At 67.2% G+C, this 230686-nt stretch carries 205 protein-coding genes, 1 tRNA gene and 5 pseudogenes (1 of these 211 cut by a window edge); 78 read left to right on the top strand and 133 right to left on the bottom strand.

The window, feature by feature from the left end; all coding sequences use genetic code 11:
• The first annotated feature begins 176 nt into the window (after window positions 1-176).
• Window positions 177-1055, top strand: coding sequence for a helix-hairpin-helix domain-containing protein (locus KDW55_RS20155; protein ID WP_212161010.1), 879 nt, complete (start codon window positions 177-179; stop codon window positions 1053-1055).
• A 44-nt stretch (window positions 1056-1099) separates the two neighbouring features.
• Here the strand turns inward: KDW55_RS20155 and KDW55_RS20160 are convergent, their stop codons facing one another.
• The gene (locus KDW55_RS20160; RefSeq protein WP_059546673.1) at window positions 1100-1525 is read right to left on the bottom strand and encodes a helix-turn-helix domain-containing protein; all 426 of its coding nucleotides are present in this window, start codon (window positions 1523-1525) and stop codon (window positions 1100-1102) included.
• Window positions 1526-1852: 327 nt separating this feature from the next.
• The gene (locus KDW55_RS20165; RefSeq protein ID WP_069242855.1) at window positions 1853-3367 is read right to left on the bottom strand and encodes an acetyl-CoA hydrolase/transferase family protein; all 1515 of its coding nucleotides are present in this window, start codon (window positions 3365-3367) and stop codon (window positions 1853-1855) included.
• Between the two features lie 640 nt (window positions 3368-4007).
• Between KDW55_RS20165 and KDW55_RS20170 the strand changes: the two genes are divergently transcribed.
• From KDW55_RS20170 to KDW55_RS20205, 8 genes and pseudogenes are all read left to right on the top strand, one after another.
• Complete coding sequence (locus KDW55_RS20170; RefSeq protein ID WP_212161009.1) at window positions 4008-4766, top strand: CDP-alcohol phosphatidyltransferase family protein; 759 nt, start codon at window positions 4008-4010, stop codon at window positions 4764-4766.
• Window positions 4763-5572: a 2OG-Fe(II) oxygenase gene (locus KDW55_RS20175; RefSeq protein ID WP_040139604.1), complete on the top strand. Its 810-nt coding sequence runs from the start codon at window positions 4763-4765 to the stop codon at window positions 5570-5572. The genes KDW55_RS20170 and KDW55_RS20175 overlap by 4 nt, the downstream gene beginning before the upstream one ends.
• Window positions 5569-6570 (top strand): TIGR00374 family protein, encoded by a 1002-nt coding sequence (locus KDW55_RS20180; RefSeq protein WP_059546667.1) that lies wholly within the window; start codon window positions 5569-5571, stop codon window positions 6568-6570. Before KDW55_RS20175 ends, KDW55_RS20180 begins: the two co-directional genes overlap by 4 nt.
• Before the next feature lie 35 nt (window positions 6571-6605).
• Window positions 6606-7373, top strand: coding sequence for a phosphocholine cytidylyltransferase family protein (locus KDW55_RS20185; RefSeq protein ID WP_040139602.1), 768 nt, complete (start codon window positions 6606-6608; stop codon window positions 7371-7373).
• Window positions 7370-9052 carry a phosphoenolpyruvate mutase gene (gene aepX / locus KDW55_RS20190; RefSeq protein ID WP_040139601.1) on the top strand — a complete coding sequence of 561 codons (1683 nt, stop codon included), beginning with the start codon at window positions 7370-7372 and terminating at the stop codon, window positions 9050-9052. Before KDW55_RS20185 ends, aepX begins: the two co-directional genes overlap by 4 nt.
• Window positions 9049-10236, top strand: coding sequence for a phosphonopyruvate decarboxylase (gene aepY / locus KDW55_RS20195; RefSeq protein ID WP_040139600.1), 1188 nt, complete (start codon window positions 9049-9051; stop codon window positions 10234-10236). The genes aepX and aepY overlap by 4 nt, the downstream gene beginning before the upstream one ends.
• Entirely contained in the window at window positions 10236-11300 is a 1065-nt protein-coding gene (locus tag KDW55_RS20200) for a 2-aminoethylphosphonate aminotransferase (protein WP_212198019.1), read from the top strand. Before aepY ends, KDW55_RS20200 begins: the two co-directional genes overlap by 1 nt.
• A gap of 302 nt (window positions 11301-11602) precedes the next feature.
• Window positions 11603-11719 (top strand): annotated as a pseudogene (locus KDW55_RS20205) (multidrug ABC transporter ATPase); the annotation flags it as partial.
• 120 nt (window positions 11720-11839) lie between these two features.
• On the opposite strand, the gene KDW55_RS20210 reads toward KDW55_RS20205, so the two are convergent.
• Window positions 11840-12991 (bottom strand): acyltransferase, encoded by a 1152-nt coding sequence (locus KDW55_RS20210; RefSeq protein ID WP_212161006.1) that lies wholly within the window; start codon window positions 12989-12991, stop codon window positions 11840-11842.
• Between the two features lie 351 nt (window positions 12992-13342).
• On the opposite strand from KDW55_RS20210, the gene pip reads away from it, so the two are divergent.
• Entirely contained in the window at window positions 13343-14275 is a 933-nt protein-coding gene (pip, locus tag KDW55_RS20215; protein ID WP_069242846.1) for a prolyl aminopeptidase, read from the top strand.
• Between the two features lie 69 nt (window positions 14276-14344).
• Here the strand turns inward: pip and KDW55_RS20220 are convergent, their stop codons facing one another.
• The 7 genes from KDW55_RS20220 to KDW55_RS20250 form a co-directional block, all read right to left on the bottom strand.
• Window positions 14345-14617: a hypothetical protein gene (locus tag KDW55_RS20220; protein ID WP_040141070.1), complete on the bottom strand. Its 273-nt coding sequence runs from the start codon at window positions 14615-14617 to the stop codon at window positions 14345-14347.
• Window positions 14618-14802: 185 nt separating this feature from the next.
• Complete coding sequence (locus tag KDW55_RS20225) at window positions 14803-15870, bottom strand: transglutaminase family protein (protein WP_069242845.1); 1068 nt, start codon at window positions 15868-15870, stop codon at window positions 14803-14805.
• The gene (locus tag KDW55_RS20230) at window positions 15864-18470 is read right to left on the bottom strand and encodes a circularly permuted type 2 ATP-grasp protein (protein WP_040141069.1); all 2607 of its coding nucleotides are present in this window, start codon (window positions 18468-18470) and stop codon (window positions 15864-15866) included. The genes KDW55_RS20225 and KDW55_RS20230 overlap by 7 nt, the downstream gene beginning before the upstream one ends.
• Window positions 18471-18706: 236 nt before the next feature.
• Window positions 18707-22132, bottom strand: a complete 3426-nt coding sequence (locus KDW55_RS20235) for a transglutaminase family protein (protein ID WP_212198020.1) — start codon at window positions 22130-22132, stop codon at window positions 18707-18709.
• A gap of 93 nt (window positions 22133-22225) precedes the next feature.
• The gene (locus tag KDW55_RS20240) at window positions 22226-23206 is read right to left on the bottom strand and encodes a transglutaminase family protein (RefSeq protein WP_040139593.1); all 981 of its coding nucleotides are present in this window, start codon (window positions 23204-23206) and stop codon (window positions 22226-22228) included.
• An 8-nt stretch (window positions 23207-23214) separates the two neighbouring features.
• Complete coding sequence (locus tag KDW55_RS20245) at window positions 23215-24156, bottom strand: alpha-E domain-containing protein (protein WP_040139592.1); 942 nt, start codon at window positions 24154-24156, stop codon at window positions 23215-23217.
• A 64-nt stretch (window positions 24157-24220) separates the two neighbouring features.
• Window positions 24221-25636 (bottom strand): circularly permuted type 2 ATP-grasp protein, encoded by a 1416-nt coding sequence (locus KDW55_RS20250; protein WP_040139591.1) that lies wholly within the window; start codon window positions 25634-25636, stop codon window positions 24221-24223.
• 751 nt (window positions 25637-26387) lie between these two features.
• Here KDW55_RS20250 and KDW55_RS20255 point away from each other — a divergent pair.
• From KDW55_RS20255 to KDW55_RS20265, 3 genes are all read left to right on the top strand, one after another.
• Entirely contained in the window at window positions 26388-27404 is a 1017-nt protein-coding gene (locus KDW55_RS20255; protein ID WP_249174008.1) for a LysR substrate-binding domain-containing protein, read from the top strand.
• Window positions 27405-28093: 689 nt separating this feature from the next.
• Complete coding sequence (locus tag KDW55_RS20260; RefSeq protein ID WP_069243507.1) at window positions 28094-28531, top strand: hypothetical protein; 438 nt, start codon at window positions 28094-28096, stop codon at window positions 28529-28531.
• Window positions 28532-28608: 77 nt separating this feature from the next.
• Complete coding sequence (locus KDW55_RS20265) at window positions 28609-29397, top strand: hypothetical protein (RefSeq protein WP_212161004.1); 789 nt, start codon at window positions 28609-28611, stop codon at window positions 29395-29397.
• Window positions 29398-29713: 316 nt separating this feature from the next.
• On the opposite strand, the gene KDW55_RS29770 is transcribed toward KDW55_RS20265, so the two are convergent.
• A complete protein-coding gene (locus tag KDW55_RS29770) occupies window positions 29714-30202 on the bottom strand; it encodes a hypothetical protein (RefSeq protein ID WP_226209175.1) in 489 nt (162 codons plus the stop codon).
• On the opposite strand from KDW55_RS29770, the gene pgaA reads away from it, so the two are divergent.
• The 7 genes from pgaA (at window position 30132) to KDW55_RS20300 (ending at window position 40657) form a co-directional block, all read left to right on the top strand.
• The gene (pgaA, locus tag KDW55_RS20270) at window positions 30132-32447 is read left to right on the top strand and encodes a poly-beta-1,6 N-acetyl-D-glucosamine export porin PgaA (RefSeq protein WP_226209174.1); all 2316 of its coding nucleotides are present in this window, start codon (window positions 30132-30134) and stop codon (window positions 32445-32447) included. The two genes, KDW55_RS29770 and pgaA, sit on opposite strands and share 71 nt — an antisense overlap.
• A 15-nt stretch (window positions 32448-32462) precedes the next feature.
• Window positions 32463-34556: a poly-beta-1,6-N-acetyl-D-glucosamine N-deacetylase PgaB gene (gene pgaB, locus KDW55_RS20275; protein ID WP_040139587.1), complete on the top strand. Its 2094-nt coding sequence runs from the start codon at window positions 32463-32465 to the stop codon at window positions 34554-34556.
• Window positions 34553-35824: a poly-beta-1,6-N-acetyl-D-glucosamine synthase gene (gene pgaC / locus KDW55_RS20280; protein WP_212198021.1), complete on the top strand. Its 1272-nt coding sequence runs from the start codon at window positions 34553-34555 to the stop codon at window positions 35822-35824. Before pgaB ends, pgaC begins: the two co-directional genes overlap by 4 nt.
• Window positions 35802-36290: a hypothetical protein gene (locus tag KDW55_RS20285; protein WP_059546647.1), complete on the top strand. Its 489-nt coding sequence runs from the start codon at window positions 35802-35804 to the stop codon at window positions 36288-36290. The genes pgaC and KDW55_RS20285 overlap by 23 nt, the downstream gene beginning before the upstream one ends.
• 113 nt (window positions 36291-36403) lie before the next feature.
• A complete protein-coding gene (gene glmS / locus KDW55_RS20290) occupies window positions 36404-38227 on the top strand; it encodes a glutamine--fructose-6-phosphate transaminase (isomerizing) (protein ID WP_212198022.1) in 1824 nt (607 codons plus the stop codon).
• Window positions 38224-39531 carry a hypothetical protein gene (locus KDW55_RS20295; RefSeq protein WP_069242840.1) on the top strand — a complete coding sequence of 436 codons (1308 nt, stop codon included), beginning with the start codon at window positions 38224-38226 and terminating at the stop codon, window positions 39529-39531. Before glmS ends, KDW55_RS20295 begins: the two co-directional genes overlap by 4 nt.
• A 289-nt stretch (window positions 39532-39820) precedes the next feature.
• Complete coding sequence (locus KDW55_RS20300; protein ID WP_212198023.1) at window positions 39821-40657, top strand: cytochrome c; 837 nt, start codon at window positions 39821-39823, stop codon at window positions 40655-40657.
• A 21-nt stretch (window positions 40658-40678) separates the two neighbouring features.
• Here KDW55_RS20300 and KDW55_RS20305 read toward each other — a convergent pair whose 3' ends face one another.
• Genes KDW55_RS20305 through KDW55_RS20315 form a run of 3 tightly spaced genes read right to left on the bottom strand, consistent with a single transcriptional unit; the run spans window position 40679 to window position 43649 of the window.
• Window positions 40679-41935: a Zn-dependent hydrolase gene (locus KDW55_RS20305; RefSeq protein ID WP_212198024.1), complete on the bottom strand. Its 1257-nt coding sequence runs from the start codon at window positions 41933-41935 to the stop codon at window positions 40679-40681.
• Window positions 41928-42467: an L-2-amino-thiazoline-4-carboxylic acid hydrolase gene (locus KDW55_RS20310; RefSeq protein ID WP_069242838.1), complete on the bottom strand. Its 540-nt coding sequence runs from the start codon at window positions 42465-42467 to the stop codon at window positions 41928-41930. Before KDW55_RS20310 ends, KDW55_RS20305 begins: the two co-directional genes overlap by 8 nt.
• Window positions 42468-42482: 15 nt before the next feature.
• A complete protein-coding gene (locus KDW55_RS20315) occupies window positions 42483-43649 on the bottom strand; it encodes a branched-chain amino acid ABC transporter substrate-binding protein (RefSeq protein ID WP_069242837.1) in 1167 nt (388 codons plus the stop codon).
• Between the two features lie 176 nt (window positions 43650-43825).
• Between KDW55_RS20315 and KDW55_RS20320 the strand changes: the two genes are divergently transcribed.
• The 5 genes from KDW55_RS20320 to ahpF all read left to right on the top strand — a co-directional run bounded on the left by KDW55_RS20320 (window position 43826) and on the right by ahpF (window position 48393).
• On the top strand, window positions 43826-44719 hold the full coding sequence (locus tag KDW55_RS20320) for a LysR substrate-binding domain-containing protein (protein WP_040139578.1): 894 nt from the start codon (window positions 43826-43828) through the stop codon (window positions 44717-44719).
• A gap of 147 nt (window positions 44720-44866) precedes the next feature.
• Window positions 44867-45085: a ribbon-helix-helix protein, CopG family gene (locus KDW55_RS20325; RefSeq protein ID WP_040139577.1), complete on the top strand. Its 219-nt coding sequence runs from the start codon at window positions 44867-44869 to the stop codon at window positions 45083-45085.
• A gap of 163 nt (window positions 45086-45248) precedes the next feature.
• Window positions 45249-45614 (top strand): type II toxin-antitoxin system VapC family toxin, encoded by a 366-nt coding sequence (locus tag KDW55_RS20330; RefSeq protein WP_040139576.1) that lies wholly within the window; start codon window positions 45249-45251, stop codon window positions 45612-45614.
• Window positions 45615-46108: 494 nt separating this feature from the next.
• The gene (ahpC, locus tag KDW55_RS20335) at window positions 46109-46672 is read left to right on the top strand and encodes an alkyl hydroperoxide reductase subunit C (protein WP_040139575.1); all 564 of its coding nucleotides are present in this window, start codon (window positions 46109-46111) and stop codon (window positions 46670-46672) included.
• Between the two features lie 122 nt (window positions 46673-46794).
• Window positions 46795-48393: an alkyl hydroperoxide reductase subunit F gene (gene ahpF, locus KDW55_RS20340; protein WP_040139574.1), complete on the top strand. Its 1599-nt coding sequence runs from the start codon at window positions 46795-46797 to the stop codon at window positions 48391-48393.
• Between the two features lie 114 nt (window positions 48394-48507).
• Here the strand turns inward: ahpF and KDW55_RS20345 are convergent, their stop codons facing one another.
• From KDW55_RS20345 to KDW55_RS20385, 9 genes are all read right to left on the bottom strand, one after another.
• The gene (locus KDW55_RS20345; protein ID WP_212160996.1) at window positions 48508-49317 is read right to left on the bottom strand and encodes an extensin; all 810 of its coding nucleotides are present in this window, start codon (window positions 49315-49317) and stop codon (window positions 48508-48510) included.
• Window positions 49318-49487: 170 nt separating this feature from the next.
• A complete protein-coding gene (gene lpxO / locus KDW55_RS20350) occupies window positions 49488-50387 on the bottom strand; it encodes a lipid A hydroxylase LpxO (protein WP_069243506.1) in 900 nt (299 codons plus the stop codon).
• A gap of 204 nt (window positions 50388-50591) precedes the next feature.
• Entirely contained in the window at window positions 50592-51146 is a 555-nt protein-coding gene (locus KDW55_RS20355; RefSeq protein WP_040141063.1) for a carboxymuconolactone decarboxylase family protein, read from the bottom strand.
• A gap of 25 nt (window positions 51147-51171) precedes the next feature.
• Window positions 51172-52506, bottom strand: a complete 1335-nt coding sequence (locus KDW55_RS20360) for an aspartate aminotransferase family protein (protein ID WP_209825587.1) — start codon at window positions 52504-52506, stop codon at window positions 51172-51174.
• A gap of 15 nt (window positions 52507-52521) precedes the next feature.
• Window positions 52522-53580, bottom strand: coding sequence for a C45 family peptidase (locus tag KDW55_RS20365; RefSeq protein WP_069242832.1), 1059 nt, complete (start codon window positions 53578-53580; stop codon window positions 52522-52524).
• A 20-nt stretch (window positions 53581-53600) separates the two neighbouring features.
• A complete protein-coding gene (gene glnQ, locus KDW55_RS20370; RefSeq protein WP_040139570.1) occupies window positions 53601-54329 on the bottom strand; it encodes a glutamine ABC transporter ATP-binding protein GlnQ in 729 nt (242 codons plus the stop codon).
• Complete coding sequence (gene glnP, locus KDW55_RS20375) at window positions 54326-54982, bottom strand: glutamine ABC transporter permease GlnP (RefSeq protein WP_040139569.1); 657 nt, start codon at window positions 54980-54982, stop codon at window positions 54326-54328. Before glnP ends, glnQ begins: the two co-directional genes overlap by 4 nt.
• A 66-nt stretch (window positions 54983-55048) precedes the next feature.
• On the bottom strand, window positions 55049-55801 hold the full coding sequence (gene glnH / locus KDW55_RS20380; RefSeq protein ID WP_209822406.1) for a glutamine ABC transporter substrate-binding protein GlnH: 753 nt from the start codon (window positions 55799-55801) through the stop codon (window positions 55049-55051).
• A gap of 718 nt (window positions 55802-56519) precedes the next feature.
• Window positions 56520-56891, bottom strand: coding sequence for an MAPEG family protein (locus KDW55_RS20385; protein WP_040139567.1), 372 nt, complete (start codon window positions 56889-56891; stop codon window positions 56520-56522).
• Window positions 56892-57208: 317 nt separating this feature from the next.
• On the opposite strand from KDW55_RS20385, the gene alr reads away from it, so the two are divergent.
• Window positions 57209-58330 (top strand): alanine racemase, encoded by a 1122-nt coding sequence (gene alr, locus KDW55_RS20390; protein ID WP_212160993.1) that lies wholly within the window; start codon window positions 57209-57211, stop codon window positions 58328-58330.
• 197 nt (window positions 58331-58527) lie between these two features.
• Here alr and KDW55_RS20395 read toward each other — a convergent pair whose 3' ends face one another.
• The 6 genes from KDW55_RS20395 to KDW55_RS20420 all read right to left on the bottom strand — a co-directional run bounded on the left by KDW55_RS20395 (window position 58528) and on the right by KDW55_RS20420 (window position 64659).
• The gene (locus tag KDW55_RS20395; RefSeq protein WP_212160992.1) at window positions 58528-59322 is read right to left on the bottom strand and encodes an enoyl-CoA hydratase; all 795 of its coding nucleotides are present in this window, start codon (window positions 59320-59322) and stop codon (window positions 58528-58530) included.
• A gap of 228 nt (window positions 59323-59550) precedes the next feature.
• Window positions 59551-59916 carry a response regulator gene (locus tag KDW55_RS20400; protein ID WP_040139564.1) on the bottom strand — a complete coding sequence of 122 codons (366 nt, stop codon included), beginning with the start codon at window positions 59914-59916 and terminating at the stop codon, window positions 59551-59553.
• A gap of 46 nt (window positions 59917-59962) precedes the next feature.
• Window positions 59963-60922, bottom strand: a complete 960-nt coding sequence (locus KDW55_RS20405) for a chemotaxis protein CheX (RefSeq protein WP_059546626.1) — start codon at window positions 60920-60922, stop codon at window positions 59963-59965.
• A gap of 22 nt (window positions 60923-60944) precedes the next feature.
• A complete protein-coding gene (locus tag KDW55_RS20410) occupies window positions 60945-61529 on the bottom strand; it encodes a hypothetical protein (protein ID WP_040139562.1) in 585 nt (194 codons plus the stop codon).
• On the bottom strand, window positions 61526-62266 hold the full coding sequence (locus KDW55_RS20415) for a methyl-accepting chemotaxis protein (protein WP_080294523.1): 741 nt from the start codon (window positions 62264-62266) through the stop codon (window positions 61526-61528). The genes KDW55_RS20410 and KDW55_RS20415 overlap by 4 nt, the downstream gene beginning before the upstream one ends.
• Before the next feature lie 2 nt (window positions 62267-62268).
• On the bottom strand, window positions 62269-64659 hold the full coding sequence (locus tag KDW55_RS20420) for an MCP four helix bundle domain-containing protein (RefSeq protein WP_212160991.1): 2391 nt from the start codon (window positions 64657-64659) through the stop codon (window positions 62269-62271).
• A 447-nt stretch (window positions 64660-65106) separates the two neighbouring features.
• On the opposite strand from KDW55_RS20420, the gene KDW55_RS20425 reads away from it, so the two are divergent.
• On the top strand, window positions 65107-65796 hold the full coding sequence (locus tag KDW55_RS20425) for a phospholipase (protein ID WP_212160990.1): 690 nt from the start codon (window positions 65107-65109) through the stop codon (window positions 65794-65796).
• Window positions 65797-65831: 35 nt separating this feature from the next.
• On the opposite strand, the gene KDW55_RS20430 is transcribed toward KDW55_RS20425, so the two are convergent.
• Entirely contained in the window at window positions 65832-67337 is a 1506-nt protein-coding gene (locus tag KDW55_RS20430) for an amino acid permease (RefSeq protein WP_212160989.1), read from the bottom strand.
• A 107-nt stretch (window positions 67338-67444) separates the two neighbouring features.
• A complete protein-coding gene (gene aspA / locus KDW55_RS20435) occupies window positions 67445-68851 on the bottom strand; it encodes an aspartate ammonia-lyase (protein WP_059546617.1) in 1407 nt (468 codons plus the stop codon).
• 154 nt (window positions 68852-69005) lie between these two features.
• On the opposite strand from aspA, the gene KDW55_RS20440 reads away from it, so the two are divergent.
• Window positions 69006-69980 carry a LysR family transcriptional regulator gene (locus KDW55_RS20440; RefSeq protein ID WP_059546614.1) on the top strand — a complete coding sequence of 325 codons (975 nt, stop codon included), beginning with the start codon at window positions 69006-69008 and terminating at the stop codon, window positions 69978-69980.
• A 173-nt stretch (window positions 69981-70153) separates the two neighbouring features.
• On the opposite strand, the gene KDW55_RS20445 is transcribed toward KDW55_RS20440, so the two are convergent.
• From KDW55_RS20445 to KDW55_RS20460, 4 genes are all read right to left on the bottom strand, one after another.
• Complete coding sequence (locus KDW55_RS20445) at window positions 70154-71221, bottom strand: asparaginase (protein WP_040139556.1); 1068 nt, start codon at window positions 71219-71221, stop codon at window positions 70154-70156.
• Window positions 71222-71365: 144 nt separating this feature from the next.
• Window positions 71366-72427, bottom strand: a complete 1062-nt coding sequence (locus KDW55_RS20450) for a DUF2891 domain-containing protein (protein WP_212160987.1) — start codon at window positions 72425-72427, stop codon at window positions 71366-71368.
• 10 nt (window positions 72428-72437) lie between these two features.
• Complete coding sequence (locus tag KDW55_RS20455; protein ID WP_212148298.1) at window positions 72438-73388, bottom strand: DUF979 domain-containing protein; 951 nt, start codon at window positions 73386-73388, stop codon at window positions 72438-72440.
• Window positions 73385-74074, bottom strand: a complete 690-nt coding sequence (locus KDW55_RS20460) for a DUF969 domain-containing protein (RefSeq protein WP_040139554.1) — start codon at window positions 74072-74074, stop codon at window positions 73385-73387. The genes KDW55_RS20455 and KDW55_RS20460 overlap by 4 nt, the downstream gene beginning before the upstream one ends.
• Before the next feature lie 334 nt (window positions 74075-74408).
• On the opposite strand from KDW55_RS20460, the gene KDW55_RS20465 reads away from it, so the two are divergent.
• The 3 genes from KDW55_RS20465 (at window position 74409) to KDW55_RS20475 (ending at window position 77176) form a co-directional block, all read left to right on the top strand.
• Window positions 74409-74633, top strand: coding sequence for a hypothetical protein (locus KDW55_RS20465; protein WP_040139553.1), 225 nt, complete (start codon window positions 74409-74411; stop codon window positions 74631-74633).
• 393 nt (window positions 74634-75026) lie between these two features.
• On the top strand, window positions 75027-76031 hold the full coding sequence (locus KDW55_RS20470; protein ID WP_059546606.1) for a chemotaxis response regulator protein-glutamate methylesterase: 1005 nt from the start codon (window positions 75027-75029) through the stop codon (window positions 76029-76031).
• A 56-nt stretch (window positions 76032-76087) separates the two neighbouring features.
• Window positions 76088-77176, top strand: coding sequence for a diguanylate cyclase (locus tag KDW55_RS20475; RefSeq protein WP_282972520.1), 1089 nt, complete (start codon window positions 76088-76090; stop codon window positions 77174-77176).
• 4 nt (window positions 77177-77180) lie between these two features.
• Here the strand turns inward: KDW55_RS20475 and KDW55_RS20480 are convergent, their stop codons facing one another.
• The 3 genes and pseudogenes from KDW55_RS20480 to KDW55_RS20490 all read right to left on the bottom strand — a co-directional run bounded on the left by KDW55_RS20480 (window position 77181) and on the right by KDW55_RS20490 (window position 81066).
• The gene (locus tag KDW55_RS20480) at window positions 77181-79430 is read right to left on the bottom strand and encodes an EAL domain-containing protein (RefSeq protein WP_212160986.1); all 2250 of its coding nucleotides are present in this window, start codon (window positions 79428-79430) and stop codon (window positions 77181-77183) included.
• A gap of 247 nt (window positions 79431-79677) precedes the next feature.
• A pseudogene (locus KDW55_RS20485) lies at window positions 79678-79870 on the bottom strand (LysR family transcriptional regulator); the annotation flags it as partial.
• 236 nt (window positions 79871-80106) lie between these two features.
• Window positions 80107-81066, bottom strand: coding sequence for a LysR family transcriptional regulator (locus KDW55_RS20490; protein WP_059546600.1), 960 nt, complete (start codon window positions 81064-81066; stop codon window positions 80107-80109).
• 158 nt (window positions 81067-81224) lie between these two features.
• Here KDW55_RS20490 and KDW55_RS20495 point away from each other — a divergent pair, with 158 nt between their 5' ends.
• The 3 genes from KDW55_RS20495 (at window position 81225) to mmsB (ending at window position 85093) form a co-directional block, all read left to right on the top strand.
• Window positions 81225-82544, top strand: coding sequence for an MFS transporter (locus KDW55_RS20495; RefSeq protein WP_059546598.1), 1320 nt, complete (start codon window positions 81225-81227; stop codon window positions 82542-82544).
• A gap of 111 nt (window positions 82545-82655) precedes the next feature.
• Window positions 82656-84182, top strand: coding sequence for a CoA-acylating methylmalonate-semialdehyde dehydrogenase (locus KDW55_RS20500; protein ID WP_040139546.1), 1527 nt, complete (start codon window positions 82656-82658; stop codon window positions 84180-84182).
• Between the two features lie 17 nt (window positions 84183-84199).
• Window positions 84200-85093 carry a 3-hydroxyisobutyrate dehydrogenase gene (gene mmsB / locus KDW55_RS20505; RefSeq protein ID WP_212160985.1) on the top strand — a complete coding sequence of 298 codons (894 nt, stop codon included), beginning with the start codon at window positions 84200-84202 and terminating at the stop codon, window positions 85091-85093.
• 118 nt (window positions 85094-85211) lie between these two features.
• Here mmsB and KDW55_RS20510 read toward each other — a convergent pair whose 3' ends face one another.
• Complete coding sequence (locus KDW55_RS20510) at window positions 85212-85544, bottom strand: hypothetical protein (RefSeq protein WP_212160984.1); 333 nt, start codon at window positions 85542-85544, stop codon at window positions 85212-85214.
• A gap of 940 nt (window positions 85545-86484) precedes the next feature.
• Between KDW55_RS20510 and KDW55_RS20515 the strand changes: the two genes are divergently transcribed.
• Window positions 86485-87249 (top strand): DUF4397 domain-containing protein, encoded by a 765-nt coding sequence (locus tag KDW55_RS20515; protein ID WP_040139543.1) that lies wholly within the window; start codon window positions 86485-86487, stop codon window positions 87247-87249.
• A gap of 66 nt (window positions 87250-87315) precedes the next feature.
• Here the strand turns inward: KDW55_RS20515 and KDW55_RS20520 are convergent, their stop codons facing one another.
• Window positions 87316-87864, bottom strand: coding sequence for a DUF3005 domain-containing protein (locus tag KDW55_RS20520; protein WP_040139542.1), 549 nt, complete (start codon window positions 87862-87864; stop codon window positions 87316-87318).
• A gap of 199 nt (window positions 87865-88063) precedes the next feature.
• The gene (locus KDW55_RS20525) at window positions 88064-88756 is read right to left on the bottom strand and encodes a hypothetical protein (RefSeq protein WP_212160983.1); all 693 of its coding nucleotides are present in this window, start codon (window positions 88754-88756) and stop codon (window positions 88064-88066) included.
• Here KDW55_RS20525 and KDW55_RS20530 point away from each other — a divergent pair.
• Window positions 88755-89936, top strand: coding sequence for a LysR family transcriptional regulator (locus KDW55_RS20530; RefSeq protein ID WP_212160982.1), 1182 nt, complete (start codon window positions 88755-88757; stop codon window positions 89934-89936). The two genes, KDW55_RS20525 and KDW55_RS20530, sit on opposite strands and share 2 nt — an antisense overlap.
• A 62-nt stretch (window positions 89937-89998) precedes the next feature.
• On the opposite strand, the pseudogene KDW55_RS29475 reads toward KDW55_RS20530, so the two are convergent.
• Window positions 89999-90115, bottom strand: a pseudogene (locus KDW55_RS29475) (AEC family transporter); the annotation flags it as partial.
• A gap of 251 nt (window positions 90116-90366) precedes the next feature.
• Between KDW55_RS29475 and KDW55_RS20535 the strand changes: the two are divergent.
• Window positions 90367-91362 carry an ABC transporter substrate-binding protein gene (locus KDW55_RS20535; RefSeq protein WP_069242808.1) on the top strand — a complete coding sequence of 332 codons (996 nt, stop codon included), beginning with the start codon at window positions 90367-90369 and terminating at the stop codon, window positions 91360-91362.
• 17 nt (window positions 91363-91379) lie between these two features.
• Here KDW55_RS20535 and KDW55_RS20540 read toward each other — a convergent pair whose 3' ends face one another.
• On the bottom strand, window positions 91380-91754 hold the full coding sequence (locus KDW55_RS20540) for a phage protein NinX family protein (RefSeq protein WP_069243503.1): 375 nt from the start codon (window positions 91752-91754) through the stop codon (window positions 91380-91382).
• Window positions 91755-92040: 286 nt separating this feature from the next.
• Here KDW55_RS20540 and KDW55_RS20545 point away from each other — a divergent pair, with 286 nt between their 5' ends.
• Both KDW55_RS20545 and KDW55_RS20550 read left to right on the top strand, forming a co-directional pair.
• The gene (locus KDW55_RS20545) at window positions 92041-93117 is read left to right on the top strand and encodes a glycosyltransferase family 2 protein (protein ID WP_212160981.1); all 1077 of its coding nucleotides are present in this window, start codon (window positions 92041-92043) and stop codon (window positions 93115-93117) included.
• A 104-nt stretch (window positions 93118-93221) separates the two neighbouring features.
• Entirely contained in the window at window positions 93222-94394 is a 1173-nt protein-coding gene (locus KDW55_RS20550; protein ID WP_083253110.1) for a glycosyltransferase family 87 protein, read from the top strand.
• Here the strand turns inward: KDW55_RS20550 and KDW55_RS20555 are convergent.
• The 12 genes from KDW55_RS20555 to KDW55_RS20610 form a co-directional block, all read right to left on the bottom strand.
• Window positions 94358-95398 carry a TadG family pilus assembly protein gene (locus KDW55_RS20555; protein ID WP_069242805.1) on the bottom strand — a complete coding sequence of 347 codons (1041 nt, stop codon included), beginning with the start codon at window positions 95396-95398 and terminating at the stop codon, window positions 94358-94360. The genes KDW55_RS20550 and KDW55_RS20555 overlap by 37 nt on opposite strands.
• Window positions 95391-95819, bottom strand: coding sequence for a TadE/TadG family type IV pilus assembly protein (locus KDW55_RS20560; RefSeq protein WP_040139535.1), 429 nt, complete (start codon window positions 95817-95819; stop codon window positions 95391-95393). Before KDW55_RS20560 ends, KDW55_RS20555 begins: the two co-directional genes overlap by 8 nt.
• Window positions 95816-96673, bottom strand: coding sequence for a tetratricopeptide repeat protein (locus KDW55_RS20565; protein ID WP_212160980.1), 858 nt, complete (start codon window positions 96671-96673; stop codon window positions 95816-95818). Before KDW55_RS20565 ends, KDW55_RS20560 begins: the two co-directional genes overlap by 4 nt.
• Window positions 96670-97614, bottom strand: coding sequence for a type II secretion system F family protein (locus KDW55_RS20570; protein ID WP_040139533.1), 945 nt, complete (start codon window positions 97612-97614; stop codon window positions 96670-96672). The genes KDW55_RS20565 and KDW55_RS20570 overlap by 4 nt, the downstream gene beginning before the upstream one ends.
• Entirely contained in the window at window positions 97611-98588 is a 978-nt protein-coding gene (locus KDW55_RS20575) for a type II secretion system F family protein (protein ID WP_212160979.1), read from the bottom strand. Before KDW55_RS20575 ends, KDW55_RS20570 begins: the two co-directional genes overlap by 4 nt.
• Window positions 98585-100021 carry a CpaF family protein gene (locus KDW55_RS20580; protein ID WP_212160978.1) on the bottom strand — a complete coding sequence of 479 codons (1437 nt, stop codon included), beginning with the start codon at window positions 100019-100021 and terminating at the stop codon, window positions 98585-98587. Before KDW55_RS20580 ends, KDW55_RS20575 begins: the two co-directional genes overlap by 4 nt.
• Window positions 100018-101241, bottom strand: coding sequence for an AAA family ATPase (locus tag KDW55_RS20585; protein WP_212160977.1), 1224 nt, complete (start codon window positions 101239-101241; stop codon window positions 100018-100020). Before KDW55_RS20585 ends, KDW55_RS20580 begins: the two co-directional genes overlap by 4 nt.
• A gap of 19 nt (window positions 101242-101260) precedes the next feature.
• The gene (locus tag KDW55_RS20590) at window positions 101261-101644 is read right to left on the bottom strand and encodes a CpaD family pilus assembly lipoprotein (RefSeq protein ID WP_040139530.1); all 384 of its coding nucleotides are present in this window, start codon (window positions 101642-101644) and stop codon (window positions 101261-101263) included.
• Window positions 101645-101658: 14 nt separating this feature from the next.
• On the bottom strand, window positions 101659-103041 hold the full coding sequence (locus tag KDW55_RS20595; protein ID WP_040139529.1) for a type II and III secretion system protein family protein: 1383 nt from the start codon (window positions 103039-103041) through the stop codon (window positions 101659-101661).
• Between the two features lie 63 nt (window positions 103042-103104).
• A complete protein-coding gene (gene cpaB / locus KDW55_RS20600) occupies window positions 103105-104127 on the bottom strand; it encodes a Flp pilus assembly protein CpaB (protein ID WP_212160976.1) in 1023 nt (340 codons plus the stop codon).
• A gap of 19 nt (window positions 104128-104146) precedes the next feature.
• Entirely contained in the window at window positions 104147-104626 is a 480-nt protein-coding gene (locus KDW55_RS20605) for an A24 family peptidase (protein ID WP_212160975.1), read from the bottom strand.
• A gap of 87 nt (window positions 104627-104713) precedes the next feature.
• The gene (locus KDW55_RS20610; protein WP_040139526.1) at window positions 104714-104893 is read right to left on the bottom strand and encodes a Flp family type IVb pilin; all 180 of its coding nucleotides are present in this window, start codon (window positions 104891-104893) and stop codon (window positions 104714-104716) included.
• Window positions 104894-105775: 882 nt separating this feature from the next.
• On the opposite strand from KDW55_RS20610, the gene KDW55_RS20615 reads away from it, so the two are divergent.
• Entirely contained in the window at window positions 105776-106183 is a 408-nt protein-coding gene (locus KDW55_RS20615; protein WP_069243501.1) for a DUF427 domain-containing protein, read from the top strand.
• Between the two features lie 205 nt (window positions 106184-106388).
• On the top strand, window positions 106389-107381 hold the full coding sequence (locus tag KDW55_RS20620; RefSeq protein ID WP_059546566.1) for a sulfonate ABC transporter substrate-binding protein: 993 nt from the start codon (window positions 106389-106391) through the stop codon (window positions 107379-107381).
• A gap of 24 nt (window positions 107382-107405) precedes the next feature.
• Here the strand turns inward: KDW55_RS20620 and KDW55_RS20625 are convergent, their stop codons facing one another.
• From KDW55_RS20625 to KDW55_RS20640, 4 genes are all read right to left on the bottom strand, one after another.
• Window positions 107406-107996, bottom strand: coding sequence for a putative glycolipid-binding domain-containing protein (locus KDW55_RS20625; RefSeq protein ID WP_040139523.1), 591 nt, complete (start codon window positions 107994-107996; stop codon window positions 107406-107408).
• 10 nt (window positions 107997-108006) lie between these two features.
• Window positions 108007-109164, bottom strand: coding sequence for an iron-containing alcohol dehydrogenase (locus KDW55_RS20630; RefSeq protein WP_069242798.1), 1158 nt, complete (start codon window positions 109162-109164; stop codon window positions 108007-108009).
• Window positions 109161-109496, bottom strand: a complete 336-nt coding sequence (locus KDW55_RS20635) for a putative quinol monooxygenase (protein ID WP_040141051.1) — start codon at window positions 109494-109496, stop codon at window positions 109161-109163. Before KDW55_RS20635 ends, KDW55_RS20630 begins: the two co-directional genes overlap by 4 nt.
• A 267-nt stretch (window positions 109497-109763) precedes the next feature.
• Window positions 109764-110480 carry an SDR family NAD(P)-dependent oxidoreductase gene (locus KDW55_RS20640; protein WP_212160973.1) on the bottom strand — a complete coding sequence of 239 codons (717 nt, stop codon included), beginning with the start codon at window positions 110478-110480 and terminating at the stop codon, window positions 109764-109766.
• A 133-nt stretch (window positions 110481-110613) separates the two neighbouring features.
• Here KDW55_RS20640 and KDW55_RS20645 point away from each other — a divergent pair, with 133 nt between their 5' ends.
• From KDW55_RS20645 to KDW55_RS20660, 4 genes are all read left to right on the top strand, one after another.
• On the top strand, window positions 110614-111564 hold the full coding sequence (locus KDW55_RS20645; RefSeq protein WP_069242796.1) for a LysR family transcriptional regulator: 951 nt from the start codon (window positions 110614-110616) through the stop codon (window positions 111562-111564).
• Window positions 111565-111702: 138 nt separating this feature from the next.
• On the top strand, window positions 111703-113085 hold the full coding sequence (locus KDW55_RS20650) for a nucleobase:cation symporter-2 family protein (protein WP_212160972.1): 1383 nt from the start codon (window positions 111703-111705) through the stop codon (window positions 113083-113085).
• Between the two features lie 107 nt (window positions 113086-113192).
• Entirely contained in the window at window positions 113193-113612 is a 420-nt protein-coding gene (locus tag KDW55_RS20655) for an NUDIX hydrolase (protein WP_069242795.1), read from the top strand.
• 86 nt (window positions 113613-113698) lie between these two features.
• Window positions 113699-114001: a hypothetical protein gene (locus KDW55_RS20660; RefSeq protein ID WP_040139517.1), complete on the top strand. Its 303-nt coding sequence runs from the start codon at window positions 113699-113701 to the stop codon at window positions 113999-114001.
• A gap of 46 nt (window positions 114002-114047) precedes the next feature.
• Here KDW55_RS20660 and KDW55_RS20665 read toward each other — a convergent pair whose 3' ends face one another.
• Window positions 114048-114260: a hypothetical protein gene (locus KDW55_RS20665; protein WP_040139516.1), complete on the bottom strand. Its 213-nt coding sequence runs from the start codon at window positions 114258-114260 to the stop codon at window positions 114048-114050.
• A 234-nt stretch (window positions 114261-114494) separates the two neighbouring features.
• On the opposite strand from KDW55_RS20665, the gene KDW55_RS20670 reads away from it, so the two are divergent.
• Complete coding sequence (locus KDW55_RS20670) at window positions 114495-114725, top strand: hypothetical protein (protein ID WP_249174018.1); 231 nt, start codon at window positions 114495-114497, stop codon at window positions 114723-114725.
• Between the two features lie 203 nt (window positions 114726-114928).
• Window positions 114929-116731: an ATP-dependent DNA helicase RecQ gene (locus tag KDW55_RS20675; RefSeq protein WP_040139515.1), complete on the top strand. Its 1803-nt coding sequence runs from the start codon at window positions 114929-114931 to the stop codon at window positions 116729-116731.
• A gap of 124 nt (window positions 116732-116855) precedes the next feature.
• Here the strand turns inward: KDW55_RS20675 and KDW55_RS20680 are convergent, their stop codons facing one another.
• The 4 genes from KDW55_RS20680 to KDW55_RS20695 all read right to left on the bottom strand — a co-directional run bounded on the left by KDW55_RS20680 (window position 116856) and on the right by KDW55_RS20695 (window position 121668).
• Window positions 116856-117980 carry an amidohydrolase family protein gene (locus KDW55_RS20680; protein ID WP_212160971.1) on the bottom strand — a complete coding sequence of 375 codons (1125 nt, stop codon included), beginning with the start codon at window positions 117978-117980 and terminating at the stop codon, window positions 116856-116858.
• Window position 117981: 1 nt separating this feature from the next.
• On the bottom strand, window positions 117982-119289 hold the full coding sequence (locus tag KDW55_RS20685) for an MFS transporter (protein ID WP_212198025.1): 1308 nt from the start codon (window positions 119287-119289) through the stop codon (window positions 117982-117984).
• An 82-nt stretch (window positions 119290-119371) separates the two neighbouring features.
• Entirely contained in the window at window positions 119372-120685 is a 1314-nt protein-coding gene (locus tag KDW55_RS20690) for a CaiB/BaiF CoA-transferase family protein (RefSeq protein ID WP_040139512.1), read from the bottom strand.
• Complete coding sequence (locus tag KDW55_RS20695; RefSeq protein ID WP_212160968.1) at window positions 120682-121668, bottom strand: hydroxymethylglutaryl-CoA lyase; 987 nt, start codon at window positions 121666-121668, stop codon at window positions 120682-120684. The genes KDW55_RS20690 and KDW55_RS20695 overlap by 4 nt, the downstream gene beginning before the upstream one ends.
• Window positions 121669-121842: 174 nt before the next feature.
• Here KDW55_RS20695 and KDW55_RS20700 point away from each other — a divergent pair, with 174 nt between their 5' ends.
• The gene (locus KDW55_RS20700) at window positions 121843-122664 is read left to right on the top strand and encodes an IclR family transcriptional regulator (RefSeq protein WP_040139510.1); all 822 of its coding nucleotides are present in this window, start codon (window positions 121843-121845) and stop codon (window positions 122662-122664) included.
• 36 nt (window positions 122665-122700) lie between these two features.
• Here the strand turns inward: KDW55_RS20700 and KDW55_RS20705 are convergent, their stop codons facing one another.
• From KDW55_RS20705 to KDW55_RS20795, 19 genes are all read right to left on the bottom strand, one after another.
• A complete protein-coding gene (locus KDW55_RS20705; protein ID WP_040139509.1) occupies window positions 122701-123789 on the bottom strand; it encodes a porin in 1089 nt (362 codons plus the stop codon).
• A gap of 214 nt (window positions 123790-124003) precedes the next feature.
• Entirely contained in the window at window positions 124004-124339 is a 336-nt protein-coding gene (locus KDW55_RS20710; RefSeq protein WP_040139508.1) for a Rieske 2Fe-2S domain-containing protein, read from the bottom strand.
• Between the two features lie 2 nt (window positions 124340-124341).
• Window positions 124342-124653 carry a YciI family protein gene (locus tag KDW55_RS20715; protein WP_040139507.1) on the bottom strand — a complete coding sequence of 104 codons (312 nt, stop codon included), beginning with the start codon at window positions 124651-124653 and terminating at the stop codon, window positions 124342-124344.
• A 5-nt stretch (window positions 124654-124658) separates the two neighbouring features.
• Window positions 124659-125531, bottom strand: a complete 873-nt coding sequence (locus KDW55_RS20720; protein WP_040141047.1) for an intradiol ring-cleavage dioxygenase — start codon at window positions 125529-125531, stop codon at window positions 124659-124661.
• A gap of 25 nt (window positions 125532-125556) precedes the next feature.
• Complete coding sequence (locus tag KDW55_RS20725; protein ID WP_212160967.1) at window positions 125557-126624, bottom strand: maleylacetate reductase; 1068 nt, start codon at window positions 126622-126624, stop codon at window positions 125557-125559.
• 7 nt (window positions 126625-126631) lie between these two features.
• Entirely contained in the window at window positions 126632-128098 is a 1467-nt protein-coding gene (locus KDW55_RS20730) for an aldehyde dehydrogenase family protein (protein WP_209825600.1), read from the bottom strand.
• Between the two features lie 32 nt (window positions 128099-128130).
• Window positions 128131-129150, bottom strand: coding sequence for a hydroxyquinol 1,2-dioxygenase (locus KDW55_RS20735; RefSeq protein WP_040139504.1), 1020 nt, complete (start codon window positions 129148-129150; stop codon window positions 128131-128133).
• A 42-nt stretch (window positions 129151-129192) separates the two neighbouring features.
• On the bottom strand, window positions 129193-129687 hold the full coding sequence (locus KDW55_RS20740; protein WP_040139503.1) for a hypothetical protein: 495 nt from the start codon (window positions 129685-129687) through the stop codon (window positions 129193-129195).
• Between the two features lie 114 nt (window positions 129688-129801).
• On the bottom strand, window positions 129802-130731 hold the full coding sequence (locus KDW55_RS20745; protein ID WP_040139502.1) for a LysR family transcriptional regulator: 930 nt from the start codon (window positions 130729-130731) through the stop codon (window positions 129802-129804).
• A 121-nt stretch (window positions 130732-130852) separates the two neighbouring features.
• Window positions 130853-132103, bottom strand: a complete 1251-nt coding sequence (locus tag KDW55_RS20750; protein WP_059546545.1) for an MFS transporter — start codon at window positions 132101-132103, stop codon at window positions 130853-130855.
• Between the two features lie 708 nt (window positions 132104-132811).
• On the bottom strand, window positions 132812-133201 hold the full coding sequence (locus KDW55_RS20755; RefSeq protein ID WP_069242784.1) for an HrpB1 family type III secretion system apparatus protein: 390 nt from the start codon (window positions 133199-133201) through the stop codon (window positions 132812-132814).
• A 75-nt stretch (window positions 133202-133276) separates the two neighbouring features.
• Window positions 133277-134083 carry a type III secretion system export apparatus subunit SctT gene (sctT, locus tag KDW55_RS20760; RefSeq protein ID WP_069242783.1) on the bottom strand — a complete coding sequence of 269 codons (807 nt, stop codon included), beginning with the start codon at window positions 134081-134083 and terminating at the stop codon, window positions 133277-133279.
• A 51-nt stretch (window positions 134084-134134) separates the two neighbouring features.
• Window positions 134135-134620: a type III secretion system protein gene (locus KDW55_RS20765; protein WP_059546541.1), complete on the bottom strand. Its 486-nt coding sequence runs from the start codon at window positions 134618-134620 to the stop codon at window positions 134135-134137.
• A gap of 15 nt (window positions 134621-134635) precedes the next feature.
• Window positions 134636-136027, bottom strand: coding sequence for a type III secretion system ATPase SctN (gene sctN / locus KDW55_RS20770; RefSeq protein WP_212160966.1), 1392 nt, complete (start codon window positions 136025-136027; stop codon window positions 134636-134638).
• Between the two features lie 51 nt (window positions 136028-136078).
• A complete protein-coding gene (sctL, locus tag KDW55_RS20775) occupies window positions 136079-137089 on the bottom strand; it encodes a type III secretion system stator protein SctL (protein ID WP_212160965.1) in 1011 nt (336 codons plus the stop codon).
• Window positions 137083-137850 (bottom strand): type III secretion protein HrpB4, encoded by a 768-nt coding sequence (locus KDW55_RS20780; protein WP_069243499.1) that lies wholly within the window; start codon window positions 137848-137850, stop codon window positions 137083-137085. The genes sctL and KDW55_RS20780 overlap by 7 nt, the downstream gene beginning before the upstream one ends.
• A gap of 49 nt (window positions 137851-137899) precedes the next feature.
• Window positions 137900-138694, bottom strand: a complete 795-nt coding sequence (gene sctJ / locus KDW55_RS20785) for a type III secretion inner membrane ring lipoprotein SctJ (protein WP_040139495.1) — start codon at window positions 138692-138694, stop codon at window positions 137900-137902.
• 1 nt (window position 138695) lies between these two features.
• Entirely contained in the window at window positions 138696-139094 is a 399-nt protein-coding gene (locus tag KDW55_RS20790) for a serine kinase (protein ID WP_040139494.1), read from the bottom strand.
• A 28-nt stretch (window positions 139095-139122) separates the two neighbouring features.
• Window positions 139123-139692 (bottom strand): HrpB1 family type III secretion system apparatus protein, encoded by a 570-nt coding sequence (locus KDW55_RS20795; RefSeq protein ID WP_040139493.1) that lies wholly within the window; start codon window positions 139690-139692, stop codon window positions 139123-139125.
• Between the two features lie 376 nt (window positions 139693-140068).
• Between KDW55_RS20795 and sctU the strand changes: the two genes are divergently transcribed.
• From sctU to KDW55_RS20850, 11 genes are all read left to right on the top strand, one after another.
• Window positions 140069-141127, top strand: a complete 1059-nt coding sequence (sctU, locus tag KDW55_RS20800; RefSeq protein WP_212160964.1) for a type III secretion system export apparatus subunit SctU — start codon at window positions 140069-140071, stop codon at window positions 141125-141127.
• A 5-nt stretch (window positions 141128-141132) separates the two neighbouring features.
• Complete coding sequence (locus KDW55_RS20805; protein WP_040141043.1) at window positions 141133-143109, top strand: FHIPEP family type III secretion protein; 1977 nt, start codon at window positions 141133-141135, stop codon at window positions 143107-143109.
• A gap of 16 nt (window positions 143110-143125) precedes the next feature.
• On the top strand, window positions 143126-144046 hold the full coding sequence (gene sctP / locus KDW55_RS20810) for a type III secretion system protein SctP (protein WP_212160963.1): 921 nt from the start codon (window positions 143126-143128) through the stop codon (window positions 144044-144046).
• Window positions 144047-144122: 76 nt separating this feature from the next.
• On the top strand, window positions 144123-145178 hold the full coding sequence (gene sctQ / locus KDW55_RS20815) for a type III secretion system cytoplasmic ring protein SctQ (RefSeq protein ID WP_249174004.1): 1056 nt from the start codon (window positions 144123-144125) through the stop codon (window positions 145176-145178).
• Window positions 145165-145821 (top strand): type III secretion system export apparatus subunit SctR, encoded by a 657-nt coding sequence (sctR, locus tag KDW55_RS20820; RefSeq protein WP_040139489.1) that lies wholly within the window; start codon window positions 145165-145167, stop codon window positions 145819-145821. Before sctQ ends, sctR begins: the two co-directional genes overlap by 14 nt.
• 10 nt (window positions 145822-145831) lie before the next feature.
• Entirely contained in the window at window positions 145832-146095 is a 264-nt protein-coding gene (sctS, locus tag KDW55_RS20825) for a type III secretion system export apparatus subunit SctS (RefSeq protein WP_012372025.1), read from the top strand.
• Window positions 146092-147276, top strand: a complete 1185-nt coding sequence (locus tag KDW55_RS20830; RefSeq protein ID WP_212160961.1) for a helicase — start codon at window positions 146092-146094, stop codon at window positions 147274-147276. Before sctS ends, KDW55_RS20830 begins: the two co-directional genes overlap by 4 nt.
• 81 nt (window positions 147277-147357) lie before the next feature.
• Window positions 147358-148431, top strand: a complete 1074-nt coding sequence (gene hrpD5, locus KDW55_RS20835; RefSeq protein ID WP_249181332.1) for an HrpD5 family protein — start codon at window positions 147358-147360, stop codon at window positions 148429-148431.
• A 23-nt stretch (window positions 148432-148454) separates the two neighbouring features.
• Window positions 148455-148715: a hypothetical protein gene (locus KDW55_RS20840; RefSeq protein ID WP_011660757.1), complete on the top strand. Its 261-nt coding sequence runs from the start codon at window positions 148455-148457 to the stop codon at window positions 148713-148715.
• Between the two features lie 172 nt (window positions 148716-148887).
• The gene (locus tag KDW55_RS20845; RefSeq protein WP_006765597.1) at window positions 148888-149097 is read left to right on the top strand and encodes a hypothetical protein; all 210 of its coding nucleotides are present in this window, start codon (window positions 148888-148890) and stop codon (window positions 149095-149097) included.
• A 123-nt stretch (window positions 149098-149220) separates the two neighbouring features.
• Window positions 149221-149676 (top strand): molecular chaperone Tir, encoded by a 456-nt coding sequence (locus KDW55_RS20850; RefSeq protein ID WP_040139485.1) that lies wholly within the window; start codon window positions 149221-149223, stop codon window positions 149674-149676.
• Window positions 149677-149802: 126 nt separating this feature from the next.
• On the opposite strand, the gene KDW55_RS20855 is transcribed toward KDW55_RS20850, so the two are convergent.
• From KDW55_RS20855 to sctC, 4 genes are all read right to left on the bottom strand, one after another.
• Window positions 149803-151023, bottom strand: a complete 1221-nt coding sequence (locus KDW55_RS20855) for a type II/III secretion system family protein (RefSeq protein ID WP_349252607.1) — start codon at window positions 151021-151023, stop codon at window positions 149803-149805.
• Window positions 151024-151226: 203 nt separating this feature from the next.
• Entirely contained in the window at window positions 151227-151997 is a 771-nt protein-coding gene (locus KDW55_RS20860) for a response regulator transcription factor (RefSeq protein WP_040139483.1), read from the bottom strand.
• Between the two features lie 88 nt (window positions 151998-152085).
• Complete coding sequence (locus tag KDW55_RS20865) at window positions 152086-153261, bottom strand: HAMP domain-containing sensor histidine kinase (RefSeq protein ID WP_212160956.1); 1176 nt, start codon at window positions 153259-153261, stop codon at window positions 152086-152088.
• 40 nt (window positions 153262-153301) lie between these two features.
• Entirely contained in the window at window positions 153302-155071 is a 1770-nt protein-coding gene (sctC, locus tag KDW55_RS20870) for a type III secretion system outer membrane ring subunit SctC (protein ID WP_040139481.1), read from the bottom strand.
• Window positions 155072-155180: 109 nt separating this feature from the next.
• Between sctC and KDW55_RS20875 the strand changes: the two genes are divergently transcribed.
• Window positions 155181-156281 (top strand): ATPase, T2SS/T4P/T4SS family, encoded by a 1101-nt coding sequence (locus KDW55_RS20875; protein WP_040139480.1) that lies wholly within the window; start codon window positions 155181-155183, stop codon window positions 156279-156281.
• 106 nt (window positions 156282-156387) lie between these two features.
• Here the strand turns inward: KDW55_RS20875 and KDW55_RS20880 are convergent, their stop codons facing one another.
• The 9 genes from KDW55_RS20880 to KDW55_RS29480 form a co-directional block, all read right to left on the bottom strand.
• Window positions 156388-158085, bottom strand: a complete 1698-nt coding sequence (locus KDW55_RS20880) for a shufflon system plasmid conjugative transfer pilus tip adhesin PilV (RefSeq protein ID WP_212160955.1) — start codon at window positions 158083-158085, stop codon at window positions 156388-156390.
• Window positions 158078-158563 carry a type IV pilus biogenesis protein PilM gene (pilM, locus tag KDW55_RS20885; RefSeq protein ID WP_212160953.1) on the bottom strand — a complete coding sequence of 162 codons (486 nt, stop codon included), beginning with the start codon at window positions 158561-158563 and terminating at the stop codon, window positions 158078-158080. The genes KDW55_RS20880 and pilM overlap by 8 nt, the downstream gene beginning before the upstream one ends.
• 52 nt (window positions 158564-158615) lie before the next feature.
• Window positions 158616-159170 carry a type 4 pilus major pilin gene (locus tag KDW55_RS20890; RefSeq protein ID WP_212161011.1) on the bottom strand — a complete coding sequence of 185 codons (555 nt, stop codon included), beginning with the start codon at window positions 159168-159170 and terminating at the stop codon, window positions 158616-158618.
• Between the two features lie 103 nt (window positions 159171-159273).
• Window positions 159274-160350: a type II secretion system F family protein gene (locus tag KDW55_RS20895; protein ID WP_040139477.1), complete on the bottom strand. Its 1077-nt coding sequence runs from the start codon at window positions 160348-160350 to the stop codon at window positions 159274-159276.
• Window positions 160340-162130 (bottom strand): ATPase, T2SS/T4P/T4SS family, encoded by a 1791-nt coding sequence (locus tag KDW55_RS20900; protein ID WP_040139476.1) that lies wholly within the window; start codon window positions 162128-162130, stop codon window positions 160340-160342. Before KDW55_RS20900 ends, KDW55_RS20895 begins: the two co-directional genes overlap by 11 nt.
• Before the next feature lie 4 nt (window positions 162131-162134).
• Window positions 162135-162722, bottom strand: a complete 588-nt coding sequence (gene pilP / locus KDW55_RS20905; protein WP_059546525.1) for a type IV pilus biogenesis protein PilP — start codon at window positions 162720-162722, stop codon at window positions 162135-162137.
• Window positions 162712-164028 carry a type 4b pilus protein PilO2 gene (gene pilO2 / locus KDW55_RS20910; RefSeq protein ID WP_212160952.1) on the bottom strand — a complete coding sequence of 439 codons (1317 nt, stop codon included), beginning with the start codon at window positions 164026-164028 and terminating at the stop codon, window positions 162712-162714. The genes pilP and pilO2 overlap by 11 nt, the downstream gene beginning before the upstream one ends.
• 25 nt (window positions 164029-164053) lie before the next feature.
• Window positions 164054-165796, bottom strand: coding sequence for a PilN family type IVB pilus formation outer membrane protein (locus KDW55_RS20915; RefSeq protein ID WP_212160951.1), 1743 nt, complete (start codon window positions 165794-165796; stop codon window positions 164054-164056).
• Window positions 165796-166038, bottom strand: a complete 243-nt coding sequence (locus KDW55_RS29480) for a toxin co-regulated pilus biosynthesis Q family protein (protein ID WP_231748532.1) — start codon at window positions 166036-166038, stop codon at window positions 165796-165798. Before KDW55_RS29480 ends, KDW55_RS20915 begins: the two co-directional genes overlap by 1 nt.
• Before the next feature lie 10 nt (window positions 166039-166048).
• Between KDW55_RS29480 and KDW55_RS29485 the strand changes: the two genes are divergently transcribed.
• The 4 genes from KDW55_RS29485 to KDW55_RS20935 all read left to right on the top strand — a co-directional run bounded on the left by KDW55_RS29485 (window position 166049) and on the right by KDW55_RS20935 (window position 169895).
• Window positions 166049-166840, top strand: coding sequence for a hypothetical protein (locus KDW55_RS29485; protein WP_249181333.1), 792 nt, complete (start codon window positions 166049-166051; stop codon window positions 166838-166840).
• Between the two features lie 123 nt (window positions 166841-166963).
• Window positions 166964-167203 (top strand): hypothetical protein, encoded by a 240-nt coding sequence (locus KDW55_RS20925; RefSeq protein ID WP_212161017.1) that lies wholly within the window; start codon window positions 166964-166966, stop codon window positions 167201-167203.
• A gap of 617 nt (window positions 167204-167820) precedes the next feature.
• The gene (locus KDW55_RS20930; protein WP_059546515.1) at window positions 167821-169254 is read left to right on the top strand and encodes a helix-turn-helix domain-containing protein; all 1434 of its coding nucleotides are present in this window, start codon (window positions 167821-167823) and stop codon (window positions 169252-169254) included.
• A gap of 173 nt (window positions 169255-169427) precedes the next feature.
• Complete coding sequence (locus KDW55_RS20935; protein ID WP_059546511.1) at window positions 169428-169895, top strand: lytic transglycosylase domain-containing protein; 468 nt, start codon at window positions 169428-169430, stop codon at window positions 169893-169895.
• A gap of 208 nt (window positions 169896-170103) precedes the next feature.
• Here KDW55_RS20935 and KDW55_RS20940 read toward each other — a convergent pair whose 3' ends face one another.
• Entirely contained in the window at window positions 170104-170904 is an 801-nt protein-coding gene (locus KDW55_RS20940; RefSeq protein WP_231748530.1) for a hypothetical protein, read from the bottom strand.
• A 196-nt stretch (window positions 170905-171100) separates the two neighbouring features.
• On the opposite strand from KDW55_RS20940, the gene KDW55_RS20945 reads away from it, so the two are divergent.
• The 3 genes and pseudogenes from KDW55_RS20945 to KDW55_RS20955 all read left to right on the top strand — a co-directional run.
• Complete coding sequence (locus KDW55_RS20945; protein ID WP_212198028.1) at window positions 171101-173551, top strand: hypothetical protein; 2451 nt, start codon at window positions 171101-171103, stop codon at window positions 173549-173551.
• 243 nt (window positions 173552-173794) lie between these two features.
• Window positions 173795-174601: a phage tail tip lysozyme gene (locus tag KDW55_RS20950; RefSeq protein WP_212160947.1), complete on the top strand. Its 807-nt coding sequence runs from the start codon at window positions 173795-173797 to the stop codon at window positions 174599-174601.
• A 311-nt stretch (window positions 174602-174912) separates the two neighbouring features.
• Window positions 174913-175176 (top strand): annotated as a pseudogene (locus KDW55_RS20955) (IS3 family transposase); the annotation flags it as partial.
• Between the two features lie 147 nt (window positions 175177-175323).
• On the opposite strand, the gene KDW55_RS20960 reads toward KDW55_RS20955, so the two are convergent.
• Together KDW55_RS20960 and KDW55_RS20965 are read right to left on the bottom strand one after the other, a co-directional pair.
• Window positions 175324-175683, bottom strand: coding sequence for an HrpB1 family type III secretion system apparatus protein (locus KDW55_RS20960; protein WP_040139469.1), 360 nt, complete (start codon window positions 175681-175683; stop codon window positions 175324-175326).
• A gap of 19 nt (window positions 175684-175702) precedes the next feature.
• Window positions 175703-176008, bottom strand: a complete 306-nt coding sequence (locus tag KDW55_RS20965) for a hypothetical protein (RefSeq protein WP_059546507.1) — start codon at window positions 176006-176008, stop codon at window positions 175703-175705.
• A 233-nt stretch (window positions 176009-176241) separates the two neighbouring features.
• Here KDW55_RS20965 and KDW55_RS20970 point away from each other — a divergent pair, with 233 nt between their 5' ends.
• Entirely contained in the window at window positions 176242-178002 is a 1761-nt protein-coding gene (locus KDW55_RS20970) for a hypothetical protein (RefSeq protein WP_212160946.1), read from the top strand.
• A 202-nt stretch (window positions 178003-178204) separates the two neighbouring features.
• Window positions 178205-179059 (top strand): formyltransferase family protein, encoded by an 855-nt coding sequence (locus KDW55_RS20975; protein ID WP_212160945.1) that lies wholly within the window; start codon window positions 178205-178207, stop codon window positions 179057-179059.
• A 154-nt stretch (window positions 179060-179213) separates the two neighbouring features.
• Here the strand turns inward: KDW55_RS20975 and KDW55_RS20980 are convergent, their stop codons facing one another.
• The 9 genes from KDW55_RS20980 to fdnG form a co-directional block, all read right to left on the bottom strand.
• Entirely contained in the window at window positions 179214-180299 is a 1086-nt protein-coding gene (locus tag KDW55_RS20980) for a hypothetical protein (RefSeq protein ID WP_249173999.1), read from the bottom strand.
• A 175-nt stretch (window positions 180300-180474) separates the two neighbouring features.
• A complete protein-coding gene (locus tag KDW55_RS20985) occupies window positions 180475-180963 on the bottom strand; it encodes an HrpB1 family type III secretion system apparatus protein (protein ID WP_212160942.1) in 489 nt (162 codons plus the stop codon).
• Between the two features lie 760 nt (window positions 180964-181723).
• Window positions 181724-181819 (bottom strand) — tRNA-Sec (locus KDW55_RS20990).
• A gap of 31 nt (window positions 181820-181850) precedes the next feature.
• On the bottom strand, window positions 181851-183776 hold the full coding sequence (gene selB, locus KDW55_RS20995; protein ID WP_209822349.1) for a selenocysteine-specific translation elongation factor: 1926 nt from the start codon (window positions 183774-183776) through the stop codon (window positions 181851-181853).
• On the bottom strand, window positions 183773-185212 hold the full coding sequence (gene selA, locus KDW55_RS21000; RefSeq protein WP_209822348.1) for an L-seryl-tRNA(Sec) selenium transferase: 1440 nt from the start codon (window positions 185210-185212) through the stop codon (window positions 183773-183775). Before selA ends, selB begins: the two co-directional genes overlap by 4 nt.
• A 67-nt stretch (window positions 185213-185279) precedes the next feature.
• Window positions 185280-186221: a formate dehydrogenase accessory protein FdhE gene (gene fdhE / locus KDW55_RS21005; protein ID WP_212160941.1), complete on the bottom strand. Its 942-nt coding sequence runs from the start codon at window positions 186219-186221 to the stop codon at window positions 185280-185282.
• 108 nt (window positions 186222-186329) lie between these two features.
• A complete protein-coding gene (locus KDW55_RS21010; protein WP_040139450.1) occupies window positions 186330-186956 on the bottom strand; it encodes a formate dehydrogenase subunit gamma in 627 nt (208 codons plus the stop codon).
• The gene (gene fdxH / locus KDW55_RS21015) at window positions 186953-187867 is read right to left on the bottom strand and encodes a formate dehydrogenase subunit beta (protein WP_040139449.1); all 915 of its coding nucleotides are present in this window, start codon (window positions 187865-187867) and stop codon (window positions 186953-186955) included. The genes KDW55_RS21010 and fdxH overlap by 4 nt, the downstream gene beginning before the upstream one ends.
• 10 nt (window positions 187868-187877) lie before the next feature.
• The gene (fdnG, locus tag KDW55_RS21020; RefSeq protein ID WP_156432192.1) at window positions 187878-190949 is read right to left on the bottom strand and encodes a formate dehydrogenase-N subunit alpha; all 3072 of its coding nucleotides are present in this window, start codon (window positions 190947-190949) and stop codon (window positions 187878-187880) included.
• A gap of 143 nt (window positions 190950-191092) precedes the next feature.
• On the opposite strand from fdnG, the gene KDW55_RS21025 reads away from it, so the two are divergent.
• The 3 genes from KDW55_RS21025 to KDW55_RS21035 all read left to right on the top strand — a co-directional run bounded on the left by KDW55_RS21025 (window position 191093) and on the right by KDW55_RS21035 (window position 194612).
• Complete coding sequence (locus tag KDW55_RS21025; protein ID WP_059546477.1) at window positions 191093-192025, top strand: YihY/virulence factor BrkB family protein; 933 nt, start codon at window positions 191093-191095, stop codon at window positions 192023-192025.
• 421 nt (window positions 192026-192446) lie between these two features.
• Window positions 192447-193619: a porin gene (locus KDW55_RS21030; protein WP_209822346.1), complete on the top strand. Its 1173-nt coding sequence runs from the start codon at window positions 192447-192449 to the stop codon at window positions 193617-193619.
• A 519-nt stretch (window positions 193620-194138) separates the two neighbouring features.
• Window positions 194139-194612 (top strand): VOC family protein, encoded by a 474-nt coding sequence (locus KDW55_RS21035; RefSeq protein WP_209822761.1) that lies wholly within the window; start codon window positions 194139-194141, stop codon window positions 194610-194612.
• A gap of 1033 nt (window positions 194613-195645) precedes the next feature.
• Here KDW55_RS21035 and KDW55_RS21040 read toward each other — a convergent pair.
• Window positions 195646-196095 carry an HU family DNA-binding protein gene (locus KDW55_RS21040; RefSeq protein ID WP_006492882.1) on the bottom strand — a complete coding sequence of 150 codons (450 nt, stop codon included), beginning with the start codon at window positions 196093-196095 and terminating at the stop codon, window positions 195646-195648.
• A 268-nt stretch (window positions 196096-196363) separates the two neighbouring features.
• Here KDW55_RS21040 and KDW55_RS21045 point away from each other — a divergent pair, with 268 nt between their 5' ends.
• Entirely contained in the window at window positions 196364-197482 is a 1119-nt protein-coding gene (locus KDW55_RS21045; protein WP_040139441.1) for an acyltransferase, read from the top strand.
• Window positions 197483-198006: 524 nt separating this feature from the next.
• Here KDW55_RS21045 and galU read toward each other — a convergent pair.
• Window positions 198007-198894: a UTP--glucose-1-phosphate uridylyltransferase GalU gene (gene galU, locus KDW55_RS21050; RefSeq protein WP_040139440.1), complete on the bottom strand. Its 888-nt coding sequence runs from the start codon at window positions 198892-198894 to the stop codon at window positions 198007-198009.
• A 229-nt stretch (window positions 198895-199123) separates the two neighbouring features.
• Window positions 199124-199267 carry a hypothetical protein gene (locus KDW55_RS21055; protein ID WP_167432665.1) on the bottom strand — a complete coding sequence of 48 codons (144 nt, stop codon included), beginning with the start codon at window positions 199265-199267 and terminating at the stop codon, window positions 199124-199126.
• 208 nt (window positions 199268-199475) lie between these two features.
• On the opposite strand from KDW55_RS21055, the gene KDW55_RS21060 reads away from it, so the two are divergent.
• Window positions 199476-200651, top strand: a complete 1176-nt coding sequence (locus KDW55_RS21060) for an acyltransferase (RefSeq protein WP_212160940.1) — start codon at window positions 199476-199478, stop codon at window positions 200649-200651.
• A gap of 276 nt (window positions 200652-200927) precedes the next feature.
• On the opposite strand, the gene KDW55_RS21065 is transcribed toward KDW55_RS21060, so the two are convergent.
• From KDW55_RS21065 to KDW55_RS21075, 3 genes are all read right to left on the bottom strand, one after another.
• Entirely contained in the window at window positions 200928-203393 is a 2466-nt protein-coding gene (locus KDW55_RS21065; RefSeq protein WP_212160939.1) for a glycosyltransferase family 4 protein, read from the bottom strand.
• Complete coding sequence (locus KDW55_RS21070) at window positions 203390-204856, bottom strand: flippase (protein WP_040139437.1); 1467 nt, start codon at window positions 204854-204856, stop codon at window positions 203390-203392. The genes KDW55_RS21065 and KDW55_RS21070 overlap by 4 nt, the downstream gene beginning before the upstream one ends.
• Before the next feature lie 120 nt (window positions 204857-204976).
• Window positions 204977-207166 carry a hypothetical protein gene (locus KDW55_RS21075; RefSeq protein WP_069242770.1) on the bottom strand — a complete coding sequence of 730 codons (2190 nt, stop codon included), beginning with the start codon at window positions 207164-207166 and terminating at the stop codon, window positions 204977-204979.
• A gap of 494 nt (window positions 207167-207660) precedes the next feature.
• Between KDW55_RS21075 and KDW55_RS21080 the strand changes: the two genes are divergently transcribed.
• The 3 genes and pseudogenes from KDW55_RS21080 (at window position 207661) to KDW55_RS21090 (ending at window position 210755) form a co-directional block, all read left to right on the top strand.
• Entirely contained in the window at window positions 207661-208734 is a 1074-nt protein-coding gene (locus KDW55_RS21080; protein ID WP_209822342.1) for an acyltransferase, read from the top strand.
• Window positions 208735-208768: 34 nt separating this feature from the next.
• Window positions 208769-209815, top strand: a pseudogene (gene gmd / locus KDW55_RS21085) (GDP-mannose 4,6-dehydratase).
• Complete coding sequence (locus tag KDW55_RS21090; RefSeq protein ID WP_212198029.1) at window positions 209802-210755, top strand: NAD-dependent epimerase/dehydratase family protein; 954 nt, start codon at window positions 209802-209804, stop codon at window positions 210753-210755. The pseudogene gmd and the gene KDW55_RS21090 overlap by 14 nt, the downstream one beginning before the upstream one ends.
• 100 nt (window positions 210756-210855) lie before the next feature.
• Here KDW55_RS21090 and KDW55_RS21095 read toward each other — a convergent pair whose 3' ends face one another.
• From KDW55_RS21095 to leuC, 18 genes are all read right to left on the bottom strand, one after another.
• Window positions 210856-212046, bottom strand: coding sequence for an O-succinylhomoserine sulfhydrylase (locus KDW55_RS21095; RefSeq protein WP_040141025.1), 1191 nt, complete (start codon window positions 212044-212046; stop codon window positions 210856-210858).
• 258 nt (window positions 212047-212304) lie between these two features.
• Window positions 212305-213837, bottom strand: coding sequence for an amidophosphoribosyltransferase (gene purF, locus KDW55_RS21100; RefSeq protein ID WP_040139432.1), 1533 nt, complete (start codon window positions 213835-213837; stop codon window positions 212305-212307).
• Between the two features lie 51 nt (window positions 213838-213888).
• Window positions 213889-214383 carry a CvpA family protein gene (locus KDW55_RS21105; protein WP_040139431.1) on the bottom strand — a complete coding sequence of 165 codons (495 nt, stop codon included), beginning with the start codon at window positions 214381-214383 and terminating at the stop codon, window positions 213889-213891.
• Between the two features lie 6 nt (window positions 214384-214389).
• Window positions 214390-215235, bottom strand: coding sequence for an SPOR domain-containing protein (locus tag KDW55_RS21110; RefSeq protein WP_040139430.1), 846 nt, complete (start codon window positions 215233-215235; stop codon window positions 214390-214392).
• Window positions 215236-215264: 29 nt separating this feature from the next.
• On the bottom strand, window positions 215265-216575 hold the full coding sequence (gene folC, locus KDW55_RS21115; protein WP_212149794.1) for a bifunctional tetrahydrofolate synthase/dihydrofolate synthase: 1311 nt from the start codon (window positions 216573-216575) through the stop codon (window positions 215265-215267).
• 100 nt (window positions 216576-216675) lie between these two features.
• Complete coding sequence (gene accD / locus KDW55_RS21120) at window positions 216676-217548, bottom strand: acetyl-CoA carboxylase, carboxyltransferase subunit beta (RefSeq protein WP_040139428.1); 873 nt, start codon at window positions 217546-217548, stop codon at window positions 216676-216678.
• Window positions 217549-217613: 65 nt separating this feature from the next.
• Complete coding sequence (gene trpA, locus KDW55_RS21125) at window positions 217614-218432, bottom strand: tryptophan synthase subunit alpha (RefSeq protein ID WP_212160937.1); 819 nt, start codon at window positions 218430-218432, stop codon at window positions 217614-217616.
• A 41-nt stretch (window positions 218433-218473) separates the two neighbouring features.
• Window positions 218474-219325 (bottom strand): site-specific DNA-methyltransferase, encoded by an 852-nt coding sequence (locus KDW55_RS21130; protein WP_209822338.1) that lies wholly within the window; start codon window positions 219323-219325, stop codon window positions 218474-218476.
• A gap of 9 nt (window positions 219326-219334) precedes the next feature.
• Entirely contained in the window at window positions 219335-220528 is a 1194-nt protein-coding gene (trpB, locus tag KDW55_RS21135; protein WP_040139425.1) for a tryptophan synthase subunit beta, read from the bottom strand.
• 55 nt (window positions 220529-220583) lie between these two features.
• Complete coding sequence (locus KDW55_RS21140; RefSeq protein WP_040139424.1) at window positions 220584-221285, bottom strand: phosphoribosylanthranilate isomerase; 702 nt, start codon at window positions 221283-221285, stop codon at window positions 220584-220586.
• Window positions 221282-222094: a tRNA pseudouridine(38-40) synthase TruA gene (gene truA / locus KDW55_RS21145; RefSeq protein WP_212160936.1), complete on the bottom strand. Its 813-nt coding sequence runs from the start codon at window positions 222092-222094 to the stop codon at window positions 221282-221284. Before truA ends, KDW55_RS21140 begins: the two co-directional genes overlap by 4 nt.
• Window positions 222094-224289 carry a FimV/HubP family polar landmark protein gene (locus KDW55_RS21150; RefSeq protein ID WP_212160935.1) on the bottom strand — a complete coding sequence of 732 codons (2196 nt, stop codon included), beginning with the start codon at window positions 224287-224289 and terminating at the stop codon, window positions 222094-222096. Before KDW55_RS21150 ends, truA begins: the two co-directional genes overlap by 1 nt.
• Window positions 224290-224576: 287 nt before the next feature.
• Window positions 224577-225698 (bottom strand): aspartate-semialdehyde dehydrogenase, encoded by a 1122-nt coding sequence (gene asd, locus KDW55_RS21155; protein WP_040139421.1) that lies wholly within the window; start codon window positions 225696-225698, stop codon window positions 224577-224579.
• 82 nt (window positions 225699-225780) lie between these two features.
• Window positions 225781-225900: a hypothetical protein gene (locus tag KDW55_RS29490; protein ID WP_006756675.1), complete on the bottom strand. Its 120-nt coding sequence runs from the start codon at window positions 225898-225900 to the stop codon at window positions 225781-225783.
• Between the two features lie 119 nt (window positions 225901-226019).
• Window positions 226020-227087: a 3-isopropylmalate dehydrogenase gene (gene leuB, locus KDW55_RS21165; RefSeq protein WP_040139420.1), complete on the bottom strand. Its 1068-nt coding sequence runs from the start codon at window positions 227085-227087 to the stop codon at window positions 226020-226022.
• 75 nt (window positions 227088-227162) lie between these two features.
• The gene (gene leuD / locus KDW55_RS21170) at window positions 227163-227813 is read right to left on the bottom strand and encodes a 3-isopropylmalate dehydratase small subunit (RefSeq protein ID WP_040139419.1); all 651 of its coding nucleotides are present in this window, start codon (window positions 227811-227813) and stop codon (window positions 227163-227165) included.
• A gap of 65 nt (window positions 227814-227878) precedes the next feature.
• A complete protein-coding gene (locus KDW55_RS21175; RefSeq protein WP_040139418.1) occupies window positions 227879-228025 on the bottom strand; it encodes an entericidin A/B family lipoprotein in 147 nt (48 codons plus the stop codon).
• A gap of 3 nt (window positions 228026-228028) precedes the next feature.
• Window positions 228029-229438 carry a 3-isopropylmalate dehydratase large subunit gene (gene leuC, locus KDW55_RS21180; RefSeq protein ID WP_040139417.1) on the bottom strand — a complete coding sequence of 470 codons (1410 nt, stop codon included), beginning with the start codon at window positions 229436-229438 and terminating at the stop codon, window positions 228029-228031.
• Window positions 229439-229732: 294 nt separating this feature from the next.
• On the opposite strand from leuC, the gene KDW55_RS21185 reads away from it, so the two are divergent.
• Complete coding sequence (locus tag KDW55_RS21185; protein ID WP_212160934.1) at window positions 229733-230458, top strand: glutathione S-transferase; 726 nt, start codon at window positions 229733-229735, stop codon at window positions 230456-230458.
• 208 nt (window positions 230459-230666) lie between these two features.
• On the opposite strand, the gene KDW55_RS21190 is transcribed toward KDW55_RS21185, so the two are convergent.
• Window positions 230667-230686, bottom strand: the 3' portion of a protein-coding gene (locus KDW55_RS21190; RefSeq protein WP_040139415.1) for an Lrp/AsnC family transcriptional regulator. The gene runs 445 nt beyond the window's last position; 20 of the gene's 465 nt are visible here — the last part of the coding sequence; the start codon falls outside the window, past its right edge; the stop codon is at window positions 230667-230669.

Here is a 230686-nt window from a genome sequence, read left to right on the forward strand (position 1 = left end):
CGTTCGTGCCGCCACCGGCACGAACGCCCGCGACCCGGCTCCGTACGTGCAACGTTTGCCATTGACGCGCATCAAGTTTTGCTCGTCGCTTGCCGCGACAATGTGCTGAAATGCAGGCTAAAGCGGCGCGATGCTCGCCGTGGCCATTCCGTTTGCGCTTCTCCGGGTCCCTCACCATGCAGACGACCTTCAGCCAGACGCACGAGGAAAACCGCCAGATCGCGGCCTGTCTCCGCGAAGCCGCGGAGCTGCTCGCCGACCAGGGTGCGAACCCTTATCGGGCAGCCGCATACCGCACGGCGGCCAACACGATCGAGTCGCTGGACGGCGGTCTCCGTCCGTTGTTCGACGCGGGCGGCGTCGACACGCTTGGCGCACTGCCGGAGATTGGCATGGGCGTCGCGCAAGCGATCGCCGAGCTGCTGGTGACCGGACGCTGGCGGCTGCTCGACCGCCTGCGCGGCGACGCGGAACGCACGTCGGCGTTCGAAGCCGTACCGGGCATCGGTCACGCGCTCGCACTGCGAATTCACGATGAATTGCACATCGACACGCTCGAGGAACTCGAACGCGCGGCCCGCAGCGGCCAGCTCGAGGCGATTGCGGGCGTCGGCCCGCGACGCGCGGCCGGCATCCGCGCCGCGCTCGACGATGTACTGACGCGCCGCCGGCGCTGGCAAGGTCACGCGCGCGACGCCGATCTCGGCACCGAGCCGCCGGTCGAGCTGCTGCTGTACATCGACCGGCTGTACCGCAACAAGGCTGCCGCAGGCACGCTGCCCACGCTCGTGTCGCGGCGGTTGAACGCGGATGTCAGCGTGTCGCCGCCCGTGATGCACATGACGAAGGGCGGCTGGCATTTCACCGCAATGTGCCCGTATCCCGCGCGCGCGCACGAGTCAGGCCGCACCGCCGACTGGGTCGCCCTCTACTTCTACGATGCATTGCAATGCGAGCATCAGCGGACGGTCGTCACCGGCACGCTCGGCTCCCTCGTCGGCAAGCGGATCGTGCGCGGACGCGAAATGGAATGCCGCGTGTATTACGCGGGCTGACCGCGCCACGGCGTGCGCCCGACGCCCCTGTGCCGGCGGCCGTGTCAAGCGCGCTCCCGCTTCGCTCGCCGCGCTGGATGGCGATGCGCGGCGATTCTGAGCAACTTCCGAAACGACGGACACTCGAGATGGCTCGGCGCCGGACACACGGCCGCATGGCGCAGCGCGTCGCGCACCGCGCCAAGCCGGCGGATCGTGCGGTCGAGTTCGTCGGCCTTGTCGTCGAGCTTCGTGCGGTCGATCGCGGGCCGGCCGTCGGCGCCGAACATCGCAAGCATGTCGTCCAGCGAAAAACCGGCCTCGCGGCCGAGCGCGATCAGCGCCAGCCGCTCCAGCACCGACTCGTCGTACTGCCGGCGCAGCCCGTGGCGACCGGCCGGCATAATCAATCCCTTTTCCTCGTAATAGCGCAATGTCGACGCGGGCAATCCCGTGCGACGCGCGACATCGGCGATGTCCAGTCGGCTCATGCTTGACCTCAAGTGAACTTGAAGGTGCAAGATAGTCGTTCGACTTTTTCGGCACAAGCCCGGCCGTCACGGACCTGCCCGCGACGACTTGTTTGCCGCTGGCGTCGGCGCGCGACCGTTCCGGCCGGAGGCCCGCGACTGCCCCGCCCGGGTTCCTGTTGCGCATCCTGTCGGTCGACGGCCGGCGGTCACTGATCGTTCGGCAGCGGCAAGCCGGTACCGCAGCCCCTCGCCGCCGTCAATCGGGCCGCCGCGCAGTCAGCCCTGCAGCCGGACGAATGTGCGTGCTCGTCCGGCGTGAAGGCATGCGCCCGCGCGCATGGCCGTTCAGACCTTCATCGTCCCGGTGCGCACGTAACGCTCGTGCCACGACAGCGCCTCGGCGAGCAGGTGCGGCGTGTGCTTGCCGAAGCTCTCGCGCGACGCGCGCTCGAAGTAGTCTTCGAGCATCGGCCGGTAGTCCGGATGCGCGCAGGTCGCGATGATCTTGCGCGCGCGCTGCTTCGGCGACAGACCGCGCAGGTCGGCGAGCCCCTGCTCGGTGACGACCACCGCGACGTCGTGCTCGGTGTGGTCGACGTGGCTCGCCATCGGCACGATCCGCGAAATCGCGCCGCCCTTCGCGGTGCTGGCCGACATGAAGCACGACAGGTAGCCGTTGCGCGCGAAGTCGCCGGAGCCGCCGATGCCGTTCTGGATCTTCGTCCCCATCACGTGCGTCGAATTCACGTTGCCGTAGATGTCGGCCTCGATCATGCCGTTCATCGCGATGCAGCCGAGGCGGCGCACGAGTTCCGGATGGTTGCTGATCTCCTGCGGGCGCAGCAGGATCTTTTCGCGGAACGTCGCGATCTCGTCGGCGAAACGCTGCACGGCCGCCGGGCTCAGCGACAGCGCGGTGGCCGACGCAAAGCGCAGCGTGCCGTCGTCGAGCAGGTCGAGCATGCCGTCCTGGATCACCTCGGTGTACGCGGTGAGGTTCGAGAAGCCGGCCGAGCTCAGCTCTGCGAGCACCGCGTTCGTGATGTTGCCGACGCCCGACTGCAGCGGCAGCAGGTTTTCGGGCAGGCGGCCGCGCTTCACTTCGTGACGCAGGAAGTCGATCAGCTGCAGCGCGATCTGCTTGGACGTCGCGTCCGGCGCGGAGAACGCGTTGCTGCGATCCGGCGCGTCGGTCTCGACGATCGCGACGATCTTGTCGGCCGGGCACCGCAGGTACGGCTCGCCGATCCGGTCGTCGCTTTTCGTCAGCGGAATCGGCTTGCGATGCGGCGGCAGCGCGGTGCCGTAATAGATGTCGTGCATCCCGTCGAGGCCGAGCGGCTGACGCGAGTTCACCTCGAGGATCACGTGCGTGGCCTGCTCGAGCCACGTCTTGTTGTTGCCGATCGACGCGGACGGAATCAGCAGACCGTCCTCGCGGATGCCCGCGACTTCGACGATCGCGACGTCGAGTTCGCCGTACAGGCCGAACCACGCATATTGCGCGACGTGGCTCAGGTGGACGTCCTGGTAATCGACTTCGCCGCTGTTGATCTTGTCGCGCAGCGTCGGGTCCGACTGGTATGGCAGACGCATCGAGATGCCGTCGGTGCGGGCGAGCGCGCCGTCGAGTTCGGGCGCCGTCGATGCGCCGGTCAGCACGTTGATCCGGAAGTCTTCGCCGCGCGCGTGGGCGGCTTCGATGTGCGCAGCGAGCGCGGCCGGCACGGCCTTCGGGTACCCCGAGCCGGTGAAGCCGCTCATCGCGACGGTCATGCCGGGACGGATCAACGCGGCGGCTTCGTCGGCGGTGCGGACGAGCGAACGCAGGGCGGGAGCAAGGATGCGTGAAGAAGACATGGCTGGTTATCTGACGCTTTCGGTCTGTCGTTGACGTCGCGGGGGGTGTCTCCTGAGCGACGCGAAGCCCTTGGGGCCGCGAGGGGCGGCCCGGCACCACGGGCACGAGCCGAGTATCGCAGAGGCCGACACGCCGAAATGTCCGCCGGTTGCAAAAGATTCTTGCCGGCGGCAACGGAAATCGAACGGCCGTTCTGTGACAGGCGCCGCGACAGCGGTGAATACAACCGAAAGCCGGTTGCGGCAAGATCGCTCGTTTGCCGTGGGCAAATCCGAACGTTCAAACACCAATCGCCCGACGCGCGCGTCGATTCACCACGAATTCGCGAACAATCGGCACGCGCTCGCGTCCCTGCGGTCGCAGCGGGCGATTGTCGCCGGCCGCCGCATTTTCGGGCCTGATGCAGGTCAAGCCCCGCGCATGCGCGCATGGCCGCCGCGCCCGCGCCAGCGGCCCGACAGCCGTTGACGGCGGCGTCGCGCGAACCATACTGAACCGTGTACGGCCCGATGCGCGCACGCCGTTTCGCGCGTCCGGTTTGCAACCGGCCGGCGCCCGGAATACGCGGTAACACTCCCGCATGTCAGGACATTGGTCGAATAAAAAGCAACAAATTACAATTCCGTATATATTTCGCCGATGGACCAAAGAAAAACCGCCACACCTTCCGAGCCACCCCTGCCGCGCACCTGGGATGCGCGGCTCGCGCGCGCGCTCGTTCGACCGCTGGTCGACACGCCCGTCACCCCGAATCACCTCACCACCGTCCGTCTGCTGATCGGCCTCGCCGGCGCCTGGTGCCTCGCGCAAGGCGGCTTCGGCTGGAGCAACGCCGGCGCATTCCTGATCGTGCTGTCGAACTTCGTCGACCACACCGACGGCGAACTCGCTCGCATCAGCGGCAAAAGCAGCAAGATCGGTCACTTTTACGACCTCGCAGCCGACGCGCTCGTGACGGTCGCGCTGTTCGTCAGCATGGGCGTCGGCATCGTCGCGCAGGGCGGCCAGATGGCCGCGTCGCCGGTGCTGCTCGGCGCGGTGGCCGGCGCCGCGGTCGCGCTGATTTTCTTCCTGCGCATGCGGATCGAATCGATTGCCGGCAAGGCCGGCACGAAGCAGGCGTTCGCCGGCGGCTTCGAGACCGAAGACGTGCTGTACCTGCTGCCGATCGTGACGCTCGTCGACGGCGTCCAGCCGTTCGTGCTCGCGGCGTCGATCGGCGCCCCGCTGTTCGCCGCATGGGTCGTGATCGACTGGTGGCGCATCGTGCGCCGCGGCAGCATCCCGCGAGAAAACGCCGGGCCGTCCCAAGTTTTCTCGTCCCCCTCGGGCGGCCTGTCGCGTAGCGACCGGTCCGGGGGCACTCAAAGTTCCACTGAAATCCAGGCTTCCAAATGACTCCTAGCACGCGCGACGACTCCGTGCTGAGCCCGGCACGCCCCGCGCCTGCACGCGCGGCAGCGGCCGATCCCGATCGCACCGTGGCCGACTGCGTCGGCCGTCTCGACCTTGACCGCCTGCGCAGCGACTACACGCGCCAGGGGTCGTTCCTGTATCTCGACGCGTTTCTGCCGGCCGACGCGCACGCGAAGCTCGCCGCCGCCGCCCGCGCGCTGCAGCCTGGCCTGAACCGGAATTACCTGCCCGGCCACAAGCAGGGCGGCAGCGTGAGCCGCCATACGATCGACGCGCAAGCGCCGTACATTGCCGAACTGTACCGGTCGAAGGCGCTGATCGGCTTCCTCGAGAAGATCACCGGCGACAAGCTGATGCTGTCGCCGGACGACGATCCCCACGCGTACGCGCTCTACTACTACACGAAGCCGGGCGACCACATCGGCTGGCACTACGACACGTCGTACTACGACGGCCGCCGCTACACGCTGCTGATCGGCGTGATCGACGATTCGTCGTGCCGGCTCGACTACGAACTGCATACGCGCAATCCCGACGTGCCCGACGAACCGGGCTCCGTGCAGATCGCCGACGGCGGCATCGTGCTGTTCGACGGCGACAAGCTCCGCCACCGCGTCACGCCGCTCGGCCAGAACGAGACGCGTGTGTCGCTGACGTTCGAATACGTGACCAACCCCGGCATGCGGCCGTGGAAGCGCTTCATCTCGAACATGAAGGACGCGATCGCGTATTTCGGTTTCCGTCAGGTATTCAAGCAGCTGGCCAGCCGCCGGTCGACCGGGTCATGACACGCGCCGGCCTGATCCTGCTGTCCCTCGGCACGGCACTGTTCGTTGCGCTGCTCGCATGGCAGGGCGTCGGCGCTGTCGCGTCGACGTTCCTCGCGGCCGGCTGGGGCCTCGCGCTCGTCGCCGCGTTCCACGTCGTGCCGCTCGCGATCGACGCATGCGCGATTTCGGTGATGTTCCGCCGCGGCCAGCCGGGCGCCGATCTCGGCAATGCGCTGCGCACGCGCTGGGTCGGCGAATCGGTCAACAGCCTGCTGCCCGCCGGCCAGATCGGCGGCCCGGTGCTGATGGTGCGCCACCTCGCGCAGCGCGGCACGCGGATGGCCGACGCGGCCGCCGTCGTCACGGTCAGCACGACGATGCAGGCGCTCGCGCAGATGGCGTTCGCACTGATCGGCATCGCGACGTTCAGCATGTATGCAACGCACGAATCGGTCGCCCACTTGCGCATGCCGGCGCTGATCGCCACCGGCGTGCTCGGTGCGCTCGCCGTCGCGTTCTACGCGGCGCAGCGGCGGGGGCTGTTCGGCCGCGGCATGCGGCTCGCGTCGAAGCTGCTCGGCCCGCGCGACTGGTCGTCGCTCGCGACCCGCGCGGACGCGATCGACGCGGCGGTCGGCGCGCTGTACCGCGATCGCGCGAAGGTCGCGAACACCTTCGCATTGAGCCTCGCCGGCTGGATCGTCGGCACCGCGGAAGTGTGGCTCGCGCTGCACTTTCTCGGGCACCCGGTCAGCTGGCTCGACGCGCTGCTGCTCGAGAGCGTCGGCCAGGCGATTCGCGGTGCGGCGTTCGCGATTCCGGGCTCGCTCGGCGCGCAGGAAGGCGGTTACCTGCTGCTCGCGCCGCTTGTCGGCCTGCCGCCCGACGCGGCGCTCGCGCTGTCGCTCGCGAAGCGCGCGCGCGAACTCGCGCTCGGCCTGCCGGGCCTGCTCTATCTGCATTTCAGTGAAAGAAACTGGCAACGGCGCCACGCGCCGCAGCCGCTCGCCGACTGATCGTTCAGATCGCCGGCTTTTTGGTTGGAGAACCCATGCGAGCCATCATTCTTGCGGCAGGCCTCGGCTTGCGCCTGCAACAGCCGCCCGAGGCGCAGTTCCCGAAGTGCCTGCTGCGCTTCGACGACGTGTCGCTGCTCGAGCGCCATCTGCGTGTGCTCGACGCCGCGGGCGTCGATGAAATCGTGCTCGGGCTCGGCTTCCAGCACGAGAAGGTCGAGCAGGAGCTGAAGCGCCTCGGCCGCACCGCCGAGATCGTGATCAACGACCGCTACGACCTCGGCAGCGTGCTGACCGTGCACACCGTCGCCGATGCGATGACGCGCGGCGGCGACGTGCTGCTGATGGACGCGGACGTGCTGTACGACGAAAACATTCTGCACGCGCTGGTCGCCGACGCCGACAAGGCCGTCGACCGACTGCTGATCGACCGCGACTTCGAGGCCGGCGACGAGCCGGTCAAGCTGTGCCTGAAAAACGGCGTGCCGGTCGAGTTGCGCAAGCAGCTCGCGGTCGATCTCGACTACGACACGATCGGCGAATCCGTGGGCTTTTTCCGATTCACCGAAGGTACTGCGCGCCGCCTTGCGGCGATCGTCGCCGGCTATGTCGACAGCGGCCGCGCGAACATGCCGCACGAGGAAGCAGTGCGCGACCTGTTGCTCGAAGGCGGCCATTCGTTCGACGTCGCCGACGTCACGGGTTCGCCGTGGATCGAGATCGACTTCCCGAACGACGTCGCACGCGCGACGCAAGACATTCTCCCCCTGATTCAACGCACCACCGCAGGAGTCGCACGATGAACGCACGCGAACCCAACTTCTCCGAATCGCGCAGCGCACGCCTGCGCCGCATGCTCGTCAGCAGCGATCTCGAATTTCTGATGGAAGCGCACAACGGCCTGTCCGCGCGCATCGTTCGCGAAGCCGGCTTCAAAGGCATCTGGGCCTCGGGCCTCGCGATCTCCGCGCAGTTCGGCGTGCGCGACAACAACGAAGCGAGCTGGACGCAGGTCGTCGACGTGCTCGAGTTCATGGCCGACGCGAGCGACCTGCCGATCCTGCTCGACGGCGACACCGGCTACGGCAACTTCAACAACGTGCGCCGCCTCGTGAAGAAGCTCGAGCAGCGCGGCATTGCCGGCGTGTGCATCGAGGACAAGCAGTTCCCGAAGACGAACAGCTTCATCGACGGCGAACGCCAGCCGCTCGCCGAGATCGACGAGTTCTGCGGCAAGATCAAGGCCGGCAAGGATTCGCAAAGCGACCCGGACTTCTCGATCGTCGCGCGTGTCGAAGCGCTGATCGCGGGCTGGGGGATGGACGAGGCGCTGCGCCGCGCGAACGCGTACGCGGAAGCCGGCGCCGACGCGATCCTGATCCACAGCAAGCTGTCGCGCCCCGACGAAATCCTGCAGTTCGCCCGCGAGTGGAGCGGCAAGGCGCCGCTCGTGATCGTGCCGACCAAGTACTACAGCACGCCGACCGACGTGTTCCGCCAGGCCGGCATCAGCACCGTGATCTGGGCGAACCACCTGATCCGCGCATCGGCGTCCGCGATGCAGGCCACCGCGCGCGAAATCCACGCGAGCGAAACGCTGATCAACGTCGAGGACCGCGTCGCGTCGGTCAACGAAATTTTCCGCCTGCAGGACGCCGACGAATACTCGGCCGCCGAGCGCATCTACCTGTCGTCGTCGTCGCGCGCGTCGAACGCCGCAATTGTGCTCGCGGCGAGCCGCGGCAAGGGGCTCGAGGCCGTCACCGAAGACAAGCCGAAGGTCATGCTGCCGGTCGCCGGCAAGCCGCTCCTGCGCTGGCTCGTCGACGGCTTCAAGAAGCACGGCGTGAACGACATCACCGTGGTCGGCGGCTATCGCGCCGACGCGATCGATACGTCGGGCATCAAGCTCGTCGTCAACGAACGTCATGCGCAGACGGGCGAGCTCGCGTCGCTCGCGTGCGCGGCCGAACGCCTGACCGGCGACACCGTGATCTCGTACGGCGACCTGCTGTTCCGCAGCTACATCCTGCGCGACCTCGCGGAGAGCGAGGCCGAGTTCAGCGTCGTCGTCGATTCGTCGCTCACCGAAACCAACCAGAGCGTGCGCGACTTCGCGCTGTGTTCGGCCGCTGACGACCGCGGCCTGTTCGGCCAGAAGACGTATCTGCAACGCGTGTCGAGCGACGTTGCCGCCGGCACGCCGCATGGCCGCTGGATCGGTCTTCTGAACGTGCGCGGTGCGGGCGTCGAGCGCCTGAAGGCAATGCTCGCGACGCTGCAGGCGCGCCCGGATTTCGACACGCTCGACATTCCGGCGCTGTTGAACGAACTGATCGCCGCCGGCGAGAAAATCGAGGTGCAGTACGTGCACGGCCACTGGCGCGGTGTCAACGATCTCGAGGACTTCCGCCGCGCCGGCGACTTCGCGCACGGCCAGACGCCGCTGTCCGAGCCGGGCGGCAACGGGAGCGCGCAATGATCGAAGCGGCCCAGTTCGTCGAGGCGGCGCGCGAGCGCGGCTTTGACTGGTACGCGGGCGTGCCGTGCTCGTACCTGACGCCGTTCATCAACTACGTGCTGCAGGACCCGACGCTGCACTACCTGTCGGCTGCGAACGAAGGCGACGCGGTCGCGCTGATCGCGGGTGCGACGCTCGGGGGCAAGCGCGGGATCGCGATGATGCAGAACTCGGGGCTCGGCAACGCGGTGAGCCCGCTCACGTCGCTGACGTGGACGTTCCGGCTGCCGCAGCTGCTGATCGTCACGTGGCGCGGCCAGCCGGGCGTGCCCGACGAGCCGCAGCATGCGCTGATGGGGCCGATCACGCCGGCGATGCTCGACACGATGGAAATTCCGTGGGAGACGTTCCCGACCGACCCCGAACAGGTCGGCCCGGCGCTCGACCGCGCGATCGCGCACATGGACGCCACCGGCCGCCCGTACGCGCTCGTGATGCAGAAAGGCAGCGTTGCGCCGTATGAGCTGAAGGCGAACCCGGCGGCGACGCCGCGCGCACACGTCGCCGCGCAGTCGGCGGCGCGCGCGGCGTCGCCGGCTGCATGGCCGACCCGCCACGATGCGCTGCAGCGCGTGATCGCGCACACGCCGGTCGATTCGACGGTCGTCCTCGCATCGACCGGCTTCTGCGGCCGCGAACTCTATGCGATCGACGATCGGCCGAACCAGCTGTACATGGTCGGCTCGATGGGTTGCGTCACGCCGCTCGCGCTCGGTCTCGCGCTCGCGCGCCCCGACCTGCGCGTGGTGGCCGTCGACGGCGACGGCGCCGCGCTGATGCGCATGGGTGCGTTCGCGACGCTCGGCACGTACGGCCCGTCGAATCTCACGCACGTGCTGCTCGACAACGGCGCGCACGAATCGACGGGCGGCCAGGCGACCGTGTCGCAGCATGTGTCGTTCGCGGGCGTCGCGGCCGCGTGCGGCTACGCGTCTGCCGTCGAAGGCGACACGCTCGACGTGCTGGAGGCGGCGCTCGACGCGGCGCAGCCGGCGAACGGCACGCGCTTCGTGCGGCTTGCGATCCGCACCGGCGTGCCCGACGGCCTGCCCCGCCCGACCGTCACGCCGGTCGAAGTAAAGACGCGCCTGATGCGGCATATCGGCGCCGCGCGGGCCGAAGCCCATGCTGAAGGAGCCCACTGATGCTGCTGCTGAATCCCGGCCCGGTCACGCTCACCGAACGCGTGCGCCGCAGCCTGCTGCAACCCGACCTGTGCCATCGCGAAAGCGAATTCTTCGATCTGCAGGATGAAGCGCGTGCGCGCCTCGCTGCCGCATACGAGCTCGATCCGGCCGAATGGGCCGCCGTGTTGATGACGGGCTCGGGCACCGCCGCCGTCGAAAGCATGATTGCGGCGCTCGTGCCGCAGGACGGCAAGCTGCTCGTGATCGAGAACGGCGTGTACGGCGAACGCATCACGCAGATCGCGACGCAATACGGAATCGCGCACGACGTGCTGAAGCACGAATGGATGCAGGCGCCCGATCTCGCACAGATCGCCGCGCGTCTCGACGCCGGCGGTTATTCGCACGTCGCGGTGATTCATCACGAAACGACGACCGGCCGGCTGAACGACCTCGGCGCAATCGCGGACGTATGCCGCGTGCGCGGCGTCAAAATGCTCGTCGACGGCGTCAGCAGCTTCGGCGCCGAAGCGATCGATTTCGCCGGCGGCGTGATCGACGCGGTCGCCGCGACCGCGAACAAGTGCCTGCACGGCGTGCCCGGTGCGGCATTCGTGATCGTGCGACGCGGCGCGCTCGTGAAGGCGGCAAGCCGCACCTACTATCTCGACCTCGGGCGTCTCGCAAAGCTGCAGGATCAGCGCAATACGCCGTTCACGCCGTCCGTGCACGCGTATTACGCACTCGTCGAGGCACTGCGCGAGTTCGATGAAGCCGGTGGCTGGCGTGCGCGCCATGCGCATTACAAGGCGCTCGCCGATCAGGTGCAGGCTGGGCTCGCGGCGCGCGGGATGCCGCTGGTGTTGCCGGAAGGGGCTTCGTCGGTCATGCTGCGCGCGTACCGGCTGCCGCAGGGCATCACGTACGAGACGCTGCACGACGGCCTGAAGGCGCGCGGCTTCGTGATCTACGCGGGGCAAGGCGGGTTGTCGAAGGAACTGTTCCGCATTTCGACGATGGGCGCGATTGGTGCGGCCGACGTCGATCGACTGCTGGACGGTTTTACGGCACTGACGCGGTAAATAGTCGCTGCTGGTCGACGAAAGGCCCGGACTGAACCGAACCCCAGGCGCGGACATAGATCCGACTCTTGGGATCGGTTCACGAGGGCCGTTTTCATTTGCGTCACACGATGTCCGTCCGTCGCCGAACAGCGGCGTGCGATGGCGGCGGCGCGGAAAGCGGGCCTCGGGCCGGCAAGCTCTTTCTGCGGAACATCGTGAAGCTGTCCCGATTCACGTCCACCACTGCACTCCTTCGCTTTTTGCCCCTGCTCGCATTCGCTGCCCGAGAGCAAAACCCCTCCGAAAGTAACAAGCTGCATGTCGTCGCGACCGAGAAGTCGACCGTCGCGAAAGATGCCGTCACGGAAGTCGGCCCGGACAGCTATCGCATCGATACCGCACCGTACCGGCTGTCGCCCGACGGGCGCGCGTTCGGCGACACGCACGATCGTCAAGTACGACGGCAAGTCATGCGGGATCGACTTGTTCCGGGCCTTCTGATATCCGCCGAACGCGCATAAGCGTTTGCAATGAGGCGGACGGCGAACCGCACCCGCCTACTTCACCACCGTCGGCCCGATCGCATCCGTCTGCACCGCCGCGAGCAGTGCATCATCGCGCACACGTCGCGCCTCGCGTGCCGCAAAACGATCCTTCAACCGCAGGAACGGCTTCTCGACGAGGAAGTAACTGGCCGTCGCGGCCAGCAGCGACCACACGATACCGACCGGGAACGCATGCGGAACCGCCAGATCGGGATTCGCGAACGGCTGCTGCCACAGATACAGGCTGAACGAGATCGTGCCGACGAACACGATGGGCGCGGCCCGCAACCAACGCGCGCACCAGAATTCACTGCGGAAGTTCAGCACTACGATCACGATCGCAATCAGCGCGGCCTCGAGCGTCACGCCATACGTTGCATTCCAGAAGCCGCCGAGCCGGTGTTCGGCAACGGGCATCGCGAACAGCACGATGAAGACGAGCGCCGTCGCGATGCGCGACTCGCCGCGCCACGAGCGAATCCATGCTTCGAGCCGTTCGCGGTTGAGCGCCGCATAGCAGCCGGTCAGGATCGGATCGACGCCCGTATGCAGCATCATCCCGAGCTGGCCGCGCAGCACCGGCGCAATGCAGTATGTGATCGCCCGCACCAGCGGCACGACCAGGATCAGCGCGGCCAGCCAGCGCGTGCCGCGACGGCGGGCGCCGTACACGAACAGCAGTGGCCAGAACCAGTAAAACTGCTCCTCGAGCGCGAGCGACCAGAAATGCCCGAGATACCACGCGCCGGCCGGATGCAGCGTGTTGTCGCCGGCCAGCCCGAACCACGCCGAGTAGTTCCACAGATGCAGCGCCGCGTACAGCCACTGACGGCGATCGACGTCGAGCCAGCCGGCAAAGGCAAGCACGCCGATGGTCGCGAGATACACGTAGCACGCCGGCCAGATCCGCAGCGCACGGCGCACATAGAACGACGTCAGGGCAATCCCGCCGGTGCGCGCGAGCTCCGCACGCAGCACGTTGGTGATCAGGAAACCGCTGAGCACGAAGAAGATCACCACGCCGAGCCGGCCGTCGGCGATCAGCCGCAACGGCGCGAACCAGCCGGTGTAGCCGCCCGGCAGCACGTGCTCCGCATGGCCGACGACGACCATCGTGACCGCGACGGCACGCAACCCGGTCAGCTGCTTGACGCGATGGTTCATCGGCTCGTTTCCCGTTGGCACGGTGGAGGAACGGAATGAAGGCCGGCGCGCGCGACCGGCTCGCCGATATGTCGCCGGGATTTTGTCTGAAAAATATCGGAACGAAATTGCTTCAAAAATTTCGATGTCTCTGTCGGCGCGGCACGCTGCCGCGCCACGCGCGGCCCGCCGGCACACGGCAGCCGGCATGAATGGGCATAATGACAAGTCTTGTCCGGCGACGGCCGGCCCGATGCCGACACAACGAATTTTGCGGCGCCGCAATATCCGCGATACCGGCGCCGCGGTATTCCGGTCGCACACGGCCCGAGCCTCGTCCCCCTCCTGCCGACCTCATCCCGGAGCCTGCCTGTGTACCCACCGATCGAACCCTACGCCCACGGCCATCTCGACACCGGCGACGGCCACCGCATTTACTGGGAGCGCTGCGGCAACCCGTCCGGCAAGCCCGCGGTGTTCCTGCACGGCGGCCCGGGCGCAGGCTGCAGCCCCGATCATCGCCGCCTGTTCGATCCCGAGCGCTACGACATCCTGCTGTTCGACCAGCGCGGCTGCGGGCGTTCGACGCCGCATGCGAGCCTCGAACACAACACGACGTGGGATCTGGTCGCCGACATCGAGCGGCTGCGCGAGATGGTCGGCGCAGAACAATGGCTCGTGTTCGGCGGCTCGTGGGGCAGCGCGCTCGCCCTCGCGTATGCGGAAACGCATCCGCAACGCGTGAGCGCGCTGATCGTGCGCGGCATCTTCACGATGCGGCGCGCTGAATTGCTGTGGTATTACCAGGAAGGCGCATCGTGGTTGTTTCCGGATCTGTGGGAGGAGTTCGTCGCACCGATTCCCGAGGCCGAGCGCGGCGACCTGATGGCCGCATATCATCGCCGGCTGACGGGCGACGACGAAGCCGCGAAGCTCGAAGCCGCGCGCGCATGGAGCATCTGGGAAGGCCGCACCATCACGCTGCTGCCCGATCCGGCACTGGCCGCGCACTTCGCGGACGGCCACTACGCGCTCGCGTTCGCTCGGATCGAGAACCACTACTTCGTGAACCGCGGTTTCGTCGAAGAAGGCCAACTGCTGCGCGACGCGCATCGCCTCGCCGGCATTCCGGGCGTGATCGTGCAAGGGCGCTACGACATCGCAACGCCGGCGCGCACCGCGTGGGACCTCGCGAAAGCCTGGCCCGACGCGACGTTCGAAATCGTGCCCGACGCCGGGCATGCGTACAACGAACCGGGCATTCTCAAGGCGCTGCTCGCGGCGACGGACCGGTTCGCGGCGTGAGCCGCACGCCAACACGCGGCGCTGCATCCGGCCATGCAGGCCACGTCGGCCTGCATGCGCCTCACGCGCTCACAGCGCGGCTTCGACGATCGTCCGGCCGCTGATCGCGCGCTCGACGAGCTGTTCGTCGCCCACCTTGCGGATCGCATCGTCGAGCAGCCCTTCCGGCTCTTCGGTCGCGACCTTCAGCAGGCCCGACAAGCCGCGCGCGTCGAGCACGACGAGCGTCTCCATCGAATCCGCGCGGCTCACGAGCACGCGGCGGAACGCCGGGCCCGCGCCGAAGCTCGCGCACAACGTTATTTTCTCGTTGCCGAGCGTGTAGTCGAAGTTCTTGATCATGTTCGCCGCCGTTGCAAGGGAATGGCGACGCGCGACGGCGCGGCTCCGTAACGCGGCCGCGCCCGCGCGTGCCGCCGGCACCGGACCGCGGAGCGATCCATTCGCCGGCACGACCATGCTAGGCGTGCAGTATTAACGAAGACTTAAAGCGCGCAAATGGCGCCGCCGCGGCCGATCGCGCCGTATCACGCCACCGCTTCGTCGAGCGGCTCAACCGTCACGCCGACCTTCAGCTCCTGATCCGCGCCGCCGCCGCGAATCACGCCGCGCAGCGGCGTCACGTCCGCATAGTCGCGGCCGATCGACAGCATCACGTAGTCGTCGCCAGGCGCACGATCGTTGGTTGGATCGAGCTGCAGCCAGCCGCCGTCCTCCGGCCACGCCGGGTCGTACACGTCGACCCACGCATGCGACGCATCCGCGCCGATCAGCCGCGACTGACCCGGCGGCGGCTGCGTCAGCAGGTAACCGCTCACGTAACGCGCGGCGAGCCCGAGCGAGCGCAGCGCGCCGATCATCACGTGCGCGAAATCCTGACACACGCCCTTGCGCAATCGCAATGCGTCGAGCGCGGTCGTCGTGATGTCGGTGCTGTTGGGCGTGTACGCGAAATCCGCGTGAATGCGCCGCATCAGGTCCCACGCCGCCTGCACGAGCGGCCGCTGCGGCGTAAAACTCGCAGCCGCATACGCAGCCAGTTCCGGATCGCATCCGACGTGCGGCGATGCGAACACGAACTCGCTCGCCGCGTCGTACGGCTGCCCCGCACGAAATCGCAGGCGCTCGCGTACCGCTTCCCACGGCGTTGCGTGTTCGGCGCCGGGGTTCGCGATCGCGGGCGGCGGCGCGCCGCGCGCGCCCTGCGACCATACGGGTGCACTTACGCGCACCGTGCTGCGGCTGCGCACGAGCAGCGCGTCGTGCGGCTGATTAAGCGCGAACGACGCGCGTGCATTGCCGAAAGCATCGATCTCGGTGCCGACCGTTTCCGGTGAAGGCTCGATGTCGAGCGCGAACGACAACACCTGCTGGCGCGGCGTCGCGAGCGGCTGCAGCCGCGCCTGGTGCTGCGCGGATTCGACGCGCGCCGCATAGCGGTATTCGGTGTCGTGCGTGACGCGCAGCAGGCGGCCCGGCGCGGCGGCAACCGGCACGGCGGATGCGCTCGACGCAGCCGGCGCGGCCGCTGCCTGCTTCACGGTTTCGGAACCGGGCACGGGCGGCGTCTTCGCCGCGTGTTTCGTCGTCACCATAGCGTCCTGCCCGCCTCGCGCACGTGACTGAAATAGCGCTCGCCGATCCGGTTCGACAGATCCCACACGGCTTTCACGGTCGTGTCGAGCGCGCAGAGCAACCTGTCGTGCCGGCCATCCTCATCGGTTTCGCACAGCTCGTGCAGCGACCACGCGGGCACATCCGGAATCGTCTCGGCCAGCTCGGACAGCGCATAGCCTTCGCTGCGCTCGACCTTCGTCAGCCGGCCGCGCAGCGCCTGCACGACCCAGCCGAGCGAGCGCGGGTTGTCGGTGTCGAGCACGACGAGCGACAGCAGCGGCGCGACGTCGAAACCGCGCTGAAAGCGCGAGCGGAACGTGATCGTGCTGTCGAACAGTTCGAGCACGAGCTCGAAGCCGTCCTGCCGGTGCACCGCGCCGTCGTCGAACGCGAACTTCAGCACGCTGCACAGAAAGTCCAGCCGGTCGATCTGGCGGCCGATCGACAGCAGCCGCCAGCCGTCATCGCGCGTCATGTTGTCGGTCTGCGCGCCGGTGATCGCGCCGAGCAGCAGCCCTAGCCGCTCGAGCAGCTGCAACGCCTCGTTGCCGATCTGCTCCTCGGCTTCCGGATGATCGGCGCTGTCTGCAAAGAGTTGCGTCGCGTCGTCGATCAGCCGCCACTGGTCGCTCGACAATCGCTCGCGGATCGCCGCGGCCGCGCCGCGCATCCCGAACAGGCACGACGCGATGCCCGACGTGCGATCCGCGCCGCGGGTCAGCGACGTCGCGAGCGCGTACTGGAACGCGCGTGGCGCATCGACGGCATTCGGCGCATCGGCCGCGATCAGCCCCGTGTCGCGGCACAACGTATCGAGCAGTTCCAGGTGTGCGGGACTGTCGACGTCGTCCTCGCCGCGCAGCCGCTCCAGCGCCGCGCGCGCGAGCCGCATCAGATTGGTCGCGCGTTCGGTGTAGCGGCCGAGCCAGAACAGGTTCTCGGCCGCTCGGCTCGCGATCGCGCGCGGACGCTCGACGAGATCGTCGGGGCCGAGACGCGTCTGCAGCAGCGTCGTCGAATCGACGATGCCTTCGGTCATCACCCACGTATCGACGGTGCTGCCGCCGCGCGGCATCGGCGCGTTGAACAGCGTGTCGCGCGTGCCGACGCGCGACAGACCGCCCGGCAGCAGCCGCCAGCGCTGCGCGCCGTCGGCAAGCGCGAACACGCGCAGCAGCAGCGGCTTCGGCACGATTCGCGCGCCGCCCTGTCCGTCGGGCGCACCCTGCCCCGGCCACGTCGGCGCCTGCGACAGCGGCAGGTCTGCCTGCACGGTGTAATGCTCGGGGCGGGCCAGAATCCGCGCGCGCCACTCGGCGAGTTGCGCCGGCGTGAGCCGCGCGCCGATCACCGGATCGAACGTGCCGCCCGCCTGCACGTCGGCCGGATACGACGGCTTGACGATGCAGCGCGCGAGCTGCGGCAGCGCATCGTTGCACGCGGCCGCCTCGCCGCACCACCATGAATGCACGGCCGGCAGCGTCAGCGTTTCGCCGAGCACCGCTTCGGCAAGGCGCGGCATGAAACCGAGCATGCCCGGCGATTCGAGAAAGCCGGAGCCCGGCGCATTCGCGAGCAGCACGTTGCCCGCGCGCACGGCCTGCAACAGGCCCGGCACGCCGAGCATCGAATCGGGCCGCAGCTCCAGCGGGTCGAGCCACGCGTCGTCGACGCGCCGCAGAATTCCGTGCACCGGTTCGAGGCCGCGCAGCGTCTTCAGAAACACGCGGTTGTCGCGCGCCGTGAGGTCGCCGCCTTCGACGAGCGTAAGGCCGAGGTAGCGGGCGAGATACGCATGCTCGAAGTACGTCGCACTGTGCGGCCCCGGCGTCAGCAGCACGATCCGCGAATTCTTCCTCGCCGGGCTGAGCGCCTGCATGCTCTGCAGCAGCGACCGGTACGCGGACGCGAGCCGCTGCACGCGCAGCCCGCGAAAACCGCGCGGAAAGAGCCGCGACACGATCAGCCGGTTCTCCAGCAGATAACCGAGGCCCGCCGCGCCCTGCGTGTGCTGCGCGACGATCCGCCATTGCCCGTCCGGGCCGCGCGCGAGATCGAACGCAACCACGTGCAGCCACGTATCGCCCGGCACGCGTGCGCCGCGCATCGCGCGCAGGTAGCCCGGATGCCCGGTGACGAGCGCCGGCGGCAGCAACCCGCGCTGCAGGATCGTCTGCGGCCCGTACACGTCAGCCATCGTCGCGTTCAGCAACCGCACGCGCTGCAGCACGCCGCGTTCGATCGCGACCCAGTCCTCGGGCGTGACGATCAGCGGCAACAGGTCGAGCGACCACGGGCCGGCAGCGCCGTCGCCGGCGCGTTGTTCGTGGAGCTGGTAGAACAGGCCGTTCTCGCGCATGCGCCGCTGCAGCGCATCGGCGCGGCGATCGAGGTCGGCCACGCCGTCGCTGCCGATCGACGTGAAAAAGCTGCGCCATGCGGGCGCGAGCGGCGGCGCGTTCAGACCGGCGGCACTGCCGCGCAGTTCGTCGTAGCGGCCGGCAGCGGCCGGCGCCGCGAGCGCGGCGGCCAGTTCCGCGGCGTCCGGCTGCGCGCCGGTATCGAAAAGCGTGGGCATCGCGTCGGCGTCGGCGAGATCGTCGGGGTGAATGGGCGGCACGGTCGGTATCGTTCCGTCGTCAGCGTGCGGACGCGCGCGCACGCCGCCGCACGGGCGGCGGCGCGCAGCGCGTGCGGCGAGTACGGCGGGCAGCCGCAACCTGCCCGCATCCTAGCACTTGAGCGGCGCCGCCGCCGGCCGGCACGCCGGCAGTGTGCGCGCCGCGCATCGTCGTGCGTCGTTTCATCCGGCGATCATGGCCGCCGCAGGTCGAGCGTGAACGGGAATTCACGGCTCGGTGCGGCCGGCGCCACCGTCATCCGGCCCGGCGTGTGCCCCATCGCGACGAAGCGCGCGAGCCGGCGGCTCTCTGCCTCGTACGCGTTGACCGGGAACGTCGCGTAGTTGCGCCCCCCCGGATGCGCAACGTGATACCGGCAGCCGCCAAGCGAGCGTTCCAGCCACGTATCGACGATGTCGAACGTGAGCGGCGCGTGCACGCCGATGGTCGGATGCAGCGCCGACGGCGGCGCCCACGCCTTGTAACGCACGCCGGCCACGTATTCGCCGACGGTGCCGGTCGGCTGCAGCGGCAGCGCGCGGCCGTTGACGGTCACGACGTGCCGGTTGTCGTTCAGTCCCGTCACGCGCACCTCCAACCGTTCGAGCGACGAGTCGACGTAGCGCACCGTGCCGCCGATCGCCCCCTCTTCGCCCATCACGTGCCACGGCTCCAGCGCGCCGCGCAGCGACAATTGCATCCCGTTCACCGCGATCTGGCCGAACAGCGGGAAGCGGAATTCGAAATGCGGCGCGAACCACGCGGGATCGAACGCGAAACCTGCGTCGCGCAGCTCCGCGAGCACGTCGTCGAAATCCATCTTCAGGAACGCCGGCAGCATGAAGCGATCGTGCAGCGCGGTGCCCCAGCGCGTGAGCGGCGTCGTGTACGGCGCGGCCCAGAAGCGGGCGACGAGCGCGCGCAGCAGCAGTTGCTGCACGATGCTCATCCGCGCATGCGGCGGCATTTCGAACGCGCGCAGCTCGAGCAGGCCGAGCCGGCCGGTCGACGAATCGGGCGAATACAGCTTGTCGATGCAGAATTCGCTGCGGTGCGTGTTGCCGGTCACGTCGATCAGCAGATTGCGCAGCACGCGGTCGACGAGCCACGGCGGCATGTCCTGCCCGTACAGCAGCTTGTTGCGCTGGATTTCCGCAAACGCGATGTCGAGTTCGTAGAGCTGGTCGTTGCGTGCTTCGTCGACGCGCGGCGCCTGGCTCGTCGGGCCGATGAACAACCCGGAGAACAGGTACGACAGCGACGGATGGTTGTGCCAGTAAGCGATCAGGCTCGCGAGCAGATCGGGACGGCGCAGGAACGGGCTGTCGGCCGGCGTCGCGCCGCCGAGCACGAAGTGGTTGCCGCCGCCCGTGCCGACGTGCCGCCCGTCGACCATGAACTTCTCGGTGGACAGCCGCGACTGCCACGCGGCGTCGTACAGGAACTCGGTCTGGTCGACGAGTTCGTCGAAGCTCTTCGCCGGATGCACGTTCACCTCGATCACGCCGGGATCGGGCGTGACCTGCAGCAGCTTGAGCCGCGCGTCGCGCGGCGGCGGGTAGCCTTCGAGCACGAGCTTCACGTCGAGTGCGTGCGCCGTCAGCTCGATCGCGGCCAGCAGGTCGAGATAATCCTCGAGCGCGGCCAGCGGCGGCATGAACACGTACAGGATCCCGTTGCGTACTTCGACGCACAGCGCGGTGCGCGTGATCCATGCGGCGGATTCGAAGCGCTTGGGGTGGCGCTCGGCGGCGTGCGCGGGGCGCTCACCCGTGGCCGTGCCGTCGCTGCGCCATTGCATGACGGTGTGCGCAGGCGCTTCGCGCTGCACGCCTGCCAGGTAGCGCGGCGCATCCGCCGTCCCCGCATGACGCGCACGGAATGCGGCTGCGTCCGGCAGCGCGTCGCGAGGCGCGAACGGATCGCGTTCGACGAGGTACGGGTAGTCGGCGCCGGCAACCCACGGCAGCGAATCGAGCGGGAGCCGATAGCCCATCGGGGAGTCGCCGGGCACCAGATACATCCGCTCGTCGCGGAAGAACCAAGGCCCCGTCTGCCAGCGCGGCCCCCCGAGGGCCGCCCCTTCGCGGGCCGCCCCATCCTCCACACGCTTGATCGGCAGCACGTAGCCGACGATGCTGTCGAGCCGCTGATCGAACACCTTGCGCAGCCGCGCACGTTCGAGCTCGTCGTCGAGGCGCGAGTCGAACGGGTCGACGTTGACGGGCAGCCGACGCTCGCGCCACAGGTAGTACCACACGTCCTCGTAGCCAGGCCGCACGAACTCGTCTGTCAGCCCGAGACGCGCGGCCAGCGCATCGATGAAGCGCTTCGCGTCGGCGGTCGTGCAGGCGGACGGCTCGCGCTCGTCGGCGAACAGCGACGGATCGTGCCACACGGGCTGGCCGTCCGCGCGCCAGAATATCGACAGCGCCCAGCGCGGGAGTTGCTCGCCCGGATACCATTTGCCCTGCCCGAAATGCAGGAAGCCGCCGTCCCCGTATTGCGCACGCAGCCGCTGCACGAGCTCGGTTGCATAGCCGCGCTTGGTCGGGCCGAGCGCATCGGTGTTCCACTCGGCGCCGTCGCGATCGTCGATCGACACGAAGGTCGGCTCGCCGCCTTGCGTGAGCCGCACGTCACCTGCCGTCAATGCGCCGTCGACCTGCGCGCCGAGCGTGCGCACGGCATCCCATTGCGAATCGGTGTACGGCTTCGTCACGCGCGGCGATTCGTACACGCGCGTCACGGTCATCTCGTGCTCGAACGCCACTTCGCATTCGTCGATCAGCCCTTCGACCGGTGCGGCGCTGGTCGGCTGCGGCGTACACGCAAGCGGAATGTGGCCTTCGCCGGCAAGCAGCCCGGACGTCGGATCGAAGCCGATCCACCCGGCGCCCGGCAGATAGACTTCGCACCACGCGTGCAGGTCGGTGAAGTCGACCGACGTGCCGCTCGGGCCGTCGAGCGCCTTGACGTCGGGTGTGAGCTGGATCAGGTAGCCGGACACGAAGCGCGCGGCGATGCCAAGATGCCGGCACAGCTGCACGAGCAGCCACGCGCTGTCGCGGCACGATCCCGATGCGAGCTCGAGCGTTTTCTCGGGCGTCTGCACCCCCGGCTCCATCCGCACGAGATAGCCGATGTCACGCTGCAACTGCTGGTTGAGCGCGACGAGGAAGTTTACGGTGCCGGCGGGCGTGCGGTCGACGCCGTCGAGGTACGCGCGGAACAGCGGCGCCGCGCTCGTCTGCGGATCGCACGCGAGATACGGCGCGAGCTCGGTCTGCAGCGCATCGTCATAGTGGAACGGGTACTGCTCGGCGCTCGCTTCGAGAAAGAAGTCGAACGGGTTGTACACCGACATCTCGGCCACGAGATCGATCGTGATCGCGAAGTGCTCGGTGCGCTCGGGAAACACGAGCCGCGCGAGATAGTTCGAGAATGGGTCCTGCTGCCAGTTGATGAAGTGCTGCGCGGGCTCGACCGTCATCGAATACGCGACGATCGGCGTGCGGCAATGCGGCGCGGGCCGCAGCCGCACGATTTGCGGGCCGAGGTTGACGGGCCGGTCGTAGCGGTAGCGGGTGGTGTGATGCAGCGCGACGTGGATGGGCATGGGAAAGCCGCTCGGTTCGGGTTGAGCCGGCCGCGTGCGCCGCGCCGCCGTCGCTGCGGCGGCACGACACGGCGGATTCGGCGAAGGTGCGCGTCAGACGAGTTCCGGCGACTGCACGACACTGATCTCGACGGCGACGGCGCTCGCGCCGAGCCCCGTCACCGGTTGAGCATCGCGATGGTCGAGGCCGACCGCGATGCGCACGTAACGCTCGTCCGGGCAGCGGTTCATGAACGGATCGAAGCCGACCCAGCCAAGCCCTTCGACGTACGCCTCCGCCCACGCATGGCCGGCCGGCTGGTGCATCAGCGCAGCGGCCTGCGGTTGCGCGCCGAGCGCCGGCTGCGGCACGCCCTGCGATTGCGCGGCGTGCGATGCGCCGAGCGCCTGCTGCATGCCGTCGCCGGCCTGCAGCGCAAGCGCTTCCTCGGCTTCGGCCTCGTCGCCGCTCGCGCTTTGCTTTGCGTCGGCGATGCGCTGCATCGCGCCGTCGGCAAGCACGTAGCCGGAGATGTAGCGTGCGGGCACCTTCAGCGCCCGCGCGGCCGCGATGAACGCATGCGCATGATCGCGGCTCGTGCCCTCGCCGCTTTGCAGCGCGGTTTCCGCATCGACCGCCGCGTCCGCGAGGTTCGGCGCATACGCGATGCGGCCGTGCACTTCGGTCATCAGCCAGTGCAGCGCGTCGAGGCTGTGCGGCTCGATCGGAATGGCCTGCGCGAGCTCGCGCACGGTGTCGCCGGCCTTCGTGAGCGCGGTCTCGCGCTCGAAGATCCACGGCGGCGCATAGCCGTCGGGATGGCCGAGAATGCCGGCGCGGTCCTGCGTCTCGACGACGCCGGCCGCGACCACGACGATCTCCTGCTTCGCGTCGCGATCGTGCCGCACGAGGTCGATCCGGTTGCCGAGCCCGTCCGAATAGGACAGCGTCGGTTCGACGCCGTCGATCGTAACCTGCCACGCGCGCACCGTTTGCCCGGGCCCCGACTGCGGACGCAGCCGCAGCCGTTGCAGTGCATGGGTGGCCTGATCGTCGAACTGATAACGCGAGATGTGTCGGATGGCGAGTCGCATGGCAAGCCTCAGTCGAAGTTGTACGCCTGGGCGATGTCGATCCCGAGGCTGTTGTTGCGGCCGATGAAATCGGTCAGGAACTCGTGCAGGCCGCTCTTGAAGATCCGGTCGACCGAGGTGTCGGACAGCATCTGCAGGATCTTCGTGGCCGTGTCGTGACACGCGTGTGTCACGCCGTAATCCTTCGCGAGCATGTTCAGGCTCGACACGACCCGCCCGTAGCAATAACGCAGCGAGCGCGGCATCCGGCCGTTCAGGATCAGGTAATCGGCGATGTTCATCGGCTTGTACTGCACGTCGTACACCCAGCGATACGAACGGTGCGCGGCCACGCAGCGCAGGATCGTCTCCCACTGGTAGTTGTCGAGGATCGTGCCGACGTGCGACACCGACGGCAGCAGCAAGTGGTATTTCACGTCGAGGATGCGCGCGGTGTTGTCGGCGCGCTCGACGAATGCGCCAATCTGTGCGAAATCGAAAATTTCATTGCGCAGCATCGTGCTGTAGAAGCTGCCGAGGATCAGCGCCGTTTCGCGCTTCACCCCATCGAGCACGGCCGGCAGCGCGCTCTCCGGCACCGGCTGCGCGAGCGCCTGGCGCAGCGCGAGCCACGCGCCGTTCACGCTCTCCCACGCCTCGCGCGTGAGCGCCGTGCGCACCATCCGCGCGTTCGAGCGCGCGGCCTCGATGCACGACAGCACGCTCGACGGGTTGTCGCGATCGCGCAGCAGATAGTCGGTCACGGTGTCGGCGGCATATGCGTCGTACTTCTGACGATAGCCGTCGTCCGCGCCGGAACTGACCAGCACCGACGACCATTCCGCGGGCGCGTCGGACGTGCGCGTGAGCGCCATCCGCAACCCGGCATCGACGATGCGCGCGATGTTCTCCGCGCGCTCGATATAGCGGTACATCCAGTAGAGGCCGCTCGCAGTTCGTCCCAGAAGCATCTCGTGTCCACTCCGTCTTCGTTCGGTTCGCGCGCCGGCTGCGGCGCGCGCGGTCGTGCCCGGCTCAGTCGGCCAGCACCCAGGTGTCCTTGGTGCCGCCGCCCTGGCTCGAATTGACGACGAGCGATCCCTCCTTCAGCGCGACGCGCGTAAGCCCGCCCGGCGTGATGCGGATCCGGTCCGACACCAGCACGAACGGCCGCAGGTCGACGTGGCGCGGCGCAAGGCCGGCATCGGTCAGAATCGGCGTCGTGGACAACGCCAGCGTGGGTTGCGCGATGTAGTTCGCGGGCCGCGCGCGCAGCTTCGCGGCGAACGCGTCGAGTTCGGCCTTCGACGCGCACGGGCCGACCAGCATTCCGTAGCCGCCCGAGCCGTGCACCTCCTTTACGACGAGCTCGTCGAGATGGTCGAGCACGTATTTGAGGCTGTCCGCCTCGCCGCAGCGCCAGGTCGGCACGTTCTCCAGCAGCGCCTTGCGACCCGTGTAGAACTCGACGATCTCCGGCATGTACGAGTAGATCGCCTTGTCGTCGGCGATACCGGTGCCGGGCGCGTTCGCGATCGTGATGTTGCCCGCGCGGTAGACGTCCATGATCCCGGCGACGCCGAGCACCGAATCGGGGCGGAACGTGAGCGGATCGAGGAAGGCGTCGTCGACGCGGCGATACAGCACGTCGATCGGCTGGAAGCCTTCGGTCGTGCGCATCGCAACACGGCCGTCGATCACCTGCAAGTCGCTGCCCTCGACGAGGTGCACGCCCATCTGGTCGGCGAGGAACGAATGTTCGTAGTACGCGGAATTGTGAATGCCGGGCGTGAGCACGGCGATGGTCGGGTTGTCGACGTTGCCGCCCGGCGGGCACACGGCCGCGAGCGACTGGCGCAGCATCTGCGGATAGGTTTCGACCGGCCGCACCTTCACTTGCTGGAACAGCTCGGGGAAGAGCTGCATCATCGTCTCGCGGTTCTCCAGCATGTACGACACGCCCGACGGCGTACGCGCGTTGTCCTCCAGCACGTAGAACTCGTTCTCGCCGGTGCGCACGATGTCGACGCCGATGATGTGCGTGTAAACGTTGCCGGGCGGCCGGAAGTCGATCATCTCCGGGATGAACGCGTCGTTGTGCGCGATCAGGTGCTTCGGCACGATGCCCGCGCGCACGATTTCCTGGCGATGGTAGATGTCGTCGAGGAACGCGTTGAGCGCCATCACGCGCTGCTCGATCCCGAGCGACAGGCGGCTCCATTCGGCGCCGGAGATGATCCGCGGCACGATATCGAACGGAATCAGCCGCTCGGCGGCCTGTGCGTCGCCGTACACGGCGAACGTGATGCCCGTCCTGCGGAATACGCTTTCCGCATCGTGGGCCTTCTGGGCGAGGCTCGCGGGGTTCTGCGTGTCGAGCCATTGCTTCAGGCGCGCGTAGGGCGCCCTTACCATGTCGCCGGATTGCAGCATTTCATCGAATGGCTTCATCGATCTTTTCTCCGTCGATCGTTTTCCCCGGCATTGCGCATGCCGGACCGGCGTACTGACTGCCTTGCAAGGAACGTGCCTTGCTGCATCCCCTCAGGTCCCCCTTTTTGTCGTGCGGGCGGCACGCCGTCGCGGCATGCCGCACCAGGATGGTGCGACGCACGGTGCAGCGACGCATCACCGGCGTGCCGCGCCCCGCCCGGCCGATGTCGCGCCGCGTCGCGCAATCATGGTTCGCCCGCGCGGCACGATTGCGCAATCTGCACTGCACCAATATTTCGCACTGCCCGCACGGCCGCAGTTGCCGCGCTGCCGGCCGATGGCGGTTCGGCCCCGTGCGGGCAGCGCTTGCCGCCGCCGAGCGGCAGATCGCACGGCGCCGCCGCCTCCCTCTGTTGCCGCATCGCAGCGAACCGGCCCGCGGCCGGGCGTCACGATGGGCGCCGTGCGCGCCGCATCGTGCAGCTGCCGGACGGAACGGCGTGAAGGCGGGCCGGCGCGAAGCCGGCCCGGGGGAAGTGCCGTGTGCGACGAATCGGCCAGTTCGACGCGGTGAACTAACCGGTTAGCCGGGTCGGCACCTCGAACTTATGCAGCCGTAATACCGCCGACAACGCCCATGCATATTTCGACTAACACCGATCGAAAAAAAACATCGGCCCGGACGCGCGAGGCGCGGTACGCTACCAAACCGGTTCAGCGAAATGGCGCCGCGCATCGCGGCGCCGACTATAAACAGCGAAGAATCAACATGGAAGCGAAGTGGCTGGAAGATTTCCTGAGCCTTGCGGATACCAAGAGCTTTTCGCGTGCCGCGCGTCATCGGCACCTTACGCAGTCCGCATTCAGCAGACGAATCGCCGCGCTCGAAACGTGGATGGACGCGAAGCTGGTCGACCGCAGCATCAACCCGATTGCGCTGACGCCGGCCGGACAGATGTTCCGCGGCCTGGCCGCGGACATCCTGCGCAGCATGTACGCGGCCCGCAATCTCGTGAACGGCTACGACCAGTTCGCGGCGAGCGACCAGGTCGTGCGCTTCGCGGTCGCGCACACGCTCGTGTTCACCCTGTTTCCCGTGTGGCTCAAGCAGCTCAACGGCGAAGTCGGCCACGTGAGCGCACGTGTCAATGCGGTGAACGTGCCGGAAGGCGTGCAGCAGCTCGTCGAGGGTGAATGCGACCTGCTGCTCGGCTATCACCATCCGCAATTGCCGATCGTGCTCGATCCGAACCACTTCCCGTTCGTCACGCTCGGTGTCGAACGGATCCTGCCGGTGTCGACGCCGGACGCGCGCGGCAAGCCGGTCTTCGAACTGCCGGGCACGGCCGACGCGCCGCTGCCGCTGCTCGCGTATTCATCGGGTGCATTCCTGGGCAACGTCGTCGAGATGCTGCTGCTGAACGCGTCCGAGTCGTATGCGCTGCACCGGTGCTTCGAGACGCACATGTCCGAGGCGCTGAAGGGCATGGTCGTCGCCGGGCACGGGATCGGGTGGCTGCCGGAGAGCTGCGTCGCGAAGGAGCTCGGGGAAGGTTCGCTGGTCCATGCGGGCTCGTCCGACTGGATCACCGAGCTCGAGATCCGGCTGTACCGGTCGGCGCGCAAGCGTGGGCTCGCGGCCGAGCAGCTGTGGAGCTACATCATGAGCCGGCCGCGCGCGGCAGCCGACGGCAGGATCGCGGATTCCTCGATCACGCCGATCGCGTCGATCACGTCGCTCACGGCAGGCGCACGCATCGCGCGCCGCGGCGCAGGCAGCCGCTGACGCGCTGCGCCGCGCTTCGGCGGTCGTTCCCGCTTCGCGTCGCGCCCGCGCGGATGGAAACCATACTCGTCTTGCGCGTTTTCGCCCTTGTCCGGCCGGGGAGTTTTTCGCTCCCTTGCATGCCACGCGATTATCACGCACGAATAATCGGTATTATGAAAACTCCAAACGTTTGCGCGGCCGGACAGATTTCCTGTTAATTGCAGCATTGACCCCGTATTACTTGCCGATTCATCTGGCGGAAATACCCTGTTACAGAAAAAAATAGAAGTTTCGATTTTCATCGGACGACGGTTACTCGTCAGAACGTCGCACCCCATTTTCTCCCGCCTCTCTCCTGTGCTCTGAAAGTCACCTTGATGCCTCGATTACAGAGGCAAATCCACCTTTATTCAGTCGTTATTTTTCGGCAAAAATTCCAATACGTCTTATGTCCGAAGTGTCGGGACAGGTCACCGCTACTGCTGTGCAAGATTCGTGTCCGGCAATATCGACTTTGTTCAGTATTAATCCCTTTCATCGAATAATTTGCGATCGCGTTTAAATACGACGTTTAAAGCGCGTCTCATTGGGACTACACGCAGTTGTTTGTTCAAAACCCATCGTGTATCAATAGCGTGTCGCAAAAAGAACGCGGTTAATTCGACTCGGAATAAATGCGTTGTCATGGATTCCGGATGGAGGTTGCAATGTCTTCCTCGCCGTTTGAACAGCATGCTCGCGCGCTCCTCGGCATCGTCGCAACCGCCTTGTGCGTCAATGCCGCGGCACAAACACCTGCCCGAAACCAACCCGCGGCGCCAGCGTCGGGCGAGGAGTCGGGGCGATACACGATTTCGTACATCTGCGGTGATGCGGGAATCGACGGTACGGCGCCGCTTCCCCCCGACGGCCGCCCGTACAACCTCGGCGTGTCGTTCGTGTCCGGTAGCACGGGGCAACCGCTGTCGAACGTGGATGTGCGTCTCAGACGGCATGGCCGCGTACTCGTCGAGTTCAAGGCAACGGGGCCGCGCTGCCTGTTCAGCGTGCCCGACGCAAGCTACCGGGTCGAAGGGACCTATCAGGGGGCCACGCAGTTCGCGATCGTCGAAACGGGCGCGCTCACCACGCAGTTGAAATGGTGAACCGCATCTGAACCCGCGTGCCGACGCCACGCGAGATCGCACCGTTCCCCGCCACCCATTCATACGAGGAGGATTGAATGACTCGTGCAGAACGACCGGACGGCTTGCCCGTCGGGGAGCCGAAACCCTCGTGGGGTCCGGGAAAGAATGCGGCGCTCAGCATCGTTGCGTTTGCCGCGATCTTCGGAGCCTTCGCCTATGTCGAGCGAGACACGAGGGTCGGCCATGCGAGCGTGACGCACGACATCGCCGGCGTGATTGGAAGCGCCGTCGGAAAGTACCGCAGCTTCGTCGTCGCCGCGACGGCGGGCCCGGCCAGCGCTTCGGGCGAGTCCGGTGCATCGAGCGTAGCCGCGGCCGGCGGCCCGACATCGGCCGTCGCGCAAACCGCGACGCCTGCGGCGCTTGCTTCGGGAACGCCGTCGGTATCGGCCGCGGCCGAACCGCCCGTGCCGCCGCTGCAATCGGGCGCCCGCTCCACCGCGCAACACGCGCGCCCTGCCCACGCGCCGCCCGCCCGGCTCGCGACCGGCGCGTATGCCGCGTCGGCCAGCGCTCGCACCGGGCGGCCGGCCGATGCGCACCGTACGTCGCGTACGCAGGCGCTTGCGCGCGCCAGAAAACATGCGGACCCCGTGCCGGGACTGCAGCCGCAGTCGTATATCGCCGACACCACGCACATGGAAACCGCCAGCGTCACGCGCGACGAACTGGAAGGCGCCCGCGCGCTGGCCCGGGCGCGCTCGTGTGCGCAGATCGACGCATGGAACTGCGTGGAACAGAACGCGAGTCGCGCACTCGCGATCGACCCGAGGAACAGCGAATCGCGCGCGCTGCTTGGACAAGCGATCCGCAACCGTCTGTGAACCGGCCGGATGCCGCGTGGTCTCGCTGCCCGACGGCGCGGACGGCCGGCGGCACATGTCGTCGGGCGCGCAACCGATGTGATCGTTACAGAGTGAGGAGACACACCGTGGCCAACAATCGAACACAACAATGCACGACCGCCGCTCCGTCAACGCGGCGGATTCTCCTGCATGCGCCGCTGCTCCTGCTGCTCGTCGCGTCCGGCTCCTGCCTTGCCGCGGAAAGTGACGAACGGCCGCGCGACACGGGTGAAATCGCCGGAACCCACGGCGCATCGGACGTGCGACCCGACGCGCAGCCGGCCGGTGTGTCGACTCAGGACGCCCAGGATTCCGATGCGCTGCCCCCGAATGCACCCACGCCGATCGCGCGCGCGTCCGACGCGTCGCTGCAGATCGCGCAGGCTTCGGCCCCGCAGCCGCCGGGGATGCCGACCACCGTGGTCGTGGAACCGGAGACGCCGCAGCCCGCCAATCCCGCGCCGGGCGCGCAACCTTCGAACGCGCCGGTGCAAACCCCGCCCGCATCGGATACCGCGTCCCCGAACATGCCCGCGCCGCATTCGCGGAGTTCGGAAGTGCCGATGCAGTTCCCGCCGGAATCCGCTACCGCATCTTCGAATATCCCGGCATCTCGCTCGCCCGCGCCCGATGCGCCGATGCAACTCGCGCAGGGATCCGATGCGGCGTCGCCGGCAAGCTCCGCATCCGGTTCGCAAACGCCCAATGCGCCGATGCAACTCGCGCAGGCATCCGATGCCGTGCCGTCGGCAAGCTTCGCACCCGTCGCGCAGGCGGCCGACACGCCGCCCCAGCCGCCGCTGGCAACAGGCGTCGAGTCGCCCGTGACGCCACCGCTACAGGCAGCAGCGTCCGGCGCGCCCGCGCAGGATGCTCATCCGTCCCACGCCCCGGCTCAGTACGCGCAGCCGTCGGGCGTTGCCGCCCCTTCGAATGCGCCAACGCAGATCGCGCAACTGTCCGGCACGCCGATGCCGAACTCGCCGGCGCCCGTGACCACGGCGCCCGGCATGCCGCCGCCCTCGACGCAGGCGCCGGGTTCGCAATCGCCCGGCGCATCGTTGCCGGGCGAAGCCACGCAACGCTCGCAGGGGCCCGACGTGCAGGCGCCGAACGCGCAGGCGCCGAACCTGCGCACCGCCGACGTCGCAACCGTGCGCAACGACGTGTTCGGCCTCGCTGTGAGCGGCGGTGCGGTGCAGGCGCTCCAGGAAGCGAAGGCGCGGCCCGATGCGTTTTCCGCCGTCGACGTCGCGCAGCTCGAGGAGTTGTCGATTCGCCAGCAGGTGCGCGGCGGCCGCGACAAGTCGCGCTCGATGACGAGTCCGGACCGCTTCGACGGCCTCGACAATGCATTGCGGGCGGCCGACGACCTCGACAAGCGGATGCCGGCCACACCGGACTACACGCCGGTGCGGACCGCGCTCGCCGGCGACCGCACGGTCGCACTGGCGGCACGCGGCGACATGAGGCAGGCCGTCGCGACTTTCGAGACGATCCCGTCCAACGCCGAAATCTCGATCGACGCGCTGGCGGCCGTCGGCGACGCGTACCTGTACCTCAGCGAACCGGCCAAGGCGAACGCCGTCTACGCGCGTGCGCTGCAACAGGCAACCGCATCGCCGACCGATCGCGCGACCCGCGGCTTCCAGTATGGCGCGCGTACGCAACCGATCGAGCTGCGTGAAGGCCTGTTCTGGTCGTACGTCGATCAAGGGCACGCGCCGGAAGCGAAGCAGGTGCTCGACGACATGGAGAAGTCGCTGCCGCCGGTCAAGCAGGTAACCAACGTCGGTCCGGCGGAAAGCGACTATCTGCGTTACTACCGGCTGCGTGCGCAGTACCTGATCTTCACGGGGCACGTCGACGAAGGGATCGCCGCGCTCGAGCAACTCGAGAAGGAGGTGCCGTTCAATGCGGAGGTTCGCGCCGCGCATGCCGACGCGGTATCGGGCCAGGCGCATCCGCGCCAGGCGATCGCAATGTATCGCGCATCGCTGACCGATCACCCGGACAGCGTCGAAATGCTCGCGGGCCTCGGCCGCGCGTCGCTCGTGGCGGACGACTACGCGACCGCGAAGACCGTCGACCAGACGCTGGACAACACGTTTCCGGACAGCGGCGCGGTGCGCGGCTTCAAGCGCGACTACAACGCATATCGCAGCCCCGTGTTCACGACCGACCTGAGCTTCGAACACGGCAACAGCGCACTGGCCGACAACAGCTTCACGTCTGACAGCTACGTGTATTCGCCGCCGTTCGGCGACAACTGGCGCGTGTTCTCGCATACGTTCTTCGGCTTCGCGCAGACCGACGGCGGCAGCATCAAGCGCACGCGCACCGGCATCGGCGGCGACTACCGGCACGGGCCGCTCACCGTACAGGGCGAGGTCACGCGTTCGTTCGGCACGGACGGCCGCACCGGCGGCCGCGGGTCGATCGCGTATGCGCTGAACGACTACTGGACGGTAAACGCGGGGCTCGACTCCAACGACAACTCGCTGCCGTGGAAGGCATACGCGGCCCACATCTGGGGCCGTTCGGCCAATGCGTCCGTCGTGTACCGGCAGAACGACCGTCGCGAAGTCAAGCTGAGCTACGGCGTGAGCCGCTACAGCGATTCGAACTTCCACCAGGAGATCGCGGCAACGGCCACGCAGCGCGTGTACACGTCCGCCCGGCAGCTGGTCAACGTATCGCTGGATCTCGGCACCGACAGCAACACGCGGCGCGACGCGCCCTACTACAGCCCGGCGCGCGACTACGCGGCCGCGGTGACCGTCATGCACCAGATGATGCTGTGGAAGAAAGGCGACATGGGCCTGCAGCAGCGGATCTCGGTGTCGGGCGGCGTGTACAACGAGCGCGGCTTCGGCAGCAGCGCGCTGTGGAGCGCCCGCCTCGAACATGCGTGGACGTTCAAGCACGACATCACACTGAGCTACGGCATCGAGGTGGGCAGCCACGCGTACGACGGGCAGCGCGAGCGCTCGGAAACCGGCTTCATGTCGGTCAACCTTCCGTTCTAACCAGGAGAAACGCGAATGCAATCCAGACGGACCTTCATGTGCGGATGCCTCGGCGCGTTTGCGGCCTGCTCGCTGTTCCCGGGTGTATCCAACGCGAAGATGATCGACCTGCTGCCGCCGTCCGACCCGGCCGACGGCAAAACGTTTCGCGTGATCTGCATGCACGACGTGCGCGACAACCTGATGGCGTCGTTCTCGTCGCCGTCGGCAATCGTCGATCCGTTCGCGATCGATACCGGCACACTGACCGCGATCTTCTCGTGGCTGCAGACCAACAACTACCACACGATCACGGTCAAGCAGATCGAGGAGTCGCGGCGCGGCGGCAAACCGCTGCCGCCGCGCGCGGTGCTGCTCACGTTCGACGACGGCTTCCGCAGCCACTACACGAAGGTGCTGCCGCTGCTCGAACGCTTCAGGTATCCGGCCGTGATGGGTCTCGTCACCGCATGGATCGACACGCCGCCGGACACGCCGATCCGCATCAGCGACAAGGTGCAGGTGCCGCGCGAATACTTCCTGTCGTGGGACGAGGTGAAAAAGCTCGGCCAGTCGGAATTCGTCGAGCTCGGCTGCCACACCCACAATCTCCACCACGGTGCGGTCGCGAATCCGCAAGGCAACGAATTGCCGGCGACCACGTCGCATCTCTACCTGCAAGACCAGAAGCGCTATGAAACCGACGCCGAATTCCACGCACGCGTGCACGACGACCTGCAGACTTGCGTGCGGCAGATCCGCGAACGCACGGGCATCGTCGCACGTTCGATGGTGTGGCCATACGGCGCGGAAAATCAGCCCGTGCGCCAGATATCGACATCGCTCGGCATGGACGTCCAGTTCAGTCTCGACGCCGGCCCGAACACGCCGGACGTTCCGATGGACCGGCTGAGGCGGATCCTGCTGATGTACGACGTGGACATCGGCGGATTCGAGCGCTCGATGCGCGAGCCGGCCTCCAACCGCGGCGACGTCGACGTGCCCGAACGTACCGTGCAGGTCGATCTCGACCAGGTCTACGATCCCGATCCCGCGCGTCAGGAAGCGAATCTCGGCAAGCTGATCGAGCGTATCTACCGGATGCAGCCAAAATCGGTGTACCTGCAGGCGTACGCGGATCCGAACGGCACCGGCGTGGCCGAAGCGGTGTACTTCCCGAACCGGCACCTGCCGATGCGCGCCGACCTGTTCTCGCGGGCCGCGTGGCAGCTCAACACGCGCTCCAACGTGCAGGTCTACGCGTGGATGCCGGTGCTCGCGTTCCGGCCGCCGGCCGACAAGCTGCGCGGGCTCCAGCCCGTCACCGCATACGGTGGCGCACCGGCACGCGAGAACGGCACGCGCGTGTTCCGGCTGAGCCCGTTCGATCCGGAGGCGCGGCTGATGATCCAGCAGGTCTACGAGGATCTGAGCAAGCACGCATCGTTCAGCGGGGTCCTGTTCAGCGACGACGCCGTGCTCGACGACTATGAGGATGCGGGCAAGCACGCACTGCGCGTGTATTCGCAATGGGGGCTGCCCGCCGACGTCGGCAAGATTCGCGAGAACCCCGAGCTGATGAAGCGCTGGACGCGCCAGAAGTCGCGCTACCTGATCGACATGACGAAGCAGCTGGAGCAGATCGTGCTCGCGCATCAGAACGTGGGCGACGTGCTGACCGCGCGCAACATCTTCGCGATGCCGGTGCTGAAGCCGGAATCGGAAGCGTGGTACGCGCAGAACTACGACGATTTCCTCGCCACCTACGACTACGTCGCGCTGATGGCGATGCCGTACATGGAACAGGCGAAAGACCCGGAAGGCTGGCTGGACGAGCTGGTGCGGGCTGTCCGCGCGAAGCGGCGCGGGCTGCAGCGCACCGTGTTCGAGCTGCAGTCGTACGACTGGCATGCGCAGAAGCAGGTGCCGGCCGGCACGCTCCTGTCGCAGATGAGACGGCTGCGCAGCGAGGGCGCGGTGAATTTCGGCTACTACCCGGACAACTTCCTGAACAACGCGCCCGAGCTCGACGCGATGCGCGACGTGATGTCGCTGAAGTCCCGTCTCGATCCCACCTCCATCAACGCGCTGATGCAAATGCAGCAACCGAAGGGAATCAAAACACCATGAACTCCCACAGCATCATCCAGCGCGTGCAGGACTTCGTCTTCTACTATCCGTTCTTCATGTCGTATCTGTGGATGATCGGCGGCGTCGTGCATTACTTCCTGCTCGAGGAGGGTCGCGTATTGTCGACACGCACGATCGCGTCGAGCGGCATTCCGAAGGTCTCGATCGTCGTGCCGTGCTTCAACGAGGCCGCGAACGCGCGCAGCGTGATTCGCCACCTGAACGCGATGGACTACCCGAACTACGACATCATCGCGGTCAACGACGGCAGCAAGGACCGCACCGGCGAGATTCTGAACGAGCTGGCCGTCGAGATTCCGCGCCTTCTCGTCATCCATCACGCACGCAACGAAGGCAAGGCGGTCGGGCTCACGACGGCGGCGGCGGTATCGAACGCGGAGTACCTTCTCTGCATCGACGGCGACGCGCTGCTCGCGCATGACGCGATCGGCTGGATGCTCGAACATTTCCTGACCGATCCGGGCGTCGGCGCGGTGACCGGCAATCCGCGCATCCGCACGCGCACGTCGCTGCTCGGGCGCATGCAGGTCGGCGAATTCTCGTCGATCGTCGGGCTGATCAAGCGCACGCAGCAGGTGTACGGCCGCATCTTCACGGTGTCGGGCGTGATCACGATGTTCCGCAAGACCGCGCTCGCCGACGTCGGCTACTGGAGCTCGGACATGCTGACCGAGGACATCGACATCAGCTGGAAGCTGCAGTGCCGGGACTGGCGCGTCGTCTACGAGCCGCACGCGCTCAGCTGGATCCTGATGCCGGAAACGGTGAAGGGGCTTTACCGGCAGCGGCTGCGCTGGTCGAAGGGCGGCATCCAGGTGCTGCTCAAGTACGCGGGCACGCTGATGCGGCCCACGCAGATGATGATGTGGCCGCTCTTCGTCGAGTACCTGATCGGCATCGCATGGGCGTACGCGATGTCGTTCATCCTGCTGCTCGCGCTGATCGACCTGTTCTACCCGCTTCCGCCGAACTGGCACGTGTCCGTGGTACCGCACTGGCACGGAATGCTGCTGGTCGCGACCTGCATCCTGCAGCTGATCATCGGCAGCATGATCGATCGTCGTTACGACGAAAAACTCCTGATGTACTTCCTTGACACCATCTGGTACCCCGTAGCGTTCTGGGTGATCACCATGATCACCACCGTCGTCGCCCTGCCCGCCGTCGTACTGCGGGGCCGCGGCAAGCGCGCCGTGTGGGTCAGTCCCGACCGAGGCATTCAACATGAAGAACGCGCCGATTATTGACCTTTCCCTGCGCGCACCGCGCGACATGATCGCCGAACGCGGCAACATCGTCGGCCCCGTGCTCGTCGCGTGGTTCCGCCTCGTGCGGCCCGCACTGGTCGGGGGCGTCTGGGCGTCGATCTGCATCTACACGTACCGCTACCTGTTGCCATTCAACGAGGCCGAGATGCCGATCGAGCAGATCGTGTTCTACGTGACCAGCATCGCGCTGATTGCCGGCACGATCGTCACGTGGCTGATCGCGGGACGCGTCGTGCATCCGTTCGCGTACCGGCTGCGCGTGTCGAAGATGCTGCGGCGCTCGGCCACCGTGAAGGTGCGCTCGGTGCCGCCGACCGCGCTCGCCAGCGACCGCCGGCGCGGCACACGGCGCACGTCGCGCATTCTCGTCGCGTCGCACGACGCGAACGGCTCGATCTCGGGCATCGAATGGGTGGTGCACGCGGGGCCGCAGGCGGGCGAGTGATCGCGGCAGACGTGTGCGCCGCACGTCCGATGCCACGGCGCCGCAGCACTTCTCGAATCGCGCTGGCGCGCGCCGCGTGCCAGCCGCAAAACTTCCTGTAGACGAGGTGAATCATGTGCGGAATCGTCGGAGCAAGCGGCCTGAAGAATCAGGTGCCGCAACTGGTCAATGCGCTGAGCCGGCTCGAGTATCGCGGCTACGATTCGTGCGGCATCGCCGTGTTGCGTGACGGACATCTGCGCAGCGAACGGACGCTGCGCCGCGTGGCGGACCTGCAGGACCGCGTGCTGACGCTCGGCCTCGAAGGCCAGACGTGCATCGCGCATACGCGCTGGGCGACGCATGGCGCACCGTCCGAAATGAACGCGCACCCGATCATGTCGGGCGACACGATCGCGGTCGTGCACAACGGGATCATCGAAAACCACGACGAACTGCGCGCCGAACTGCGGCAACGCGGCTACACGTTCCGCGGCGAGACCGACACCGAGGTGATTGCGCACCTGATCCACAGCGTGTATCGCGACGATCTGTTCGATGCGGTCGTGCGCGCGGTCAAGCGGCTGCACGGCGCCTATGCGATCGCCGTGCTGAGCGCGCGCGAGCCGCAGCGGCTGGTCGCCGCGCGCGCCGGCTCGCCGCTCGTGATCGGCATCGGCGCGGACCAGAATTATCTGGCGTCCGACTGCGCGGCGCTCGGCGACCTGACCGACCGCTTCGTCTATCTGGAAGACGGCGACGTCGCGCTGATCACGCCGGAACGCATCGACGTGGTCGATTCGGTCGGCGCCGACGCGAAGCGTCCGCTGTGCGAGGTCAAGGCACGCGCCGACGATGCCGCACTCGGCCCGTACCAGCATTTCATGCAGAAGGAAATCTTCGAGCAGCCGAAGGCGATCGCGGCCACGATCGACGGCATCGACACGATCTCGCCCGCGCTATTCGGCGGCAGCGACAGCGCGCGCGCGTTGCTGTCGAGAGCAAGAAGCGTGCTGCTGCTGGGTTGCGGCACCAGCTACTACGCGGGCCTGACCGCGAAATACTGGCTCGAGAGCATCGCCGGCATTCCCGCGCAGGTCGAGATCGCAAGCGAATACCGCTACCGCGAGACGGTGCCCGATCCGCGCACGCTGGTGGTTGGCATCTCCCAATCCGGCGAGACCGCCGACACGATCGGCGCGATCGAGCGCGCGCGCGGGATGGGCCAGGACATGTCGATGGCGATCTGCAACGTGGCGACCAGCTCGATCGCGCGCGCGGCGCCGCTGTGCTTCCTGACGCGCGCCGGCATCGAGCTCGGCGTCGCGTCGACCAAGGCATTCACGACGCAGCTCGTCGCGCTGTTCCTGCTGACGCTGACGCTCGCACAGCAGCGCGGCAGGCTCGACGCCGCGCAAGTCGCGACGCACCTGAAGAAGCTGCACGAACTGCCCGACCGCATCAGCCACGCACTCGCGCTGGAAACGCAGATCATGGGCTGGGCCGCGAAATTCGCGCGCACCGAAAACGCACTGTTCCTCGGCCGCGGCATTCACTACCCGATCGCGCTGGAAGGTGCGCTGAAGCTCAAGGAAGTGTCGTACATCCACGCGGAAGGCTATCCGGCCGGCGAACTGAAGCACGGGCCCCTCGCGCTGGTCACGAGCGCGATGCCGGTCGTGACCATCGCGCCGGACGATCGCCTGTTCCAGAAGCTGAAGTCCAACATGGCCGAGGTCCGCGCGCGCGGCGGAAGGCTCTACGTGCTCGCAGGCCATCAACTCGAGATCGACGCCGACCGCGACACGCACCTGATCCGCGTGCGCGAATCGGGCGACGCGCTGTCGCCGATCGTCAACGTGATCGCGTTGCAGCTGCTGGCGTATCACGTCGGCTGCGCGCGCGGCGCCGACGTCGACAAGCCGCGCAATCTCGCGAAATCGGTCACGGTCGAATGATGGCGCTGCCGCTTCGGTGGCCGGGTGCGAGACGATCGCGTCCGGCGCTGCGCGCGGCGACGCGGCTCGCCGCGACCGCGCTCTTTGGCGCGGGCTGCGGCGCCTGCTGCGGCGCGCTGGCCGCCGGCGCGCCGGTCGTGCACACGGTCACGATCGACACGCGCGCCGAGCCGCCCGCCAGCGACAAGGACGCCGGCGATGCACGCCGCTTCATGCACGGCATTGGCGTGGCCGATGCCGGCGACGGCAAGCGCTGGGTGTTCTTCAGCAGCTCGGGGCTCCCGCCGCGCGGCGCGATGCGCAACGGCAGCTGGTCGCACGACGTGTACGTGGGCGAATGGCAGCCTGGCAATTCGCAACTGACGCACGTACGCGCGTTCATCAGCCGGCCGGAGGCGCAGGAGCCGGTATCGATCGCACAGAACGGTCGCGGCGACATCTTCGTCACGTTCGAGGACGGCTGGGACACGTCGCAGGAAGTCAGCCAGCGCTACGGCGTCTACCGGCGCAACCTGAAGCCGGTCAAGCCGTATCCGCACGACGTCGAAGCGGGCGGCCATTCGGGACACGTCGCCGCCGTCGGCGAGCGCTTCGTCGTGTTCTACTCCGCCGACTGGGTCGATGGCGGCGGCGTCGACAATCTCGGCAGCGGCAACGGTGTGTACGTGAAAACCTACGATGCGGCCGGACGCGTGTTGAATCATGTGCCGGTCGTCGCACATCGCCGCGAATGGTGGCCGATTGTCGCGGGCTCGCCGCGCCGGGCGCTGCTGGTCTGGCAGAAATACATCGAAGGCAGCACGGACGCGACGCTCGAGTATGCGATGTTCGATCCATTCACCGCGAAGCTGGAGAAGCGCGGACCGCTGAGCGACGCGATCCAGTACTACGTGTATTCGTCCGCGTACGTGCCCGCGGTCGACCGATTCATCGTCGTCACGACAACCGCGGACAATCGCGGCGTCGCGATGCTGATCGACCCGGACGGGCGCCGCATCGCGACGCTCGACTGCCTGCCGCCGTCGGTGCGCGAATCGGGTGTCGGCGTCGACGGCGCGCATGCGTACGTGCCGACTCGCGACGGGCGGCTGCTGACGTTGACGCTGACGGCAACGGGCATGTCGGTTACCGGCGTGCAGCGTTCGCCGGTTCCGTGGGGCTCGACCGGTATCGCCGCGTTTCCGGCGCGCGCGGGCATGATGCATTTCGTGTCGCTGTCGCCGACCGGCACGCGCGAAGCCGATTTCGACACGGCACGGGAAGCGCCTTTGCCAAAGGCCGACGCGCAGTGCCAGAGTCATTGACGGCGGCGCTGAGCGCGCCGGATCAGCGCGATCGCTTCATGGCAATGTGACGGCGTACGGATCGTGCAATGCGGTGCTGCACGCAACCGCCTGTGCGGCTGTCCGGCCGAGCGCCTGCCTGACTGCCACGCGCGTCGCCGCTCACCCGTTCAATCCCCGCCGTTACGCCCGCACCGCATCCAAGTCGCCATCGCCGCCCTTACCGGCTAGACTGTCGCCCGATTCCTTCGGCCAGTCGCGATGCCGCGCTGCGTGCCGTCGCCGCCGCCCCCTTTTTCACGGAGAACGAATGCTGAAGCGCCAATGGTTTTCGCTGTTGCTGCTGACGGTGTGCCTGATGGCCACGCACGCGTACGCGCAGGGCACGCTAGAACTCGACACCGATGGCACGCCGCGCGTGCTGACACGGCAAGCGCTGCTCGCGCGCGCCGACGCGACGGACATCCACGTGCCGCGCGACATCGCTTACGGTCGGCCGATGACGTTTCGCGCGGTGCCGTTCGCGGCGCTGCTGTGCGACACGTCGCTGCCGGCGGACGGCGTACTGGAGACGCGCGCGGCCGACGGTTTCGCCGCACAACTGCCACTGGATTTCGCACGCCGGCGTGCGCCGGCCGGCGCCGTTGCGTGGCTGGCGATCGAGGACCCGGCGCACCCTTGGCCGGCACTGCCGGGCAAGTCGGTCAGCGCAGGGCCGTTCTATCTCGTGTGGGTCGGCCCGGACGCGTCGTCGGTGCGCGGCGAGCAATGGCCCTACCAGATCGTGCGCATCGCGATCGAATCTTCGCCGCTCGCACGCTGGCCGTCGCTCGCGGTCGATCCGTCGCTGCCGGCGAACGACCCGGCCCGCGCGGGCCAGCGGCTGTTCGTCACGCAATGTCTCGCGTGTCACCGCATCGATGGCGCGGGCAGCAGCCAGGCCGGCCCCGACCTGAACGCGCCGATGAATCCGGTCGACTACTTCCAGCCCGCCGCACTGCGTCGCTACATCCGCAATCCGGCGTCGGTGCGCGACTGGCCGGGCCGCGTGATGCCGGCGTTCCCGCCCGACCAGTTGAGCGACCGCGAACTCGACCAGATCGTCGCTTACCTCGCGTACGTCGCGCGGCGCAAGGCCGCCAAATAAGCCGCAACCGTCACGCGTGCATCACGCGCCCGGTTCCTGCGCGCTTTGCAGCACCGCGCGCAGCAGCACGTCGGCGCCGGCCGTCGACCACTCCGGCGTGATCGCCTCGGCTTCGTTGTGGCTGAGCCCGTCGACGCACGGCACGAAGATCATGCCGGTCGGCGCGACGCGTGCGATGTAGCACGCGTCGTGGCCCGCGCCGGACACGATGTCCATGTGCGACAGCCCGAGCGCCTGCGCGGCGGCGCGGACTGCGTCGATGCAGCGCGGCGCGAACGGCACCGGTGCATACGTGAAGATCTGCTCGATCTGCGCGCCGAGACCGGCGTCGTCCGCCACGCGCGCCAGCTCCGCGCGCAGCGCCGCATCGAGTTCGTCGAGCACCGCATCGTCCGGATGGCGGAATTCGACCGTGAAGAAGCAGCTGCCCGGCACCGTGTTGCGCGAATTCGGCCGCGCATCGATCATTCCGACCGTCGCGCGCGCATGCGGTGCATGACGGCGACCCAGCGCATCGACGAACTGGATCATTCGCGCGGCGCCGACCAGCGTGTCGCGCCGGAATTCCATCGGCGTCGTGCCCGCGTGCGCGTCGACGCCCGTCAGCGTCACCTCGTACCAGCGCTGCCCCTGCCCGGCCGTCACGACACCGATCGTCTTGCCTGCACGCTCGAGAATCGCACCCTGTTCGATATGCAGCTCGTATGCTGCATGAACCGGATAGCCGCCGACGGGCTCGGTGCCCGCATAGCCGATCCGCGCGAGTTCCGCCCCGATCGTGTTGCCCGCCGCATCGGTGCGCGACAGCCCGTATTCCAGCGGATACACGCCGGAAAACACGCCGGCCGAGATCATCGCCGGCGCGAAGCGCGAGCCTTCCTCGTTGGTCCAGATCACGACGTCGATCGGGCGCTCGGTTTCGATGCCCGCATCGTTCAGCGCGCGCACCACCTCGAGGCCGCCCAGCACGCCGTAGATGCCGTCGTAGCGGCCGCCGGTCGGCTGCGAGTCGGCGTGCGAACCGGTCATCACCGGCGCCGCGCCGGGATTGCGGCCCGCGCGGCGCGCGAACACGTTGCCCATCCGGTCGATACGAATGGTGCAGCCGGCATCGCGCGCCCATTGCACGAACAGGTCGCGCGACTCGCGGTCGAGGTCGGTCAGCGCGAGACGGCAGACACCGCCCTTCGGCGTCGCGCCGATCCGCGCCATCCGCTCGAGCGACGCCCACAGGCGTGCACCGTCGACGCGCGGCGCGCCCGCGAAATCGTCACGCATCGCCGGCCTCCGGTGCGTCGTTGCGCGGCGCGGGCTGCAACGCATAGCGGAAATCGCAGCGCTTGCCGCCCTGCATGATCGTGCTCGTGCGCGTCAGCGCGATGCGCGGATCGTAGCCCTCGATGAAGTAGCTGTCGCGTGCGCAGCTCAGCAGATGGCCGATCTCGCCGAGCCCCATCGCGTGATACATCTGCGCGTAGCTGCAACGGTGCACGTCGTAGTCGTAGTGCGCGTCGTCCGCGCGGCGCACCTCGACGTCGAGCGCGTCGTCCTTCTCCCACAGCACCTGCAATGCGATGAACGACTGCACGCTCGTGCCTTCAGGCTCCTGAGCCGCAAACGCGCGGCCCGCGTCGACGGCCGCGCCGCGCACGGCCTCAGCGATCACGGCCTGTGCGCGCTCGGTGCCGAATTCGCGCTTCATGATTTCGTAGATCGGCTTGATGATTTCCGCTTCGATGCGCCGCCGTGCGAGGATGCCGAGGCGCGTGTCCTCCGGCGCCGCGGCGGATTCGCGAATCGTGTCGGTCATGGGGTGTCTCCGTCGTTATTGCGTTGCGGTGCGCGCGCCGCCGAGCACGTCGACGACGGCCCACTTGCCGCCGCGCACCTGATAGATCGTGAATGCCGGGTCCTTCAGGTTGCCTTCGCGGTCGAATGCGACCCGCCCCGTGACCCCCGGCCGGTCGGTTGCACGCACCGCCGCGACCAGCTTCGCGGGCTGTGTCGTGCCAGCCTTCTGCGCGGCAGCGATCAGCGTGGCGGCCGCGTCGTACGCGAACGGTGCGTGCAATTCGATCGGCGCGTGAAAGCGCGCACGGTATTGCGCGTCGAACGCGTTGCCGCCCGGCATCCGGTCGAGCGGCAGGCCCGGTTCGAGCGCGGTTACGCCATCGCCGTCCTTGCCGGCGAGCGACAGGAAGGTCTGGCTGACGAACCCGCCGGCGCCGAGCAGCGGCGCGCTCACGCCGAGCTGGCGCATGCGGCGCGCGATCGGCGCTGCCTGCGCATCGAGCCCGCCGAAGAACACGAGATCCGCGCGCTTGCCCTTGATCGCGGTCAGTACGCCGCTGAAGTCGGTGGTCTTGTCGTTGACGTACTGGCGATCGACGATCGTGCCGCCATTCGCCTGCACGCCCTTGATGAACTGCTCGGCGAGCCCCGCGCCGAACGACGTGCGATCGTCGATCACCGCGATGCGCTTCGCCTTCAGCGTCTTCACCGCATACGCGCCGGTGAAATTGCCGCCCGCATCGTCGTGACCCATGATGCGGAACGCCGTTGCGTAGCCCTGCTGCGTGTACTGGTGGCCGGTGGATGCCGGCGCGATCTGCGGAATGCCGGCATCGCGGTAGACGCGCGACGCAGGCACGCTGCAGCCGGTGTTCCAGTGACCGACGACGCCAATCACGTGCTGGTCGACGAGCTGCTGCGCGACCGCGACGGCCGTGCGCGGATCGGATTGGTCGTCCGCCGCTACAAGCTTGTAGACAACGGGCTTGCCGCCGATGCTCGGATGCTTCGCGTTCGCGTCGTCGATCGCGAGCTGCGCGCCGTTCTGCAAGTCCTTGCCGATCCGCGCGGACGGGCCGGTGAGCGGCGCAGCGAGACCGATCAGGATCGTTTGCGGTGCGGATTGCGCGACCGCGGGCACGGCGACGCTCAGCGTGGCTGCGGAGAACGCGAGGCTGGCGGTGAGGAAGGCGATTTTCATGTACGGGAATCGGGGTTGGGATCAAAACATGAAAAATATTAAATAGTTGATGCCTACACCCCAAATACTCAATTGTTGGTTGCTTATGCCATTCTCGCCACAATAACGTAACACCATATATATAAGCGATATTTTTTGGTTGTCGCTTACCCTGACTTTTCGATAAAATTCGATACATGAAAAATATCGAACAATTGCCGCACGATCCGCCGTTGCGAGCCGTCCGCGCGTTCGAGGCATTCGCGCGCCTCGGCTCGGTCACGGCGGCCGCGCACGAGCTCGACATCACGCCGTCCGCGGTCAGCCATCAGTTGCAGTTGCTGGAAGCGTTCATCCAGACGCCGCTGACCGTGCGCGAGGGCCGCCTGCTCGCGCTTACCGACGAAGGCCGCGACTACTACCGCTCGATCAGCGCCGCGTTCTCGGTGCTGCGCAGCGCGACGCGCTTCGTGCGCGACCGCTCGTCGCTGCGGCAGATCACGATCAGCCTGATCCCGCTGCTCGGCATAGGCTGGTTCATCCCGCGGCTGCACGCGTTCCTCGCCGAGAACACCGACGTGGACGTGACCGTGCTGTATGCACATCACCGCAACTACCGAAGCGATGCGTCGGACCTGTCGATCCGTTTCGGCACCGGCGACTGGCCCGGCTATCGCTGCGAGCGGCTGCTGCCGGGTGCGATGGTGCCGATGTGCAGCCCGTCGTTCCTGAAGCGCCACGGGCCTTTCCGCACGCCTGCCGATCTCGCGCACGCGCCGCTCGTGCACGACGAGGATCGCAGCACATGGGTCAACTGGCTGCAGGGCGCCGGCGTGCGGCATGTGTCGCATGCGGTGGGACCGATGTTCGAGGACGGGCAACTGACGCTGAGCGCAGCACGCGCGGATCTCGGTGCGGCGCTGCTGCGCGCACCGCTGGTCGAGCGCGAACTCGCGAGCGGCGAGCTCGTGCAGTTGTTCGACCACGCGCTCGACGACGGACGCGATTACTACCTGTGCACGCGCGACGATGCCGACACGCCCGACGGTGCGAGGCGCCTGGCCGAATGGTTGAGGCGAATGGCCGCCTGAACCGCGCTACCGGACATTGCCCGACACTGCCGGACGTTGCACGGCGCCTGACCAGCGCAACTCGCCGCTGCATCGCCCACCGCCTCCGTGCGTTGCGGGCGCCGGCAGATGTATATATGATATGCATATCACATATCGGAGGTTGCGATGAGCCGCATCCTGATCGACCTGTCGAATGGCCAGCTCGACGAGCTGGCCGCCATCGTCGAAACTGAGCAACGCCCTCGCGCCGCGATCATCCGCGATGCGATCGACGCGTATATCGCGCAGCACAAGCGAGCGCATGCCGACACCGTATTCGGCCTGTGGAAGGATCGCGCGGCCGACGGGCTCACTTATCAGGAGGCACTGCGTTCAGAATGGTAAAAGCACTCATCGACACCCACCGCGTCCCCGAATGCCGGGGCCGCCCGGTTCCGGCCGACGCCCATCTCGCACGGCTTCGGCCGCCGCATCGCGGCACGGTATTCGGGCTCTGGAAAACGCGCGCGCCCGACGGGCTCGCGTATCAGCAGGCATTGCGCGCGGAATGGTAAATGCCCTCTTCGACACCAACATCCTGATCGACTATCTCGGTGGTGTGGAGGCCGCGCGCGGCGAGCTTGCCCGCTACGAGTATCGCGCGATCAGCATGGTGACCTGGATGGAAGTCCTGGTTGGCGCAACGGCAACCGACGACGCCGCGATCCGCGCGTGGCTGTCGTCGTTCGACATCATCCCGCTCGACGGCATCGTGGCGAGTCGCGCGGTAGCGATCCGCAAGGAACGCCGCATTCGGTTGCCCGACGCGATCGTGTGGGCGTCCGCGCAGGTGAACGGGCTGCTGCTCGTATCGCGCAACACGAAGGATTTTCCCGTCACCGAACCCGGCATCCGGGCGCCCTATCAGCTGTAGCGGGCGCGAGCGCGGAGTCCGCGGCACGTGCCGGATCTCCGCCCGCGCTTGCGGCACAACCCATCTCTCCGGCGGCACACGACGGCGATCGTTCGTCCGGGCAACCACCACCGCCAGCTACCGGCACCGTCCGACGCCGCGAGTCGCTCGGTGCGCATCGACGCGCGCAACAGCGATCGGTATGCCCATGCACGCTCCACGATGACGCCGACGTCGCGTCGCGAGCGCTCGCGCATTAGCTCGCACGCAGCGAACACCCCAACGCCCCACCGGTCTTCGCCGCGTTGCCGCCCGCGACGCCTGCGCCGATTTCGCGCCGCGCGCTCACGCCGCGCATGACACCCGCGAACTCGCGCGGGCGCGGCGCCGGAACCAGGGCCGGAAGCGGATAGAAATTCCCGATGCCGCGGATTGAAACAAGCAATTTCACAAACCAAGGGTGAACCCGGATACTGGCAACACTTCATCAACACCCAAGCAAAGGAACTCGCAAGATGCCGATCATCAACACCCAGATCAAACCGTTCAAGGCAACCGCATACCACAACGGCGACTTCGTGCCCGTGACCGAAGAGAACTTCAAGGGCAAGTGGTCCGTCGTCGTGTTCTACCCGGCCGACTTCACGTTCGTCTGCCCGACCGAGCTCGGCGATCTCGCCGACCGCTACGACGAATTCCAGAAGCTGGGCGTCGAAATCTACGGCGTGTCGACCGATACGCACTTCACGCACAAGGCATGGCACGACACGTCGGACACGATCGGCAAGATCAAGTACCCGATGATCGGCGACCCGACGCTCACGCTGTCGCGCAACTTCGACGTGCTGATCGAGGAAGAAGGGATGGCGCTGCGCGGCACGTTCGTGATCAACCCGGAAGGCGAGATCAAGCTGTGCGAAATCCACGACAACGGCATCGGCCGCGACGCAGGCGAACTGCTGCGCAAGGTGCAGGCTGCGCAATACATTGCGGCGCACCCGGGTGAAGTGTGCCCGGCCAAGTGGACGCCCGGCGCCGAAACGCTGACCCCGTCGCTCGACCTGATCGGCAAGATCTGACGATCGCACCGCGCGCGCCGCACGGCGCGTGCGTGTCGCGATGCGGGCCGCGTCGCGCGGCCCGCGCCCTCCTCCGGCACGACGTGCCCGACCAGCCTCATCAATACGGAATCCGAAACGCCATGCTCGATGCCAATCTCAAGAATCAACTGAAAGCGTACCTCGAAAAAATCACGCGCCCGGTCGAACTCGTCGCATCGCTCGACGACAGCGCGAAGTCGCAGGAACTGCTTGCGCTGCTGAACGAGATTGCGTCGCTGACGTCGCGCGTGACCGTGACCGAACGCCGCGACGACGCCGAGCGCAAGCCGTCGTTTTCGATCGGCGAGCCCGGCAAGCCGGCCGGCATCCGCTTCGCCGGCATCCCGATGGGCCATGAATTCACGTCGCTCGTGCTTGCGCTGCTGCAAACGGGCGGCCATCCGATCAAGCTCGACGACGATGTGATCGAGCAGATCCGAGCGCTCGACGGCGACTACGCGTTCGAAACGTATTTCTCGCTGTCGTGCCAGAACTGCCCTGAAGTCGTGCAGGCGCTGAACGTGATGTCGCTGATCAATCCGCGCATCCGCCACGTCGCGATCGACGGCGCGCTGTTTCAGAACGAAGTCGACGCACGCCAGATCATGGCCGTGCCGACCATGTTCCTGAACGGCGAGTCGTTCGGCCAGGGTCGCAGCAGCGTGAAGGAGATCCTCGCGAAGCTCGATACCGGCGCGAGCGCGCGTGCCGCGAAATCGCTCGAGAACAAGCCGGTATTCGACACGCTGATCGTCGGCGGCGGGCCCGCCGGTGCAGCGGCCGCGATCTACTCGGCGCGCAAGGGTATCGCGACGGGCGTGGTCGCGGAGCGTTTCGGCGGGCAGGTGCTCGACACGATGGCGATCGAGAACTTCGTGTCGGTGCAGGAAACCGAAGGCCCGAAGTTCGCGGCCGCGCTCGAACAGCACGTGAAGCAATACGACGTCGACATCATGGACGTGCAGCGCGCCGACGCGCTGATTCCGGGCGACGTGCACCAGATCCGCCTCGCGAACGGCGCGGTGCTGAAGGCGAAGACGATCATCCTCGCGACCGGCGCGCGCTGGCGCGAAATCAACGTGCCCGGCGAGCGCGAATACCGCAACCGCGGTGTCGCGTACTGCCCGCACTGCGATGGTCCGCTGTTCAAGGGCAAGCGCGTCGCGGTGGTCGGCGGCGGCAACTCGGGTGTCGAGGCCGCGATCGATCTGGCTGGCATCGTGAAGGAAGTCACGCTGATCGAGTTCGGCGCGCAATTGCGCGCGGACGAAGTGCTGCAGCGCAAGCTTCGCAGCCTGCCCAACGTGACGATCGTCACGCAGGCGCAGACGACCGAGCTCACCGGCGACGGCAGCAAGCTGAACGGGCTCGTCTACAAGGATCTGCGCTCCGGTGAAACGAAGCGCGTCGACCTCGAAGGCGTGTTCGTGCAGATCGGCCTCGTGCCGAACACCGAATGGCTGAAGGGCACGGTCGAACTGTCGAAGCACGGCGAGATCGTCGTCGATGCGCGCGGCGCGACATCGGTGCCGGGCGTGTTCGCGGCCGGCGATGTAACGACGGTGCCGTTCAAGCAGATCGTGATCGCGGTCGGCGAAGGTGCAAAGGCCTCGCTCGGTGCATTCGATCACCTGATCCGGCAGGATGCGACGCCGGCCGCGGCCGACGCGCCGCAGGCCGAAGAAGCGATCGCCGCGTAACGCGCGACGCACCTCACCGGTTCGTCTCTCTTGGCCCCGCACGCCCTGGTCGGCGTCCGGGGTCTTTTTTCGTGCGACAGTGAATGGTGCGGCGTGGACGCGGCGCCTGCCCCGTCACTGCGCGACGGCCGGCCCGGTATTGGCTGGCGCGGACGCCTTGAAGCTGCTCGACTGCCGGACCAGCTGGTCGGTCATCGCGGCGGCGACCGGATTCGCTCCGGCAGACGCATGCGATCGGTCCGCGCTCGGCGGCGGTACGTACTGCGGCGGCGGCAACGACGGATCGAGCTTCGCCGATTCGCGCACGAGGGCGGCGGTTTCGGGCGTTTCCGATTTCATCGCGGATGCGGCCGCTGCATGCCGCTCGAGCCCGTCACGCTTGCGCACGGCGTGCTGCGGCGGCTGATACGCCTGCTGCGCCGGCCGGCTCGCCTGGGTTGACTGGACTGACGGTCCGGATTGCGTCGGCTGGGCGGGCTGCGCCGGTTGTGCGGACCGGTTCTTCGCTGGGGTCGCATTCTCGGGCTCGACCGTCACCACATGGACCGCAGGAGGTGGCGCGGCCGGTTTCGCGGCCGGCGCCTGCGCGGCGATGACGGCCGCCACTGCCGCCGCTGCCGCCGCTGCCGGAGCCGCGCGCGTGTGGGCCGCGGGCGCGGCCGGCGGCGGGACGGCCGCCTGTTGCGGCACGGCGTCATCGACGTGTGCGGAAGGGACCGCGACGTGCGCAGGCGGTACGATCGTGCCCTGCGCGGTGTGCCCGTCATCGACGGCCGCCACGGTGGCGGCCGGTGGAGCGGAGTCGCCGATGCCGGCCTCCGCGATCGCGCGGTGGTCCGCACGCAGTAACATCACGTAGCCGGTGCCTGCCGCGGCAATCAGCAATCCGCCGGCGATCATCAAGGTCTTTCGGGTACTAGTCATGCTTGCTCACCGAGCTTATCGACGTGAACAAGCCATGATACCCGCGCGTCCGCGCGCGATCCCGCGCGAATACATTTGGTTGCATTGATGGCGACCCAACACCGGCGGGCCATATAACGCCGTCCAGCCTTTTCGTCAGACCGTTCGACGTCCGCTCGCCCCCTCGTGCGTCAAATGCAGAAGACGGCCACCGCGATCCCGCCGAACAGCACCCACTTGACGACGTAGTACACGGTGCGATTCCACGCCTTCAGCCGCTTACCTGCCCGCCGGATCGCATACAGATACTTGAATGCGTGATTGAGCCCGCCGGTGCGGTCGCCGGTTTCGTTCGGCGATGCGGCCGCGCGCATCAGCAGTTGCCCGAACGCGTCGTTGATGCGCTGCGCCCACCGGTATTTCATCGGCCGGTCGATGTCGCAGAACAGGATCACGCGATCGTGTGCGGTACGGTTCTCGGCCCAGTGCAGATAGGTCTCGTCGAACATTACGGCCTCGCCGTCGCGCCACGCGTATGACTCGCCGTCGACGACGATCCGGCATGCGTCGTCGTTCGGCGTATCGAGCCCGAGGTGATAGCGCAGCGAACCTGCATACGGATCGCGATGCAGGCCGAGCTTGCCGCCCGGCGGCAGCTGCGCGAACATCGCGGCCTTGATCGACGGAATACGCGCCAGGATCGCGACCGTGCGCGGACACAGCGCCTGCGCGGACGGATGCGGCGCGTCGTACCACTTCAGGTAGAAACGCTTCCAGCCGTTGCGAAAGAATGAATTGAAACCGATGTCGTTGTACTCGCCGGACGCCTTGATCCGGCTCGCATCGCGCAACGCGAGCGCTTCGTCGCGAATGGTGCGCCATTCACGCTGCAACACCGCCAGTTCGGGAAAGTGCCGCGCATCGAGGAACGGCGTGGTCGGCACCGACGACAATGCGTAGCAAAAGCAGTTGAGCGGTGCGGTAAAGGTCGAATGGTCGGACAGCTGTCTGAACAGTCTGTGCCGAACCTTGCCGCGCCGATGCGTGTAGACGACACACACAATGAACACGATCAACAGGACCCACCGCATCGACATTTCCCCCGTAAGCCGTTTTCCGGAATTCTAGGTACGGGAAAAATTTCGTGCACTGAAGCGCGGGCAATGCGATGCGCGCGACGGAGGCGCTCCGAACGCGCATCGACTCACACAAAAACGCAAAAAGCCCGTGCAGAATAGCCTTTCGGCGCAATCGGCGCGCATGCGGCATGCGGCCGCCGCACGCGCCCGCTGCGATTATTCCGGAAACGGCAAATCAGTTTGTCCGTCGGCGCGCATATCGAACGTATTGAGCGTCATCGCAACGAGCGCGTAATAGCCGAGCAGCGCGACAAGGTTCACGACCGTCTCGTGACCGAAACGCGCGCGCGCACGCGCAAACGTCGCATCGCTCACACGCCGGGTGTCATATAGCTCGGTCGCGAATGCATGAATCAGCGCATCGTCGTCCGATTCGAACGACGGTGCAACGCCGCGGCGAATCGCGTCGGCCGTCGCGGCCGGCACACCCGCGTCGAGCGCGATCGGATGATGGATGTGCCACTCGGCCTGCGAGCGCCAGCGCGCGGCCGTCACGAGTATCGCCAGCTCCGACAGCCGCAGCGGCAGGCCCGTGCGATAGCGGCAGAACGCGCCGAGCCGCTGCGCGTGCCGGGCGAGCTCGGGGCTCGCGATCCAGCCGAGAAACGGCCCGTTCAGGTTGCCGCGCGGGCCGCTCAGGATCTCGGCGAGCACGGCCTTCTGCTCGTCGGATGCCGACGCGGGGTCGAACTGAGGAAGTCTGTCCGTCATGGTGATGATCCGGTAGTGTGGCGGTTCATGCGCCAACCGATACGAGCGCCGCATCGATCGATGCGGACAGCCGCTCGACGATCGCATCGATCTGCTGCGCGGTGCACACGAACGGCGGCGCGACCAGCACGTGATCGCCGTGCACGCCGTCGATCGTACCGCCCATCGGATACACCATCAGTCCGCGCTGCATCGCCTCGCGCTTGACCGCGGCATGCAGCTTCAGCGACGGATCGAACGTCGCCTTGCTGCCGCGATCGCGCACGAGCTCGACGCCGACGAACAGCCCGCGGCCGCGCACGTCGCCGACATGCGGATGCGTCGCGTAATGCTCGCGCAGCGACGCGCGCAACTGCTCGCCGCGCGCCTTCACGTTGTCGAGCAGCTTCTCTTCGGCGATCACGCGCTGCACTTCGAGCGCGGCCGCACATGCCGTTGCATGACCGAGATACGTGTGACCGTGCTGGAAGAAACCTGAGCCGTCGACGATCGCGCGGTAGATGCGATCGCTCACCAGCGTCGCGCCGATCGGCTGGTAGCCCGCACCGAGCCCTTTCGCGATCGTCAGCAGATCAGGTGCGACGCCGTCTTCGTCGCAAGCGAACAGATAACCGGTGCGGCCCATCCCCGACATGATTTCGTCGAGGATCAGCAGCACACCGTACTTGTCGCACACTGCGCGAATCTTCTTCAGGTAGGTACGCACCGGCGGCACCGCGCCGGCCGTGGCGCCGACCACCGTTTCCGCGACGAACGCCGCGACGGTTTCCGCGCCGAGTTCGACAATCTTCCGCTCGAGTTCGTCGGCGAGACGCTGCGCATACGCTTCGTCGGTCTCGCCCGCGGCCTGGTCGCGATACGCGTAGCACGGGCTCACGTGATGCGCTTCGATCAACAGCGGCAGAAACGGCTCGCGCCGCCATGCGTTGCCGCCAATCGCGAGCGCGCCGAGCGTGTTGCCGTGATAGCTCTGCCGGCGCGCGATGAAGTGGCGCCGTTGCGGCTCGCCCTTCTCGACGAAGTACTGACGCGCAAGCTTCAGCGCGGCTTCAATCGCCTCGGAGCCGCCCGACACGAAATAAACGTGCTCGAGCCCGGCCGGCGCGGCCTCGACCAGCCGGTCGGCCAGTTCCTCGGCCACGTCGGTCGTGAAGAACGACGTATGCGCGTACGGCAGCTGCTGCGCCTGTCGCTTGATCGCATCGATCACGCGCTGGTTGCTATGGCCGAGGCACGACACGGCCGCGCCGCCGCACGCGTCGATATAGCGTTTGCCGGTCGAATCGATGATCTCGATGCCGTCGCCTGCGACGGCGACGGGCAAGGTGGCGCGCGGTGCGCGATGAAAAACGGTCGTCATGCGTTGCCTCATGGATCAGGACGCGCGGCGCGCGCGCGCGGACGACACGATGCGCGTCGCGAAGCGCTGCGTGCCGTGTTGATGAATCGTGACGTCGATCGCGGTGTCGTGGATCGCGAACACTGCCGTCGCCAGCGTGTTTTCGTCGTCGGGGTCGGCGGGATCGTCGCGATAGATCGGCAGCCCTTCCGGTGCGCGATCGCCAAGCACGCGCAGCAGCGCCGCTTCGTCGATCGTATCGCCGCCCGGCATGCGCGCAATCAGCTCGTCCACGCGCCGCTGGCGATCGCCGGACGACTGCGTGACGATCTGCGCTTCCGCATCGCATCCCGGATGCACGAGATGATTCGCGTGGCCGGCGATCCCTGCGACTTCGAGCACCGAACAGCGCGCGACGCTCGCTTCGATGCTGAGAAGCCGCGTATCGCCGGTCGCGCCGAGCGTGTGGTGGAAGCCGCTTGCGCGCGCGTGCTTGCGCAACACGTCGGCGGCCGCATCGAGCGACGTCGCGTCGAGCACCGCGCGCGCGAGGACCATTCGCGGCACGCCGGGCGCAGGCGTGCGGATCCGCAGGTTGTTGATCGCCTGCGCGACGCCCGCACGGTTCGCGGCGAACGTATGGCCGGGCAGCGAGCCCGGGTAATAGAAGCTGATGAAGCCCGGCTTGCCGTGCGGCTGCACGTCGACGAGCAGACAGCGCTCGCGCAGGTATGGATCGCCGTCCTCGTTGTGCGCGATCCAGCGCGTGCCGTCAGCGCCGCGTGCAGCGAGCGTCGTGCAGCCGTCCGGCGCGTTGTGGATCAGTTCGCCGCGGCAATTCCACAGGAAGATGTCGTCGGCCGGCCAGCCGACGCCGGCCGCGATCCCGTCCAGCTCCGCAACGAGTTCGGGATACGCGGCGAGCGCGGCCTGCCGCAGCGCGGCGACGAACGGGTGGCCGCGCCAGCGGCGCACGGCATGCCACGCGCCGCTCTGCTGCATGTAGGCGTCGAACTCGGGCCGGGCGAGCTCGCCGAGACGCACGCCGATGTCGAACGGCGTGCCGGCAATGACGGGGGAAAGGGAAAGCGGCATGGCAGATGATTCGGGTTCGTTCACGACACGTGTTTCAGGAATTCCTTCAGGCGCGGTGTTGGCGGCCGGTCGATCAAATCCGCCGGATGACCGTCCTCGGCGATGCCGCCCTGATCCATGAACAGCAGCCGCGTGCCGACCCGTTTCGCGAAGCCGATCTCGTGCGTGACGACGATCATCGTCATCCCTTCGGTCGCAAGATCCTGCATCACCTTCAGCACTTCGTGGCGCAATTCCGGATCGAGCGCCGACGTCGGCTCGTCGAACAGCATCAGCCGCGGCCGGACGGCCAGTGCCCGCGCGATCGCGACGCGCTGCTGCTGCCCGCCCGACAGTTCCGACGGATAGTGATTCGCGCGCGATTCGAGGCCGACCTTGTCGAGCAGCGCCATCGCCTGGTCGCGCGCGTCGGCCCGTGACGCGCCGCGCACCTGGATCGGCCCGAACATCACGTTCTCCAGCGCGGTCATTTGCGGGAACAGGTTGAATTGCTGGAACACCATGCCGGCTTCGAGCCGGATATTGCGGATCGTCGACGCGTTGCCGCGCACGCTCTGGCCGTCGACCAGCAGCTCGCCGCCGGTGATCTTCTCGAGCGCGTTGATACAACGCAGCATCGTCGATTTGCCCGAGCCCGACGGGCCGATCACGACCACCACTTCGCCTGCGTCGATCTTCAGGTCGATATGCTTGAGCACCGGCACGTGGCCGAAGCTCTTCGACACGTTCTGGAATTCGATCATGCTCATAAGATGCGCATCCTCTTTTCGACGAGCCGCAGCGTCAGCGTCATCGCGCCGGTCAGCAGCAGGTAGATGATGGCTACCGCGGTCCAGATCTCGACCGCCTGGAAATTGCCGGCAATGATTTCCTGGCCCTTGCGCGTCAGCTCGCCGACGCCGATCACGATGAACAGCGACGTGTCCTTCAGACTCACGATGCACTGGTTGCCGAGCGGCGGGATCAGCCGCCGGAACGCAAGCGGCCCGACCACCTTCAACAGCACGCGCGGCATCGACAGGCCCATCGCGAGCCCCGCCTCCGTGAGTCCCTTCGGGATCGACAGCAGCGCGCCGCGCACGACCTCCGCGAGATACGCGCCCGAATTCACCGTGATCGCGATGATCGCGGCCGTCAGGCCGTCGATGCGGATATGCGCGAGCAGCGGCAGCGCGAAGTACAGGAACATCACCTGCACGACGATCGGCGTGCCGCGGATCAATTCAATATAAACCTGTGCGAGCACGTTCATCGCTTTCGGGCCGTATGCGCGGAACATGCCCGCGATCATCCCGACGACGAACCCGCCCACCAGCCCGAAAAATGCGATGAACACCGTCAGCCGGACCCCGTCCATCAGGTCCGGCAGCGCCGCCCAGATCGCCGACCAATCGAAATTCACGCGTTGCTCCCCGTTCGATTCAAGACCGGCGCGGCCGCCCGGCCGCGCCACGTTGTGGCGTCACGCTCACATCTTCGGCGGCTCGGCGCCGAACCACTTCTTGTAGATCTGTGCGTAGCGGCCGTCGGCCTTGATTTTCACGAGCGACGCGTTGACCTTCGGCACGAGCGCGCTGCCCTTCGGGAAGCCGATCCCGTACTGGTCGCCGCTGACCGGCTGCCCCGCGACCTTCACCTTGCCCTTGCCCTCGTTGTTCACGAAGAACAACACGTTCGGCGTGTCGTGCATCGCCGCGTCGACGCGGCCGGCCTCGAGTGCAAGGTACGCCTGATCGATGTTCGGGAACTGGCGGATTTCCTTCGGCTTCAGGTGCGCCTTGATCCAGTCGATCGTCGCGGTGCCCGTTTTCGCGGCGATGACCTTGCCGTTCAGGTCGTCGATCGACTTGATCGACGTATTGCCCGTCTGCACCATCGCCGCGAGCCCGCTGTCGTAATACGGCGCGGAGAAATCGATCGCCTTCTTCCGCTCTTCCTTGATCGTCATTCCCGACAGCGCAACGTCGATGTTCTGCGTCTGCAGTGCCGGAATCAGGCCCGCGAAGTCCATCGGCTGGATCGTGTACTTCCAGCCCTGGTCCTTCGCGATCTCGGCCCACAGGTCGAGATCGAAGCCGACGTACTTGTCGCCCTGCTTGAACTCGAACGGCATGAACGACGTATCGGTGCCGACGACGAGCGTCTTCGTATCCGCGTGGGCGATGCTGGCGCCGAGCGCGGCTGCGACCGCGACGGCTTTCAGGAAGGAACGGCGAATCATGACTTTTCTCCGCATGGTTGAGCGATGTAACCGGCCGGCTGGCCGGGGAACGACGACATCAAGCCGCACCGCAACATGCGATGTCCAATTAGACCTTAGTGCAACAAGTGTTGTCAATGCGGATACTACGACAACAAAAAAAACCTCAACAGGAAAATGCATCCAGACAAACCCCGCCCTGACGGGTTTGGTCGGAGGAAAAGGGATGACGGCGGGAAACGCGAAACGGTGGCGAGCGGCGGGCGGTTGCGGGCGCGCAAGCACGGATGGCTCGACGTGTGGCCACACGGTTGCGGCAGGGTCGTCGCGATCGGCGAATCGGGATGGCGGCTGGGGAGCCAGTCAAGGAGCGTGCGTGCGCGCGACGGTCCGGATGAGTGAAGGTGACGCCGCCCAACACGGTCTCCGGCCGCACGTACGGGTTGCGCGGCGCAGCGGAGTCGATCGTGCATCTGCGCGCACCGGCCGCGCGCCGCCGATAACGTCAGATGCGCGAAACCGTATTGCTGGCCTGCAGCCTCGCGCTGCTCCGGTATGTGTCGGGATACGAGTGCCGCTCGCGCTGGTCGCGCGCCGCGAAGCCGGCGCGCCGACGCTCACGCTCGCGAAGATCGTTGCGCACGCATCCAACGGCAGCCGCGTGTGCGGCGCCCAGCGCGCCCGTGCACGTTGCCGGCGCGGGCCTCGCGGGTTCCTGAATGCGCGCGCGTCACGGCGATCACGGCGTCGCGAAGAACAGCGCGACGACGCAGGCCATTCCGCCGAACCACACGAGCGAGCGCAGCGTCGCCCAGTTCAGCAGATACATCAGCGCATAGACGACGCGGATCGCGACGAATGCAATCGCGAGCCGGTCGACGTGCTGCGGGTTCGCGCCGTTGTGCCAGGCGACCACCAGCGCGGCCGTGAACAGTGCGAACGCTTCCCATGAATTCTGGTGGGCCGCCTGCGCCCGCGCACGCCAGCCTTCGAGCTTCGCCAGGTATTCGCGCGGCGCATGGTTGTCGTACCCCTTGCGGGCCTTCGCCAGGAACGTCATCGGGAATGGCAACAGCGCGACGATGAACAGGCACAGTTGGGACGTCGTCATCCAGTCTCCTCCTTTTATGATTACATCGAACAATGGCAAGGTCGCGCAGAGCTTAGCATTGCGCCGCCCGGTTCGCGTACCCGTTTTCTAGACGGGAGACTCGGCATTGCGAGCGTCCGACGGCCGCGGCGGCATACGGGTGTCACGCGGGCGACGCAACAGTTTCCACCAAATCATCGACAAATACGTTAATTAAAACTGGTCGAACACCAATAAGATAGCGGCCAACACTGGCTCCACGCATTTGCGCGCCAGCCCCGATGACCCGCGCGGCGCCATCGTGCGCGCGCCGAACGACTTTCTACCCGAGCCCGACCATGCCCCGTCCCATCGTCGCCCATATCCGTCCGGACGCCGTCCGCCACAACCTCGAGTTCGTCCGTCGCACCGCCGCGCAATCGCGCGTGTGGGCCGTGGTCAAGGCCAATGCATATGGTCACGGGATCGAGCGGATCTATCCGGGCCTCGCTGCCGCCGACGGCATCGCGCTGCTCGATCTGGACGAAGCCGTTCGAGTTCGCGAGCTCGGCTGGAACAAACCGGTGCTGTTGCTCGAAGGGATCTTCGAGGCGGCCGACGTCGAGCTCGCCGATCGCCATCGGCTGACCGTTGCCGTGCACTGCGACGAGCAACTCGACCTGCTGATCGCCGCGAAGCCGCAGCAGCCGATCGACATCCAGCTGAAGATGAACTCGGGAATGAACCGGCTCGGCTACCGGCCGCACGCGTTCCGCGCCGCGTGGGAGCGCGCCGCAGCCGCGCCGTCGATCGGCAAGATCACGCTGATGACGCATTTCGCGAACGCCGACGAAGGCGAAGTCGACTGGCAGCTCGAACAGTTCGACGCCGCCACCGCCGGAATTCCGGGCGAGCGCTCGACGTCGAATTCCGCGGCCGTGCTGTGGCATCCCGGCGCACACCGCGACTGGGTGCGGCCCGGCACGATCCTGTACGGTGCTTCGCCGACGGGGGCGTCGCGGCATATCGCCGACACGCCGCTGACGGCCGCGATGACGCTGACCAGCAAGATCATCGGCGTGCAGACGCTCGCCCCACAGGAAACGGTCGGCTACGGCCGCCGCTTTACGGCGGACCGGCCGATGCGGATCGGCGTCGTCGCGTGCGGCTATGCGGACGGGTATCCGCGCCATGCGCCGACCGGCACGCCGATCTCGGTGGATGGCGTGCTCACGCACGTCGTCGGCCGCGTGTCGATGGACATGCTGACCGTCGACCTGACACCGTGCCCGAGCGCGGGCATCGGCTCGAGCGTCGAGCTGTGGGGCGATCAGGTGAAGGTGGACGACGTCGCGCAAGCCAGCGGCACGATCGGCTACGAGCTGATGTGCGCGCTCGCGCGCCGCGTGCCGGTCGTGATCGTGCCGCCCGGTGCGGCGGCGGTGCAGCCGGCGCCGCGCACCGGCAGCTACGGGCGATAACGCACGGCAAAAGCGCAGCTGCGCGTCGTGTGTGTGCTGGTGGTCTTTACACGCCCCGATCGTGCGAACTCGTTCCCGGCTGCGCCGGGCGCCGGCTTGCCGCTGCGACCCTTCAACGATGTACGGCGATTGCGCGCAACGAGCGCGATACCGATCGGTGCCGCGAACGCGCATGCACGCTATCGCAGTTCACCGCGTTACGACCGCCAAGTCGGCTTGCGCTTTTCCAGGAACGCGTCGATTCCCTCGCCCGCGTCCTCTTCCATCATGTTGCGCGCCATCACGTCGCCCGCGAACGCGTACGCATCGTCGAGCGCCATCTCGCGCTGCCGGTAGAACATCTGCTTGCCGTAACGCACCGCCGCCGGACTCTTCGCGACGATCTCGGCGACCTTGCGCGCGACGGCCGCGTCGAGCGCGTCCTCCGGCACCGCTTCGTTGACGAGCCCCCACGCGGCAGCCGTCGCCGCATCGACGAACCGCCCGGTGACGAGCATGTCGAATGCGCGCTTCGCCGACACGTTGCGACTCAACGCGACGGCCGGCGTCGAACAGAACAGCCCGACGTTGATGCCCGACACCGCGAAGCGCGCGGTGTCGGCAGCGATCGCGAGATCGCATGCGGCGACGAGCTGGCAGCCGGCCGCCGTCGCAATGCCTTGCACGCGCGCGATCACCGGCACCGGCAGCGCGCGCATCGCCAGCATCACGTTACTGCATTGCGCGAACAGCGCGCGGTAGTAAGCGAGTTCGGGCCTGCCGCGCATCTGCCGCAGGTCGTGGCCCGCGCAGAAGGCCTTGCCCTCGGCGGCAAGCACGACGCAGCGTACGTGCGAATCGGCAGCGAGCGAGTCGAACGCGTCGTGCAGGCTTGCGAGCATCGCCTCCGACAGCGCGTTGAACTGGTGCGGCCGGTTCAGGCGCAGCGTGACGACGCCGTCGCGCACGTCGCGCAGCAGAATCGGCTCGGATGTGTCGTGACTGGACTCCATGTTGCTCCGCTCGACGAGATTGGATCGGCCGCGAACGGATGGCGGGGGCGACTGCCGCCCCCGGTTCGCGATCGGCATGATCACGAATCGTGCGCCACATTGCGGGCGACGTCCAGCGGGGCGACCGCCGGCATGCGCTGCACGTTACGCGCGCCGCCGAGCCGGGCGCTCGCCGCCGGTTGCTCGGCGAGGCGCCGTCCGACGGCGGCGCACCGCCCGCGCACGCCGTCAGCCCGCGAGCTTCTTCAGCGCGTCGAGCACCGCGTCGCCCTTGAACGGTTTCACGATCCAGCCCTTCACGCCGGCCGCCTTGCCGCGCTCCTTCATCGCCGGGCTGCTTTCGGTCGTCAGCATCACGATGTTGACCGACGCGTTCGCCAGTTCGCCGCGAATCTTCTCGGCCATCGTCAGGCCGTCCATGTTCGGCATGTTCACGTCGCTGATTACGAGGCGAACGCCCGGCGTCGCCTTGAGCTTCGCGAGCCCGTCCTTGCCGTCCACCGCGGTCGCGACGTCGAGCCCGTGATTGCGCAGGAAACCCGCGACTTCATCGCGAACCGTACCCGAATCGTCGACCACCAGAATCTTTGCCATCGTCTTCCCCTTTCGTTGTTGCCGACTTCAACAGTCGATATGCCATTCAAAACAGTTCGAGTTCGCCCGACTCGACCATCGGCCCGACGTCGTGCACCGACTCGCGGAAATCTTCCGGCGACCAGCTCAGGCTGAACACGAAACGCTGGTCGAGCTGCACCGAGCGCCCCGATGCAGGGTCGGTCATCCGGTATTTGAAGCAGAGCTGCGGACAGTCTCCGCCGAACGAAATGAACTTCTGCTTGTGATTGACGACGAGCGGCACCTGCACCGGATGCCGCGCGAGCGCCTCCGCGTCGCCGAGATAACGGTTCTTGAACGCGCCCCACACGAGGTTGGTCAGTTCGCCCAGCACGCTGTTCACGTCGCGGAAATCAGGTGCGCGGCCGTCGTCGCGCGTGCCGCCGATCATGTCGAGCAGCGGCTGCTCGCTCGTCTGCAACAGCATGTAACCGCGGCACCACGCGCTTTCCAGCGCGATCAGGCTGAACACTTCGCCGAAGATGATCTGGTCGCGGACGATGCACGGCGTGTCGCGCTCGATCGTCATGCCCGGGAACAGGCCGTCGAGACGCGCCTCGGTGATCTCTGCGATGCCTCGCACGAGCGCGTTCGGGTAGTCGCGGCTGAACAGGTATTCGCCGATCGCGCGCTTGAGCGGCGTCAGATCGTCGGCGGCGTAGGCCGCGCATGCGACGCGCGCGAGTGCAGCGGGCAGCGCATCGCGCGCCGCGTCCGACGTGCGGCGCAGGATGATCGGCAGTTCCGGCCGCAGCGCGTCGATCTGCGTGGCGACGATCGCGCTTTCGGCCGGCGAGCCGCCGTAGTCCTCGGCGAGCAGAATCGCGCCGAGATCGATGTTCGAGCGCAGCACTTTCAGCAGCCGGTTGCGCCGCACGGTAAGGCCAACGAGGTTGTGCTCGTCGCAGAAGCGCTTGATCGCCGCCGCGTGCGCGCGGCTGTCGTCGAGCACCAGCACCTTGCTGACGGGTTGGTCTACGGTCATCTCCGGAAGTCCTCGGAATCGGTCAGAACAGTTCGAGTTCGCCGCCGGTGTCGACAGCGGCCGCTTCCGGCACGTGGAAGTCGACCGGCGCATTCGCGCACACGCACAGCGTCGCACCGATCCGCACGTCGCCGTCGAGCGTCACGTCATAAGCGGCCACGTGATCGGGATTCAGCGCAGGCAGATAGTCGACGCTCGCGCCGCTCAGCAGGTAAGGCGTCGACATCCCGAGATCGGGGAACGGCATCGTCAATGCCTGGTTGATCGCGCCGCAGCACAGGTTCGCGACCTCCATGAACGCTTCGGGCAGCGGCCGCTGCGTGCCCGAGCCGGGAGACGACGCAGCGAAATGCCGGCGCGTCGGCTCGTCCTCGCGAAAGCGCAGCGCGAGCAACAGCCGGAAATACAGCGCGGAGATCGTCAGCACCGCGACGTGCTCGGCGACCTTCGGCGTCGCGCGCGCGCTCGCGCGCGGCGAATCGTGCGGCACGTCGTGCGTATTGACGACGACCGGCCGGATCTCGCATGCGCCGCCGGACGCGAGCCGCGTGCGCGCCGCATCGAAGAAGATCCGCTCGAAAGCGGCTCGGGCCTGCGCGCTGATCACGCTGCCGCTCCTTCGAGCCGTGCATGCAGTTGCCCAGCGAGCGTCTCGACCGTCGCGAGCGCGGCGGTGATCATCTTGCCGCCGGCCTGGATGTCCTGGAAGGTCGCGGCCGTCACGAGGTCGTTGCGGTTCAGGCTGTCGCGATAGCTGTTCGACAGTTGCTGCGAACGTGCGGCGAGCCCGCGCACCTCGCTTGCGACGATCGAGAAACCGCGTCCGGCGGCCCCCGCGCGCGCGGCTTCGATCGACGCGTTCAGCGATACGATCGATACATGCGCGACGATCGCGGACAATTCCTGATTCTTCGTGCGCATGTCCTGGTTCTGCGTGGTCAGCGAAATCATCTGTTCGTGCCAGCGCTCGAACGTGCCGGCAAGCCCGCGCAGCCGGGCCGCCTCGTCGGCGAGTTTCGTCGCATGCTGCGACAACGCAGCGCGTTCGGCCGCGAGCGCCTGCAGCGCGTCGCGCCGTTCGCCCGCATCGGCCGCCTCGCGCGCGACGCGCTCCTCCAGCTCCGCTTCGCGCCGGGCCCATGCGTGCGCCGCTTCGGCATGCGCGGCCGCGGCTTCGTCTGCGCGCGTTTGCGCCGCGCCGAGCGCGTTGCGCAATGCGTCGGCTTCGCGCGTCATCGCCGCGACGAGCCGCGCACGCGCGATCCGGCAGACGATCGCGGCGATCGCCGCGACCACGAGGCCGCCCGCCAACGCGCACCCGACATGAATCATCCACGCTTGCACGATCACTCCGTCGCGGCGACGTTCGCGAGGCCGACGCGGGCCGGCTGCTCGACGTCATGGTTCGCGCCGTCCGCTGCGAAACGTGCGGGCAGCGAAACGATCGTCTCGAATGCGCGATACGACGCGCCGACTCGATCGTCGATGAAGCGCAGCGCGATGTCTCCGCCGTCGCGCTTCAGGAAGTTGCGCACCGCGTCCATCCCGACGCCGCGCCCCGACACCTCGGTCACCGCGCGTGCCGTCGAGAAACCCGGACGGAAGATCAGTTCGGCCACCGCTTCATCGGTCAACGCGGCTTCGTTGCCGGCGTCGATCCAGCCGCGCTCGCGCGCGATCGCGCGAATCCGGTCGAGTGCCAGCCCGCGGCCGTCGTCGCCGAGCACGAAACGCAGCGCATCGTCGTCGACGTCGACCGCGATGTCGATCTTCCCTGCCGCCGGCTTGCCGGCCGCGCGCCGTTCGTCGGACGTTTCGATCCCGTGGTCGATCGCATTGCGCAGCAGGTGCATGAACACGTTCTTCAGCGTCGCGCCGATTTCGCTGCGCACGCGATGACCGTTGCTGTCGATATGCACGACCGGCGCCGGCTTGCCGAGCTCGGCCGCAAGCGACGGCAGCGACTCGATCACGCCGCCCAGCGCGTCGCCGATGCCATGCGTGCCAAGCTGGCTCAGCAGGCGGCGCACCGAATCGCGTGCCGCGCGCCAGTCGCTCGCGTTCGCCGGATCCGCGCCGTCGAGCATGCGCAGGCTCTCGCGGATGTGCGCGCGCTCGACCATCAGATAGTCGGCGCCGCCGTGCTGCGCCGGTTCGCCGTGACGGCCGAGCGTGACCGCGTTGATCGTCGCGTAGTGGTCGACCGCGTCGCGCACGCGGGCCAGATCCTCCATCAGCGCGTCGCGGTTCCACTCGGGGCCGCCGTCCGCGCGGCGCAGCGATTCGTACGCCTGCTCGGCCTCGTGCACGATGTTGGTCAAGTGCTGCAGGCTGTACGTGCGCGCATTGCCCTTGATCGTGTGCATGTTGCGGAACAGCGCCGCGACGATCGAGTGATCAGCGCGTTCGTGCTGGCGAATCATCCGCTCGTTCTCGCTGAGGAAGCCCTTCGCGCTGTGCACGAAGTCGTGGAACTTGTCCTGGCTGATCGACAGGATCTCGCCGATCATCTCGAGACGACGCTGCTGCTCGCCGGCCTGCGCGGTCAACTCGCGAATCTCCGTCACGTCGCGCACGCACAGCATCAGCCGCACGACCGTGTCGGTCTCGTCGGTGATTGCCGACCAGCTCAGGTCGAGCCATTTCTCGCGGCCGTCGGGCATCCGCTTCGCGACTTCGTTGACGAGCAGATGCTCGTTGAACGCGAAGTTCATGCTGTCCTCGCCGAGGCACGCATGCACGGCCGCGTCGACCTGCGAGCGCGCGTCGGAGCCGATGCTCGAGTCGTCGAATACCAGCGCCATCAGGTCGCGGCCGGCAATGTCGCCGGTTTCGAAGATCGTCTCGAGGTAGGCCGAATACTCGGCGTGCACGACGCCGCCTTCAACGACGGTCAGGATCCCCTGCTGCATGTTCTGCAGCATCGCCTGAATGTCGGCCGTTTTCTGCTTCAGTTGCGCAGCGTTCTCCTGGATCTTCTCGATCATCCCGTTGAACGCGACGATCGAATGGCCGATCTCGTCCATCCGGCCCACCGGCACGCGGCGCGTGAAGTCCTGGCTCGTCGCGATCTCGCTCATCATCGTCTGCATCCGGCTCAGCGGACGCGTGATCTGCCGGTACAGCACGAAGCCGAGCGCGGTCAGCAGCACGACGACCGTGCCCGCGACGCCGCCGATCGCAGTCGCCGTCGTCGACAGCATCCCGTTCAGCGCGCGGATCGCGTCGTCCTTCTGGCGGTTCTTCTCGACGCGCAGCGTGTCGACGATGCTTTCGAGCTCGTCGCGATACTGCGCGACGTTCGCGAACAGGTACGCCTGCGCCATCTCGGGCTTGCCGTCGGCCTTCATCTTCACGGTGTCGTCGATGGCGGCGAAATAGTTCGTCGCGCTGTCCCTTGCCTGCGCGACGAGTCCCTCCTGCGCGTGTCCGACGGCCGATTTCGCCTGCGCGTCGAGCGCGGTGCGCAACGCGGCCTGTTTCGCCTTCAGTTCGTCGCGCGCCTGCGCGGCCGTGTTTGCATCGGGCGCGTACACGAGCGTCATCGTCGCGATCTGGATGTTCTTCACGTCGGCGACGAGATCGGCCGACGCAAGCGCGCTCGGCACGATCCCCTGGGTGACCTGACGCACGTCGGCCGCGCTCTTGCGCGTCTGGTACACGGCGTACACGCCGATCGCGGACAGCGCGAAAAACGTCAGGACGACTAGCAGCGTAATGCGATGACGGATGGTCATGAGTACAGCTCCCCGCAGCGATCCGGTGCGACCGCCGTTTGGTCTAATGAAAGAATGTGAGCGCCGAATTATCGGGGAAGGTGTATGACCGTCCGATGACTGAAAATCGATCGGTCATTGAAGAAATCGCAATGATCAATTGCAGGGAGAAATTCCTAAAGTTTCTGGCGGATTGGCCGTTAACCCGCCGCCTCGGCTGCAAAAAATGCAGAGATTTCTAGCCACTGTGCGCTGCGATGGCGACTGGTCCGACGCGCATATTGACGAGCGGGCGTTGCAGCGCGTCGCGCTGCCCGCGCTGCAGCACACGCAACCGCCCTGCATTTTCGACACGCTGCGGGCGTGCATTCATTCCGATGAGGAAACAATCAATCGCCGCCGGGACGATTCCCGTCACTGCCCGCGCGCTCTAGACTGTCGACTCATTCCCCAACCGAACCCTTAGCAATGACCGACGTCCTGCCGCTGACCACCGACCCCGAATCCGGCCTCCAGTACCTGCTGCGCCCGGCCGCCGGCCGCGCAGCGAGCCGCCTGTTGTTGCTGCACGGCGTCGGCGGCAACGAGGCCAACCTGCTGAACCTGGCCGGCACGCTCGACCCGCGCATCGAAATCGCGTTCGTCCGCGGCCCGCTGACGTTAGGTCCGAACCAGTACGCGTGGTTTCCGGTGCGCTTCGGCGCGAACGGCCCCGAAATCGACGCGGCCCGCGCCGAGGCGAGCCGCGTGCAGTTGATCACGCTGCTGCGTACATTGAGCCGACAAGACACGGGAAAGGGCGCTCCCGCAATCCCCACCGTGATCGCCGGCTTCAGCCAGGGCGGGATCATGAGCGCGAGCGTCGGCCTCACATCCCCGGCCGACGTTGCTGCATTCGCGGTGCTGTGCGGCCGCATCCTGCCGGAGATCGATCCGCTGATCGCACCGCGCGATGCATTGAGCGCGCTCCATGCACTGGTGATGCACGGCCGCTTCGACGACAAGCTGCCGGTCGCGTGGGCCGAGACGGCGGACGCGAAGCTGACGGCGCTTGGCGTCGCGCACGATACGCGGCTCTACGACGCCGGCCACGAGCTCACCGCGCAGATGGCCCGCGAGTTCGGCCGTTGGGTCGCCGCACGCAGCGGGTTGAACTAAGCAAAACGGGCGGCCGAAGCCGCCCGTGCGTATCGTCAGACGTTGGCCGCCGGATCGGCGCCAAGCGGTGTCCCGACAGCGTCGGCAGCCGCCGCTTCGCGCGCCACACCGCGCTTCGCGAGTTTCCAGCCGACCACCAGCGCGAGCACGACGACCGGAATCATCGCGACGGTCCACGTGCCGCCCGGATAATCGAACGCCATCAGCACCAGCACGCTGACGAGAAACCCGAGCGTCAGCCACGACGTGAACGGCGCGCCGGGCATCCGGAACGATACCGGGCTCAGCTCGCCGCGATTGACCGCGCGGCGGAACAGAATCTGGCACATCACGATGAAGCCCCAGGTCGTGATGATCCCGAGCGACGCCATGTTCAGCACGATCTCGAACGCCTGCGCCGGCACGATGTAGTTCAGCGGCACGCCGATCGCATTGACCGCGACCGTGACGAGGATCCCGCCGTACGGGACGCCGCGCGCATTCATCCGCGACACGAAGCGCGGCGCGGAGCCGCCCATCGCGAGCGAGCGCAGCACGCGCCCGGTCGAATAGAGACCGGAGTTCAGGCTCGAGAGTGCGGCGGTCAGCACCACGACGTTCATCACCGTGCCGACGTACGGCACGCCGAGCTTGCCGAAGAACGTGACGAACGGGCTTTCGTGCGCGCTGTAGGCCGTCCACGGCAGCAGCATCGTCAGCAGCACGACGGAGCCGACGTAGAACAGTGCGATGCGCCACATCACGCTGTTGATCGCCTTCGGCAGCACCTTGCGCGCATCGGCAGTCTCGCCCGCGGCAACGCCGACGAGCTCGATGCTCGCGTACGCGAACACGACGCCCTGCACGATCAGCACCGCCGGCAGAAGGCCGTGCGGAAAGATCCCGCCGTGGTCCGCGATCAGATGCAGACCCGGCATCTGCCCCGCGACGGGATGACCGCTCGCGAGAAACACCGCGCCGACCGCGAGGAACAATGCGAGCGTGCCGACCTTCACGATCGAGAACCAGAACTCCATCTCGCCGAACACCTTCACCCCGATCATGTTCATCACCGACACGATCCCGAGCGCGCCAAGCGCGAACACCCATTGCGGCACGTCGGTGAACACGGCCCAGTACTTCATGTAGATCGCGACCGCGGTGATATCGACGATGCCGGTGGTCGCCCAGTTCAGGTAGTACATCCAGCCTGCGACGAACGATGCGCGCTCGCCCATGAACTCGCGCGCATACGACACGAAGCTGCCGCTCGTCGGTCGATGCATCACGAGCTCGCCGAGCGCGCGCATGATCAGGAACGCGAACACGCCGCATACGAGATACACGACGGCCAGCGCGGGACCCGCGCTCTGCAGTCGGCCGCCTGCGCCGAGAAAGAGGCCGGTGCCGATCGCACCGCCCATCGCGATCATCTGCACGTGGCGCGGCTTCAACTGCTTCTCGTAACCGGATTCGTGCGACGCGAACATCGCGTCGCGATCGGCATGACGGTGATCGGCGCTGCCGGCCTTGTGGACCGCGCGCTCGCTGGCGTGCTTCATGGTATGTCTCCGTTCTTGATGTGTGTTGATGGGTGTTGACGTGTCGCGCCCGTCCCGGGGCGTCGCGTGCACGACGCGCGCGGGCCGCCGGCGGCGCGTGGCCGGGATCAGTACGCGCGCGGACGGATCAGCGCTTCGGGCTGCAGCGCTTCGTCGAGTTGCGCGGCGGTCATCAGCTGGCGATCCAGCACGACCTCGCGGATCGACTTGCCGCTCTCGTGCGCTTCGGCGGCGACGGCGGTCGCGCGCTTGTAGCCGATGTACGGATTCAGCGCGGTCGCGAGCGCGACCGAACGCTCCATCGTTTCGCGCAGCCGCTCGGGATTCGCGGTGATCCCGCTCACGCAGCGGTCGGTGAGCGTCGTGCACGCGGCCGTCAGATGGCTGAAGCTGCGGAACAGCGCGCTCGCGATCACCGGCTCGAACGCGTTCAGCTGAAGCTGCCCGGCTTCCGCGGCGAAGGTCACCGTCAGGTCGTTGCCGAACACTTCGAATGCGACCTGGTTCACGACTTCCGGAATCACCGGGTTCACCTTGCCCGGCATGATCGACGAGCCGGCCTGCACCGGCGGCAGGTTGATCTCGCCGAAGCCGGCGCGCGGGCCGCTCGACAGCAGCCGCAGGTCGTTGCAGATCTTCGACAGCTTGACGGCAATGCGCTTCAGCACGCCGGAAATCTGCACGAACGCGCCGCAATCCTGCGTCGCTTCGATGAGGTTCGGCGCGGTGCTCAGGTCAAGGCCGGTGATGCGCCGCAGCGCGGCCAGCGCCTTCTCCGCATATTGCGGATGCGCGGTGATGCCGGTGCCGATCGCGGTGGCGCCGAGATTGATCTCGCGCATCAGCCAGCCGGCTTCCTGCAGACGTGCGATGTCTTCCGTCACCATCACCGCGTAGGTCGAGAACTCCTGGCCGAGCGTCATCGGCACGGCGTCCTGCAGCTGCGTGCGGCCAAGCTTCAGCAGGTCCGAGAACGCATCGGCCTTCTCCGCGAACGCATCGCGCAGCCGCCCCATCGCTTCGAGCAGATGCTCGACGGCAAAGCACGTCGCGATCCGGATCGCGGTCGGGTAGACGTCGTTCGTGCTCTGCGCGAGATTCACGTGTTCGTTCGGATGCAGGTATTCATACTGGCCACGCGCATGCCCCATGATTTCGAGCGCGCGATTGCAGATGACCTCGTTCGCGTTCATGTTGGTCGACGTGCCGGCGCCGCCCTGGATGATGTCGACGACGAACTGGTCGTGCAGGCGGCCTTCACGGATCTCGACGCACGCGGCGGCGATCGCGTCGCGATACGCGCGCGGCAGCAGCCCGAGCTCGCAGTTCGCATCGGCCGCGGCCTCCTTCACGGCTGCCAGCGCCATGACGAGATACGGGAGCGACGCGATCGTGCGCCCGGAAATGTCGAAGTTCTCCTTTGCGCGCAGCGTATGGACGCCGTAGTACGCCGCATCCGGAATGCTTCGCTTACCTAAAAGATCCGCTTCGACGCGGAAGCCGCTTGCCGTCATCGTGTCCCTCCTGAAATGTCCCGTGCCGCCATGGATAACCGGCTTCCTTCGCCGCTTCCCGGTTCGACGGGTCGCATTCTATGCCTTTGCATAAAGAACCTCCCTTCTGTATTATCGAAAGCGGTTTTGCGTGGGACGCAACAGCGAGAGACGAATGAAAACGATGGCGAGAGACGCCGGGCTCGATCACCTCGGCGCGATGCGCGCGTTCGTGCGGGTCGTGGAAATGGGGAGCTTTTCGGCGGTCGCGAAGGAGATGCACGTGTCGACGTCTACCGTCGCGCGCAAGATCACGGCGATCGAGGACGCGCTCGGCGTCGCGCTGCTGCATCGCTCGACGCACAGCGTGACGCTGACCGAGGCCGGCCACATCTACCTGGAACGCGCGGTCACGCTGATCGCCGATCTCGACGACACGCTGCGCGTCGTCGCCGAGCTCAACGCGCAGCCGAGCGGGCCGCTGAAGCTCACCGCACCGGTCGCGTTCGGGCGCCGCCATCTCGCGCCGCTGATCGCGCCGTTTCTCGCGCGCTACCCGACGATCCAGCTCGACGTGCGGCTCACCGACAATCACAACGACCTCGTTGCCGGCGGTTTCGATCTCGACATTCACGAAGGCGAGAACTATCTGGACAATCTGGTCGTCCACAGGCTGTCGCGCAACGACAGCATCCTGTGCGCCGCGCCCGGCTATCTCGACCGTTGCGGCCGCCCCGCGACGCCGGACGACCTGCTGCAGCACAACTGCCTGCGCTACGTGCATCCGGAAGGCGATCCGCGCTGGGAACTCGTGCGCGGCAACGCGCGGCACAGCGTGCTGCCGGCCGGCAACCTCGTCACCGATCACTCGGAGCTGCTGCTCGACGCGACGTGCGCGGGGCTCGGCATCGCCGAGTTCGAGATCTGGCTCGTGCGCGACCTGCTCGCGAACGGCCAGCTGGAACCCGTGCTGCCGCGCTATCGGCTGCACAACAAGCTGACCGGCGAGTACATCTACATCGCGTATCTGGCGAACCGGCGCAGCTCGGCGAAGCTGCGTGTGCTGAAGGACTTTCTCGCGGAACGTCTCGCGCACATCGGCGAGCTGTCCGAAGCCGAGCTGGCGAAGATTCGCGCCGTCGGCGCATAGCGCGCACATCGGCGCGCGAGGCGCGGGGCGCAGCCTGCCCGGTTTCAGCGATGCGGCAAAGGCCGTCGAGCGCCGCGCCGCGGCGGGCGCACCGCCGTTGGTCGCGCTCGACGTCCGGAACCGCGCGGCAGGCGCGCCGGCGCCAGCGGTATCGGCGCGGCCGGCGGCGCCGTTCAGGCTTCCTGCAATTCGAACGGGAACGTCGCGTGGCCGACTTCGACGCCCTGCGTATTCAGCATCGGCGGCCGGTGGAACGCGGCGAGCCGCGCACGCTGCGCATCGGTGCCGATCTGCAACCGTTCGAGCAGTTCGCTGACCATCATGTACAACACGTCGATATTGCCGTCCTCGATCTTCACCGAGATGCCGAGCGCGCCATCGGCGCCGAGTGCCCGCGTGCGCGCCGACGCACGCACGCCGATCCCGTAGCACGCGTCCGCGCCGAGCTTGCCGACGACCTGGCCTTCGAACGCATCCATCAGCACCGTGCAGTAGCGCCCTTCGCCGGCGACCAGCTCCGGATAGGCCGTCATCGCATGATGGATGCGCGCGAGCGCACGCACGCGGGCGCTCGTCGCATCGGCGCCGCGCGCATCGACCTGGTCCGCGCCATCGGCCAGCGACGCATACAGACGCGCCAGGCGATCGAGCGAGAACGCCGGCGTGGGCAGATTGCAGCCGTCGATTGCCCAGTCGACTTCGTCATCGCGCAATCCGCATGCGTCGGCGACCACGTGCTTCACGCGCACCTGCATCGGATGCTCCGGCAGGTGGTAGTCGGCAATCGCAGCGCCGATCGCCCGCGCGCCGGCCAGCATCCCGACGTGCTTGCCCGAACAGTTGCTGCAGACGCCGGTCGGCGTGTAGTCGCGCTTGATCCACGACCGGTACACCGCATCGGACAGCGGCGCATGGCCGCCGCAGCGCAAATCCGACTCCTGCGCATCGACCTTCGCGAGCATCGCGCGCGTGCGCGCGATATGCCGTTCCTCGCTGCTGTGCGACGCGCACATCAGCGCGATGTCCGCGTCGTCGAAACCGAACCGTTCCGGTGCGCCCGTCTCGATCACGGACAGCGCCTGCGCCGGCTTCGCCGCCGAGCGCGCGAGCGTCATCCGGAACGGATCGCCGAGCCGGAACAGCAGCCTGCCGCCGGCATCCACCACCGCCACATCGGCGACGTGCGTGTTCTCGATCGCATTGCCGCGGTACGTGACGACCGCTGCGCGTTGGGTGTCCATCTGTACTGTCTCCTTCTTCGGGCCAGCGCCGGGGCCCTGTCAACCGGTACGGCAGTGTATCGACTCGCTGCCGCGTCGCGCCGCCCGGCCGATGGAAAGCGGTATTGCGTCCGCTGCAAAGCCAATTCGATCATTACAAAACCGTTACGGCGCACCCGCGTCGCTCGTTTCGCGACGGCACGCGTGCGCTTCGATCGCCAGCAGCGCGAACGTCGCGAGCCAGTGCTCGCCCATGTAGTCGCCCGCGACGTGCGCGAGCGCGCTCGCGAGATGCCGGTCCGCCGCATCGAGCAGCTTCGCGCGTCGCGCATCGCCTTCCGGCAGCGCGCCGGCCAGCGAGCGCTGGCACCACGCGCGGCTCAGGTTCAATCCGTCCAGATGCGCGATCTTGCCGTCGCTGCGGTCGCTGACGGTGGCCGGCACGAACAGCGTCGCCGGCTCGCCACGCGCGAGATCCGGCAGGAAACGCGCGAACCAGCCGTCGAATTCGCCGGGCGGCAGCACGCGCCGCATCAGCTCAGCCTCCATCAGCGCGGGCGACAGGAACTCGTCGCCCGACGGCTCCCACGCCTGACACGCGACGTCGTTCAGGTGCCAGCGCTTCGCCGTGTCGACAATCAGCGCCGCGAGCCCGTCGCGCTGCGTCGCGCGCGCGAAGTCGAACGTCAGCGCGAGTGCGAACGCGGTGTTGAAGTGCGTGCCGACGCGCAGCGGGTAGGTCGCCTTCGGCAGAAACGCCTCGAAACGCGACACGAACAGCTCGGTGAGCGGCGTCATCGTCTTCGCCCAGCGCGCGGCCTGCGGGACCACGCCCTTCAGGGCGAGCCGCTCGAGCTGCGCGGACAGCGCAAGCAGCCACGCCCAGCCGTACGGCCGCTCGAAGCCGCTGTTGTGCGGCAACGCGAGATACGCACGCTCGCCGGCCACGTTGGCGTCGGTGAAATGCGCATCGACCACGGCGATGATCCGCTCGGCCTCCGGCAGCGCCGGATAGCGTTCGAGCACGCGCAGCACGAGCCAGTAGCCGTGCACGCACGAATGCCAGTCGTAGCTGCCGTAGAAGATCGGATGCAGCGCGCGCGGCCCCTGCACGTCGTGCGGGCCTTCGAGCGAATGCGTGAGCTTGTTCGGATATTCGCGGGTCAAGTGCGCGAGCGCGAGCGACGCGAATTTCGATGCGAGTTCGGCGATCAGTCGATCGGTCATGGCAGTCTCGTCAGAAGCGGAATACGAACGCGTACATCAGCAGCGTGTTCACGGCCAGCAGCAGCACGCCGGTCGGCCACTGCGCCTTGATCACGCCGTTCTTGTCCTTCAGCTCCAGCAGCGCCGCCGGCACGATGTTGAAGTTCGCGGCCATCGGCGTCATCAGCGTACCGCAGAAGCCGCTGAGCATGCCGATCGCGCCCATGATCGCCGGATTGCCGTGAAACTGATGAACGATCAGCGGCAGGCCGATGCCCGCCGTCATCACGGGGAACGCGGCGAACCCGTTTCCCATGATCATCGTGAACAGCGCCATCCCGACCGTATAGGCCGCGACGACGGCGAACGGCGAATCGATCGGCACCCACTCCTTCACGAGCCCCGACACCACCCCGCCGACGCCCGCGACCGCGAACAGTGCACCGAGCGCCGCCAGCATCTGCGGCAGGATCGCGGCCCAGCCGACCGCGTCCATCGTGTGACGCGCCTCCTTCAGCGCATGAACCGGCGAATCGCGCAGCATCGCGAGCGCGACGCCGAACGCAACCAGCGTGCCGAGCACGAGCGAAATCAGCGTCACGCTCTTCGGATCGACGAACGGCACGAGCTTCAGCACGAACGTGCCGATCAGCGTGACGACGGGAATCAGCAGCGCAGGCAGGAACAGCACGTTGCCGAAGCGCAGCGCCTTCGCGTCGCGCCGCGCGGCGGCCGCATCGCCCGCTTCGTCGGACTTGCCGCGGCCGAGCTTGCCCGAGCCCGCGAGCAGCGCGAGCGCGATCGCGAGGCAACCGGTCACGAAGTGCGGCAGCAGCGCACCGAACAGGAACGTGAGCGCGTAGATCGCCCAGAACGCGAAGTTGACGACGCGGCGCGGGTTCGTGCGGTCGGTCAGGTTGAAGCACGCGAACGCGGCGAACAGCAGCCCGGCGAGCGTATACAGCTGTTCGAGGCCGATCATCGCGCGCCCTCCCGTCCGAATGCGCCGAAGCCGCGCGACAGCCGACGATCGAGCAGCGCGAGCCGCGTACAGTGGATCAGCAGCGCGGCGATCGCGGTCGGAATCGCCCACACCGACAGGTGCAGCGGCTCGATCGCGATTCCGTTCTGTTCGAGAAAGCCCTTGATCAGCAGGATCGACTGGATCGCAATGAAGATGTCCTCGCCGAAGAACACGGCGACGTTGTCCGCGGCCGACGCATGCGCGCGGATCTGCTGACGCACCGACTCAGGCAGGTCGCCGTGCCGGCTGACCGCGGCGGCTTCGGCCATCGGTGCGATCAGCGGCCGCACCATCTGCGCGTGACCGCCGAGCGACGTGAGGCCGAGCGCGGCGGTCGCCTGGCGCAGCACGAAGTAGAGCATCAGCACGCGGCCGGTGGTCGCCGCGTGCACGCGCGAAATCATCCGCTTCGCCTGTTCTTTCAGCCCGTTGCGCTCCAGCAGCGCGATCACCGGCAGCGTCAGCCAGATCAGCCCCATGTAGCGGTTGTCGGTGAACGCCTTGCCGAACGCACTGACGATGTCGACGAGATGCATCCCGCCCGCCAGCCCCGTCGCGAGCCCCGCGATCGTGACCACCAGCAGCGCGTTGAAGCGCAGCGCGAAACCGATCACGACGATCGGCACCCCTATCAGCACCAGCATTGCCCCTCCTTGTGTCGGATCCCCGACGCTGTCAGCACGCGCCGGCCGCCCGGTTTCGACCGGCTTCAGGCCGCAAAATCTAACACGAGACTTTATCGATAAAAAGTCGACAATTTGCGGCTACGGGTAAACGTTGAAACCGGTACGACACTGCATTTGCCGGGTGCCGGCCATGTGCCGCTCGCGGTTCGGCACCGGCCCGTCGGACCGGGCCGGCGCGCGAGCGGCGCCGTGAAGCGCGGCATGTGCGGCGGGAGCGGGCCGCCGCCGCGCGTGGCGGAGCGCGGGTGCGCACACTAAACTGGAAGGCATCGAAACGAACGGGAGAGCCGCCATGATCGACGTATTCCAGACCATCGGCAGCCGCGCGTTCTCCGCTCATCTGGCGAAGGACGGAATGGTGACGTTGATGGAACAGCGTCACGAGGTCGACCGCGTGACGCTGGCCACCGCATTCGCCGCGCTCGTCGAGGAATGCGAGCAGGAAGCCGATTTGCGCGACGCGACGGTCGAAGGAATGATGCGCGCGCTGATCCAGGGGTACGCGCGCAGCCATTGAGGCTGAATGCGCGCCGCGCACGGCTGGCGCCGGCCGTCGCGCAGCCTGCTTGCCGATGCGGGCGCCGCCGCGGACGCCGCCCCACCGCGCCCGCCTGCGGAAACGGCCCTGCCGGTGCGCGGTTATCGCACCGCGGCATGGTGCGGCTTGCGGCTGTCCGGCGTGCCCCGGCGGCGCCGATTCCCGCCTCACGATAGAGAAAAAGGTCGAAAACGACGCAATGCGCAATTTTTCCGGTTGCCGCCGCTCGCGCCGCATGACAGCATGCGGGCGTGCCAATCGAAAGAACTCCGTGCCGTCTCCCGCCGCTGCCGTTCGGCACGCCGGAGCGACACCGCCTTCCATGAACCCGGCCCATATCCAACACTACGAACCGACCGGAGTATCCCGCTTGTGAACATCGGCATCGTCAACGACCTCCCGCTTGCCGTCGAGGCGATGCGCCGTGCGATCGCGCGCCGGCCCGAGCATCGCGTGCTGTGGGTCGCGACCGACGGCGCGCAGGCCGTCGAACTGTGCGCCGCGCAGCCGCCCGACGTCGTGCTGATGGACCTGATCATGCCGAAGTTCGACGGCATCGAGGCGACGCGGCGCATCATGCGCTCCGGCCGCCCGTGCGCGATCCTGATCGTGACGAGCTGCATCGGCGCAAACGCGTGGCGCGTGTTCGAGGCAATGGGCGCCGGCGCGCTCGACGCGGTCGACACGCCGCGGCTCGGCGACGGCGAAGCCGGCGACACCGCACGGCTGCTGCTCGCGAAGATCGACCAGATCGGCCGGCTGCTGGACGCGCCCGGCGGCGTCCGCGCGGCCGGCACGGCCGCACGCGGCAGCGGCGGCCCGCTGATTGCGATCGGCGCGTCCGCCGGCGGCCCCGGCGCGCTCGCGTCGATCCTCGGCAGCCTGCCGGCCGACTTCAGCGCACCGATCGTGATCGTCCAGCACGTCGATCGCGCATTCGCCGAAGGAATGGCGCAATGGCTCGACGGCCAGACGCCGCTGACGGTGCGCATCGCGCACGAAGGCGACCGCCCGCAGCCGGGCGTCGCGTTGCTTGCGGCGACCGACGATCATCTGCGCATCACGCGCGCCGGCACGCTCGAATACACGCGCGAGCCGGCCGCGACGCCGTACCGGCCGTCGGTCGACGTGTTCTTCAACAGCCTGACCGAGCACTGGCCCGGCCGCGTGATCGGCGTGCTGCTGACCGGCATGGGCCGCGACGGCGCGATCGGCCTGAAGGCGCTGCGGATGAAGGGCTATCACACGATCGCGCAGGACGAGGCGACGAGCGCCGTCTACGGGATGCCGAAAGCGGCCGCGACGCTCGGCGCAGCGCGCGCGATCCTGCCGCTCGAGCGCATCGCGGGCGAACTGGCGGCGCTCGCACGGATTTGACGCCCGATGAAACTCAGTCACACCCGTCGCGGCCACGGCGCAACCGGGCACCGATCATGACCAGCGACTTCACCCGGCCGCCCGGCGGCCCGCATCCCGCGTTCGATGCCGCGCACGCGCGGCCCACGCCGCACGCCAACGCCCCTGCGATGGTGCTGCTCGTCGACGACCAGACGATCGTCGCGGAAGCCGTGCGACGCGCGCTCGTCGACGAGGAAGGCATCGACTTCCACTACTGCGCACGCTCGGACGACGCGCTCGCGACCGCGATCGAGACGCGGCCGACCGTGGTGCTGCAGGATCTCGTGATGCCGGGCACCGACGGGCTGAGCCTCGTCAAGGCGTACCGCGCGAACCCGGCGTCGCGCGACGTGCCGATCATCGTACTGTCGACGCAGGAAGAACCGGTGATCAAGAGCGCCGCGTTCGCGGCGGGTGCGAACGACTACCTGGTGAAGCTGCCCGACCGCATCGAACTGGTCGCGCGGATCCGCTATCACTCGCGCTCGTACATGAACCTGCTGCAGCGCGACGAGGCGTATCGCGCGCTACGGCAATCGCAGCAACAGCTGCTCGAGGCGAATCTCGAACTGCGCCGCCTCACGCATTCGGACGGCCTGACCGGGCTGTCGAACCGCCGCTATCTCGACGAATACCTGGCCGCCGAATGGCGCCGGGGTGCGCGCGAGCGCAGCGAACTGTCGCTGCTGATGATCGACGTCGACAACTTCAAGCTGTACAACGACACGTACGGACACGTGTCGGGCGACACCGTGCTCAAGCAGGTCGCGGCGACCATCGAGCGGTGCCTCGGACAGTCCGGCGATCTGGCTGCGCGCTTCGGCGGCGAGGAGTTCGCGGTCGTGATGCCGGCCACGGCGCCCGGGGCCGCGCGGCTGCTCGGCGAGAAGATCCGCCTCGCGGTCGAGGCGTTGCGGCTCGAACACGCGCATTCGTCCACCGGCCGCTACGTGACGATCAGCATTGGCGGCGCGAGCGTCGTGCCGGCCGCGGGCGTGCCGACCACGTCGCTGATCGAGGCGGCCGATCGCGCGCTGTATCGCGCGAAGCGCGACGGCAAGAATCGTGTGGAGATCGATGTGTCCGCAGCACCCGCCGTTCCGCCCGGCGGCGGCTTCGCGTGAATGCCTACACGGCGACGAGCCGGCGTGCGTAGTCGGCCGGATCGAGCGGCCGGCCGAACAGGTAGCCCTGCTGCATGTCGCAGCCGATCTGCTGCAGGAACCACGACTGCGCCTGCGTTTCGACGCCTTCGGCGGTCACCGTCATCCCGAGCGAATGCGCCATCGCGACGACCGCCTGCGTGATCGCAACCGAGTCGCGGTGATCGGGCACGCCCGACACGAACGACCGGTCGACCTTCAGGTTGTGCAGCGGAAAGCGCTTCAGGTACGCGAGCGACGAATAGCCGGTGCCGAAGTCGTCGACCGAGATCCGCACGTTCATGTCCGTGAGCGCTTCGAGCATCGGCATTACGGTATCCGTGTCGTTCATCAGCACGCCTTCGGTGATTTCGAGCTCTAGCGCGCCGGGGTCGAGCTGCGTCTGCGCAAGGCAGTCGTATACCGACTCGACGAGGCCTTCGTGAAACTGTCGCGGCGACAGGTTCACCGCGACCATCAGGTCGGGCGCGATCGTGCGGCGCCATTCGGCGGCCTGCCGACAGGCCGTTTCCAGCACCCACTGCCCGATCGCGACGATGAGCCCGGTATCCTCGGCGACCGGAATGAATTCGGCCGGCGACATCGGGCCGAGCTCGGGGCTCGTCCAGCGCAGCAGCGCTTCGGCGCCGACCGTGCGGCCGCTGCGTGCATCGACGACCGGCTGGTACACGAGCCGCAGCGTATCCGACGAGATCGCGCGGCGCAGCGACTGCTCGATCGCGAAGCGGCGCTGCAGGCGCACGTTCAGTTGCGCGGTGAAGAACGTGAAGTGATTGCGGCCGCGCTGCTTCGCGTCGTACATCGCGGAGTCGGCGTTGCGCATCAGCGTGACCGCGTCGTCGCCGTCGCGCGGCGCGACGCTGATCCCGATCGACACACCGAGCCAGTATTCGTTGTTCGCGATCGCGAACGGCTTTGCGATCGTATCGATCACCTCGCGCGCGAGCGCGGACAACTCGTCGGGGTCGTCGCAATGGTCGACGAGAATCACGAACTCGTCGCCGCCGACGCGCGTGAGCGCATGCCGGCCGCCGCCGCACGCGGCGAGCCGCGCGGCGACGCTGCGCAGCAGCGCGTCGCCCGCGTCGTGCCCGGCCGTGTCGTTGACCTTCTTGAAACCGACGAGATCGATGAACAGGATCGCGACGCGTGCGGGCCCGCCCGCTGCGTCGCGCGCGCCGAACAGCTCGCGCATCCGGTCGGACAGCCAGCGCCGGTTGTAGAGGCCCGTCAGCGCATCGCGCGTCGCCAGATAGCGCAACTGCTGCTGCGCTTCCCGGATGGGGCCGATGTCGTGAAAGGACACGAGCACCGATTCGGGCTGCGCCTCGCCCGGCTTCACGATCGGCACCGCGTTGCCGCGCACCCAGATGACGTCGCCGTCCGCCAGCCCGAAGCCGACCGTGTAGTCGAGCAGCGGCGTGGCCGTGGCGAACGCGCGCCGGCTCGGCCAGTCGTCCGGCGCGATCGGCGTGCCGTCCTCGTGCAGCTTGTACAGGATCACCGTCGACAGCCGCCGGCCGACGAGCTCGCCCTTTGCACGCACCATCCGGTTCGCGCTCGGATTGCTCGCGATCACGACGCCGTCGCGCGACACGACGAGTATCCCTTCGTTCAGGCTGTTGACGACGAGGCGGTGATGTTCCTCGCTGCGCACGAGCTGGCGCGCGATCGAGTCCTGATGTACCGCGAGACCCACGCTGTTGCCGATATCGCGCAGCAGGTCGGTTTCGACGTCGCTCGGCCGGCGCGGCGTGCGGTGATACACCGCGAACGCGCCGAGCACGGTGCCGGCTTCGTCCAGAAACGGCACGGACCAGCAAGCACGCAAGCCGAGCGGCAACGCGACCGACCGGAAGCCGGCCCACAGCGGATCGGTTTCGATGTCCTCGACGGCGATCATCCGCCGCTCGTGCATCGCGGTGCCGCAGGAACCGGCGGCCGGCCCGATCGGCGCACCTTCGATCGCGGCGCTGTACTCCGCAGGCAGCGACGGCGCGGCCCCGACGTGCACGTGCACGCCGTCCGGGTCGAGCAGCAGGATCGTGCACGATGCGCCGTCGCCGAGCAGCCCCTCGGCACGCCGGCACACTTCGACGAGCAGCTCCGGCAGCGGTGTGTTGCGCGTGATCAGTCGCAGCACGCTTTGCTCGGACGCGAGCACTTCGGCTGCAAGCCCGTGGCTGTAGCGAGAACTTTGCGGTTCGGTATTCAAGCTGAATCCTGCCGTCAGTTCGACCGGGTCTGGTGCGCCCGGTTCGTTAGCGATCCTTCGTGCCGTTTACCGCCCCGGGCTTACGCAACGCCGGTGCGTCCCCTTTCGTGCGCGCCCCAACACGCACCAAAATACATTTAACACCAATCCGTGCTGCCCCGTGCATGCGCGTGCATCAGGGCTTACGCGCGGTCATGGCCGAACCCGCGACGATCGTTTCGTCTGATGATTGCGACTGACCGCACGGTCAATCCCGGCGAATGTGTTCGGACAGGAAATCGATCAGCCACCGCAAGCGCGGCAGCAGCCCGCGGCGCGCCGGGAAACGCCGCGTGCACGTCCCCGCCTTTCGGCGCCCACCCCGGCAGCACGTCGATCAGCGCGCCGCCGCGCCGCGCGTCGTCGACGACCATGCACAGCCGCTGCGCGATGCCGATGCCGATGCCGACTCGGCACGCAGCGCCGCCGTCCGTGCGTTCATGACTCTGCTCGTCGAAACCGGCGGCACCGCCTGCATGCGGCTCTCGTACGACAAGAGCGGAGCGCGGACGCCGTATGCGTCGACGCCGCTGCAGCGCACGGTCTGCCCGGCAGCATGACGCAACCCGCCCGAGCTGCCCGCCCCGTGCGGGGCGATTGCATTGCGGTGCGGCCCTCTGCGTCTCCCGTCGATCCGCTATTGCGGCTCCCCAATGAACCGCAGCCGCTCCGACTCCCCCATCAGCAACGCGCGATTCGCGTCGGCCGCCGCGCGCAGGTAGTCCCACAGCGCCGTCACGCGCCGCAGCTTGCGCAAATCCTCGCGGCATGTCAGCCAGAAGCAGCGCGTGACCACCACGTCATCCGGCAGCACGGGCACCAGCGCCGGCTGCGTCGCGGCCATGAAGCACGGCAGGATCGCGAGCGCGCCGCCTTGCAGCGCCGCGAACACCTGCGCGATCACGCTTGTCGTGCGCAAGCCGGCCGTCGCGCCCGGCACCGCGCGCTCCAGGTACAGCAATTCGCTGCTGAACGCGAGATCGTCGACGTAGCTGATGAACGCATGCCGCGCGAGATCGCCGGTGCACGCGATCGGCGGATGATGCGCAAGGTAGTCGCGCGTCGCATAGAGCCGCAGCTGGTAGTCGCACAGCTTCGTGGCCACGTATGGCCCGCGCTCCGGCCGCTCGAGCGTGATCGCAAGATCGGCCTCGCGCTTCGGCAGGTTCACGAAATGCGGAACCGGCAGCAGGTCGACCGTCACGTGCGGATGCGCAACGCGGAACCGCGCCAGCTGTGGCGCGAGAAAGAAACAGCCGAACCCTTCGGTCGACCCGATCCGCACGTGGCCCGACAGCGCCTCGCCGGTGTTCGCGACCTGGTCGCACGCGGACTGCACGGTCGTCTCCATCGCGTCGGCATACGCGACGAGCCGCTGCCCTTCGGCCGTCAGCGTGAAGCCGCCCGAGCGCGACTTGTCGAACAGCAGCGTGCCCATCGCAGCCTCGAGCGCGCGAATGCGCCGCGCGACGGTCGTGTAGTCGACGCCGAGGCGTTTCGCCGCGCCGCTCGCCCGCTGCGTGCGGGCAACTTCGAGAAAAAAGCGCAGGTCGTCCCAGTTCAGGTTGCCGGAAACCGGCTCGGTAGCGTGTCGCATCGGCGGGAAAAAACGCAGGGTGTCTCCGGGCCGGCCGTCGATATGCAGAAATGCACATCCAACCGGTTTTCTTGTCGGTACATCATGGATCCGCGCATAACTATACTCGACCGTGACCTGCGGACCATGAGCCGCGGGCAACAAAAAACGGAGACACCATGCAGACCCGATCCACGCTCGATGAGCATGCGACCATCGCGACACCGGCGCCCGAGCGCACCGCGAAGCACTACCTGCTGGCCGGCTGGGCCAGCATGGCCGGCACCACGATCGAGTGGTACGACTTCTTCCTCTACGGCACCGCCGCCGCGCTGGTGTTCAACCGCATCTTCTTCCCGTCGCTGGACCCCGTCGTCGGCACGCTCGCAGCGTTCGGCACGTTCGCGGTCGGCTTCATCGGCCGGCCGATGGGCGGCATCGTGTTCGGCCATTTCGGCGATCGCGTCGGCCGCAAGGCGATGCTGATGATCACGCTGCTGCTGATGGGCGTGCCGAGCATGATCATCGGGTTGATCCCTTCGTACGACCGGATCGGTTACTGGGCCGCGGCGCTTTTGATCGCGATGCGTTTCCTGCAGGGAATGGCGGTCGGCGGCGAATGGGGCGGCGCGGTGCTGATGGCCGTCGAGCATGCGCCGAAGGGCCGCAAGGGGCTGTTCGGCAGCCTGCCGCAGACGGGCGTCGGGCTCGGGCTGATCCTGTCGTCGGTCGCGATGGCCGCGGTCGCAGCGCTGCCGGACGCGGACATGTTGTCGTGGGGCTGGCGCGTGCCGTTCCTCGCGAGCATCGCGCTGGTCGGCCTCGGCTGGTTCATCCGAGCGAAAGTGCCCGAGTCGCCGGACTTCGAGAAGATGCAGCGCCAGGGCAAGGCGGAGAAGTCGCCGGTGACGGCCGCGCTGCGCCGCCATCCGCGCGAGGTGCTGACGATCGTCGGCGCGCGCGCCGCCGAAAACACGTGGTTTTACATGGTCGTCACGTTCGCGCTCGCGTATGCGACGCAGCAGCTTCATCTGCCGAAGGCCGACATGCTCCACGCGATCACGGCCGGTGCGGTGTTGTCGCTCGTCACGATGCCGTTCTGCGGACATCTGAGCGACCGCATCGGCCAGCGCCGGATGTTCGCGATCGGCCTCGTGCTGATGTGCGCGTTCGCCGCGCCGTTCTTCATGATGCTCGGCACGCAGCAGACGTCGTACGCGTGGTGGGCGATCGTGCTCGGCCTCGGCGTCGTGTTTCCGATCCTGTATGCACCGGAATCGCTGTTGTTCGCGCAGCAATTCCCCGCCGAAATCCGTTACAGCGGCATCTCGCTGTCGGTGCAGCTCGCCGGCGTGGTGGGCGGCGGCTTCGCGCCGATGATCGCGACGTCGCTGCTGAAGGCCGGCGGCGGGCAGCCGCACTACGTGATCGCATACCTCATCGGCTTCGGCGTGTTCGCGCTCGCCTGTACCGCGCTGATGCGTCCGGCGCGCACCTGAGCGCACCGCGCACACCCGCCGCATTCATCCGCATTCAGTTCGACCTGTCGTCCGCCGTGCCCGCGCGCGGCGGACGCAGGCCACCCTTTCGCTTCGCATCGGAGATTTTTCATGAACGCCGCAGTTCCCCAGACCACCCTCGCCCTGCCCACTGCCAAGCTGCTGATCGACGGCGCTTTCGTCGACTCGCAAAGCGCCGAATGGGGCGACATCGTCAACCCCGCGACGCAGGACGTGATCGGCCGCGTACCGTACGCGACGCTCGACGAGGTCGATGCAGCGATCGCGTCCGCGCAGCACGCGTTCCACACGTGGAAGACGACGCCGATCGGCGCGCGCATGCGCATCATGCTGAAGTTCCAGGATCTCGTGCGCCGCAATCTCGAACGGATCGCGCATACGCTGACGGCCGAGCAAGGCAAGACGCTGCCCGACGCGCAAGGCGACATTTTCCGCGGCCTCGAAGTGGTCGAGCATGCATGTTCGATCGGCACGCTGCAGCAAGGCGAATTCGCGGAGAACGTCGCGGGCGGCGTCGATACGTACACGCTGCGCCAGCCGATCGGCGTGTGCGCAGGCATCACGCCGTTCAACTTCCCCGGCATGATCCCGCTGTGGATGTTCCCGATGGCGATCGTGTGCGGCAACACGTTCGTGCTGAAACCGTCCGAACAGGATCCGCTTTCGACGATGCAGCTCGTCGAACTCGCGATCGAGGCCGGCGTGCCGAAGGGCGTGCTGAACGTCGTGCACGGCGGCAAGACGGTGGTCGATCGCCTGTGCACGCATCCGGACATCAAGGCGATCTCGTTCGTCGGCTCGACGCGTGTCGGCACGCACGTATACAACCTCGGCAGCCAGCACGGCAAGCGCGTGCAGTCGATGATGGGCGCGAAGAACCACGCGGTGGTGCTGCCCGACGCGCATCGCGAGCAGTCGATCAACGCGCTCGTCGGCGCGGGCTTCGGCGCGGCCGGCCAGCGCTGCATGGCGACGTCGGTGGTCGTGCTGGTAGGCAGCGCGCGCGACTGGCTGCCCGACCTCGTCGAGAAAGCGAAGGCGCTGAAGGTCAATGCGGGCGCCGAAGCCGGCACCGACGTCGGGCCGGTCGTGTCGAAGGCGGCGAAGGCGCGCATCGCGTCGCTGATCGACGCCGGCGTGAACGAAGGCGCGACGCTGCTGCTCGACGGCCGCGACGTGAAGGTGCCCGGCTACGAACGCGGCAACTTCATCGGCCCGACGATCTTCTCGGGCGTGACGACCGACATGTCGATCTACCGCGAAGAAATCTTCGGGCCGGTGGTGGTCGTGATGGAAGCGGCGACGCTCGACGAAGCGATCGCGCTGGTCAACGCGAATCCGATGGGCAACGGCGTGGGCCTCTTCACGCAGAGCGGCGCGGCCGCGCGCAAGTTCCAGAGCGAGATCGACGTCGGCCAGGTCGGCATCAACATTCCGATTCCGGTGCCGGTGCCGTACTTCAGCTTCACCGGCTCGCGCGGCTCGAAGCTCGGCGATCTCGGCCCGTACGGCAAGCAGGTCGTGCAGTTCTATACGCAGACGAAGACGGTCACCGCGCGCTGGTTCGACGACGACACGACGGCCGGCGGCGTGAACACAACGATCGCACTGCGCTGATCCGACGGAGCCCGCATATGGAAATCGCCTTCATCGGACTCGGCAACATGGGCGGCCCGATGGCCGCCAACCTGCTCAAGGCCGGCCACGCGCTGACAGTGTTCGACCTGGACGAGAACGCAATCGACGCCGCGGTGCGCGCGGGTGCGACGGCGGCCATGTCGCCGCGTGACGCGGCCGCCCGCGCGGCGCTCGTGATCACGATGCTGCCGGCCGCGCAGCACGTGCGCGCCGTCTATCTCGGCGACGACGGCGTGCTCGCCGGCGCGCGCCCCGGCGCGACGTTCGTCGATTGCAGCACGATCGACCCCGGCACCGTGCGCGCGGCGGCCGACGCCGCCGCGCAACGCGACTTCCCGCTCGCCGACGCGCCGGTGTCCGGCGGCACCGGCGGCGCGCAGGCGGGCACGTTGACCTTCATGGTCGGCGCGCCGGCCGCCCTGTTCGAGCGCATCCGTCCGGTGCTGCTCGACATGGGCAAGAACGTCGTGCACTGCGGCGGCACGGGCACCGGGCAGATCGCGAAGATCTGCAACAACCTGCTGCTCGGAATCTCGATGATGGGCGTGTCGGAGGCGATGGCGCTCGGCGCCGCGCTCGGCATTGATCCGGCCGTGCTCGCCGGCATCATCAACACGTCGACGGGCCGCTGCTGGAGCTCGGACACCTGCAACCCGTACCCGGGCGTCAACGACGCGGCGCCCGCCGCGCGCGGCTACTCGGGCGGCTTCGCCGCGAACCTGATGCTGAAGGATCTGGGGCTCGCGACCGAAGCCGCGCGCAGCGCACGGCAACCGGTGTGGATGGGCGCGCTCGCGCAGCAGCTCTATCAGTCGATGAGCCAGCAAGGGCTCGGCACGCTGGATTTTTCCGCGTGCGTGAAACTGTACGAAGCGCGGCCCGCCGTGTAACGCAACCGGCGTACGCGCGGCGACCCGCGATGCCTGTCGGGGCATTGCGGGTCGTTCTGCATTCGGAGCACTGCGATCGCGGGTGTCGCGGCCGCGACAGACGCAATGCGACGCGCGCTCAACCGCGCGGGTTGGACGCGGTCTCGAAGGTCGGATGGCACTCGAACGCGAGTTCGGAGCGCGCGTCGACGCGGCGGCCGCCCGTGACCGACTCCTGCTTCAGGCTCGCGCGCATGCCGCGCTGCGTGCAGTAGTTGGTGGCTTCGTTGACGGCCTTTTCATGAGCGTCGGCCCACGTCGTCGACACCCCGAGCGTGCGTGTCGTCACGGTGAAGACGTTCGGGTTCGACGTCGCCGTGACGTCGGAAGCGGTCGAACACGCGGCGAGCAAGCATATGGCGGTCGCGGCGGTCAACCATCGGAGGGATCGGAAAGGCACGGAAATGGACATGGAGGCAAGCGCACCGTCGGTTCGACGGCATTGAGCAACATAGGCGACAGTATGCCTGCCGGATCGCCGGAGATCATGCCCTTTTCAGTGAACACATTGTTTCGAATGGTTAAACGATCTGCTGACGCCGGCAAAATTTACAGGCCGCACCGCTTGCGTCGGTGCGCTTGTGTCGCTTTTCCCGGCTGTCGCGCGGCTTCGCGCCATTCGCCGGATGATGATTCGGTGCGCCCCCGGCTTGTACCCGCAGGCCAGACAGCTTCGCGGCCGGCGGCGGACCCCGCCCCGCCGCTGCGATTTCCCCGACGCGCGACGCGCTGACGCCTGGACACGCACCGCGGCGCCGCCCACCGTCCGCGTCGTCGATCGAGCGGGCATCAGCGCACGCGCGGCGTCTCCGCGAGCAAAGCTACCCGCTTGCACCGATTGCATATCCCTCGGCCGCGAGAAGTGTCGGCGCAATCGATTCCCGTGGGTGCGTCGACACCGTTCCCGAATCGCATCGCATCGCATCGCATCGCATCGCATCGCATCGCATCGCATTCCGATGATAGTTGCACTCACAACCATTTCGGCGAACGACCCTCCGTCGCGTGGACGGCATCGCCGCTCGACCAGCCGGTTGCCGTTTGAAACGCACTGGGCGTACGTGACGGCGAGCGCGCGCGTACCACAGCACGCGTCGACGCACTGCTTTTTTACAAATGCCTGAACCTGCCGCACGCGGTGCCGCGCGCTACGCCGCGAACGCGGACCGCCGCATCGCCGCCACACCGGGCGCGCGCGCCGATTCAGCCACGCAGGCATGGTGCTTGCGACATTCAGGCGCCCGTCGCCCCGGCGGACGGCAATCCTTCCTTCAATTGGCGCTGCGCGTCGCGCGGACCCTCGCGCGGCGACACCGCATCGCAAGCAGGTTTCCCTGAACGAGAGGACGACAATGAAATCCATACGAACGATAGTGGCCCTGTGCTCGGTCATTTCCGTGCTCACGGCATGTGGCGGAGACGGCAACGACGTCGGCACCGAACTCGGCATCTCGAAGCCTCAGGCGCGCTTCATCAACGCGGTGCCGGCCGGCCCGAATCTCGATTACTACCTGAACGCGAAGGTCGATGCATCGGGTATCGCGTACAAAGGCGTGACCCGCTATCACGACATCGACTCGGGCACGCAGACCGCCAGTTACGACATATCGGGAACGACCGCGACAGTGGCGTCGCAGTCGTTCAGCGCGGCGAACGGTCACCACTACACGACCGTCGCGTTGCCGAGCACGTCGTCGGCCATTTCGGTGATCGACGATCCGTTCGACAAGAAGCTGCTGTCCGACAAGGCGCGCGTGCGCAGTTTCAACGCATCGCCGAATGCGCAAAACGTCGACGTGTACGTCGTCCCTCCGGGCGCCGACATCACCGCGCAAAGCCCGACGCTGGCCGGCGCGGCGTACCAGAATGCGGTGCCGGCGTCCGGCCAGGATTCCGTCTATCTGAGCGGCGGGACCTACCAGATCGTCGTCACGACGGCCGGCAGCAAGACACCGATCCTGAAGACCGCGCCGGTCGCGCTGAACAACAACGCCGACTGGCTGCTGCTGACGATTCCGGCCGGCGGCATCGGCGACGTGATACCCAACGACGTGCACGTCCTCGTCGCGCAAGGCAACGATGCGGACACGTCCGCGCAGGAACTGGGCCCGCAGTAACGGCCGCGGGCGGACCGCCATCCGGCGGTCCGCCCGGCAAATCACGCTTGCACGATCACGCGGACGTCATTCGCTCCGCTCGAGACGGATCACGTGCTCGGCGCGCCTGGAGTCGCCTCGTTCGACATCGACGTCGCCGACATAGCACACGCGCCAGCCCGGCCGCGTCGCGATCTGCGGGACGTTGCCGCCCGGCCGGCTTTCGATGCCGCCAAGTCCTTCATCCGGCGTAGCTACCGCATCGTCGAGCGACGCGTTCGAATAGATGACGTTGTCGTGCCACTCGGTCGCGCCGGTGCGCGCCTCCATGCCCTTGCCATCGACGTCGACCGTGTTGTCGGTCATCGCCATGTTCGCGTTGTCGAGCGTGACGATCCGGCCAGCCGCACGACGTACCGGGTCGCCGCTGTCGACCGCATGTGAGTCGACGTCGATCGGCGGCAGGCCGGTCGGCATCTTTCCCGCGACGCCCTCGGGCGTGAGCGGCCGCTTCGCCGTTTCCGCCGCCTGGGTTGCCGCATCCGGCATGTCGCCCGCGGCCGGCGTCTTCACTGGGCTCCGGTCGATCTGTTTGCGCTGCTGTTCCGGGGTTGAATTCGATTCCGCGTTCTGCATCGCACCTCCTGTTTCCGGACCGCGCGCCCCGCGTGCTGCAGCCGGCGCCGCGCCGCGAATCGCTACAACGGTCCTTGCAAACTTTTCACGCGCACCGCCCCGCACGCGCGCCGCGCGGCGCACGTGCGGTTTCGGCACGCCACGACAACGGCACCCGCGCAGGCCGTGGACCTGCGCACGTGCCGCCCGCCGCCGCCGATCAGCCTCCGCCGCTCGCGCCAGCCGGCGTGGACGCCGTGCCCGGCATGCTCGCCGCGCCGCCGGTCGTGCCGCTATCGGCGCCGGCCGTGCCGCTGCTCGGCATGCCCGAAGGCGCGGTGGACGGCGCGGGCGACATGCCGCCCGTGGCGCTCGTGTCCGAACTCGCACTGGTGCCGGTGTCGTTCGAAGTCTTCTTGCAGCCCGCACCCGCCGCCAGGCCGGCGATCAGGACGCCGGCGAAAACGGCTCGCGATACTTGACGAATGGAATATCGCTGCATGACACCTCCGCTGATGTCGATGTGGATGGAACCGGTCATCACGCAATTCATGTGCCGCGACGCAGACCCGCCGATCGGGCCCCATTCGCTTTTCAAATGACGGTCAGCCGAATATTTAATTTCCCATCGCCGCGCCCACCGCCCATACTCGCGAACAAATCCGGCACATAACGCCGACGACGCCCGCGCTGCCTGCGCACGCGGACGCTTCGCACCGGACATGGAAGGAGACAACGCGTGGACCTGGAAGCCACTCACCGCGCGGGCGTCGTGCCCGGCCCGGACGACGCCCTGCATCGAACCGATACGGCCGCGCGCGATCCCGCGCTGCGCCCGGGGCTGCCCGATCCCGACCTCGCGCCGACCGCGCACCTTCGTCGAATGACGGGCCGCGGGAACGCGTAGCGACATGCGGCACGCACGGCAGCCGAACGGCGGTCGCCTCGACGCATCCGACGCCACGGGCGCGCTCGACATACTCGACGCGCGGCTGATGCGCATCCTGCTCGTGCTGCTCTCCGAGCGCACCGTGTCGCGCGCGGCCGTGCGTCTGAACATGTCGCAGCCGGCAACGAGCGCCGCGCTCAAACGCGTGCGCACGCTGCTCGGCGATCCGCTGCTGGTGCGCAGCCGCTACGGGATGGTGCCGACCGAGTTCGGCGCGCGGCTGATCGAGCCGCTGCGCAATGCACTGCGCGTGATTGACTTCATCCGCATCCAGCAGCCGACGTTCGACGCACGCACGTCGGTGCGTACGTACCGGATCGGCTGCCCCGACTACCTGAACGTGCTGTTCGTGCCGAAGCTCGTCGCGCTGTTCCGCGAACGCGCGCCGGATGCGCAGCTCGTGTTCCATCCGCTCGGTGACGGCTTCGACGACGAACGCGCGCTCGCGGACGGCGAACTCGACGTCGTGATCGACAACCGCCCCGCCCGCACGTCGCGCTTCCGGCAGGACGACCTGTTCGACGATCGCATCGTGTGCCTGATGCGGGCGACGCACCCGCTCGCCCGACGCGGCGCGATGACGGCCGACGCCTTCGCGCAAGCCGCGCAGCTGTGCCCGACGCCGTCGTGGCTCGAAGCGTCCGGCGCGATCGACCGGCAGCTCGAACGCGTCGGCCTGCGGCGCCGGATCGTCGTCACGCTGCCGCATTTCGAACTTGCAGCGCATGCGCTCGTGCGCTCCGACCTGATCCTGACCACCACATATCGGCTCGCGCGTCACTACGCGAAACTGCTGCCGCTCGGCGCGGTTGCGCTGCCGGCCGAACCGCCCGACATCGCGTACCGGATAACGTGGGACGAATCCGGCGCATGCGTCGACGGCGTGCGCTGGCTGCGTGCGCTGATCGCCGAAGCGACGCGCGGCTGGCTCGACGCGGAAGCGGCGCAGCCGGCGGTCTCGGCGGCGCCGGCTGCGCTGGAGCTTGCGGACACCGATGCGCGTACGGCTTCACCGGCCGCGCCCGACGCGCCGGAACCGGCGCGGCACACCCGCCGCCGGCCGCCGATTCAGTGCGGCAACGCGCGGCGCACGCTTGCCGCACCTGCGGCGCGCGTCCACCGGACCGTGACGAAGGCGCACTGACGGACAGCCCGCCTGCACATGCCGCGCAATCGCGCGCTTGACCGACACCGACACGGTCGCCCTCCGAGCGTCGATCGCAGGATCGTGCGCGATGTCACCTCTGCTTCGCGCACGCGGCAGTCGCGCAGCATGTACGGCCCGGTGCCGATCGGTAGCGCAGCCAGCACGACCACGATCTCTGCAAAGCGTGCGCCCGGCGGACGGCAGTACGCGCACTCGTGCGCACTGTGCCTGCCTGCTGCCACGCATTCGCGCCATCGCATCGGCGAACGCGCATGCGCCACCGCGAACGCATCGCCATCGCAGTGACGCCCGCTCATTCAACGACGCCCGAATAAGCATTTCGCGAATCGATGTTTGCCGCCGCCACACCGATTCCGTAATCTGCCCGGCAGCCGCGCGGCCCGCGCGGATCACCGAGGACCCGCCGATGACATCGCCCGCCACCCTGGCCCGCCGCCGCGCGCTGCTGCGTGTGGCCGCCCTGGCCGCCGCACCGCTCGCCGGCGCCGCCGCCGTTCCGACCGCTGCCCGCGCGGCCGGCGCCGATCTGTCGAACGTCACGCTGGTGCTCGGCGATCAGGCCGGCGGCCTGCGCGCGCTGGCTGAAGCGGCGCACGTGCTCGACGGCGTGCCGTACCGGTTTCGGTGGGCCAACTTCCAGGGCGCCGCGCCGCTGTTCGAGGCGCAGCGCGCGGGCGCGATCGATCTCGCGCCTGCCGGCGACCTGCCCGTGCTGACGGCCGCACTCGGCGATCCGTCGCTGCGGATCGTCGCGACGCGGGTCGGCTCGCCCGCATCGCTCGGCATCGTCGTGCAGCCCGATTCGCCGGTGCGCACGGTCGCCGACCTGAAGGGGCGCACCGTCGTCGTATCGTCGGCGCGCGGCAGCATCTCGCAATATCAGTTGTACGGCGCGCTGCGCGAGCACGGCCTTGCGCCGGGCGACGTCGACGTCCGCTTCGTGCTGCCGGTCGATGCATTCGCCGCGTTCGAGGCGAAGCAGATCGGCATCTGGGCGACCTTCGATCCGTATTACGGCAACGTGGTCCGGCGCGGCGCCCGGATCGTGCGCGACGGCACCGGCATCAATTCGGGGCTGGCCTTTCTCACGTCGCCGGTCGACACGCTCGACGACCGGTCGAAGCGCGCGGCGTTGACGGACGTGCTCGCGCGGCTCACGCGCGCCGGCCGGTGGGCGCTCGCGAACCCGGCCGAATACGCGACGGTCTATGCGTCGCTCACGCGCCTGCCGCGCGACGCGGCCGCCGATATCGCCGGCCGCGCGGCCCTCGCGCAGCGCGGCATCAGCGGCGCGGACATCGCCGTGCTGCAGCGTGTTGCCGATCGCGCGGCCGCTGACGCGATCCTGCCGAGGCGCGTCGACGTCGCGTCGATCGCGGTGCGCGACCTGTCGGCTGCGTAACGGCTCTCACCGCTGTTTCAGCGCGGCTTCGACATGTCGAGATCCGGCACGTCGTCGCCGAACGTCGACGCGACCAGCGTGCGCATCGCGGCAATCAGCAACGTCGGCCCCGACTGATCGAACGTGCAGCGTTCGCCGGCTGCGGGCACCGCCCGATGCAGCACCGCACGCCACCCGCCGTGGCCGCCGTCGCGCTCGAAGGCGCCGAACGGCAGCCGCTCCACGAGCGGCCCGCCGTCCGGCCATGACGACGACGGCGCGAACGGCACCGGCACGCCGCCCACTGCGCGAATCGCCGTGCATCCCGCCGCGCCGACGCGCGGCGCGCCGAGCTCCAGCGCCATCGCCACCCAGAAATCGAGCGATGCGCCGGTCAGATCCTGAACTTGCATCGCGCGCTCCTTCCGTGTCGAAAGCGTCATCGTAGCGCCGCCGCGCGCCCGGCGTCGATGCGGGCCGCCGACCGTTTGACCGGCAACGCGGCCGCCGCAAGCACGCGTCGATACGTGTTACGAATCGGCGATTCTTGCCTACAATGAATCGACTGCCGGTCGTCGGGCCTGCGCTGAACCAGCAGGCCGGAACCGCCTTCGCGCCGCATGGGCCGCGCCCGTTCGGCAAACGACAACGAAAACCACACGGTGCAGCGCCGGCCGGATCGCTCGGAGAGACCGCAGCATGTCCATGCACGCCAGGAAGCCGCTGATATCGCTCGTCGTGCCGTTTCACGACGAAGAAGAAACGATCGACGCATTCTTTGCCGAAACGCTGCCCGTGCTCGAGTCGGTCGCCGCGGTGCGATTCGAGATCGTCTGCGTCAACGACGGCAGCCGCGATCGCACGCTCGAACGGCTGCTGTCGATCGCCGCCGGCGACGCCCGCGTGCACGTCGTGGATCTCACGCGGCGCTTCGGCAAGGAAGCGGCGCTCACCGCGGGGCTCGACGAAGCGGCCGGCGCCGCGGTGATCGTGATCGACGCCGACCTGCAGGATCCGCCTGCGCTGATTCCGGCGATGATCGAACACTGGCGCGACGGCGCCGAAGTCGTGGCCGCGAAACGCACCGACCGGATGTGCGACCCGTATCTGCAGCGCGCGGCCGCGGCGCTCTACTATCGCGTGCACAACGCGCTGTCCGAAGTCGAAATGCCGGAGAACGTCGGCGATTTCCGGCTGATGGATCGCGACGTCGTGGATGCGCTGCGCACGCTGCCGGAGCGGCGCCGGTTCATGAAGGGGTTGTTCGCGTGGGTCGGGTTTCGCACCACGATCGTCGAATATACGCGGGCGCCGCGCAGCGGCGGGCGCTCGAAGTTTTCCGGCTGGCGGCGCTGGAATTTCGCGCTCGAGGGCATCACGAGCTTCAGCACGGTGCCGCTGCGCGTGTGGACCTACGTCGGCATCACGTTCGCGATGCTGTCGCTCGTATACGGCGCGTTCATCGTGGTGCGCACGCTGCTGTTCGGCAATCCCGTACACGGCTACCCGTCGCTGATTTCCGTCGTGCTGTTCGTCGGCGGCATCCAGCTGATCGGCATCGGCGTGATCGGCGAATATCTCGGCCGGATCTACCACGAATCCAAGCAGCGCCCCGTCTACCTCGTCAGGCGGCGCTACCGTGCCGAGCGCGACGCCGCCGCGCACTCGGCATCGAAGCTGCTGCAGTTTCCGCTCAAGCGCGCCCCTCAGCTGCGCCGCCGGGCCGCGATGCCGTCGGCGGCCGGCATCGCGGCCCGCAAGGCATCGTTCAAATAGGCCCGGGCGCGCAATTGGACATGCTCCGCCAGTCGACGCGCACCGCGGATAGCACGGCCAGCGCGTGGCTCACCTCGCGCCGCGTGGTGCTGTACAGCGCGCTCATGCTCGTGCTCGAGTTGCTGTTCATCGTGATCTGGGTCGCCGTCGTGCGCGATTCGAACGGCGCCGTCACGTTGCGCCCCGGCGCCGACTTCTCGGTATTCTGGTCCGCGTCGTACGTGATGCTGCACGGCTCGCCAGCGCAGGCATACGATTTCTCCGCGTTCTCGCGGCTGTCGGCCGAACTGTTCACGAACCTGCATCACGGCACCTTCGCGCCCTGGCTGTACCCGCCCACCTATCTGTTGCTCGTGACGCCGCTCGCGTTGCTGCCATTCGCGCTCGCGTATCCGCTGTTCGTCGCGGGCGGCGTGGTCGTGCTGGGCACGACCGTGTGGCACGTGTCCGGCCTGCGCGCGATCCGCGGCGCGGCTGCGGTCGCGCCGCTCGCACTGGCCGCCGCGCCGTGCGTGTTCGTCACGGCGAGCCTCGGACAAAACGCATTCCTGACCGCATCGTGTGCGGCGCTGGCTGTTTTCTGGGCCGACCGGCGACCGGTGTGGGCCGGCCTTTGCATCGCGCTGCTGTCGGTCAAGCCGCAGATGGCGCTGCTGTTCCCGTTCGTGCTGGTGGCCGTGCGCGCATGGCGCACGATTGCGTGGGCCGCGCTCGCGAGCGGCGTGTTCGCCGTGTCGAGCGTACTCGTCTGCGGCGTCGACTCGCTGCGCCGGTTCGTCTCCAGCACCGCCCTTGCCCGGTCGATCATTCTCGAGCATGGCGTCACGTTCTGGTTCGTGTCGCCGACCCCGTTCGCAACGCTTCGCCTCGCGGGCATGCCGCTCGGCGCCACGTATGCGGTGCACGCCTGTATCGCAGCGATCGCGATCGCGGCCGCGTGCGCCGCGTGGAGGCAATCGCGCGACACCCGCGTGCGCGCGGCCGTGCTGGCCGTCGCGACGCTCGTGGCGAACCCGTACGTGTGGCACTATGAACTCGCGTGGCTCGCGGTCGCAATTGGATGCATGCTGTCGATCGGCTGGCGCGACGGCTGGCTGCGCGGCGAGCAGGCAGCGATCACGCTGATGTGGGCGCTGCCGGGCGTCGAATACCTGAATCCGTGGCTGCAGTTGCCGCAGATCGGGCCGGCCGTGACGCTGTTTGCGCTGCTCGTGCTGCTGCGCCGCGCGCGGCACGACGCTCACAACGCGAGTCGCGGCGGCACGTACACGCCGTAGTAAGGCCCGACGCCGGTCGCAACGCCAGTCATCTTGACGCCGGCGACGAAGTGCCCCTGGATGTACTTGTACGAGCCGCCCAGCGACACGTCGATGCGAAACGCCGCGAACGCGACGATCGGCACGTACGTGCTGCTCGACGTCTGCGTGACGACCGGCAGCACGACCGTCGCGCCGACCGGCACCGACGTGTAGAGCGTCGCCTTCACGCCGGTCGCGAGATAGATGCTGTCGCCGATGTTGAGCGTGGTCGGGTTGCCGGTCACCATCAGGCCGCTCATCGTCGTCGTATCGGTCGCGGTCGACTGGAACGACGTCCACTGGCCGCCCATGCACAGCGTGCCGTACGTCTGGCCGTTCGTGATCGAAAACTCGTACGGCAGCCCCGTCAGCGGATTGATCAGCGGCTGGTTGGTCTGCGCGTTCCAGTACTGGTTGTACACGCACTGATCGATCGCGATCGGAAACAGCCCGCCGGCCGCGACGCCGCCCGGCGCGGCGAGCACCGCGATCGCGGTCGCGCTCCCCGATGCACCGGGAACGCCCAGCAACGTGCCGAGCAGCAGCGGAATCGAGCCGCCGTTGACGCCGGGCGTGCGCGACACGGTCACCTGCACCGCCGGCACGTCGTAGGGGCCGGGCGTGATCGTGACGGGCTGCATCGACGCGGGCGTGCGCGTCACGTTCCAGTAGCCGGTCGTCACCGTGCCGGTCGCGAGCGGCGCGCCCGCCGCCGAATTCTGCGCGATCACGCCGTTCGCCGCCGGCGCGGCCTGCGACCAGTTCAACGCGCCGCCGGTCGGCGACATCATCGCATCGGCCCCCGCGAGCGCCGCTGCGTCGGCGGCGTTCTGCAACTGGTTGCGCACGGTAGCGACCCACGCGATGTCGATCGCCAGCGCGCCGAACGACAGCAGCGGAATCAGGAACATCAGAAAGAACAGCGCGACGGAACCGCGTTCGCGCGCGGCACGGGCGCGTCGTGCGCAGGCTGCATCATTCATAGAGCATCACCGAGCTCGCGGAGATCGTGACCGGGCCGGTCAGCGCGCTGAGCGCCGTGCCGAGCACCATCCCGGAATACGTATAAGTCACCGTCACGGTCAGCGCGGAGCCCGACGTCGTGCCGTTCGCCTGCGTCACGGTCACCGTCGGCGGCGTCGCGGCGCCGCCGCTGACCAGGCTGTTCTGCGTGTAGCCGAGTGCGACGTTGGCGATCTGGGTCGTCGTCAGCATCGGCACGCGCAGCACGACGCCGGCCCGGGCAGCTTCGCGGCTCGCGTTCGTGATCACCGCCTTGTCGCATAGCAGCAGGCTCACGTCGATGATGCCGATCAGCACCATCAGCAGGAACGGCAACATCAGCGCGAACTCGAGCGACACCACGCCGCGCGCCGCGCGCGCGCGCATCGCCGCGCGTGTCATTTTGCTGCTCCCGCTGCGTCCGGCACGGCGCGCGGCTCGAGCGCCGCGCCCGTCGACGGGCGCGACGCTTCCGCGACCGGGTGTGCGGCAAGCCTGGCCCGCACGGCCTGGTAGACGCGCAGATTGTCCGCCACGGCCGACGCCGGCAGATCCGCCGACAGCAGCTTCTTCGCCGAATCGGTGTTGCCGAGCACGCCATACGCAAACGCGAGATTCTGTCGCGCCTGCCATGGTGCATCGGGCAGCCCGGCTACGTCGAGCAGCACGTTCACGCCCTCGCGCGCGCGATTGCCGAGCACGAGCGACAGCCCGAGATCGACGCGCAGCCCCTGCGCTTCCGGATGCACGCGCAGGGCGTCGCGGTAGACGGCCTGCGCATCTTCGTGGCGGCCCTGCAGGTCGAGCACCGTGCCGAGCCCTTGCGCCGCGAGCGGAAGGTTCGGCTGGGCGGCCAGCAACGCGCGGTAGCGCTGGCCGGCCTCGTCGAGCCGGCGCTGCCGCAATGCGACGCGCGCGAGTCCGACCTGCGGCCCCAGTTCGGCGGGCGCCAGCTGGCGAGCCTGCTCGTAGAGCAGCCGCGCACGCTCGAGATCGCCGGTGCGGTAATTCACGTCGCCGAGCCCGACGCGCGCCGCGAGCGACTCCGGGTGCTTCTCCAGCACCTTCTCGTACAGCGTCGCAGCGAGATCGACGTTGCCGCCGGCCAGCGCGCTGTCGGCAATCCGCAATTCCGCCTGCGGGTCGTCGCTCTTGTGCGACAGCACCGGACGAGTCTGGATCGCCGGCGCGCAGCCGCCGGCGAGCAGCGGCAATACGATCGCGAATGCGCATGCGCGTCGTGCGGAGCCTTTCATTTGAGCACCTCGAGCAGACGGATGGCTGCCGGGCCGGCCGCGATCAGGCCGACCGTCGGCAGGATGAACAGCATCATCGGCAACGTGATCTTCGGCGCAAGCTTCGCCGCTCGTTCCTCGAGCGCAACGATCTGCTCGGTACGCTCGCTACGCGACAGCGTCCGCAGCGCCTGCGTGATCGGCGTGCCGAAGCGCTGTGATTGCGTGAGCGTCGTCGCAAGCGAGCGCGCCGACGCAAAATCGACGCGCAACGCAAAATGCGCCATGGCTTCCGATACGTTGCCGCCGAGCGTCAGCTCGTCCGCGCATACCGTCAACTCGTCGGCGAGCGGCGGACAGATGCGCTGCAGTTCCCGCGCGACGCGGCGCATGCCCGATACGAGGCTGTTTCCGGCCATCGTGCAGATCACGAGCAGATCCAGTGCATCCGGAAAGCATGCGGCGATCATGCGTTTGCGCCGCCGGATCAGTGCGCCGAGCACGTACTCGGGCACGATCACCCCGATCACGAACGCGCCGACCATCGCGATCGCGCGAATCGGGAAGTATTGTCCGAGGTGCGGGATGTACGGGCTGAATACGATCGCGATGCCCGCGAACAGCACGCCGACGCTCAGCTTGACGCCGATCATTGACGCGACCGCACGGCGGTCGCGAAAGCCGGCGCGCGTGAGCTGCAGCCCGAGCTTCACGCGCTGCATCGGGTCGAGCACGGGCAGCCGATCGCCGAGCTGCGCAAGCCGCCGAGTCAGGTTCTGACGCACATCGCCAGGCTGCAGGCGGCCGCTCGCGAGCGACGGCGGCCGCTGGCCGGCCGCCTGCCGCACGCGCTCGGCAATGCGCTGGCGCGTGCCGCCGCCGGGCGTCGCCAGCGCGAGCGCGACGCACGCGAGCAGCAGCAACAGTTCGAGGCCGCGGCCGGCCACCATCGACATCGTCATCGCGCGGTATCCAGTTTCGAGATCTTGTGAATCGTCAGCAGACCGATCGTCAGCAGCACCGCCGCAATCGTCAGCATCACGCGCCCTGCGTGCGTGTCGAACAGCAGCATCACGTACGTGCGGTTCACGAGGAACAACGCGCCGATCATCACGAACGGCACCGCCGAGATGATCTTCGTCGTGATGCGCCCCTCGGCAGTCAACGCACGCGTCTTCAGGCGAATGTCGCGGCGGGTGCGAATGATGCTCGACAGTTCGTCCAGCGTCTCGCCGAGGCTGCCGCCGGTTTCGCGCTGCAGCAGCAGATAGACGGTGAAGAACGAGAAATCCGCGATCATCAGCCGGTCCGCCGCTTGCGTCAGCACGTCTTTCAGATCCACGCCGACGCGCAGGCTGTCGCCCATCGTGCGGAACGTCGAGCGCACCGGCTCGGCCGCGTTCTCGCCCACCGCGCTGATCGCCTGCGTGACCGGAATGCCCGCGCGCACCGCGCGCACGATCAGATCGATCGCGTCCGGAAACGCTGCGAGAAAGCGCATCCGGAAGCGCTCGATCAGTGCGCGGTAACTCGCGCGCATCGCGAGCAGCGGCAAGCCGACGTAGATTAGCGGATACAGCAGACGAGGCAGGGTGACCAGCTTCACCACGACGATTGCCGCGATCGCACCGGCGATCGTGCTCGCGACGACGATCCGTATCCCGCGCTGGCCGGCGACTGCGCGCACGCGCGTGACGTAGCGCTGCAGCCACGCGCGCGCGCGCCCGTGCCGGCGCGGCAGGTCGAACAGCGCGACACCGGGCGCCGCCGCCGCACCGGTCTCGCGGCCCGCGAGCGTCGGTGCGAGATGCCGCATGCGCGCGCGAATGCGCTGCTCCGGCGCGTGGCGCGCGCGCTCGAACAACGCGGACAACCCGACGCCGATCGCGAGGATCACGATGAATGCGCCCAGCGCGAATACGTCGGCCGCAGTCATTGCCGGAATACCTCCGAAAGTGCGTCCTCGACGCCGTAATATGCGGCCCGCGGCGCGAACGCGGGCCGCAGCGACGACGCCTCGAACACGCCCTTCACGACGTCGCGGGTCGTGTCGCCTTCCTGGCGGAACGCGAACAGATCCTGCGTGATGACGACCTCGCCTTCCATCCCGACGATCTCGGTGATGCGCGTCACGCGCCGCACGCCGTCGCGCATCCGCTCGACCTGCACGAACAGATGCACGGCACTCGCGATCTGGCGGCGGATCGACAGCAGCTGCAGGTTCGCGTTCGCCATCATGACCATGCTTTCGAGGCGGCTGATCGCGTCGCGCGGCGAGTTCGCGTGGATCGTCGTCATCGAGCCGTCGTGGCCCGTGTTCATCGCCTGCAGCACGTCGAACGCCTCCGCGCCGCGGATTTCGCCGAGGATGATCCGGTCCGGCCGCATCCGCAGCGCGTTGCGCACGAGATCGCGCTGCGAGATGCCGCCGAGCCCTTCCGTATTCTCCGGCCGCGTCTCGAGACTGACGACGTGCGGCTGCAGCAGTTGCAGCTCCGCCGCATCCTCGATCGTCACGATCCGTTCATGCTCCTCGATGTGCTGCGACAGCGCATTGAGCAGCGTCGTCTTGCCCGAGCCGGTGCCGCCGGAAATCACGATGTTCAGCCGGCAAGCGCACGCGATCTTCAGCACCTGCAGCATCGCGTGCGAGATGTTGCCCTGATGCGCCATCCGCGCGAGCGTGATGTCGCGCTTCGCGAACTTGCGGATCGAGATCGACGCGCCGCGCATCGCGATCGGCGGCAGCACCACGTTCACGCGGCTGCCGTCCGCGAGACGCGCGTCGACCATCGGGCTGCTCTCGTCGACGCGACGCCCGACCGCCGCCGCGATCCGTTGCGCGACGCTCGTCACGTGCGCGTTGTCGCGAAACTTCAGCGGTGTGAGTTCGAGCCGGCCGGCGCGTTCGACGTACACCTGATCGGGGCCGTTGACGAGGATGTCGGACACGGTGTCGTCGGCAAGCAGCGGCTCGATCGGCCCGACGCCGAACATGTCGTTCAGGATCGCGTCGACGATCAGCACCTGCTCGCCCGCGGTGATCTTCAGGCGCTCGCGCTCGACCGTATGCGCGGCCACCTGTTCGATGCCCGCCCGCACTTCGTCGCGCGTCTTCATCAGCGCGGCCGACATGTTCATCGACGCGAACACCGCCGTGCGGATCGCATCGAACTTGCCGGAACGGATCAGCGCTTCCTGCGTATCGGCCGTTGCCGCCCCGCGCGGGGACGCGTAACCGGACGCGGAACCGGACGCCGGCACCGGGCTCGCGACCGGAGCCGGCGCCGGCGAGTCGTCGCGCGGCGCAGCGGGAGGGCCCGCCGGCGCGCGGTCCTGCGTCGGCCGTTTGCGGGTACCGAACGTCACGATCCTTTCCTCCATTTGACGAAGCGCGCATACCACGGCTCGGCGACGGCCATCGATTCGCCGGTGATGCCGTTCGCGAGCATCCGGATCTCCTCCCGGAAGCCACGGTGTTTCGCGCCTTCGATCGGCTCGCCGAGGTTCTCCGCGATCGCGAGCGACTGCGGATCGTGCGGCAGCTCGCGCAGCTGCACACCGCCGAACGCATCCTCGAAATCGGCGCGCGCGACGCGCCCCTTGACCGGCTCCAGCGGATTGTTCAGCACCATCGACAGCATCCGCTCGCCCGGCATTTCCTTCACGAAGCGTGCGAGCCGCGCGGCTTCGTACGCGGCGTGCACCGAGCGGTCGGCGACGATATAGACGAGATCCGATACCGCCAGCGCATCCTCGGACAGCTTGCCGACACGGTTGCCCACGTCGAACAGCACGTAATGGAAGCGGTCCTTCATCATGTCGACGAGCCGCTCGATCGCATCGTCGCGCAGCTGCGCGTCCTCGCCATAAGCGAGTTCCGCGGACAGCACGTGCAGCCGGTCGCCCTTCGTGACGAGCATGCGGTCGAACAGCGCGTCATCGGGGCGCTGTTCCATGCTCAGCAATTCGACGAGCCCGTTGTTGCTCGACAGCCCGAGCATCGAGTTCGCGCCGCCGCCGTACAGGTCCAGGTCGACGTACGCGACACGCCGCCGCTTCTCGCCCGCCAGGCAGCGCGCGAGGCTCACCGCGATCGTCGTGGTGCCTACGCCGCCGCGCGCGCCGACGAAGCTGACGATCTTGCCGGTGCGCACCTGCACGACCGACTCGGTCGTCGTCAGCGCGCGCCGCATCAGATCGACCGTCAGCGGCTTCACGATGTAGTCCTGCACGCCGATGCCGAGCAGGTTGCGGAACAGCCCGACGTCGTTCTGCGTGCCGATCGCGACGACCCGCACCGACGGATCGCATACGTCCGCGAGCCGCATCATGTCCGACACCGGCATCACCGAGTCCGATACGTCGACGATCAGCTGGCGCGGCGAGCGCTCGTGCTGCTGCAGCAACCCGATCGCGTCGTCGCAATTGCCGGCCTCCACGTGGGCGCGCGTAATCGACAGGTCCTGCGCGACACGGCGGATCACGTCCTCGCTGCCGGCATCGGACACGACCGCGAGGAGGTCCGCCGCTGCGGCGGCGTCGGCGCGCTTGACGTTCTGATGGGCGAGGATGTTCATGGGCGGCATCGCAATCGCATCGGGTGGGTCAATGGCCGGGCGCGCCGGTCGTCGTCAGCGCCTTGGCCGGCGCAGCCTGCTTCACACGATCCTCGACGTAGCGGCGCACCGCGTCGGCCGCGACCTGCGCGTCGGCACCGCCGTACGGCACGGGGGCGACGAGGTCTTCCGGGCGCGCGAGCATCGCCGCGAGATTCGTGTAGGTCGCGCAGCCGAACGGCACGCCGGGCCGCCCGAATCCCGCATCGACGAGATGCGACGGCTGCATCAGCTTCGCGCAATCGGGCGGCACCGCGCGCACGCCGTCAAATCCGATCGCACGTGCATCGGGCAGGTTGACCGGCGGCGGCGCCGACAGGCACGCCGCGAGCGCCAACGGCAAAGGCGCGGTGAACAACGTCCGAACTCGCATGCGCGCTCCTCCGTTCAGTACACGAAGCCCGCCGCGCCGACGAGACGCGGCGTGTCGCCCGACAACAGGTCGAGCCCGAGATTGCGCTGGATCGCGAACTCGAGATCGCTGCTCGGCCGCGCGACGGTGTCGAGCGCCTGCTCGAGCTGCCCGGGGCCGGTCGGCTGCACGATGTACGGCGTGACGATCACGACCACCTCGGTCTTGTTGTCCTGGAAGTTCTTCGACGAAAACAGCCGGCCGATGATCGGCAGCCGGCCGAGCCCCGGGATCTGCGACACGGTATTGGCCGTCTGGCTCTGCAGCAGCCCGCCGATCGCAAAGCTCTGCCCGCTCGACAGCTCGACCGTGGTTTCGACGCGGCGCACGGACAGGCCCGGCACCGTCACGCCGCCGGTCGTCACGCTGTTGTTCGGGTCGACCTCGCTCACCTCCGGGCGCACCTTCAGGCTGATCCGGTTGTCGGCGAGCACGGTCGGCGTGAAATCCAGCGACACGCCGAACGGCTTGAACTCCACGGTGATCGCGCCGGTCGTGTTGCCGGCCTGCGCGACCGGAATCGGAATCTCGCCGCCCGCGAGGAAGCTCGCGGTCTGGCCGGACATCGCGGTGAGATTCGGCTCCGCGAGCATCGTGATCAGCCCTTCCTGATCGAGCGCGTCGAGCACGAAGTCGATCGACCAGCGCCCCGCGCGGAAGCCGCCGAGCACCGAATACGCGCCGGTCGGCGACAGGTTGAACAGTTTCGTCGTCGGATCGAACAGCGTGCGCCCGCCGAACAGCCCGCCGACGAAATTGCCGGCCGCGCCGAGCGAGCTCCAGTTGATGCCGAGCTGTTGCGTGATGTTGCGGCTCACCTCGGTCACGCGCACACGCAGGTTCACCTGGATCGGCCGCGACAGCGTGAGCCGGTTGACGATCTTTTCCTTGTCGTTCACGTACGGCGCGAGCGACTGCATCACGGCGTCCGCGTCGGCTGCGCCCGGCACCTTGCCGGATACCATCAGCGAGCCCGGAGCGCCCGACACCGACAGCTTCAATTGCGGAAAACGGCTGTCGAGCACCGCCTGCAGCGATGCGGTGTCGACCTGCACGATCACCGTCCGGCGCAGGATTGGCCGATGGCTCGCGCCGAGCGCGATCAGCGTGGTCGTGCCGGCCTTCTTGCCGATCACGAACACGGTGCGCGGCGACGGCACCTGGATGTCCGCGATGCTCGGGTCCGCGACGAACATCGCGGTCGCCGGTTCCGGCAGCGACAGCATCTCGCCCTTGCCGGTCGCGATCGTCAATGCCGCGCCGGCGTCCGGCGCGTGCGCGCGCTGCGCGAGCGCGGCGCCCGGCGCGACGACACAGGCCAGCCACCAGAAAGCGATCCAACGAACCGTGCGCACCATGCGTGTTCCCGTCAAATACCGGCCGCCGAACGGCCCGTCCCGAATCGACACTGCGTCATCTCGTCACTGCGGCACCACCGCGCCCGGCACTTGCGCCGTCGTGCCGGCGACGTTGCCGGCGGCGGGCGCACCCTGCGCAACCGGCGTGCCCGGCCAGCCGGACGGCAGCGGCGGAATGCCGGGCGTACCGATGCCGCCGCCACCGCGCGAGCCGTCGTCAACCGATGAGCCGCGATAGATCACAACCGTGTTGCCCTGCGGCACCGCCCGCGGGCCCGTGTCCGTTCTCGCGGCCGGCGAACGCGTCGCGTCGCGAAATGCGCGCGACACGTCGCCGGCCCACACCGGTGGCGTATCGGGCTCCTGTTCGTCGCCGCCTGCGGCCTCGCGGCGCTCGCGCGTGGCGAAGCTGCGCAGCGCGAGCGACAGCGAACCGAGGCGCGTGGCGACCAGCACGACCTGCGCGGTGCGAGGCGCGACCTCGAGCGTGACTGTGCGCGCGCGCACGGGCGCGTCGGCTGCGCTCGCGGGCGCCTTCGCACGCTGAAATTCCGAGCCGACCGCGAGCACGCGCGCGCGGCGCACGACCGTCTCCGCTTCGAACGTACCGGGTGTCGTCGCGGATCCGCCGATCTGCTGCGTGAGCACGACGTCGACGAAGTCGCCGGGCTGGATCAGCCCCGCGTTGCCCGACACGTCGTCGACCGGCACCGAGATCGCGCGCATGCCCGGTTGCAGCGCGGCAGCGAGAAAGTCCGGCGCGCCAGCCGGAATCACGTTTTCCGCGCGAATCGGCGCACCCGCGGCGACGCCGTTGCGCAGCAGCGCCCCCTTCAGGTCCGCGCCCGGCTGGGATTCGAGGAACGCACCGGCCGGCGCCTGCGCGCGCGGCATGCGCTTCCATGCGAGATCGTTGTCGCGCAGCAGCAGCCCTTCCGGGAGGTCGGCCGCCGCGACTCGCACGTTGACGTCGCTGGCCGTGCCAGCTGCCGACGGCGTCGACGCGGCGACATAAACCTGGCGCAGGATGAACGCGCCGATGGCGGCGGCGACGATCAGCACGGCCATTCTCAGCGGTTTGGGCATGGCGGTGCGCGTCCCCCGGCTAGGTAAGCGAAACGACGCGGGGAAATGGCGCCCACACGGCCAGCGCGCCGCCCATCGCGAGCGCGACGCCGTACGGCACGCCGCGCGTCGCGAGCGTGCGGGTTGGCGCGCCGCCGTGACGATGCGCGACGATCGCCAGCGCAACGACGCCGCACGCCGCACCGCTCGCGCCGACGATCGTCAACACCGGAAACGCGAGCGCCGGGCCGGCCCACAGGAACACGGCCGCCGCCAGCTTCACGTCGCCGCCGCCGATCCAGCCCGCGCGATGCAGGACGCCGAACACGGCCAGCATCACCGTTGCGGTCGCAACATGGCCGGCGACGTGTGCGAGGCCGTCGCGCGCCAGCGCCGCCGCGGCGACGTACAGCATCGCGAACGCAAGCACCGTACGATTGGGCAACCGCCGCGCGCGAACGTCCTGCATCGCGAGCGACGCCAGCACGACCGTCGCCGCCGACTGTACGAGATAGAGCATCGGAGAGCCTTTCGTCGGCGCCCCCGTCCCGACACGTCTTAGCGCTGCGAATCCGTGTGTTGGCCGGCGGCGCGCGGGTTCAGGAGATCAGATCAGCCCTGCGACCTTGTTGATCAACGACGTGAATATGCTCTGCAGGCCCGTCGTTCCGCTGAGGTACGTGCCGACCGCCGCAAGCGCCACGACGATGATGCCGGCGAGAACCGCATATTCGAGCGAGCTGACGCCGCGTTCATCGCGCAGCAGGGACTTGACGTATTGCAGCATGACAACCTCCGTGTGACGGGGTCGGTGATCGACCGTTGAATGTAAAGACGCGGCGTTGCTTCGGGTGGCGTGCACTGCGTTTCGCCCATTCATGACTCATGCGGCGGCCCCGACATCGAGCCGTCCACATACCCCGGAATCCATTCGATCGCTGCAACGCGCGACGATCGGCCGCGGCCTCTGCCGGTTCGCTCGCGCGCTTGTTACGACACCGCATCGGCACACTGCGCATCGCGCCGATTCGTCTAGGGTATAGACAATTTTTTCGGCTATTTCAAATTATTTGGCGTCGGAATGTATTTACCGTGCAGCGCCTGCGACAACGAAATTCATGTGCGTTGCTTATTGTTTTTTTCAAAGCAGCGGCGGCCGTTCGTCGAAGTGCGGCGTAAGAATGAAAACGCCGGCGCGAGCATCCGGGAGAAACCTGCAACACCATGATTTTCATGGCGTTTTCGACCACCTCTTCGGGCCCTCCGCAACCCGTTCAGAAAAGGGAACACCCACTCCATTTATCGGTATCGTTTTCTCTTTCCTCCGCACGTCGAGGGAAAATATTGCACATCCCGATCGGCATGTGCGATGCGCACTCCGCGCAGTTTTCGTCATTTCGCAACGGTATCGCTGGCGATTTACCAACCCGAAATGCAGCGATAAGCGCGGTTGAGTCTTCTTTCACGAACGGTTGGTCACCAACGCGCAACATGTCGCGCTTGCCGCGCGGCGCGGCGCGCCGGTACGCCCGCACACGCGTCGTTCACTCGCTTCCGCAGACTTCTCTCCGGTCCTCTGCAGCTTCCGCGAAATTGGCGCATCGTATCGGTTGGTCAACGCCGGCATCCCGCACGCGCGAGGGCGCGGCTCGTTCACGGAGAATCCATGATGTCGATCAATCCCGATACACCCTCTCGTCCGGTGAAGTCGCCGGGCCCCGATCATCCGATCCTGATCGAACCGCACTCGTCGCGCGTCGTCGTGAAGGTGGCGGGCAAGATCGTCGCCGACACGCGGCATGCACTTGTGCTGCGCGAGGCCAGCTACCCGGCCGTGCTGTACGTGCCGCGCGAAGACGCCGACATGTCGCTGCTCCAGCGTACCGGCCACGCGACGTACTGCCCGTACAAGGGCGATTGCGCGTACTACTCGATTCCTGCCGGCGGCGAACGCGCGACCAACGCGGTGTGGACGTACGAGCATCCGCATTCGGCCGTCGAGTCGATTCGCGGGCACCTCGCGTTCTATCCGGACCGCGTCGATTCGATCGACGAGAGCCCGCTCGTCAGCGAGTGAGCACGCCGTCCTGCCGCGTTGCCGTTCCCGTAGCGTCCGGCCGCTGATTTGCATATGCGGATTCATTGGTTGGCCGCCGGCGCGTGCTGCCCTATCGTCTCGGATCCGGCACGCGCCGGCCGCATGCGTTCCCCGGAACCGGCCGCAGCGCGTGCCGGTCGCACGATGCACGCGCGACCCGTGAACCCGCCAGCAGGACGCCTCGATGAACGACACACCGCACGCCCGACTTGAAACGCCCCCGGCGAACCCGCGCCGCCGCCGCTGGCTGCACGGCGCGGCCGCCACCGCTGCGGGGCTCGCGCTCGGCCCGCTCGCGGAGTTGGCTGCGCACGCGCAAGGCAGCGACAAGCGACTGCGGATCGGTTTCCAGAAATACGGCAACTTCGTCGTGCTCAAGGCGCGCGGCACGCTCGAGAAACGGCTCGCAAGCCAGGGCGTAACGGTGCAATGGCTGGAATTCCCGGCTGGTCCGCAGCTGCTCGAGGGGTTGAACGCGGGCGCGATCGACGTCGGCACGGTCGGCGAGACGCCGCCGATTTTCGCGCAGGCCGCCGGCGTCGACTTCGTCTATATCGGCAACGAGCCGCCGGCGCCGCACGGCGAAGCGATCGTCGTGCTGCCCGATTCGCCGATCCGCTCCGTCGCGCAACTGCGCGGCAAGAAGGTCGCGCTGAACAAGGGTTCGAACGTCCACTACCTGCTCGTGAAGGCGCTCGAACACGCGGGCCTCGCGTACACGGACATCCAGCCGATCTACCTGACGCCTGCCGACGCGCGCGCCGCGTTCGTGCAGCGCAGCGTCGACGCGTGGGTGATCTGGGATCCCTATCTCGCGGCCGCCGAACGACAACTCGGAGCACGCGTGATCGCGGACGGCGAAGGACTCGTGCGCAACACGCAGTACTACCTCGCTTCCCGGCAATATGCGGCCGCCCAGCGGCCGGTGCTGCGCGCGTTGCTAGACGAAGTCGATGCGGTCGACCGCTGGGGACGCGACCATGTCCCGGACGTCGCCGCACAGTTGTCGCCGCTCGTCGGCCTCGATGCACCGACGCTTGAAGTCGCGCTCAAACGCACCGGTTACGGCGTGCAGCCGATCACCGATGCGACGCTCGCGTATCAGCAGAACATCGCCGATGCGTTCAGCACGTTGAAGCTGATTCCCGGCAAGGTGACGGTCGCCAACGCGCGCTGACGCGCCGCCGCGCGGCGCGGCGGATCACGGCGCGGGCGCCGCGCCGATCCGCCGCCATTCGTCGTAGTCGATCACGAGCCCTGCATCGTCGACCGCGATATCGGCCGCATACGTGCCGCTCTCGTAGCGATAGACACGTTCGGCCGTGCGTGTATAGCGCTGCTCGCCGCGCACGAGGTCGAACGCCGGAAAGCGCAGCCACGCGGTATGAATGACTGCCGACGCACCGACCGCGAGCCCGAGACGCCGGATCGGCAGCGTGTTGGTCGACGGGCTGAAGCCGAGATCGATGTCGGTCGCGCCCGCCAGTGCCGGCGCATCGGCGCCGTCGATCGTCCAGCGCCCCGCTTCGCATTCGAATTGGAACTCGCGCGGCGGTTGCGCGTCGCGCCAGTGCGTGACGCGCACCGAGCGCGTCAACCAGTCCGCACCGCACGCAATCGCATAGTCGACGCGAAACGGCGTGCCGCCGATCGCGCCCGCGACCGAGCCCGACAGGTCGATGCCCGCGCGCGTTTCGGCGAGCCGGCACCATTCGGCACCCTGCCACGTCTGCACGATCTGCCACGCGACGCAGCGCGTGCGCGCGGCATCGTCCGTTTGGGATTCGGTCATGTCGGCCGTGTCACCACGCGCTGCGATAGATCGCCAATGCGTCGGCTTCGGTCACGTCGCGCGGATTGTTCACGAGCAGACGCGTCTGCAGCATCGCATCCGACGCCATCCTCGGCAGGTCGCCCTCGCCGATCCCGACTTCACGCAACGTGCGCGGAATGCCCGTCGCGACGATCAGCCGATCGATCTCGTCGATCAGTGCGCGGGTGCGCGCTTCGTCGCTGCCCGTCGCGGCCGGCGCGACGACCGCCGCGAGCTCCGCATACAGCGATGCGGCCGCCGGCGCGTTGAAGCGCAGCACGTGCGGCAGCACGAGCGCATTAGACAGCCCGTGCGGCACGTGGAAAATGCCGCCGACCGGATAAGCGAGCGCATGCACGGCCGCGACCGGTGCGTTCGCGAACGCCTGACCCGCGAACATCGCGCCGACCAGCATCGCTTCGCGCGCGTGCCGATCGTTGCCGTCGTCGCAGGCTTTCAGCAGATTGCGCGACAGCAGCGTCAATGCGTGCACGGCCAGCATGTCGGACACCGGATTCTTCAGCCGCGACGACGTATAGGCCTCGATCGCGTGCACCATCGCGTCGATACCCGTCGCGGCCGTGGCCGCACGCGGCAAGCCGAGCGTCAGCTCGGCGTCGAGGATCGCAACGTCCGCGAACAGGTGCGGCGACACGACGCCCATCTTGCGCGCTTCGCCGACCGTGACGATCGCCACGGCCGTCACTTCGGAGCCGGTGCCGGCCGTGGTCGGCATCTGCACGAGCGGCAGCCGCGACGTCGTCACCTTGTCGACGCCGTACATGTCCGCGAGCGGCTGCCGGCCCGGCGCAAGCACCGCGATCAGCTTCGCGACGTCCATCGACGAACCGCCGCCGAGCCCGAGCACGATCTCCGCATCGGCCGCCACCGCCCGCGCGGTCGCTTCGAGCACGACGTGCTCGGGCGGATCGGCGATCACGTCGTCGATCACGGTCACGTGCCAGCCGTGGTCCGCCAGGCTCGCGAGCGCGGGCGCGAGCACGCCGCTGCGATGCAGGAACGCATCGGTGACGACGCACATCCGCGCGAGCGCCGGAAAGCGCTCGCGCAACAGCGCGCCGAGCCGGCGCGCGGCGCCGAATTCGACGATCTGCGTCGGAACGGTACGGAACTGAAACGGGTTCATCGGGCGCCTCCCGGTGGCGTCGCCGTGCCGGTGTCCGGCTGCACCATGTAGCACGTCACGTCGCGGCGATCGAGCAACGGAATGATCGCGCCGACGCCGATCCGCTGGAAATGCGGCGTTTCCCGATGCACGTCGAGGCCGTCCGCGCTGCGGTAGCGCTCGAGGATCACGATGTGATCGGGCTCGACCGGCGACCGGAAGTACGCGTAATCGATGTTCTTCGGCTCCGCGCGCGTGGCCGTCGCGAGTTCCGCGAGCAGTTCCACCACGCGGTCGCCGTTGCCGGGTTTCGCAAAGAAATGCGCGATGACCTGCAGATAAGGCTCGTTCATGCTGCACTCCATATTCGCCGGCGGCTCGCTGCGGCGAACCGTCATTCCAAGATGCGCGGTCGCTGGTCGATTCCGCTCATCGCACATGGCGGCCGGATGCGCGATACCGCGCGGACGCCTCGACGTCGCATTGTATTGAATCGGCGCAGCGCACGCAGCGCGCCGTCACGCATGCGAAGGCGACGCTCCGCGCGACGGATTCCCGTCGAAGCCGAGCGGACGCCGGTGCGGCGCCGGCTCCGGCGTCACGCGGTCTCGCCGCGACGCTTACCAGGGCACCGTGCGTCCAAGGTAGTCGAGGTATTCGAGCCCCGCGCGCCGCTGCTTGTCGATCAGCACGTTCACGAGGCTCGGCACGCTTTCGTCGATCGTCAATCGCGCATCGGGGCCGCCGAGTTCCGTGCGGACCCAGCCAGGCGCCATCAGCACCAGCGCGCGCCGCGTCGCGGCCTGACGCGCGGCGAAGCTGCGCATGAACTGGTTCAGCGCGGCCTTGCTGCCGCGGTAGACCTCGCGCATCCCGGTCACGTTGTTCGCGACGCTGCCTTGCCCCGATGACATCGCGCCGATCAGCCCGTCGTCGGGCACGAGATCGTGCAGCACCTCGATCGTGCGCATCGGCGCGAGCGCATTGGTAATCATCACGCGCACGAATTCGTCGGTCGCGACTTCGCCGATCGTCTGGTTCGGATCGTTGGTCGTGCCCGCATTCACGAACAGCATGTCGAAGCGCCGGCCCGCCAAACGTGCACGCAACGCGGACAATTGCACGGGTTCGCAGATATCCAGCGTATCGATGTCGAGCCGTCCGTCGGCCCGCTCGGCCAGCTCGTGCAGCTTCGTGCGGCCCGATCCCGCGCGAACCGTGCCTGTCACGTGCCAGCCCTTGTTCAGGAATTGCTCGGCCATCGCGAGCCCGAGCCCGCGCGACGCCGCGACGAGCAGGATGGATCGCGCGCCCGTGTCGGATACAGTCGATTGCATGATGTCTGCCTTTGCCGAAGTCCGTGATCCAGCCACTATAGGAATGCGTCGTCAGATGCACCAGACGCATGACAGTCAATCGATAGTTGCATCGGACGCCCTGTCACATCGTGCGATGCCTTATGCTGTCCGGATGGACGACATCGACCTGAACCTCGTCACCGCGCTCGACGCGCTGCTGACCGAAGCCAGCGTGACCGCTGCGGCGCGCCGGCTCGGACTGAGCACGTCGGCAATGAGCCGCACGCTCGCCCGGCTGCGCGCCGCCACCGGCGATCAACTGCTCGTGCGGGCGGGACGCCGGCTCGTCCCGACGCCGCATGCGGCGGCCTTGCGCGATCGCGTGCATGCGGTCGCAGCCGATGCACGCGCGGTGCTGCGACCCGCAACCGCCGGCATCGACATGGCGACGCTGTCGTCGACGTTCACGATCCGCGCCGGGGCGTCGTTCATGGACATGCTCGCCGCCCCGGTGGTCGCCGCAATCGGCGACATCGCCCCCGGCGTGCGCGTGCGTTTCGTCGCCAAGCCCGACCGCGACCCCGCGCCGCTGCGCGACGGCACGGTCGACCTGGAAATCGGCAAGCGCGGCGACGACGCGCCGGAGCTGCACACGCGCGAGCTGTTTCACGACCGGCACGTCGCGGTGGCGCGCGCCGGGCATCCGCTGTTCTCGTCGGGCAGCGGCACGGGCAAGGTCACGCGCGCCCGCTATGCGGGCTGCCGCCACGTGATCGCGGCACAGCTCGGCGATTTCGGCGGGCCGGCGGACGATCCGGCTGGCCCGCTCGCGCCATCGCACGCGGTGCACGTCGTCGTGCCGGGCTATCCCGATGCGATGCGCGTCGCAGCGGGCACGGACCTCATTGCGCTCGTGCCGCGCTCGAGCCTCGGCAACGCGTTCACGCCCGGCGTCGCGGACGCGCTGGGCCTGCGCAGCTTCGAGATACCCATCCCGTTGCCGGAGATCCTCGTGTCCGCGCTATGGCATCCGCGCATGCACGGCGACGCGGCGCATCGCCGGCTGCGCGATGCCGTGATCGACGTGTGCAAGCGCGCATATCCGGAGGCCCGCCCGCGCTGACGAGCGGGCACGGCGCGCACGCCCGGCCATCCTGATCGGGCACCGTTATCCCGAATCCCGGCGTTTGCAGCCGGCGCGGGCGCCAGCGGGCCCTTCGGCTAAAATGCCGCACTTTCCACCTTGTCCGGCCCGCTCGCCATGCAACCCGCTTCCCCTGCCCGATCCGTGTCCCAAGCCGACACCGATCCGTCGCACGACCTCGTCTACGGCCCGAACGACCGGCCCGCGCCGATGGTGGCCTTCGTCGCCGCGCTCCAGCACCTGCTGGCGATCATCGTGCCGATCGTCACGCCGGGTCTGCTGATCTGCCAGGCGCTCGGCGTGTCGAGCCGCGATACGACCCTGATCGTGTCGATGTCGCTGGTGATTTCCGGCATCGCGACCTTCGTGCAATGCAAGCGCTTCGGCCCGCTCGGCGCCGGCCTGCTGATCGTCCAGGGCACGAGCTTCAACTTCGTCGGCCCGCTGATCGCCGGCGGCAGCCTGATGGTCAAGCAAGGCACGCCGGTCGAAACGGTGATGGCGGCGATCTTCGGCGTCGTGATCGCCGGTTCGTTCGTCGAGATGGGCGTATCGCGCATCCTGCCGTTCGTGAAGCGCCTGATCACGCCGCTCGTCACCGGGATCGTGGTGCTGCTGATCGGCCTCACGCTGATCAAGGTCGGCCTCGTCAGCATGGGCGGCGGCTTCGGCGCGATGGCGAACGGCACGTTCGCGAGCGCGCAGAACCTGACGCTGTCTTGCCTCGTGCTCGGCACGATCATCCTGCTGAATCGCGTGCCGATCGTGTGGGTGCGCAGCACGGCGCTCGTGATCGCGCTGGCGATCGGGTATGCGGCGGCCGCGATGCTCGGCCGCCTCGACTTTACCGGCATGCATCAGGCCGCGCTGTTCCAGATTCCGACGCCGCTGCACTTCGGGATCGGCTTCTCGTGGTCGCTGTTCGTGCCGATGCTGATCATCTACCTCGTCACGTCGCTCGAAGCGATCGGCGACGTCACCGCCACCAGCAAGATCTCGAAGGAGCCGGTCGAAGGGCCGGTGTGGATGCGGCGGATCAAGGGCGGCGTGCTCGTGAACGGCGCGAACTCGCTGCTGGCCGGCGTGTTCAACACGTTCCCGAGCTCCGTGTTCGCGCAGAACAACGGCGTGATCCAGATCACCGGCGTCGCGAGCCGCTACGTCGGCATCTGGATCGCCGGCATGCTCGTCGTGCTCGGGCTGTTCCCGGTCGTCGCGGGCGCGCTGCAGGCCGTGCCGGAGCCGGTGCTCGGCGGCGCGGCGATGGTGATGTTCGGCGCTGTGGCCGCATCCGGCATCAACATCCTGTCGGGCATCCACCTCGACCGCCGCGCGCTGCTGATCATTGCGGTGTCGCTCGCGCTGGGTCTCGGCGTGTCGCAGGTGCCGGACATCCTGAACAGCCTGCCGCATGCGCTGAAGAACGTGCTCGAATCGGGCGTCGCAACGGGCGGCATCTGCGCGCTGGTGATGAACTGGTTCCTGCCGGAACAGAATTAATCGCGGGCGTTGCGCGACGACGTCGCGCGATCGACGCACCGCGATGCCCGGCTCTGGCCCCGACAGATCGGCTTGGCCGGGCGCCCGACACTCGCTAGAATCGGTTCATGCCTCAAATCCTTTCGCCCAAGACGCTGGAAACCGGCACCGTTTCGATCAAGGAACGGGCGACCGTCGTCTGCTTTCGCGACGAACAGGTGCTGCTGGTCGCGCGCGCATCGTCGCGCTGGGCGCTGCCGGGCGGCACGATCAAGCGCAGCGAAACGCCGCTCGACGCCGCACACCGCGAACTGGAAGAGGAAACCGGCATCACCGGCCAGGCCCTCGTCTACTCGATGCATTTCACCGGGCTTGCGAAAGTTCATCACGTGTTCTTCGCCGAAGTCGGCCCCGATCACACGCCGCAGGCAAGCAACGAGATCGACAAGTGCAAGTGGTTTCGAATCGACAGCGTCGAGAAACTGCGCGCGAGCATCCCGACGAAACGCATCGTCGAGCTCGTGTACGAGCATGAAGTCCTCAAGTAGGTAGACGCCCCACCCCCAACGGCCCGCATGAGCCGATATCATGCGCCCACGGTCCGTCGTCGCGTTCCCTTTCGAGCGAGCTGCAGATGAACAGTGCGTACACCTACCGCGGATACACGATCGATGTCCGCTGCGAATTCCGGCTCGCCCCGCCGCGCGACCACGCGCCGCCACCCGACGCGCTGCGCTTCGGGTTCGTCGCGGTCGTGCAGGTACGCACGGCCGGCAGCGCGCCGCGCCTGCTCACGCCGGTCCGCCTCGCGGACGACGGCGGCCGCCTGTTCGACGACACGCTCCACGCGTTGCGCGCCGGCCGCGCGGCTGGCGAAATCATCGTCGACGATCTGTTGATCGATGCGGGGCCGCCGGACGGGCGAACGCATTCATGACGCGTCGGCCGGACTGCGGCGGACTGCGGATCGGCGGTGCGCGCGCTCAGTACACGCGTTTGCGTCGCAGTTCGTGCGCCGAATAGACGGCGAGGAAGATGCCCAGCATCGCGATGCCGGATGCCATGAATTCGTTTGCGGTTCCCGCACTGTGCAGCGCCTTCGGGAACATGCCGAGACTCAGTCCAGCGGCAGCCAGCAGTACGCCGGCCGCCACACCCCATACCGGTACGGTGGTCTTTTCGATTGTGTTTTTCATACAGCATCCGTCTACAGTCATTGCCTGAACGGTGGCGGCGCATTACGCCGTCGCTATCGTTCACGTTTGGACTATAGCGACGAAACAATTCGCGCGAATTTGGTGCTTTTACCGATCAAGTTTTTGCAGGTCGTGATCGGGCGTACTCGGCCGCGTCATAAAAGCGGCACGGTCATCGCGCAGATTCGATCGCCGCGCGCCGCAATCGAGCGGCGCCGCCGCGGCGCGGCCGTCGTGAGCGGCGCGATCTCCGGCTACGTCGCGCCGATCGAAGCCGGCGGGACTGTGTACGCCGAACAAGGCGGCAAGAAAGGGGGTATCGCATTGCTCGCCGCGGCGAGCGTGGTCGGCGCGCTCGGCGGGTGCGTCGCCTATGTTGCGGGCCCGCCGGTCGTCGTCGCACCGCAAGGCGGGCCGGGGAACGGGTTCTGCCCGCCCGGGCAGGCAAAGAAAGGCAATTGCTGATTGACCGAGGGCCCGCGTGATGCGGGCCTTCCATCGTCGGCCATCCGGCCACGACGCATGACGGACCCGATTCGCTACCGGCCGACGGTGATGCAGCTTCCAGGTTGAGCCGCAACGTCGCAACCGGTTGCCGACGGCGACACCTTGGCCGCCCGGCACACGCATTGCTCGTCGATCCCCGATATCACGACCGGGGGATTCGGATGGCGACGGTGGACCAGCGACTGCGCGATCTGCGCCGGACGATGCGCGAGCGCTTCGGGATCGCGCGCCTGCGCGACGGACAAGAGGACATCATCCGCAGCGTATTGGCACGGCGCGACACGCTTGCGACGATGCCTTCCGGGGCGGGCAAGTCGCTGTGCTACCAGTTGCCGGCCCTGCATCTGAACGGCATGACGCTCGTCGTGTCGCCGCTGATTTCTTTGATGAAGGATCAAGCCGACAAGCTGCAGGCGCTCGGCATCGACTGCGTGTTGCTGAATAGCACGCTCGGGCGTCAGGACGAGCGATCGGCATTGCAAGCGTTGCGCGACGGCCGCCCGCGCATCGTGTTCGTGACGCCGGAACGCCTCGCGCAGCCCGCGTTCGTCGACGTCCTCGCCGGTCGCACGCAGCCGCGCGTGGAACTCGTCGTCGTGGACGAAGCGCACTGCGTGTCGAAGTGGGGGCACGATTTCCGGCCGGCATTTCTCGATATCGCGCACGCGGTAGAGACGATGGGCGGCCCGCCGGTCCTTGCGCTCACCGCCACCGCGACGCCGGAAGTCGTCGAAGACATCGTGCACGCATTGCGACTGCGCGACCCCGCGATCGTGCGCACGGGTACGTACCGGCCCAACTTGCGCTACCGCGTGATTCATACGGGCGCCGGACACGGACGCCGCGAAGCCGCACGCGCGCTCGAACTCAAGCAACGGCGGCTGCTCGATCTGACCAGCGAACTGCAAGGCCCGGGCATCGTCTATGTCGCGACCGTGCGCGAGGTTCAACGCGTATGGGCGTGGCTGGCGGCGAGCGGAGAAAGCGTCGCCCGCTACCACGGACGGCTGGCGGCCCGGGAACGCCGCGACGAGCAGGACCGCTTCATGAACGGCGACGCGCGCCTGATCGTCGCCACGAACGCGTTCGGCATGGGCATCGACAAGCCGGACGTGCGCTTCGTCATTCACTACCAGATCCCCGGCAATCTGGACGCGTATTACCAGGAAACGGGGCGCGCGGGGCGCGATGGAGAAAATGCCGATTGCGTGCTGCTGTTCGATCTCAACGATCGCCGCATTCAGCAGTTCTTCCTTGCAGGAAAGTATCCCGACGCCGAACTGGCGTTGCAGGTGTTCGACGCCATTGCGGCAGCGTCAGGCGGCGACGCGCAGTGCGAACCCGCACCGCCGTCCGCTGTACCCGGCGGCACTGCCGTGCCCGCGAAAGCGCTGGCGGAACGGCTGACGGATGTTCCGTCCGCCAAGCTCGATGTGGCGCTCGCGATGTTGATCGACGCACGTATCGTTCAGCGCGATCGTCGGCATTGCTACCGGTTGCGCAAGGGCGCGGCGCACGCGCCATTGCGCGCAGCGGTTCCGGCTGCCGCTCAGCAGTTCGTGCGGATGCGCGAGCGGGACCGCGACGCATTGCAGCAGATGATCGATTACGCGCAAAGCGCGCGCTGCCGCTGGCGGCTGATGCTCGAGTACTACGAAGAAGACACGAAGATGGAGCGCTGCGGCACGTGCGACAACTGCCTCCATCCGCCGCATGTCGAGCCGCTGCCCGACGTGCATTCGCCCGCGGCGATCGCGCGCCGCCGTACCGGACAGCTTGCCGAGCGAAAGCGCGGATGGATCCGTGGAGAAAAGGCGCGTGTCGCGCGTTTCGGTGTGGGCGAAGTCGTCATGTCGACCGACGAGCAGGTCGCGATCCTGTTTCCCGACGGAAACGTGCGCACCTTCATCGCGGATCGCGTGCGACACGTGCGCGATGGCGAGCCGCGAAATCGCGATGCATAGTGCACGTTGCGATCGCCGCAACGTCAATCCGGACGACGATGGTTGAACCGGCCCGACGACTTCGCGACGGCAAAAGACGCGAGCGCCCGCCCGCGCCCGCGTCGCGCCCCGCCGCGATACGCGTTCAACCGAGCCGATAAACGTGCGTGACGGTCCTGCGGAACAACGCGTCGCGCTCGTCCGGGCTGGCGTGCGCCGTCAGCCGCTTGAACGCATTCCAGCCGTTCACGAACGAATACGAGCCCTTGTCGACCGGGAAATTGCTCTCGAACATGCAGCGCTCGGGTCCGAACGCCTCGATGCACGTGAGCATCCACGGCTTCCACGCTGCAGCGAGCTCTTCTGACGACGGCGGGCGCGCGCCCTTCTCGAAATCGAAGCCGTTGATCCGCATGCCGAGACCGCCGACCTTCACGAATACGTTCGGCAGCCGCGCCAGTTCGCGCATCGACGTCGACCATTGTTCGAAGACTTCCGGGCGCTTGTCCGCATAGCTCGCGATCCGAACCACGCCGCCGCAGTGATTGACGACGATCCGCGTATCGGGATTCGCCTTCGCCAGATCGAACAGCTCGGGCAATTGCGGAAAGAACAGCCACGCATCGTACGACAACCCGAGCGGCGCGAGCTGGGCAACGCCGGCCCGGTACGCGGGATCGAGCAACAACCCGCGCGGCACCGCCGACAACGGGTTGGCGAGCGATGGATCGGCGTCCCACGTCGTCAGGTGTCGAACGCCGCGGAAGCGGCCACGACCGGCGTCGATATGCGCTTCGAGCACATCGCGCACGCGCTGTCCGAGCCGCAGGTCCGCATGCCCGACGATGCCTTTCGCGACGGCCGGACTGCTGCGCTGCAGCGGCTCGGTTACGCCGGCGACGTAAGCCGTCTCACCGACCGGTTTCAGTTCGACCGGCCCCGCCTCCCGATAGCGCGTCAACGCCTGCATGTACACGGATGCCTGGATGTTGTGGCCGGACCGCGCATCCTGCAGATAGTCGTCGAGCATGTAGATCCATCCCGGCCGCTCGTAGAAGTGGTGATGCGCGTCGACGATCGGCAGCGTAGGTTCGAGCGCAGGTTCGAGCGCCGAGGCCAGCCAGTCGTTGCGCACCGCGAGATAGTTGCTTTGCGTCGTCATGCGGGAAACTCCGTTTTCAGCCGGTGTGCGCGTGTCGGCCCATGCAGGCAGCGCGAGCGATGCGGCGGCCGCGCCGAGCAGGCGGCGCCGTTTGAGCGAAAGCGTCATGTCATTCACTCCGGTCGAATGCGTACAGCGACAGCGTCAGCAGCGTCGTGATCGCCAGCACGATCGCGAGGCCGAGCATCCCGGCCGTGAAGGTGCCGAAGCTGTCCTTCAGGTAACCGACCAGATACGGTCCCGCGAATCCGCCGAGCGCGCCGATCGAATTGATCAGTGCGAGCCCCCCGGCCGCCGCCTGGCCGGACAGGAAACGCGACGGCAGCGTATAGAAGATCGTGCGTCCGGCAATCGTGCCGATCAGCGCGAGCGTGATGCCGGCGAGCGCAGGGCCGAGCGTCAGGAAATGCGTCGACACGCCGAGCGCCACCGCGCCGATGGCCAGGCCGATCGCGAGGTTCGCAATCGGGCCGCCGCGCCGATCCACCCGCTTCGCCCACCGCAGCAGCGCGACAGTGGCGAAGAAGTACGGCACCGCCGACAGCCAGCCGGTCTGCATCGTCGACATCCCGTGCGCCTTCAGCATCTGCGGCAGCCAGATGCCGATGCCGTACGACCCCATCGTGAAGCCGAACGAGATCAGCGCGAGCACGTACACGCGCACGTCGCGCAGGGCGACGCCGAAGCGCTTCTTGCGGCCGGCCGCGGCACCTTCGCGCTCGAACGCGCGCTGCAGCGCGGCGCGCTCGTCACCCGACAGCCACGCAGCCGTTGCCGGCGAATCGGACAGCAGCTTCAGTACGAGAAAGCCGAGCGCGCATGCGGGCAACCCTTCGACGATGAACATCCACTTCCATCCCGCGAGCCCGAGCACGCCGTCGAGCTGCAGCAGCCACGTCGACAGCGGCCCGCCGATCAGCGACGACAGCGGCGTCGACACGGTGAACCACGCGAGCACGCGCGTGCGGTAACTGGCCGGAAACCACACCGCGAGGAAAAAGATCACGCCCGGAAAAAACCCTGCCTCGCCGATGCCGAGCAGCATCCGGATCGCGTAGAAACTGGTCGGTCCCGTCGCGAGCGCGGTCGCCGCCGCCATCAAGCCCCATGTGATCATGATCCGCGCGAGCCAGCGCCGCGCGCCGAAGCGGTACAACGCGAGATTGCTCGGCACTTCGAACACGCAATAGCCGGCGAACATGATCCCCGCGCCCCAGCCGAACTGCGTGGCGGTCAAGCCGAGATCGCGATTCATCGTCAGCGCCGCGAATCCGACGCTCGTGCGGTCGAGATAGTTGAAGAAATACGCGAGCGCGAGCAGTGGAATGAAGCGCCATGCGGCCTTGCGCACGGCCCGTTGCTCGATCGACGCGTCGGTCTCGCGATCGGCGGCAAGCGCCGGGGAAGCGGATGTCATGGTTGTCTCCGTGGATGCGCATTCCGCGCCCGCGCGGACGCGCGGCCGGGATGCGTTGTTCGTTCGGTGGATCGCAGCGGCGCTATGCGCTCGCCACTTCGTTCGGCGACGGCCGGTCAACCGGCTCGCCTCGCACGCCCGGCCGCTCCGGCGGCCGGCCGTCCGCACCGCGCTCGCACGGCCCCGCGACGACGCCGGCTTCGATCAGCGCCCATGCGTCGTCCCGCGTATAGCCGAGTTCGCCCAACAGCGCGCAGGTGTCCTGACCGAGCGCGGGCGGCGCCGAGCGCAGCCGCAGGCGCTCGCCGGCGAGCGTGAGCGGCAGCAGCGCGGTGCGCGTGTCGACGGGCCGGCCGGCGCTGCTCGCGTCGGCCGGCAGCGTCACGGCTTCGAGGCCGCCCGTTGCGAGCAGATGCGGATCGTCGAACAAGTCCTGCGGCTTCGTGATCGGCGCATACGGCAGCCCGATCGATTCGAAGATCGCGCCGATCTCGTCGGCCGAATGCGCGGCGAGCCGTGCGCGCAACTCGGGCAGCAGCCACTCGCGCGCCTGCACGCGCAGGTTGTTGGTCGCAAGACGTGCATCGTCCTTCAACGCGGTGAAGCCGAATGCATCGCAGAACAGCGCCCACTGCGTGTCCGACACGACTGCGAGGAAGATCTGTTCGCCGTCCTTCACCGAAAACACGTCGTACACGGCCCATGCGGAGATCCGGCTCGGCATCGGCGACGCGGCCTGCCCCGTCACCGCGAACTGCATCATGTGCTGCGCGACGAGGAACACGTTGTTCTCGAACAGCGCACTCTGCACCTGCTGACCCTGGCCGGTGCGTTCGCGCTGCGCGAGCGCGGCCATCGCGCCGATCGCGCCGAACATTCCGCCCATGATGTCGTTGACGCTCGCCCCAGCCCGCAGCGGCCGGCCTTCCGGGCCGGTCATATACGCGAGGCCGCCCATCATCTGCACGACTTCGTCGAGTGCGGTGCGATGTTCGTACGGTCCCGGCAGAAAGCCCTTGTGCGATACGTACACCAGACGCGGATTCATCGACGACAGCGCCGGATAACCGAGGCCGAGCCGCTCCATCGTGCCGCTCTTGAAGTTCTCGCTGAACACGTCGGCCGTCGCAACGAGCCGCCGCACGATCTCGAGCCCGCGCGGATCCTTCACGTCGACCGCCACGCTCTTCTTGTTGCGGTTGAACATCCCGAAGAAGCCCGCGCCGGACCCGCGCAGCGCGCGCGTGCTGTCGCCCGCGATCGGTTCGATCTTGATGACTTCGGCGCCCAGATCCGCGAGCAGCATCCCGCAGGTTGGGCCCATCACCATGTGGGTCATCTCGATTACACGCACGCCTTCGTATGGCAGCGGCGAAGCCGGTTGACGATCGTTCATTGCACGACTCCTGCTACGCAGCCTTCCGGCTGGACCGCGGTCGGCGCGCGGCCGTCCGCATAACGGAAACCCTTCGGCAACCCGGCGTCCGCCACGTGGCCGTACAGCGCCTCGGCCGGCAACGCCGCATGCAGGATCGCGCGCGCGGCGAGCAACGCGTCGACGTCGATGCCCGTGTCGTATCCCATCGCCTCCAGCAGGAACACGAGATCCTCGGTCACGATGTTGCCGGTCGCGCCAGGCGCATACGGGCAGCCGCCCAGGCCGGCCTGGCTCGCGTCGATCGTCGTCACGCCGGCGTCGAGTGCGGCGACCACGTTGGCGAGCCCCTGCCCGCGCGTGTTGTGGAAGTGCGCGCCGCCGGCCTTGTCGCCCACCTCGCGCCGCAGCCGCGTGAACAGCCGGCGCACCTGCACCGGGTTCGCGTAGCCGCTGGTATCGGACAGGCCGATCTCGTCAACGCCGCATTCGGCCATCGCGACGGCCATCGCGATCGTCTCGTCGTCCGACACCGCGCCGGCGAGCGTGCAGCCGAACGCCACCGACACGCCCGCCTCGATCTGCACCGACGGAAAACTCGCATCGCGCAGCGCGACGATCGCGCGCACCTCGTCGATCATCTGCGCGGGGGTCTTGCGGATATTCGCGAGCGAGTGCGCGTCGGTCACCGATACGGGCAACGTCAGCTTGTGCACGCCTGCGTCGAACGCACTTTCGGCGCCCCGCAGGTTCGGCGCGAGTGCGGCGACGTGCAACCCGGGAATCCCCAGCGCATGAGCGACGACTTCCCGCACGTCCGCCATCTGCGGCAGCAGTCGCGCGGGCACGAACGACCCGACCTCGATCTCGCGCAGCCCGGCCGCGGCAAGCGCCGAGATCCATTGCAGTTTGTCGGCCGTCGGCATCACGGCCTTGATGCTCTGCAGGCCGTCGCGCGGCCCGACTTCGCTGACCAGCACCTTCGGACTTTCGGAAATACACATTGGGCGCCTCACTGTTCCATCTGAAAGAACGTCATTCTGTTTGATGGAACTTTAGGGGCGCAGAAGGGCACTCGGAAGCGGGGTATACCCGTGAAATCGCGATTTTTTGGAACTTGCGTTCTGTCAGACAGAACGATATAGTCAGGCGATCGTCAACCCAAGGAACTGCCTGCCGTGCCTTCGCCTTCGCCCTCGACTCCCGCCGATCACACCGACGAAGTGGCCGATTCGTCGACCGAAGCCTCGAGCGGCGTCGCCGTCCTCGATCGCGCGTTCGCGATCCTGCGTGCATTCGGGCAAACCGACGACCGGCTGTCGCTCGCGGAGCTGTCGCGCCGCACCGGGCTCTACAAGAGCACGATCCTGCGGCTGCTCGCCGCGCTGGAGCACGGCGGGTTCATGCGCAAACTCGACGACGGCCAGTACGCGGTCGGGCATGAGCCGTTGCGGCTCGCCGCGCTGTACCAGCGCTCGTTTCGCGTCGGCCCGGTCGTCGAACCGTTGCTCGAGACGCTGAGCCGCGAACTCGGCGAGACGGCATCGTTCTACGTGCGCCACGGCGATATGCGCTCGGTGCTGTATCGCGTCGAACCGACGCGCACGGTGCGGGTGTCGATCCGGGTCGGCGAGGAATTTCCGGTTCACCAGGGCGCGTCCGGGAAAGTGCTGCTCGCATTCACCGACCCGCACGATGCGCGGTGGGACGACGTGCGCGAACGGTTGTGGGCCGCGTCGTACGGTGAACGCGACCCGGAAACCGCATCGGCGTCGGTGCCGGTGTTCGGCGCGGCAGGCGATTGCGTCGGCGCGCTGACGGTATCCGGTCCGAAATCGCGGCTTGCCGCGGTGCCGGCGATGGCCGCGGCGCTTGCGCTGTTGTTGCCGCTCGCGCAGAAGGCGACCGTCGCGCTCGGCGGCGCAGGCGCCCGCTACGACGCGCCGGCCGTGCGCGACAGTCTCGCGCGATTCGCTTCGGCGGCGGACGACGCCGCATAGTCGTGCGCGCGGGGCGGCATGCCCGTTGCCGCCGCATCAGAACATCGTATGCACACCGATTCGTGCAACGGCCTGGCTTGCCGAACTGGACGCGCCGTTCGGATCGAGCACGCCGTTGATCTGCGCATTCGCGCCGCTGTTCGCGCGTTGATAGTCGGCGGACACATACACCATCGTCCGCTTCGACAACAGGTACTGCAGCGCGACGCTGACCTGATGCGCGTGATTGTCGTTTACGGCTTCATTGCCCTTCATGTACATATACTTGGCGCCCAGAAACACGTCCGGGCGAATGCGCCAGACCCCGCCCGCTTCGGCCATCCACACGCCGGCATCGTTGAATGAGTTGTGGACGGTGGTCAGCAACGCCTTCGCGGTCACCGCGCCAAAGTCGTAGTGCATCCCGACGCCCCAGTTGCGCACGCTGGTCGCCGGCGTCCCGGGCGCCGTGCCGTACTTCTCGTTCGTATAGGCCGCGCCGATGCCGAGTGCGCCGACTTCGTAGTTCAATCCGGCACTGACGGCATTGTTCGCACCGACCGATCCGGCCACGCCGCCGAACGCATACATGACGCCGCCGGAAAACCCGCCAATCGTCGGCGAACTGTATTTGACGGAATTGGCCACCGGCTTGCTGCCCGCCGTGCGATCCCAGTCGAACGCGCCGGTCGGATTGTTCGGCAGCGCAAGCCGCTGAAACGGCCCGTTCCTGAACCCGTACAGCCCCGTGATGTCCATCGAAATCGCGTTGCCCTTCGCGAACAGCGAATCGACCATGAAGTCGTACTGATTCCCGAGCCGGACGCTGCCGAACCGGTCGCTCTCGATGCCCACGTACGCGTTACGCGCGAAGATGCCTGCGCCGACGATGCTGCCGTTCGCCATCGAGAACTGGTTCACGAGCGCGAACGTCGCGCGATATCCGCCGCCGAGATCTTCGGTGCCGCGAAGGCCGAACAGGTTTGGCGTAAAGATGCCGTCGTCGAACTTGACGTTCTTCCCGCCACCCTCGTTGCTGACATACGAAACACCGCTGTCGATCAGACCGAACAGGGTCACGCTGCTTTGCGCATACGCGCCCGGCGCGATGGCGAGCATCGCGAATACGCCAAACCCGAGTTTCATTGTGTCTCCGTCTTTTTTGGAAATTTGAGCGAGCGTCCGCTGCTTAAAGGGGAATCGCCCGATACTCGTTGAAACAACACGCTCTCCAGCCCCGATCAGGTCCGATTCAGCGCGGAACATCAAAATTTATTTCGCAATACTGATTCATGGAAGCCGAGAAGATCACGCCGATTTCCCGTTTCACCCAGCTCGCCGCGCTACCCGGGCGACCGATTCAGGCGCGTCGGCAAATCACCCACGCGGCCGAATCGACTTCGACCGCCACAGCTTCAAGCCCTGCACCCGAACAGGGCCCGTCGATACACACGCCATCGTCGAACCGGAACAGTGCGCTGTGATGCGCGCACATCAGCACCTGCGACCGATAGCACGAAACGTTGCCCGGCTCGAAATCGAGCGGTACGGAAAAGTGCGGGCAGCGGTTCACATACGCCCACACCTGCTCCCCGCGCCGCACGACGATCACCGGCCGGCCGATGCACGCTTCGTCGACGACCCGCGCCCCACCGTCGGGCACATCGGAGAAGCGGCAGAGTCGCGCCGCGCCCATGCTCACGCTCTCCGCTCGGGATTACCGAGGCTCCAGTCCCACGGACGCACCTCGACCCGCGAGAACAGCCCTTCCTTCACATAGGGATCGTTGCCAACGAACCGCATCACCGCATCGATGTCGTCCGCCTCGATCACGAGCAGCGTGCCGTTCATCGCATCGCCGTGCGGATCGAGCGTCGGGCCGCCGAGCCGTACATACACGCCATGCTGAGCCGCCGAGCGCAGATAGCTGCGATGGGTGGAACGCACGCGGTCGCGCACGTCGTGCATCCCCGGCTGGTCCGTCGCGAGCACCGCAAAGAATCGGGCCATGTCGGTCAACTCCGGTCGAGCACGAAGTCGTACGTCGCTTCGCGGTACGCGCCGCTGAGTCCGAACCGGCGCGCCAGCTCATCGCCGGCCTCGCGCGGACGGTATGCGACCATCAGCGACGGCTTCACGCCGAACACCGCATCCGATTCCAGGTATTCGTCCGCCTCGTCAAACAGATGCGTAACGAGCGTCCGATGGCCCGGCGCGTCGATCATGAAATGCAGATGCGCGGGCCGCCACGGGTGCCGTCCGGTCGCGTCGAGCATCTTCCCGACGGGGCCGTCGCTCGGGATCGGATAGCTGACCGGCAGAATCGTCGTGATCGCGTAACGTCCGTCGGCATCCGTCCGGTAACGGCCGCGCAGGTTGCCGTGCGGTTGCGCGCTGTCCTGTCCGGAATACATGCCGTTGTCGGCGGTCTGCCAGACGTCGAGCACGGCGCCCGGCACCGGCGCACCGTCGGTCGTCAGCACGCGGCCATGCACGAGCGCCGGCGTGCCTGGCGTGAACGCCATGTTCTCGCCATACGCGCGGTCGGGCATCCCTTCGATGTAGAACGGGCCGAACACCGTCGTTTCCGTCGCGCCGGTCGCAAAACGATGGTTGATCGCATCGACCAGCATCGACACGCCGAGCGTGTCCGACAGCAGAATGAACTCCTGGCGCACGACGTCGTCGCACATCTGCCCGGTTTCGGTCAGGAAGCGAATCGCGGCCATCCATTCGGCTTCGGTCAGCTCCGTCTCGCGAACGAACGCATGCAGGTGCCGCACGAGGCTTTGCATCAGCACGCGCAAGCGCGGGTTCGGCGTACCGTCGAAGCTCGCGACGACCTGCTCGGTCAGCCGCGTATCGCCGTCATCATGATCATTCGTCACGTTCGTCTCCTTCAATGCAGGCCGCTCACTGCGGCTCGCGCCCTTCCCACGCGCGCTGAAGCAATGCGCGAATCGGCGCGCGTTCCACCGGCCGCGGGTTCGCATACGGATTCCGGCATGCGAGGTCGGCGGCTTCGTCGAGGCCCGCTTCCGGCATCCCGAGGTCGGCAAGCGCCGCCTGCAAGCCAAGCTGCCGGTTCAGCGCGAACAACAGTCGGCCGGCTTCTGCCGCGTCGCTACCGCCCAGCGCCCGCGCAACACGTAGCAGCGCATCGGGCGCCGCCGCATGGTTGTAGTGCGCGGTATGCGGCAACATCGCGGCGTGCGTCTGCGCATGCGGCAAGTTGAACGTGCCGCCGAGCGTATGACACAGCTTGTGATGCAACGCCATGCCGACGGCGCCGAGGCACGTGCCGGCAAGCCATGCGCCATAAAGCGCGCGGCTGCGCATCTCGCGATCGTCGGGCGTGCGCACGATCGCAGGCAATGCTTCGCCGAGGGCCCGGATCGATTCCTCCGCCATCAGGCTGATCACCGGGTTCGCATCTTGCGCGTAGAGCGCTTCGACCGCGTGCGCGATCGCATTGACGCCGGACGCGGCCGAGATGGCCGGCGGCAGCGACAGCGTCAGCGAAGGGTCGTACAGCACCGTGCGCGGCAGCACGCGGGCGTCGCGCCCGGTGCGCTTAAGCCGGCCTTCCGTGAGCCCGTAGATCGGCGTCATCTCCGAGCCCGCGTACGTGGTCGGCACGGCGACGATCGGCAGCGACGATTCGAGCGCGATCGCCTTGCCAAGCCCGATCGTCGAGCCGCCGCCGATCGCGATGCAGCAGTCCGCACCCAGGTCGGCCGCCATCTCGCGCGCCGCACGTGCGACTTCGACCGGCACGTGCATCACGGCCTGCGCACACACGCCGGCCGCACGTTCGCCGAGCACGTCGCTGACGCGCGCCGCGAGCGGTTGCTGCTCCGGCGTCGACAGGATCAACGCACGCTGCGCACCGAGCGCGCTCAGTTCGTCGGGCAGCCGTTCGAGCGCACCCCATTCGAACACGACGCGCGAAGGCGTTCCCTGGTAGACGAAGCGCTCCATTGCGGCCTCAGCGCTTGAAGTGCGGCGGCACGTTGCCGTCGACATTGACCCACACCGAGCGCGCTTCCGTATAGTCGTGCATCGCCTCGAACCCCATCTCGCGGCCGTAGCCCGACTTGCCAATGCCGCCGAACGGGCTGCCCGGGTTCACGCGCTTGTAGCAGTTGATCCAGCACATGCCCGCGTCGATTTGCGACGCCATCCGGTGCGCGCGGGACAGGTCCCTGGTCCACAAGCCGCTGCCGAGCCCGTATTCGGTCGCGTTGGCGATGGACAGCGCCTCGTCGTCGCTGCCGAAGCGCAGCACGGTGACGAACGGCCCGAACACTTCCTCCTGTGCGATGCGGTCGGCCGCGCTCTTCGCTTCGATGACGGTCGGGCGCACGTAGTAGCCGTTCGCGAGCGCGGAATCCTGCGGTGCGCTGCCGCCGGCGAGCACGCGGCCGCCCTGCTCGCGCGCGACGTCGACGAACGACAGCACGCGCTCGAGATGCTGTTTCGACGTGAGCGGCCCCATCTCGGTGTCCGGGTCCAGCGGATTGCCGACGCGGATCGACGCAGCGAGCGACACGAAGCGCTCGAGGAATTCATCCGCGATACGTTCGTGCAATACGAGACGCGAACCCGCGATGCAGGCCTGCCCCTGGTTGTGGAAGATCGCCCATGCGGCGCCGTTGATGGCCGCATCGAGATTCGCATCGTCGAACACGATGTTCGCGCCCTTGCCGCCGAGTTCCAGCTGCACGCGCTTCAGATTGCCTTGCGACGCATCGACGATCCGGCGGCCCGTCGCGGTCGAACCGGTAAACGCGATCTTGCCCACACCCGGGTGTTCGGCAAGCCGCTGGCCGGCGGTGTGTCCATAGCCGGGAACGATATTGACGACGCCCTCAGGGAATCCGACCTCGGCCATCAGCTCGACGATCCGCAGCGTCGACAGCGGCGTGATCTCCGACGGTTTCAGCACGACCGTGTTGCCGGCGGCGAGGGCCGGGCCCATCTTCCAGCTGGTAAACATCAGCGGAAAATTCCACGGCACGATCTGGCCGACGACGCCGATCGGCGCACGCTGCACATAGTTGAGGAAGCCGGTTTCGACCGGTATCACCGAGCCTTGCAGCTTGTCGGCCATCCCGCCGAAGTAGCGGAAGCAGCCGGCCGTGCGCGGCACGTCGAGCGCGCGCGAATCGCGGATCGGATGGCCGGTGTCCAGCGATTCGAGTTGTGCGAGTTCCTCGGCATTGGCTTCGATCGCATCGGCGAGACGCAACAGCAGCCGGCCGCGATCGGCCGCCGGCAGCGCCGACCATTTCGGAAACGCGCGGGTCGCCGCATCGACAGCGAGGTCCACGTCGGCGGCGGTGGCGGCGGCGATCTGCGCGATCAGCGAGCCGTCGTGCGGGTTGAGCACGTCGATCGTGCCGCGGTCGACGGCGTCGACAAAGCGCCCGTCGATGAAGAGTTGGGTTTGCATGAATCGTCCTCGATTTTTCGCGCGAGCGTGGCTTAGAACTCGATCGGATACGGCGCAAGCTCGCCGCTCTCGTATCGCTGCGGCAGGTCCGGCGTCGCGTTTTCCCATACCAGCAGCATCGAGCGTTTCGTCGAGTAGCCTTGATGCCGGATGTCGGCGGGCATCGCGCAGATGTCGCCCGCGCGCATTGTGATCCGCGCGCGCGGTGCGCCGGTGTTCTTGTCGCCGATGTCCCACACGATTTCGTCGGACAGTTGCAGGAACCACTCAACGCGGTCATTGCCATGGAACACCGGCAGAATGAATTCCTCGGTCGTCGGGCAGAACAGGCTGCGCCCGCAAACCGACGTAACGGACGGATTCCACGTTACGTCGGAGCGGGACAGGTACTTGAACAGGTTGAACGCGTGCAGTTCGCCTTCGAAGCCGGGGTTCACGTGCACTTCAGGCTCTTCCTGATCGACGTCGAGAAACGCGCGATTGACCGGCAGCGCGTCGCGCAGCGGCGAATCGCCTTCGAGGCCCGGCATGCGGCGCGTCGCGATGCGCGTGCGTTCGATCGCAGAACCGTTTTCGCCATGCTTGCGGCCGAATGCGGTGCCCGTCTCTTCCGGCGCCGCGAACGGATCGAAGCCTTCGTTCGTCCAGTCGTGCAGCATCGCCTTGAAGGTCGCCATGATCGTCGGCGTGTCGAACGTCTCGGTGTAGTCGACGCCAGCCTCCTTCAGGATGCCGTTGAACGTTCCCGCATAGACGTCGACCTTGCCGTAGTGATTGCGCGTGCCGAACACGTGATCGAAATTCACCCAGCCGTAGAAGAAGCCCCATGCGACGTCACGCATCATTGCGCGCAGGAACGCATCCGCAGGTATCGCGTGCGTGCGGGTCCGGCCTTTCGCGGGCCAGCTGATCGTCACGAAGTACTCGTCGCGCTGGAACGCGAATTCGCCGAGCTGGAAGCGGCGGTAACCGGTGACGGCATCGGCTTCCGTAGCCTGCACCAGATCGGCGGCGAAGCCTGCAGAAAGATCGACGGTCTCGAGGGTGGCCATAACGTGTCTCCAGAAATATTTGAATGGTTTCGATCGAACGGATCAGTGCACGCAGATGTCGGCCCACTTCTCCACCGACAGTTCGCCAAGGACGGTCTGCACCAGCGCGACGCCAGGCCTGCCCGCGATGAAGCGATACGCGCAGCCGGCCGGCAGCAGTGCCTGATGCCCGGTGCGCAGCACGACGTAACCCATCTCGCGGCCCGCCGGGTGCGAGCCGGCGCTCACGGTGCCGCGGCCGGCGGCCGGCGGGTTGTCGAGCTTGATGAATTCGATGCGGACTTCGCCGTCCATCTGGATCGCGAACTCGTCGTGCGCGCACGCGAACCACGGCGACTCGCCGTCGGTGCGCAGCACTTCGATCACGTATTCGAGGTTTTTGCCGGCGACGACTTTCTCGTAGGGGGCCGACTTCGATGCGATGTCGAAGACGTTCGAGAACGCGTAGTGCTTCGCGCTGCCGCTGGTGATTTCGATGTCGCCCCGCGTGTAGCAGTCGAGCGAACCGAAGACGGTATGAAAGGCCGTGTCGGTCATTGCTGTCTCCTGAGTTGAACCGCTTGTCGGATTCAACTTTAGGGGCGACCGCCCCGGTCAACAAGGCAACGGACCGCGACTACGGCATTTGCGTTTCGCGAATAATCGCCGCCCTCAGCGGACCCAGCCGCGCTCCAGAAGCGGCCGGTCCCACGGCGATTCGTCGCCGATGTATTCGGCAAGGAACTCGACCAGCGCCTTGACCTTCAACGCCTGTCGCTGCGTTGCGGGATAAACGGCCGCGAAGCTCAGCGGCGCGATCTGGAAGTCGGTGAGAATCGGCACCAGGCGGCCCGCGACGAGCGCGTCGCTCGCGACCAGCGTCGGCAGACATACAACGCCGCCGCCCGTCAGCGCATACTCGCGCAGCAAATGCACGGAGTTCGAGCGGATCATGCCGGGCAACTCCATTTCGACGACTTCGTCGCCGCGCGTCAGCGTCCAGCGATTGCGTGACGGATAACCTGAATAAAGCGCCGTGGTGTGCTGCAGCAATTCGCGCGGATGTTGTGGCGCACCATGCGCCGCGACGTACGCGGGCGACGCGCAGAACAGGCGCCGCACGACGAACAGGCGCCGCTCGATCAGCGACTCGGAAATCGGCGGGAAGATCTGGAACGCGATGTCGAACCCTTCTTCGACAGGGTCCACGACACGGTCATTGACGATGATGTCTAGCTGGATGCCCGGGTAGCGGCGATTGAATTCGGCGAGCGGCACACCGAAATGATCGAGCGCGAAGCCGGGCAGCATCTGGATGCGCAATCGCCCGGTCGGCGTCGCGCGTAGCTCGCGCATCTGGTCGGTGAGCTCGTTCACCCGCCCGACCACCTCCGCGCACTCCCGGTAAAAGGTCTCGCCAACCTCGGACAACCGGACGTGGCGCGTGCTGCGATGGAATAGCGGCGCGTTGACGAATTTCTCCAGCTGCTGGATACGGTTCGTCACGACCGAACTCGTGACCCCGAGCTGTCGGGCCGCTTCCGCGAAACTGCTGGCCTCGGCGACCCTGACGAATGCCTCGATGCTCAGAAACCGGTCCATACCGCGCCCTTTCTGGAAGCGAAACCCGCAGTCTAACCGCAGCCGCCGGCCGGTTGGGTCATGCGAAAGGCGTCACTCTGTCACCGCAAGGGTGTCAATCGCGCGACGCGCTTGCGCCGCGTTACGGCTGCTTGCCGGCCGTCAGTTCCGCCTGAACGCGCACGCGGCGCTGCAACACGGCCGGCGCCGTCTCGCGCAGCAGCATGCTGACCACGATGCCGAGCAGCACCGCGCACATCGGCAGCCACAGGATGTTCTGGATCCCGAAGTGCGCCGCCACATAGCCGCCCATCGCCGGCGCGATGCCGCCGCCGAAAATCTCGCCGCAGCCGACCACGACGCCGATCGACGTCGACACGAGGCCAACGGGCGCGGCCTCGGTTGCGACCGGCCCCGACAGCAACGACACGAGCCCGAGCGTGAAGAACGACGCGACGAACAGCACCATGAACAGCTCGACGGGTTGCGGGCCGAGGCCACGGAAGATGTACAGCATCACGGCCGTGCCCGCAAAGCCGACGATGCTCGCGACGCGGCGGCCGACCAGGTCCGACAGTCCAGGCAGCCCGAACTGCCCCAGAAAGCCGCCGAAGCCGATTGCCGACACGACGAGCCCCATCTTCTGCGTGCCGAGCGCCAGGTAGTCCGTCAGGTACAGCGGCAGCAGCGCGCCGAGCACGAACACGCCCGTCATCGCGCAACACAATGCGGCCATCGCGACGAGAATGTTGCGGCTCTTGAGCACATGGCCGAGCGAAGCCGGCGCATGTTCCGACACGGCGTCCTGCGCGCGTTTCGGCTCGCGGATCACGAAAAACATGATTGCGCCGAGGATCAGGCCGGGCACCGCGACCAGCGCGAACACCCAGCGCCACGACATGAACGCGAGCAGTTGCGTTGCGATGATCGGCGACAGCGCGAGCCCGAACAGCGCGAAGCCGCTTTGCTGCAGCCCGAGGTTGAGGCCGCGTCGCCTCGGATGCGACGCGTCTGCGGTCGCCGCGAAGCTGGTCGGGCAGAACGAGCCTTCGGCGACGCCCATCAGGCCGCGAATCGCGATCAGGCCGAGCAGCCCGCCCGCGAGCCCCGAAAAGCCCGACAGCAGCGAGAACGCGACGATCGCGGGAATCAGCACCTTGCGGCGGCCGAACTTGTCGGAGATGCCGCCCATCAGCGCGGCGAAGACGCCCCACGACAGGCCGAGCACGCCGATGCAGTTTCCGACGTCCTGCGCAGTCAGGTTGAGGTCCTTCATGATCGACGGGAACAGCGGCGCGATCAGCCAGCGGTCGAGGCCGACCAGCCCGAAACCGAGCGCCAGAAGCGTGACCGCCTTCCACTCGTACGCGGTATCCCACTCGTTTGCTTTCATGTCTGTCTCCGTGGAGCCGGCCGGCGCGTGCCGCAGCGCCCGTGCATGAACCAGATCCGTTGTCTTTGGTGTGCGAATGCGACGCGAGTCGCGAGGAATCGGCGGCCGCCTTGCGGTTGCAGGCGTCGAATTCAATCAGCCGACGCCCGAACGATAGGTGCGCCGACGCGGATCGGGTATGGAACAACCGGCGAACGCGCCATTCGCGAAATGCAAATAATCGGGGCGGCGTGCCGGAAGATCGGCGCAGAAGCGCGGTGCGGGTGCGCGGGGAGACGAAACAGCGCAAATTGCCAGCTGGCCGGGGAATCCCTGATAGACATCGGCACGCTCGGCGACTCGCCCGGATCGCTTTCGCCCACTCGATTTGTTCACGAGGTCGCGCCATCTGCGTGCGGGACACGCGTCGGCGGGCGTTCGACCTGCGGGATTCTCACCGTCGCATCACGCGCCAACTGCGCAGGTGCGCCGCCGCCGACACTCGTGCGTCATGGGGAGGAGATTATGCGTTGGCGGAAGTCAGCAGACGCTGCTCATCGCTCGCACGAATCCGCCACGCAAGCCTGCCGCAATCGCAGAAAGCCTCCTGCCCACCATCCCGCCGATATTGGACGCGATGACAATCCAATATCGGCCGCAGCTCGCGGCACTGGCCGTACCGACGACAGAAACGGGGCGGCGGGCTCCGCTTGGCGCAGCCGCCGGCCGCTATCCGCGCCCGATCGCGGGCGCTGCGAGCAGCGCCTGTGCTGTGCGCGTCGCCATCGGGTCGTCGGATTGATACGCCGCCGCGTACGCATAGGTGCGCCACGATGCATCGCCCAACGCGTACAGACATACAGCCGCGAGCGCCATGCCGCGCGACGACAGCATGCCATCGCGTTCCACCCGGCGCAGATCGCTCAGCGCCTCGCCCCAAGCGCGTGCACGCACATGCCACCACGCCAGCACCTCGCGCATTTCGCCGTTCCCGGGACGCAGCACCGCCATTGCATCGAGCAGGTCCTGAACGTCCGAAAACGTATCCAGCGCCGCACCGGCCCACAGCACGTCCATCATCCCCGTAACGATCGCGTTGTCGGTCAACGTCTCGATCATGTTCTTCTCCAGGCTGTTTCAGCCAATCGCCAACGGCGAACGCGTACTTGCGCGCGCTCGCGCATGCCGCGCGTTTCACTTGCCGCCCGCGAGCGCCCTCGCCTCGGCCGCAATGCCCACGAGCGACAGCTGATCGCGGACCTGATCGATGAAAATCGCCGCCATCAGGGCGAGCATCAGAATCGTGAGCGCGCCTTTCACCGGTTGCGCCAACGACGGCAGATCGAGCTTTTGCGACACCTTCCCGGTAAAGCCGAAGCCGATATCGACCAGCAACAGCAGCAGCATCATCGGCGTGGCCAGCTTCGCCACCGTTTCCATCAGCGAGTCGGTCTTCGACAGCACGAACGATTCGAGCACCGATCCGCCGGCCGGCATGAGGTTCGCGAGCGGCCACCAGGTATACGACTCGTAGATCGCGCCGAGCAGAAACGTCATGCCGCCGAGACACCAGAACGCCGCGATCGCGAACTGGCTCAGGAGCGTGGACGTCAGCGACGTCTGCTGCCCCTGGCTCGGGTTCTGCATCTGCAGTTGGTTGAAACCGGTCAGATCGTCGACGTACGTGCCGACGCTTTCGGCGGCCCAGAACACCGTCGATGCAGCGAAGCCAAGGCCGACGCCGATCAGCGCCTCCTTCAACCCGATGCCCACGAGCATCGTCGCATCCCCCTGCTCGAGCAGGCCGCGCTGCCCGTAGGCGATGAAGCTGCCCCACAGAAGCGCGAGCGCGGTGCGCACGCGGCCTTGCACGACGTTGTCGGACGTCGGCGGAAAAATCATCATCAGGACCATCAATCGCTCGCTGCAAAGGCCAAGCACGATCAGAAACCTGACCAGTTGATGGCTCGATTCGATCGATGCGAATGTAATCTCGCTCATTTCAGTCGCCTGTCGTTAAATGGATGCCGGCTTGCGAGCGCGCCCGCCGCTTCAAAACGCCGGGCCTGGCCGGCGGCTCTCCGATGTTTCCTCGTCCTGCGCGTCCTCGATCGCGAGCTCGATCGCCTTGACCAGCGTGTCGCGCCGCTTGCCGTAGATGTCGATGCGGGCACGGTTGCGCACGATCTCCGTGCGCAGCGCACCGATCTGCGCCTCCTTCGCCGCCAACGCCTGCCCCGCCTGCGCCGCGCGAGCCTCCAGCATCGCGTGCTGCTCGGCCGCATGCGAGCGGAATTCGCGCAGTTTCAGATACTCGTCCGCACGGAAGGAAACGCCGCCCAGCAGCGCGTCGATCTTGCCGTCGTGCGCGGCGAGCCCGGCCGCATGCGCGCGCACCGCCGCGCGGCTTTCCTCCAACGCGTCGATCAGCGCCTGCAGCTCGCCGCGCAAACCGCCGAGCGTCGCATTGAGCTTGCGATCGAGCTGGCGGCGACGCGAGAGGACGCGCTCGAATGCGGCGACACGGCGGTCTTTCATCGCTCGCCTCCGGCATCACGACTGCACGATCTCGCCGAGAGCCGCGAGCGTGTCGTTCGGGTCGACGAGCAGATCGGTCGGCTGGCCGAGGAAAGCCCGAATCGCGTCGATCTTCGCAATGGCTTCGTCGGCGAGCGCATCGGTGCCGCTCTGATACTCGCCCACCTGCAGCAGCAGTTCGACCTCCTTGTGCTTGGCCATCAGCCGCCGTATGTGTCCCGCCGCCGCCACGTGCTCGCGCGGCACCACCTGCGTCATCACGCGCGAAAGACTGCCGAGCACGTCGATCGCCGGATAGCGGTTCTGTGCCGCGATCTCGCGCGACAGAATCATGTGCCCGTCGAGAATGCCCCGTACTTCCTCGGCAATCGGGTCGCCGCCCGATTCATCCTCGGCCAGCACGGTATAAAGAGCGGTGATCGAGCCGAGCTCCGAGCGGCCCGCGCGCTCCAGCAGCCGCGGCAGCTCCGCGAAAATCGACGGTGGAAAACCGCGCCGCGTCGGCGGCTCGCCCATCGCCAGGCCGATTTCGCGCTGCGCGCGCGCAAAGCGCGTCAGCGAATCCATCATCAGCAGCACACGCTGGCCGCGGTCGCGGAAGTATTCGGCCACCGCCGTTGCCGCATAAGCGGCCTTCGCACGCTCGATCGACGAGCGGTCCGATGTCGCGCAGACGACGACCGAGCGGGCCATTCCCTCGGGCCCGAGAATGTGCTCGCAGAATTCGCGCACTTCGCGACCGCGCTCGCCGATCAACGCGATCACGTTGACGTCGCAGCGCGCGCCGCGCGCGAACATGCCCATCAACGTACTCTTGCCGACGCCTGCCGGCGCAAAGATGCCCATGCGCTGGCCCTCGGCCAGCGTCATCATGCCGTCGACGACGCGCACGCCCGTCGGCATCGGGGTATCGACGACGGGCCGTGACATCGGATCGGGCGGATCGGCGATGACGGGCTGCCACTCGTCGCATTCGAGCGGCCCCTTGCCGTCGATCGGCTCGCCCAGGCTGTCGATCACGCGGCCGAGCAGGCGCGGGCCGATGCGCAGCGAAAGCGGACGCCGCAGTCCCACCACGCGTGTCGCGCGCGACACGCTGCCGAGCCGGCCGAACGGCGAGAGCAGCGCGACGTCGCGCGAGAAGCCGACTACCTCGGCACGCTGCAGCAAGGCGCCGTCGGGCGAGCGCAGCTCGCACAGTTCGCCGAGTGTCGCGTCGAGCCCCGACACGCGTACGAGCGTGCCGATCACTTCCTGCACCTTGCCGCATGCCGCGGGTTGTGCGCGAGCGCGCAGTTCGCGCTCCATCGCATCCATCAGCGCCGAGAAGTCGCGTACGGCCCGTGGCTGCGCGATGCGCACCCCGCTCGCTTCATCGGTTCCGAAACCGTCCGCGATGTCGATCATGGCGCTCCGTTCCCTGTCATGTCTTGTTCCTCGTGCCGCGCACGAACCGGTTCAGATGGACATCGCGTCGGCGTCGGCATACGCTGCACCGGCCCAACCCTCGTCGCGCAGATCGCCCGCCATGTGCAGGGCCGCGGCATCGCCTTGCCCACCTTCTTCGTCGCCGATGTTGCCGCCGCCGTCGCCGCCGTCGCCGCGGTCGTTCGCGCGCTGATCCGGGTCCGCCGGGTCATCGCCGGCTCCGACGACGTACTCGCCTATCGGCACCTCGGCATCGCCCGTGGAACCGGCCTGCGCACCGAAGGCACTTGCGTCGTCCCCGGGCGGCGCATTCGGCGCCTCGCGCCATGGGTCCTTCGCCACGCTTCGCACCGCGCGCGCCAGGGCGGCACGCATCGCCGCCAAGTGCAACGACAAGCTCGCGTCGATCGCGCCCAGGTCGGTTTCGGCGACGCAGGCGCCGGGCGCAAGCGTCGCATCGGCCGCCACGCACAGTCGCACGGAGCGCCCGGCTTCGCGCCACGCCGCGGCCGCTTCGTCGAAGGCCGCGCTCGCCGCGGCCAGGTCCGACGGATGCACACGCAGATGAACGGGGCTGCCGTCGGCAACGATGCGCTCCACCGTCGCGGCCGCGCGCGCGAACAGCGCCTTGGGATCCACCGACGCAACGATCTGCTCGACCGCCAGCGTCACCAGCTCCGCGAGCCGGTCGTGCTGTCCGGGCGCGAGCCGGCAGGCTTCGGCGTGCGCGGCCGCCGCGCGTTCGTGCCAATCGGTCAGCCCCCGCCGCAAGCCGTCGTCGTAGCCGCGCTCGGCCGCTTGCGCGAACTCGCGCATGGCACGTTCGACGAGCTCGTCCGCGCGCGCGCGGGCCTCGTCGAGCAGCATGCGGGCCTGGGCGCGCGCCGCGTCCAGCGCCTCGTCGCATTGCCGGCGCATCTCGGCGTACGCCGCATCGATCTCGACGATCGCCGCGAGGCGTTCATGACGCAGGACGTCGCCTTCGACGCCCACGCCGAGGTCCTTGCCTTCGGCCTGAGGATTGCGTAACCAGATCACCATGACCACTCCGGAAACAAGTCGGGCAGCTGCGAGACGATCGAAAGGCTCGGGTTCGAGCCTGCCGAAGACGGCAGCGACAGCGGCATCGAAGGGGATGGCAACGCCTCCTCATCGTCGCGCGCCGGCATGGCCAACCGCATGATCGCGAGCGGACCGCCATGCGCCCATCGGCAGTCGCGCGCGAAAAGCCGGAAGCCGAGCCAGGCGAGCGCATCGCCATCGGCCGCGTCGAGCGGCAGTTGCATGACCGATGCCGCGTGGTGTGCGCACACGGCAAGCGAGCGCGCATTGCCCGCAAGCTCACGCCCGCGCGCGAAGAGCAGATTGACGCCGCGCGCCCCGATCCAGCCGGTCAACTTCTCGCGACGCGGCCGGTCGATCCAGGCGCGCAATGCATCCGCCTGCTCCACGAGCGCGCGCAAGCGGAACACGGCTAGACAATCGTGCGCCGGCAGCAACGCAAGCGCCGTTTCCGGCGCGTCGAACGCGGCAAGCGGCGGCGCCGGCATGCCCCATTCGTCAAGCAGCGCATCGGCAAGCGCCTCGGCCTGCGCGGGGCTGCATGCGTCGAGTCGGTCCGCACAGGGCACGCGCACACGGCACGCCGGATGCATCCAGTCGAACAGCGTACGCCGGCGCCGATGGTACGCGGCCAGTCTCGCGGCCACGGCCGCCGGCGTCGCGCCGTTCGGGGCGGCAACGGGGTCGGCGGATGCGTCGTACGCATCGGCTGCGTCATATGAGTCGTATGCGTTCGTCATGTGCTCCCCCTGCTTGCCGTGCCGGCCATGCGATCGATCGGATCGAACGTCATGCCGGCGCCTTCGCCGCACGCCCCGCCCGGCGCGCGAGCAGGCCCGCAAGTCCGCCGCCGCCCTTGAGCAGGTTGCCGCGCAACAGCGCGAAGCCGCCGGCGATCATCAACAGCAGTACGCCAAGCGCGCCGCCCGCATAGACGAGCCAGCCGTCCTGGCGGTGCGGGCGGGCAGGTGGATCGAGCGCATCGGCCGGCACGCTGGTCACGCTGACCTGATCGTAGGTCAGCCCCTCTATGCTGTGCACGACGAGATTTTTGATCGCCGGCGTCATCCGCTCGAGATTCGCATCGGGCCGGTACTTGATGAAGACCGATGCGGACGACGGCTTGACCGACTGGGCGAGCGGGTCGTTGTTCGGCAGCACGATCTGCACGCGCGCCACGACCACGCCGTCGATCTTCGACAACGTGTCGTCGAGTTCCTGCGACAAACCGTACATGAAACGCACGCGCTCCTCGGTCGGCGTGGAAACGAGCCCGTCCTTCTTGAAGAGCGCGCCGAGGTCGTCGAATTTCTTGCGCGGCAGGCCGCGTGCGCGCAGCACTTCCACGGCATGCACGATCTGCTTTTCGTCGACGCCGACCGACCAGGTCTTGCCGCCATCGGGCGTGCTCTTTTGCGCGTCGACGCCGGACATCAGCAGCGCGGCCACCATTTCGTTGCAGTCGCTTTCGGTCAACTGCCCGTAGAGCTCCTGCTTGCAGGCCGCAAGCGACAGCACGAGCGCCGCAACCGCGACGAGCCGCCATGCGGCAGACAGTCTCGAAGGCACGAGGTTCGGTTTCATGTCATTGGTTCTTCATGAGCGTCTGCACGGCGTCCTTCGACGACTGCACGGTCGCCATCTTCACCTGCAGATCGGCGTTCAGGCTTGCGATCTCGAGCTGAATGGTCATGTCGGCGGCAGCAAGGCGCTCCATCGACAACGCGCTCATGTGCTGAGTCATATAGAGCACATCGTTCGGCACTTGCCGGTAATAGTCCGCCTGCTCCTCGACTGCTTTCGTCACGAGGTCGGCGCGCTCGGTCGGATGGGCGGCTGCCTCATGCTGGTGCGCCGAAGCCATCATCGCCTGGAATTTGTCGACGAGCGGCTGCGATACCGCGTCCGCATTCGGCGTCGCGGGCGTCGTGCCGGTGACACGGGCCAGTTCGTACTGGAGTTGCGATGCAGTCGTGATGCTCATTTCGTTTCTCCTGATAGGGGCAACAGGCTCAGACACGCATGTACTGCATCGTCAGCAGCATGTCGCTGGATGAGGACGACGGCGTCGCGACCGATTCGCCGTCTTCGGCATGCGCTCCGTTCTCGAACGCGAGCGCGGAATCCGGCGCAACGAAGCGGCCCGTGCGCTTCGCGGTCGCGACCGCCTGCTTCAGCTCCTCGCTCGCAAGCAGAACTTTTGCGAGCCGTTCAACCTCTTCGTTGCCGCCTTCCTCCAGCAGGTGTCGGGCCTCCTCCTGCCAGCCGAACTCCTGGCGGGCCTTCAGGCACTGCAGCAACATTCCCTTGCTGGCCGGCAGGCAGACCGCGCGCTCGACCAGATTGCGAAACAGCCGTTCGGCGTCGCTCCATTCCTCGCGCACCATATGCAGCCAGCCGTCGAAAAACGCGAATTCGGCGGAATCCGGGCGCAGCAGATGCAGCACTTCGACGAGGTGCTCGAGATCGTCGATGTCGACTTGCTCCGGCGTGCCTGCGCGGGCCAATGCCACCCTGGCCAGGTCGACGATCGCGCCGACGACTCCCGATGGGCACTGCGGCCGATCCTTCAGAACGTCCATCCTTTCCCCCAAGGAAATCAGATTCGATCCGATGGGCCGCACCCGATGAGGCGCGGCCTTCCGTTGACGCCAAGGTACGCAACGCGACGGGGCCGCCGCGTGCCGCGCACGAAGTCACACAACGAATTGCGAAGCGCCGCATGCGACGGGCAGCGGTCCGTGCCGCTGTCGCGGACGTCTTCGCTGACGCCCGCCGCCGCGCGGGTCGCCTCGCTCACGTGGCCTGCGCCCGAGCGATGCGCCGTCGCGCCGCCTCGCTTCGCGGCCCTTGTCCTTGCTTCGCATCGCCATCGCGCCGGATGCCGCGGCGCCGCTAACGTTGCATCGGCGCGCCTCATCCCGGGTGCGCGCGTGCGACAAGCGAAGGACAGCGGTCATGAGCGACGAGAAAACCGAAGAGCCCACAGACAAGAAGCTGGACAAAGTCCGCGAGGAAGGCCAGGTCGCGAAGAGCTCCGACCTCGTCGAAGTCGCGTCGCTCGGCTCGATCGTGCTCGTGCTGACGGCGGGCCAGCACTATCTGGCCGATACGCTGCGCGCGATCGTCAACGAGGCGGTCGATTTCACCCACGGCGAGCGCGAGTTGCAGGACCTCTGGACCGTCCTCGTTCATATCGGCCTGCAGGCGTTCGGTCTGCTGTGCGGGATCGCGGCCGTTGCGCTCGTCGCCGCCATCATCGCGCTCGCTCCGCAGACGGGACTCAAGATTTCGCTGAAAGCCGTCATGCCGAAGCTTGCGTCGGTCAGCCCCGGATCCGGCTTTCAGCGCATCTTCTCGATGAACTCGGCCATCGACCTGGCGAAGATGGTCGGCAAGGCCGCGATTCTCGTCGCCGTCATGTGGCAGACGATCAAAAGCGCGATGCCCGTGGTGGCGAGCGCGCTCGATCGGTCGGTACCGCAGTTGATCGATGTGCTGTGGTCCGTGCTCCTGCATGTGGTCGCAGTCGCGCTCGGCGTGTTCATCGTCATCGGTGCGTTCGACTACAAGCTGCAGAAGTGGCTATTCATCCGCAAGAACCGGATGTCGAAAGACGAGGTGAAGCGCGAGCACAAGGAAAGCGAAGGCAACCCCGAACTCAAGGGCGAGCGCAAGCGCATGGCCAGGGAGCTGTCGCAGGAAGGCCCGAAAGGCGGCATCGCGCGCGCGAACGTCGTCGTGGTCAATCCGGTTCACTACGCGGTCGCGCTGCGCTACGACCCGGCGGAGTTTCCGCTGCCCGTCGTCCTCGCCAAGGGCCTCGACGAGCAGGCGTTGCGATTGCGCCAGCAGGCGATGCACGCGCGCGTGCCCATCGTCGCGAACCCGCCCGTCGCGCGCATGCTGCACAAGGTGCCGCTCAATCAGCCGATTCCCGAAGAACTGTTCGAAGTCGTCGCCGCGATTCTTCGCTGGGTGGACGGCCTCGCGCCTCAAACCGCCACCACGGAGTAGTGGACATGTTGAAGACCATGAAACTGCCGGGCATCGGCGAGGCCGGCATCGCCGTCCTGCTGATCGCGATCGTCTCGCTGATGATCCTGCCGCTGCCGCCCGCCATCATCGACGGACTGCTCGCGATCAACATCACGATCAGCATCACGCTGCTCATGGTGACGATGTATGTGGGTCATATCGCCACGCTGTCGGCATTCCCGTCCGTGCTGCTCTTCACGACGCTTTTCCGGCTGTCGCTGAATATCGCGTCGACGAAGTCGATCCTGCTGCATGCCGATGCCGGCGAAATCATCGAAAGCTTCGGCCAGCTCGTCGTGGGCGGGAATCTCGTCGTCGGCCTTGTCGTGTTCGTCATCATCTCCGTCGTGCAGTTCATCGTGATCGCGAAGGGCTCCGAGCGCGTCGCCGAAGTCGGCGCGCGCTTCACGCTCGATGCGCTGCCCGGCAAACAGATGAGCATCGACGCCGACTTGCGCGCGAACATCCTGACGCCGGACGAGGCCCGCAGGAAACGCGCGAGGCTTGCCATCGAAAGCCAATTGCATGGCGGCATGGACGGCGCGATGAAGTTCGTCAAAGGCGACGCGATCGCCGGCCTCATGATCACGATGATCAACATCGTCGCGGGCATCGCCGTGGGCGTCGCCTATCACGGCATGTCGGCCGGCGAGGCGGCCAACCGCTTCTCGGTGCTCTCGATCGGCGACGCGATGGTGTCGCAGATTCCGTCGCTTCTGATCTCGGTGGCCGCGGGCGTCATGATCACGCGCGTGGACGAAGGCGGCGACCATGGAAATTCCTCTCTCGGCGAAGACATCAGACGCCAGTTCACGAGCAGCTCGCGCGCGCTGTACTTCGCCGCGCTGCTGTTGCTCGGCTTCGCCGCCGTGCCCGGTTTTCCGGCCCCGCTCTTCGCGCTGCTCGCCGGGCTGCTCGGCTTCGTCGGTTACCGTCTGCAGAAAAAGCAGGATGGCCCGGCCAAAGGCGCCGGCAAGCCCGTCGGCGCACTGCAGCGCGCCGGCGCCAAGGGCGACGCGCCGTCGATCCTGCCACGCCCGCCGCAGTTCACCTGTCCGCTCGGCGTGCGCCTCGCAGCCGATGTCAGCGCGCGTCTCGCGGCCGATGCCCTTGACCGTGCGTTCGACGCACAGCGCCACGCACTGCAATCGGAAGTCGGCCTGCCGTTCCCCGGCATCATGATGTGGACCGACGGCATGCTGCCCGAAGACAGCTACGAAGTGCTCATCTTCGACGTGCCGCAAGGGCGCACCACGCTCGCCGAAACGCGCGCGGTACACGCGGCGGCCGACGGCGGCGCAGCCGACGCGCCTGCCGCCGCGGCGACACCGGAAGGCTTGATCGCGCGCCACACGATCGACCTGCTGCGACGCAATGCGCATCTCTTTCTCGGCATTCAGGAAGCACAGTGGATGCTCGATCAGCTCAACGAGGACTACCCGGGCCTCGTCGCGGAGGTGCAAAAGGCCCTGCCGCTGCAGAAGATGGCGGACGTGCTGCGCCGGCTTCTGGAGGAAGACGTGCCCGTGCGCAATATCCGCAGCATCACCGAAAGCCTGATCGTCTGGGGACCGAAGGAAAAGGACATGCTGATGCTGACCGAATACATCCGCATGGAGCTCGGCCGGCTCATCGCCTATCGCGCGACGGGCGGCGTGCGCGATTTGCCCGTCGTACTCGTCGACGTTCAGGTCGAGCAGCACATCCGGCAGTCGATCAAGCAGACCCCCACGGGCAACTTCCTCGCGCTGCCGCCCGACGAAATCGCCCAGCTCGTCGGCAAGATTGCCGACATCGTCGGCGATACGCCGCGGCAGCCGCTGGCGCTCGTCGCGTCGATGGACATCCGGCGCTACATCAAGCGCATGATCGAGGCGCGGCTTCCCTGGCTGCCCGTGTATTCGTACCAGGAGCTCGGCGCGCATGTCGATCTGCAGCCCGTCGGCCGCCTGGCGATGTGAGCGAGCGAGCCGCGCCATGCACTCCTTTGCCCCTCATCGCGCCCGCGTGATCGCTGCGCCGGCCACGCACACCGACCCTGCACCCGAGATGCCCGCCGCGCAGTTGAACCGTCAGGCCGCCCTCTTTCAGCGTCTGCGCGAAGGCGTGCGCGCCGGCGCATCGGAAACGCCCGGCGACGAGCCGCCGGGCGCCGGACCGGCCGAGCCTCCATTCGCCGTGCAAACCGATCCGCCCTACCCGGTTGCCGGGTTCGCCGCGGACGAACGTCGCGACGATGCCGACAGCGGCGAGCGCGACGACGACGCACAGGCCGGCTCCGGCGACGAACGCGATGACGTTGCGGCGCACGCACGGCCGGCGCAGCCGGTGCCGGCTCCGGTGCCTGCGACGATTCATCCGCCGATGCATTCGACGATGTGCCTGCCGGTGCATTCGGCCATGCACGAACTCATGCATGTGCCGGCATATTCGACGCTGTCCGCATCGACGCCGCCTTCTCCGCAGACGCCGCCCGACGCGCGACCATCGACGGCTGCGCCGGACACGCCGCGCGTACAAGCCGCGCGCGAACCGCAGCGCCCCGCGGCAGGCGTCCCGCACGCCGTGGTCGCCGTGCGGGCGCCGGCGCGCACTGGCCAGGACATGAACCGGTTCGTCGATTCGATCGTCGCCGAGGTGTCGGACTTCTGCGCCAACCCGATCGTGTTCGAAAGCGGCGACTGGCAGATCACGATTCCGATCGATCCGGCGCTGCTGCCGGGTTGTACGTTGAGCGTCGCGCTTTCGCATTTCCAATTGACGCTTCGCTTCGACACCACGGACGCACGCTCGCGCGCACTAATCTCACAGCATGCGGAGACGTTGCGCACAAGCCTCGAAGAAGTGATGCAAAGCCGCTTCGACGGCGCGCGCAGCGTGGAAATCATCGTCACGTAAAACCAATATGGATACCACACGAATGCTACTGCCAGACCGCGTTGCGATCGACGACCAGGCGCCGGCGGCGGCCGTTTTGCTCGACCCCGCGCGGCTTCCCGCGCTGGCCGCCGCCACCGCGCGCCAGCATCGGCTCGCCGTCGACGAGCGCCTGAGCGCTCTGCTCGCACACGCGCTCGGGGTCTCGGCATTCAGCGTCGGCACGCACGATTTCGTGGAACCGGAGCGCGCCGCCGTCGTGCGCGTGCGCTGGGGCATGGAGACGGCCGCGGTGCGCATCGACGTCGGACAGCACGCGGGCCTCGCGAGCATCGTCGCGTCGGACGAGCCCGTCAACGAGCGCTTGCGCCACGCCGTGTGCGCCATCCTGCTCGATCCGCTGCGGCGCGCCCTGCAAGCGCTCGGCTTCGACGGCGTGGAAGTCGTGTCGCTCGAACGTGCCGCGCGCCGACCGCAGAACACGGGTTGCTGCGCGCTCTCGCTGCGCGTGGGCGATACCCGCTTCGATGCGGTTGTCGAACACATCGACAGCGGCTGGCTCGACGCGCTCGAAACGCTCGTGGCCCGACAATGCACGCCGTTCGCGACCCACGTCAGCGAGATCGCCGTACCGGGGCGGCTGCAGATCGGCGAGAAGACGATGAACGTGACGACGCTCGATTCGCTGCGCGCGGGGGACGTCATCTTGCGAGCCGTACCCGAAGCCACTCGCGCGCTCTTCGCGAGCGAGCGTTCATCCGCCCCGATGCAAGTCGTTTGGGGCCGCTACGGCACGCGGCAACTGCGCGCCGTGGCAGACGTCACCCACCATCTGATGACCTTGAGCGAGGACCCCACCATGAGCCATGACACGCAGTTCAACGCGCCGCTTACCGACTCGATCGACACGCCCGTCGAAATCAGCCAGCTGGACCTGCCGCTGAAGCTCGAGATCGATACGGTCTCGATGCCGGTCGCCCAGCTCTCGGCGCTGCGCGCGGGCTACGTGCTCGAGCTTCCCACCGCGCTGCCCGATGCGCGCGTGCGGCTCGTGACCTACGGGCAGACGATCGGCTTCGGCGAACTCGTAAGCGTCGGCGATCATCTCGGCGTGCGTCTCCTCCAGCTGTCGCGCGGCCATGGTTCAGTTTAGCGATCTCACCGGGCTGCTGATCACCGTCGTCGCGATCAGCCTGATCCCGTTCGTCGCCATGGTCGCGACCTCGTACGCGAAGATCGTGGTCGTGCTCGGGCTGCTGCGCAACGCACTCGGCGTGCAGCAGGTGCCGCCGAACATGGTCCTCAACGGCATCGCGGTCCTGGTCTCCGCCTACGTGATGGCGCCGATCGGCATGCAGGCGATGCAAACCATGCAGACGATGCACCGTACCCCGGGCAGCGACACGTCGCTCGTCGTGCTCGATGCCTTCGATGCGGCCAGGGAGCCGTTTCGCGCGTTTCTGAAGAAGCACGCGCACGAGCGCGAAAAGCGGTTCTTCGTGCGCTCGGCGACCGTGGTATGGCCGAAGGACATGGCGGCGAAGATCCGTGAGGACGATCTCATCGTCCTCGCCCCGGCCTTCACGCTGACCGAGATGGCCGACGCCTTCAAGATCGGCTTTCTGCTGTACATCGCGTTCATCGTCGTCGATCTCGTCATAGCCAACGTGCTGATGGCGATGGGGCTGAATCAGGTCCAGCCGACGAACGTCGCGATTCCGTTCAAGCTGCTCCTGTTCGTCGTCATGAGCGGCTGGTCCACGTTGATTCACGGTCTTGTCATGACCTATCGCTGAGGCACGCGCCATGGAAACCGATACGCTCGTTCGCATCACCTCGCAGGGCCTGCTGCTCTGCCTGTCCGTCTCGATGCCGGTGGTGGCCGTCGCCGCGCTCTCCGGCCTCGCGATTTCGTTCGTGCAGGCCATTACGTCGATGCAGGACCAAAGCATCTCGTACGCGGTGAAGCTCGTGGCCGTCGTGGCCACCGTGCTCATGACCGGCGCCTGGGGCGCCGCCGCGATCCTGCGCTTCGCCAACCAGATCGTCACGCTCGCGGTGCCGTCGTGAATTCGCCGATCCGCAACAACCACGGCCGCCACGCCGCCGATCTCGCACAGCAGGCGCAGGCCGGCGCCGAGCACGTGGGGCAGATGGCCCAGGCGCGCGGCTTCACGGGCGTGAAGGTGCAGCACACGAAGATGCAGCGCGCGCGCATGCAGCACAACAAGATGCTCGCCGCCGCTTTCTACCGCGGCAAGCGTTTTGCCGAAGGCATGCACAAACCGCCGCCCCCTTCCGCGCAAAAACTGATCCGTCAGCTCGGCCAACGGCCGCGGCCGGCAGGCTCGGCGAAGGCGCAGGGCAAAGACGCATCGGCTCGCGAACGGCCGGACGACCAGCACGCGCTCGAGCCCAGGCACGAGCACGAACACCCGCACGAGCGCGAACGCAAGCACGAGCAGGGACAGCAGCAAAAGCGCGAGCGCGGTCAGCAACACGGCGAGGGACAGCAACAGCATCGCAACGGCCATGGGCACGATCACGGCCCGAATCAGCAAGGCGAAGAGCAAGGGCAGCCGCAGCAGAGTGCGTCGCGCGACGGGCAGCGTCAGCGCGACGGCCGTCAGTCCGGCGAAGGCCGCGACAAACCGCGCAAGTTCGCGATCGGCAAGGCGGGCCGGGCGAAGGCAGCCGCGCGCAGCCAGCCGCTTGCGGCCACGATGCAACTGCTCGCGACGCAAAAGCTCGGTGCGCCGGACTTGCCGGCCGAACTCGCGGCGGCGTGCGCGAAGGAGGTGCTGCGGCTTGCCGCGCAGATCGAGCTGGGGTCCTTGCTGGCGGTGCCGATGCTGCTCGCCATGCGCTCGCCGATGGCGCTCCGGCGCAATGCTGCGCGGCTACACGCGCACCGGCATGCGGCCCTGATGCAAAGCGCCGCAACCCCGGGCAAGGCCGCTGCGGTGGCCGGGCTTCTCGGCGTATCGCTCGACAACACGCTCGCGCGCCAGAGCGCGGGCATCGAATACTCGTACGACGATCAATCGATCGCGGCAGTGAAGCAGCGCATTCTCGACACGCAAGCCGCGCTGCCCGCCTGCGGGGCGCCCGCCGGCGCCGTCGTCGCCGACAGCGCGATCGGCGTTCAAAGCGGCGCCGCGCGGCAAGGGGCGGGCAAGCCCGCGGCCGGCGCTTCGGATAAGACGTTCGAAGTTCGCATGGCGCCGGCTGCGCGAACGGCAAAACCCTAAACTGATTTTGACGGTCAAGGCCCGGCGGCCCGATGCGCGAAGCAGCGAAACGCCGGAGCGGCGGCCAGCAAGAGCAACCGCATGACCCACGTCGGATACACGGATACCACGATCATGAAAGCGCTTCGAGTACTGACCGGCACCCACGCCGGAGCCCAGGTCCGGCTCACGAGCGGCACCTACCGGATCGGCGCCGCCGAGCACTCGGATGTCTGCATCAGCGACTGGACGGTCGACGACATCGAGCTTTGCGTGGGCGACGACGGTGTGGCGCGGATCCGCTCGGCGAACGGCGATGAGGTGCTCGTGGCGGACTTCGTGGCCGTGCCGTTCGGCGATGTCGTGTTTTGCGTGGGTCCCGATGACGAAGCGTGGCCGCGCGATCTCGATTTGCTGGCCGGGCTCTGGAAGACGGCCGAGCCGCCTGCCGCCGACACCGCGACAGGGGCTGACGCGGAGCGTGGCGCGCCGGATCGGGACCCGGCCCATGCGGACGAACCCGACGCCAGCCATGCGCCGACCGCTTCGCCCAGCGTGCCCTGGCGCACGGCCGTGCTGGCGCTCGCCTGCACCGCTGCCATCGGCGGCGTCGCCGTGACCGGTGTGATGTTCGCGGGCACGCAGTCGAGCGAAGCGGCGAGCGTGAGATTCGACGCCGACGCGCTCGCACGGCAGTTGCAGGAGGCCCTGCACCGCGAAGGCCTCGGCGATCTGCAGGCAATGGCGCGCAAGGACAGTGTGGCGGTGCGCGGCATCGTGACGAGCGCCGACGAAAGCGCGAAGGCGCAGCGGATCATGGACGGCCTCGCGCGCGGCAAGGTGCGGCGCGAATACGACGTCGCGCAGCAAGATGTGGACAACATCCAGCAGTCGCTCGCCGGCACGGGCGCGGCAGTGAGTTACCAAGGCCACGGCATCTTCCGCGTGAGCGGCAGCGTGCAGTCGATGACGACCTTTCGCACGCTGATAGCAGGTATCAGGGCCGACCTCGGCGACAACGTCAAGCGCGTCGACGTCGATGTCAAGGAGGCGCAGGCGCTCGCGCCCGATGTCGAGTACACGGCGGTGATCGCCACGGGCGGACTGCGTTACATCGAGACGCCCGACGGCACGAAGCATCTGTTCGCGAGCAGCAGGGACGAAGCAACCAATTGACCTCGACCACCAAAGGAACCGACATGTACGACGCATTGCTCCCCATCGCGCAGGATCTGAACGCGCTGGATGCCACGCTCTCGGCGCCCGACGGCGCGCAACGGGTCGCGCGCATCGCGGCGGCCTTCGACGAAACCGCGCGCCGGATCAGTACGGCCACGCAGTCCGCGGCCGACGAGCGCGAGCGGCTCGATCTGCAAAAGCTCTATCGCGGGATGATCGCGGCGCGCCGCATCGTGCTCACGCTGCAGGAGCGCCACAGCGCCCGCGGCGCAGCGCTTTGACGACATCCGCGGCGATACGGGAGACGGTTGAACAGTTTGCAGTTGCAGCATCCGGCTGCGCGTCAGCCGGTCCGGACCGGCGGCCACCACGGCCAAGGGCCTTTTACCGAAGCATCACGCGTTACCAACCGCAGTGCTTTTTCCATCACTTTCTTGATAAGGGGAATACATCATGTCTTCATCGATCGGAAGCTCGGGCGTCTCGCAAGCCGGTTCGCAAAACGCCGACATGGTCGGCCAGATGCAGGCCATGGCCAACCAGAACAACGCGATGACGATGGCCGCCATGCAGATCAACATGCAGCAGCAGGAAACGTCGGCGCTCGCTTCCGTCGGCAACAACGGCGCGAAGAACATCGCCGACGCCGCGAAGGGCCAGTAAGCCACTCGCATTGCCGCAGTCCGTTCGCGCGAGGGGCACGAAAGCGGAAAGCCCAGCTTTCCGGCTACGTGCCCCCGCTTTTTTGCAACCGGGCCGCCATATTTACGCCGGAGATTGCCGCCCATGAGCAGGGAACGTTTCGTCGAGTTGATTCACGAGGTTTGCGCGGTGGTCGGGCTGCCCGACGCCGAGTATGTCGTCGAGACGCAAACGCTCGAGATCGAAGGGTTCGACGTCCATCTCGACCACCACGAGACCGACCCCGATTCGGTCTATGTCAGCTTTCATTACGGCGCCGTCACGCCCGGCCGGTCGCTCGTCGTTTTCCGGCTCATGCTCGAGGCCAATCTGCTCGTCTACGCGCAGGACCAGGCGCAACTGTGCCTCGAATCCGATACGGGCAACGTCGTGCTGCTCGTCCATCTGCCGATGGGCCCGACGATCACCGGCGACTATCTCGCCGATCTCTTCTCGCACTACGCCGAACACGGTCGCTACTGGCAAAACAACATCCTCGAATCGCCCGACGAAATGTTCGAGGGCATCGCCTCGGGCAATTTCATGTGGCTGCGGGCGTAAGCCCGGGGCGCGCAAGCGCGCCTCACGCACCGCGCGCGCATCGGCGCCTGGCCAGCCATCGCGTCCGTTCGGACACGGCCCGCAGCGTCACAATCACGCGAGCGCGAGCGCGCCCCCGATCGGCCGCTATGCTGCCACGCGCGGTATCAGCAAGACCAGCCGGCGCCGTGTGCTCCCCTCTCCCGCACTGCCGGAATCGGCATCGTCCGCGCGACGCTCGACATCGCCCGTGTGCCGCGCCGCCCCCTCGATGACAAGGCACTCGCCCGGCGCCAGGCTTTCGTCGACGGCCCGATAGCGACGCGCATCGCGGCGACGTCCCAGTTCCACGTGCAAGCCGATACGCGTCATGGACGCGGCGCCTTCGACCGTCGGTGCAATCGAGAGCCACAGATCGCGGGCGCCGTCATCGGGCAGGTCATCGTCATCGCGGCGTGCGAGACGTGCCTCGTGGCGGTCGATGACGGCCGGCGAGCGATCGTGCGTGAGCGCCGTTTGCGACACCTCGATTTCGGCGCGGCCGCTCCTGGCCAATGCCTTGATCTGCGCAAGCAGCGCGCGGCCGCCGTCGGGCGCGACACCTGCATCGCGGTGCGCGCGCGCGTCCGCCGCCCCCTGCTCCGCGCCTGCTCCGTCAGACATGGCCGGCGGCAGCGCGGACCGCAGCGCCTCGAGCGCGTCGCCATCGACATCCACCACCCACGTCTGGACCGATACGAGTTGCGCACGCACGTCCAGGCTGGCGACGAGCGCGCCGTCGGCGTCGATGCGCTCGGCCCGATCGCGTATCAGGACGGAATTCGTGGTCGCGTCCGCTTCGATCGCCGGCAACGCCGCATCGAACTCGACGATCCGCGGTGCATCGGCAACGGCGGTCGCGTTCGCAACGGCCGGGCGCTCGAAACGGCGCCGCAAGAGCGTGGCCACACCGGGCACGACGAGCGTGCGGCCATCCACCACGCGCGTTTCGTCGGCGGCATTCGCGGCACTCAGGCGAAACACCCGGACGGACAAACGCACGCGTTGTCGCGCGTCGCGCTCGAAGCGCTCGGCCGCGGCACGAATCCGCTCCACGTAGGTCACGGGCCCGCGCACGTTCACGGTCTGCGCGGCGGCATCGACCGCCAGCGGGAAGTGCGAATCGGCAAGACCTGCGTGCTCGAGCGACACGCGCAGCGTGTTCGGAACAAGGAAGTGCGGCAGGATGGCGATATGCGCCTGCTCGTTCGCGGGCGACACATGCAGAACTGCACCGTCGTAGTACCAGACGAATCCGTACGAACGGCTCATGACATCGAGAAAGCGCTGCGGCGGCATGGAGAAACGGCCGCTCACGACGCCGTCCACCGGACCGTCGATGCGCAGGGCAACGTGCTGCGCCGCTGCGAACGCATTCAGGACCTGCGCGAGGCTCGCGCCGTTCGTCACGTAGACGAAGCGCGCGCCGGGGCCGCCAGCCCACTCCATGCTCGCCGCCTGCGCATGCACGGCGGCCGCGCACACGCAGGCAGCGACGGCGCCGCGCGCGAGCGCCCGCATTCGTGCCGCGCTCATGCCGCGCCTTCCGGCGACGCACCGGCGCCCGACGCACCGGCGCCCGACGCATCCGTATCCGGCTTGAGGGTCAGGCGGTAACCCGTTGCATAAACCGATTGCACGGTCCAGCCCACGCCGGCCGCCTTCAGGCTCGCACGCAGGCGGCTCACGTACATGTCGACGGAGCGGCTTTGCACGGCCGCATCCCAGCCCCAGACCACGCTCATCAGGTCCTGCCTCAGCACGACGGCGCCAGTGTGCCGAGCGAGATGCCAGAGAATGTCGAACTCCTTGGTGCCGAGCTTGTGCGCCACGCCGGCCACCACGAGCGAGCGCGCCTGCTGATCGAGCGCGCATTCGCCGTCGACGAACATCTTGCGGCCCTGCACGTTCATCGGCGCGAAGCGCCGCAGCAGCGCGCGCATGCGCGCGAGCAGCACCTGCCTGTCGTAGGGCTTCACGAGATAGTCGTCGGCACCCGCATCGAGTATGCGCACGATGTCGGACTCCGCCGAGTGCACGGTCTGAAAAATCACGGGCATGATCGATTGCGAACGACTGCGGATCTTTTGCAACAGCTTGTCGCCGGAAACGCCGGGCAGATCCCAGTCCAGAATCGCGAGATCGGCCCACTGCTCCGCGAGAAATTGCTGCGCGTCGAGGCCGCTGTGAAAAGCGTCGACGTGGTAGCCCTCGCTCTTGAGCCAGGAATGGATGAGCGCATGGTGCGCGACGTCGTCCTCGACGAACAGAATGCGTATGGGTTTGCCTGCAAGCGATTTCATGTCAACCCTTGGTTCTGACGGCAGCGGGGGAACCGGCGCCCGGTCCGCGCCACGCGTGCCAAACGAATGCGGGCCGCGCTCCGGCGCCTCACTCGCGGGGCGCCGCGCGCAACGCGCGGTCGGCATCGACAAGCGATGTCGCGTGCGGTTTCGCGGCGACAGGATTCAGGCACGGCAGACGCAGCACGAACATCGTACCGCCTTGCCTGTTGAGCTCGGCGTAAAGTGCGCCGCCATGCATGCCGACGATCTGCACGGCGAGCCTGAGCCCGAGACCGAAGCCCGTCGCCGTGCGCTTGCCGAGCTTCTCGAAGTCGGTCAGACGATCGCCCTCGACGAGACCGGGCAGCCCGCCGGCGCGATCGTCGACGACCACCTCGGCGAAGCCGTCGGCCTGCCGGATCGACACCGTCACCGCCTCGCCGCGCGGCGAAGCGCGAACGGCATTGTCGATGACGTTCTGGACGGCGCGCGCGACGAAGTTGCGCATGCCGCTCACCCAGAGCGGCGCGCTGTCGGGCAGCCACAAGTGTAGCGCGACGCCGCAATAGACGGCGGTGACTTCCAGCTGCGAAATGATCTGGCGCAGCGTCGCGCGCAGATCGAAACGTTTGAAGTCGCGCGCCTGCAAATGCTCGGTCACCGACGAGAAGATGAACTGTTCGCCGAGCGAGAGCACGTACTGCGCGAGCGACGTGATCTGCTGCATGCCGCCGCAGCGCTCGAACGCGTCGGGGTCGCTCGCATCGAGCTGCGTGAGCGCACTGATCGAATTGAGCGGCGAGCGCAAATCGTGCAGCAAAAAGCGCAGCGACATGGCGCGCTCGTCGAGCGAGCGCGCGAACGGCGTCACGTCCGTCACGGCGATCACGGATTCGCCCATCTCCGCACCGGCGGGGCCCGCCTGAATCCAGAAAGTCGAATCGTCCACGCGTACCTCGCGGCCCGCTTCGAGATCGCGCAGCCGCGGCACGTCCGTCATCTCGAAGCGCTCGCTCAGCGCCACGCTGAAATCGACGCCCGCGGGCAGCGTCATCGCCAGCATCTCGAGCGCGCGCGCATTCGCGTGAACGACCGCGCCGCCGCGATCGAGCACGATCACCCCGCACGGCAACCCGTGCAGCGTGCCGCGCAAGCGGCGCGCTTCGCCGTCGGACAGGCGGAGATCGACGCCCTCGCCGCACGCCTCGGCGGGCCGCGGCTCGGACTGCTTACCGGGCTGCCCGCCGGGCAGCGAATGCGGCTGAGTATCGGATTCGTTCACATGGCCTCCTGCATTCCCCGGTGCGGGCGGTTGCGGTGAATCACGGCGAGATGACGCGCGGCGACAGCAGGAAGAGCCGCTCCATGTGGCTCTTCTGGCGGCTGTCGGTCCGGAAGAGCGCGCCGATCAACGGGATCTTCGAGAGCCCGGGCACCCCGCTCACGCCCATCGTCGCGCTGTCCGCGCGATAGCCGGCGATGAGCAGCGCCTGCCCCTCCTCGATGAACGCCTGCGTGTTGATCGTGCTGTTCTGGATCACCGGCAGGTTGCTGACCGTCTGGTCGGTGAGCTGGCCATCCTGAATCGCCACGTCGAGCTTGATGCGCGTGCGCCCGTCCTCCTCCACGACCATCGGCAGCACACGCAGCGAGATGCCCGTCGACACGCTGTAGAGATCGCCCGACGTGTATCCCGACACCGGCACGAAAAACTGCGTCTGGTTGTCCATCACGGCCTCGATGTTGTTGAGCGTGACGACCTTGGGGCTCGCGTCGATCTTCGCGGCCTTCGTCTGCTGCAGCGCCGAAATGCGCGCCATCAGATAGCGGCCGGCGTCGCCGAGCACGGCGGCCACCGACGCGCCCACGGGCGTCGCCGCCGCGAGCACGTTGCCGGGCAGCGTCGTCTGCCCGAAGTTCTGCGAGAGCGTGCCGTTGTAGGTGCTCTGTGCGAGGGTGCCGGTGCCGGTTTGCACGTCGATGTGGCTGTTGTGCGCGGTCCAGTCGACGCCGAGCTGATGCAGCGCGTCGTCGTCGATCTCGATGATGTGCGCCTCGATCTCGATCAGTTGCGGTTTGACGTCGAGGCGCTCGATCAGTTTGCCGTACTGATCCATCCGGTCGGCGGTATCGCGTATCACGACGGAGTTCGTGCGCTGATCCGCAACGATGACGGGCAGCTGATCGTCGCTCGCCGGCGCGGTGCTCGCATTCTGCGGCGGCGGCGGCTCGCCCACCGCCGCCGCCACGGCCGGCGACGGCTGCCCGGTGAGCCCGGCGAACATGCCCTTGCCGGCCGCGCCCGACGGCACCGGCGGCGGAATGTACGGGCCGTTGTAGGCATTGCCGTTCACGTCGTTGATCGGCGTGTTGCGCCTCACGCCGCTCGCCGCGCGGCCGCCCTCGCCGTCGCCGCGCTTGTCGGCCGCCTTGGCCGTGCGCGGATGATAGATGCCGTTGAGCACGGCCACCACGCCCTGCAGCGTGACCTGCTGGCCGTCGATGGGCACCGTACGATCGTGCGCCCACGCATGATAGAGCGGAAAGACGCGTACCTGCGTGCCGCTTCGATGTGCCGCGTTGTTGTCGAGCCGCGAGGCCACGTTCGTCACCATCTGCACGTAGCGAGGCGGCCCGCTCACGAGCGCCGTGCCCTGCGCGCTGTCGTAGACGATCGGAAAGCGCTCGTCGGAAATGCGCAAGCGGTCGAGCGCATCGCGCAGCGCGCCCGTATCGGCCGAATCGAGCTTCACCAGCGTGCTCTGCAGCTCGGCGGCCGTCGTGATGTCGAGCACTTCGCCGTCGTAATACCACACGAAGCCGAACGACGACGCGAGCGTATCGAGAAAGCGCCGCGGCGGCAGATGGAACTTGCCGCTCACGGTGCCGCTCACATCGGCGGCGATGCGCGTGGGGATACTCTGGCTCGCGCCGAAGTCGCGCAGCACATCCTTGATGTCCTTGCCCTGCGCCTCGTAATCGACGATCGACGACTTCCAGCGCACGGCCGCCGCCTCGGCAACGGGCGCGGTCGCTCCGAATGCGAGCGCGGCGGCGAGGGCCACGGTGCCCAGTCGGCGAGCCCAGTTCATGACGCGCCGCCCGCGACGAAACGTACGCAGCGGCGCCGGGTGCTTGTCCGACACATCGACAAAGTTTTCATGTAAGTTCCGACTATCTTTCATAGGAAGGGCATTGACGATGAACGCTCCGAGTCACGAACGTCGCGACCTGACGCGCGAGATTCTCGAATTGATCGACCTGCGGCAGACTTTCACCGACATCCATATCGAGCAGGACCGGCCGATCATGATCAAGGCGCCGCGCGGCTGGCTCGCCGTCGGCGACGAGCCCGTGCTCCACGACGAAATGCTGCCCACGCTGGCCTCGATCGAACCGGACTGGGAGGCGCAGCTTCAGCACGGCGCGATCGATCGCCCGTTCGTGCTCACGCGCTGCCGCCTTCGCTGCAACATCTACCGCACCAACGGCGGCCGCAAGCTCGTCATCTCGATCAGGCGCCTGCCGCTGCAGCCGCTCGCGCTCGACAAGCTCGGCCTGCCCGCGTACGTGCGGTCGATGATCGACAGCGCCAAGGGGCTGATCCTCGTGACTGGCCCGACCGGCTCGGGAAAGACGACGACGATCGCCTCGCTGCTCGAGCACATCAACCGCACGCGAAACAGCCACATCGTCACGATCGAAGAACCGATCGAATACGAACTCGAGGGCCGCACGTCGATCGTCTCGCAGCGGCAAGTGCCCACCGACACGCCGAGCTTCTCGGCCGGCCTGCGCGAGGCGCTGCGGCAAAAACCCGACGTCATCATGGTGGGCGAGGTGCGCGACCCTGAGACGGCGGAAACGGCGCTGCAGGCCGGCGAATCGGGCCACCTCGTGCTCGCAACGATGCACACGGGCAGCGCGATCGGCACGCTCACGCGGCTGCTGTCGTTTTTTCCGGCCGAGCAGCGCGAGCGCTATGCCGCCGCGCTCGCGAACTGCCTCATCGGCGTGATCTGCCAATGCCTCGTGCCGACGGAGGATGGCGAGAACTTCGTGCTCGCGAGCGAACTGCTCTTCAACAATAATCAGCAGATCAGCGGCCTGCTGACCGATCCGGGCAAGCTGCCGTACCTTGCCGAGTTCATGAAGCGCAAGGAAGACAACATGTCCCGCATGCTCAACGATCACCTCTTCAGCCTCGTATCGAAGAAGCAATGCCTGCCGCGCGACGTGCTGCGCGCGACCTACAACCGGCTCGAGCTGCACGAAATGCTGCAGACGCTCGGGCCGCACTGAGCCCGCGCGAACGCGGTGCCGGCGTGACGGCACCGCTGTCGCCGGTCGCGCCGTGCAGGGCGGTGCTGCGAAGGTGTGCGGTGTCGACGGGCTCACGGGTGCGTGCTCAGTAATAGGAGTTGATCGTCCAGCCCGCGGCGACGGGCGTGTTCCAGACCGTCTGGCCGGACTCCCCGCAAAAGCTGCTGACCCACGGCGTCGTGATACCTGCGTACGTCGCCCAGTTCGTCGTCACGATGATCGTGTAGGCGCCTGGCGTGCCCGCCTGGGACAGCGCATTGTTGATCCCGCCCGAATCGTCCTGAAGCGTCGGCGTCTGGCTCTCCGTATGCCCGAGGTTGTGGTTGCCGCTGTCGGTGATGTCGATGCTCTGCGAGAGCTGCCCGCGGTTGCCGGCGGGGCCGTTGCACATGCCGTCGTTCAGGTGCGCCCAGGTTGACGCGACGATGATCCCCGGCTTGGTAAGGTTGACGGTCGTCCTGAACGTATACGAGTACGTGCCGTTGCTGCCGTTGTACGAATAGGCCCCCGACTGGAAGTTCGTCGCCGGCTGGCCCGTGCAGGCAGAGTAATCGCCCGCGCCGTTCGGGTTGGCCATCACGAGCTGACAGCCTGTGAGCGATGACGCCGGCTCGATTTCGCTTTGCGTTTGCCACCTGCCGCCGCGGCACGACAGCACGCGCCCGTTCGCATCGGTGGAGACGAGCGTCGTGCTCGCCGACGCAGGAGCGATGGCCGAATTCTGCGGCGCAGGCGGGCATGGGTCGCCGACGTTGTTCGCGTTGCCGAGCGCGAGATTGCCCGCTTCGTCTACCGCGAGCGCCTGCCATGTGGCGCCGTTGTAGGCATAGGCCCGGTTCGTCGCGGCAGTGAGCCGCACGTCGCCCTGGTGCGCGGCAACGCCCGCGAGCGCCGCTTCGTTGGCCACCGGCTCGCGCCAGTGATAAGCCGCCTGCGGCACCCACAGGTTCTGCGCGCCATCGCAATTCAGGACGTTCCCCAGCGAGTCGGCCGCGATGGCGCCCGGCTGCGTGCAGGCGGCATAGTCGATCTGCCGCGCGAGCACGATCGGCACTTGCATCGTGTTCGCCTGCGGATTGCCCGGCACGGCCACGCGGTACAGATAGTCGACGTTCTGCGCCTGCGTGCCGTCGTAGAAAATCAGGCTCGCCAGATGTCCCGTGCCCGTTTTCGTACCCGTGCAGGATGTATTCGCCGGGTTGGGCGTATCGATCCGCCAGGTGCCGAAGGCGCCGATGGCCGCGCCGCTCGCATTGTTCGTCGCCTGGATCGAACCGCCGCCCGGGCCGGCGTTCGCCGCGATGTAGCCGAGCTCGGGATCGGCAATGGTCCGGCCGCCCTCCGTGACGAGCAGCGCCTGCAACGCCACCGGGTTGGCGCCGCCCGGGGCCGCGTAGACGAGCAGGCACGGCACCTGACCATACGGGTTCGTGCCGCCCAACGCACTCGAAAGGTAGGTCGACAGCTGATACGTCGAGCCGCTCATTTTCGCGGTCACCGGCGACGTGGTCGTGGCCTGCGCCGCGAGCGCCGTGTAGTTCTGCCGAATGAGCCGCGTGGCAGCCGCCGTCAGTTGCGACTGATAAAGCGCGGCCTGCTGCGCGCGCGTATCGTCGAGCGACGAGTTCGTGAGCGTGACGAGGCCCGCCATCATCAATGCGGCGAGCGCCAGCACGGCCAGCATCTCCACCATCGTGAAGCCGGCCATGCGGCGAGCCGGGCGCCCGCGACAGCCGGGCCGCCGCATGCCGGTGCGGGCAACGGTACGGGTGCGCTCAGTCATACGCTTGCACCATCCATACCGGCATGCCGTTCGGGATCGCGTTCGCCAGTGCGGCCGGCAGCGGCACGGCCGGATTGCCGGGAGACACCAGGTTGGCGCCGAGCGCCACGCCGGCCAGCGCCGAGCCCTGCGCAATCTGCTCGATGCCGTCGGCGGCGACGGCCGCCGCCGCCGATGCCGACGCCGCATAGACCACGACGAGGCTGCCCGCGTAGCCGGTATTGGGCTGCACGTAGTTCCGCCACATCGGATCGGGAACGGTCGCCCCGAGATACGGCGCGAGGCTCGCCGCCGGCACGCTGCCGGCGAACGACGGATTCGCGCGCGCGAAGGCTACCGCGGCCTGCCGGTAGGCGCTCATGTTCGCCGCGAGCGCCATCGCCGACGGCGCGAGCGGTGCCGGCGCCGCCTCGGCGCCGAGCAGCGCGTAGGCACCGGTAAGCATCGCGAACGCGGCGACGATCCAGATCAGGAACATGGCGGGCGGCTCGTGGGGTCAATCGGAGCGAAGGCCGTCACGCGGGCCGCGATCAGGCCGACGTCCAGATGATGTTCTTCGCGCCACCGGTACAAGCTGCCTGAGCGGCGGCGGGCGTCACCGGCACCGTTTGCGTCGCACCGCCGATGGAGACGGCGGTCCAGGTTCCGCCGGCAGATGCCGCGTTGATGCATACGTCCGTCGGCACGGAATCGAATTCGATCGTGAATGTACCGGTGCCCGTGCCCGTGACGAGGACCGCGCCACCCCACGCATCCGTGACGGTATTTGCCGTGGTGTCGATGACGAGCGTCGTCGGGATGATGCCGGCAGAAATGGCGACGGGCGTCGTCAGCCCGTTGTAGCCGTTTGTCTGCCCCATATACAGCTTCTTGACGCCGGTCTGGATGGCCGTCACCTGCTCGGCCGTCTGATTCGACGAAGCACTGCCGAATGCGCCGCGCAGCAGCGCAATGGCGCCGATGACGACGATGGCGGCGATCCCGAGATAGGCGATCGCTTCGAGCAGCGTGGCGCCACGCTGCATGCGCTGCGACCCACGGCTGCCCACGCTGGCGCGAATCGATGCGACGGTCTTGACATTCATGTTGCTCTCCTTGATTTCCTCAATCGGCACTCGAGAAAGACGTGCCATCCGCTTCCAACACCCGTTCGTTCGCACTGCGCTTGCACGTGATTACACGGCAGGCTCAATGCAGACTCCGGGCCAAAGCCGCAATTTCCTGCTGAATTCCGAAGAAGCCGCTGATGAGCCACGACAGCACGAGCGCGAGCACGACGATCGCCGCGCCGTTGATCACGCGCATCTGCGCCTCGATCGTCTCCACGCCGTCGGTCATCCACTCGTTGGCGATCGCGTGCAGCGCCTCGGCGAAGCCCTTGTATTCGGCATACACGCACAGATCGTCGACGATCTCCTCCGAAGGAAACCGGTAGCCGGCGTTCTTCATCGCCTCGCCGACGTTGAGCCCTGACTTCACGCCGAAGAGCATGTCGTCGATTCGCTGCTTGAGCCACGGCTTCGCATCGGTGGCCAGCCGCGCGAGCGAGCGTTCGACCGTGAAGCCCGCCGCCTGCAGCGACGAAAACGCGACGAGAAAACCGCAGCCCGTAATGAGCCGATAGATCGAGTAAGGCGGGTAGCGGTCGAGCCAGACGCGCACGTTGCCGGACCAGCGCGGCATCGAGTAAAAGAGCGCCGCGACGAGGATCGCGAGCACCACGAGGCAGTAGATCATGCCGCCCTGCACGAACCGGGACAGTTCGTAGAGCGACTTCGCGACGCCGTGCCAGCGCTCCGGGCTCACGATCGACGCGAACCGCGGAATCACGAGCTTGCCGAAGAGGTACACGTACCCGATCGTCATCGCCACGATCACGCACGGATAGGTCAAGCCGCCGACGATGGCCGTACGGATCCGGCGGCTGTACTGCACGACGTTGCACACGTTCAGCAGCGCGGCCTCGAGGCGCCCCGACTGCTCGCCGGCCATGACGATCATCTGCTCGGTATGCGGCACCCACCACGTCATTGCCTCGGCCAGCATGCCGCCGTTTTGCACGACGCTGCGCCAGTCCGCGAGCGTCAATGCCAGCGGCTCGTTCGGCTTGCGTCCCTCGTGCGACGCGCGCAACTCGAGCTCTTCGAGGATCTTGAGCAACGGCAAACCGTTCGCCAGCATTTTCGCGATCTTGCGATAGAGCCGCAGGCGCGCCTGCGTCGTGAGTTGCAGGCGCGCCCAGCGCCGGTTGAGCTCAAGTGCCATAGCCGCTTCCGAGCGGCTGCGGCCGCCCCCCGCCGCCCGCCATGAACGGGCCGACCACGCGCTCCGCCATGCGCGGATCGACGAGGCCTGCCGCCACTTTTTCGAGCGCGTGCTGCGCGACCGTCTGCCCCGCGAGCTCGTTGAGCCAGTACGCGTGCGCATCGGGCTTGCGCCCGGCGCGCAGCAATTCGCAAAACGCCGCGTCGGTGCGCACGACCTCGGCCACCACGGTCCGGCCGACCGTGCCGTTCTTGCAATGCGGGCAGCCGGGCCCGGCCACGCGTACCGCGTCGAAGCGCGCGCCGACGGCCCGCTTCACGCGCGCGACGAGCCCCATGTCGAGCTGCGCCGTCGACTCGGCCAGCGGACGCGAGCAGTGCGGGCACAGCAGCTTGACGAGCCGCTGGCTGACGAGCCCCGTGACGAGCGATTCGTCCGTCACCATCGCGATCGGCAAGCCGAGATCGACGAGACGGTCCACGATCGCGAGCGCGCCGTTCGCGTGCACCGTGGTCCAGACCTGGTGGCCCGTCATCGCGGCGCGCAACGCGCTTTGCGCCGATGCGCGGTCGCGCACCTCGCCGATCATGATCGTATCGGGATCGAGCCGCATCGCATTCGCGATCGCGGCGGCGAACGCGAGCGAGCGCGCCTCTTCCGTCGGCGCGTTGACGACGGGCGTCTGCACGGCGCCCTCGATCGGGTACTCCACCGGGTCTTCCACGGTGATGACGTGGATCGAGCCGGCCATCTCGCGCAGTTGCTTCGTCAGCACGCGCTGCAACGTCGTGGATTTGCCCGAGCCGGTCGGACCGCTGATGATGTTCATGCCGTGCGGCTGCTGCGCGAGCAGCTCGAACGCGTTCGCCTGCGCCACCGTGAAGCCGAGCTCGGTCAGGGCCGTCGCCTCACCCGCATCGTTGTAGAGCAGCCGCAGCACCATCACGCTGCCGACGCTCGTGGGCGCAGTCGCGATCCGCACGCCAAACAGCCGGTCCGGCAGCTTGTCACGATCTCCGATCGCCGCATCCTGGCGTTCGTTCGGCTTGTAGGTGTTGTCCGATACGCTCGACATCGCCGCATAAAGCGTGGCGAGCAGCCGCTCGCCGTACTCGCGCGTCTGCTCCGAAATGCGCACGAGTTCGTTGTGGACGCGAAAAAGAATCTCCGTGCTGAAGCGGTTCACGCGGATATGGATATCCGACGCACGCTCGTCGCACGCCCGCGCGATCAGGTTCTTCGCGACGACTTGCATCTGCGTGTGATCGATGCGCTCGGCGCTGCCGTCGCGGCGCGGGCCCTGATAGCTGCGCCTGATCGCATCGAGCGTCACGAGCCGCGTCGTGTAGCGGCAATTGAGCCGTTCGAGCCTCGCGCAGTACGACAGCACGAACGGATTCATTTCGTGCCCTTCGGCAACGAGCAGCGTGCCGTCGTCGAGCAGGCAGAGAAACTTGCGCTCTTCGTCGCTCGCGGCGAACTCGCCGCTGTCGGAAAGCGGGCGCGCCACCGTGGCCAGCGGCAGCGTCTGTCCCGGCGGCGGGCTTTGCGACGCTGTTTGCGCGGGCCGCACCGACGCGGCGGTGGCAGCGGCCACGGCGCTCAGCACCGGCTCGCGTGGCCGCGCAACGGGCGCGAGCGCCGGCGCGGCCGGGGCCGGGGCCGCGGGCTGCACCTGCCCGGGAGACGGATCCGTTTCGATCGGCTTCACGGCGCGCGAGAGAATCAGCGGCGTCACGCTTTTGGGCGTCTTGCCCGGAGGCGTCGGAGACGAACTCATGGCGTCACCTCGCAGGCATCGGCAAAGCGGGCAGCGTCGGCAACGGCGGCACGCCGGGCGAGCCTGTCGACGCCACGTTGCGCGCGGGCTGCTGCCGGGCGCTCGCGGAGACGGTCAGCGTCGTGCGTCGTCCGTCGTGCGATGCGAGGACGATCGCACCCGGCCGAATGGCCGCCACGCGCATGCCGTTGGGCAGCGTATCGCCGGGCCCGACGTCGAACTCCGCGCCGTCGCTCGTCGCGACCGTTGCGCTGAGCTTCTTGCCAAGCCCTTGTGTTGCCACGAGCGACACGTCCGAATACGACGAGACGGTACTGCCCATCCGGTGCAGCGCTTCTTGCCGTTCCGCCACTTGCGCCTGCGCATCGAGCTTTTTCAGCTGTGCCTTGAGGATCATCGTTTCCTCCTGTAGCCGCATCATTTCGTTGGCTGCCTGCACGGCGGCCGGTGTCGCAACGACGTTGATGCGCGGCGCCGCTTCAGCGGGCGCGGCAGCCGTGGCAGCTGCGGCGCTGGCCGCGCCGAACGCGGTCAACGGCGACGCGCAGCAGCAGGCGAGCACCAGCACAGTCAATGCATCGTCATTTCTCATAGAGCACTCCGTCGAGCGTCCACTGCCCGGATTTGTATGAAAGCGTCTCGACGCGCACGCCCGGCTCGTCGAGGTACCTGATGAGACTGTCGGGCCGCACGTCGCCCAGTTGCGCCGACATGCGCCAGGTCTGCCAGCTCGGCGCCGGGGGCGGGCCGCCGCCCGGATGCAGCCGGTCCAGCGTTTGCGAAGCGAGGCTGCGCTGCGGCGCGCTTGCCGGCTGCAGCGTGAACGTCAGGCCGATGCCCAGCAACTGGAACGCGGAAAGCATGCGCAAGCGCACGCCGCGCACGCCGTCGAGCACTTCGTCTCCGCCCGCGGACAATGCCAGCGGCTCTACGTAGCTCGCATGCTCGCCGTTGCCGTCGATCGTCGCGCGCGGTTCCGCCGCCATCAGCATCGCCACGTTCGATCCGCCCCGCGACCAGCTGTAGCTGACGTTCGAGGCGCGGCAAACGTAGTCGTCGAGTTCCCACCCGCCCGGCGCGATGTGCGTGAAGCGATCGAGGCACGCGCGAACGAACGCATCGGGCCGCGGCTCGCTGGCCCACGGGTGCGCCGCTTCGGGCGGAGCCGCGGGCTTGGGCGGATGCAGCGCGAGTTCCGCGCGCATCCGCTCGAACGCCTGCTGCCGCTCGAGTTCCATACGGTGGCGCCGGTACGCGACGATGCCGGCCGCAACCGCGGCCACCACAACGATCCCAACCGCGACCAGCAGCACCTCGCGCCGCGGTGCGCGCCGCGAGACACGCGACAGATTGAGCCAGCGCGGCAAATGCGGCTTGCCGCCCCGGTGCGGGATCATGTCCTCGATGCGCCGCGCGTAGAAGTTGTGGAACCCCTGCACTTCCAGCTGCGGATCGCCGATAACGACGTTCCAGCCGCCGAGGCTGTAATCGCTGTGCAACCGCTCGAACACTTCTTCGCCGGAACCGATCCAATCGCCGTTCGGCAGGAACGCGCCGTCGCGCACGGCGAAGTAGGCCCAGCGCCCGTCGGGCAAATGAAACGCACCGAGCCAGTTGGGCGCCGGCTGCTGGCGTCCGTCGTAGAACGCGCCTTCGGCCGCGATCGTTTTCGACACGAGCGCGCCGAGCGACGGCAAGCCCAGTTGCGCGCCCTCGCGCGTGCTCGCGAAGCCCGCGCCCGCGAAGGTGCGGTCGATACGCAGCACCATCGCATCGAAATTCAGACGCGCGGCGAGTTCCACGGCCTCCGCGCGCAGCGCGTGTCGGCGCGAGAGCGATTGCCAGAAAAGGCCGCATATGAAGCGCTGGCGGCCGATCTGGATGACTTGCGTCGCCATGACGGATCCTGTGCCCGAGCGCGCGTCAAGCGCCGTTGATCGCGATCGGCGAAAGCAGGATGACGATCACCTCGCGCGTGCCGGACGCGTTGAACCCGCCCATCGCGTAGTTCGACGGATGGCCGACGCCTTGCCGGTTATCCAGATCGGTGATGCCCTCGTAGCCGCTGATGACGAGCGTCTGCCCCGACTTCACGGCGATGCGCTGGAGGAAGTTGCGCGTATCGACGGTCGGCAGCTGGATCTGCTGGTTCGGCGGGCCGAACGGCGCAAGGCTCACGAGCGACGAAATGTTGCTGTAGAACTGCATCATGATCGTGCCGTCGTCGAGGATGTGCGGCAGCACCGTGAGGTTGAAGCCGGTCGTGATCGTGCCCGGCGTGAGCGACGTCTGGCTGCCGATGTTGACGGTGTTGGTCGTGGAGATCTGCGCGAGATAGCCTTGCTGCTCGGCCACCTGCACGGGAACGGGCTGATCGTTGAGCGTCGTGATCGAGGCCGAGGTCTTGCGGTGCACCGTGCCCTGCGTCGAAAGCGCATCGATGATGGCCGTCGTGCTCGACGCGCGGCTCGACGGTGTGATCACCGTGGCCGAGAGCTCGCTCGGGTTCTGAATCAGGCTCGTGAACGCGGTGGTGATGCCGAACTGCGTGCCGAGCGCCTGATAGACCGCGTGCCAGTTGATGCCGTAGCTGTCCTGCGCGGAAAGCGTGACCGAGAGCACCGTCACGTTGATGAGCACCTGCCGCGCGAGCACGCGGTTTTGCTGCTCCATGAATTCGCCCACGCGCTCTAGCACATCGGGCGTATCGGTGACCGAGATCGAGCCCGTGGCTGGCGACGTGATGACCGAGCCTGCCGGAGAGAGCATCGCCTTGATCGCCGTCTGCAAGCCGTTGTACACCGAGAGTTGCGCGTTCATCGTGATGTTCGCGGTGTTGTCCGACGACACCGACGGCGAGCCGGACGTCCCGCCGCCTCCGCCACCTCCGCCGCCGATGCCCGCGCCGCCGGCGCCCGATCCGCCCGCGGCCCCCGAGCTGTTGCTCGAGGCGCCGCCGCTGTTGCTCGCACCGCTCACGACGTTCGTATCCAGCTTCGAGTCGCCCGGAATGGCGACGACCTGATAGACGCGCGTGGCCGTATAGAAGAAGACGATCGCGCCATCCTCGTACTTCCAATAGACGCCGAAGCGGGCGGACGCCGTGTCGAGGAGCCCGCGCAGCGTACCGCCCGAATACGCGATGCGCACGGGCGAGGACACGCTCGGCACGCGCGCTGCCGCCGTCGCGGCGCTCGTGCTCGGCGCGGGCCCCTGCAACAGGCCGGCGGGCAGCGGCGGCACGCCGGGATAAGCTCCGGCGCCCGTCGTATCGACCGCGGTCTGCGTTGCGCGCGCAGCCGCTTCGCTCGTGCCCGGCGCAACCTTGGCCGGCAAGTGCGCGAGGCGCGAAATGCGATCGGCGAACATGCGCAGCGAGTCGACCGTCCCGTCGAAGCTCGCCGGCTCGTCGAAGAGCTTCGGCAGCGTCGATTTCGTCGCGATCTTGATCGTCTTGCCCGAAAGCCAGAGTTCGTCCTTGACGATGACGTCGTCGCTGCCCGGCACGGCGCGGTTGTCGCCGTTCGAGAGCTTGCCGAGCAATTGCCCCGCACGCGCGGTATCGGCCTGCGAATTGCGCTCGATCTTGTCCAGCAGACCGGTGCACCCGGCCAGCAGCGACACGCATGCGGCAACCATGACGAAAGAACGGCGGAGGACGCTCATCAACTTGCTCCCTTGGGAACGACGCGCATGACGCGGTTGCGCTGGTACAAGACCACCTGAATCGGCACTTGCGAGCCGGCGAGCGCATTGGTCACCTGACGCAGCGCTTCGGCGAGCGTGCCGTGTATCGTGGCCGTCGCGTCGACCTGAAAATCGGTCGGCACGTCCCAAATGAATTGCCAGCCGGCTTCGCTTGCCCAGCGCGCCAGCGCATTGCGCACGGAGCCGTCCGACAGGCGCATCTGCCACTCCGTGCGCTCGGGTGTCGGTGCGGGTACGAACGCCGACGTCGCGGCGGGCGCCGACGGCGGCGAGACCGGACCGGACGCCGGTTGCGTGGCGGCGAGCCGCGGGCGCGCCGTCGCGTCGCGCTTTGCGGGCGCGAGTACCTGCGCTCGCGGCGATGCTGAAACACGCGCCGGTGCCGATGCGGGCGTGGCCGGCGCGGCAGCCGGTGCGGGCGGCATCATCGGAGAGGACGCAGGCACGGGTGTGGACGCGGGTGCGGGTGCGGGTGCGGGTGCGGGTGCGGGTGCGGGTGCGGGTGCGGGTGCGGGTGCCGGTGCCGGTGCCGGTGCCGGTGCCGGTGCCGGTGCCGGTGCCGGTGCCGATGCAAATGCCGGTGCCGATGCCGATGCCGGCGGGACCGTCAGTGCTGCCGCCGGTGTACGAGCCGATGCCGGTGTTGCAGGCATCGACGTCGAAACGCGCGCCTGCGCGACGGTCTGCGGCTGTGCAATGGCAGATCCTGCCGCGGGAGCCATCGCCGCCGCGCCCGGGGGCAACGTGGAAGACGCATTCGTGGCGGCACTGTTCATGCGCGACGCCGCCCCCACCGCCGGCGACGACGGCTGCGGCGCGTCAACGTTTGCGCGCCGCGCATGCGCGGTCACCGTGAGCAAACGCATGTCCGTATCGATGCGCGCCTGCAGCGCAGCATCGACCGACAGCACCTCGCCGAGCGCGTGCACGACCGACGAGCCGGCGCGCCAGCTCACGGGCGCGTCGGCCCATGCGCCCGCGTTCGGCACGTTGATGCTGTAACTCGTCGGCATGATCTGCTCGAGCGCGCGCAGCAACGGAACGTCGTGGCCGCCCGCGCGCACCACGCCGCCCAGGCGCTGCCCGCCGTCGACGATTACCTGCTGATCGGAGGCGTGCGCGAGCGTGCACGCGAACCAGACGCCGCACAGCAGCGCCCGAATTGCCGCAGGCATCGCCGCGATCCAAACATTCGCCCTCGCCCGGCTCCGCCTCTTATCGCTCACGCACCTCGGCTGCACCGGAAGCTCTATTTTTGTTGTTGCCACGTTCTTTTCAATCTGCTCGAACCACGCCGGCGGCAACCCTAAAAGCAGCACCGAAAGGCGTCAGGAATTCGAAAGAAATTATGTAAGAAAACAGTAACGACGCGTAAGGATAGCACTACAGCTCATTGGATGTTTACGGAGAAGTACACCGCAAATTTAAGTAAAAAATAATCCTCGAAAATCACCCATTCTTGGCCGGCATGGATGATACAGGCATCGGCGCGAGAACGTCGTCCTCGCGCCGCAATCCCCGCCCATCAAGGCTTTGCGTCAGGCGACACGTTTTTTTTGACGTTTCGGCGCGAATCGCGGAATGGCCGTCCGCGGAAATATGCCAGATACAAATATGTGCTACGCACCGTTCGCTGGCGACGAGCCAATTGGGCGCCGAGCACGAGGAATCCGTAATTCCGCGTGTGAGCCGTATTGGGATTCCGATTCCAATGTTTAATTGTTTTTGATAAACAGCGCGAACTGAGTCAGGCGCTCTTCCGAGCCTGCCGGGAACCGTTCCACCCGGCCAAGACGTCGCGCACCGCCAGCCAGATCGGTTGGAGCGCTGCCTCATCCGACGGCAAGCGCCGATGCCAGCCCGAAGGTAACAAACCATCACAAACACGAGCCTGAATCGGCCCGCGATGAAAACATGCGCTCACTGCTTCACGAATCGTTTCACGCCGCTTAACGCATCGTTCATTGAGTCAGGAGCACGACATGTTCTCAACGATCTACTTCGCCGCCGCCTCGGCCCTCGCCTTCGACGACACCCCTGCGGACGTCGCCGCGAAAATGCTCCAAGGCCAGTTTCTCGACGCTGTCCGCCACGCCGCACGCCATGCCGATACCGACACGGCGCAAGCTCAGCCCGGCTACGCAGCGCTGCAGGTCTGCGCCGACCTCGAGCTGATGCTCGGCCGCCATGAAGAAGCTGAGGAAACGTATCGCCGCGCGCAAAAGGCCATACGCGCCCATCGCGACGGTCTGCGAATCGCGTCGTGCCGCAATACCGGCTGGCAAGCGTTGTTCCGCAACCAGTTCAACGTCGCGCTCAGTTGCTTCAAGCGCGTCGGCGAGGAAAAGGCGGCCACGCCGCACCAGCGTCTCGACAGCCTCGTCGGTGCGACACTCGTTTCGTTTCATCTTGGCTTGATCCAGGCGGCGTGCCATCGCCTCGGCGAGCTGGCAGCGCTGGCGGCAACGCACGACGATGGCCGCTGGAGCTACCTCGTGGAAGCGCTGCGGCGGGACCTCTTCGCGCAGCACGAACTGCACGGTGCCGAACGACTCGCCGACCACATCTACTGGCGCTCGGCTATCGCGGAGTTCGAGCCGACCGAGGCACCGGTACCCGGCTCGCAGCCTGCCGGGACCGTGCTGCCGCTGCTGGCCGAGCGTCTCTCGCACCTGAACCGGCTCGTTTCGCTGGCCGACGGCCGGACGCCCGCCGGCGAAACGCTCAAGCAATACGTGAGCTGGAGCCGGCAGGCCGGCCTCAACGACTATCACCGCAGTCTGTGCCTCGAAATCACGCTGGCTGCGATCGCGGGCCACGCGACGCCGTTGGCCGAAGCGATGCTCGATGCGTCCGGCGCGGCGAATTCGCAAGGCAGCCAGCATGCGCGCTGGTACCTCGACTACCTCTATTGCCGCGCGAAGATCATGCAGCAGCAAATGCGCACGCAGGAATTCGCGCAGTTCTACGGCCGCTACGCGCTCGCCTCGATTCAACACGTGCGCGCGGACAGCATGTCGATGCCCGCCGCCGCCGAGCACATGCAGGCATCGCGCACGGCGCAGCGCTCCGACGACGTGAGCGCCCGCCTGCCGGCGAAATACCGCCGCGCGTATCGCTATCTGATGGACAACCTCGACCAAAAGGACCTTTCGGTGCGCGAAGTGGCATCGCATGTGGGCGTGACCGAGCGCGCGATGCAGGCAGCGTTCAAGAACCACCTCGGGCTGTCGCCGAGCGAGCTGATCCGGCGCCGGCGGATGGAGCGCATTCGCGACGATCTGCTCGACGACGGCGCACCGGCTACGCGCGTGCTCGACGTCGCGAACAAATGGGGCGTGCGCCATCGTTCGACGCTGGTCAACGGCTACCGGCGCGTGTTCCAGGAAGCGCCGTCGGAGACGATGGGCCGCTGAGCGCAGCGGTGTGCGGCGCCGGAGCGCTGCACTACCGATCCGCAACACGGCCGGCCCGCGGCTTTTTTCCGCCAACGCCGTCCGACGAAACGCAAACGCGTGGGTCGGACGGCGTTTTCATTCGCACGTCGGTGCGAAGCGATTCCCGCACCGCTTCTCTTACCGGATGATCAATGATGCGACTGTTCACACCCAAGCCGGCGCTCGCGCTGGCGCTTGCCGTTCTGTCCGCGCGGCCCGTCGAAGTGCACGCGCAGACCCCCGACTGCTTCGCGGCGGCCGCAGCCTATCAACATGTGAGCCCCGTCGTGCTGCGTGCGATTGCGTGGCAAGAATCGCATGGCAACGCGAACGCGCTCCATCGCAACCGGAACGGTTCGACCGATTACGGCATGATGCAGATCAACTCGATTCACCTCCCGCTGCTGTCGCGCTACGGCGTCTCGGCGGACGACCTCATGAACCCGTGCCTGAGCGTCTACGTCGCTGCGTGGCATCTGCACAAGATGATGGTCAAGTACGGGAATACCTGGGCGGCGATCGGCGCCTACCATTCGGAGACACCTGCCGAGCGCGACCGCTACGCGCGTTCGGTGGAACGCATCGTCGAGCGCATGAAGCTGGCGGATGACGGGCAGTAGGACAAGCGCGGGCAGCCGGGCCGGCCCGGCTGCCCGCGAACGTCATCAAGAGGGAAAGCGGCGCCGCATGAGGAAGTCGTCCGGTATCGCGAGCGCAAGTCACGCGCGAGGCGGGGACGAAGCGGGAACAACGCAGGAAGGAGGCGTGGACGATCGGACCGGAGCGCTCGCGAGCCGCGCGCGAAAACGCCGCGGCCCGCCGTAGCCGTTACTGCCCCTTGGCGGCGTTCGAAATGTTGCTGGCACCCTTGTTACCCACCGACGCCAGCGCCGATGTGAGCTCCTGAGACTGCTGGTTGACCGCGGCCGCCATCGTGTTCGCGTTGTTGAGCCGCGTCATCTCGCTTTGCTGCTTCAGGAAGTCGTTTTGCATCGCAGCCATTTGCGTCACGGGGTCCCCTGCGCCGAGGGCCGATGGACGCACCATGTCACCCGCCGCATGCATTGCGGTGGACGCAACGCCGGGCGGCAGAAAGTGACTTCCGGCATGAAGGGCCGAACTCAGAACCTGTGCACCGACGTTCCCCGCGCGCCCCGGCAGGCTGGCAAAGTTGCGCGGCGGCGGGGGCGGCGGCGGCGGCGCGCCGTCGGCTCCCTTGAAGCTGGACAGGCCGTCCAGTTGGCCTTTGCTGCGCGCGGGCGATTGCTTTTGCGCGCCGTCGGCCGCACCGTTCTTCGTCCCTTTCTCGAACTCCGCGACACGGGACTGGACGAGCCCCGGCCGAATTCCTAAGTTGTTCATGGCGAACTCCTTGAGTGACATGACGATTTCCGTCGCCAGCAACATCGTTCGATGTCGGTGCGGCACGGTCCCCGCATCCCACTCACGCGGAGCGATATCGAGGAATGCAAGCGCAAGCTTATGCTCCACGGCATTGCGCAACGCAAGCGACGCGACGCGGCGAGCGAAATTGCGAAGCACGCATGCGGCAAAGGCGATGAAGTGCGCAAATCGATCGGCAGTCCTGGCATCGGCGCCGGCATCGACGTGCGTTTTTTTGCACGCCACTTCGGAATCGGCCGACTGTCACCGTTATGTCGTTTTACCTTTCCAACACGAGAACCCACGTTCGCGAGGCGCGAAGACGGAATCGACACGCGAAGGCACGTCGACCGTCTGGACGCGATGAGGCAACGCGAGAGTCCATCATGGCCTTTGTCGCGAGGCGATGTCGAACGATCGAAATCAACCGAAAGGAAACGTCATGACGATCAGCAACAACACGCAAGTACGGTCATCATCGCTCGACCTCCCGCGCAACGACACGCCGCCCGCGCCGGCCCCGCGCCCGCGAAGCGCATCGATGAGCGGCCCGCGCCCCTCCGGCGGTGCATTGCTCGGCGCGCTGAGCAATGCACCCGCCTTTCCGGCGCACACCGGCGCCAGCACACCGGCGCAGGAGGGCTCGCTGTCGGCAACATCGCAACCGGCCGGGACGGCACTGCCCCCCTCGCCGCCGCTGCCGGCAGCGTTGCCGGTCAGGCGCAACTCGCTGCCGCCGCGCGCATCGTCGTCGGGCTCCACGATCGGCCGCCAAGGGGGAGGCTCTCGGTCGCTGCCCGGTTCGGACACGCTGCGCGCTCAACGCGCAGCCCTCGGAGACGAGACGGTGCCGGTACTGAACTTGTCGGGGGACGGGCAGTCGAGTGAAGAATTGCACGTACACGACGAACCGCAACCGCATACGCCTGCATCGCAGCACGAGAGTGCGGCTCCCGCTCGACAACAGGAGCCCATGGAAACGAATGCGGCCGGCAAGCAACCGGCCACGTCGCGTTCGGGCAGCCCGCTGCCGCGCGAGCAGGAAGCCACGGAGCTGACAGCCGCGACGACGAGCGCGGCCGAATCGAAGCCCGAAACGTCGCGCGCACCCGGCACGCTTTCGCACGCGAAGGAGACGCCCGAGCGCGCGGAAGCAAAAACGGAAGCGGAAACGGCGAAAGCGCCCGGAGAAATGCCCGCGACGTCGCGTTCGGCAAGTCCGGCGCCGCTCCCGAAAGAGCCGCCCGCGCTCGTGGACGACGCACGGACCAGCGCTGCCGGCGAAATGCCCGAGACGTCGGGTTCGAGCAGCCCCGCGTTCGATCAGCATAAATCTGCGTCGGGAAAAGCTGTTCTCGAGCCACCCGGAAAGGCCGGCACGTCTTCGGCCACGCCATCGCAAGACAAACCGGTGCCGGCAAAAAGCGCTTTCACGATGCCTTCCCACGCGGAGGCGTCATCGTCGCGCCTGCCCGAGACGCCTGCGTTGCCCGACGGGCACGACACGGTGTCCCGACACCCTCTTTTCCCGAATTCGGCCAGCGTCTCGGCGCGTCGCCTCGTCGCGCAAGACATCGACAGTCACGAGTCCGAAAGCCCGTCCGAAGCAACCGCGCCGAACTCGTCGCCCCGGGTAGCGCCGGAAATCCGGACGCTGGCCGCCGCCGAGACATTGGCGGCCGTGGAGACATTGGCGGCCGCGGAGACCGCGGACACACGTCCGGCATCGGCCGCGGCGATCACCGACACCCTGTCGGCCGCGCTATCCCGGCCGGGGCAAATCCGGTCGTTCATCTCGAACGTCGGCGACATGCTCACTCGGAACCCCTACGGAGCCGCGCAACCGCTCAAAGGGTGGACGGCCAACCTTGTCAACGCGTTCAGTCATGAATTCGCCGCCACCGGCGGCGCCACCCTGTTCCGGGAGTTGTGCTCGATGGCGACCGAGGCCGTCCTCGACAAGAGCGGCGCCGGGCCCGAAACACGCGGCGCAATTACGGCGTCGCTGTTCACGGCGGCGGCGATGGGCAACCTGGCCGCGATGTTGCACAAGTATCACACCGGCACCGCGGACAAGAAGACCTACGCGGGCCACGGTGCGCAGATCATCGCGCTGATCGCGACGGTGACCGCCGCAGCCTATACCGGCAAGAACGATCAGGGCAACGGGCATCTCGGGCAGCTCGCCAGCATATTGCCTAGTGCAATCAAATCGTACGCATACCTGGCGCGCGACGTGATCAACGTGTTCCGCCCGCTCGAAGGCAATCACGACGCAGGCTACGAGCGCCCGGTCAGAGGTCAGATGCTCAACGACGCTCCGTATTTCTTTAACCAGCTCGCCGTGAACACCGCGCAGGCCAGCTCGCAATGGTCGGCCACGTCCTACGTCGACAGCCTCATTCACCACACGAAGACCAATGCAGCGATCAAGGGGCTGTTCGGCTATTCGGCAGCGAATGCCGCCGGCGAGGGGCTGGATGCGATCGGGGGACGCGTGGCCTCGGAAATCTCGACGCACGGCTTCACGGGCAAGGCGCTCGATGAACTGAAGACGCTGCGCCTGAGCTGGGGCAAGATCGACACCTCCGAAACCAGCACGGCCACGCAACTCGGAAACAAGGCGGCCGGCGCGGGAATCGCGCGTCTCAGCCTGTTCCTCTCCCTCTATGCCGCCACCGCCGTGGTCAGTCACGCCGTGGAGGGCAGAGGCGATTGGTCCGACGGCTACAAGGGCTTACTGAACAACGCGTTCGGCGCACTGCTCATCATCGCGGGGTGCCTGCCGTTCGCGGCGAGCACGTCGAGCCCGTCGAACCGGTCGAATGAACGGCGAACGGTCGGCTCCGACAACGGGATGGAACTGGGCACGATGCATCGCGCGACGCCGTGAGTACGCGGGCCGCGCAGAGCAAGCGCAACGACGAACGCTCGCGCAGGTGGGCGCATCGGCGGCACACGCCGCCTGCGTCGACATCGCGGCCGCCACCCGGTTCGGCAGTTCGGCAATCCGGCAACGATTTCGCATCCGTCAAGGCGCTGTAAGCGCCGGGCAATAAATTAGGTTGCGCAGGCGGCCGCTATCGGCGCTCCAGCAGCAACTGATGAATACCGTCATTCTTACGCGGAGAAAATCATGTCCACCACAGCAGTGCAAGGCTATAACGCCGGCTATCTGAACGGCATCGATGATGTCGGCGGGATCGGCGGCACGAACGAATCGCAGCTCGCACAACTACTCGAGCTGCTCATCGAAGAAATCAAGCAGATTCTCGATCCATCCAGCCAGAATTCGGGCGATGCGGGCGGTGTGGGCGGCATCGGCGGCGGTGCGCCCTCGTTCTCGGCGCCGCCCGCGTATGCCGGCGGTGGCGGCGGCGCACCCGCTGGCGTGAGTGGCGGCGGCGGCCACGGCGGCGGCGGCGCGTCGCCCGGAATAGGCGGCGGTGGAAGCGGCGGTGGCGGCGGCAACACGCTGCCCAATGTATCGGGCGGCGACGCCGCACACGCCATCGCACAAGACCTCAAATCGCGCTACGGCCTGGCCGACGCGCAGGTCGCCGGCGTGCTCGGCAACCTGCAGCAGGAAAGCGGGCTGCGAGGCAACGTCAATCAAGGCGGAGCGACAGGTGCGCCGTCCGGCAACTTCGCGGACGACAACGCCAACGGTTGGGGTCTTGCGCAATGGGGCGGCACACGCAAGCAGGGCGAAATCAACTATGCGAAGGAGCACGGACTCGACCCGGGCAGCCTCGAAGCCAACATCGGCTTCATGAATCAGGAACTCGACACGACGTACAGCAAGACGATCACGGACATCAAGCAGACGACGACGGCGGAACAGGCGGCCTTGGTCTGGGACAAGGACTACGAACAAGCCACCGATCCGCAAATGGAAAATCGCAACAAGTACGCCGAGCAATTCCTCGCGCAAGGCCTCTGACCGCGCATGCGTCCGCTCCCAGGGCGTCTGAAGCTCGCACGATCCCGCCCGATGTCCGGGCGGGATTTTTGCGCCGGCGCTTTCCGCCGGGCGAAAACACCGCTCGCAATACACGGGCTACCTGATTCGAGGGAAACGACTCGATGGTATGTGGCGGTTCATTGCCCCTGGGCAGTTCCAAAAGGAAGTCACGTGACGTCTGGGGCGCCCCATAGTGGCCAGGCGTGCGTTTTACGAGGAATCCGAATAAAAGTCGATACGACGCGTCTTGGCGCAGGATTACCCCCTTTCCTGCGCGTGTGAGGCGCTGCCCGGTAGCGCTGATTTGTCGAGTGGCGGCTGTAGCACGTGGCAGCAATTACGCATCGGAGTTGCGCCAATGCAAATCCAATCGCGATTCGATGGCGCTGGCAGCGGTGCGTATTAGCGAGGAGACGCGCCGAAGCTACGGCAGCACGAGCATGTCGCAAGCGTTGCGCTCGCTCCGACACAACTCGGGCCGTTATCGGCGTCGATCGTTGATGCGTCATGCTCGGCTGGTGCGGCCCAGGCGCGTACACCGTTATCGAGCGGCGTAATCATCGCCGCCTTCACTCGGCTGCGAAGGGACTGTCGCCCGCGCGTTTCGAGGTGCTCGCAGCGTCACGCGCAGCTGTGCCCAAAACGACTTGACCACTTCAGGAGGGCTCACCGAGCGGGGCCGAAGGCCCCGGGCGCGGTCATCAGTCTCTTTCGAGCAGGCGACGCATGGCAAGGCGCACGTAGGGATCCGTACTGTCCTCGTGTGCCGTCGCATAGCCATGCCACGACGGATCGTCGAGGACTTTCAGGCAGATAGCCTTCAGCTCGGGCGCGCGATCGTCGGGCAATCCGTTCACGATCTGCCACGCTTCGTGCGGACGCCCGCGCACCAATGCGATCGTTACGGCAAACACGTGCACCTCGCGCGTTTCGGGGTAGACATCGTGCATGCGCGCCAGCAGCGCGTCGGCCTCGTCCAGCTCGTTGGCCTCGATATGCTCGATGATCGCCTGCGCCATGGCTGGCGCATCGGCCGGCAGTTCGGCAAGAAGCTCCATCATGCTCGTCACCGTCCGTGTATCACGCTGCACCGGTGCCTGAGGTCAGCGAGCGCACCGCCTCCTTGCCGCCCGCCAATGCGAGCGCGGTAGCGGCGCCCTCCGGCGTCAGGTTTTCCGCGAGCGCCGTGCCGCCCTCGAGCGCCTCGAGCCCACCCGTCGCAATGGCCCCCGCCCCCGCGAGGGCTTCCTTCGGGTTGCCGCTCAGCAGCCCCTTGCCGAACGTCGCCGCGCCGTGCAACGCATTGCCGACACCATTGAGAACATCCCCGGCAGCCTTGGTGACATCCCCGACCACGCTCTTCACAATATTGCCGATGAAGCTCATTCGTTTTCTCCTTGATCGTGAACGAAACGCGCGCTCGATGAAACGCGCGAAACCGAGCCGCGTGAAGCCGGCCCTCGTTCCAATCTAATGAATGCGGATCTGAACGCGCTCGCGCGCGCGAAGCCGCACCGCGAAAACCGAATGCGCGACACCCGCGAGCCGGCTCGGCGGTATGCCGCCACTCACCCGCTTCGCCAATCCGAACGGTGCTTCGCGCGGTTCACGGGAGTGTCATGGCCGGTCCGCACAGTGCAGTCCATCCTGTCTCCTGGTCCGAGAACATCATGGCGCCCCAACCCAAGATCGAGCTCCGGTCGCGTGCGACCGACTCCGCCTCCCTCACCCGCACGCCGAGCGATCCCGGCCCCTCCACGGGAGTGAAAACCGCACCGATGCCGGCCCGTCGTGCGAGTGCCGGCGCGCTGATCGACGCACTGGGCGACCTCGGCAAACGCCCGTATGCGGAAGGTCCGCCTGCGGCGCCCGCCGCTCCCAAGCCCGCAGCGGCTGTCGTGCCGCAGAAGCACGGTGTGGACGACCTCGGCGCATTCGTGCCGGATGCCGGCGGCAAAGGCCGGCGCTTCGCCGATTTCGCGCACGCGATGGGCGTCAACCGCAAAGGCATGACGTTGACGGCCTTCGCCGCCAAGCGGCCCGCGAAAGACGGCCTTAACGGCGCATCGACGGCGGCGCACGGACACTTCGGCTACGACGCGGCGCCCGCCACCGACCTCGTGAACGCGCTGGCTTCGGGCTCGAACGCCGCCGCCGCGCATTCGATTCATCGCCGTTACGAAAACAAGGTCAAGGCGATGCTCGCCACCGACGTCGAACGCTTCGAGCACCCCGAAAAAAACCCTCCGGGCGCGCCGATGCCGAACCGGGTCGACAACCTGCTGCTGACGAAAAACAGCAAGGGAGCATGGCAATACGACAAAGGCAAGCTCTCGCGCATTGCGCGAGACGACGCGCATCCGCTCACGCAGCATGCCCGCGACGTATTGACCGCAATGAGCATCGCGGAGAACAAGGGCAAACAACGCAACGGCGCGCTCTACCAGTCGGTCACGTCCGCGATCGGTCTGACGGCAAGCGGGCTGCTCATAGGCGGCTCGCACGGCGCGCTGGCGCCGCTCGCGGCATCCGGGCACGTGACCAACGCCGTCAAGGAAGCGCTCGATTTGAAGAAGCCGTTTGTCGAAGGACGGCAAAACCTGCGCAACGCGAAGGCCGCCACGATTCAACGCTACGTCGACACTGTGTTGGCCCCGCACGACTACACGGGCCAGACGCAGGACGAGCGCCTGCGCGCGGCGCTGCAAACGAGCCGCGCGAAGATCAACGATCTGCGCGCGATGGACGCGCAGCCGGAGGACGAAGGCGTGGCTGCGGACTTGCGCAGCCCGCAGGCGCAAGCCGGCATCTATGCGTCGCTCTATGACGATGCACGCCGCTACGCCAACAGCACGACGTCGTTCGGCAAGCGCCTGATCTCGGGCATGCACGCCGAGGACAAGGCAAAGGTACACAAGGACGCCGAGCGCGACATCGTGGTCAAGCACATTCTGTCGATGGTCACCAAGAGCATTGGGCGCCTCGATCCGGCTTCGCTCGCGGCGCTCGCGGGCGCCGACATGGCAGTCGATGCGTCAGGCTCGCAGCGCGCCGAGCAGGCGCTCGCGATCGTGCACAACCATCCGCGCGCGAGCCGCAATCAGGATCTGATCGCCGCGCACACGCTGCTGACAGACAGCGGTATTCCGAAGGGTGAAGCGGCACTGCTGCTTTCGCAGCTTGCCCGTGCGCAGCGCGAAAAACCGCAAGAGGCGCCGGCGCCGCGCGATGCGCCGGCTGCCAGCCGGAGCACCGCACCGCTCACCGAAAGCGAGCGGCTCAAACAGATCGCCAACATCATCGGGCAGCCCGGTCTCACGACAACCGCCGCCAAGACGGCGGAGGACGCCATCAAGAAAAACCTCGGGCTGAGGTCTTGAACCGCGGTGCGGCGTAACGCGCAATAGCGAGCGCGCGCCGCGGCGCGCGCTCGGCGATTTGTGCCGGTTCGGGGCACTCGACCAAACTTCGGAACGCGCAGGTTGTTCTCCATCGCGCGCGCTTACCGTGAAGCGGGGTGGCCGTCGGCCGTGATTGCTCTCGATGCCGCCATGACCTTCATTGTGAAAGGGAGAACCGATCATGCGATTCGCGTTCGCCGGCTTCGATCGCTGGCGTGTCGTCTTCGACGCATTCGTTGCCGCCGGCTGGGAGCCTGTGGCGCTCTACTCGATTCCGGTCGACAACAGACTCGACTTCAATAGCGAGCTCGTCGAGCGCGCGGACAAGCTGCGCATTCCGGTGCAGTTGTCACGCATCGACGAAGACGATCTGCGCTGGCTCGCCGACCGGCAATGCAAGGCCCTGATCGTGGCCGGCTACAGCTGGAAGATTCCAGCGTGGCAACCCTATCTGCGCCATGCGGCGAACTTCCATCCGTCCCCGCTGCCCGACGGGCGCGGCCCGTACCCGGCCATGCGCGCCATTCTCGACGGGCGGCGCGAGTGGGGTGTCAGTTGCCATCGCATCGATGCCGATTTCGATACCGGGGAGATCCTCGATTCCGAATGCTTTCCGCTCGATGCGGACGAATGGCACGAGACGCTGCAGCTGAAGCTGCAGATGGCCGCCCAACGGCTGGCCGCGCGCGTCGCTTGCGACTTCGATCGGCTTTGGAACGGACGGCGTCCGCAAGGCGTGGGTAGCTACTGGCCGCGCGTTGCCGATGCCGAGCGCACGATCGATTTCGCGCAGCCCGTGGCCGAGGTGCTGCGCGTCGTGCGGGCCTGCGGGAACATCGAATCGATCGCGCCGCTCTTCGGCACGACCGTCTACGTGCGACGCGCCACCGCCTGGCAGGAAGCACACACGTACGAGCCCGGCCGGATCGTGCATCAGTACCGGCGCTGGGTCGTGGTCGCCGCGCAGGACGGGTTCGTCGCCTTGCTCGAATGGAGCCCGCTGAACGCGTCCCTTCGTCAGCAGATGGAGGGCTGAATCGGGACATCGGCTGCGCCGGTAAACAACGGAGCGGCCGCGCTGCGGTGTTTCGCAGCGCGGCCGCCGATTGCTGCCGATTGTCGCTTCCTGCAGATCGACCGGCGGCCCTTCGGGTCGCCGATCGGGATGACCGCGAGAACTGCCGGCGGCGTTACTTGGTGCTGACGCCGGCGATCGTACCCGTGTGAATGCCGGTGATGTTCTCGAAGGCAACCGCGGCGCGCGTCTTGCCGGGGGTCAGCACGTTCGCGCCGCCAAGCGCATCCGAAAGCGCGCTGCTCGCCTCATGGCTGATCTTGCCACCGCCATGCGCGTTCGCCGTCTGCTGCAGCTGTGCGCCGATCGCCGCCGCATCCGACTGGCTCAGCTTGCCCGACTTCACCGCGTTCGCGAGCGTCTTCGCCGCCGCATTGCCGTCGCCGTGCGACAACGCGCTTTCCATGGCCTGGAAGTCGGCGCCATCCTGCGCGTTGAAGTTGGCCAGCGCCTTGCCTTCGTCGGCCATCTGCAGCGGCTTGCCGTCCTTCACGAGGTCGCCCGTACCGGGCGTGAAGCCTGCCGTCGCACCCGTTGTCGGCAGCGTGCTGGTGTTCGCCGGAAAACCGCCCGAGCCAGGCAAGCCGCCGGTCGTTCCCGACTGCCCCGCCGCGCCACCCGCGCCACCCGTTGCGTTGCCCGCCGCGCCGAGGCCGCCTTGAGCCGCCCATTGGAAGTTGCCCACCCCGGACTTGCCGTCGGTGCCCGCCACGTCGTGCGTCTCGATCTGCTGGTAGGCACCCGGGTTCGCGAGCATTGTCTGCGCCGCTTGCTGCACCGTGGGTGGCGTACCGCCGTCGGCGTTCGTCGCGAGTTTGTACATCGTGTTCGGGTCGGACGCGCTGATGCCATGCTGGCCCATGTACGAGGCCAGCACGCCCGCCGCGTTTTGCACCGTCATCCCGCCGGCGCCGCCCGTCATCCCGCCTGCGCCCCCCATGCCGCCCGCGCCGCCCATGCCGCCGGGCGTCGCCCCCATACCGCCGGGCATTGCGCCCGCGCCGCCACCGGGCATGCCGCCAGCGTCGCCGGCGCCGCCCGGCATGCCGCCCGCCTGCCCGTTCTGCCCTGTCTGCATCTGCTTGAGCAACTGGCTGATGAGGCCGATGAGATCCTTGAGCACGTCCTGCGTCGAGTTCGTCGACGCACCGTTGGTCAGCCGTTGCAGGTAGCTCGCCGGATCGGTGGGGTAGGTAGTCATACTCGGAACGTTCAGATTCATGATGTTTCCTTCCTGTCGGGTAAGTGTTTGCGTGACCGTGGGTACTACGAGGCAAAGTCAGTCTAGGTTGCTGCCGCTGCTGCAAGCGCACCGATGCGAAGGCCGCAATTGAAATGCGAATCGCCCGAAGCGCAGAAAACGTGAAAACGGATACTCATGCGCGGACCCACGTCATCGACGCGGAGAATCCGCTGTTGTCGGCCGGCACGCCGTGCGTGCTCGCCGGTGCGTCGGCGGACGCTGGCGCTTGAACCCCCGCATCGAGCTTTGCGGCACGCTCGAGCAGACACGCGCCGATCTTCGCGCCTTCGATGCTTTCGCGCTGGTCGGCCGCGCTGAGCGCGTAGCTGTGCCACAGCGGGTCTTCGAGGCCGAACAGACACACCGCCATCAGTGCGGTATGAAGCCCCGAGCGCTTCGCTTCGGTGTCGTCGTCTTCGAGCACGCGACGCGCGTCGCCCCATGCCTGGCGCCGGACGTAACGCCACGCGGCAACCGTCCCCGCCCCGGGCCACTTCGGCCGAAGCACGCGGATCGCTTCGAGGAGATCCTCGAAGTCGGCTTCGTCGTCGAGCTGCGAAGCCGTCCACAGCACCTTGGTCAAGCCGCCCGCAATCTCATCCCTGCATCCTGTGTAAGTCACGATGTCCTCGTCTGCTGGAGTGCTGCAATCAAAAAGCACACGGCGGCGCCGCGCGCAGCCGTGCCGCGCTGGTTGCCGGCTCGTGCGTCGCGGGCGTCCCCTGGCGGTTAGTCTCTTGTATCGGGTGGGCTTTCGCCGACGCGATGCGAACGGAACGATCGGGATGCGAAGAAAGACTGGGGAAGAAACCTACCGCGGCGACGGGATCGATCGGTGCGATAGGCCGGATCGCTCGCCGTGTATCCCAACGGGGGATTTTCTCGATGCTCGGCTTCGAGGGAGGCTCGCCATTGGTCGATGCGCGTCGGGACGTCGGCCACCCGTGCCCGTCGAATCGCCCGGCGATCGATGCAGCGTCCGCAGGCCATCGGCTCACAAAATGGAGCGGTCACCACAGACAGGAGGCGCTGCCGATGATGCGGGGACCGGCGCCCCCCCGCGCTCCGATTGCGCCGGAGTATCGCGATCCGGAGACCGGTGCAACCTGAAGCGACCGCGGCAAAGCTCGTCAATGGATTGGGTACGCGAAGAACCCCGATCGCATTTTTGATTGAACACGCAAGTCCGTCAGGCAGCCGGGGACGATGTCGTCAGCTTTTCATCTTGCCTGACAGCGGACATACTGGGCGACATGTCGTAAGCGGAGAGTCTTGGTTAGCTCGGGCGAGCCTGAACCGGTTACACGAATCAGCCGGAAAAACCCGCACCGCAGGGCATTTCGAGCCCCGATTGGAGCACGTCGAAACGCCGGAAACCCTTGTGGCGGAAGGCAGCCGGAGTCGAACCGACCCGGGAGTGTCTGACACCCCCAACCGGGTTTGAAGCCCGGCCGTACCACCGGATACGAATGCCTTCCGTGGGGAAAAACCGAAAAGAACGACGAGCGCCTACGCCTGAATACCCGCCCAACCGCTGTCAGGCCGCAGGAAGTGAAGATCGCGGTGGAAGCGAGTATACCCAACCCGGTCGAAGAACTCGAGAATCTGGATCGCACGCTTGCGGCCGAGCCCGGTCGCATCGCGAAATGTTGCAGCGTCGAGGCCGCCGCCGCGCGTCGGCGCGAGTTGCGCGACGAGGCCGGCGAGTTCGCGCACGACATCCGCGTGATAGAACAGATCGCGCACGATCTGATGCACGTCGCCGCGCCGCGCGAGCTTGCGCAGCAGCGCGCGCACGGCATCCTCTGCCGCGCCCGTGTCGCGCGCGAGGTCACGCACCCACGGCGGATCGAATCGCCCCGCATGAATCAGCGGCAGCAGCTGCTGCGCCAACGCCTCTTCGCGCGCATCGAAACTCACCGCATGCGATGGCAGGTGCAGCCACGGGCCGCTGCGCGCAAGCGCCCCGTCGCCCACCAGCGCATCGACCACAGCGCGCCACAACGCATCGCCGACGAGCGGCGCTGCCATTCGTCGCAGACGTGCCGCATCGAGACCCTGCTCGTCCGGCATGCGCTCGTGGTATGCACGCAGCGCGTCCAGCGCGCGCGCCTGCAGCGCTACCCAGTGTGCGCGCGCGATCACCGTGCCGTCGTTCGACGTGCGCTCGCGTTGACCGATCGACAGCGCGTCCTCCGGCAGCGCGAGCACGTCAGGCGCGAACCCGGTCAAGTGCGTGAGCATCGTGCGCGCAATACCGAGCGGCGCCTGCTCGAGCAGTGCATCGAGCCGCCGTTCGTCGAGCCACGCAGCCAGCGCGTCGAGCCACGCGCGCCGCGCCGGCGTGCGACGCTTGCGCGCCGGCCCGAACGGATCGAGCACACGGCCGCCGCCGACGGTGCGCGTCGCTTGCGGATTGCGGACGATGAAACGGTCGCCCGGCAGCGCGAACACCGGCTCGTCGAACACGAGCTGCACGCGCATCTTCTGTCCGGCCGCGAGCGTTTCGCCGTCGAGCAGCGCAACGTGCGCGACGCGATGCAGCGTGCCCAGGTGCACGTGCAGCGGCGCCCAGTGCGTCAGCGTAAGTCCCGCATCGGCCAGCAGCGTCAGTTCGACGTCCACACGCGGCGACGTCGCGACGAGCCGCGCATCGGCAATGGTATCGCCGCGTTCGACGTCAGCCTTGTCGACGCCGGCCAGATTCAGCGCGCAGCGCTCACCCGCGCGGCCCGCGTCCACCGGCCGGTTTTGCGCATGGACGCTGCGCACGCGCGCGGCATCGCCGGTGCGTGCGATCGCGAGCGTGTCGCCGGTCGCCACGCGGCCCGCGAACGCGGTGCCCGTGACGACGGTGCCCTGCCCGGCCAGCGTAAACACGCGATCGACGGCGAGCCGGAACAACCCGTCGTCGCGACGCGCACGCCATCCAAGTGCCGCGTCGGCCAGATATTGCTTCAGCGCGGCGACGCCTGGATCGTCGGCAACGGTCGCCCGCGTTTCGAAGATCGGCACACCGGCTAGCGTCGAATCGTGCAGCCACGCGGCGATCTCGTCGCGCACGTCGGCAATCCTCGCCGCATCGACGCGATCGCACTTCGTCAACGCGACGGCGCCGTGTGCGACGCCGAGCAATTGCAGAATCGCGAGATGCTCGCGCGTCTGCGGCATCACGCCATCGTCGGCGGCGATCACGAGCAGCGCGAAATCGATCCCGCACGCACCGGCCGCCATCGTATGAATCAGCTTCTCGTGACCCGGCACGTCGATCAGGCCGAGCACGTCGCCGTTTTCGAGCGGCGTGTACGCGTAGCCGAGTTCGATCGAGATGCCGCGCGCCTTCTCCTCCTTCAACCGGTCGGTGTCGACGCCCGTCAGCGCCCGCACGAGCGTCGTCTTGCCGTGGTCGATGTGTCCCGCGGTGCCGACGATCATGCACGCGGCTCCACGCGCTGCATGCATTGCGCGACGAATGCCGCTTCGTCGGCCGCTTCGACGCAGCGCAGGTCGAGCCTCAGCGCATTGTCCGCGACGCGGCCGATCACCGGGCGCGGCCATTCGCGCAACCGCTTCTCGAGCTGCGCAAGCGCGCGGCCGCCGCGCTTGCCGTCCGGCGTGCGTACGACGAGCCCGGCGCTCGGCAACTGGTCGACCGGCAGCGCGCCGCTGCCGATCTGGCTGAACATCGGCTCGACGCGCACGTCGAAGCCGCTGCCGAGCGCGGCCTGCAACGCCGGCCGCACGCGCTCGGCGGCCTCGGCGATGTCGTGCTGCGGCCGCGTGAGCAGACGCAGCGTCGTGAGCCGCTCGCGCAGGAATTCCGGCGCCTGGTAGAGGCGCAGCACGGGTTCGAGCGCAGCCAGCGTCAGCTTGCCGACACGCAGCGCACGCTTGAGCGGATGCTTCTTGATCTTCGCGATCAGCGCGCGATCGCCGACGATCAGGCCGGCCTGCGGGCCGCCGAGCAGCTTGTCGCCGCTGAACGTGACGACGTTCGCGCCGGCCGCGACGGTTTCCTGCACGGTCGTCTCGTGGGGCAAGCCCCATTGCGACAGGTCGGCGAGCGTGCCGCTGCCGAGATCCACCGCCACCGGCAGCCCGCGCTCGCGCGCGAGCGGCGCGAGTTCGGCCAGCGTCACTTCCTTCGTGAAGCCGCTGATCGCGTAGTTGCTGCAATGGACCTTCATCAGCAGTGCCGTGCGCGGGCCGATCGCGTTCGCATAGTCGTGCAGATGCGTGCGGTTGGTCGTGCCGACTTCACGCAGCTTCGCGCCGGCGCGGCTCATGATGTCGGGAATGCGAAATGCGCCGCCGATCTCGACGAGCTCGCCGCGCGACACGATCACTTCACGCCGCGGCGCGAGCGCGGACAGGGCCAGAAACACGGCTGCAGCGTTGTTGTTGACGACGGTCGCTGCTTCCGCACCGGTCAGTTCGCACAGCAGGTCGTCGATCAGATCGTCACGGTCGCCGCGGCGGCCGGTCGCGAGGTCGAATTCGAGGTTGAGCGGCTGCGTGAGCGCCGCCACAACCGCGCGCACCGCGTCGTCGGGCAACAGCGCGCGCCCGAGATTGGTGTGCAGCACGGTGCCCGTCAGATTGAACACCGGGCGCACGGCACCCGCGCTTTGCGCGGCCAGCATACGGGCGACGGCGGCGGCGATTCGCGGCTCGTCGAGCGGTTCGGCCGCCGTCGGATCCTGCTGCGCGGCGGCGCGCCAGCGTTCGAGTTCGGCGCGCACCGCGTTCAGCACCCGCGTGCGGCCATAGTCCGCGAGCAGCGGCTGCAGCGGCGCCGACGACAGCACGCGCTCGACAGACGGCACACGCGCGAGGACGGCATTCAGTTCGTTCAAACCCGGTTCGGTCACGTAATCGTGGCTCCCTTTCGATGCATGACAGGCGACCTGCGCCGGCGCGCGCGCCGGCGCCGTGCCGTCAGTCCGTTTCCGCTTCGCGCGACATGTCGGGCCACAGCAGCGGGTTCGGCGAACTCCGCTGGTAGCCGGCTTCGTTCATCAGCAGGTCCAGCGTGAGGCTCGCGAGGTCGTCCGCGAGCGGTTCGAACTCGTAGTCCTTCTCCTGGTAGCCGATCTTGCGATAGGTCTTGCATTCGTCGCACGACTCGGCCTTGACGGCTTCGCTGCCGCCCTCGATCCCGTGGTAAGCGATGCCCTTGGTCGAGTCGCAGTGCGAACACTTCGTACGCACCATGTGCCACTCGGTCGTACAGAGCCCGCACTGCAGGAATCGATAGCCCTGATACTGGCCGCCGACCCGCACGATGCTCGCGACCGGATGCGTGCCGCACACCGGGCATACGCCCGGCTGATCGAGATACGGGACGTCGGCCGGCGTCACGCGGCCCGCGAGGTCCGTCCACGCGACCTGCAGCGCGGCCATCACGAACGGAGCGGTGGCCGGGTCGACCTCGGCGAAGCGCAGTGCGAGGACCGCGTCGGCCTGCGCGTCGAGTTCGGCCGGCGCCATCAGCCGCAGCCGGTCGAGCAGTTTCGCGAGTTGCGGGTTGACGAGCCCTGCGCCTTCGACGCGATCGAGCAGTTCGTACAGCACGGCGCGCCAGCGCGCGTCGCGCTCGCCGCCGAGCGCCGGCACGAGCGGCATCGAATGTTGCTGCGCGCGTGCAATCGCCTCCTTCGACGGCAGCGGCAACTCGAGCGTTTGCAGCGTCGCGTGCTGTGCGTCCGCAACAGTGGCCATCAGCCGCAGGTAACCGCTGATCGGGTTCAGATCGGCGAGCTTGCGCAGTCGCTCGGCACGCGCGGCGAATGCGGTGCCGCGCTCGGGCAGGCGAAAGCGCGGGATGGCCGAATGATCGAGTGCCGAGATCTCGGTCGGCTCCAGAATGCGTTGTGTCACGACAATGTCTTCCAAAAAACTAAGCGCCGACGGATCGGCGCTTTCAGGCGATTCCGGCGGTTGGCGGAACGATGCGCCGCACGCGGCGTATCGTTCCGCGCCGCTGCGTTACTTCACGCTCTCACGGAACCACTTCGGGTGATGCTTGCGGGCCCAGCCCAGCGTGACGGTGCCGCGCACCATCGCTCCGATCGACCCCTTCACCCACAACGCCGCGTAAATATGCACGATGATGCTCGCGATCAGCACGAAGGCCGCCACGGCATGCACGACAGCTGCCGCGCGGATCACCCCGATCGGGAAGTAGAACGAGAAGTAGCGGCGCCAGATCACGATTCCCGACAGCAGAAGCAGCAACAGGCACGCCACCAGCGTGAAGAATAGCAGCTTCTGTCCGGCGTTATAGCGCCCGACCGGCGGCAGCCTGTCTTCCCGGTTGGTGACCACGTCGCCGATCTGCTTCAGCCATTGACGGTCGTCCGCATCGAGCACGTTGTGATGCCAGAAGCGCACCACGAGTATCGCGAACGACACGAACATCACGAGGCCGACGAACGGATGCAGGATCCGCGTCCACTGGCCGCCGCCGAACAGCGCGGTGAGCCAGAACATCGACGGGTGGAACAGCGCGAGCCCGGACAGCGCGAGCAGCACGAACGTGATCGCGGTGATCCAGTGATTCGTGCGCTCGTTCGGCGTGTAGCGGACGATCAGGTTGGGGTCGTCGTGGTTCATTTCGCGTCCTCCTTGATGCGTCGTGCCTCGTCGCGGGCAGCGGCTTCCTCTTCGTCGGTGACTTCGTTGGGACCGACCCGCGTGTAGTGGAAGAACCCGGCCAGCGCGGTCAGCGCGAGGCCGGCCACCGCGAGCGGCTTCGCGATGCCCTTCCACAGCCTCACCATCGGGCTGATCGACGGATTGTCGGGCAACCCGTGATACAGCGATGGCTTGTCCGCGTGGTGCAGCACGTACATCACGTGCGTGCCGCCGACGCCCTGCGGGTCGTACAGCCCCGCATGCTCGAAGCCGCGCTCTTTCAGGTCCTCGATCCGCTCGGCCGCGTGCTGCTTCATGTCCTCCTTGGTGCCGAACACGATCGCGCCCGTCGGGCAGGTCTTCACGCAGGCCGGTTCCTGCCCGACCGCGACGCGATCGGAACAGAGCGTGCACTTGTACGCGCGATGGTCCTTCTTCGAGATCCGCGGCACGTTGAACGGGCAGCCGGTCACGCAGTAGCCGCAACCGATGCAGTTCTCCTCGTGGAAGTCGACGATCCCGTTGTTGTACTGCACGATCGCGCCCGGCGACGGGCAGGCCTTCAGGCAGCCCGGATCCTCGCAGTGCATGCAGCCGTCCTTGCGGATCAGCCATTCGAGGTCGCCGGCCGGGTTCTCGTATTCGGAGAACCGCATGACCGTCCACGAGTGTTCGGAGAGGTCGGCCGGGTTGTCGTACACGCCGACGTTGGTGCCGACTTCGTCGCGCAGGTCGTTCCACTCCATGCATGCCGTCTGGCATGCCTTGCAGCCGATGCACTTCGATACGTCGATCAGCTTCGCGACGCTTCCGGTCACCGGTTCGCGCGCCGTGGGCGGCGGCGTCGTGGTGGCGGAGACGCGCTTGATATCCAGCGATTGCAATGCCATCTCTTCCCCCTTACGCCTTTTCGACCTTCACCAGGAACGACTTGAATTCCGGTGTGTACGAGTTGCCGTCGCCGACGGACGGAGTCAGGGTGTTGGCGAGATAGCCGGGCTTCGTCAGACCCTTGAAGCCCCAGTGCAACGGGACACCGACCGTCTGGACCTTCTTGCCCTCGATCGTCAGCGGCTTGATCCGCTTCGTGACGAGCGCGACCGCGACGATGTAGCCGCGCTTGGACGACACCTTCACGCGATCGCCATGTGCGACGCCGACTTCCTTGGCGAGGTCTTCGCCGATCTCGACGAATTGCTCGGGCTGGATGATCGAGTTCAGCCGCGCATGCTTGGTCCAGTAGTGGAAATGCTCGGTCAGCCGGTACGTCGTCGCGACGTGCGGGAACTCCGTCACCTTGCCGAACGACGCGCGGTCGTCCGGGAACACGCGGGCGGCCGGGTTGTTCAGCGCCTGCGGGTTGTCCGGGTGAAGCGGGTTCGCCGCGAGCGGCGTCTCGAACGGCTCGTAGTGCTCGGGGAACGGGCCTTCGTTCATCCCCGCACGGGCGAAGAAGCGCGCGACGCCTTCCGGGTTCATGATGAACGGCCCCATCCCGTTCTCCGGCGGTTCGTCCGCCTTGAAGTCGGGGACGTCGGCGCCCTTCCACGCGCTGCCGTTCCAGCCGATCAGCTTGCGGGTCGGATCGAACGGCTTGCCGCTCACGTCGCACGACGCGCGGTTGTACAGGATCCGCCGGTTCGCCGGCCATGCCCACGCCCAGTTCAGCGTCTGGCCGATGCCGGTCGGGTCGGAGTTGTCGCGCCGGCCCATCTGGTTGCCGGCTTGCGTCCATGCGCCGCAGAAGATCCAGCAGCCGCTCGCGGTCGTGCCGTCGTCCTTGAGCTGCGCGAACGCGGCGAGCTGCTCGCCCTTCTTCACGAGCGTCTTGGTCGGATCCTTCGGGTCGGGCAGATCGGCGAGCGCGCGCCCGTTGAACTCCATGGCAAGCTCTTCGGGCGTCGGGCTTTCCGGGTTCGCGTACGGCCAGGTCAGGTTCACGATCGGATCCGGATACTTGCCGCCTTCCGTCTGGTACATCTTGCGCATGCGCAGGAACAGCCCCGCCATGATCTCCAGATCGCTCTTCGCTTCGCCGGGCGGCTCCGCGCCCTTCCAGTGCCATTGCAACACGCGGCTCGAGCTGACGAGCGAGCCGTTTTCCTCCGCGAAGCACGTGGTCGGCAGACGGAACACCTCGGTCTGGATTTTCGACGGATCGACGTCGTTGAAGTCGCCGTGCGGCTTCCAGAACTCGGACGTCTCGGTCGCGAGCGGATCCATGATCACGAGCCACTTCAGCTTCGCGAGGCCGGCGGCCGTCTTGACCTTCGACGGCGCCGCCGCGAGCGGGTTGAAGCCCTGGCAGATATAGCCGTTCATCTTGCCGGCATTCATCAGCTCGATCGCCTGCATCAGGTCGTACTGCTTGTCGAGCTTCGGCAGGTAGTCGTACGCCCAGTTGTTCTCGGCGGTCGCCGCATCGCCCCACCACGCCTTCATGAAACTGACGTGGAACGCTTTGTAGTTTTTCCAGTAGCTCAGCTGGTTCGGGCGCAACGGCAGCTGTGTGCGCTTCTTGATGTAGCCGTCGAAATCCTGCTCGGCCTGCATCGGCAGCGTCATGTAACCCGGCAGCAGGTTCGACATCAGCCCGAGATCGGTCAAGCCCTGGATGTTCGAGTGGCCGCGCAGCGCATTCATCCCGCCGCCGGCGATGCCGATATTGCCGAGCAGCAGCTGCACCATCGCGCCGGTGCGGATGATCTGCGCGCCGATCGAATGGTGGGTCCAGCCGAGCGCGTACAGCACCGTGCCGGCGCGGCCGGGCACGGCCGTGCTCGCGAGCATCTCGCACACCTTCAGGAATTTCTCCTTCGGCGTGCCGCACGCCTGCTGGACCATGTCCGGCGTATAGCGCGCGTAGTGCTGCTTCAGCAGGTTGTACACGCAGCGCGGATGCTGCAGCGTCGGATCGACCTTGACGAAACCGTCGTCGCCGCGCTCATAGTCCCAGCTCGATTTGTCCGGGTACGCGTGCTTCTGCGCGTCATAGCCGGAATAGATGCCGTCGTTGAACGCGAAATCCTCGCGGACGATGAACGTGAAATCCGTGTAGTTCTTCACGTACTCGTGCTGGATCTTGTCGTTCGTCAGCAGATAGTTGATGACGCCGCCCAGGAAGACGATGTCGGTGCCGGTGCGGATCGGCGCGTAGTAGTCGGCCACCGAGGCCGTACGCGTGAAGCGCGGGTCGACGACGATCAGCCGCGCCTTGCGGTGCGCCTTCGCCTCCGTCACCCACTTGAAACCGCACGGATGGGCCTCGGCTGCATTGCCGCCCATCACGAGAATCACGTCCGCGTTCTTGATGTCGACCCAATGGTTCGTCATCGCTCCACGGCCAAACGTCGGGGCAAGACCTGCCACCGTCGGGCCATGTCAGACACGCGCCTGATTGTCGAATGCGAGCATCCCGAGGCTGCGGACAGCCTTGTGCGTCAAGTACCCGACTTCGTTGCTGCCCGCCGACGCGGCCAGCATGCCGGTGGTCAGCCAGCGGTTGACCTTCGCGCCGTCTTCCGCCGTCTCGACGAAGTTCGCGTCGCGGTCTGCTTTCATCAGCTTCGCGATCCGGTCGAGCGCGTCGGCCCAGGAAATGCTCTGCCACTTGTCCGAACCCGGCGCGCGATACTCGGGATGCGTCAGACGATTCGGGCTGTGGATGAAGTCGATCAGGCTCGCGCCCTTCGGGCACAGCGTGCCGCGATTGACCGGGTGGTCGGGATCGCCTTCGATATGGATGATGCTCGGCTGCGCGTTCTTCGCGCCGTCACCGAGGCTGTACATCAGGATGCCGCAACCGACCGAACAATATGGGCAGGTGTTGCGCGTTTCGACTGTGCGCGCCAGTTTGTACTGTCGGACTTCGGCAAGCGCTTCGGTCGGAGAAAAGCCCATCAGGGCAAGACTCGATCCGGCAAGCGACGTGGCCGTCACCTTCAGGAACTGGCGCCGGGACATTTGTAGCATGATGGTCTCGGCGTTCTTGTGGGGTGGGGTACAACTGAAAGGAATTATAGACAGTTCACGCAACTTCGATCGAATCCTCGGATCAATACCGATTTGTCCGATTAACCTGCGATGATCCGCGTTCCTTGCGCAACCGAACCGTCATGAAACGACAGATCACTTCCGAAGCCACCCGTCTCGCCCGGCAGCAGGCGAACTGGGCACTCAACGCGTTCAAGCGCTTTTCGTCCGACCGTTGCTCGGCGATGGCCGCGAGCATCGCGTTCTTCTCGGCGTTCTCGCTCGCGCCGACGCTCGTGATGGTCATTGCCGTAGCCGGCTGGTTCTACGGCGACGACGCCGCGCGCGGCCAGGTGTTCGAGCAGGCGCATCAGCTGATCGGCGACGACGCGGCCGCCAGCATCCAGACCATCGTGCAGAATGCGCACCGCGCGGGCGCAAGCGGCGGCATCGCGACACTGATCTCGTTCGCCGCGCTCGCGATCGGCGCTTCGGCAACGTTCGCGTCGCTGAACACGGCGCTGAGCGTGATTTGGCCGAGCACGGAAAACCGCTGGTCGAGCATGCTCGGCCTCGTGCGCGTGCGGCTGATTTCGTTCGGGCTCGTGCTCGGCGTCGCGTTCCTGCTGATCGTGTCGCTCGTGCTCGATACCGCGATCACGTTTATCGGCACCTGGCTGCTCGGCAATTCTCCGTACGTCGCGATCACGAATGTGCTGCAGTTCTTCGTCGGCATCGCGGTGCTCGCGGGCGCATTCGCCGCGCTGATGAAGTTCCTGCCCGACGCGCGCGTCGCGTGGCGCGATGCGATGATCGGCGGCGTCGTTTCCGCGATCCTGTTCTCCGGCGGCAAGAAACTGTTCGCGCTGTATCTGGCGCGCGCGGGCACGGCGAGCGCGTTCGGCGCGGCCGGGTCGTTCGCGGTGCTGCTGATGTGGCTGTACTTCTCGGCGGTCGTGCTGTTGCTCGGCGCTGAATTCGCGGCCGCGCGCGGCGACGCGCATGGCCGCACCGGCCAGCTGCCGCCCCCATCCGGGCCGGCCGCGCGCGCCACCGGTTCCGCGCGCGACGACTAACCGCCGCCCTCCTTCGCTGCCGGCCGCGCGATGCGCGCGCCGCGCTACGCGATCGCTCTGCGTTTCGCAACCACGTTCCCGGACCTCGCATGCCCGCCCGTTGACGCGTTCATTGCATCGACGTGCGCGGCGTGCTGCAACGGCAAACGTTTGCACGCCCGAATTTCCGCACGCAGAACCGCGAAATCCACGCTTCCGTCGCCAGGCGTGCCGCCCATCGCAACAATCGCAACGCAGCAACTGTCAACTGTTTCAAAAAGAGGAACAGTTGTTGATGTGCTTGATATATATGGATTTTTTCCCGCTGTTACCTTTTCGAGACACTTTATTTTTTAAGCTTTCTTGCATGGATGGCACTGCGCTATTCTCCAATCCGCAACAAATAACGAATCACGAATCATTTGCGTGGAGATACTCAACGATGAAGAAACTCGCTCTCTCGACCCTCTCGCTCGCCCTGCTGGGCGCCGCCGGCGCTGCTCACGCTCAGTCGAGCGTGACGCTGTACGGTGTGATCGATACGTCGATTGCGTTCGTCCATGGCAATAGCGGCCAGGCCATCAACTCGTGGCAAATGCTGTCGGGTAACCTGCAAGGCCCGCGCTGGGGCTTGAAGGGTACGGAAGATCTGGGTGGCGGCCTGAAGGCAATCTTCCAGCTGGAAAACGGTTTTGACGTCGGCACGGGCAAGCTGAACCAAGGCGGCCGCATGTTCGGTCGTCAGTCGTACGTCGGTCTGGACCACGCCCAATACGGTACGCTGACGTTGGGTCGCCAGTACGACCCGTCCGTCGACCTGGTTCAGGCTGTCACGGGTGACAACTACTTCGGCAGCATCATGGCCACGCCGGGCGACGTCGACAACAACGACAACAGCATCCGCGTCAACAACGCGATCAAGTATGTGTCGCCGGTGTTCGCAGGCTTCCAGGTGGAAGGCATGTACGCGCTGGGCGGCGTGGCAGGCCATACGGGCCAAGGCCAGACGTGGAGCGCGGGTGCAGCGTACAACAACGGCCCGATCGGCGTCGCGGCCAGCTTCCTGCGCGTGCAGAACGGCAACGACCGCACGATCGCATCGGACGGCACGGGCGGCTGGACGAGCCCGACGGCAACGGGCCTCGACGTGTCGAACAACCCGATCGTCGGTGCGTACGCAACGGCGAAGGCAATCAACATTGCGCAAGTCGCTGGCCAGTACGCAATCGGCCCGGTGACGTTCGGCCTCGGCTACAGCAACGCGCAATACAAGGCAGACAGCCTGTCGGCATTCTCGGAAACCGAGAAGTTCAACACGGGCCGTGCGTTCGTGAACTTCCAGGCAACGCCGGCACTGCTGCTTGGCCTCGGCTACGCATACACGAAGGCTAGCGGCGACACGGACGCGAAGTACCACCAGGTTTCGCTGGGCGCGGATTACTCGCTGTCGAAGCGCACGGACGTCTACCTGATCGGCGGCTACCAGCACGCAAGCGGTACGCAACGCGTCAACGGCACGACGACGCAAACGGCTGAAGCCTCGATCGGCTCGTACGGCTACGGCGGCACGAAGTCGCAAGAGCTCGTCGCACTCGGCCTGCGCCACAAGTTCTAAGAAGTACGTTTCCGGCATGCATGGCGTCTCCGACGCCATGCCGCCGAACTGCAAAACCAGTCACCGGTTTCGGCCGTGGCTGGTTTTTTTTCGTCCGTTGCCGGCGGCGGTGCGGGCGACGAACGTCGCCTGCCCGCAGCGGCAGCGCGCCCCGATCGCGAACGGCGCGCGAGCCGCTTGTGGCTCGCGCGCCGTTCGACACGCCGCGAAACCGTTCCGGTGCGTGGCGACGCAGACGCTTATCCGAGCACGACCGCATCGGCGCGCGAAGCCTGGTCCGCTACCGCCTGGACGCGACGTTCCGGCTCGAACCATCCACGCCCGACAGTGCGCCGCCCGGCCACGGAAGCAAAGCGCACGCCCGGCACCGCACTGACACCGGCGCGCCGTCAACGGATCCGCCGATGCACCGACACGCACAGCGTATGCTTCGATGTGTCGATTTCGACGGCCGTCGTCCGTCGTATGGATGGCGGCACGCAGCGTGCCGCATCACCGACACCTGACAGGAGACGCTCCATGACGATTCAGAAGATCACGCCGTTCCTCTGGTACTCCACGGAAGCCGAAGAAGCCGCGGCGTTCTACGCGGGCATTTTTCCGAACTCGCGCGTCGTGCGCGTCACCGCGGTGTCCGGCACCAGCGGCACGCGGATGGTCGAATTCGAGCTGTTCGGGCAGCCGTTCATCGCGATGAGCCATCCGCGCACCGAGACGTTCAACCATGCGATCTCGTTGATGGTCAGTTGCGCCGACCAGGCGGAACTGGACCGCTACTGGAGTGCGCTGCTCGACAACGGCGGCACGGCCGACGGCTGCGGCTGGCTCCGGGACCGCTACGGCGTGTCATGGCAGATCGTTCCGGAAGCGCTCATTCCGATGATGGCCGATCGCGATGAGGTCAAGGCGGCGCGCGTTGCCGCTGCGATGATGCAGATGACGAAGTTCGACGTCGCCGCGCTGAAGGCAGCATACGCAGGTACAGGCGGCTGACGACACCGCGGTATCAGGTTGCCCTTCCACGGGCCGCCATGCCGCTGAACAGGTGCGTGCGGCACGAACGCAGGCATCGGGTGTGCAAGCGCCATCGGCCGGATTGCATCGCGTCGTTACGCAATCGCGCGCAGCAACCATCGGCTTGCCGCTACGGCCACCGGAACGCTTCGACGATCTGCCGCGCGTCGCGAACGAAGGCGGCAACCGGTTAGCCGGACAGGATCGCACGTCGCCGTGGCCGTCGCTGCGCAGCGCGCAGCCGATGCGACGCGCCGGTGCGGAATCGCGCATGCGCTCGCGCTCGAGCGCCCGTGCCGCGACGACGTGGTTCGGTGCGATCTTGCCGGTCGCGGCGCTGTACCGGATGCGTGCGAGCGCGCGCACTACGTTGCATTCGTCGCGACGCACGACGACGGTCACTTCCAGCGCGCGCGTTCGCGTCGCACCGCCGGCGGCGCCGACACGTCGAACGCGTCGAATATCCGGGCACGCCGCACCGCATCGCGGGGGTACAGACATCGTCACTAGCAGATCGATGTCGCCGCGCGGTTTCAGTCCGCCGACGAGCGCGAACCGGGCAGGTCAATCTCGAAACGTCGCACCGAGATGCCGCTTGATCGCCATGCATCAGCCCGTCGTCTGTTCGCAGACCTCGCCGGCAACGAACGGCGAGTCGGCGAGTCGGCGAGTCGGCGTTTCGGCGTTTCGGCGTTTCGGCGTTTCGGCGTTTCGGCGTGTCCGCTGTCGGCGCTCTGCGCGTCGACGTTCATCACATCGCCTGAGGCCCACGCGAGACGCGCGGAATACGCGACGCTGTCGAGTCGAGCATCGGCATGAACATGAACACGACGATCCTCTCACCTGTCGGCACGACCTGACGCCACCGGATGCGCGGCGCCTCGCGCCGCCACCGCGCCGCGCGAGCTCGCGCGTTGTGCTGCCATGTAAAAATCCCCGTACGCGTTCGCGTACGGGGATCGTCGGACATCGCGCTGGCCGCCGGCATGCATGCGGCGGCCAACGCGCGGCATTACGCCGCTGCGTCCTTCAGCTTCTTCAGCGCACGTGCCTTCACGCGCACGCTGGCCGGCTTTGCCGGGAACCAGCGCTCTTCGCCCGTGAACGGATCCTTGCCGAAGCGCTTCTTCTTCGCCGGCACGACTTGCGCCGTGATCTTCAGCAGACCCGGCAGCGTGAACTCGCCTGCGCCCTTCTTGTGAACCGAGCCCAGCACGACGTTCTCGAGTGCGGCGAGCACTGCCTTGACCGCCTTCACTTCGACAGCTGCGCGCTCAGCGATGTGCGTTGCGAGCGATGCCTTCGTGAACTTGTCCTTCAGCGGAGTCGGAGCGGCCGGTGCTGCCTTCGCGACAGCCTTCTTGGCCACTACTTTCTTCGCGGGCGCAGCCTTTTTGGCAGCCACTTTCTTGGTGGCCGGTGCGGCAGCCTTCTTGGCCACCTTTTTTGCGGAAGTCGCCATGTTTCTCCTACCAGGTGTGGTCGTTGGATACACGAAGCGTGCAACGCGCGCGCTTCAACGCCGGATTCTACAAGCGCCTTGGCGCTTCGTGGAGTACTTTTATGCGTTTTCGCGGGGTTTCCCGCAGGTTTTGTTGCGCGCGACCGACTCCGAAGACGCTCGAGCATCGAAAAACGCCTTCACGTATACGTCGAAACGCGCCCGAACGCGAATTACGTTCGATATTTGCGCACCTATACTGACCTCGCTCAGTGCCCCGGATGCCTTCATGCGCGAAGTCAGATACGTCAAAGGACTCGACGGCCTGCGAGCCATCGCCGTCATCCTCGTTTTCCTGTCCCACAAGGGCCACGTCCTCGCTGTCGACGTGGGCAAGCTCGGCGTGTGGACGTTTTTCTTCATCAGCGGATTCCTGATCGTCGGCGAACTGCATCGTAACCGTCAGGCAATCGAGAGCGGCACGATGACGCGCCGCCATGCGCTCGCGCTGTTCCTCGCGAAGCGTGCGCTGCGCATCTTTCCCGTCTACTACCTGCTGCTCGCCGCCCTCGCGATCGCGCACGCGCTGTTCTATCAGCGCGGCGTCAATCTCGGGCTCGCGTGGCACGCCGCGTTCCTGTCGAACTACTGGATCGGCGTCGTCAAGGACGGCTGGCCCGGCTCCACGTCGCACTTCTGGAGCCTCGCAGTTGAGCAGCAGTTCTATCTGATTGCGCCGCTCACGCTGCTCGCGGTGCCCGCCGCGCGTCACGTCGCGCTCGGCGTCGCGGCCGTCCTGCTGTGCGCGCTCGCGCATCTCGCGCTCTATGCGATCGACGCGTCGCCGGTGCTGATCTACGCGTTTTCGCCGTGGAATTTCGCACTGATCGCACTCGGCGGCATCGGCGCGATGGGGCTCGCCGATCTCGGCCCTGGCGCCGTTCGCCGCATTCCGCCAGGGTGGCTCGGCGCCGCGGGCGTCGTGTTCTTCCTCGCGCTGCCGGCGTTCAAGACGCTGCCGGATCTGGTCACCGGGTTCGTCGACCTCGGGCTCTCCGCATCGCTCGGCGCACTGATGTTGTGGATCGTCACCGAGCCGGACCATCCTGCGGTGACGCTGCTCGACTGGGGGCCGCTCGTCTATCTCGGCACGATCAGCTACGGCTTCTACCTGTTCCACAACCTGATTCCCGCACGATTCGGCGAGATGCCCGCGCTGTTCGCGCACGTGCCGATGCCGGAGATCGTGCGCGCGGCGCTGCCCGAACTGCTGCAGTTCGCGCTCGCCGTGTTGTTGGCCCACCTGTCATGGCGCTTTCTGGAAAAGCGTCTGCTCGACTTCAAGAAGCCGATCGCCGCGATGCTCGCGCGCTACTTCGTCGCTCGTCCGAGCACGTCGCCGCACTGAACGCCCGCAACCGCAAGCATACGACGCGGGCGCAATACGGGCGCCCCGCACGCGACGCAGGTTGCCGAACCGGTGCAGCGCACGCGATTTCGTCGTGCCGAACCGGGCGTCGTATCGGCAGACGACGCTCCCATCCGGGCCACACGCCGGGGCGGCGGCGAGGCACGTTGCGATTCGACGACCCGCGAGCCAAAACCGACGCCATTGCGCCGCCGTTCGATCGATCCCGTCGCACGCAACCGGCACGTCGGCGCCGGTTTCATCGTCACGGCCTTCCCGATACGACTCGTCGCGCATCGCGATCCAGGTCGCGAGCCAGTCTCGATTCACACGAAGCGACACGAACGCCGTCGTTCGGCTCGATCCGACCCGCCACCGCCGCCGTCGCGCATCGACGCGACAGACCCGCTGGCACGTTCAGCCGTCGCCAGCGGCTGCGCCCACACGCAAAAAAGCCCCGGCGCACGAAGCGGCCGGGGCCAACGGAACAACCACCACCTGAAACGGCGAAGCAGCGCAGCTGTTTATGCGACAGCAGCCAGCGCGGGCAGACAGGTACGCAGGTACGCCTCGAATTCGCGGCTCACTTCCGGATGCTGGAGCGCGAGCTCGACGGTCGCCTTCAGATAACCGATCTTGCTGCCGCAATCGAAACGCGTGCCGTAATAGCGGTAGGCGAGCACCTGTTCGTTCGCGAGCAGCGACTGGACGGCGTCCGTCAGCTGCAACTCGCCGCCCGCGCCCGGCTTGAGCCGGCGCAAATGATCGAAGATCGTCGGCATGAACACGTAACGGCCGACCACGCCAAGATTCGACGGCGCGTCTTCCGGCGCCGGCTTCTCAATGATGCCCGACAGCTTGATGATGTCCTCTTCCCATTCGCGGCCTTCGACGACGCCGTACGAGCGGCTGTCCTCACGCGCGATCGTCTCGACCCCGATCACCGAGCTGTGATAGTGGTCGAACACGTCGACGAGCTGCTTGAGCACCGGCTGCTCGCCGTGCAGCAGGTCGTCGGCGAGAATCACCGCGAACGGCTCGCCATGCACGAGCTTTTCCGCGCACAGCACCGCATGACCGAGACCGAGCGCTTCCGGCTGGCGCACGTAGAAGCAGTTCACGTGGCTCGGCTTGATGCCGCGCACGAGCTCCAGCAGCTTTTCCTTGCCGCGCGCCTCGAGTTCGGCCTCGATCTCGTACGACTTGTCGAAGTGATCCTCGATCGCACGCTTGCTGCGCCCCGTCACGAAGATCATCTCGGTGATACCGGCGTTGATCGCTTCCTCGACCGCGTACTGGATCAGTGGCTTGTCGACGACCGGCAGCATTTCCTTCGGGCTCGCCTTCGTTGCCGGGAGGAACCGCGTGCCGAGACCGGCAACGGGGAACACGGCCTTGGTGACTTTCAACATGTTCGCATCCTGATTGCGTTGACTGCGCCGCGTCGCACAGCGACGCGGCACGATTGTTTTCCGAACGGCATATCGAGAATCGGCGGCACGGCCAATTCCACTCCGCTCATTTTCGATATGGACCGAATGCCCATGTTTTCCGGATAAAGGATAATCCGCCGATTCGGTCGATATTGCCGAACCCATTGCCGAAGCAGAAACAAATTACCGATCCTCCGGATACAATTGCTTACGAATCGAATTCCTCGATATACGGGACGCCGCCCCGCTCGACGCCGGGGCGAATCGGCTCGTTCTTCAGCGCCTCGCGGTACGCCGACAGCACGGCCATGACCAGCAGTACTGCCGCGCTCGCGATCCAATGCATGTCCATCTTGCCGCTCCTTGCATCAATCAACCGGAGCTTCAAACTATCAGAAAAAAATCGGCAAATAATTGTAGCGCCCGCGAAACCGCTTTCACGTCCGGATAAAACCACCATCTGAAATATCATTATTCCCGCGTGCGATTTTTTTATTGATTCGCTCGAATTCTTGCGCATTACGATTGGACCATCCCCTTCATCCGTCGCAAGGAATCGCATGCAAGCTTTCAGCGGATCGTCATCGGCTGCGCCGCCCGTCGCCGACCACAAGGAACACGTGATCGACGCGATGCGCGGGTTCGCGGCGCTGCTCGTCGCCTATTTTCATTGCCGCCAGGTCGTGTGGGTCGGCATGCAGAGCTTTCATCGGGCCTACGGCCACGCACTCGACCCGAGCGTGATCGTCGGCTACCTGACATTTCCGTTCGCGTGGGGCTCGGCCGGCGTGCCGATTTTCTTCGTGATCAGCGGCTACTGCATCCACCGTAACGCGGCGCTCAAGCTGGCAGCCGACCCCGCGTACCGGCTCGATGCGCCCAACTTCTGGGTGCGCCGCTTCGCGCGCATCTATCCGGTATTGCTCGCCGCGCTGCTGTTCACGCTCGCGATGGATGCGGTCAGCCTGCAGATCGCGCCTGTCAGCCACAAGATCCGCGACGTCGGCCTCAGCGCATTCCTCGTGAACCTGTTCTCGCTGCAAGGCGTTGCCGGTTACACGTACGGGTCGAACGGCGCGCTGTGGACGTTGTCGCTCGAAGTGCAGTTCTACGCGATCTATCCGCTGTTGTTCGCGCTGCGCCGGCGCATCGGCATGCCGGCCATCGTCGCGGCCGTCGCGCTCGTCAACGTCGCGTCGGCATGGCTGCTCGAGCGGCACGACCTGCAATTCTTCACGTCGTACTGGTTGTCGTGGACGGTCGGCGCGTGGATTGCCGACGTGCGCGCGCAGCCCGCGCGCGGCACGGCCGACGTGCCGTCGCGCGCGTGGTACGGCGCGGCCGCCGTGCTGCTCGCCGCGGGTTGCGGTGCATTCCACTTCGGTCAATACGGCGCGTTCCAGCTATGGGCGGCCGGCTTCGCGTGCTTCCTGTACCGCGCGCTTGCGTGCCCGCCCCGTCCGACGCCGCTGTTGCGCGTGCTCGGCTGGTTCGGCGACTTCAGCTACTCGCTGTACCTCGTCCATCTGCCGCTGTTCGTCTGCCTCGGCTCGGTGCTGTTCCATTCGGAGCTCCAGCTGTCGATCTGGCCGTCGCTCGCGTTCATGGCCGTCGCAATTCCGGTCGCGTACGTGTTCTACCGGCTGTTCGAACGCCCGGCGATGATGTGGTCGGCCAGCCTCAAGCCGGCGCGGCCCGCGCGCGTTGTCGCGCCCGCGCCCGAACAGGCGGCGTGACCACGCCGTTTCGACTCTGTCGCGCCCCGAGCAGTGTCACGTTGCTCGGGGTTTTTCATGTGCGGAACCTGCGTGAGCAGACGAACGCGCATCAGCGTCGCAACCGCAGCCCGTGCAGCGCGCCGACGGGCGCCTGCCGTCCGTAGCGCGACTCCCGGAGTGCGACTCCCGTAGCGCGATTCGAACGCGAAGGCCCTCATGCAGCGCAACGCCGCATGAGGGCCCGTTTTCCGCGGATCCGGGCGACACGCGACGCGCGCCGCCCCAGCCCGCCGCTTACCGCTTCTTCGCCTTCGCGGCCTTCGCCGTATCCGCAAGGATCTTCTCGACGCGCTCCACGTAGGTTTCGGTGCCGAACCGGCGCACCGCGGTCGCGCGCCCGCTCGCGACGAGCCGCTCGCGCAGCGCGCCGTCGTGTTTCAGCCGGCCGAGCGCATCGGCCAGCGCGGCCGCGTTGCCCGGCTCGCACAGCAGCCCGTTCTCGCCGTCTTCGACGATCTCGACGACTCCGCCCGCGCGCGCCGCGACCACCGGCCGCCGAGCGAGCATCCCTTCGACGATCACGCGCCCGAACGGCTCCGGCGTGATCGACGTATGCGCGACCACGTCGACCGCCTTCATGCACGCTGCCACGTCGCGCTGGAATCCGAGGAAATGCACGCGCGCATCCATCCCGTGTCGTGCAACGATCTCGTGCAGCTGCGCCGCGTATTCGTCTTCGCCGAACAGCGGCGCGCCGACCAGCACCACGTGCATGTCGGGATCGCGCGCGGCGGCCTCCAGAAGCAGGTGCTGCCCCTTCCAGTGCGCGAGCCGGCTGAACGAACCAACGAGCCACACGTGCTCAGGCAGCCCGAAGCGCGCACGCAGCGCGGCCTGGCTGGCCGCGTCGAGCGCATCGAACGGTTCTGCCGAAATCCCGTTGAACACGACGTCGACGTGCTGCGGCGTGAACCCCGTCAGCGCGCGGAACGCCTGCGCCGACGCATCCGAGTTGGCGATCACGCGCGTAACGCCGAACCGCGCACAGTACTTGATCGCGGTCAGTTGCTTGCGGCCGAAATGCTCGCCGCTGACGATGTCGCGCAGATGCCAGACCACCGGCTTGCGCGCGAGCCGTCCGGCCAGCGCCGCGACCACCATCGCGCGCTGCGTGTTCGCGTAGATCACCTCGGCACGGCGCGCGCGCCGTGCGACGTTGCGCACCAGTGCGACCAGCTGCTTCAACGCGCCGGCCGACACGCCACCTTGCTTGCGCACGCCCGCGAGCGCGCCCTGGTCGAGCACGTCGACGCGCGCGCCGATCTCGTCGAGCGCCGCACGGAACGGCCCGTCGTCGAACAGCAGCACGTCCGCGTTCGCGCGCATGTGCTTCATGATTTCCAGCAGCGACAGCTCCGCGCCGCCCAGCACGCCGCTCTGGTCGAGCACGAGCGTCGCCGGTCCGCGGGGGGCAGGCAGCGGCGCAGCGGCCGTGCCGCGCTGCGCGGTCGAGCCGGGCAACGCGGCTTCCACGTAGTCGAGAAAGCGTCGCCGGAACGTGTCGGCTGAGAAGCGCTCCGCGTTCGCGCGGCACGCGTGCGGCGTGAAGCGCTGCGGCGCGCGCTCGAACTCGTCGAGCGCCGCGACGATCGCGTGCGGCGCCTGCTCGTCGAAGAACAGCCCGGTCGGATGCGCGTGCGCGCGCGGTTCCAGCACGGTCTCGAGCGCACCGCCCTTTCCGTATGCGATCACCGGCGTGCCGCACGCCTGCGCCTCGACCACCGAGATCCCGAAGTCTTCTTCGGCAGCGAACACGAACGCCTTTGCGCGCCGCATCCGGTCGTGCAGCACCGCGAACGGCTGGTAACCCATGATCTCGACGTTCGGGCCGGCCTTTGCGCGGATCTTCTGCATTTCTGGGCCGTCGCCGATCACGACGAGCTTGCGCTCCGGCGTGCGCGAGAACGCTTCGACGATCAGGTCGATCTTCTTGTACGGCACCATCCGCGACGCAGTGAGGTAGAAGTCGTCCTTCACCTCGTTCAGCGAGAACGCGTCGACGTCGACCGGGGGGAAGATCACCGCCGCATCGCGGTGATACACCTTGCGGATGCGCCGCGCGATGAACTCCGAGTTTGCGACGAAGCCGTCCACGGCGTTCGCGGTGCGCGTGTCCCAGTTGCGGATGTAGTGAAGAATCATCCGCGCGAGCAGCGACTTCGGCCCGTGCGTGAGGTTCGACTGTTCCAGATACTGGTGCTGCAGGTCCCACGCATAGCGGATCGGCGAATGCACGTAGCTGATGTGCACCTGGTCCGGTCCCGTCAGCACGCCCTTCGCAACCGCATGGCTGCTGGAGATCACGAGGTCGTAGCCGGACACGTCCAGCTGCTCGATCGCGAGCGGCATCAGCGGCAGGTAGCTGCGGTACTTGGTGCGCGCGAACGGCAGCTTCTGGATGAACGACGTCGTCACCGGCTTGCCGCGCACGAACGCGCGGTCGTCGAGAAAATCGACGAGGCTGAACAGGTCCGCGTCGGGAAAGCACGCGACGATCTGTTCGAGCACGCGCTCGGCGCCGGCATAGGTAACGAGCCAGTCGTGGACGATCGCCACGCGCACCGGGCGCGACGCACCGCGCACGCCCGCGTGCCCGGCCGGTTCGGCACGGCGCAGCGCGGTGGCGCCGCCGGCGTCGGCCGCGGCGGCATCGGCCGTGGCGACGTTCAGGATGGCGTGTTCCGCCAGATCGCGATTCATATGGTTTTCCTCGCATTGAGACGGACGAACAGGTCGCGCACGAGCGCGCGCAGTGCCGGCGTCATCGTGAACGACCACGCAAGGTTCAGCACCAGCACGATCGCGCAGAGCCCGATCGACTCGCCGAGCCCCGGCCACGCTTGCGCGAGCATCAGGCTCGCGAGCAGGAAGGCGAGATGCGCGAGCATGTCGAGCACGATCGCGCGCATCCGGATCGCCGACAGGTACAGCAGCACGCCGTAGTCGACGAGCGCGCGCGCCGCGACGACCACCGCCGCGCCGATCAGGCCGAAGTGATGAATGCCGAGCCACAGGCCGCCGACGAAGAACGGCATCTCGACGAGGCCCGCGAATGCGGCGCGGGCCGGGTTGACCTGCGACTGGATCAGGATCCGCGTGACGCTCGCCTGACCGACGAGCCACACGCTGATCACCAGCACGCGGCCGACCGGCGCCGAATGCGCGGCGAGATCGGCGCCGACCCACAGCGTGAGGAACGGTGCGAGCGCGAAGATCGCGACGATGCCGACCGGTGTGAACACGCCGTTCAGGAATTCGAGCGACTGGCGCGCGAGCGTATCGGCGTGGTCGCGGCCGACCGCCGACAGCCGCGGGAACAGCGTGCGCACGAGCGCGTTCGGCAGCATGTTCAGGCGCGTAACGAGGTTCTGCGGCACCGTGTAGTACGTGACGAATTTCGCGCCCATGCCGGCGCCGAGCATCACGCGGTCGAGCGTGTCCGCGATCATGCTGGTCGTGCTCGCGATCAGCATCCAGCCGCCGAAATTGAACAGCCCCTTTGCGGTGCCCCACTGCGGCGGGTCGATGCGCCGGATCCCGAGCACCTTGATGCTCGCGTGACCGAGCATCACCGCCGCGATCAGCCTCGCGACGACCGCGGCGGCCAACACCGTCTGCAGGTTCGGCGCGATCCACCACGCGGCGCCGAGCGGCAGCAACTGGAACAGGAACGTGCCGATCGTCTGGTTCGTGTTGAACACGCCGAACCGCTCGGCGCCGTTGATGGCGCCGGCGAACACCCACGACACGTTCGCGAGCGGAATCGCGAGCGCGAGCCACGGCAGCGCGAGATACACCTCGTGCTGCATCGCCGCCGACACCTTCGTGAAATACGCGGTGTAGACGAACGCGCCGAAATAGATCAGCAGGCCGCCGGCGACGCCGGTGCCGAGGTTCAGCCAGAACGCGCTCCAGAACACGCGCGCGCTTTCGTCCGCGTCGCCGCTCGCGAGCGCCTTCGAGATGTGGTTCTGCGCGGCCATGCTCATGCCGAGATCGAGGATCCCGAAATAGCCGATCAGCGTCCATACGAGGCTGACGACGCCGTAGCGTTCGACACCGAGCGCATGGATATACGCGGGCACCGTCACCAGCGACACGAAGGTCGGCAGGATCAGCCCGATGAAGTTGATCGAAACGTTCTTGAGTATGCCTTTGTCCATGCTTGAGCCCATGGGCCTGTTCGCGCCGATAACGCACGTTCGCGCCATTAAAAACACTTCGTGAGGCCGGCTGCCATTAACCGGAACGGGCCGATGACGGCGACGACGGTGCGCCGTCCGTCACGGCTTCCAGCGATACATCAGTACCTTGCCGCGCGCGTCTTCCTCGACGAACACCAGGTATTCGCCGTTCTCGCGCCGGAACGCGCTGATGCCGAACGGTACGTCGACCCAGCCCGACGCCTTGCCGACTTCCGCACCGGGACTCATCACGCCGACTTCCTTGCCGGTTTCCTTGTCGTACACATGAATCTTGCCGACCGGCTCGACGGTAAAGATGTAGCGCCCCTCGACCGTGATTCCGATCAGGTCGAGAATCGGCTTCGCGTCGAGCTGCCACGGCAGCGCGATCTGGTAGCGCACCACCGGCGAGCCGCTCGACCACTTGTCGAAACGCACCAGCACGCGGCCGACTTCCTTGTTGATGCCCGGCTGCGGCGGCGCATCGGCCGTATAGCCGGTCACGTACAGGGTGTCCGTCTGCGGCTCGTAGATCGCGCGGCGCAGCTGCGTGAACGGCTGCGGCATCGGATAGGTCGTGACCTTGTCGTACGAGTAGATCGGATTGCCGGCCTTGTCGAGCCCGCCGTAGGCGAAGCGGTGAATGCCGCGCACGTCGCTCGTGCGCCAGATGTCGCCCTTCGTGTCGACCCACCAGCCCCAGCCACCCGCTTTCGCCTTGCCCGTCGTATTGGTCGTGAACTCGTCGGCATCGAGCCGGCCGTTGCCGTTCGTGTCGCGCCAGATCCAGTCGCCGCCCGGCGGTTTGTTCGGCACCTTGTCGACCGGCCGCGCGCGCCCCGCGATCAGGCCCGACGGAATCGCGATCTCGCCGTCGCGCTTCGCGTCGAAGCGATAAATCTTCAGGTGATCGGCGTACATGTCGGTCAGATACAGGAACGTGCGGCCGTCGACGCGCCGCGCGAACGGCATGCCCGGATACTGGTCCGTATGGAACACGGGATCGTCCGGATACTTGAAGCGGTTCGACAGGAACCCTGCGTATTTCCAGTCCCGGCCGGGCGGCTTCGACAGGTCGAGCTCGAAGCGCTTGTTGCCCGTGTACACGCTGTTCGGCCGCGCGGGATCGAGCCACGCGCCGTCGACGAACAACAGCCCCTGCACCTGCCAGCGGAGCTTGCCGTCCGGCGTGTAGCTTTCGAGCACCGCGCCGAGCCCCGCGCCGATCGTGTCGTGACGGGGGCCGATGCCGTTCATCGATACATAGACGTTGCCCGCGCGATCGACGCCCACGCCCGTCAGTCCATTGAAGCGCTGCGGCCCCGGGCGGCCCGGCACCGGGCCCGCGAAGATGCCGCCGCGCTCGCCGAGCGTGCCGGACGGCGCATAGCCGTTGGCACCCTTCGAGAAGATCAGGATCTGCTGGCGCGGGCCGTTGTCGGCGACCAGCACGCGCCCTTTCGCATCGACTGCCACGTCCACCGCGTCGGTGCCTTCGGGCAGCGCGGGCGCGTCGTCGAGCTTGCGGCCGTCCGCGCGCACGTGCACGAGATGCGCGGGCCCGCCGAGCGTATCGGTCAGCAGCCACAGCGTGCCGTCGGCGGCGAGCGCAATGCGGCCCGGCTCGTGCGCACTCCACGTGCCCTTCTTCTGCATCGTCTCGGCGTCGAATACGTCGACCGCATCATGCGACGGGTTCGTCGCGAACAGCGTCTTGTCGTCGGCCGCGAGACCGCCCACTTCGGCCTTGGCTTCGCCCACTTCAGAGCGCGCCGGCGCCGGCACTTCGTTGACCATCATGAAACTCGCGGCCATTCGCGCTCGGCCGGCATCGGCGCGCCCGCCCGGCGCGACCTGCGGCGCCGCGCGAAACGGCGCCGGCTGCTTCATGTCCGCGATCGTGCGGCGCGAGATGCCGAACCACTGCTTGCCCTTGTCCGGCCAAATGCCGGGCGCCTGCAGATGGCCGCGCTCGTTGCCGACGCCGATCGCGACGTACGCATATTTGCTGTTCACCGCGACCGCGTTGCCGCCGAGGTTGCCCCAGCCGTGCGTGCCGCCGGCGAAGCCGAGCATTTTCCCGTCGTGGTAGACGCTCGCCTCGGCGCCGCTCTCGTCCCACGGCGCATTCGTATACACCTTGCCGTCCGGCGTGACCGCGATCGCGCGAATGTCGATCTGCGTCCAGCTGCCGTCGCCATAGCCGAACGTGTTGCCGATCCACGACGTGGTCGCGGGCAACACGGTTTCAGCGGCGGCGCTCGCAGACAGCACCGCGCATACCGTCATCCCAACCAGAATCAGACGTCGCAATGCGCTCTCCAGATTCGATGCAAAAGCGACGGCCACGCGGCGTGCCGGTTGCCGCGCATGACCTGTCGCTCTAAATGGGTTTCAAACGTCGCGATGCAGGTTACAAGCAAAAATAATCACAAGAAATTTGGAAATATTTGGGGATGTTTCCGCCTGAAATATTGCGCCGGACCCACCGGATTCGGATGCGGCAAAACGGCAATATCGACCGGCTTTCGCACGCCACTCCGTAGAAAATGCCGCATCACCCCGCCCGCCGGGCCGCGCAGCCTGCAAACCTTTCACGCGGCGATGGCAACCGTCGTCATCCGAACGTTTTCATTCGGATAAATGACACGCGTTTTTTTGCCGATTTCTTTTCCCTAGAATCGATTTCGATTCCATATTTCTTTTAAACGCATGCATTACGTTCACGCATCGGATGGGCGGCGCGCGACGGCACGTGCCGCGCATCGCGAAGGAGCGGCGCGATGACGGGCATCCCGCGCACCGCCGACGTCGCCGTGTCCTCGCACGGCCAACATGGACGCATCGTGCAACTCGACGGGCTGCGCGCGATCGCGGTGGGCGCCGTGTTCCTGCAGCACGCGCTGAAGGCGCCGCTGTGGATGGGCGTCGACCTGTTCTTCGTGCTGAGCGGGCTGCTGATTACCGGCATCCTGCTCGACCGGAAGGCGCGCGGTCAGTCGTACTTCAGCCACTTCTACGCACGTCGCGTGCGCCGAATCCTCCCGCCGTACGTGCTGCTGCTCGTCGTGTCGACGCTGCTGTTCGGCGCAAGCTGGCTGCCGCACTGGCCGTGGTTCGCGTTCTTTTCGACCAACATCGGGCTGTCGCTCGGCAGCATCGGCCATGACAGCCTGAACGTGCTGTGGTCGCTCGCCGTCGAGGAGCAGTTCTACATCTTCTGGCCGTTCGTCGTGCTGTGGTGCTCCGAGCGCGCGCTGCTGTGGATCGCCGCCGCGCTCATCGTCGCCGCGCCGGTGCTGCGCGCGATCGCGACGCCGTGGTTCGACTCGTTCTGGCCGATCTACTACCTGACGCCGTTCCGGATGGACCTGCTTGCCGCCGGCGCGCTGCTCGCGATCGTGCTGCGCCGCGACCGGCGCGCGCTCGAGCCGTTCTATCCGCTCGCGATCGCCGGCGCGCTGGTGTCGCTCGCGATCCTCGGCTGGCTGCACCTGTCGTTCCCGCGCTTTCGCGCGGCGAACACGCCGCTGTCGAATGCCGCGCTCTACAGCATTTCGCTGCTGCTCTGCACGTCGATCGTCGTGATCGCGCTGCGCGGACGCGGTCTCGTGCAGCGCGTGCTGACGAACCCGTTGCTCGTCTACGTCGGCACCGTCAGCTACACCGTCTACCTGATTCATCTGAGCGTGCTGTATGCGCTGTGGCCGCTGCATCTGAACCGCTTCGTCACGGCCGCGCTCGCGCTCGCCATCACGCTCGCATACGCGACCGCGTGCTGGTACGGCTTCGAGCGACGCCTGACGCGCGGCCCCGCCCGCGGCGCAATGCCCGCCGCCGCACGCACGACCGCCTGACTTTCTCAATCCATCGTTTCGACAGGACATTGCCATGAGCCAAAATCGCAAGAAGGCCATCATCACGGGGATCACGGGGCAGGACGGCGCCTACCTGACCAAGCTGCTGCTCGACAAGGGCTACGAGGTCACCGGCACGTACCGCCGCACCAGCTAGGTGAACTTCTGGCGCATCGCCGAACTCGGCGTCGATACGCACCCGAACCTGTCGCTCGTCGAGCATGACCTGACGGATGCCGGCTCCAGCCTGCGGCTGCTCGAACGCACGCAGCCGGACGAGCTGTACAACCTGGCCGCGCAGAGCTTCGTCGGCGTATCGTTCGACCAGCCGGCAACGACCGCCGAAGTGACTGGCATCGGCCCGCTGAACCTGCTCGAGGCGATTCGCGTGGTCAGCCCGAAGACGCGGTTCTATCAGGCGTCGACGTCCGAGATGTTCGGCAAGGTGCAGGCGATTCCGCAGACCGAAACGACCGCGTTCTACCCGCGCAGCCCGTATGGCGTGGCGAAGCTGTACGCGCACTGGATGACCGTGAATTATCGGGAGTCCTACGACCTGTTCGGCTGCAGCGGCATCCTGTTCAACCATGAATCGCCGCTGCGCGGACGCGAGTTCGTCACGCGCAAGATCACCGACACCGTCGCGAAGATCAAGCTCGGCAAGGCGACCAAGCTCGAGCTCGGGAACCTCGACGCCAAGCGCGACTGGGGCTTCGCGCTCGAATACGTCGAAGGGATGTGGCGGATGCTGCAGGCCGACGAGCCGGACACCTACGTGCTCGCGACCAACCGCACCGAGACGGTACGCGACTTCGTGCGGATGGCATTCGCTGCGGCCGGCTACCAGATCGAATGGACCGGCAAGGGCGAGCAGGAACGCGGCATCGACGCATCCAATGGCAATGTGCTCGTCGAAGTGAATCCGAAGTTCTATCGCCCTGCGGAAGTCGACCTGCTGATCGGCTGCGCGGACAAGGCAAAGTCGAAGCTCGGCTGGGCGCCGGAGACGACGCTCGAACAGCTTTGCCAGATGATGGTCGAAGCCGATCTGACGCGGAATCGTCACCATGACACGTACTGAAGCCGGCCGACCGTCGCGCCGGGCGTTCGTTACCGGCGTGACGGGCTTCACCGGCCGCTACATGGCGCAGCGGCTCGAGGCGGCCGGCTACGACGTGTGGGGCACCGTCGCGCCCGGTGCGGCGCGCCCCGACGATCCGGCGTTCGCGAACTGCACGCTGCTGCCGGCCGACCTGCTCGATGCGGAGGCCGTGCGTGCGGCAGCGGCCGATGCGCGGCCCGATGCAGTCGTGCATGTTGCCGCGCGGGCGCACGTCGCGCAGGACGAACCGTCGCAAACGTACGCGGTTAACATCGTCGGCACGCGCAACCTGTTGGCCGCGCTGGCGGGCCTCGACAGCCGCCCGTCGGCGGTGTTGCTCGCGAGCAGCGCGAACGTCTACGGCAATTCGACGGGCGGCGTGCTCGACGAAACGGTGCCGCCCGCGCCGGCGAACGACTACGCGGTCAGCAAGCTCGCGATGGAGTATGCGGCGAAGCTGTGGGCCGAGCGCTTGCCGATCGTGATCGCGCGGCCATTCAACTACACGGGCGTCGGCCAGGACGACGCGTTCCTGCTGCCGAAGCTCGTGTCGCATTACGCACGCAACGCGCCGCGCATTTCGCTCGGCAACCTCGACGTGAGCCGCGATTTCTCCGACGTGCGCGACGTGACGGACGTATATCTGAAGCTGCTCGAAGCCGCGCCGGCCGGCGAGACGTTCAACGTCTGCTCGGAGCGTGCGTATTCGCTGAAGGAGGTGCTGGCGATGCTGGCGCGGATCGCCGGCTATGTGATCGACGTGACGATCGATCCGCGATTCGTGCGGCACAACGAAGTGAAGAGCCTGTCCGGCTCGCGCGACAAGCTGCGACGCGTGGTGGGCGAGTTGCCGGTGACGCCGCTCGACGACACGCTGCGCTGGATGATGGACGCAGTGCGCAGCGCGCAGGCCCGCTGATTCCCGCGACGCGGCACGTTCCGCACCCGCCAAAAGGAAACGGGCCGCTCGATGTCGAGCGGCCCGTTGTCATGTCGGCGCCGAAAAAGGTGCAGCGCGCTCAGCCGGCCAGGCCGCGCGCGAGATCGTTGCGCAGGTCGCCCGCGTCTTCAAGGCCGACCGCGAGGCGAATCAGCCCTTCGGTGATACCCGCGGCCGCGCGCGCTTCGGGCGTGATCCGAGCATGCGTGGTCGTCGCCGGATGCGTGATCGTCGTGCGCGTGTCGCCGAGGTTGCCGGTGATCGAAATCAGCTTCGTGCTGTCGATCACGCGCCATGCGTTCGCGCGCTGCTGTTCCGGCGTATCGCCCTTCAGCTCGAACGACACGATTGCGCCGCCCGCCTTCTGCTGACGCTTCGCGAGCGCGTGCTGCGGGTGCGATTCGAGCCCCGGATAGAACACGCGCGCAACCGCCGGATGCGCATCGAGCCAGCGCGCGATTTCGAGTGCGTTCGCCGACTGCTTCTCGACGCGCAGCGACAGCGTCTCCATCCCCTTCAGCAGCACCCATGCATTGAACGCCGACAGCGTCGGGCCCGCGCTGCGCACGAACGGGAAAACCTTGCCCATGATGAATTCCTTCGAGCCGACCAGTGCGCCGCCGAGCACGCGGCCCTGCCCGTCGAGGAACTTCGTCGCCGAATGCATGACGACGTCCGCACCGAGCTTCAACGGCTGCTGCAGCACCGGGCTGCAAAAACAGTTGTCGACGACGAACAGCGCGTTCGCGGCCTTCGCGATCTTGCCGATCGCTTCGATGTCGGCGAGTTCGGTGAGCGGGTTCGACGGCGTTTCGAGAAAGAACATCTTCGTCTCGGGCCGCACCGCTTCCTGCCATGCGTTCAGGTCGGTCGGATCGACGAACGTCGTCGTGATCCCGAACTTGCTGAAGATCTGCGAGAACATTCCGAGCGTCGACCCGAACAGGCTGCGCGAGCTGACGAGATGATCTCCCGCCTGCAGCGCGGACATCACGACCGACATGATCGCGGCCATGCCCGACGCCGTCGCGATGCAGGCCTCGCCGCCTTCGAGCGCGGCGAGACGATCCTGGAACATGGTGACGGTCGGGTTCGTGAAGCGCGAATAGGTGAAATAGTCTTCCGAATTCGCGAAGCGTTCAGCCGCCTCCGCCGCGCTCGTGAAGCAAAAGCTCGACGTGAGGAACAGCGCTTCCGAGTGCTCGTTGTAGTCGCTGCGCTGCGTGCCCGCGCGCACGGCGAGCGTGTCGAAGTTGAGGGAGTCGTCCATGTTCCGTTTTCCGTATTCGAGGGCCGCGCCGGCGATCATCCAACGGGCGCGCACCCAGCCACAAAGTCAGGCCAAAACAAAAAGCCCGCTATGCGTCGGCATCAGCGGGCTTCGGTGCGGTACGACAGCGATCGACTCGGGCCGGCTGCCGCCGGCCTTCGCTTTAGCTGTTTTGGGAAGTCGCCCCGCGTCCGCAAGCTGAATCAAATCGACGCAAGGCGACATCCTATCACGCTTCGTCGGAAGCGTGCGCCGGCATCATTCAACCGACAGTTGCAGGTTCATCTGCGAACGCGCAGTGTCGCTCGCCGTATCGCGATCGGCCTGCGATGCCGGCGCGAGGCGCGCGCGCTCGATCGAATCGAGGTATTCGGGCGTCACCGCGCCGGTGATGTAGTCGCCGTCGAAGCACGACGCCTCGAAGCGTTCGAGCTTCGGATTGATGTCGCGCACCGCGCGGCGCAGATCGTCGACGTCCTGATAGATCAGGTGATCGGCGCCGATGATCTTCGCGACTTCCTCGTCCGTGCGGCCGTGCGCGACCAGTTCTCCACGCGTCGGCATGTCGATGCCGTACACGTTCGGGAATTTCACGGGCGGCGCCGCCGACGCGAAGATCACCGACTTCGCGCCTGCATCGCGCGCCATCTGCACGATCTCGTGCGAGGTCGTGCCGCGCACGATCGAGTCGTCGACGATCAGCACGTGCTTGTCCTTGAATTCGATGCTCATCGCATTGAGCTTCTGGCGCACCGATTTCTTGCGCACCGCCTGGCCCGGCATGATGAACGTGCGGCCGACGTAGCGGTTCTTGAAGAAGCCTTCGCGATACTCGACGCCGAGCTTCGCGGCCACCTGCATCGCAGCCGGACGCGACGAATCGGGGATCGGCATCACGACGTCGATCGGCACGTTCGGCAGCTCGCGCTTGATCTTCTCGGCGAGGTAGTCGCCCATGCGCAGGCGCACGTTGTAGACCGGCACGCCGTCGAGGCACGAGTCCGGACGCGCGAGATACACGTATTCGAACATGCACGGATTCAGCGTCGGGTTTTCCGCGCACTGCTGGCTGTGGAAATTGCCGGCCTTGTCGATGAAGATCGCTTCGCCCGGCTGCACGTCGCGCACGAATTCGAAGCCGATGCCTTCGACGGCCACCGACTCCGACGCGACCATCCACTCGGTGCCGTGTTCGGTTTCGAGCTTGCCGATGCAAAGGGGGCGAATGCCGAACGGATCGCGGAACGCGAGCAGGCCGTAGCCGGCAATCAGCGACACGATCGCGTACGAGCCCTGGAGGCGGCGATGCACGCCCGCCACCGCCTTGAACACGGCGGCCGGGTCGAGTTCGAGGCCGGTGGTCGACAGCTGCAGCTCGTGCGCGAACACGTTGAGCAGCACTTCGCTGTCGGAATTGGTGTTGATGTGCCGGCGGTCGATCCGGAACATCTCGTCTTTCAGCTGTTCCCAGTTCGTCAGGTTGCCGTTGTGCGCGAGGATGATCCCGAACGGCGCGTTCACGTAGAACGGCTGCGCTTCGGCTTCGCTCGACGCCGAGCCGGCCGTCGGATAGCGGACCTGGCCGATGCCGAAGGTACCGGGCAGGCTGCGCATGTTGCGCGTGCGGAACACGTCGCGCACCATGCCGTTCGCCTTGTACATGTGGAAATTGCTGCCGTCCGCCGTCGCGATGCCCGCTGCGTCCTGACCGCGATGCTGCAGCAGCAGCAGGCTGTCATAGATCAGCTGATTGACCGGGGATTGGGAGATAACGCCTACGATGCCGCACATGGCATGTCCTTCAAGATGACAAAATCGGTTCGGTCCTGCCCGGCCGCGTCGTCACACGCGTACGTACTGGGCCATGCCGTCGGGCAGGAGCTGCTTCAGCTCGTGCACGCCCTGTTCGGCGATAGGACGCAATAGCGCATTGCGCCAGAAATCCTGTTTGGGCAACTCGGTCAGCCCGGCCGCCGCGACCAGCAGCACCACCAGCACGCAGCCGCGGACCAGCCCGAACATCATGCCCAGCGAGCGATCGACTCCGCCGAGGCCCGTCGCCTGCGCGATCCGCGACAACAGCGCGTTCGCGACGCCCGCGACGAACACGACGCCGATTACGATCAGCGCGAACGCGAGCACCCACTGTGTCAGCGCGCCGCCCGGCCAGTTCGCCGGGATGTACGGCACCACCAGTCCGACATAGCGGCCCGCGATCACGACCGCCGCGATCCAGCCGATCAGCCCGAAAATCTCCGAGACGAAACCGCGCCATGCGCCACGCAGCGCAGACAACGCGATTACCGCCAATACAGCGTAGTCGAAAGCCGTCAGCATCGCACGTTACTGCGTGAGCCCGGCTTCGCGCACCTTCGCGATCGCGGCGGATGCCGCCGCGCGATCCGCAAACGGGCCGGCACGCAGCAGTGTAGCCGTGCTGCCGTCCGCCTGCTTGCGATGCTCGACATATGCGGGCACGCCCGCGGATTTCAACTTGGTGGCCCACGAACGGGCCGTCGTGTCGTCCTTGAACGATCCGAGCTGCACCGCGAAGCGCGCACCGGCAGGCGACGCCGGCGACGATGCATCGCCGCTGTCGGCTGCGGCGTCGGCATTCGCGACCGCCGCGGGCGCCGGCTTCGGCGCGGCCGGCTTCACTGCCGGCGCGGGCGCGGCCGGCTTTGCGGCGGGCTTCGCCGGCGCTACGCCAGCTGTGGTGGTCGAGGTCGTGGTATCGGGTTTCGCGGCCGGCTTGGCCGCATCTTTCGCGGGCGCCGGAACGGCGGCCACCGCGACGTCGGACGCCGGCGGTTCGTCGTGCGCGACGCCCGCCTGTACGTCGGCAGCATCGTCGTCGCGCGGCGCGACAGCCTGATGCGCGGGCCGGTTCGGGATGTCGATCGCGATGTCGTCCGTCACCGGCTTCGGATGCGAATCGAGCACCATCGGCAGCACGATCACCGCGGCGACGACGAGCGCGATCGCGCCGACGAGACGCCGGCGGGCGCGTTGCTTTTCAGGAAGGGTCGGATCGAGGAGCAGTGCATCCGATTCCGGACGCTCGGTGCGGCGCGTGCGGCGCTCGACACGTTCCGTGCGCTCCGTGCGCACGTTCCGGGAGGCCCCGGTACGACCGCCGCGCCGCGGGGGCGCGTCGTCGTCTTTCTTGCCGAACGAGAAAATTCCCATGAATGGCTGAGTCCGAAACTGCCCGTCAGTCAGTGTTGCTGCGATTTCCGGTAGGCCATCACACCTGCCACCGTATGGAAACTGCCGAAAACCACGATTCTATCATTCTCGGATGCTCTTTTTAGTGCATCGCGAAACGCGTCGGCCGGCGACGCGAAGCGGGTCACGCTCGAATCGGCGCCGTCTTCCACGCCGGCCTTGCGCAGCGCGGCTTCGAGCTGCTCCGCGCTGGCCGCCCGCGGCAACGGCAGGTCGGTCACGCACCAGTGGTCGATCTCGCCTTTCAGGTGCCGCAGCACGCCGTCGATGTCCTTGTCGTGCATCGCGCCGAACACCGCGTACGTGTACGGAAAGAAGCCCATGTTGCCGAGATTCTGCTCGAGCACGGCCGCCGCATGCGGATTGTGCGCGACGTCGAGCACGATCGCGGGCTTGCCGGGCAGCACCTGGAAGCGCCCCGGCAGCTCGACGTTCGCGAGCCCGAGCCGGATGTCCTGCGCGGACACCGGCAGCACCGGCCGCAGCGCCTCGAGCGCGGCCAGCGCGGCCGACGCGTTGATCAGCTGGTTCGCGCCGCGCAGCGCCGGATACGCGAGCGCCGGATAACGCTTGTCGCGGCCGAGGTAGCTCCATTGCTGGCGTTCTGCGCCCGGCTGCGCTTCGTAGCGGAAGTCGCGCCCGACCAGCCACAGATCGGCGCCGATCGCGTTCGCGTGGTCGACCAGCGTGTGCGGCACCGCCGGATCGCCGCAGATCGCCGGCTTGCCTGCGCGAAAGATGCCGGCCTTCTCGAACGCGATCTTCTCGCGCGTGTCGCCGAGGTATTCGGTGTGGTCGATGTCGATGCTCGTCACGATCGCGCAATCGGTGTCGATGATGTTGACCGCGTCGAGCCGGCCGCCGAGGCCGACTTCGAGGATCACCGCGTCAAGCCCGCGCGACGCGAACAGGTGCAGGATCGCGAGCGTCGTGAATTCGAAATACGTGAGCGACACCGGTTCCGGCAGCGACGTGCGCGCCGCTTCGACGGCCTCGAAGTGCGGCAGCAGCTCCGCATCGCTGACCTGCTGCCCGTTCACGCGCGCGCGCTCGGTGAATTCGAGCAGGTGCGGCGACGTGTGACAACCGACCTTGTAGCCCGCGTGCACGAGAATCGCCTCGAGGAACGCGCACGTCGAGCCCTTGCCGTTCGTGCCGCCGACCGTGATCACCGGGCATGCGAATTCGAGCTGCAGCGCCGCCTTGACCTGCCCGATACGGGTGAGGCCCATGTCGATGCCGACCGGGTGCGCGCGTTCGAGATGCGAAAGCCACGCGTCGAGAGTGGGAAAAGTGCTCATCGGATCAAATCTGAATCGGTACCGCCACTACGCCAAAAAACGAAACGCGCCGCCCGGCGGGTCAGCCGGGCGACGCGCGCAGTTCACAACGCCACGCCTCTCAGGCCAGCGCGTCGGCCGGCTGTCGCTGCAACAGCGCGAGCAGCTGCGCGATCTCGTCGCGCATCTTGCGGCGATCGACGATCATGTCGATCGCGCCCGTCTTCAGCAGGAATTCCGCGCGCTGGAAGCCTTCCGGCAGTTTCTCGCGAACCGTCTGCTCGATCACGCGCGGCCCGGCGAAGCCGATCAGCGCCTTCGGTTCGGCGATCACGACGTCGCCAAGAAACGCGAAGCTCGCCGACACGCCGCCCATCGTCGGGTCGGTCAGCACCGAGATGAACGGCAGCTTGGCTTCGGCCAGCTTCGTCAGCATCGCGGTCGTTTTCGCCATCTGCATCAGCGACAGCAGGCTTTCCTGCATCCGTGCACCGCCCGATGCCGTGAAGCAGATGAACGGCACGTGCTGCTCCAGCGCGTTCTGCGCGCCGCGCGCGAAGCGCTCGCCGACGACCGAACCCATCGAGCCGCCCATGAAGGAGAACTCGAAGCAGGCCGCGACCACCGGCAGCGTATGGATCGCGCCGCCCATCACGACCATCGCGTCGGTCTCCCCCGTCTCGTCCATCGCTTCCTTCAGACGATCGGGATACTTGCGGCTGTCCTTGAACTTCAGCGAGTCGACCGGCACGACTTCCTGACCGATTTCATAGCGGCCTTCCGGATCGAGCAGCCCGTCAAGGCGTTCGCGCGCGCCGATGCGCATGTGGTGATCGCACTTCGGGCACACGTGCAGGTTCGCGTCCACGTCGTTGCGGTACAGCACGGCCTCGCAGGACGGGCACTTGACCCACAGGCCTTCCGGAATGCCCTTGCGGCTTTTCGGGTCGGTCTGCTTGATCTTCGGCGGCAACAGTTTGTCGAGCCAGCTCATCGTGTATGGTTTCCTGTTCCGTGGCGGGGCGGGCCGATGCGGCCCGTCCCCGCTTCCTGTTGTGTTTATCGCGCCGGATTGCCGGCGCCGTCCAGGGCGGCGCGCAGCTCGGCGATGAACGTCTTCAGCGCGGCGGCGGCGCTTTCCGGCGCAGCGCTTTCCAGCAACTGCACCAGGCGGCTGCCGATCACGACGGCGTCCGACACTTCGGCCACCGCACGCGCCGTTTCGGCGTCGCGGATCCCGAAGCCGACGCCCACCGGAACCGGCACGCGCGACTTGATGGCCGGGATTTTACCCGCAATGCTCGAAACATCCAGATTTCCGGCGCCGGTCACGCCTTTGAGCGACACGTAGTACACGTAGCCGCTCGCGATTTTGCCCACGTCGGCGATGCGTTCGTCCGTCGACGTCGGCGCAAGCAGGAAGATCGGATCGATCTGCGCGCCGCGCATTTTCTCGGCGAAGACGCCCGCTTCTTCGGGCGGGTAGTCGACCACCAGCACGCCGTCGACGCCAGCCGCCCGTGCTTCGGCAGCGAACGCGTCGACGCCCATCCGCTCGATCGGGTTCGCATAACCCATCAGCACGACGGGGGTTTTCCGGTCGGTCTCGCGAAAGCGCTTCACGTCGGCGAGTACGCTCTTGAGCGTGACGCCGCGCGCGAGCGCGCGCTCCGACGAACGCTGGATCACCGGGCCGTCGGCCATCGGGTCCGAGAACGGCACGCCGAGTTCGATCACGTCGGCGCCGCCTTCGGCGAGCGCGCGCATGAATTCGACGGTCTTCGCGGGATCGGGGTCGCCGGCCGTGATGAACGGAATCAGGCCCTTGCGGCCCTGTTCGGCGAGTGCGGCGAAGGTCTGCTGGATACGGGAGGACATGGCAATTTTCCTTGATGCGATCGGCACAGCGGCGGCGCGGCTCACGCGCACGCCTGCGCGGCGAGCGCACTCACGCGCTCGTGCGCGATCGCGCAATAACTTTCGTTGATCTCGTAGCCGACGAAGTCGCGCCCCTGCCGTGCGCAGGCCACCGCGGTCGTACCGCTGCCCATGAACGGATCGAGCACGCGGCCGCCCGGCGGGCAGCTCGCGAGCACCATCCGCTCGATGATTTCCAGCGGCTTCTGGGTCGGATGATCGACGCGCTCCGCGTGCTGCCGATGCAGGCGCGAAACCGACCAGACGTCCTTCGGGTTGTAGCCCATCTCCAGCCACTTGCTGCCTTCGAACAGCTTGCGCGAGCGGGCCTTCTTCGTGTCGGCGTCGTACGGGATGCGGACCGGATCGAGATCGAAGTAATACGCCTTGGAAACTGCGAAAAAGCCGATGTTGTCGTGCACCGACGTGAAACGGCGCGTCGTGCCGCCCATGCTCGGCACGCGCCGGTCCCAGATGATCTCGTTGACCATCGTGAGCCTGGTCTTCAGAAAGCTGAAGATTTCCGGCGCGTACTGCCACGTGCAGAAGATGTACATCGACCCGCTCGGCTTCAGCTTCGGAATCGCGAGCTCGAGCCACTCGCGCGTCCACGCGAGGAAGTCGTCGCCCGAACGCTTGTCCGAGTCGTTGCCGTAATCCTTGCCGAGCCCGTATGGCGGATCGGCGACGATCAGGTCGATCGACGCATCCGGCAGGCGCGCGGCTTCGGTCAGAAAATCGCGGTTGTGCAGTTCGATCCCGGACGGCGGCGTGCACGGCGCGGCGACGACGGGCTGCGCCGCCTCCGCTGCGCTTGCGGCGCCGCCGCCCGGTTGTTCGATCAGGTCACGCATCGGGCGGGGTCAGAGGGCGATGCCCGATCGCTCGGCGACCGTGTGCATGTCCTTGTCGCCACGGCCCGACAGGTTGACGAGCAGGATCTTGTCCTTCGGCAACGTCGGCGCGAGCTTCACGCCATACGCGATCGCGTGGCTTGACTCGAGCGCGGGGATGATCCCCTCGATCCGGCAGCAGTCGTGGAACGCCTTCAGCGCCTCTTCGTCGGTGATCGGCACGTACTGCGCGCGGCCGCTGTCCTTCAGCCATGCGTGCTCGGGACCGACGCCCGGATAGTCGAGGCCGGCCGACACCGAATGCGTCTCGATGATCTGGCCGTTGTCGTCCTGCAGCAGGTACGTGCGGTTGCCGTGCAGCACGCCGGGGCTGCCCGCGATCAGCGATGCCGCGTGACGGCCGGAGTCGATGCCGTCGCCGGCCGCTTCGACGCCGATCAATTGCACCGACGTATCGTCGATGTACGGATAGAAGATGCCCATCGCGTTCGAGCCGCCGCCGACGCACGCGATCACCGCATCCGGCTGACGGCCGGCGAGTTCGGGCATCTGCACCTTGCACTCGTCGCCGATCACGCGCTGGAAGTCGCGCACCATCGCCGGGTACGGGTGCGGGCCTGCGACCGTGCCGATGATGTAGAACGTGCTTTCGATGTTCGTGACCCAGTCGCGCATCGCTTCGTTCAGCGCATCCTTCAGCGTGCGCGAACCCGATTCGACCGGCACGACCGTCGCACCGAGCAGCTTCATCCGGTATACGTTCGCGGCCTGGCGGCGCACGTCCTCGGCGCCCATGTAGACGATGCATTCCATCCCGAAGCGCGCGCAGATCGTCGCGGTCGCGACGCCGTGCTGGCCGGCGCCCGTCTCCGCGATCACGCGCTTCTTGCCCATCCGCTTCGCGAGCAGCGCCTGGCCGATCACGTTGTTGATCTTGTGCGCGCCGGTGTGGTTCAGGTCTTCGCGCTTCAGGTAGATCTGCGCGCCGCCGAGCGTCTCGCTCCAGCGCTGCGCGTGATAGATCGGCGACGGACGGCCGACGAAGTACTTCAGCTCACGCTCGTACTCGGCGACGAAATCAGGGTCGTTCCGGAATTTCTCATACGCTGCGCGCAATTCGTCCAGCGCATGAATCAGCGTCTCGGCGACGAATACGCCGCCATACGGGCCGAAGTGGCCACGATCATCAGGAAGGTTGTACATGGTGTCACTCTCGATCGGTCGGTGCGCCCGGCTGTCGGGGCCGCACCGGCTTGCATCACCCGGCGTCCGCTTCGCGCACCGCACGTACGAACGCCGCCATTCGGGCATGATCCTTCACGCCCTTCGCGCCGTCGACTTCGATGCCACTGGAGACATCGACAGCAAACGGACGCAACTGGCGGATCGCATCACCGACGTTTTGCGCGTTCAAGCCACCACTCAAAACGGCCCGATGCGCGAGCTCTGCGGGAATAAGTGACCAATCGAAGACCTTGCCGCTGCCGCCGTAGTCCGGCACCAGTGTGTCGAACAGGAGGCCGCGCGCTTTCGAATAATGAAGCGCCAATTCTACCAAATCGGCCGGCTGCGTCGAGGGGCCGACGCGCACCGCGCGCATCCACGGCAACCGCGCCGCGCGGCCGAGCGCGTCGCACTGTTCGGGCGTCTCGTCGCCATGGAACTGCAGGACCGTGAGCGGCACGTCGCGCACGACCGCCTCGATCTCGGCCTGCGTCGCGTTCACGAACAACCCGACCACCGACACGAACGGCGGCGCGATGCTCGCGAGCTCGGCCGCCTGTGCGATCGACACCGCGCGCGGGCTCTTCGGGTAGAACACGAGACCGATCGCATCGGCGCCGAGCGCCGCCGCATGCAGCACGTCGTCGGGACGCGACAGCCCACACAGCTTGATGCGCGTGCGCGGCGCGAGGCCGGCCGCGCCGGGAGTCGGAGAAAGCATGGTGCGATCCGTCATGATTGCGGGTCCAGATCGGCCCAGACGCTGCTCCACGGCACGCTGCCGAGCTGCGCGGGCGGGACGGCGAATTCCGCCGGGTAGCCGACATGGGCGAGGTACAGCCCGTCGGCCATGAACGTGGGCGCGGCGAGATTGCGATCGCGCCCGGCGAGCACGTCGGCCAGCCAGTCCGCCGGGTAACGGCCACGCCCGACCGCGACGAGGCAGCCCATCAGGTTGCGCACCATGTGGTGCAGGAACGCGTTCGCGCGGAAGCGGAAATGAATGAAGTGGCCTGCGCGCCGCACGTCAATCTGGTACACGTGTTTGACCGGCGTCTTCGACTGGCATTCCGACGACCGGAACGACGAAAAATCGTGTTCACCGATCAGATGCGCGGCGGCCGCGCGCATCGCGTCGTCGTCGAGCGGCGTGTGAATCCAGCCCGCGCGGCCGGCCAGCATCGGCGAGCGCACGGGATGCACGTACAGCGCGTAGTAGTACGTGCGTTCGAACGCCGAAAAACGCGCGTGGAACGTATCGGGCATCGGCTTTGCCCATTGCACGGACACGGTCGGCGGCAGGAACGCATTGGTGCCGCGCACCCACGAGAAATCGGCGCGCTCGAGCGTCGTGTCGAAGTGCACGACCTGCCCGAGCCCGTGCACGCCGGTGTCGGTCCGCCCCGCGACCGTCGTGTGCAGCGGCACGCACGCAAATTCGCCGAGCGCCCGTTCGAGCGCGTCCTGCACGGTCTTGCCGTGCGGCTGCGCCTGCCAGCCGCAGAACGCGGCGCCGTCGTACTGAATCCCGAGCGCGATCCGCATCACGCGTGGTCCGCCAGCTTCGCGAGCAGCGCACGCGCGTCGTCGCGCGTGGCGGCGTCGTTCGCGTCGACCACTTCCTGCAGCAGCGTACGCGCGCCCGATAGATCGCCCAGCTCCACATACTCGGACGCGAGATCCAGCTTGTTGCGGGCAATGCGGGCGAGTTCTTCCGGCGTCAGCGCCGGCAGTACGGCGCCCGGCGTCGACGGCAAATCGAGATCGAAATCGAGCTTCAACGCGCCGAATTGCGCGCCGCCGAGCGGCGGCAGCGGCGACGCCGTCGCTGCGTCGCCATTCCCCGTGACGGCAGCAGGCGTTGGTGCGTCCGGTTCCCCGTCGAACTCGTCGTGCTGGTCGGCCGGATGTTCGCGGGCCAGATCGGTCGTGCCAACGGGCGGGTGCTGCGCGGATTGACCGTTAGTTGCGCCTTGGCCGGCTTCCGTGTGCGCTGCGCCAGTGGCCGGCTCCTCCGCGGTTCGCGGCGGCAGCGGCATGTCGAGGCTGTTGAGCGCGCTAATCGCGTTCTGCATCAGCGCCGCGTGCTGCGCGTCGTTCGTCGCAGGCGCGGCGCGGGCTTCACTCGGCGCGTGCACGTCTGCTTCCGCAGCTGGCTGCGCGTCGGTCGCCGCCGACACGGCGCGAGTGTCGCCCGCCGCATCCGCAACCGGTTTCGTAGCCGGCTGCGCGTCATTTACGGCCAACGAGGCGTGCGCGTCGGCCGGCGTGCCGGCAGCCGCGTCGGGGACTTGCGGAGCGTCGCCGTCCGGCGCAGCGTGCGTGGACACCGCTTCCGCCTGCGCGTCGTTCGCGTTCGCCGGTTCCGGCCGAGACGACACCTCAGGCGCCAGCGTTTCCGGTGCGTGCGAATCGATTGCCTCCGCCGCCGCGGCGGCGGCCGTGACCAGATTCGGATCGCCGGCGGCGTCGCGGGCGAGCGGCGTCTCGGGGAGAATCGGCGGCAACGGCTCGACGGGCGGCGTCGACGCGCCGTCATCCGCGGCGGCCGATCCGCCGGGCACCGGCGTGATGCCATCGGCGCGTCGCGCGTTGCGGCGCTTGCGCCACGCAAACCCTGCCGCGAGCACGATCACGGCCGCACCGGCTGCCGCGGCCGGGCGCCAGTCGATCTGTTCCGAACCCGATGCGCGCGCTGCGGCTGTCGCCGGCACGCGCGGTTGCACGGGCGCCGATGCCGGCTGTACCGCGCTCGCGGCCCCACCGGCCGCGGCTTCGCTCACCGCGGGCGACGACGCAGCGGCCAATGCCGGTGCGTCATTCGCGGCCGGACGCGGCGCAAGCGGCGCCGGCGCGGGTGCGACGTTGTTTGTCGCGGCCGGTTTGCCGATTCCGTGCTTCTGCAATTCCATCAGCACACGGTTTTTCAGCGCGAGGAGTTGCTGCAAGCTCGACGGCCGCGGCTGCGACGCAGCCGCGACGGGGGCCGCCGCGGATGGCTCATGCATAGCCTGTGCGGGGGCGCCCGGTGCGGGAAGGACAGACGCGTCACTCGCAGACGACGGTGCGGACTGGATCGAGCCACTCCACACATGCGGCCCGCTGGCACCAGCGGCAGGCGCTGCCGGCGGAATGGCATCGACCGTCGACGCACCGTGTGCAGCGGACGCACCCATTGAAGCCGAAGCGCCGGCCGCGCTCGGGCCGCTCGCCCCGCTCACCGGCGCCGGATGCGCGACCGACGCGGCCAGCACGGCGGTCGGGCCTTGCGCGGCCGATCCCGGATGGGGCGCCGACGCGCCATGCTGCGCGACCGCGGCCGGACCCGAAGCCGCAGCAACGGCAGGCGCTGCGGATGCAGCCGATGCTGCGGATGCCCCGGCCGACGCAAGCGCCGCACCGGTCGGATCGAGTGCGGGCACCGTCAGCGTCGCGCCGACCTTGAGGCGGCTCGGATCCCGCTTCATGAATGCTTGCGGATTGGCGTCGAACAGTGCGCGGCCGGCGCGCGCGAGCACGGCCGGGTCATGCGACTGCGTCGCCGCTTTCGCGAGGTCGTTCAACGACTGGCCCGGCTGGACCGTGACGGTGAGCGGCGCGGGGCCGGCGGCTGACGCCGGCAGATCGCCGGCGCCGGCGGCCCATGCCGACGCGACCGCGCCGAGCGCCAGGATTGCCAGCGCGCCACGCACGGCGCGCGACAGCCGGGACTGCCGCGGAAACAAGGAAATTCGGGACATCGTAGGCTCAATCGCCGCGCACGGGCGCGGCTCGGATTCGCGTAGGAAAGCGTCAATAAAGTTGCCGCAGAAATGCGAAAGCGTCGCGCGGAACGCGACGCTTTCGGCGGCTCTGCGCGTCGTAATCGCATAGTTTACTTCACGCGATCGGATTCCGGCCGAATTCGTCGCCGATGAACGGCGCCCTCGGCGCCTGGACAGCGACGCGTGCCAACAAAAAACGCCTGCCGCCCCGCGAAGGGCTGGCAGGCGTCTCGCGCCCGGGGCGCGCGGGCGTGGCCCGATCGTTACTTGTCGAGCAGGATGCGCAGCATGCGGCGCAGCGGCTCTGCCGCGCCCCACAGCAGCTGATCGCCGACCGTGAACGCCGACAGGTATTCGCCGCCCATCGCGAGCTTGCGCAGACGACCGACCGGCACCGTCAGCGTGCCGGTGATCTTTGCCGGCGACAGGTCGCGCATCGACGCTTCGCGCTCGTTCGGCACAACCTTCACCCAGTCGTTCGCCGACGCGAGGATCCCGTTGATCTCGTCGAGCGGGACGTCCTTCTTCAGCTTGATCGTCAGCGCCTGCGAGTGGCAACGCATCGCGCCGATCCGCACGCACAGGCCGTCGACCGGGATCGAACCCGGCTCGCCCATCGCCGGCTTGCCGAGGATCTTGTTGGTTTCCGCGCCGCCCTTCCACTCTTCCTTCGACATCCCGTTGCCGAGATCCTTGTCGATCCACGGAATCAGCGAGCCCGCGAGCGGCACGCCGAACTGGCTCGTCGGCATTGCGTCGCTATTCATCGTCGCAAGCACGCGGCGGTCGATGTCGAGAATCGCGGACGCCGGATCGGCCAGCTGGTCCTGCACCGAGCCGTGCAGCGCGCCCATCTGCGACAGCAGTTCACGCATGTTCTGCGCGCCCGCGCCCGAGGCGGCCTGGTACGTCATCGCCGTCATCCAGTCGACGAGGTTCTCGCGGAACAGGCCGCCGAGCGCCATCAGCATCAGGCTGACCGTGCAGTTGCCGCCGATGAAGTTCTTCGTGCCCTTGACCAGCGCGTCCTTGATCACGTCGAGGTTGACCGGATCGAGGATGATGACCGCGTCGTCCTTCATCCGCAGCGACGACGCCGCGTCGATCCAGTAGCCGTTCCAGCCCGCAGCGCGCAGCTTCGGGAACACGTCGTTCGTGTAGTCGCCGCCCTGGCACGTGATGATCACGTCGCACTTCTTCAGCTCGTCGACGTTGGTCGCGTCCTTGAGCGTGGTCTCGTTTTTCGCGAACGACGGCGCCTTGCCACCCGTGTTGCTGGTGCTGAAAAATACCGGTTCGATCAGGTCGAAATCGCCTTCTTCCTGCATGCGTTGCATCAGCACGCTGCCGACCATGCCGCGCCAACCTACGAGACCTACGTTCATGACTAACCCTTTGAATGGAGCTTCCCCGCCATTTCCGCCCCCGGCGTGACCGCGCGGGGAAACAGGCGGGCACGACGGACGATCAGCGTTTAATGATCGTTTTCGTGGTAATGGTTTTCGTGATGACGATGGCGCGCGCACCCGCACGGGCAGTGTTGCCGTGGAGTTTCAGGACCGGGGAGATCAGGGAAATCAGCGCCATCGTTCGAGTCTACACAAAGCCGGTGGGCCGCACAACGGCCAACCGTGTGCGAACCGGCCGATTTCACGGCCCGTTCGCGCCCTTTCTACAATTCACCGCATGATTGCTTGCCGCGCGCGTTACAGCGCGGCGACCACCGCATCGCCCATCGCTGCCGTGCCGACCTGCTTGCAGCCCGGCGTCGCGATGTCGCCGGTGCGATAGCCTTGCTCCAGCACCGTTTTCACCGCGCGCTCGATGCGATCGGCCTGCTCCGCGCGATTCAGCGAGTAGCGCAGCAGCATCGCGGCCGACAGGATCGTCGCGAGCGGGTTCGCGATGCCTTTGCCCGCGATGTCCGGCGCCGAACCGTGCGACGGCTCATACAGACCCTTGTTGTTCTTGTCGAGCGACGCCGACGGCAGCATGCCGATCGAGCCTGTCAGCATCGACGCTTCATCCGACAGGATGTCGCCGAACATGTTGCCGGTCACGATCACGTCGAACTGCTTCGGCGCCTTCGCGAGCTGCATCGCCGCATTGTCGACGTACATGTGCGAAAGCTCCACGTCCGCATATTCCTTCGCCACGTCGATCATGATGTCGCGCCAGAACTGCGACGTCTCCAGCACGTTCGACTTGTCGACCGACAGCAGCTTCTTCGCGCGCTTTTGCGCGGCCTGGAACGCGACGTGCGCGATGCGGCGCACTTCCGGTTCCGAATAGCGCATCGTGTCGAAACCTTCGCGCGCACCGGCGAACGGGCCGTCGGGTGCCGCACGCACGCCGCGCGGCTGGCCGAAGTAGATGTCGCCGTTCAGTTCGCGCACGATCAGGATGTCGAGGCCCGCGACGAGCTCCGGCTTCAGCGGCGATGCGTCGACGAGTTGCGGATAGCAGATCGCCGGACGGAAGTTCGCGAACAGCTCGAGGTGCTTGCGCAGCCCGAGGATCGCCTGCTCCGGGCGCAGCGGGCGCTCGAGCGAGTCGTATTTCCAGTCGCCGACCGCGCCGAACAGGATCGCGTCGGCTTCTTTCGCGAGCTTCAGCGTCGCGTCCGGCAGCGGATGACCGCTCGCCTCGTAACCCGCGCCGCCCACGGGTGCGTGCTCGAGTTCGAACTTCTCGTCGAGGGCGTTCAGCACCTTGACCGCTTCGTTGACGATTTCCGGACCGATGCCGTCGCCGGGCAGCACTGCAATCTTCATGCGTTATTCCTGACTGGGTAGGTATGGGTGACAGGTCGGCGAGCGTGCGTCATGCACGCCCGCCCGAAGGCTATCTCAGCCGACCAGCTTGTTGTTGAGCCACGGCTGCTTCGCGAGCCGCTCGGCTTCGAACTGGCGGATCTTGTCCGCGTGACGCAGCGTCAGGCCGATGTCGTCGAAGCCGTTCAGCAGGCAGTATTTGCGGAACGCAGTGATCTCGAACGGATACTCGCGGCCGTCGCCCGAGCGCACGACCTGCGCGTCGAGATCGATCGTCAGCTGATAGCCGTTGAACGCGTACGTGTCGTTGAACAGGTGATCGACCTGCTGCTCGGTCAGCACGATCGGCAGCAGCCCGTTCTTGTAGCAGTTGTTGAAGAAGATGTCCGCAAAGCTCGGCGCGATGATCGCGCGGAAGCCGTACTGCTGCAGCGCCCACGGCGCGTGCTCGCGCGAGCTGCCGCAGCCGAAGTTCTTGCGTGCGAGCAGCACCGATGCGCCCTGGTAGCGCGGCTGATTGAGCACGAAGTCCGGGTTCAGCGGGCGCTTCGAGTTGTCCTGGCCGGGCTCGCCGTGGTCGAGGTAACGCCACTCGTCGAACGCGTTCGGACCGAAGCCCGTGCGCTTGATCGACTTCAGGAACTGCTTCGGGATGATCGCGTCGGTGTCCACGTTCTCGCGATCGAGCGGCGCCACGACGCCGGTATGCACAATGAATTTTTCCATGATCCGTCTATCCGGTGGGAGGGCCGGCGTTCAGCCGGCGCACATCGACAAATTCTCAGTGGGCGTCATTCCGCGGCGCGCTGCAGCGCGTTGCCGGCGGCGTTGACATCCTGGCCGAAGCCTCGGACGGTATTGCAACCCGCAAGGCCGAACGCCAGCCCCGCGAGCGCCAGCGCGGCCACCAGCCGCGCGATCAGCTTCGATTTCGTCACGCGTTACCCCAGCTGACGAATGTCGACGAAGTGGCCTTCGATGGCCGCGGCCGCCGCCATCGCGGGGCTCACGAGATGCGTGCGGCCACCGGCACCCTGCCGTCCTTCGAAGTTGCGGTTCGACGTCGATGCGCAGCGCTCGCCCGGCTCGAGCCGGTCCGCGTTCATCGCGAGGCACATCGAGCAGCCCGGCTCGCGCCATTCGAAGCCCGCGTCGGTGAACACCTTGTCGAGCCCTTCGCGCTCGGCCTGCGCCTTCACGAGGCCCGAGCCCGGCACGACCATCGCGAGCCGCACGTTCGGCGCGATGCGGCGGTTCAGCTTCTTCACGACGTATGCGGCCGCGCGGATGTCCTCGATGCGGGCATTCGTGCACGAGCCGATGAAGATCTTGTCGACCTTGATCGATTCGATCGGCGTGTTTGGCTCGAGCGCCATGTACGCCAGCGCGCGCTCCATCGCATCGCGCTTGACCGGATCCTTCTCGCGCTCGGGATCGGGTACGCGACCGTCGATCGACGTGACCATTTCCGGCGACGTGCCCCACGTGACCTGCGGGACGATCTCGGCCGCATTCAGTTCGACGACGCGGTCGAACTGCGCGCCTTCGTCGGACTTGAATTCGCGCCAGTACTCGACGGCCTGGTCCCACTCCGCGCCGGTCGGCACGAACGGACGGCCCTTCAGGTAGTCGATCGTCGTGTCGTCGACGGCGACCATGCCTGCGCGCGCGCCAGCCTCGATCGCCATGTTGCAGACGGTCATCCGGCCTTCCATCGTCAGTGCGCGGATCGTCGAGCCGCCGAATTCGATCGCGTAGCCGGTGCCGCCGGCCGTGCCGATCTTGCCGATGATCGCGAGCACGATGTCCTTCGCGGTACAGCCGCGCGGCAGCGTGCCCTCGACCTTCACGAGCATGTTCTTGCTCTTTTTCTGCAGCAAGGTTTGCGTTGCAAGCACGTGCTCGACTTCGGACGTGCCGATCCCGTGCGCGAGCGCGCCGAACGCGCCGTGCGTCGACGTGTGCGAATCGCCGCAAACGATCGTCATGCCCGGCAGCGTCGCGCCCTGCTCCGGCCCGATGATGTGCACGATGCCCTGGCGCACGTCGTTCATCTTGAACTGCGTGATGCCGAAGGCGTCGCAGTTGGCGTCGAGCGTGTCGACCTGCAGCTTCGAGACCGGATCGGCTATGCCGTGGCTGCGATCGGTGGTCGGTACGTTGTGATCGGATACGGCCAAGTTCGCACTGATGCGCCACACCGGGCGGTGCGCGACGTTCAGCCCCTCGAACGCCTGCGGGCTCGTGACTTCGTGCAGCAGTTGACGGTCGATATAGAGCAATGCCGTGCCGTCGTCCTCGGTGTGGACGACGTGGGTATTCCACAGTTTGTCGTAGAGAGTCTGTGCCATGGGTATGCGGGGTCGTTGTGACTACAAGCCTTGCTGGTGCAATCGATTATGCCACGCAGAATGCGCTACGGCGCGGGCTCGGCACGAAAAAACCCATTAAAAACAGTGGTTTGGCTGGTAGTGCCAATACCTGTATCGGCATTACCCGGCAAACGGGTCCGCATCGCCCGCCTCGCGCGCCGCATTCCGCGCCCGATCTTCTAGACTGTCTATTCGCAACGGGCGGCATACGGCCGCCCTCCCCGCCATCACGATGCGGGCATCGCTCGACGCATCGACGGACAGGAGCATTGCATGCGATACGAACTCTATTACTGGCCGGAAATCCAGGGACGCGGCGAATATGTGCGGCTCGCGCTCGAGGCGGCCGAGGCCGACTACGTCGACGTCGCACGCGAATCAGGGCGCGGCATGGGTGTAGCGGCGATGATGCAGATGATGGACAGCGCGAAGGCCGAATGCGTGCCGTTCGCGCCGCCCTTCCTGAAAGCCGGCGACCTGGTCGTCGGACAGACCGCGAACATCCTGCTGTTTCTCGGCACGCGGCTCGGACTCGCGCCCGAAGACGAAGCCGGCCGGCTGTGGGTGCATCAGTTGCAGTTGACCGTCGCCGATTTCGTCACCGAAATCCACGATACGCACCATCCGATCGGCAGCGGCCTGTACTACGAGGAGCAGAAGGCCGAGGCCACCAGACGCGCAGCCGATTTTCTCGCGCATCGGCTGCCGAAGTTCCTCGGCTACTTCGACCGCGTGCTCGCGCAAAATCCGCACAAGCGCGGCTACATCGCCGGCCGCGCGCTCAGTTACGCGGACCTGTCACTCTTCCAGCTGATCGAAGGGCTGCGTTACGCGTTTCCGAAGGCGATGAAGCGCGCGGAGCGCGACGTCGCAGGGCTCGTCGCCCTGCACGACCGCGTTGCCGAGCATCCGCCGATCGCGCGTTATCTCGCGTCGGAGCGACGCATCCCGTTCAACGACATGGGAATCTTCCGGCACTATCCGGAGCTGGACACGTAGCGGCGGCGCAGCGGCCGCGCGCCGCTCAGCGCCGCTCCCCGTGCCGCCGACCGCAAAGCATCCGTGGTGTTCACTCATGCGGGGATTCGCGCCGATCGAATCGATCTGGAATGCCAATCGATCCGCCCGCCATGCGCGCCGCAGACCGTCGTCGTGAGGCACGCCGGGAATCCACAGTGGCGGCGCACGCCGCACGCGCACTGCCGCGTCAAACGACGCTGCGCTTGA

This window comes from Burkholderia sp. AU19243 (assembly GCF_018148075.1).
Classification (GTDB): Bacteria; Pseudomonadota; Gammaproteobacteria; order Burkholderiales; family Burkholderiaceae; genus Burkholderia; species Burkholderia latens_A.

Coding starts and splice junctions, on each gene's coding strand:
- KDW55_RS20155 (WP_212161010.1), top strand. CDS start 177: ATGCAGACGACCTTCAGCCAGACGCACGAGGAAAACCGCCAGATCGCG.
- KDW55_RS20160 (WP_059546673.1), bottom strand. CDS start 1,525: ATGAGCCGACTGGACATCGCCGATGTCGCGCGTCGCACGGGATTGCCC.
- KDW55_RS20165 (WP_069242855.1), bottom strand. CDS start 3,367: ATGTCTTCTTCACGCATCCTTGCTCCCGCCCTGCGTTCGCTCGTCCGC.
- KDW55_RS20170 (WP_212161009.1), top strand. CDS start 4,008: ATGGACCAAAGAAAAACCGCCACACCTTCCGAGCCACCCCTGCCGCGC.
- KDW55_RS20175 (WP_040139604.1), top strand. CDS start 4,763: ATGACTCCTAGCACGCGCGACGACTCCGTGCTGAGCCCGGCACGCCCC.
- KDW55_RS20180 (WP_059546667.1), top strand. CDS start 5,569: ATGACACGCGCCGGCCTGATCCTGCTGTCCCTCGGCACGGCACTGTTC.
- KDW55_RS20185 (WP_040139602.1), top strand. CDS start 6,606: ATGCGAGCCATCATTCTTGCGGCAGGCCTCGGCTTGCGCCTGCAACAG.
- aepX (WP_040139601.1), top strand. CDS start 7,370: ATGAACGCACGCGAACCCAACTTCTCCGAATCGCGCAGCGCACGCCTG.
- aepY (WP_040139600.1), top strand. CDS start 9,049: ATGATCGAAGCGGCCCAGTTCGTCGAGGCGGCGCGCGAGCGCGGCTTT.
- KDW55_RS20200 (WP_212198019.1), top strand. CDS start 10,236: ATGCTGCTGCTGAATCCCGGCCCGGTCACGCTCACCGAACGCGTGCGC.
- KDW55_RS20210 (WP_212161006.1), bottom strand. CDS start 12,991: ATGAACCATCGCGTCAAGCAGCTGACCGGGTTGCGTGCCGTCGCGGTC.
- KDW55_RS20220 (WP_040141070.1), bottom strand. CDS start 14,617: ATGATCAAGAACTTCGACTACACGCTCGGCAACGAGAAAATAACGTTG.
- KDW55_RS20225 (WP_069242845.1), bottom strand. CDS start 15,870: ATGGTGACGACGAAACACGCGGCGAAGACGCCGCCCGTGCCCGGTTCC.
- KDW55_RS20230 (WP_040141069.1), bottom strand. CDS start 18,470: ATGCCCACGCTTTTCGATACCGGCGCGCAGCCGGACGCCGCGGAACTG.
- KDW55_RS20235 (WP_212198020.1), bottom strand. CDS start 22,132: ATGCCCATCCACGTCGCGCTGCATCACACCACCCGCTACCGCTACGAC.
- KDW55_RS20240 (WP_040139593.1), bottom strand. CDS start 23,206: ATGCGACTCGCCATCCGACACATCTCGCGTTATCAGTTCGACGATCAG.
- KDW55_RS20245 (WP_040139592.1), bottom strand. CDS start 24,156: ATGCTTCTGGGACGAACTGCGAGCGGCCTCTACTGGATGTACCGCTAT.
- KDW55_RS20250 (WP_040139591.1), bottom strand. CDS start 25,636: ATGAAGCCATTCGATGAAATGCTGCAATCCGGCGACATGGTAAGGGCG.
- KDW55_RS20255 (WP_249174008.1), top strand. CDS start 26,388: ATGGAAGCGAAGTGGCTGGAAGATTTCCTGAGCCTTGCGGATACCAAG.
- KDW55_RS20260 (WP_069243507.1), top strand. CDS start 28,094: ATGTCTTCCTCGCCGTTTGAACAGCATGCTCGCGCGCTCCTCGGCATC.
- KDW55_RS20265 (WP_212161004.1), top strand. CDS start 28,609: ATGACTCGTGCAGAACGACCGGACGGCTTGCCCGTCGGGGAGCCGAAA.
- pgaA (WP_226209174.1), top strand. CDS start 30,132: ATGCAACTCGCGCAGGCATCCGATGCCGTGCCGTCGGCAAGCTTCGCA.
- pgaB (WP_040139587.1), top strand. CDS start 32,463: ATGCAATCCAGACGGACCTTCATGTGCGGATGCCTCGGCGCGTTTGCG.
- pgaC (WP_212198021.1), top strand. CDS start 34,553: ATGAACTCCCACAGCATCATCCAGCGCGTGCAGGACTTCGTCTTCTAC.
- KDW55_RS20285 (WP_059546647.1), top strand. CDS start 35,802: ATGAAGAACGCGCCGATTATTGACCTTTCCCTGCGCGCACCGCGCGAC.
- glmS (WP_212198022.1), top strand. CDS start 36,404: ATGTGCGGAATCGTCGGAGCAAGCGGCCTGAAGAATCAGGTGCCGCAA.
- KDW55_RS20295 (WP_069242840.1), top strand. CDS start 38,224: ATGATGGCGCTGCCGCTTCGGTGGCCGGGTGCGAGACGATCGCGTCCG.
- KDW55_RS20300 (WP_212198023.1), top strand. CDS start 39,821: ATGCTGAAGCGCCAATGGTTTTCGCTGTTGCTGCTGACGGTGTGCCTG.
- KDW55_RS20305 (WP_212198024.1), bottom strand. CDS start 41,935: ATGCGTGACGATTTCGCGGGCGCGCCGCGCGTCGACGGTGCACGCCTG.
- KDW55_RS20310 (WP_069242838.1), bottom strand. CDS start 42,467: ATGACCGACACGATTCGCGAATCCGCCGCGGCGCCGGAGGACACGCGC.
- KDW55_RS20315 (WP_069242837.1), bottom strand. CDS start 43,649: ATGAAAATCGCCTTCCTCACCGCCAGCCTCGCGTTCTCCGCAGCCACG.
- KDW55_RS20320 (WP_040139578.1), top strand. CDS start 43,826: ATGAAAAATATCGAACAATTGCCGCACGATCCGCCGTTGCGAGCCGTC.
- KDW55_RS20325 (WP_040139577.1), top strand. CDS start 44,867: ATGAGCCGCATCCTGATCGACCTGTCGAATGGCCAGCTCGACGAGCTG.
- KDW55_RS20330 (WP_040139576.1), top strand. CDS start 45,249: ATGGTAAATGCCCTCTTCGACACCAACATCCTGATCGACTATCTCGGT.
- ahpC (WP_040139575.1), top strand. CDS start 46,109: ATGCCGATCATCAACACCCAGATCAAACCGTTCAAGGCAACCGCATAC.
- ahpF (WP_040139574.1), top strand. CDS start 46,795: ATGCTCGATGCCAATCTCAAGAATCAACTGAAAGCGTACCTCGAAAAA.
- KDW55_RS20345 (WP_212160996.1), bottom strand. CDS start 49,317: ATGACTAGTACCCGAAAGACCTTGATGATCGCCGGCGGATTGCTGATT.
- lpxO (WP_069243506.1), bottom strand. CDS start 50,387: ATGCGGTGGGTCCTGTTGATCGTGTTCATTGTGTGTGTCGTCTACACG.
- KDW55_RS20355 (WP_040141063.1), bottom strand. CDS start 51,146: ATGACGGACAGACTTCCTCAGTTCGACCCCGCGTCGGCATCCGACGAG.
- KDW55_RS20360 (WP_209825587.1), bottom strand. CDS start 52,506: ATGACGACCGTTTTTCATCGCGCACCGCGCGCCACCTTGCCCGTCGCC.
- KDW55_RS20365 (WP_069242832.1), bottom strand. CDS start 53,580: ATGCCGCTTTCCCTTTCCCCCGTCATTGCCGGCACGCCGTTCGACATC.
- glnQ (WP_040139570.1), bottom strand. CDS start 54,329: ATGAGCATGATCGAATTCCAGAACGTGTCGAAGAGCTTCGGCCACGTG.
- glnH (WP_209822406.1), bottom strand. CDS start 55,801: ATGATTCGCCGTTCCTTCCTGAAAGCCGTCGCGGTCGCAGCCGCGCTC.
- KDW55_RS20385 (WP_040139567.1), bottom strand. CDS start 56,891: ATGACGACGTCCCAACTGTGCCTGTTCATCGTCGCGCTGTTGCCATTC.
- alr (WP_212160993.1), top strand. CDS start 57,209: ATGCCCCGTCCCATCGTCGCCCATATCCGTCCGGACGCCGTCCGCCAC.
- KDW55_RS20395 (WP_212160992.1), bottom strand. CDS start 59,322: ATGGAGTCCAGTCACGACACATCCGAGCCGATTCTGCTGCGCGACGTG.
- KDW55_RS20400 (WP_040139564.1), bottom strand. CDS start 59,916: ATGGCAAAGATTCTGGTGGTCGACGATTCGGGTACGGTTCGCGATGAA.
- KDW55_RS20405 (WP_059546626.1), bottom strand. CDS start 60,922: ATGACCGTAGACCAACCCGTCAGCAAGGTGCTGGTGCTCGACGACAGC.
- KDW55_RS20420 (WP_212160991.1), bottom strand. CDS start 64,659: ATGACCATCCGTCATCGCATTACGCTGCTAGTCGTCCTGACGTTTTTC.
- KDW55_RS20425 (WP_212160990.1), top strand. CDS start 65,107: ATGACCGACGTCCTGCCGCTGACCACCGACCCCGAATCCGGCCTCCAG.
- KDW55_RS20430 (WP_212160989.1), bottom strand. CDS start 67,337: ATGAAGCACGCCAGCGAGCGCGCGGTCCACAAGGCCGGCAGCGCCGAT.
- aspA (WP_059546617.1), bottom strand. CDS start 68,851: ATGACGGCAAGCGGCTTCCGCGTCGAAGCGGATCTTTTAGGTAAGCGA.
- KDW55_RS20440 (WP_059546614.1), top strand. CDS start 69,006: ATGAAAACGATGGCGAGAGACGCCGGGCTCGATCACCTCGGCGCGATG.
- KDW55_RS20445 (WP_040139556.1), bottom strand. CDS start 71,221: ATGGACACCCAACGCGCAGCGGTCGTCACGTACCGCGGCAATGCGATC.
- KDW55_RS20450 (WP_212160987.1), bottom strand. CDS start 72,427: ATGACCGATCGACTGATCGCCGAACTCGCATCGAAATTCGCGTCGCTC.
- KDW55_RS20455 (WP_212148298.1), bottom strand. CDS start 73,388: ATGATCGGCCTCGAACAGCTGTATACGCTCGCCGGGCTGCTGTTCGCC.
- KDW55_RS20460 (WP_040139554.1), bottom strand. CDS start 74,074: ATGCTGGTGCTGATAGGGGTGCCGATCGTCGTGATCGGTTTCGCGCTG.
- KDW55_RS20465 (WP_040139553.1), top strand. CDS start 74,409: ATGATCGACGTATTCCAGACCATCGGCAGCCGCGCGTTCTCCGCTCAT.
- KDW55_RS20475 (WP_282972520.1), top strand. CDS start 76,088: ATGACCAGCGACTTCACCCGGCCGCCCGGCGGCCCGCATCCCGCGTTC.
- KDW55_RS20490 (WP_059546600.1), bottom strand. CDS start 81,066: ATGCGACACGCTACCGAGCCGGTTTCCGGCAACCTGAACTGGGACGAC.
- KDW55_RS20495 (WP_059546598.1), top strand. CDS start 81,225: ATGCAGACCCGATCCACGCTCGATGAGCATGCGACCATCGCGACACCG.
- KDW55_RS20500 (WP_040139546.1), top strand. CDS start 82,656: ATGAACGCCGCAGTTCCCCAGACCACCCTCGCCCTGCCCACTGCCAAG.
- mmsB (WP_212160985.1), top strand. CDS start 84,200: ATGGAAATCGCCTTCATCGGACTCGGCAACATGGGCGGCCCGATGGCC.
- KDW55_RS20510 (WP_212160984.1), bottom strand. CDS start 85,544: ATGTCCATTTCCGTGCCTTTCCGATCCCTCCGATGGTTGACCGCCGCG.
- KDW55_RS20515 (WP_040139543.1), top strand. CDS start 86,485: ATGAAATCCATACGAACGATAGTGGCCCTGTGCTCGGTCATTTCCGTG.
- KDW55_RS20520 (WP_040139542.1), bottom strand. CDS start 87,864: ATGCAGAACGCGGAATCGAATTCAACCCCGGAACAGCAGCGCAAACAG.
- KDW55_RS20530 (WP_212160982.1), top strand. CDS start 88,755: ATGCGGCACGCACGGCAGCCGAACGGCGGTCGCCTCGACGCATCCGAC.
- KDW55_RS20525 (WP_212160983.1), bottom strand. CDS start 88,756: ATGTCGCTACGCGTTCCCGCGGCCCGTCATTCGACGAAGGTGCGCGGT.
- KDW55_RS20535 (WP_069242808.1), top strand. CDS start 90,367: ATGACATCGCCCGCCACCCTGGCCCGCCGCCGCGCGCTGCTGCGTGTG.
- KDW55_RS20540 (WP_069243503.1), bottom strand. CDS start 91,754: ATGCAAGTTCAGGATCTGACCGGCGCATCGCTCGATTTCTGGGTGGCG.
- KDW55_RS20545 (WP_212160981.1), top strand. CDS start 92,041: ATGTCCATGCACGCCAGGAAGCCGCTGATATCGCTCGTCGTGCCGTTT.
- KDW55_RS20550 (WP_083253110.1), top strand. CDS start 93,222: ATGCTCGTGCTCGAGTTGCTGTTCATCGTGATCTGGGTCGCCGTCGTG.
- KDW55_RS20555 (WP_069242805.1), bottom strand. CDS start 95,398: ATGAATGATGCAGCCTGCGCACGACGCGCCCGTGCCGCGCGCGAACGC.
- KDW55_RS20560 (WP_040139535.1), bottom strand. CDS start 95,819: ATGACACGCGCGGCGATGCGCGCGCGCGCGGCGCGCGGCGTGGTGTCG.
- KDW55_RS20565 (WP_212160980.1), bottom strand. CDS start 96,673: ATGAAAGGCTCCGCACGACGCGCATGCGCATTCGCGATCGTATTGCCG.
- KDW55_RS20570 (WP_040139533.1), bottom strand. CDS start 97,614: ATGACGATGTCGATGGTGGCCGGCCGCGGCCTCGAACTGTTGCTGCTG.
- KDW55_RS20575 (WP_212160979.1), bottom strand. CDS start 98,588: ATGACTGCGGCCGACGTATTCGCGCTGGGCGCATTCATCGTGATCCTC.
- KDW55_RS20585 (WP_212160977.1), bottom strand. CDS start 101,241: ATGCCGCCCATGAACATCCTCGCCCATCAGAACGTCAAGCGCGCCGAC.
- KDW55_RS20590 (WP_040139530.1), bottom strand. CDS start 101,644: ATGCGAGTTCGGACGTTGTTCACCGCGCCTTTGCCGTTGGCGCTCGCG.
- KDW55_RS20595 (WP_040139529.1), bottom strand. CDS start 103,041: ATGGTGCGCACGGTTCGTTGGATCGCTTTCTGGTGGCTGGCCTGTGTC.
- cpaB (WP_212160976.1), bottom strand. CDS start 104,127: ATGCCCAAACCGCTGAGAATGGCCGTGCTGATCGTCGCCGCCGCCATC.
- KDW55_RS20605 (WP_212160975.1), bottom strand. CDS start 104,626: ATGCTCTATCTCGTACAGTCGGCGGCGACGGTCGTGCTGGCGTCGCTC.
- KDW55_RS20610 (WP_040139526.1), bottom strand. CDS start 104,893: ATGCTGCAATACGTCAAGTCCCTGCTGCGCGATGAACGCGGCGTCAGC.
- KDW55_RS20615 (WP_069243501.1), top strand. CDS start 105,776: ATGTCGATCAATCCCGATACACCCTCTCGTCCGGTGAAGTCGCCGGGC.
- KDW55_RS20620 (WP_059546566.1), top strand. CDS start 106,389: ATGAACGACACACCGCACGCCCGACTTGAAACGCCCCCGGCGAACCCG.
- KDW55_RS20625 (WP_040139523.1), bottom strand. CDS start 107,996: ATGACCGAATCCCAAACGGACGATGCCGCGCGCACGCGCTGCGTCGCG.
- KDW55_RS20630 (WP_069242798.1), bottom strand. CDS start 109,164: ATGAACCCGTTTCAGTTCCGTACCGTTCCGACGCAGATCGTCGAATTC.
- KDW55_RS20635 (WP_040141051.1), bottom strand. CDS start 109,496: ATGAACGAGCCTTATCTGCAGGTCATCGCGCATTTCTTTGCGAAACCC.
- KDW55_RS20640 (WP_212160973.1), bottom strand. CDS start 110,480: ATGCAATCGACTGTATCCGACACGGGCGCGCGATCCATCCTGCTCGTC.
- KDW55_RS20645 (WP_069242796.1), top strand. CDS start 110,614: ATGGACGACATCGACCTGAACCTCGTCACCGCGCTCGACGCGCTGCTG.
- KDW55_RS20650 (WP_212160972.1), top strand. CDS start 111,703: ATGCAACCCGCTTCCCCTGCCCGATCCGTGTCCCAAGCCGACACCGAT.
- KDW55_RS20655 (WP_069242795.1), top strand. CDS start 113,193: ATGCCTCAAATCCTTTCGCCCAAGACGCTGGAAACCGGCACCGTTTCG.
- KDW55_RS20660 (WP_040139517.1), top strand. CDS start 113,699: ATGAACAGTGCGTACACCTACCGCGGATACACGATCGATGTCCGCTGC.
- KDW55_RS20665 (WP_040139516.1), bottom strand. CDS start 114,260: ATGAAAAACACAATCGAAAAGACCACCGTACCGGTATGGGGTGTGGCG.
- KDW55_RS20675 (WP_040139515.1), top strand. CDS start 114,929: ATGGCGACGGTGGACCAGCGACTGCGCGATCTGCGCCGGACGATGCGC.
- KDW55_RS20680 (WP_212160971.1), bottom strand. CDS start 117,980: ATGACGCTTTCGCTCAAACGGCGCCGCCTGCTCGGCGCGGCCGCCGCA.
- KDW55_RS20685 (WP_212198025.1), bottom strand. CDS start 119,289: ATGACATCCGCTTCCCCGGCGCTTGCCGCCGATCGCGAGACCGACGCG.
- KDW55_RS20690 (WP_040139512.1), bottom strand. CDS start 120,685: ATGAACGATCGTCAACCGGCTTCGCCGCTGCCATACGAAGGCGTGCGT.
- KDW55_RS20695 (WP_212160968.1), bottom strand. CDS start 121,668: ATGTGTATTTCCGAAAGTCCGAAGGTGCTGGTCAGCGAAGTCGGGCCG.
- KDW55_RS20705 (WP_040139509.1), bottom strand. CDS start 123,789: ATGAAACTCGGGTTTGGCGTATTCGCGATGCTCGCCATCGCGCCGGGC.
- KDW55_RS20710 (WP_040139508.1), bottom strand. CDS start 124,339: ATGGGCGCGGCGCGACTCTGCCGCTTCTCCGATGTGCCCGACGGTGGG.
- KDW55_RS20715 (WP_040139507.1), bottom strand. CDS start 124,653: ATGGCCCGATTCTTTGCGGTGCTCGCGACGGACCAGCCGGGGATGCAC.
- KDW55_RS20725 (WP_212160967.1), bottom strand. CDS start 126,624: ATGGAGCGCTTCGTCTACCAGGGAACGCCTTCGCGCGTCGTGTTCGAA.
- KDW55_RS20730 (WP_209825600.1), bottom strand. CDS start 128,098: ATGCAAACCCAACTCTTCATCGACGGGCGCTTTGTCGACGCCGTCGAC.
- KDW55_RS20735 (WP_040139504.1), bottom strand. CDS start 129,150: ATGGCCACCCTCGAGACCGTCGATCTTTCTGCAGGCTTCGCCGCCGAT.
- KDW55_RS20740 (WP_040139503.1), bottom strand. CDS start 129,687: ATGACCGACACGGCCTTTCATACCGTCTTCGGTTCGCTCGACTGCTAC.
- KDW55_RS20745 (WP_040139502.1), bottom strand. CDS start 130,731: ATGGACCGGTTTCTGAGCATCGAGGCATTCGTCAGGGTCGCCGAGGCC.
- KDW55_RS20750 (WP_059546545.1), bottom strand. CDS start 132,103: ATGAAAGCAAACGAGTGGGATACCGCGTACGAGTGGAAGGCGGTCACG.
- KDW55_RS20755 (WP_069242784.1), bottom strand. CDS start 133,201: ATGATCGAGACGTTGACCGACAACGCGATCGTTACGGGGATGATGGAC.
- sctT (WP_069242783.1), bottom strand. CDS start 134,083: ATGAGCGAGATTACATTCGCATCGATCGAATCGAGCCATCAACTGGTC.
- KDW55_RS20765 (WP_059546541.1), bottom strand. CDS start 134,620: ATGAAAGACCGCCGTGTCGCCGCATTCGAGCGCGTCCTCTCGCGTCGC.
- sctN (WP_212160966.1), bottom strand. CDS start 136,027: ATGATCGACATCGCGGACGGTTTCGGAACCGATGAAGCGAGCGGGGTG.
- sctL (WP_212160965.1), bottom strand. CDS start 137,089: ATGGTGATCTGGTTACGCAATCCTCAGGCCGAAGGCAAGGACCTCGGC.
- KDW55_RS20780 (WP_069243499.1), bottom strand. CDS start 137,850: ATGACGAACGCATACGACTCATATGACGCAGCCGATGCGTACGACGCA.
- sctJ (WP_040139495.1), bottom strand. CDS start 138,694: ATGAAACCGAACCTCGTGCCTTCGAGACTGTCTGCCGCATGGCGGCTC.
- KDW55_RS20790 (WP_040139494.1), bottom strand. CDS start 139,094: ATGAGCATCACGACTGCATCGCAACTCCAGTACGAACTGGCCCGTGTC.
- KDW55_RS20795 (WP_040139493.1), bottom strand. CDS start 139,692: ATGGACGTTCTGAAGGATCGGCCGCAGTGCCCATCGGGAGTCGTCGGC.
- sctU (WP_212160964.1), top strand. CDS start 140,069: ATGAGCGACGAGAAAACCGAAGAGCCCACAGACAAGAAGCTGGACAAA.
- KDW55_RS20805 (WP_040141043.1), top strand. CDS start 141,133: ATGTTGAAGACCATGAAACTGCCGGGCATCGGCGAGGCCGGCATCGCC.
- sctP (WP_212160963.1), top strand. CDS start 143,126: ATGCACTCCTTTGCCCCTCATCGCGCCCGCGTGATCGCTGCGCCGGCC.
- sctR (WP_040139489.1), top strand. CDS start 145,165: ATGGTTCAGTTTAGCGATCTCACCGGGCTGCTGATCACCGTCGTCGCG.
- sctS (WP_012372025.1), top strand. CDS start 145,832: ATGGAAACCGATACGCTCGTTCGCATCACCTCGCAGGGCCTGCTGCTC.
- hrpD5 (WP_249181332.1), top strand. CDS start 147,358: ATGACCCACGTCGGATACACGGATACCACGATCATGAAAGCGCTTCGA.
- KDW55_RS20840 (WP_011660757.1), top strand. CDS start 148,455: ATGTACGACGCATTGCTCCCCATCGCGCAGGATCTGAACGCGCTGGAT.
- KDW55_RS20845 (WP_006765597.1), top strand. CDS start 148,888: ATGTCTTCATCGATCGGAAGCTCGGGCGTCTCGCAAGCCGGTTCGCAA.
- KDW55_RS20850 (WP_040139485.1), top strand. CDS start 149,221: ATGAGCAGGGAACGTTTCGTCGAGTTGATTCACGAGGTTTGCGCGGTG.
- KDW55_RS20860 (WP_040139483.1), bottom strand. CDS start 151,997: ATGAAATCGCTTGCAGGCAAACCCATACGCATTCTGTTCGTCGAGGAC.
- sctC (WP_040139481.1), bottom strand. CDS start 155,071: ATGAACTGGGCTCGCCGACTGGGCACCGTGGCCCTCGCCGCCGCGCTC.
- KDW55_RS20875 (WP_040139480.1), top strand. CDS start 155,181: ATGAACGCTCCGAGTCACGAACGTCGCGACCTGACGCGCGAGATTCTC.
- KDW55_RS20880 (WP_212160955.1), bottom strand. CDS start 158,085: ATGACTGAGCGCACCCGTACCGTTGCCCGCACCGGCATGCGGCGGCCC.
- pilM (WP_212160953.1), bottom strand. CDS start 158,563: ATGTTCCTGATCTGGATCGTCGCCGCGTTCGCGATGCTTACCGGTGCC.
- KDW55_RS20890 (WP_212161011.1), bottom strand. CDS start 159,170: ATGAATGTCAAGACCGTCGCATCGATTCGCGCCAGCGTGGGCAGCCGT.
- KDW55_RS20895 (WP_040139477.1), bottom strand. CDS start 160,350: ATGGCACTTGAGCTCAACCGGCGCTGGGCGCGCCTGCAACTCACGACG.
- KDW55_RS20900 (WP_040139476.1), bottom strand. CDS start 162,130: ATGAGTTCGTCTCCGACGCCTCCGGGCAAGACGCCCAAAAGCGTGACG.
- pilP (WP_059546525.1), bottom strand. CDS start 162,722: ATGAGAAATGACGATGCATTGACTGTGCTGGTGCTCGCCTGCTGCTGC.
- pilO2 (WP_212160952.1), bottom strand. CDS start 164,028: ATGGCGACGCAAGTCATCCAGATCGGCCGCCAGCGCTTCATATGCGGC.
- KDW55_RS20915 (WP_212160951.1), bottom strand. CDS start 165,796: ATGAGCGTCCTCCGCCGTTCTTTCGTCATGGTTGCCGCATGCGTGTCG.
- KDW55_RS29480 (WP_231748532.1), bottom strand. CDS start 166,038: ATGCGCCTGTCGGACGGCTCCGTGCGCAATGCGCTGGCGCGCTGGGCA.
- KDW55_RS20930 (WP_059546515.1), top strand. CDS start 167,821: ATGTTCTCAACGATCTACTTCGCCGCCGCCTCGGCCCTCGCCTTCGAC.
- KDW55_RS20935 (WP_059546511.1), top strand. CDS start 169,428: ATGATGCGACTGTTCACACCCAAGCCGGCGCTCGCGCTGGCGCTTGCC.
- KDW55_RS20945 (WP_212198028.1), top strand. CDS start 171,101: ATGACGATCAGCAACAACACGCAAGTACGGTCATCATCGCTCGACCTC.
- KDW55_RS20950 (WP_212160947.1), top strand. CDS start 173,795: ATGTCCACCACAGCAGTGCAAGGCTATAACGCCGGCTATCTGAACGGC.
- KDW55_RS20960 (WP_040139469.1), bottom strand. CDS start 175,683: ATGATGGAGCTTCTTGCCGAACTGCCGGCCGATGCGCCAGCCATGGCG.
- KDW55_RS20965 (WP_059546507.1), bottom strand. CDS start 176,008: ATGAGCTTCATCGGCAATATTGTGAAGAGCGTGGTCGGGGATGTCACC.
- KDW55_RS20970 (WP_212160946.1), top strand. CDS start 176,242: ATGGCCGGTCCGCACAGTGCAGTCCATCCTGTCTCCTGGTCCGAGAAC.
- KDW55_RS20975 (WP_212160945.1), top strand. CDS start 178,205: ATGCGATTCGCGTTCGCCGGCTTCGATCGCTGGCGTGTCGTCTTCGAC.
- KDW55_RS20980 (WP_249173999.1), bottom strand. CDS start 180,299: ATGACTACCTACCCCACCGATCCGGCGAGCTACCTGCAACGGCTGACC.
- selB (WP_209822349.1), bottom strand. CDS start 183,776: ATGATCGTCGGCACCGCGGGACACATCGACCACGGCAAGACGACGCTC.
- KDW55_RS21010 (WP_040139450.1), bottom strand. CDS start 186,956: ATGAACCACGACGACCCCAACCTGATCGTCCGCTACACGCCGAACGAG.
- fdxH (WP_040139449.1), bottom strand. CDS start 187,867: ATGGCATTGCAATCGCTGGATATCAAGCGCGTCTCCGCCACCACGACG.
- KDW55_RS21025 (WP_059546477.1), top strand. CDS start 191,093: ATGAAACGACAGATCACTTCCGAAGCCACCCGTCTCGCCCGGCAGCAG.
- KDW55_RS21030 (WP_209822346.1), top strand. CDS start 192,447: ATGAAGAAACTCGCTCTCTCGACCCTCTCGCTCGCCCTGCTGGGCGCC.
- KDW55_RS21035 (WP_209822761.1), top strand. CDS start 194,139: ATGACGATTCAGAAGATCACGCCGTTCCTCTGGTACTCCACGGAAGCC.
- KDW55_RS21040 (WP_006492882.1), bottom strand. CDS start 196,095: ATGGCGACTTCCGCAAAAAAGGTGGCCAAGAAGGCTGCCGCACCGGCC.
- KDW55_RS21045 (WP_040139441.1), top strand. CDS start 196,364: ATGCGCGAAGTCAGATACGTCAAAGGACTCGACGGCCTGCGAGCCATC.
- galU (WP_040139440.1), bottom strand. CDS start 198,894: ATGTTGAAAGTCACCAAGGCCGTGTTCCCCGTTGCCGGTCTCGGCACG.
- KDW55_RS21055 (WP_167432665.1), bottom strand. CDS start 199,267: ATGGACATGCATTGGATCGCGAGCGCGGCAGTACTGCTGGTCATGGCC.
- KDW55_RS21060 (WP_212160940.1), top strand. CDS start 199,476: ATGCAAGCTTTCAGCGGATCGTCATCGGCTGCGCCGCCCGTCGCCGAC.
- KDW55_RS21065 (WP_212160939.1), bottom strand. CDS start 203,393: ATGAATCGCGATCTGGCGGAACACGCCATCCTGAACGTCGCCACGGCC.
- KDW55_RS21070 (WP_040139437.1), bottom strand. CDS start 204,856: ATGGACAAAGGCATACTCAAGAACGTTTCGATCAACTTCATCGGGCTG.
- KDW55_RS21075 (WP_069242770.1), bottom strand. CDS start 207,166: ATGACGGTATGCGCGGTGCTGTCTGCGAGCGCCGCCGCTGAAACCGTG.
- KDW55_RS21080 (WP_209822342.1), top strand. CDS start 207,661: ATGACGGGCATCCCGCGCACCGCCGACGTCGCCGTGTCCTCGCACGGC.
- KDW55_RS21090 (WP_212198029.1), top strand. CDS start 209,802: ATGACACGTACTGAAGCCGGCCGACCGTCGCGCCGGGCGTTCGTTACC.
- KDW55_RS21095 (WP_040141025.1), bottom strand. CDS start 212,046: ATGGACGACTCCCTCAACTTCGACACGCTCGCCGTGCGCGCGGGCACG.
- purF (WP_040139432.1), bottom strand. CDS start 213,837: ATGTGCGGCATCGTAGGCGTTATCTCCCAATCCCCGGTCAATCAGCTG.
- KDW55_RS21105 (WP_040139431.1), bottom strand. CDS start 214,383: ATGCTGACGGCTTTCGACTACGCTGTATTGGCGGTAATCGCGTTGTCT.
- KDW55_RS21110 (WP_040139430.1), bottom strand. CDS start 215,235: ATGGGAATTTTCTCGTTCGGCAAGAAAGACGACGACGCGCCCCCGCGG.
- folC (WP_212149794.1), bottom strand. CDS start 216,575: ATGAGCACTTTTCCCACTCTCGACGCGTGGCTTTCGCATCTCGAACGC.
- accD (WP_040139428.1), bottom strand. CDS start 217,548: ATGAGCTGGCTCGACAAACTGTTGCCGCCGAAGATCAAGCAGACCGAC.
- trpA (WP_212160937.1), bottom strand. CDS start 218,432: ATGTCCTCCCGTATCCAGCAGACCTTCGCCGCACTCGCCGAACAGGGC.
- KDW55_RS21130 (WP_209822338.1), bottom strand. CDS start 219,325: ATGCGTGACCTGATCGAACAACCGGGCGGCGGCGCCGCAAGCGCAGCG.
- trpB (WP_040139425.1), bottom strand. CDS start 220,528: ATGTACAACCTTCCTGATGATCGTGGCCACTTCGGCCCGTATGGCGGC.
- KDW55_RS21140 (WP_040139424.1), bottom strand. CDS start 221,285: ATGACGGATCGCACCATGCTTTCTCCGACTCCCGGCGCGGCCGGCCTC.
- truA (WP_212160936.1), bottom strand. CDS start 222,094: ATGCGGATCGCGCTCGGGATTCAGTACGACGGCGCCGCGTTCTGCGGC.
- KDW55_RS21150 (WP_212160935.1), bottom strand. CDS start 224,289: ATGTCCCGAATTTCCTTGTTTCCGCGGCAGTCCCGGCTGTCGCGCGCC.
- asd (WP_040139421.1), bottom strand. CDS start 225,698: ATGAACGTAGGTCTCGTAGGTTGGCGCGGCATGGTCGGCAGCGTGCTG.
- KDW55_RS29490 (WP_006756675.1), bottom strand. CDS start 225,900: ATGGCGCTGATTTCCCTGATCTCCCCGGTCCTGAAACTCCACGGCAAC.
- leuB (WP_040139420.1), bottom strand. CDS start 227,087: ATGAAGATTGCAGTGCTGCCCGGCGACGGCATCGGTCCGGAAATCGTC.
- leuD (WP_040139419.1), bottom strand. CDS start 227,813: ATGGAAAAATTCATTGTGCATACCGGCGTCGTGGCGCCGCTCGATCGC.
- leuC (WP_040139417.1), bottom strand. CDS start 229,438: ATGGCACAGACTCTCTACGACAAACTGTGGAATACCCACGTCGTCCAC.
- KDW55_RS21185 (WP_212160934.1), top strand. CDS start 229,733: ATGCGATACGAACTCTATTACTGGCCGGAAATCCAGGGACGCGGCGAA.